The sequence below is a fragment of the Thermotoga maritima MSB8 genome, assembly GCF_000008545.1.
GTDB lineage: Bacteria > Thermotogota > Thermotogae > Thermotogales > Thermotogaceae > Thermotoga > Thermotoga maritima.
On record NC_000853.1, the window covers coordinates 692,060 to 922,745 of the forward strand.

Genomic DNA, 230,686 nt, shown 5'->3' on the forward strand with positions numbered 1-230,686 from the left:
AGATAGGCATAGTCTTTTGGCATGAGAACGAGTCTTCTGTCGTTTTCCATGCAGACCTTAAGGAAGGTGAAGAGCCTCTCCAGGTGTCTGATGGGAAAATCCACGAGTATCAGGTTCTTTGTCCCCCTGAAAACTCTCATCGCGTTTTCGAAGACGTCCTTTTCCGTGTTCTCAATGTTCTCTTCCCTCGTGACTCTGGTTCCCTCAACGATGAGAACGAGCGGGCGCTTGTCCTTCAGATTCTCAAAAAATCTCGAGGTCCTGAGGGAAAGTGCGAGTCTCTTTTCACCGAGAGTGTCCAGCCAGTAGCGCTCTTCTTCTGCTGTCTCGGGACCCGTTCTGAAGTCTCCGGTGTAGGCGAGCCAGAGATCGTCCACCCTTGCCGCAAGACCCGCGGCTCCTATGACGGAGTGGTACACGGGTTCAACGAACAGTTCGTTTTTCCACAGAGAGTTCACATCGACGACTGTTAAGTCATCGTTGAACTCTATATTCTTGGGAAAAGAAACGCGTCTTGTCAACTTCTCCGCGTTTTTCGAATTTCCCGGGCTCACCGTGAGGTCTTCGCGGATTCCGTTTTCCAGATCTTTATCGTTGACCTTTCTTCTTTTCTTTCCACCGAGCTGAGTCAGAACGTTCGAGTTGCTCGTGTACACACTGGCTCTCATCACCGCGAAGGTTTCACCGGTCATGAGGAGGGGGATCTTTTCGTCTATGAGGCCCACCATTCCGGTGTGATCCGCGTGCGCATGGCTCAAAAAGAGAAAGGCGTGGTTCACAGGATCTTCGAACTTTCCATCGAAGAGGTCGTCTCTGTAGATGTTGAGCCGGGGAACCATTTTGAGCTTCAGCAGGTCATGAAGGATCTTACCTGTTCTGGGGTTCAAAAACTCCTCAAAGAACTCTCCCCATCTGGAAAAGTTCAACCCGAAATCCAGAAGAAAACCGTCGTTCTCAGAATCAACCACTCTGATTTTGTTTCCCCCTATGTTTCTGTGCCCGTCGAATATCTCTATTCTCACGGAACCCCCCCAGAAGAGAAAAGAGTTTGTCTGGATCAACGTGGTAGAGGTTGGTCTTCACCCTGAGATCGCTCGCACCGAAGTCCTCTATTCCTTCAAAATGATATGATAGCACATTCGAGATCTCCTCTTCGATCCTTTTCCCGCTGAACATTATCAATCCAGCGATCTGTGCGTGATCCAGCAGGTAGTCGATGTGCCAGTGCCTCTTTCGGGAGCCGAGAAAATAACGGGGGATCCTCTTGAAGAATCCCCCCATTGCAGATCCAACGTAGGCGTAGTAGCCCGGCTCCAGATGAGATGCTTTCTTTCCATACCTCAAAGCAACACTCTCTTCGAGTTTCAAAAGCAAAACGTAAGTTCCCTTCATAGGATACTCAGGTATCTTTCCGCGTGGTCCGGTGCAACGGTCACAACCCTCGCGTCTGGCCCGAGTTTCTGGGCTACTTTCAAAGCGGCTGCGACGTTGGCACCGGAAGAGATCCCTACGAGAAGTCCCTCTTTTTTTGCGAGGTACCTCGCCATCTCGTAGGCCTCTTCGTCCTCCACGGTGATCACTTCGTCTATCACGGATCTGTCCAGGATCTTCGGAACAAAGCCCGCTCCTATACCCTGGATGGCGTGTTTTCCCGGCTGGCCTCCAGAGAGAACGGGAGATTTTGCGGGCTCTACCGCTACTATCTTCACTCCGTTTCCAAAGAAGCCTTTCAAAACCCTTCCCACTCCGCTGATCGTGCCTCCCGTTCCCACTCCCGCGACGAAGGCGTCTATCTGATAGTCCATCTGTTTGAGGATCTCCGGACCTGTAGTGAACTGGTGAGAGTAGACGTTGTAGGGGTTTTCGAACTGGTTGAGCATGTGCGCGCCGGTTTCTCTGGATATCTCGAGCGCCTTTTCCACCGCACCTTTCATTCCCAGTTCCCCTGGTGTGAGAACGAGTTCTGCTCCGAGCATTTTCAGGACCTTTCTTCTCTCAACGCTCATGGTTTCGGGCATCGTGAGGATCACCCTGTGTCCTCTCTTTGCTCCGATCATCGCTATGGCGATTCCCATGTTGCCGCTCGTTGGTTCCACGATACCGTTCTTGAGGAGTCCTCTTTTCTCTGCGTCGAGAATCATGAAGAGGGCGGGTCTGTCTTTTACACTACCACCGGGATTATTCTTTTCCAGTTTCAAGAAGATTCTCGAGTCTATCGAATCGAGTCTCACTATAGGAGTGCTCCCTATCAGTCTTTCCATCATCGCAGAAATCCCTCCTCCACTTGACTATTCTCGCAGGAACACCTACGACAACGGCTCCGTCTGGAACATCCTCAAGGACGACCGCGTTCGCACCCACAACGGCGTTGTTTCCCACCCTTATCGGGCCGAGGATCTTCGCTCCCGTTCCAATCATCACGTTCTCACCCACGTCGGGGTGCCTTTTTCCGGAGCACGGCTTTCTCGTTCCAAGAGTGACTCCGTGGTAGATGAGTGTTCCTCTTCCCACCGAGGCAGTGCTTCCGATGACCACACCGATACCGTGGTCTATCACCACTCCCGGAGCGATCCTTGCCGCTGGATGGATGTCCATGGAGAACACAACACGCACAAAGTAATAAATGAGGTAGGCGAGAACTTTCAGTTTCCACTTGTAGAAGAAATGGGCGAATCTGTACCACATGAGACCCTGGAAGGAAGCGTAGAAGAAAAACACCTGAAGCTTACTCTCTGCGGCGGGATCGAGCTTGAGGTACATCTCAAGATCATCTGATATGTGCTTGAAAATACTCACGAAATCCCTGAAAAACTCACCAGCCTTTCTGAACAACAGCCGCATCCCGATACCATATCCACCACCTCCAGATCGTTTGATTCAATGGAATTATATCAACCTAATTGTTAAAACCAAAGAAACCTTTTCATCACAGAAAGGTGAACCTCTTCACTTTTTTCACAAAAGCCTTTGTGTAGTATATTAACACAGGAGGAGGGATATTTCAATGGTGGACACACACGCGCATCTTCATTTTCACCAGTTCGACGACGACAGAAACGCTGTCATCTCCAGCTTTGAAGAGAACAACATCGAATTCGTGGTGAACGTGGGTGTGAACCTCGAAGATTCGAAGAAATCCCTCGATCTTTCAAAGACAAGTGATCGCATTTTCTGTTCTGTGGGTGTACATCCGCACGACGCGAAGGAAGTTCCCGAGGATTTCATAGAACATCTCGAAAAATTCGCGAAAGATGAAAAGGTGGTCGCCATAGGTGAGACCGGACTCGATTTCTTCAGGAACATCTCTCCAGCTGAAGTCCAGAAAAGGGTCTTCGTTGAACAGATCGAACTCGCAGGAAAGTTGAACCTTCCCCTCGTTGTTCACATCAGGGACGCGTACAGCGAGGCGTACGAGATACTCAGAACAGAATCACTTCCGGAGAAGCGGGGTGTGATTCACGCTTTTTCTTCGGATTACGAGTGGGCGAAGAAGTTCATAGACCTCGGTTTTCTGCTTGGAATAGGAGGTCCTGTGACGTATCCGAAGAACGAGGCTCTGAGGGAAGTGGTTAAAAGAGTGGGCCTTGAATACATCGTTCTGGAGACGGACTGTCCTTTTCTTCCACCACAGCCGTTCAGGGGAAAAAGAAACGAACCGAAGTACTTGAAGTACGTCGTGGAAACAATCTCGCAGGTGCTGGGTGTGCCTGAAGCGAAAGTGGATGAGGCGACCACAGAGAACGCCAGAAGGATCTTTCTGGAGGTGAAGGAATGATCCCCCTTTTTGATCTCACGAGGCAGTACGAGAGAATCAGGGGAGAAATCTTGAACGCGATAGACAAGCTGATCTCTTCGGGAAATGTGATTCTCGGAGAGAACGTGAGAAGACTCGAGGAAGAAATCGCCAGTTTTACCGGCGTGAAGCACGGTGTTGGTGTTGCGAGCGGGAGCGACGCGCTTCTCATAGCGCTGAGGGCGATGGGAGTGGAAAAGGGAGATACGGTGGTTACAACACCCTACACCTTCTTTGCCACGGCGAGCGCACCCTACAGACTCGGTGCCAGGGTAATTTTCGTCGACGTGGACGAAAGCACCTTCAACATGGATCTGAACCAGCTCGAGCATGTTCTGAAAAAAGAGAAGGTGAAGGCGATCATTCCCGTTCATCTCTTCGGTAGAACCGTGGATCTCGAGGCGCTGAGCTTTTTGAGGGAGAAATACGGAGTGATGATTCTTGAAGACTGTGCTCAGTCGATGGGATCGGAGTGGAAGTTCTCGAGCGGCGAGATTAGAAAAAGTGGTTCTGTGGGGGATGCGGCGATTTTCTCTTTCTTTCCCACGAAGAACCTGGGGACCTACGGCGACGGCGGGATGATCGTGACAAACAGCGATGAGATAGCGGAAGAAAGCAGGATCCTGAGAGTGCACGGTGCAAGAAAGAAGTACTTTCACGAAAAGGTGGGATACAACTCGAGGCTCGACGAGATACACGCGGCGATTCTGAGGGTGAAACTCAGGTATCTGGAAAGGTGGACAGAAGAGAGAACACGTGTGGCGAGGACGTACCAAAAACTGTTCGAGGAGAAAAAACTGCCTGTGGTCTATCCCCGCGTGGAGGAGAAAGGCTTCAGGTACCACGTTTTCCACCAGTATGTGGTGCTCTTCGAAAATGAAGAGGTGAGGGAGAGAGTCAGAGAAGGATTGAAAGAGAGAGGCATTCAGACAGCGATTTATTACCCCCTGCCTCTCCACCTTCAAAAGTGCTTCAGGGATCTGGGATATCAGGAAGGAGATTTCCCGGTGGCCGAATCTCTTTCGAAGAGAAGTCTTGCGCTTCCCATGTTCCCAGAACTGAGAGACGACGAGATAAAAGAAGTCGTCGACACGATAGCGCTCTTTCTTTAGGTGAGATCTTTCACCACCTTGAGTGTAGCCGTGGCCACTGATTTCAAAAAGTCTCCTTCGAGGGGTGCAACCCCCACTTCTGTTCTTTCTCGATCTTCGTCCTGGATCGTGAGGTGGACGAGTACGAACTCTCTTCCAGCCAGAAAGACCTTCTGAACGTCGTCCACCGAGACGGGACAGTCAGGATTGAAAGCCTCTATCACCGCTTCTCCAACGAGCCTTGGAAGGTTCGTGGATGTCCCGGGACCCGCGCTTTCACCCACCATGTCTTCGTCTTCGAGAGGGTTGTGTATCGTGACCTTCACCTGCTTTTTCCTGTCGAGGTTTTTCACCTCTATGGAGGTGATCTCATAAGTTTGAGAAGAAGGGAATCTTCCCTGACTCAGCTGGGCGACACTGATGATCCTTCTGTCTATCTTCATTCCAAGAGATGCGAGGGCAACAGTTTCGATATCGCGAACGATCTGTTTTGGATTTCTGGAAGGGTCCGCTATGACGTGGATCTCTCTGGGTTGACCGTCTTCCTCTATCACCTTGGCGGAGATGACCCCGGATATCTTCGATATGACTTCTTCCAGTGTCTTTGCGCTGCTCATCCAAATACCCCCCACGCACTGTTTTTTACTATTTTACCAGAGCATCTATCACCGCGAAAACAACGCTCTGGAGAAGATCTTTTTCCAGAGGAGCCGCACCGATTCGCCAGCTTTCCTTTCCGTTCTTCAAAAACGTGAGATGAGCAAAAACGAACCTTCTTCCTGCGAGAGCGACTTCTTTGATGTCGTCTACAGATACTTCATCGTATTTATGAAAAGCTCTGTTGAAAGCTTCTGTTGCCGCTTCTCCGATGAGTTTGAGAAGGTTCCGGGATGTTCTGGGCCCTTCACTCTCACCAGAAAAGATCTTACCATGAGGATCTTTCAAAACGATCTCCACGCGGTATCTCTTTCCAGAAGAAGAGATTTTCAAATCGGATACATAAAAATATTGTTCATCACTTTGTGAAGATAGAAATCTGTCCACATAAGATTTGATCGATTTTCTATCGATATACAATACTTCCCCGCTTCGTTTTATCACGGGTATTCTATCCATATTTGTTCCCCTCTTTTGTTTTACCATATTTTACCATCCTTTAGGAAAAGATAGATCTCCCGTAGAAGAATGAAACCGAGGGAGGTAGATGGACCTTGCCTGGAAAACGAAGAGGTTTTTTCGTTGTTTTTTTAATAACGTTTCTGATACTCGTGATTCTGTTCATGTACGGCTACATCTCCTTTGAAATAAACAGGCTGTACGGTGGAAGGGTGTCTCCTTTTGAAGACTGGAAGAGTTATATCGCTTTTCTTGCTTCCAAAGTTCCGTTTTTGAAGGACAGAATCAGCTATCAGCCTCTTAAAGCGGAAAGTCCCGCTGAGTACTACTCGAGAATCTATCAGAGGTACATCGAGATATACAACCAGAAGATAGACGAATTGATCAGCAAAGAAAAAGAACTCGAAGAGCAGGCGAAGGTGCTGGAAGCTCAAAGAAACGTTGTTGAGAAGATGATCGAAGAGATTCAATCCCTAAAGAATCAATTGCTCGAGGAGAAAAACAGGCTGGAATCTTACAAGAAGCAGGTGGACGAACTCGTCAACGTGCTTTTGAACACTGATCCAAGAAATCTCGCAAGCGCGCTCAACGAAGTGGACGATGAAACACTCGCTGTGATCTTTAAAAGAACCGATCCAGAGTATGCTGGAGAGTTTCTCGAAGCGCTCTCCGGTGTCAATCCACAGAAAGCCGCACGGGTGATGGAACTCATGGTGGGTGTGGAGAGTACCATTGAAAGGCTCGAAACGCTGGTCAAACAGGCTCAGGAAGCGGTGAAACAGATAACCGAAAAAGAATCTCAGCTTTTCCAGAAAGAAGCGTACCTGAAGGCAGTGGCGGATGCTCTGAACAACATCACACCAGAGGTAGCCGTCGATTTCCTGAGAAGAGAGAAGGTGGATCCAGAAACCTTGAGAACGGTTCTTTCCATGATGGACCGGGAACACGCTTCTGTTCTGGTTCAGTACATAGTTCAGAACGCTCCGGATCTTCTGGAGGAGAGAAAGTGAAGGTAGGACAATTTTCTCTTTTTGCGATGATCAAGACAGCAGAGGAAAAAGGTGAATTAAAAAAGAAATCAGCGGCGGGTCTGTTCTCTCAGTCTGTTAAGGACCTGATGAAATCGCTGGGGAGCAAAGGAAAGGTGCTTGGCACTACACCTGGGAAGAAAAATGTACATCGAGCCGAATCGTCTGAAAATCGTGCTGATGGACTTAAGAAAACAAAAAGAAACGTGTTAGACAATCTCGATGGTACCAGCGCTCAGCACATTTCGATGTCGGCTGAGGAAAATGTGAAGCTGGAAGAGATGCTGGGTGGACAGCTTTCGGAAAAACCTCAGAATGTCTCTGAGGATCAGAAAGAACGGGAAGAAGAAGCTGGGCGCTCATCTTCGAGTAAGCTGATTAAAGAGATCAAAACAACCGATGATAAATCCAGTGAGAAACATGTTTTGGAAGAAGTATCTAAAAGAGATGAAAATCATGCTGAGTACCGAAAAAGTGAGCAAGGGATTTTCAAATCCAGAACACATGATATTTCAACTGAAAAGCTTTTGACTTCCACTGAACATGAAGAAAAGAAAGAAAACGGTTTTCTGGTGAAAGATTCAGAGAACAAAGAAAGTGCAAGTCAGATTTCGTTCGAAAAGAAACACAGTTCTATCCCGTACTTGGAATCAGAGACTTCTCGGAGTGAATCGAACAAAAAGCTTTCGAGTTCTTTTAGAACACCTGCTGAGCCTTCTTTGAAATCGGAATCTACGAAGGTTTTCAAGGAACAACCAATTTCCGCTCAAGATAAAGAAACAAAGCACTCAGCAAGACAGCCGATTTTCAACGAAACAAGATCTCTTCCTCAGAATTCCGATGCGGCGAAGCTATCAAGAGACTTTGAAAAGACAACGGGTATCAAAAACGAACTCTTTGAAGAAAGGATCACGGGAAATACCGGGAATGAAATAAAAATGTCTAAGCTCAGTTTTGTTCCGCTTCTCCCTGCAGACGAAAAGCAACAATCATCGAACGGTGATGGAGAAAGGGTTTTGGAAGTTATCAATCAAAGAATTTCGCAGATAAACTTTGGTAATTCTGGTTTGAAAGAGTCGCTTCTCGTAAATGAAAATTCCGAGAATTCAAAAGAAAATCAGAAAATCAACTCTTTCACAAAGAGAGGAGATACTCACACAGAAGAGCAATTAGAGAAAACCTCTTCCAGCTTGAGAGAAACTGTCCTGTCAATCAGGAATGATGGTTCCTCTCCAGAAAAGAACACCAGAAGCGTACTGAACAGCCGTAATGAAGCTCCTTCGGTGAGGAGAAAAACACCCGCAAACAAATTCGATGGTCAGAAGGTTGTTGAAAACAATTCCAAGGTATCTCCGGAGAAAACTTCTGAAAAACCACTCTTTCAAAACCGAGAGAAAAATCAACCAATGGAAATGAAAATGAAGTACGAAGAGAAAGGAAAAATCGAAAGTTACAGAGAAATAACAAACAGGGAAGCGCTGGAGTTTCTGTCTCAGGAAAGGGCGAAGCAGGTTTACTCACTCCCCGAATTGAAAAGAACAGAGACCGTTCATCTACCAAGGTTTGTGGAACAGATGTACTACCACAAGACAGAAAGGGCCGTCATAGACCTCGAGCCACCGGAGTTGGGAAAACTGGAGATCACCATAACAAAGGAAGAGAACCAGCTGAAAATAGTTTTCAGAGTTCAGACAGAAGAAGCCAAGCACGTTTTAGAACACGACATACCGCGGTTGATCGAGAGATTCAACGAAAAGGGATTCGATGTGCAGGTCTACGTCGAAAAACAGGAGGAAGACTACCTGTATCAGGAGAATCAGAACAAAGAGGGAAATCAAAGACAGCAAAGAGAAAGCAAAAACCACAAACGTGAAACTTCGGGCAGTCTATTTGAGGAGTTCATCCAGGAGGTGAAAACGTGATCTACGACATGAGCGGTATATACCTTTCTTCTCTTACAGGAATAAGAAATAATTCCAGCTCTTCGAGTAATTCTCTAGACAAGGAAGCTTTTCTCAGACTCCTTCTTCAAGAACTGGAAATGCAGGATCCACTGGAGCCCATGGAAACGAAGGACATGATCTCTCAGCTTTCTCAGCTCACGAGCCTTGAACAGATCACGAACCTCACCAGTGCGGTGAAGGATTTCGTCGAAGCTCAAACGAGTGTGAGCCCAGCCCAGCTCGCTTCTCTGATAGGAAAGTACGTCGTGGTGAGAAACAACACGGTGAATCTTGTAGGCGGTCAGTCGGACAGCATCATATTCAACGTGGATGAAGATGCACATGTTGTGGTTCAAATACTTGACGAAAACGGGAAATTGGTGAGAACAGAAGATTTAGGAACTGTTCAGGTGGGAGTTCACGCCTGGCAGTGGGATGGAAGGGATGACAACGGGATCAGTGTTGAAGATGGCAGTTACACTTACCGCGTTTATAAACTCACATCGAGCGGACTGGAGGAAATAGGGGGAATGGAAGGCGGAGTGGTGGAAGCCGTTCAGATAAAGGATGGAAAGGGATTCGTTCTTGTGAACGGTTCACTCTATCCTGTTGATTCTATCCTGGAGATTTCTCAGGAGGGTGATGCGTGATGATGAGGTCACTCTACAGTGGCATAACGGGTCTCAAAAACTTCCAGGTAGCGATGGATGTTGTAGGAAACAACATCTCCAACGTGAACACAGTTGGGTTCAAAGCATCGCGAGTGAATTTCGAGACGATGCTCGCTCAGACGATCAAGGCGGGGAGATCTCCTCAGGAAAATGTGGGCGGTACAAATCCCATGCAGATAGGTCTTGGTTCTCAGGTGTCCAGTATCGACAAAATCATGACGCAGGGCTCGTTCCAGAACACTGGTGTGAAAACTGACCTTGCCATTCAGGGAGATGGGTTCTTCATCGTCTCGGATGGAAGCTCCTATTATTACACAAGAGCCGGTGCATTCACTCTGGACAGCAACGGAAACCTGATTCAGACCTCTACAGGTTACAAGGTTCAGGGATGGACAGCCGTTCAGGATCCAGAGACTGGTGAAAGGTACATCGACACAAACAAACCCATAGGGGATCTGGTGATCAGTGCAGGTATGACGATGCCGGCAAAGAAAACTTCGAACGTTCGTTTTGAAGGAAATTTGAACTCCAAATTGGGACCTGGTTCGTTCGTCATCACTTTAACTGATGAAAATGGAATTAATCACGATGTCAGGTTGTGGTTTGAAAAAACACAAAACGATCTGGGAACAGATCCGTTCAGTTCTTCTCAGAGGTACACGATGAAGATCGATATCGACAACGATGGAACAGCCGATGTGGATGGTTACATGGTGTTCAACGAATTTGGAAGAGTGGAAGAGGCTGGAGTATACGCTGAATCTCAGGTCATAACGGCAACCACCGATGGAAGTATTTCTGGAAGCACAGCTCTACCAGATGGTACCTATCAGGCTATTGTCATGGATTCTTCTGGAAATGTGATATACAACGGCACCACAGACGTTTCAGGTGGTAATTTCACGATCAACGATTCTGATATCACCGCTGGAAACAATTACACCGTGATACTCTTAACTCCAAACAACACATCAACTTCTCTCACAATAGCACCCGGTGCTGAACTTGTCATCCCCACTTCCGGTGAGCCCAGGTTCTATGAATCAGACAATCCAACGAATTTCGTCCAAACTGATTACACCTCCCCGAGGTACACCACCGCTGTTCAGGTTTACGATTCTCTTGGAAACGCGTACACCGTTTACTACGAATTCGTCAGACTTGGAAACACTACAATCGGTTCGGAAAGCTTCAAGAACGCCTGGATCTGGAGAGCGTACACGGATAGTGGAGAACCGGTTTCACTGATCGATGAAGACGGCAACGGTGGTTATGTGGCGGGGCTGATAGATTTCGATGAATCAGGAAGGCCTGTTCAATACAGAGGTCTTGACTCTTCATACAATTTAAGCTCCAAAGAGGTGAGAACGATCCAGTTTGACACGGGCCAGAAAGGAGACGGAGTGGTAACAATAACAGCTGATTTTTCCGGAGCAACTCAATTCTCCGGCGACAGCACTCTGAGCATCCCGTGGCAAGATGGAAATCCGATGGGTGTTCTGGAATCCTTCGCCATAAACGAGCAGGGAGAGATCATAGGAACCTTCAGCAACGGACTCACCGACGTTCTTGGACAGATCGCCTCGCGGTGTTTAACAATCTTCGGGATTGATGGAAGCAGGTAATTCACTCTATACCATGTCTCCTAACAGCGGCGTTCCAAAGATAGGAGCTCCTGGCAGCGGAGGAAGGGGTGTTTTGATCCCCGGTGCACTTGAGATGTCCAACGTGGATCTTGCGGAGGAGTTCACCAAGATGATCGTTGCACAGAGAGGTTTCCAGGCGAACGCGCGTGTCATCACAACTGCCGATCAGATTCTGAACGAACTTGTGAACATCAAGAGATGATGAAAGATGATCAGGCTGACCAGAATAGATGGTAGATGGTTTTTCCTGAACGCCGATTTGATAGAAACCGTAGAGGCACTGCCCGACACAACGATCACCCTTATAAACGGTAAAAAATACATCGTGAAGGAATCCGCAGAGGAGGTCGTTCAAAGGGTGATAGAATACAAGAGAAAGATCTTCAGCTGGTGGAAAGAACAGGGAAGGTGATCCTATGGATCTTGCAACCCTGATGGGTTTGGTTCTTGTGATAGCGGCTCTTTTCATAGGAATCCTGACGGGTGGAGGAGACTTTGCGGCGTTCATAAACATACCTTCACTGTTCATAACCGTTGTTGGTTCTATCGCGGCAACCATGGTGGCTCATCCGAAGGACAAAGCCTTCAAGATCGTGAACATCATGCTTTCGACTCTGAAAGAGCCAAAGCTTGATCACGTTTCCCTGATTCAGACGATGGTTTCTTTTTCTGAAAAGGCACGAAGGGAAGGTTTGCTTTCTCTGGAGGAGAATCTGGAGAGTATAGAAGATCCGTTCATGAAAAAGGCGCTTCAGCTCGTGGTTGACGGAACAGATCCGGATCTTCTGAGGAACATGATGGAAACGGAAATGGAACTCTTTGAAGAGGAACTCGACGGAGAAAGGGCGGTTCTGGAATCCGCAGGGGCGTACGCTCCTGCGTTCGGTATGATTGGAACTCTGATCGGGCTCATTCAAATGCTCAAATCCTTGAACGATCCAGAAACACTGGGACCCTCTATGGCGGTTGCTCTGATAACGACACTCTATGGAGCCATACTGGCCAATGGTGTGTTTCTTCCCATGGCTGAAAAGATTAAAAAGAGAAGAGATATTCTGGTCTTGGAGAAAAGAATGATACTAGAGGCTGTTCTCTCTATCCAGGCAGGAGAGAACCCGAGGATCCTCGAGGAAAAACTCAAATCGTTCCTCCCTGAGAAAGAAAGGCAAGCCTACGAGGCGGCTTCTCAGGAGGCAACTGCGTGATGGCGAAGAAACGAGAAGAAGAACAGAAAGGCAGTCCACAGTGGATGACAACCTATTCGGACATGGTGACGCTGCTTCTTACGTTCTTTGTGGCTCTGATCTCGATGTCCACTATCAGTCCCGGAAAGTTCCAGCAGGTGGCGGTGGGGCTCAGGATCGCACTGAGTGGAAGACCACCGAGCGTTCTCATGGGGGGAAAGAGCATAAACGAAGAACCTCTGATCACGTCAAAGAGGGGAATATATCAAGAACTCATGAGATTATCCGAAGAATATAAGGGGAAGATCACAGTTGAGGAAAGAGACGAAGGAACACTGATAGTGTTGAAAGACATGGTGTTTTTTGAGCCGGGAAGCGCCAAGCTCACAGCGGAAGCCAAAGAACTGCTGGCCAAAGTGGGACAGATAGTTATAGAACACACTACGAACGTACTTGAGGTTTACGGTTACGCAGATGACAGACCTCCTCTTCCAAATTCAATATATGTTTCCAACTGGCATCTTTCGAGCGCCCGAGCGGCGAGTGTGGTGAATTTCTTCCTCACCGAGTTGAAGGAAAAAAGAATGATCGAAAGGGCTGCAGACATAAAGCTCGGACGTTTCAACATCGATCTTTTCTACAATCCAGACAGATTCTACCCAATAGGACTTGGAGACAGGGAGATAAAGAAAAAGATCCAGGATCTTGAAAACCAGATCAACGTCGAGAAAGCCCTTCTCAATGAGAAGTTCAGAAACGGGGAGATTTCTCAAGCGGAATACGAATTGGAACTGAGAAAACTGGAGGAAAAGTATCAGCAGGAATTGGATAGGTTGAGAAGGGAATTCAGGAGAATAGATATCCTCATAAAACGGGAGAAAATGTGAGGTGAAAGAATGGCAGAAGAAGAAAGAAGAGAAGAAGAACAACCAAAACGTCGAATGGGTGCATCTTTGATCACGAGCATCGTTGTTCCGCTTGTGGTTTCCGTAGCAGTGTATTTTTTGCTGCCCATGTTCCTCGGCTCGAATCAGGGCAAGCAGGGTGAGAACGTACCTTCGACCCCCGTCAGGATAAAGGCGGTACTCATTCAGCAGGGAGAGAATCAGACCTTTCTCCTCAAAGGTGGAAGGGACGTGGTTGTGATAGATTCTTTGTCTTTCAGTGTGGGGAGCGATGCCTGCAGAGCAGCTATAGCCGAAAGGAAAGATGAGATCATGGATGCGCTCATGATGATCTTTCTGAGTAAAGATAAGAGTGAACTGAGCACCGTTCCTGGTCTGGAACTGTTGAAACGTCAAATAAGAGACGCGGTGAACACGATCACTGGATTCGTTGGTGATAAAGAGAAATACGGTGTCCTTGATGTGTACCTGTACATCAAAGCATTCGCGACCACCGAGTGAGGTGGTAACGTGTCGGATGTTCTCAGCCAGGAAGAAATAAACCAGTTGATCGAGGCATTGATGAAAGGTGAATTGAAGGAAGAAGACCTCCTGAAGGAAGAAGAGGAGAAAAAGGTTAAGCCTTACGATTTCAAGAGGCCGAGCAAATTTTCCAAAGAACAACTTCGAACCTTTCAGATGATACACGAAAACTTCGGGAGGGCCCTCTCTACGTATCTCTCAGGAAGGCTGAGAACTTTTGTGGATGTCGAAATCAGCATAGATCAGCTTACTTATGAGGAATTCATAAGATCCGTGATGATACCTTCGTTCATTGTTATCTTCACCGGTGATGTTTTTGAGGGAAGCGCCATCTTCGAAATGAGACTGGATCTCTTTTATACCATGCTTGACATCATAATGGGAGGCCCCGGCGAAAACCCTCCAAACAGACCTCCCACGGAGATAGAAACCTCCATAATGAGAAAAGAAGTGACCAACATGCTAACCCTTCTTGCTCAGGCCTGGAGTGATTTTCAATATTTCATTCCTTCGATAGAAAACGTGGAGACGAATCCTCAATTCGTTCAGATTGTACCTCCCAACGAGATCGTTCTTCTTGTAACCGCCTCCGTTTCCTGGGGCGAATTCACAAGCTTCATCAACGTGTGCTGGCCGTTTTCACTTCTTGAGCCTTTGCTCGAAAAGCTTTCGGATCGCTTCTGGATGATGGGAAGAAAACCCGAAAAAGTTGAAGAGAGAATGGAAGAGCTCAGAAAAGCTTCCCAAAAGATACCTGTGACTGTCCAGGCGGTGATAGGAGAAACTGAGTTGAGATTGAAGGAAATTCTGGATCTGGAAGTGGGAGACGTCATAAGGCTTGGGACTCACTACAAGGATGAAATAAGAATAGACGTTGAGGGGAGACCCAAGTTCAGGGGAATTCCCGGAGTGTTCAAAGGAAAGTACGCGGTGAAGGTGACCGGTGAATTCACCAACGGAGGTGAATACGAATGACGGAAAATGAATTCCTCTCTCAGGAAGAGATAGACAAGCTTCTTAGCGATTCTGATACCGGTGGTGTCCTCACTCCCGAAGAAAAGGACATGATAGGCGAGATAGGAAACATCGCAATGGGGAGTGCTGCAACGACGCTCTCGATGATCCTCGGAAGGGATATTCACATCACCGTTCCAACTGTTCGGGAAGAAAAGATGAAGAACGTCAAGAGTGACTTCAGTGGTGAGCAGGTAGTGGTGAGTGTGGAATACACGGAGGGGCTCGAAGGTTTGAACGTTCTTGTCCTCGATAAAAAACTCGTGGCGGTGATAGCTGACCTCATGATGGGGGGAAGTGGAGAGGTAGAAACCGAGGAATTGGACGAAATCAAACTCAGCGCGGTTGGAGAAGCGATGAATCAGATGATGGGAAGCGCTGCAACATCGCTTTCTGAACTTCTGGGAATAACCATCAATATATCTCCCCCGAAGTGGAGATATTGAATTTCGATGATCCTAACACACAGTTTCCACCGGTAACCGACAATCCGGAGAAAGATGTTGCCGTTGTCGAATTCGAAATGGAGATAGAGGGACTTCCGAAGTCGAAGTTCTACCAGGTGATAAGCGCCGATCTGGTGAAGAAGATGTACGAGTATTTCACGAAAAAACAATCCGAAGCAGCTGAGAAAAAAGAGAAGAAAGAGGAGAAAAAGGTGAAGGTCGAACCGGTAGAATTCGCAGAGCTGAAACCTTCTGAAACCAGAAAAACCGAAGTGCCGAGTGACAAGCTGGAACTGCTTCTCGATATTCCTCTCAAAGTCACAGTGGAACTTGGAAGAACGCGAATGACTCTGAAACGGGTTCTGGAAATGATCCCTGGCTCCATAATAGAGCTGGACAAACTCACGGGGGAACCTGTGGATATCCTCGTGAACGGAAAGCTCATCGCCCGCGGAGAAGTTGTCGTGATAGATGAAAACTTTGGGGTGAGGATAACAGAGATCGTGAGTCCAAAAGAGAGGCTCGAGCTTCTCAACGAATGATGTTTTCCAGTCCCCAGGTCAGAAGTTCCGGGTGCTCCCTGTTGATGAAATTCGGGTCTTCCAGGAGTTCTGAGTGTTTCACACTGCCTTCTCTGAAGCGCAGGACTTTTGAGATGTAGTCTTTCATGTTCCTGACATCTTCGATGGTGCCCACTTTTCCGTGCCCCGGTACGAAGTAATCTGCCCGTATTTTTTCGATTTCGCTGAGCGCTTCTATCCATCCGAAGAGGTCACTGTCCGTGACTATTTCGGCATGGATGCCGGTTGTCAGAAGGTCCCCGCAGATGACTATTTTTTCGTTCTTCAAAACGAAGATCGAAGAATCCGGAGTGTGTCCTCCCAGGTGAACCGCTTCCACCACGATGTCTCCAAATCTGTAATTTTCTCTTTCGGAGAAGGTCTCATCTGGAAACTTCAGGGAAACCTCCACTCCTATCTTTCTTATGTACTCTTCATCCATTTCTTCCAGGGATTTTCTGGTGAGACTGTGGGATATGATCCTGTCAAAAACCTCGTTTCCGAAGGTGTGGTCAGGGTGGTAATGCGTGTTGAAAACAACGGCAATTTCTTTACCCAGAATTTCTGCGGCGAATTCTTTGATCTTCCTCGCCTTTTCAGGAAAAAGCGTTGAATCGAAGAGCACACAAAATTTCTTTCCACAGACGAGCACACTGTTCGCTGATGTTCCTGTTCCTATCACGAATACTCTGTCAGAAAGATTCGTGATCATCTTTTCACCTCGTGTAGTATAATTCTCCAAGAGTATTCTTCTACACAATGAGGTGGTTTTCCTTGGCAACGGCCTTTCTCTGGGGATACTACGGCTTCGACAACTTCGGAGATGAACTGATGTTCAAAGCGTGTGTGAATCTTCTGAGGGAGCTGGGATTCGGGACCATATACACACCCCTGCCGAAGGGGAAAAAATCCATGGGGGTTACCTCTGTCGATAGATATTCGATCAAGCTACTCTCTCTTTTGAAGAAATCTCAGGTTTCCATAGCGGGTGGAGGAGGATTGTTCCAGGACGTTACCAGTCTCCGGAGCCTTCTCTATTACTACTCGATTTCAAAAGCTTCACTTCTCATGGACAAACCTCTCATATTCTTTGGAAACAGCGTGGGACCGTTGAGAAGAAGACTTTCAAAAAAGCTCGTGTGGGACGTCTTCAAAGATAAAAGGACTGTCTTCATAGCGCGCGATCCCGCTTCTTACAGGTATGTCAAAATGGTTGGTGGAAATGCGGTGCTCGGAACAGATCCGGCTATAATCCACCTCATGGAGTCTGATATGGAAAAGAAAACCGAAAAGAAAGCTGTGTTCTTCCTGAAATCTCCGATGGATGTGTCGTATATCTTGAAGAGCCTCAGGGATCAGGGAATCAACGACTTTGTCATATCGACGGCTTTTCCAGGGGATCACTCCTATCTTCCACCTCTCAGAAATGGAGAGAACTTGCTCGAAGAGATAGTGAGTTCGTCCATTGTGATAACGGAGAGGTTCCACCCGGCGCTTGTGGCGGCGTATTTTGAAATACCGTTCATTATCGTCGATTGTCAGAAAGCGAGAAGATTTTTCGCAAGATACACAAAAGAGGATCATTTCTTTTCAAAGAGAGATCCTCTGGAAATCTCTTTGAAGGTTCCCGTTGTGTTGAAGAAAGAATTGAAACTGAAAGAGAAAATGAAAAACGACGCGATTGAGATGAAGGAGATGCTGAAAGGAGTCCTGAAAGGATGGTGAACATGAGGATAATCGTTCCCACACTGGGCAACATACTCACAGGGTTCCTCGCGGTGCTCATAGTCGCCACTCCCAGAGAGTACATCAAAGGCTTTGTAGCCTACAAACTCGGCGATACCACACCGAAGCAGGCCGGAAGGCTTTCTCTGAACCCCTTCGTTCATCTCGACCCACTGGGAACGATTTCTTTCATCCTCTTCGAGTTCGGGTGGACGAGGTCCGTGCCCATTCGTTACTGGAAGCTCAAAAACAAGAAGAAGGATCTTTTGAAAATCTCACTGCTCGGTCCTGCCGTTAGCTTCATCCTCTTCTTTCTTTGTGGATTGATCGCTTCGCATCTTCCCGAAGAGGATTTCTGGTGGTTTCTCATGGTAAAAGCCGCAAAGTACAACCTCACGTACGCGCTCTTTTCTCTTTTTCCCATACCACCTCTCGATGGAAGCAAGATTCTCGCCTCTCTTCTTCCCGACAGGTATATGGAGTGGCTGGTAAAATACGAGGTGTACGGGGTTCTCTTCATGATCGCTCTGCTCGTGCTCTGGATAATACCACTCGTTATGAATCCCTTTGTAAGGTTCATCGATGGTTTTGTTTGGATGATCGTGAGGTGATTTTTTTGATCGTACTCAAATATCCTGTGTCTCTGAACGTCATAAGAAAGTTGAAGACAGGAGATGTGGTTTACTACACGGGAAAGATCGTTGTTATGGACAGAAGCGTTGTGGACATCCTTGAAAAATACGAAAGATACGAAGGAACAAAGCTCTACGACCTGACGGGAGAAATAGTGGTATTGGGAACGTTCAGGAAGAACAAGCTTCAGTTTCAAGAGATGACTGAAGAGCTCCTGGAAAGACTCTTTCTTCTGGGAGTGAACGGTGTGATTCTGGAGAGAGTGCGTCCTTTTTCTGCTACGAAGAGGTTTTCCAGAGTGTTGTTCGAGCCCCTTGAAGAAATCAGGGGAACGAGGAGGGTGATTTATAAAACTCCGGACAGCAAGAAACTCGAAGAACTGGAAGTGGAGAAGTTGGTTCTCCGTGTGGTCCAGGACTCTTCCGGCAAGGTATACTCGAAGGTCTAGATTCCCAGTTCTTTCTTGAACTCTTCGTACGTTTCCAGTATTTTCTGGGCGTAGGACTTTCTGCTGTTTCCACCGTTGTAGTACTCGAGTGCCAGTCTCAAGTTGTTGAATTTGTCGAAGAGATATTTCAAGTAATGGGCTCCGTACTTTATGTTCAACCGGTAGTTCCACACGAGCTCTGTCCAGCCTGACTCTGGGATTTCCAGACCGTACAGATTCGCCACCATCTCCGCCGTCTCTTTCTTTATCTGCATCATGCCGAGTTCTCCGTACAAGCCCACAACATTTCTGAAGTCGCTTTCCACATCTATGACGGATATTATGAGAATAGGATCGAAATTCGTCTCTTTTGCCACGTTGTTTATCGTTTTCCACAGGTCTTCGAGGAATTCTTCATCGCTTTTCAGTTTGTAGGAGGCTCTTCTTGATCTGACCAGTTCTTTGAACCATTCCTTCACCGCGATGGAGTTGATCTCGCGAAAGGAAATATTGTTTTCAGAAGGAACGGTGCTCAAAAAAACAGGAATCACCATGAGCACCAGGATCAGGATAGTTATTTTTTTCACGATTTTCCTCCTCTGTTCAATCATTCTTAATGTCTCCTCTGGTATAATAAAGGCTGGATGCAATTCGATTATAACATGGGGGGATTCTGTGGAAGTTCTTTACAGGAAGTACAGGCCAAAGACTTTTTCTGAGGTTGTCAATCAGGATCATGTGAAGAAGGCAATAATCGGTGCTATTCAGAAGAACAGCGTGGCCCACGGATACATATTCGCCGGTCCGAGGGGAACGGGGAAGACTACTCTTGCCAGAATTCTCGCAAAATCCCTGAACTGTGAGAACAGAAAGGGAGTTGAACCCTGCAATTCCTGCAGAGCCTGCAGAGAGATAGACGAGGGAACCTTCATGGACGTGATAGAGCTCGACGCGGCCTCCAACAGAGGAATAGACGAGATCAGAAGAATCAGAGACGCCGTTGGATACAGGCCGATGGAAGGTAAATACAAAGTCTACATAATAGACGAAGTTCACATGCTCACGAAAGAAGCCTTCAACGCGCTCCTCAAAACACTCGAAGAACCTCCTTCCCACGTCGTGTTCGTGCTGGCAACGACAAACCTTGAGAAGGTTCCTCCCACGATTATCTCGAGATGTCAGGTTTTCGAGTTCAGAAACATTCCCGACGAGCTCATCGAAAAGAGGCTCCAGGAAGTTGCGGAGGCTGAAGGAATAGAGATAGACAGGGAAGCTCTGAGCTTCATCGCAAAAAGAGCCTCTGGAGGCTTGAGAGACGCGCTCACCATGCTCGAGCAGGTGTGGAAGTTCTCGGAAGGAAAGATAGATCTCGAGACGGTACACAGGGCGCTCGGGTTGATACCGATACAGGTTGTTCGCGATTACGTGAACGCTATCTTTTCTGGTGATGTGAAAAGGGTCTTCACCGTTCTCGACGACGTCTATTACAGCGGGAAGGACTACGAGGTGCTCATTCAGGAAGCAGTCGAGGATCTGGTCGAAGACCTGGAAAGGGAGAGAGGGGTTTACCAGGTTTCAGCGAACGATATAGTTCAGGTTTCGAGACAACTTCTGAATCTTCTGAGAGAGATAAAGTTCGCCGAAGAAAAACGACTCGTCTGTAAAGTGGGTTCGGCTTACATAGCGACGAGGTTCTCCACCACAAACGTTCAGGAAAACGATGTCAGAGAAAAAAACGATAATTCAAATGTACAGCAGAAAGAAGAGAAGAAAGAAACGGTGAAGGCAAAAGAAGAAAAACAGGAAGACAGCGAGTTCGAGAAACGCTTCAAAGAACTCATGGAAGAACTGAAAGAAAAGGGCGATCTCTCTATCTTTGTCGCTCTCAGCCTCTCAGAGGTGCAGTTTGACGGAGAAAAGGTGATTATTTCTTTTGATTCATCGAAAGCTATGCATTACGAGTTGATGAAGAAAAAACTGCCTGAGCTGGAAAACATTTTTTCTAGAAAACTCGGGAAAAAAGTAGAAGTTGAACTTCGACTGATGGGAAAAGAAGAAACAATCGAGAAGGTTTCTCAGAAGATCCTGAGATTGTTTGAACAGGAGGGATAATTTGAAAAAGATCAAGAGTTTTGGTGGAAAGAGTCTGGGTGGGGGAAAGCAGGAAAAGATTTTGAAGGACTTCGCCAGAATGCAGGAGGAGCTCCAGAAAAAAATCCAGGAACTCGAAGAGAGCTTTTCACAGATAGAAGTAGAGGCTTCCGTTGGTGGAGGGGCCGTCAGAATCGTTGCAACCTGTGATAGGAGAGTCAAGGATATAGAAATAGACGAAGATTTGAAAGAAGACTTCGATACGCTGAAGGATCTTCTGATAGCGGGAATGAACGAAGTCATGGAAAAGATCGAAAAACGCCGTGAAGAGGAGATGAGCAAAATAACTCAGCAATTTGGAATACCAGGATTGATGTGAGAAGGAGGGAAAGAGCATGGCAAGAGTGGCTATTAACGGTTTCGGTAGGATAGGAAGGCTCGTCTACAGGATCATCTACGAAAGAAAGAATCCCGACATCGAAGTAGTGGCTATTAACGATTTGACAGACACCAAGACCCTTGCACACCTTCTGAAGTACGACTCCGTTCACAAGAAGTTCCCCGGTAAAGTCGAGTACACCGAGAACTCTCTAATCGTCGATGGAAAAGAGATCAAGGTCTTCGCGGAACCCGATCCTTCGAAACTGCCCTGGAAGGACCTCGGTGTTGACTTCGTGATCGAATCCACCGGTGTCTTCAGAAACAGAGAAAAGGCAGAACTTCACCTGCAGGCTGGAGCGAAGAAAGTCATCATCACAGCGCCCGCCAAGGGAGAAGACATCACCGTTGTTATCGGTTGTAACGAAGACCAGCTGAAACCCGAACACACCATCATTTCCTGTGCGTCCTGTACAACCAACTCCATTGCACCCATCGTGAAGGTGCTCCATGAGAAGTTTGGAATCGTCAGCGGAATGCTCACGACTGTTCACTCTTACACGAACGACCAGAGAGTTCTCGACCTGCCTCACAAAGATCTGAGAAGGGCAAGAGCAGCTGCGGTGAACATCATTCCGACAACCACGGGTGCCGCAAAAGCAGTTGCGCTCGTTGTTCCTGAAGTGAAGGGCAAACTCGATGGTATGGCTATCAGGGTACCTACTCCCGATGGATCCATCACCGATCTTACAGTTCTGGTCGAGAAAGAAACCACGGTCGAGGAAGTCAACGCTGTCATGAAAGAAGCCACAGAGGGAAGACTCAAGGGAATCATCGGATACAACGATGAACCCATTGTGAGCAGCGACATCATTGGAACGACGTTCTCCGGTATCTTCGATGCCACAATCACCAACGTTATCGGTGGAAAGCTCGTGAAGGTGGCTTCCTGGTACGACAACGAGTACGGATACAGCAACAGAGTTGTCGATACACTCGAATTGCTCCTCAAGATGTGAAGAACGGGCGGGTTTTCCCGCCCTTCTCAGACTCAAAAAGGGGGTGCGAACATGGAAAAAATGACCATAAGAGATGTTGATCTGAAAGGCAAGAGAGTCATAATGAGAGTGGACTTCAACGTTCCAGTGAAGGATGGGGTCGTTCAGGACGACACGAGAATAAGAGCCGCCCTTCCAACGATAAAGTACGCTCTTGAACAGGGTGCAAAGGTGATACTCCTGTCCCATCTTGGAAGGCCCAAGGGAGAACCTTCACCAGAGTTCAGCCTCGCACCTGTCGCCAAAAGACTCTCTGAGCTTCTTGGAAAAGAAGTGAAGTTTGTTCCCGCTGTTGTCGGTGATGAGGTGAAAAAGGCCGTTGAGGAGCTCAAAGAGGGAGAGGTTCTCCTCCTTGAAAACACCAGATTCCACCCGGGAGAGACCAAGAACGATCCTGAACTCGCGAAGTTCTGGGCTAGCCTCGCCGATATTCACGTGAACGATGCCTTCGGAACGGCGCACAGGGCACACGCTTCCAACGTTGGAATCGCACAGTTTATTCCCAGCGTAGCGGGATTCCTCATGGAAAAAGAGATAAAGTTCCTTTCCAAGGTGACTTATAATCCAGAAAAACCGTACGTTGTGGTTCTTGGAGGAGCAAAGGTATCTGACAAAATCGGCGTCATCACGAACCTCATGGAGAAAGCCGACAGAATTCTCATAGGTGGAGCCATGATGTTCACCTTCCTGAAGGCTCTTGGCAAAGAGGTTGGATCGTCCAGGGTTGAAGAAGACAAGATCGACCTCGCAAAAGAACTCCTCGAAAAAGCGAAAGAAAAGGGTGTTGAGATCGTTCTTCCCGTTGATGCCGTTATCGCTCAGAAGATCGAACCCGGTGTGGAAAAGAAGGTTGTCAGAATCGACGACGGGATACCCGAAGGATGGATGGGCCTCGACATAGGACCCGAGACAATTGAGCTCTTCAAGCAGAAGCTCTCCGATGCAAAAACCGTTGTCTGGAACGGGCCAATGGGAGTCTTCGAAATAGACGATTTCGCTGAAGGCACGAAGCAGGTCGCACTTGCGATCGCAGCGCTCACGGAAAAGGGAGCGATCACCGTTGTGGGTGGAGGAGACAGCGCCGCGGCGGTGAACAAGTTCGGTCTGGAAGACAAATTCTCCCACGTTTCAACGGGCGGAGGGGCTTCTCTCGAATTCCTTGAAGGAAAAGAACTTCCTGGTATTGCCAGCATCGCGGATAAAAAAAAAATAACTCGTAAACTGATCCTCGCTGGGAACTGGAAGATGCATAAAACGATCTCGGAAGCGAAAAAGTTTGTGTCGCTGCTCGTGAACGAACTTCACGACGTGAAAGAGTTCGAAATAGTGGTCTGTCCTCCGTTCACAGCTCTATCTGAAGTGGGGGAAATACTCTCTGGTAGAAACATCAAATTGGGAGCTCAAAACGTTTTCTACGAAGACCAGGGAGCGTTCACCGGGGAGATTTCTCCTCTCATGCTGCAAGAGATCGGCGTTGAATACGTGATCGTGGGACATTCCGAGAGAAGGCGTATTTTCAAAGAAGACGACGAGTTCATAAACAGGAAAGTGAAAGCGGTGCTTGAAAAAGGTATGACTCCTATTCTCTGCGTTGGAGAAACACTCGAGGAAAGAGAGAAAGGGCTCACTTTCTGCGTTGTGGAAAAACAGGTGAGAGAAGGTTTCTACGGTCTCGACAAAGAGGAAGCAAAGAGAGTGGTAATAGCTTACGAGCCAGTCTGGGCAATCGGGACAGGAAGGGTGGCGACACCACAGCAGGCACAGGAAGTACACGCGTTCATAAGAAAGCTGCTCTCAGAGATGTACGACGAGGAAACAGCGGGATCGATAAGGATTCTCTACGGTGGAAGCATAAAGCCGGACAATTTCCTCGGTCTCATCGTTCAGAAGGATATAGATGGTGGTCTCGTTGGAGGAGCGAGTCTCAAAGAGTCTTTCATAGAACTTGCACGAATAATGAGAGGTGTGATTTCCTGAGGCCCCGCCCCGCGGGGTCTCGATTTTTGGGAGGAGGTATTCGGACATGTCCCTGAAGGAGAAACTAATGTCAGATCTGAAAGAAGCCATGAAAAACAAAGACATGGTAAGGATGAACACCCTTCGTATGATACTCACAACCTTGAAGAACTTGGAAGTGGAGAAGATGAAGGAAGCCACGGATGAAGAAGTGATGGAAGCGTTGATGAAGGAAGCCAAGAAAAGAAGAGAAGCAATAGAGGAATATGAAAAACACGGCAGAGAAGAACTCGCGGAGAAGGAAAGGAAGGAACTGGAAATCATAGAGTCGTACCTTCCAAAACAGCTTTCGGAGGACGAGATAAGAAAGATCGTCATGGAAGCGATAAACGAGGTGGGTGCTTCTTCCCCAAAGGATCTGGGGAAGGTCATGAAGGTAGTGATGCCAAAGGTGAAGGGAAGAGCGGATGGAAAACTTGTGAACAAGATGGTCAGAGAGATTCTGGAATCGTTATGAAGTTCGACCCCGATATCATCAGGTGTGTCGAAATAGTGGACGCGGGACCTCAGCACAGACCCACTCACGCTTCTTCTCTTCTTGTGTGGTACACGAGGCCGTCTAAGAACGTCAGAAGCGTTCTTGAACTTGGAAGCGGTGTGGGAACGGTGAGTTTTGCCCTCGCAAAGCTCTACAACGTGAAAGTGGTCGGAGTGGAAAAAGAAAAGGAGCTGTACGAAAAAGCACTCGAAGGTATCTCGTTGAACAAACTCGAAGAAAGAGTCTCTTTCGTGAACTCCTCTGTGGAAGAACTTTCCTTTCCTCCGGAATCTTTCGATATGGTTGTTTCGAATCCTCCTCATCACACAAAGGTTAAGAGCCCCAACCGCTTGAGAGCTTCTACCCGGAGCATCGAAAGGAGAGACATAGAAGGATTCGTCCAGGCGACGTTTCGTTTTTTGAAAAATGGAGGAACGGCCGTCTACGTTCTCTCACCGGAGAACCTCATGGAGTGGCTGGAAATGTTTGTGTCTTTCAGACTGGAGCCCAAGAGAATGTGTTTTGTCCATGGTAAAATTGAAAAGGCTGCAACTCTTGTTCTTTTGAGATTGAGGAAAAACGGAAAAAGGGGATTGATTGTAGATCCTCCGGTGATTCTCTCATGATAGTCGGTGTGGGTATTGATGTTCTGGAGGTAGAAAGAGTTCCGGAAAAATTCGCAGAAAGAATCCTTGGTGAATCAGAGAAGAGACTGTTCCTGACGAGAAAGCGCAGGAGGGAATTCATTGCAGGGAGATTCGCTCTAAAGGAAGCTTTTTTCAAGGCTCTGGGAACGGGTTTGAATGGGCACAGCTTCACGGATGTGGAATTTCTGGAAAGCAACGGGAAACCAGTTCTGTGCGTTCATAAGGATTTCGGCTTCTTCAACTACGCTCATGTTTCACTTTCTCACGATAGATTCGCTGTGGCTCTTGTTGTTCTCGAAAAAAGAAAAGGTGATATCATTGTAGAAGGTGACGAAAGCTTTTTGAGGAAAAGGTTCGAAGTCCTTGAAAGGTCAGTCGAAGGGTGGGAGATAGAGACTTCACTCCCACCGTTTACTTTGAAGAAACTGCTGGAAAGCTCGGGTTGCAGGCTTGTGAGGTATGGTAACATCCTCATCGGAGAGTGAGAGAAATGAACATCGATGAGATAGAAAGAAAAATAGACGAAGCGATTGAGAAGGAAGACTATGAAACGCTTCTTTCTCTTTTGAATAAAAGGAAAGAGTTGATGGAAGGACTCCCAAAGGACAAACTGTCTGAGATCCTTGAAAAGGACAGAAAAAGATTGGAAATCATCGAAAAGAGAAAGACAGCGCTTTTTCAGGAGATCAATGTTATCAGAGAAGCCAGATCGTCTCTTCAAAAGAACATATGGACCAGAGGAGATACCTTAGGGAGAGGATAAAAACACGACAGGAGGGATGAACAGTAATGGAAGTGAAGGAGCTTGAAAGAGACAAAAACCGAGTTGTGCTGGAGTACGTTTTTGGAGCAGAAGAAATCGCGCAGGCCGAGGACAAAGCGGTCAGGTACTTGAACCAGAGAGTGGAGATTCCAGGATTCAGAAAAGGACGAATCCCAAAGAATGTCCTGAAGATGAAGCTCGGTGAAGAATTTCAGGAGTACACGCTCGACTTTCTCATGGACCTCATACCAGACACGCTCAAAGACAGAAAGCTCATTTTGTCTCCTATAGTGACCGAAAGAGAACTGAAGGACGTCACTGCCAGAGTGGTGGTGGAGGTTCATGAAGAACCGGAAGTGAGAATAGGTGACATTTCGAAGATAGAAGTGGAAAAAGTGGACGAGGAAAAGGTCCTGGAAAAATACGTGGAAAGGAGAATAGAGGATCTCAGAGAAAGTCACGCTCTCCTCGAGCCCAAAGAAGGACCCGCTGAAGCGGGAGATCTCGTGAGAGTGAACATGGAAGTGTACAACGAGGAGGGAAAAAAACTCACCTCTCGTGAATACGAATACGTGATAAGTGAGGACGAAGACAGACCCTTTGTGAAAGACCTCGTGGGAAAGAAGAAAGGCGACGTTGTGGAAATTGAGAGGGAGTACGAGGGAAAGAAGTACACATACAAGCTCGAAGTGGAAGAAGTGTACAAACGCACCCTTCCAGAGATCGGTGATGAACTTGCAAAGTCAGTGAACAACGAATTCGAAACACTGGAACAGCTGAAAGAATCTCTGAAGAAAGAGGGAAAAGAGATCTACGATGTGGAAATGAAAGAGAGCATGAGAGAGCAACTTCTTGAGAAACTCCCTGAAATTGTGGAGATCGAGATATCTGATAGGACTCTGGAGATACTCGTTAACGAAGCGATCAACAGGTTGAAGAGAGAAGGAAGGTACGAACAGATCGTGAGTTCGTATGAGAGCGAGGAGAAATTCAGAGAAGAACTGAAGGAGAGAATTCTGGATGACATAAAGAGAGACAGAGTGATAGAGGTTCTCGCACAGGAGAAGGGGATCAGCGTGAACGATGAGGAACTCGAGAAAGAAGCGGAGGAACTCGCTCCTTTCTGGGGAATCTCTCCTGATCGTGCTAAGAGCCTTGTCAAAGCACGGCAGGACCTCAGAGAAGAATTGAGATGGGCTATTCTGAAAAGAAAAGTGCTCGATCTGTTACTTCAGGAAGTCAAGGTGAAAGTGGTTGAACCAAAAGGAGAGGGTGATGACAGTGAAGGAAAAGAAGATAATTGATCAATACGTTCCCATAGTCGTTGAGTCTACGGGAAGGTACGAGAGAGCCTACGACATCTTCTCGAGGCTCCTAAAGGACAGAATAGTTTTCCTCGGATCCCCCATAGACGACTATGTTGCAAACCTGGTCATAGCTCAACTTCTGTTTCTTGAGGCGGAGGATCCGGATAAAGACGTCTACCTCTACATAAACTCCCCCGGAGGTTCTGTGACGGCGGGACTCGCTATCTACGATACGATGCAGTACATAAAGTGTGATGTCTCAACCATATGTGTAGGACAGGCGGCTTCCATGGCGGCTGTGCTCCTCGCAGCCGGTGCAAAGGGAAAAAGGTACGCGCTTCCGAACGCTCGAATAATGATACACCAGCCGCTCGGTGGTGCTGAGGGACCTGCCAAGGATGTGGAGATCATCACGAGAGAGCTTCTGAGAATAAAAGATCTTCTCAACAGAATTCTGAGTAAACACACGGGACAGCCGATTGAAAAGATAGAAAAAGACACAGACAGAGATTTCTTCATGAGTGCAGAAGAAGCGAAAGAGTACGGGATAGTCGATAAAGTCGTCAGCACAAGAGAGTAAGGGCACCGGAAGGTGCCCTATTCTTCTGTCAATTTTTCGTTCAGAAGGTTTACGATCTTTTCTGCCCTTCCCGAGACTTCTCTTCTCAGTATTTCTTCAGGTTCGATTCTGTACACGTTGTAGTACTCCCTTGTGAGATCTAAGTCGACGTCTATCTTTGCCCCTTCTAAGGAAAAACCCGCGTAGAACCCACGTGCTATTGAATACGAATAGACGGAAGCGTCAAGATTGTAATCGGCGCTGAGTCTTCTTCCAAGAGGTCCCGCCGCGACGCTCAGTGATCCTCCCAGGGTGATGTTTCCTTCGGCGAAGGCATCGACATTTTCCATGATGACGGCTATGAGAGAAACTGATTGAAATCCTATCTGCGGACCGAAGCTCAATCCGTACATTTTCACAAACAGAGGGCCGTACCAGGTGTTCGTCTCTGGGTCTCTTTTCAAAAGCACTCCCTGGCCGTACTGCCCTCCCAGTACCCAGCCGAGTTTCAGGTATTTGGGCACGATGAATATGCCCCTGGCCCTCTCGAGAAGTGAGAGAAACGCACCGCTGTCCGGTTGATCGAGAAACTCTTTCAGTGCGAGGAACGATTCATCGATTATATCAAGCGCACTTGCGAAAGAAAACAGCGAAGATGTGAGGATCGTTAAAGCAACGAGGAATTGTTTCACCTCATCACCTCCTCAGATCATCTGGAAGTACTTCTGAAGCATTTCACTGAAGAAGTCGAGGATTTTCTGCGCCATCCAGCCGCTCAGAAACAGGATCGTGAGAAACAGCACAATTATTCTTGGAGCGAACATCAGCGTCTGCTCATGGATTTGAGTGACGGCCTGAAAGATGCTGATCACAAGCCCCACGATGAGACTCACAACGAGGGGTGGTACGATGATCTCCAGCAGAAGACTTATTCCGCTTTTCATTATATCCAGAAAGACCTCAATGGTCACGGCAAATCACCTCGCAAAACTCTTTATCAGCCCTTCTACAAGCAGATCCCAGCCGTTTGCCATGACGAAAATGAGAATTTTGAACGGCAGAGAAACGAAAACCGGAGGTATCATGATCATTCCCATCGCTAACAGTATGCTGGCCACTATCATGTCTATCACTATGAAAGGCACGTAAAGAACAACTCCCATTTTGAAGGCAACTTCCAGTTCTCCCAGAACAAAGGCTGGTATCAGAACGGCATTCGGTGCTTCTTCGATTTTTGCGATTTCAATGCCGGAGTTTTTCGCGAGCATGAAAACGTTATCCTCGTTGTGGTGATTCTTCAGTTCGTTGATCATGAACTCTCTTATACGGGTGTTTACCCGTTGAAACATCTCCTGATAGCCTGTTTCTTTGTTCAAATACGGCGTTATGGCATTGTTGTAGATATCGTTCCAGACGGGCTGCATGATGAGAAATGTGAGAAAAAGGGCAAGACCTATCATAACCTGGTTAGGAGGAGTTTGACGCGTTCCAAGAGCGTTTCTGAAGAGTGAAAAGACAACGATTATGCGTGTGAATGAGGTGAAGAGAACGAGGATGGAGGGTGCAAGTGCCAGAACGGTGAGTACGAGAAGGATCTCGAGAGTAACGACGAGGTCCTCTGGTTCTTCGGCAGGTCTTACACCTATGGATATCGAAGGAAAAGGTATTTCCTGAGAAAAATACAAAAGGGGAAGAAAGATCAAAAGAATCAGAAGAAGCTTTCTCATTTAATTTTTCTCCCCAGCTTTTTGAAGAACATACTGGAAAAAGATTTTTCTTCGTAGTCCTCCAGTTTCTTTATGACGGTGGCACCGGAATCTGTTACCAAAATGACGAGATATTCATCGATTACCCTGACAATGGCGATGAAAGTTTTCCTATCCAGGTAGTGTCTCTCCAGAACGGAAATGCTGGATCCCTTTTGAATGAAGGTTCCCCGCTTCACAAAATAGTAAACCAGAAGAAGAAAGAAGAGAACTATTCCGAAAGCCAGAAGAAACTGCAGAATCCCACTCATGGGATTTCACTTCGAAACCTTGTTGAGAGCCTCTACCACCCTGGAAGGCTGGAAGGGTTTCACAATGAAGTCTTTCGCTCCAGCTTTTATAGCTTCTATGACCATTGCCTGCTGTCCCATGGCACTGCAGACGATGATCTTTGCGTTGGGGTCGATCTTCATGATCTCTTTGATCGCATCGATACCGTTCATCTCCGGCATGGTGATGTCCATCGTGACGATGTCCGGTTTGAGTTCCTTGTATTTTTCAACGGCTTCACGACCGTTTGTTGCTTCCCCTGCAACTTCGTATCCCGCTTTTGTGATGATATCTTTCAACATCATCCTCATGAACGCTGCATCATCGACTATCAAAACTCTCTTTCCCATCTTTTACACACCCTCCTTAACGGTTATTTCTTCGATTATCTTGTCGATATCCAGATAGATGATGAGCCTTCCGTCGGTTTTTACAAGACCCTTTGATTTTTTACCGAATTTATCGGACACATTTGTCAAATCGAGCTGATTCTCGGTTATTCTCAGGACTCCCAGGACTCTATCAACAAGAAATCCCACTTCTACATCCTTCGTTCTGGCGACAATTATACTCTTCATCTTTTGCTCGTCGAATGAAATACCCAGAATCTTCGCAAGGTTCACCACAGGAATGATTCTTCCTCTTAGATTGATCACACCCTCTACGAAGTGTCTTGATTTTGGCACAGGTGTTATATCGGATTTCTCAATCACCATTTCTATGTTGTCGACATCAAAAGCCAGTGCCTGTTCATCTATTTCGAAAGATAGAACTTCGAACTCTTTCAAAGCATCCGCCAATGTTTTCACCCCCGTTATACAATGCCGGAGACGTTGATTATCAGCGCTATACTACCATCACCGAGAATAGCTGCTCCGCTGAATTCCTTCACCTCAGAGAACACCTTTCCAAGAGATTTTATCACGATATCGTCCTGACCGAGAAGATCGTCTACGACGATACCGTACTTCCTGTTTCCTACCCTCACAATAACCGCTTCCATCTCCTCCAGTTCTTCTTTGTGCTCTATTTGAAGCACTTCCCACAGACGGTAAACGGGTATCACTTCTCCTCTTATGACTATCACATCTCTGTCCTGAACTCTTTGAATATCCTCTTTTGAAATGCTGAGTATTGTGTCTATGTTCGCTATCGGAATCGCGTAGACGAGATTGTTGACTTTGACGAGGAGCGCCTGAATGATGGCCAGAGTGAGCGGTAGTCTTATCGTAACTTTTGTTCCTTTATCTTTCTCGCTTTCTATGCTTATGCTACCATTCAAAGATTCCACCACATTTTTCACGACATCCATTCCCACGCCTCTTCCGGAGACTTCTGAGACTTTTTCCTTTGTGGAGAATCCCGGAACGAAGAGGAAGTTCAGAATCTCCTGATCAGAAAGGGTAGCGGCCTTTGATTCATCTATGAGTCCCTTTTCTATGGCTTTTCTGATGATCTTTTCCTTGTCTATACCCCTTCCGTCATCTTCGACTTCTATTACCACGTTGTTTCCCTCGTGACGTGCCGAGAGAATGAGTGTTCCAATGGGGGGTTTTCCTTTGGCTATTCGTTCTTCTTTGGGTTCTATACCGTGGTCGATGGCGTTTCTCAGGAGATGGAGCAGGGGTTCGCCAATTTCTTCAACGAACGTTCTGTCGAGCTCTGTGTCTTCTCCTCTCATGATGAAATTCACTTCTTTGTTCATCTTTTTGGCAAGGTCTCTCACCATTCGAGGGAATCTGTTGAAAACAAAGGAGATGGGAACCATTCTGATCTTCATCACAACATTCTGAAGGTCTAAGGTGATCCTGCTGAGATGAGACAAACTCTCATCCAGTTCTTTTATGTTGTATTTCTTGAGCGTTTCCAGTATTCTGCTCCTTGCGATGACCAGTTCTCCCATCAAATCCATCAAATTGTCCAGTTTCTCTATATCTACCCTGACTGTTTGCGAAATAACCTTTTTTCTTTCGGCCTTTTCCTCAGTTTTTTCAGTTTTCTCTTCTTTCTCGGTTCTTTTCTCAGCCCCTGATTCTTCGGTGACGGCGGTTACTTCTTTTATTATTACCCTCTCTATATCGGCGATGCTTGACAGAGCTTCAGAGAGTTTCTCCAGATCCACAGGGGAGATTACGAAGAGTTCCACTTCGTTTTCGAATTTCTCTTCTTCTATCTCTTCAACCGAAGGAATCGTTCTCACAACTTCACACTTCAGTTCTTCAAGCTTGTGGAAAACGAGGTAAATCCTGGCGGATTTCAACTGCGTTCCTTCTTTGAGAATCACTTTAATATAAAACGTTTTGAAACCCTTGTTTCTCGCTTCCTGAAGAACGTGGGCAACTTCTTCAGGAAGAACTACGACTTCTTCATTGCTTGTTGATTCTCCTTTGTGTTCTTCCTCACCCTTTGTTTCCGTTTCATTTTTGATTTCTGAAGGCTTCTCTTTTCCCGATGATGCAAAGCTTTTTATGGTGTCGGAGAACACGTCTATGTTTTCTCCGATGTCGTCACTTCCCTCGGAGACGATCTTATCAACCATTCTGGTTATCATATCGACCCCCGCGAAGATCTTATCGAGGAGATCGGAAGTTATCTTTATCTCGCTGTTTCTGGCTTTATCGAGGATGTTTTCTAAGGTATGGCAGAGCTTCGCCATACTGGAAAACCCCATTGTACCTGCCATTCCTTTCAGGGTATGAAGAGCCCTGAACGCTTCGTTTATGAGTTCCATATCTTCGGGATTTTTCTCCAATTCGAGGAGGGTATCGTTCAGATTTTGAAGGTATTCTTTTGTCTCATCGACAAACACTCCGAGATATTCTTCCATCATACTCTTTCACGCCCCTTCAAGTATTTTCTGAGGTTTTCCAGGGCCATCATAGCGGATCTGGTTCTTATCATGTTTCGATCGCCTGTAAAATTATACCTCATAGTAATGTGTTCATGTTCAAAGATATCTATGAAAACTGTACCTACGGGTTTCTCCGGAGTACCACCTGATGGGCCTGCTATTCCGGAGATAGAGACGCAGATATCTGCACCGGTGAGTTTTTTTAGCCCCTCCGTCATCTCCTGTACACATTCTTCGCTCACCGCACCGTGTTTTTTGAGAGTGTCCTCTCTAACACCGAGGATGTGTTTTTTCAGATCGTTGCTGTAGGCTACCACACCTCCTATGAAAACCTCTGAAGCCCCCGGCACGTTCACCACCAAAGATGAGAGCATGCCACCCGTGCAGGATTCTGCAACGGCGAGCGTTTTTTTCCTGTCTTTCAGGAGTCTAACCACGACTTCTTCCATCTTTTCGTCGTTTACACCGTAGAGGTGTTCGCCAGTCTTATCGAGAATCTTTTTCACCATCTCGTCCAGATATTCTTTGTTCTTCATATGGGTGGTCAATCTGAGTCGTACTCCTTCTACATGATCGGCCATGGTGGCTACTTCCACTATGTTCTGGGAGTAAAGAATATCTTTCAAAAGATCTTCGAGAACGGCTTCGGGAATGCTGTAGTATTTCAAAACAACCTGATACAGGGCATCTGGAGTTCTCAATCGATCTTTCAGTGCGTTGAACATGGGGATCAGCTCTCTGGGAGGTCCCGGCAGGAGAATCACGATTTTCCCATCCACAGTGAGGAGTTGTCCTGGAGCACTTCCCACAGGGTTGTCCAGAACTTCGGCACCGTCTATTACTAAAGCCTGTCTTTCAATGTTCTGCGGTATTTCAGAATGGTATTTTTTTATCTTCTCTTTTATCTTCGAGAGGAGTTCTTCATTGAGTTTGAGACTCCTGTTCAGCACTTTTGCGACTGCATCCCGGGTGAGATCGTCCTGTGTGGGGCCGAGTCCTCCTGTGAGGATGAGTAGATCGACCTTGAGAAGGAGGGTTTTCACTTCTTCTGAGATGGAGATCAAATCATCTCCTACCGTTGATACCTTGACAACTCTATATCCCAGATTCTTCAATTCCTGGCAGAGAAACTGTGCGTTTTTGTTGAGTATCAAACCTTCCAGCAGTTCACTTCCGATAGTGATGATCGCTGCTTTCTTCATACGATCCCTCCTCAGTGATATGATAACACACAGGGGGATGTTATGAGAGAAAAGCTCTTTTGGATTCTTAAAAAGTACGGTGTGAGCGATCACATCGCGAAGGCTTTTCTGGAAATACCCCGTGAGGAGTTCCTGACGAAGTCCTACCCACTCTCTTACGTTTACGAGGATATCGTTCTGGTTTCCTACGATGATGGAGAAGAATACAGCACTTCCAGTCAGCCCTCTTTGATGGCGCTGTTTATGGAGTGGGTGGGTCTGGACAAAGGAATGAGAGTCCTCGAAATAGGCGGAGGAACGGGTTACAACGCTGCCGTGATGAGCAGAGTTGTGGGTGAGAAAGGCCTTGTGGTCTCCGTGGAATATTCGAGGAAAATCTGCGAGATCGCGAAAAGGAACGTGGAACGCCTTGGAATAGAGAACGTTATTTTTGTCTGTGGCGATGGATACTACGGTGTTCCGGAGTTTTCCCCGTACGATGTTATCTTCGTAACAGTCGGTGTGGATGAGGTGCCGGAGACGTGGTTCACTCAACTCAAAGAAGGTGGGAGGGTGATAGTACCTATCAATTTGAAACTTTCAAGAAGACAGCCCGCTTTCCTGTTCAAAAAAAAGGATCCGTATCTTGTGGGAAACTACAAACTGGAAACCAGGTTCATAACGGCAGGGGGCAATCTCGGAAATCTTCTCGAGAGGAACAGAAAGCTTTTGAGAGAATTTCCATTCAACAGAGAGATCTTACTCGTACGTTCTCATATCTTCGTGGAGCTGGTGGATCTCCTCACCAGGAGACTCACAGAGATTGATGGAACGTTCTACTACGCTGGGCCAAACGGCGTGGTAGAGTTTCTCGATGACAGGATGAGAATCTACGGGGACGCTCCAGAGATAGAGAACCTTTTAACTCAGTGGGAAAGCTGCGGCTACAGGAGCTTCGAGTATCTCATGCTTCATGTGGGTTACAACGCTTTTTCACATATATCCTGTTCTATTTGACCGTCTCTTATTCTTATAACCCGGTCCGCTTTCTCTGCTATTCTTTCATCGTGAGTCACGACCACCAGTGTGGAATTCTCCTTCATTTCCATCAGAAGATCTATGATCATTCTCCCCGTCTCGTTGTCCAGAGCACCGGTGGGTTCATCTGCCCATATGACTTTTGGATTGTGGACGATGGCCCTCGCGATGGCGACACGCTGTTTTTCCCCTCCGGAGAGTTCTTCGGGGAACCTGTCGCACTTGTGAGCCAGCCCCACTTTCCTCAAGATTTCGAAGGCTCGTTCTCTTGCCTCTTTTCTGTTCACACCCAGAATGAGCAGAGGTAGTTCCACATTTTCAATGGCGGTGAGGACAGGAACGAGATTGAAGAACTGGAACACAAACCCCATGTTTTCCGCTCTGAACCTCGTTCTTTCCTCTTCTGAGAGCGTGTACAGGTCTGTTCCATGGATTATCACAGTTCCCCTTGTAGGGCGATCCACACCAGAAAGACAATTCAGAAGCGTTGTCTTTCCAGAACCGGAGGGGCCCAGTATCACAACAAACTCTCCCGTGTTTATTCTTAGATTTATACCCTTCAAGGCTGTTACTTTCTCTTTCCCATTGTATTCCTTCCACAGATTGTGAACCTCGATCAAAGCCTTCACTCTCCTTCCTTCATGGCTTCGAGTGGTGAGAGTTTTGACATCATGAGGCTCGGTATCACCATAACGGCTGAAGCAAGGGCGATCACTGTGAGGAGCGAAAGAAGGATAGAAGCTGTTGGTACGGAAACCATGAAAGTTCCGAGGCTTTCAGACATCGCTTCTGAAACGAAATACCCCATGAGAACACCTGAGACGGTACCTATGAGTATTCCTCCGAAGAGGAAGAAAAGGTGTTCTATCAGGAAAGAAGCTACCAGCTGGTTTATTTTCATCCCCACGGCACGGAGTGTTCCCATTATCTTTATCCTGGAAAAATACGATTTCAGAACGAAGAGTAAGAGCCCGGAGGAGGCGGATAAGAATCCAAACAGGAAAATGAACTTTATCACGCTGACGAGCCCCTCTATTCCGCTGTAGAGTTTTTTGAATTCTTCATCCAAAAAGAAAGGATAGGCAAACTTTGAAAAGTAAAACTGTTTCACGCTGGAAGCACTGCTCTCTTCAACTCTTCCAAGGAGCAGGGATAGGGGTTTTACGTCACTGGGAACGTTTGAAATCGGTGCAATCATGTCGATCGGAACCAGATAATCGTTCTTGTTGTAGATCCCCGCTACTTTAAACTTAACTTCTTTTCTTCCACCGAGCGGAAGGATGGACTTCAGAGTACCTGTTATTTCTTCAAGATCAACGGGATCTCCTATCAAGGCGGTATCAGAGGCTTCCAGAGATCTCGCAGATCCCCGGAGAAGCTTCAGCGTTGAGTTTCTAAAGAACGATTCATCAACGAAAGCGATCATTTTTTCTCCTCTTTCCGTTTTCAAAGTGTAGAGGTAAACTCTGGAAGGATCTTTCAGTTCCTCGTGGACGGGAAGAGATGTTTTCGCCAACAAGGACCTGAATGGATTTTCCAGAACCAGAAAGTTGTATCCAAAGAGTCCTCCTTTCACCTTTTCTTGAACGAATCGGTCCGCGCTGGCCGATAGTATATTGAAAACAGTGACGGAGAAAATCAGGAAAGCGAAGGTCAGGGAAACTGTGATGCCTTTCTTCGGAAAGCGCTGGACGTAGGACAATCCTATCAGTAGGGAAAGATTGCCCCTGGACATGAGGTTGTTGAAAACGTTTTTTGAAAGAAGAACCACCGAAAAAACCAGAAGAGTCACACCAAAGAAAATGGCGGACCCTTTGTTCAGAGATGAAAAGATGAAGGCTTTCTCACTTTGAAGATTCAAACTGGAAAAGAGCCCCATACCGAGATTCAAAGTACCGAGAGCCATCATGATGAATGGATTTCTGAGTTTGATGGCGATGATCAGTGACAGCAAAACCACAGAAAACACCCGAAGTTCGGAGAAGAAAAGAACGAAACTCAAAAGCACAGCAAAGATCACGAGTTTCCAAGAGACATCCAGCTGTTCTCTCATTTCTCTGTAAATGGGTGGTTTTCCCGTTATTTCTCTCGCTTTCAGAAAGAAAAGGAACATCGGGAAAAGAACCCCGAGTCCAAGGGAAAGAAGAAGTGTACTGATCGAAAGGTGAAATCCTATTTTATCAAAGTGGAAAAACGAAGATGAGATCACATCAACGACTTCCTGAAAACGACTCAAAAGAAACTTTCCGACGAAAATTCCGATCAACACACCCACTGATGCCGATATCAAAGAATACATGAATCCTTCCAAAAGCAGTATTCCCCACTCTTCCATCTTTCTTAGTCCTATCTTTCGCAGAGTCACGAGTGTGGAGCTCCTGTCTCTTATCACGTCCTCACAGAACATGTAAAAAACCAGGAAACCAACGAAGATCGAAATACCGGAAAAGGCGAGTGTCACGTAGGCAAGGGATTTGTTGATCGGAGATTTGAGAAAGCTGTACTTTATATTCCTCACCCTGAGATTTGTTTCTATGGTTGTTTCTTCGTGCTTTTCAACCGGAAGATCGTAGTGAAGGTAACACTTCGTGGGAAAAACTCCGTCAAAATCTTTCACGTTGATGAAAACAGTTCCCGAGAGGCTCGCCGATTCGCCTTTGAAATTCAAAAAACCTTTCTCACCGATTTTTACAACGGTGAATTCCTTACTCCCCGATGAGAAAAGCAGTGTGATTCTGTCTCCCACCTTCAAGTTCATCAGTTCTGCGATGGATTTTCCAACTAAGGCCTCTCCTGGATTCAAAGTCAGTGACTCGCCAACGAAATCTGAGAGGTATTCCGGTTCTGTGGCTATCACGAGAACGTCCAGAGTGCTGTTTAGCCTGGCGCTGTCTTCTGAGACCGGGAGAACACCTTTCACTTGTTTTTTCAGGTTTTCTATTTCAGAATCGTCGATTTTTGAGGTTGCAAATGAGAAAAAGAGAAAGGAAGGGCTTTTTGGCTCCGCCACGGCATCTGCGTTGCCGAAGTTTTCTTCTATCCTTTCCCATTTCCACACGTTTATCGAATCCGAAAGGGACAGCGCTCCCGTTACCAGTGACAAGCTGATGGCCAATCCTAAGATCACAACGAGGGAGATTTTCAAATTTTTTGTGAAGTTTCTCAGAGCGATTTTCAAGATCACAGATGTTCCCTCCACAAATGTTAGAATTTTCTTCGGAGGTGTCGCTTTTGGATTCAGTAAAGAACATTCTTCTCGAGTACGGACTGAGATTTCAAGAACCGCAGATAGAAAAGGTAGATAAGTACATTGAGGAACTCCTGGGAGTTCCCTACAATCTCACCGCTCACAGGGATTTAGACTCTGCTGTCCATAAAAATGTTGTAGAAATTCTCCTTCCTTTGAAAGAAGAACTGAAAGGGACACTCCTGGACGTGGGATCAGGCAATGGTGTCCCAGGGCTTATTTTAGCGATCTTTTTCTCGAAACTCAAGGTGGTACTTCTGGATTCAAGAGAAAAGTCGGTGAATTTCCTCAGAGGAGTGATAGAAAAGCTGGATCTGGAAAATGTCTCTGTTGTCAAAGAGAGGGCAGAGAACTTCTCTAAAGAGAGGCGAGAGGAATTCGATTACGTAACAGCCAGGGCCGTGGCGCGATTGAACGTTCTGGTGGAGATCTGCACTCCAGCACTGAAAACTGGTGGAAAACTTCTTTTCTACAAAGGACCTTCATACATAGAAGAGTTGAAAGAGGCGCAGAGAGCCATGAAAGAGCTGAAGGTGGAACTCGAAAAGGTACGAGAGTATTCTCTAAAAACCGGCGAAAGAAGGGCGCTATTGATACTCAGAAAATACGAGAGTTCTCCTGAAAAATATCCAAGGAGGGTGGGTGTACCATTCAAGAGGCCTTTGTTGTGATTGAAAAAGGTGTTTTTCCTGGAGCGTTGAACATGGCCATCGATAGTCTGATGGCGGAGTGGTCCGCGAATATGAACTCGGTGTTGTTCAGATTCTACGGTTGGAAAAGGCCCACCGTTTCTCTGGGTCGTTTTCAAAAGGAAGACGGAATAAACGTTCCTGATTGGATAGATGTTGTGAGAAGACCTTCCGGAGGCAGGGCTCTGCTCCATCACCGGGAGATCACCTATTGTTTAGCAGTCCCTAAAAAAATAAATTTTGGGAAGCTTTCTGTTTTGGAATTTCACAGGCTTGTACACAGTTTGATAAGGGACGCTCTTGTGGAAGCCGGGTTGCACGCCGAGTTGTCAAGCAAAAGGCGGGGAAACACGGCGCTTTGTTTTGATGCTCCGTCGAGGTACGAGATCGTTATCAACGGTGTCAAAGTGGTGGGAAGTGCCCAGTTCAGAACGGCCGAGTCCATCGTTGAACATGGATCCATAGTTTTGAAGCAGGATATCGATCTTCTGAAAACCATCTTTGGCGAGGACGTTCCTCCTTTGAAGGGCATCCTGGATCTCTACGATGTTGATGTGAAGGCTCTGGAAGAAAGAATCTTAGCGCAGTTTGAGAAGGTTTTCGGTACTTCGAGGAAGATACAGCTGGACAGCAGTATGTTGAAAGAAGCGAGGGAAAGATCCCCTCTTTATGAGGTGAGGAGGAGATAGTTTGGGGAAGCTGATCATAGTGGGAACACCTATAGGGAACCTCGAAGATATCACCATCAGGGCTTTGAAGACGCTCAGGGAGGTTGACCTGATACTTGCGGAGGACACCAGAAGAACAATGGTTCTTCTCAACAAATACAGAATAAAAAAACCGCTTCTTTCTTTCAACGAGAGGAACTCGAAGAAAAGAATAAAAGAAATTCTGCCGCTTCTCAAGGAAGGGAAGAAAGTAGCCATTGTCAGCGACGCGGGAATGCCGGTGATCTCCGATCCGGGATACAACCTCGTGGAGGAATGCTGGAGGGAAGGCATAGAGGTGGATATCGTTCCGGGACCGAGTGCTCTGACGAGTGCCGTCGCGGTGAGCGGATTTCCCGGCTCGAAGTTCATCTTCGAGGGTTTTTTGCCGCGCGGAAAAAACAGAAGAAGACTCCTCAAATCCTTGAAGAAAGAAAACAGAGTAATCGTGTTTTTCGAGTCACCGGAAAGGTTACTCTCAACTCTGAGAGATATTCTGGAGATAATTGGGGATCGAGAAGTGTTCATCGCAAGAGAAATGACGAAGCTTCATCAGGAATTCTTCAGAGGAAAGGTGAGCGAGGCCATTTCGCACTTTGAAAAGAAGAAACCTCTCGGTGAGATTACAGTGGTGCTATCTGGGAAGGAGTGAGAACGTGAAGCAACCTTTTGAAAGAATTCTCAGAGAGATCTGTTTCATGGTGAAGGTGGAAGGCAGAAAGGTGTTGAGAGACTTCGGCATAACACCGGCTCAGTTCGACATTCTTCAGAAGATCTATTTCGAAGGTCCCAAACGTCCAGGAGAACTCAGTGTTCTGCTGGGAGTTGCGAAGAGCACGGTGACCGGTCTGGTGAAAAGACTCGAGGCGGACGGTTATCTGACGCGCACTCCAGACCCCGCGGACCGGAGAGCCTACTTTCTGGTTATAACGAGAAAAGGAGAGGAGGTCATAGAAAAGGTCATCGAACGAAGGGAGAATTTCATCGAGAAGATCACAAGCGATCTTGGTAAAGAAAAATCCTCAAAGATACTCGACTATCTGAAGGAGTTGAAGGGCGTTATGGAGAGAAATTTTTCCAAACAATAAACCGGCCGTTCACGGGGTGTTTTCAAGGATGTTTTAAGGTTGAAGAGGGAGGTGAAGTCTTTGAGAAAGATACTTGTTCTTGGGTTGGTAGTGATAAGCATTCTCCTGCTTTCACAGAACATAAAGGATTTAGAACCAGACTCTCCGTTTTTCGAAGCCGTGAACTACGTGGTGAAAGCAGGCATTATGGAGCTCGATGACAAGGGGAACTTCAGGGGAGCGCTCCTCGTGACTCGATACGACGTGGCGCAGTACATCTACAGACTGGTCATGAGATTCGAACTTGAAAAACTCAAAGAAAAGCTCCCGCTGCTCGATGAGCTCGATATTGTAAAAGCAGCCACGATCGCTCTCGATGAACGAACTTCCAATCTGGAAAAGAACTACAATTCTTTGAACTCTCGTGTCGATTCTGCTGTACTCGAAATTACCTCCGCGGCGAGTGAAGTTTCAGAGTTGAAGACAAAGATCGATTCTCTGGAAGAAGCGTTCAACAATTTATCTCTGGCTTTCACCAGCTTCAAGCAGGAAACGGCTGGAATAGATTCGGAGATACTGAGGAGAATAGACGTTGTGGAAAAAAACCTCAAGAAGCTTGAAGAGAGTTCAAAACAGAATACCTCGAGACTGACTCTTCTGGAAAAGAATCTGGAAAACGTGTCAAAAGAGATGACTTCTCTTAAAGAAGCGGTCACTCAAATCAGTTCAGACACACGCAGTCTTCTCACCTGGAAACAGGACGCGGGCGAGGATATCCTCATGCTGAAGGGAAGAACAGGAAGTCTTTCAGAAGAGTTGAACCAGCTTCGCAAAGAATTGGACTCACTCTCCTCGGATGTGGTGAATCTGAAAAACGAAATGAACCAGAAGGTTTCTGTCGTTTCCAGCAGAGTCTCCGCTCAGGAGGAAAAGGTCTCTGATCTGGAAAAGAGTATCCTTCAGATAACAGCAAAATTTCAGATGCTGGAGTCCAGCGTGGAAAACCTGAAAAGCGATCTGGAAAACCTGAATAAACGTTTCTCCGGACTGGAAGAATCCGTCGCTGAAGATCAGCAAAACAGAACGACAATGGAGAGTGAAATCCAGGATCTGAAAAAGCAGGTGAGCGACCTTTCAAAGAAGATCGAAAGGCTCTCTTCGGACCTGACAGCACTTTCTCAGAGGGTGGAAGAAAAAGAGAAATCTTCGCTCCAGATGGATATCAGTACGCTGATGGTGATCGGCGCCGGTGCTCTTGCCCTTCTTCTGGGAATCATTCTTCTTGCGGGGCGATGAGCGTGACAAAGGGAATAGCGTTCGCAGCGGGAGGAGTCAAAGGGGCGACTCACATAGCTTTCCTGGAAAGATCTGGAGACGTGTTCGATGTGGTCACTGGATCCTCGATAGGAGCCGTTGTAGGAGGTCTGTACGCGCTCTACGGAGAGCCCGCTTTGGTGAAAGACATCACCTTTTCCCTTATGAAGAAACACTTCGAAGACCTGAAAAAGACGGAATCGGAGAACACCTGGAGAGGATTGTTTCAGCGCTCTCTTTTCAAGGCGGACCTGCTGTTTTCTGTTCTCAAAGAGGCTTTTGGTAGAAAGAAATTTTCTGACTGCAAGAAGACGCTCGGTGTTGTGGTCTTCGATACAGAAAACATGGATTCTCTCCTTGTGACAGAAGGATTTCTGATAGATGCCGTCGTAGCGAGCAGTTCTGTGCCGGGATATTTCGAGCCGATCTGGATAGGAGGGACTCCCTCTCTGGATGGTGGGGTTCTTGCACCCACACCGGTTTCTCAGGCGCGGGAACTCGGAGCAGACTTCGTCGTAGCTTCCGCTTTCAACAGAGAGAGAAAAGACGGATTTAAGAATCATTTCGAGATGTTCTTTGTGATGGACAGGTGGAAGGAGATACTCCTGGAAAGGGAAGAACTTTCAAAAGCGGATTTTGTGGTGATACACGATGTGAACGAGCCCTGGAACGCCTTTGATAAGTACGAAGAAATCTACAGAAAGGCACTTAAAAATCTAAGGGGAGTGATTTTACCCTGGTAATTTCGTTCGGTGGAGACAGCGGTGCTTATCTGGGAGTCATAGGGGTGCTGAAATTTTTAAAAGATTCGAAAGTCGATTTCACGGTGAGGTGCTGTGGAGTTTCTTCTATTCCCTGCGCTCTTTTTTTCCTTACAAGATCTACTAACAGGACGTACTCGATTCTGGTGAAGGAATGGAAGAACATTGAAAAGCTTCTCGATCCTTTCTTCACGAAAGGCATAGATCAGCTTTCAATGGTGGATGCTCTTCGAATACTGATGAGAATCGGTGACACGCTGAACGGTGTTCGAAATCACGAGCGCCTGTACAGGTACATAGATTCGCTGTTCCCCGCACAGAAAATCCCAGGGGGTCTTGAAATCTGGGCTTTCGATCTTTTTGAAGGAAAGGAAGTGGTTTTCAAAGAGGGAGACGATCTGAGAAGAGCGCTCAAGATTTCTCTTTCCTTTCCGATACTCTACCGCCCGTACGAAGACAGGTACGTTCCCATCACCTGGATCACGGGAGTTCCCGAAGGAGAACTGACGGTCCTTTTCGATGTGAAGAAAGAAAAGAATCCCCCCAGAAACGCGCTCGAGTACCTGTTTTTGTCGACAACAGCCAGAACAAAGCATCTGGAGAGAGAAAGAATAAAAAAGGCTAAGAGCTTGAGAATAGCGTGTACTTCTCTTTCTCCAGTTTCTACAACGCGACGCGCTTACGAAGAGTTTTCCAGATTCTTCGAGGAGGTGGTTCTGTGAAAAAGTCGTTGATCGCGTTCTTCATCCTTGTGAGTCTTTTCGCATTCTCGAAGACGATCCACATAAAAGCAGATTTTGTGAAGCCTTCCGATGAGAGGATAGAGTATTCCGGAAGCGTTGTTCTCAAGATCGAAGAAGAGAACTTTACGCTGAACGCTGACAATTTGATCGTGAAAAAACTGAGTGGAAAGTGGAGAATAACAGAAGCGAGTTCATCTGTAACTGTGACCCTTGAAGACGGGGAGCTGAAAGGAGACACTCTCATTTACGATGTGGAGACCAGAGTAGGAACTATCACAGGAAATGTGAAAGGTGAGTTCATCGATAAAACCAGTACAGAAACGATCTATATAGAGTGCGAACAAATCACCTTCGATCTTGAAGAGGACGTTTTCCAGGGAGCTGGAAAGGTGAAGATTCAAAAGGGTTCAGTTGAGGCAAATTCCGAAGAGGTGGTTTACAAAAGAAAAGACGGCATCATAGAACTCCTCCGCAGTGTGAGGTTGAAGGATAAAGAAAAAGATCTGGAGATGGAAGCAGAGAGAGTGGTCATGGATCTTGAAGAAGATACGATGGAAGCGAGTTCCGTGACCGTCACCTTAGAGGTGGAGTGAATGAGAGTCATTACCACACACAGGTCACCCGATTTCGATGCCTTCGCTTCCTGTGTCGCGGCAAAGAAGTTGCTTGATGACCACATCATAGTTCTGCCTTCCAATCCAGCGAGGAATCTCTCCGATTTCCTCAAGGTTTACTCGGATCGGTTTGAATTCGTTTGGGATCATGAGTTTGAAGGTGAGATCACAGAACTTGTGATCGTCGACGCACCTTCTCTGGACCGCATACCGGAGAGCATCAGAAAGAAAGCTCAGGGGGCGAAAATAACTGTTTACGATCACCATGTAGATGAAAGCCCTTACGATGGAATAGTATCGAAGGTAGGAGCCACGATCACGATACTCGTTGAGCTCATTCGAGAGAAAAATATACCACTGGATCCCACCGAAGCCACTCTCTTCATGATCGCTCTCTACGACGACACGGGAAATCTCCTTTTCTCTTCAACCACACCGCGGGATCTGGAGATAGCGAAATTCCTTCTGGAAAATGGAGCAAATCTCGATGAAGTGGCACTTTACACAAGAGAAGAACTCACTCCTAGGCAGATGGAACTGCTGGACGATTTGATAGAGAACGCTCGTGATTATGAAGTGAACGGCGTTCCGATAACGATCTCGATGATAGAGTGCGAGGATTTCGTTGGGGGACTGGGGCTGATCGTGAGTAAAGCCTGGGAAATGATGGGAAAGGAAACCTTCATAGCGATCGTGAAGATGGGAAAGAAGATTTACGTTATTGGAAGAACCAGTTCACCCGATGTGGATCTCGGCTCTCTCATGAAAGACCTCGGGGGAGGCGGACACACGAGGGCAGCCTCCGCAACTATCACCGGGAAAGAGATCGACGAGGTTTTGAAAGAAGTTTTGAATAGACTCCATGATCACGTGGTGCCACTCCTCCGCGCAAGAGATATCATGTCCTCTCCCGTGAAGGTGGTCCTATCTAACATGACGATAAAAGAAGTGGATAGGTTGATGAAGCAAACCGGGCACAGTGGATTTCCGGTCGTTGAGGGGAACAGGCTGGTAGGTATTGTGACGAAGAAAGCGGTCGAAAAGGCGATGAACCATGGTCTGGGAGACAGGCCTGTGAAGTCCATCATGTCGACGAACCTGGTGGTGGCGAGCCCTGATACTCCCGTGACCAGGTTGAGAGAGCTCATGGTGGAACATGCCATCGGACGAATTCCCATACTGGAAAACGGCATTCTCGTGGGCATCGTGACAAGAAGTGATGTCCTGAGGGCGATATTCGGAAAACCCTTCAAAAAATACGTAATGCCGGTGTTTCAGGCGAACGGACAGATATTCAGAGATGTTTCAAAGCTCCTTGTAGAACGGGTAGATCCGAAGATCTTGAATCTTTTCAGACTCCTCGGGAAGTTCGGTGACGAGGTGAACATGCCCGTTTACGTTGTGGGAGGTTTCGTCCGCGATCTTCTCCTCGGTATAAAGAATCTCGATATAGACATCGTTGTTGAAGGCAACGCGCTGGAATTCGCCGAGTACGCCAAACGTTTTCTGCCGGGAAAACTGGTGAAACACGACAAATTCATGACCGCCTCTCTTTTTCTGAAGGGAGGCCTCAGAATAGACATCGCAACAGCGAGACTGGAGTACTACGAATCACCCGCCAAACTCCCCGATGTGGAAATGAGTACGATAAAGAAAGATCTCTACAGGAGAGATTTCACGATAAACGCGATGGCTATAAAGCTGAATCCGAAAGATTTCGGATTGCTGATCGATTTCTTTGGGGGATACAGAGATCTGAAGGAAGGAGTAATACGTGTTCTTCACACTTTGAGTTTTGTAGACGATCCCACAAGGATTCTACGTGCCATTCGGTTTGAGCAACGTTTTGACTTCAGAATAGAAGAAACAACAGAGAGACTCCTGAAACAGGCTGTTGAAGAAGGCTACCTTGAGAGAACAACTGGACCACGTCTCAGGCAGGAACTGGAGAAAATACTCGAAGAGAAAAACCCTCTGAAGTCGATCAGAAGGATGGCACAATTCGATGTGATAAAACATCTGTTTCCAAAAACCTATTACACACCTTCCATGGACGAGAAGATGGAAAATCTCTTCAGAAACATTCCGTGGGTGGAGGAGAACTTCGGAGAGGTTGACAGATTCTACGCGGTACTCCACGTGTTCCTTGAGTTCTACGACGACGAGAGCTGGAAAGAAGTGAGGGATAGATATTCTCTTCGCAGGAATTTGATAAATGAAATCAGGCATGTAGAAAAGAGTGCCCCCGCTCTTTTAGAAATGCTTTCAGAAAGGGTTCCTGCTTCCTTTGTTTATCCTCTTGTGAAGGGTGTTTCGAACGAAACGATCTGTCACTTCTTGGCGTATCTCAGCGGTGAGAAAGAAGGGTTGTTCAAATCTTATCTTTTGAAGATAAAGAACACGAAGCTCGAAAAGATAAACGGAGAGTATCTCATCAGAAAAGGAATAACATCCGGTAAAATAATTGGAGAGGTTCTCGAGAAGATTCTCATGAAAAAACTCGATGGAGACACAAGAGATGAAGAGGAGATACTGGAGGAAGTCCTGGCATCATTAGAAACGGAGGGATAAGATGAGTCTGAGGGATAAGATCGAAGAATTGAAGAAAATTGAGAAAGAGATTGAACAGGGTGGCGGTCCTGAGAAAGTAGAAAAGCAGCATAGAGCTGGAAAACTCACCGCCTGGGAAAGGTTAGAACTGCTCCTTGATCCAGGAACGTTCGTGGAGATCGACAAGTTCGTGGAACACAGAAACACGTACTTTGGACTCGACAAGGTGAAACTTCCAAGGGATGGAGTCATTACAGGTGTGGGAGAGATAAACGGAAGAAAAGTCGCCGTTTTCTCCCAGGACTTCACGGTGATGGGCGGTTCACTTGGAGAAATGCACGCAAAGAAGATTGTAAAGCTCCTCGATCTGGCCCTCAAGATGGGAATACCTGTGATCGGTATAAACGATTCTGGAGGCGCACGAATTCAGGAAGGTGTGGATGCACTCGCCGGTTACGGCGAAATATTTTTGAGGAACACCCTCGCTTCCGGTGTGGTGCCGCAGATCACCGTGATAGCTGGTCCCTGTGCTGGTGGGGCTGTCTATTCTCCCGCCCTCACCGATTTCATCGTGATGGTAGACCAGACCGCCAGGATGTTCATAACGGGGCCGAACGTGATAAAGGCGGTGACGGGTGAAGAGATCTCCCAAGAGGATCTGGGAGGTGCCATGGTTCACAATCAGAAGAGTGGAAACGCTCACTTTCTGGCAGACAACGATGAAAAAGCCATGTCTCTGGTGAGAACACTTCTTTCGTACCTTCCCTCCAACAACGCCGAAGAACCACCCGTTGAGGATCCCGATACCAGTCTGGAAACTCCAGAGGACATTCTCGATATCCTTCCGGACAATCCGAACAAGGGATACGATGTGAGAGATGTCATCAAAAGAGTAGTGGATCACGGGGAGTTCTTCGAGGTTCAGCCTTACTTTGCAAAGAACATCGTCATAGGCTTTGCCAGAATCCAGGGAAAGACAGTGGGAATAGTGGCGAATCAGCCTTCCGTACTCGCCGGTGTTCTGGATATCGATTCCTCCGACAAAGCGGCGCGTTTCATCAGGTTCCTCGACGCCTTCAATATTCCTATTCTGACCTTCGTGGACACCCCCGGTTATCTCCCCGGTGTCGCTCAGGAACACGGCGGTATCATAAGACACGGAGCGAAGCTGCTCTACGCGTACAGCGAGGCAACGGTCCCGAAGATCACGGTCATTCTCCGAAAGGCCTATGGAGGAGCGTACATCGCCATGGGGAGCAAACATCTGGGGGCGGATATGGTGCTTGCCTGGCCGTCCGCCGAGATCGCAGTCATGGGGCCTGAAGGCGCAGCGAATATTATCTTCAAAAGGGAAATAGAGGCTTCTTCCAATCCAGAAGAAACGAGAAGAAAGCTCATCGAAGAATACAAACAGCAGTTCGCGAATCCGTACATAGCGGCGAGCAGAGGATACGTAGACATGGTGATAGATCCGAGAGAGACAAGAAAATACATAATGAGGGCACTTGAAGTCTGCGAAACTAAGGTTGAGTACAGACCGAAGAAAAAGCATGGAAACATCCCTCTGTGAGGTGAGGTAATGATCACCATCTTTCTGTTCGGAATAGTGACAGTGTTCTTTGTATTTCTTATTCTGTATTTGTTCTCCATTGTTTTGAAGTTTTTCTCGGGAAAAGAGAAACCCGCTGTTGTTGAAGAAAAGAAGACCAGGTATTCAGAAGAGAACGAAGAGGTGATAGCAGTTATCTCAGCGGTGCTTTCGCAGGTAATCGAAGGTGAATACAGAATAGTTTCTGTGAAAAAAAGCAGAGAAAAACGAGGATACGAAGCGTGGAAAAAAACCGGCTGGAGGAGGAGAAAATGGTCAGAAAGTTCAGAGTGGTAGTGAACGGAAAGGAATACATTGTCGAAGTGGAAGAAATAGGAAACGTTCGTAAAAAGGAACCAGCTGAGAAACCAGCAAAAGAAGTGTCTCAGAAAACGGTTCAGGAAATTCCCAAGGAAGAACCAAAACCAGTTGTGTTAGAAAGGGAAAAGTCTTCAGATCAGGAAGAAAAACTGGTTAAGGCTCCCATGGCGGGCATAGTGTTGAAGGTGCTTGTAAAAGAGGGTCAAAAGGTGAACGTGGGAGATAAACTTCTTGTTTTTGAAGCCATGAAGATGGAAAACGAGCTTCAGTCCGAGTTTTCTGGAACAGTAAAGGAGATCCTCGTGAAAGAAGGAGACAACATAGAAACAGGTCAGATACTCATGAAGATCGTGTAAGGGGGGATGAAAATGGAACTGAAAGTGGTGACGTTCAAGCTGGGAAATCAGGTGTTCGGTGTGGACATCATGAAAGTGGAGAGCATCGTTGAGGTAGAAAAGATCGTTCCCGTTCCAGAGACAGCAGAGTACATAGAGGGGGTCATGAACCTCAGAGGAAAGATCATTCCGGTGGTGAATCTCAGGAAGAAGTTCAAGATGCCGGACATGGAGGACAAGAAGAGGGCGAAGATCATTGTTTCGATGGTGAAAAACACACTGATAGGTTTCCTGGTGGACGATGTGAGCGAGGTTTTGACGCTCACAGAGAGTGACATCGAACAGCCTCCTCAGAACCTCGCGGGAAAAGGAAAGAACTACATTCTCGGGCTTGCTAAAGTTCGTGACGATATCGTGATCATTCTGAACATAGAAGAGGTTCTCACTTCGGAGGAACTGGTGGAGATCAGCAACATCAACGTGTGAAAACTGGAGGTGCATCGATGAGAATAACCAACACCCTGACAGGAAAAAAAGAAGAATTTGTGCCTATTCAACCCGGTGTTGTGAGGATGTACGTGTGCGGACCCACCGTGTACGATCTCATCCACGTGGGGAACGCGAGACCCGCGTTGGTATTCGATGTGTTCAGGAGGTACCTCGAGTACAGGGGTTACAGGGTCATAATGGTTCAGAATTTCACGGATATAGACGACAAGATCATAAACAAGGCGAATCAGCTCGGTGTCGATTACAAGACCGTGGCAGATACCTTCATAGCCGAGTACTGGAGAGACGCACATGCGCTTGGTATAAGACCGGCGAATTTTCATCCAAGAACCACCGATTTCGTTGAAGACATTGTTGAGATAATAGAAAAACTCGTAGAAAAAGGGTTCGCGTATCAAACGGAAACGGGTGTCTATTTCGATGTGAGAAAGTTCGAAAAGTACGGTGAACTCTCCAAAAAGAAGATAGAGGATCTCATCGCGGGTGCCAGAGTCGAGGTGGACGAAACGAAGAAGTCTCCTCTCGATTTCTCGCTCTGGAAAAAGGCCAAACCCGGTGAACCCTGCTGGAAGTCCCCCTGGGGAGAGGGAAGACCAGGTTGGCACATAGAGTGTACGGTTATGTCCGTGAAAATCCTGGGAGAGAGTTTCGATATACACGCGGGTGGAGAAGATCTCGTGTTTCCGCACCACGAGAACGAGAAGGCTCAGGCCGAAGCCCTGACCGGTAAGGTTTTTGCGAGATACTGGATGCACAACGGCATGGTCAGGTTCCTCGGTGATAAGATGAGTAAATCGACGGGAAACATCTTCACCGTCCGTGAAGCCGTGAAAAGATACGGCAGAGACGGTCTGAGATACATGATTCTCTCAAAGCACTACAGGTCGCCGATGGACTTCTCTGAAGAACTCCTTCAGGATTACTCCAGGGCGGTCAAACGTGTTTGGGAGATTCTGGGACGATACGAAAAATCTGGAGATATCGGGATACCTAAGAGAAACGCTGTTTACGAAGAGTACGTTAATCGTTTTGTGGAAGCTCTCGACGACGATTTCAACACACCAGTAGCGGTGTCCTTGATTTTTGAGCTCGCAAGAAACCTCAGCAAAGCGATGGATGACAACGACCGTGAGGATGCCCTTCTCTACTATCACCTGATCAGAAGGGAGTTCGGCCCCGTTCTGGGACTTTTCGATCTCAACGAAGAGAAGAAAGAAGTTTCCTCTGAAGAACTGCTCAAACTGCTGATAGAAGTGAGAGATGTCTTGAGGAAGGAAAAAAGATACGATCTTTCTGATCGAATAAGGGATCGCCTCAGGGAGATTGGAATCATTTTGAAGGATACCCCTTCGGGGACAGAATACACTGTCGAGTGAGGTGATTTTTCGTGTGGAAGCATGTAAAACAGGTTGATCCCGAAATATACGAAGTTCTTGTGAACGAGTTGAAGCGTCAGGAGTACGGCCTGGAGCTGATCGCCTCTGAGAACTTCGCGTCACTCGCTGTCATAGAAACCATGGGAAGCATGCTCACCAACAAGTATGCGGAAGGATACCCGAAGAAGAGATACTACGGTGGCTGCGAGTGGGTGGATCGAGCAGAAGAACGTGCTATAGAGAGAGCGAAGAGGTTGTTTGGAGCCAAATTTGCGAACGTTCAGCCGCACTCCGGTTCTCAGGCGAACATGGCGGTTTATCTGGCACTCGCCCAGCCCGGAGACACGATCATGGGAATGTCCCTGTCACACGGGGGACATCTCACCCATGGAGCACCGGTGAATTTCTCAGGGAAGATCTTCAAGGTGGTACCTTACGGAGTCAATCTGGAAACGGAAACGATAGATTACGATGAGGTCAGAAGACTCGCTCTGGAACACAAGCCGAAGATAATCGTTGCGGGTGGAAGTGCTTACGCCAGGATCATCGATTTCAAAAGATTCAGAGAGATAGCCGATGAGGTGGGAGCATATTTGATGGTGGATATGGCTCACTTTGCCGGACTCGTCGCTGCTGGAATTCATCCAAATCCCTTGGAATACGCCCACGTGGTGACTTCCACCACACACAAGACTCTCAGGGGCCCCAGAGGTGGTTTGATACTCACGAACGATCCGGAGATCGCCAAAGCCGTGGATAAAACTATCTTCCCCGGTATCCAGGGTGGTCCTCTCATGCACGTCATAGCGGCGAAAGCTGTCTGTTTCAAAGAAGCCATGACGGAGGAGTTCAAAGAGTACCAGAAGCAGGTGGTCAAAAATGCTAAAAAGATGGCTGAAGAGTTCCAGAAACGAGGTTACAGGATCGTTTCTGGAGGAACTGATACACACCTGTTCCTGGTGGATCTCACACCAAAAGACATAACGGGTAAAGCGGCGGAAAAGGCCCTGGAAAGCTGTGGTATCACAGTGAACAAAAACACCATTCCCAACGAAAAGAGATCTCCGTTCGTGGCGAGCGGTATCAGAATAGGAACACCCGCTGTTACAACCCGCGGAATGAAGGAAGAAGAGATGGAAGAGATCGCCGAGATGATAGATCTGGTTCTTTCGAACGTGATCGATGAAAACGGAACGGTGAAACCAGAGGTGAGGGAAGAGGTTTCAAAGAAGGTAAGGGAGCTCTGCGAAAGGTTTCCTCTGTACCGTGACAAGATCGAAGGGGTGGAAATATGAAGAATCTCGTTGTGGTGGATCATCCCCTCATAAAGCACAAACTCACGATCATGAGAGACAAGAACACCGGTCCGAAGGAGTTCAGAGAGCTGCTCAGAGAGATAACACTCCTCCTCGCGTACGAAGCCACGAGACATTTGAAGTGCGAGGAAGTAGAGGTGGAAACTCCCATAACGAAAACGATCGGATACCGTATAAACGATAAGGATATCGTGGTGGTTCCTATTCTCAGAGCCGGTCTTGTGATGGCGGATGGTATTCTTGAACTGCTTCCAAACGCATCGGTGGGCCACATAGGAATATACAGAGATCCGGAGACACTTCAAGCGGTGGAATACTACGCCAAGCTGCCTCCTCTCAACGACGACAAAGAGGTCTTTTTGCTGGATCCCATGCTGGCGACGGGTGTTTCTTCGATAAAGGCCATCGAGATTTTGAAGGAGAACGGGGCGAAGAAGATCACGCTGGTGGCTCTGATCGCGGCTCCAGAGGGAGTGGAAGCGGTGGAGAAAAAATACGAAGATGTTAAAATCTACGTTGCAGCACTGGACGAGCGCCTCAACGATCACGGTTACATCATTCCTGGTCTTGGAGATGCGGGTGACAGACTCTTCAGGACAAAATAGAAGAAGGTGAGTACATGAGTTCGATAAGGAAGAAAGATGTGGAAAGGTTCATTCTCTCAGACGATTACAAACCCATGGTGTTGAAAGAACTCTACAAGAAGTTCAGGGCAAAGACGAGAGAACAGAGAAAAAAAGTGAGAGAAGTTGTGAAAAAACTGGAAAAAGAAGGAAGGATCTTCAGGGACAGCAGGGGAAGGTACAGAAAACTCGGCGAAGATCTCAAAGTAGGAACGATCGAATTCACACGAAGTGGTTACGTGGCCTTTGTCATAACGGACGATTTCGAAGAAATCGCTGTTCCTGTTGAAGACACGAAGTACGCCATGCACAAAGACAGAGTCGTTGTTGAAATAACAGGAACCTGGAGGGGTCTTCCAAGGGGACGAGTCGTAAGGGTTCTCGAACGTGGTCTCAAGAGAGTTGTCGGTGTTTTTGACCACAAAGGAACCTTTGGATTTGTTGTGCCGGATGACCCGAAGATTGCGTACGATTTTTACGTGGCACCCGAGAACATCGACGGCGCGAAACCCAACCAAAAGGTGATAGCGGAGATTCTGAAATATCCCTCTCCCGGCAAGAACCCTGAGGCGAAGGTTGTGAAAGTACTCGGTGATCTCGATGACCCTTCCATCGACCTTCCAAGTGTCATAGTGAAGCACGATCTTCCAGAACCGGGTGAATTTCCAGAAGAGGTCATAAGAGAAGCGAACGCGATACCTGCCAGAGTGAGGAAAAAAGACCTTGTCGGAAGAAAAGATTTGAGAGACAAAGTTATCGTCACGATAGACGGTGAGGACGCAAAGGACTTCGACGATGCCATCTCTGTGGAAAAGCTTCCGAACGGAAATTATCTTCTTGGTGTTCACATAGCGGACGTTTCACATTACGTGAAAGAAGGTTCCGCGCTGGACCAGGAGGCCTTCAAAAGGGGAACGAGTGTGTACCTCATTGATACCGTGATTCCAATGCTTCCCTTCAGATTGTCCAACGGTATCTGCAGTCTCGTTGAAGGGAAAGACAGGCTCACCATGAGTGTGGAGATGGAGATAGACAGAGACGGACGGGTCGTGAGATACGATGTCTACCCGAGTGTGATAAAGAGCAAAAAGAGGATGATCTACGAAAGGGTGAACGAATTCCTGGAAGATCCTTCTTCGATGAAGGAGTACGAACCGTTCAAGGATCTCATATACAACGCGGTGGAACTCGCAGAGATATTGAGAGAAGCACGAAGAAAGCGCGGAGCCATTCTCGATATAGAAAGTGACGAAGTGAAGGTCATACTGGACGAGAACGGACAGGTGGTGGATATCGTTCCAAGAAAAAGAGGAATTGCAGAGAAGTTGATAGAAGAATTCATGATCAGAGCGAACGAGACGGTGGCTGAAATATTCGATCACGCCGGACTTCCATTCATGTATCGTGTACATGAGGAGCCCGATCCCGAGACCATCTTTCAGTTGAAGAACTATCTGGAGGCGATGGGGATACGGGCGAAATTCTCCCACAAAATACACCCGGGAATGCTTCAGAAACTTCTGGAAAAGGTCAAAGACCATCCTTTGAGGAGCAGTGTAGAAAGACTTCTCGTCAGATCCATGAAAAGAGCGATGTACTCTGCCGTGAACATCGGTCATTTTGGGCTCGCTTCTTACGCTTACACACATTTCACTTCACCCATAAGAAGATATCCCGATCTTGTCGTTCACAGGCTTTTGAAACTCTACCTTGAGCAGAATGGGTATTTCACTCCCGAACAGATCGAAAAATTCTCCAAGGTGCTTCCAAAGATCGCGAAACACTGCAGTCGAAGGGAAAGAGTTGCGGACGAAGCGGAGTGGGACCTTGTAGCTATGAAAAAGGTAGAATACATAGCTCGCCACATAGGTGAGGTATTCAACGTTGTGGTAACGAACATCACAAAATTTGGACTGTTCGTGGAGATTCCTGAAAAGAGCATTTCCGGTCTTGTTCACATATCGACGCTGGATGACTATTATTACTACGACGAAACAAGGAACATGCTCATCGGAAAGCGAAAGGGAAAAGTCTTCAGACTGGGAGATGTTCTCAAAGCGAAAGTAGTGAGGGCGGACAAGATCAGAGGTGAGATAGATTTCGTACTGGTGGAGGAGGATGAAGAATGAAGAGCTACAGAAAAGAACTCTGGTTTCACACGAAGAGGAGAAGGGAGTTCATCAACATAACTCCCCTTTTGGAGGAGTGTGTTAGAGAAAGCGGTATAAAAGAAGGGCTTCTTCTCTGCAACGCCATGCACATAACCGCGAGTGTCTTCATAAACGACGATGAGCCGGGACTTCACCACGATTTCGAGGTGTGGCTCGAAAAACTCGCTCCGGAAAAGCCGTACTCCCAGTACAAACACAACGACACCGGGGAAGACAACGCGGACGCTCATCTCAAGCGCACGATCATGGGAAGAGAAGTGGTCATAGCCATCACCGATAGAAAGATGGATCTGGGACCGTGGGAACAGGTTTTCTACGGTGAGTTCGACGGTATGAGGCCAAAGAGAGTCCTCGTCAAGATCATAGGAGAGTGAGCAGGCTGTGGCTTTTCTTCTGACTGCCCTGGGAATAGCGATTCTGGTGATCGGCGCAAATTGGCTCGTCACGGGAGCGTCGTCGCTGGCGCTGACACTGGGGATCTCCAAGTTGATCGTTGGACTTTCTGTTGTTGCTTTTGGAACGTCCCTTCCTGAACTCGTTTCTTCTCTCGTTTCCGCCAGTAAAGGATATTCCAGTATAGCGATTTCCAACGTGGTTGGAAGCAACATAGCAAACGTTGGACTCTGCCTCGGGCTCGCTGCCGTTCTTCGGGCTGTGCCGGTGAAAAGAAGCACTGTGAGATCTGAAATTCCGTTCATGATCCTTGCGACCATCTCTTTCATCAGTTTGTTTCTGAAAAATTATTATCTTTCCTGGCACGATGGGGTGGTGTTCCTTTCTTTCATGGTCATCTTCATGTATTACCTGATCACATCAGCGAAGGAAGTGGTGGAAGAGGAACTGGAGGAGATAAAACCACAGAAGAGTGTTGCGGTCAGTCTTTTGATGATCGTGGGGGGAATCCTTGCTCTCTGGTTCGGAGGGGACCTTGCCATAGAAAACGCGGTGAAAATAGCCGAAACTTTCGGTCTTTCTCAAGCGTTTATAGGTTTGACTGTGATAGCCGTTGGGACTTCTCTGCCGGAGCTTGTGGTGAGCATCGTTTCGACGGCGAAAAAAGAGAGTGACATCCTCGTTGGAAACATCGTGGGAAGCAATGTCTTCAACATTCTTCTCATACTGGGAGTGAGTTCGTTCTTTGGAAGATTGACTGTGGATGTCAACTACTCTGTGGATCTCTGGTTTCTTTTCATAACGTCGGCCCTTCTCCTTGTTTTTGCTGTCTCCAGGAGGAGAATTTCTCGCTTTGAAGGGGCAGTTTTCCTAATCATCTACTCTGTGTACGTTTATTTTGTAGTACTCAGAGGTTAGTGAACGAGGATCAGGAGAACCGCCAGGGCGAGGACCGAACCGATGAACAGTTCTTTGAAGTAGGTGTACTCGCTTCTGTCCACGATCACTTCTTTTTCTACAGACTGCATCTCATCGTCGGTTGAGGCAGTTACTCTCACCCTGTATCTTCCGTCTGATGTGCCTTTTCCGTCCCAGATCACCTTGTTCGTTCCCTCGGAGCCTTTCAGCTGTCTGAACCAGATGGTTTCTCCTCTGTCGTTCAGAACTTCCACACTCAGGTCTGCGGGTTTGGAGAGGTAAATATAGAATGTAGTTTTGTCGTTGTACCAGTCACCGTTCGGTGAGAATCTCTCGGGTTCCACTTTCAAGTCGAGTACGAGCGCTTTCTCTTCCAGATAGATGTTGATTGTGTTCTCGCTCCTTGGTTTTACCTGGACGGTCACCGTTTCTTCCTTGTACCCCGGAGCTTTGAATGTGAGCGTCACCGTACCGGCCGGCACGTAGAGTACATCCTTGACGCTGCGAATCTTTCCCAAGTACATGCCTTCAGCGAAGACCTCAACGGGGTACACGTTCGAGAAGACTCTCAGAGCTCCTGCTTCTTTCAAGTTCGCGAATATAACGAATTCTCCTGGAGATGAAACGATGATTTCGCTTTCAAAAGGAATGTACCAGCTCTTTCTCACCGTTATGGTGAATTTCCCGGAAGAATTCAACGTAAGTATCATCTGACCGGTCACATCGACCGTTCCCACGTAGTTTCCGTTTATGAAAACCTGAGAAAGGGGCTCTGAATAAACGATCAGGACGTAATCACCAGCCAGTACGGCGCTTGCAATCAGCAGAAAAAGAATCGGTAAAAATCTTCTCATGTTATCCACCTCCCATCGATCTTATTCTACACCAGTTGAAGGCGTTGAAATAGTTAGCACTCCGAACTTGGGAAGTAGTATAATGGTTAAAAAGAAAGGAGGGATCACGGTGCTCAACGAAAGCGTTATCAGAGACGTTCTTTCAGCTGTCTTGAAGAGCGGAGGGGATTTCGCCGAGCTGTTCTTTGAGAGAAAATACGAGAATCGATACGAGCTGAAGGATGGGAAGATCGAGCAGGCAACGAGCGGTGAGATCGTTGGGGTGGGAATAAGAGGTTTTCTCGGCACAAAAGCCGTTTACGCCTACACGAACGATCTTTCGAGAGAAAATCTGATAAACGTCGCAAAGAAGGTGGGAGAAGCGCTCGGGGAAACGAAAGTTGAGGATCTCACGTTCAATTTCAACAGAACGAAAAGGAAGGAAAGACACGTGGTACTCATTCCACCGGCTCAGGTGGAAAAAACAGACAAGGTATCTGTCATGAAAAAAGCCTACTATGCAGCGAAAAATTACTCCGAACTCATAAAGCAGGTGGTAGTCTGGTACTGGGACTACGATCAGGAGATTCTGGTTGCAAATTCAGAAGGAACCTGGGCTGAAGACAGACGGGTGAGAACTCGCTTGATGATAAACGCGGTGGCGGAAAAGGACGGAGTGCTCGAAAGGGGTTTCTACGGTCCCGGAGCAGGAATGGGTTTTGAATTCTTCGACAGAATAGATGTGGAGGAAGCGGCAAAGAAGGCGGCGAGGATAGCGGCCAGGATGGTCGAGGCAGAACCCGCTCCAGCTGGAAAAATGACGGTTGTGATTGCCAACGGCTTCGGAGGAGTTATCTTCCACGAAGCGGTTGGGCATGGTCTTGAAGCAACGTCTGTGGCGAAGGGGGCTTCCGTTTTCGCGGGAAAGCTCGGGCAGAAAGTGGCTGCGGAATGTGTTTCCGCGGTGGACGACGCCACCATTCCGAACGGCTGGGGTTCCGCTAACGTGGACGACGAAGGGACTCCCACACAGAGAACTCTGCTCATAGACAAAGGGGTTCTCGTTGGCTACCTTGTGGACAAGCTCGGTGAGAGAAGAATGGGGATGAAAAGCACAGGAAGCGGCAGAAGACAGGATTACACTTTCCCACCCACTTCGAGGATGAGCAACACCTTCATTCTCCCTGGCGACTACCACCCGGAAGAAATCATCGCGGCTACTGAGTACGGTCTCTACGCGAAGACCATGGGAGGTGGATCGGTTAATCCAGCCACTGGAGAGTTCAACTTCGCGGTTTCTGAAGCGTATCTCATAGAAAAAGGAAGGATCACGAAGCCGGTGAGGGGCGCCACACTGATAGGTAAGGGACACGAGATCATTCAGAAGATCGACATGGTGGGAAACGATCTGGCGCGCGATCAGGGAATGTGTGGTTCGTTCTCTGGATCCGTTCCAGCCGATGTGGGACAGCCCACGATAAGAGTTAAGGAGATCGTAGTAGGGGGGCGAAACAAATGACTTTCGAAGAATTCAAAGATAGATTGTTCGCTCTTGCAAAGAAAAATGGAGTGGAAGTTCAGATAAGTTTTCTGGAAACCAGAGAATTTTCTCTTCGCCTCGCAAACGGTGACCTCGATCAGTACACGGACGCAGGAAAGTTCAACGTGGAGATAAAGGTACTGAAGGATGGAAAAACAGGAACGTTCAGAACACAGGTTCTGGAAAATCCAGAAAAGTGTTTCGAAGAGGCACTGAGCAATTTGCAGGTCAAAGACAGCGAAGAGAAAGAATACTTCTTCGAGGGTGGGAAAGAGTACAGAGAAATGGAAACGTACGTTGGGAGATTCGAAAAGCTCTCCGTCAAAGAGAAAATGGATATGGCCAAAAAGGCTCACGAGAGCGCTGCGAAAGACGAACGCGTTGTCATGGTACCAACGGTCATGTACAAGGACATGGTAATAAAGAAGATCATCACCAACACACTGGGTTTGGACGTTGAGAGTCAGATGGATGGCGGTTTCCTTTTCGCCATGGCAATCGCGAGAGATGCCAATCCGCGATCTGGTTCCTGGTATGAACTGGCGCGGACACCGGAAGATCTGAATCCCGAGGAAATAGGGAAAAGAGCCGCAGAGGAGGCAATTTCTCTCATCGGCTCAAAAACAATACCCTCCGGGAAGTATCCTGTGTTGATGAGAAATACAGCGCTGCTTGATCTCATGGAGATGTTCATACCCATGATATCGGCTGAAAACGTGCAGAAAAATCTTTCTCCACTGAAGGGAAAGCTTGGAGAGCAGGTGGGAAATCCTGCTGTTTCGATAAAGGATCTGCCTTACCATCCCAAGGGACTTTCCAGCACTCCCTTCGACGATGAAGGAGTGCCAACAACCGAGAAATTTGTGCTGGAGAACGGTGTGCTGAAAACGTTCCTTCACAACCTGAAAACGGCCAGAAAAGAAGGAGTAGAACCAACGGGAAATGGATTCGTAGGAGGAATACGTCCGGTCAATCTCATGCTGATGCCGGGTGAGAAATCTTTTGAAGAACTTTTGAAGGAGATGGACAGAGGGGTCGTTATCACGGAAGTTGAGGGGATGCACGCGGGAGCGAATTCTATATCTGGGGAATTTTCACTGTTTGCGAAGGGATACTGGGTGGAGAACGGAGAGATCGCGCATGGTGTGGAAGACATCACCATATCGGGTAACTTCCTCGATCTTCTGAGAAAGATAGTTCTCGTTGGAAACGATGTGAAGGTGTCTCAACACACGATAGCACCAAGTGTTCTGGTGGAGGTTCTGGATGTGGCGGGAAAATAAAGCCCTTGCGTTTCTCGTTCTAACGGCGGTTCTTCAAGGTTCGACTTTTCCGCTTCAGAAACTCGTTCTGGGAGGCGTTTCTCCCTTCGTTTACAACACTGTGAGGTTTGGAAGTGCGGCCTTACTTTCGCTTTTTGTGTTCGGACCCGGCAGGTTTGTGAAAGGTTTCCTGCTGGGGCTTGTTCTCTGTGGAGCGTACATATTTCAGCTCTGGGGATTGAAATTCACAAGTGCTGTAAAAAGCGGTTTCATCGTTTCGAGCTTTGTGTTTCTTGTGCCCTTGTTTGCTTTTCTTCTTGAAAGGGAGAAATTGAGAAAAATTCACTTTATCTCTTTCACTTCAGGGTTTTTGGGGCTCTATCTGCTCACAGGTGGCGTGTCGCAAATTACACTGGGAAATCTTTTTCAGTTTTTCTGCGCGGTTCTGTTTGCACTGCACGTGGTTCTCATAACCAGATTTTCCAGATCCGAAGAGGAAAAGAACATGCTTTTCTGGCAATTCGTGACCGTTGGAGCCGTTAATTTCCTTTTTGGATTGGGCGAAAGGTGGCACCTGAATCTCGAAGCGATTTCTGTGGGGATCTACAGCGGAGTGTTCGCTACGACCCTCGGTATCCTCTGGCAGATGAGGTATCAGAAGGAAGTGGGAAACAACACGACTGCGCTCGTTTACATGACTCAACCTTTTGTTTCTCTTGTGCTTTCGTTTCTCCTTCTTGGAGAGCGTATGTCTTTCCTTCAACTTTTGGGAGGAATACTCGTTCTGGTAGCGCTTTTTACCGGAACGACATTGAGACCGAGAGAGTCTAATTAAACCGGGGAGAGGAGCAGGCGGTCGCGGGGGCGCACACCTGCGCTTCCCGAGGAAAGTCCGGACTCTGGAGCGGGGTGCCGGGTAACGCCCGGGAGGGGTGACCCTCGGACAGGGCCATAGAGAAGAAGACCGCCCGTTGAGGGCAAGGGTGGAACGGTGGGGTAAGAGCCCACCAGCGTCGGGGCAACCCGGCGGCTTGGCAACCCCCACCTGGAGCAAGGCCAAGCAGGGGGTTGGGTCGCTCCCCCTATTCCCCCGGGTTGGCCGCTTGAGGTGTGCGGTAACGCACACCCCAGATTGATGACCGCCCACGACAGAATCCGGCTTATGCTCCTCTCCCGTGTTATAATTTTCTCCACAGAAGGTGAATTCGGTGGTGAAATTGTGATCAATCGAACAGAGATCGAAACGGAAGCGAAAGTGGTAATCAGAGAGCTGGAAAGTCTCAAAAAAAAGAGCTTCACAAGAGAGGAGAAGAAACTCCTCATAAAGGCTTATGAGTTTGCTCGAATCGTGCATGAAGGTCAAAAAAGATTCTCCGGAGAGCCATTCATAACTCATCCCGTCGAAGTCACGAAAATCCTTGCAGGTCTGGGTGTTGATGTAACGACTCTGGTCGCAGCCCTTCTGCACGATGTCGTTGAAGACGGCGAAAATGTCAGTCTTGATCAAATAAAGAAAGAATTTGGGCCTGAGGTGGCCAGGATCGTGGATGGTGTCACCAAGGTCAGCAACATAAACGCACCGATCGGTCGTGATCAAGACTCTCGCAAGAAGATAGAGACCATACAAAAAATGTTCTTTGCGATGGCAGAAGACATGAGAGTTATATTCGTAAAACTCGCTGACCGTCTTCACAACATGCGCACCATTCACTACGTTCAGGATCCAGAAAAGAAGAGGTACAAGGCTTACGAAACCCTCGAGATCTACGCACCTCTGGCTCATAAGCTTGGAATCTACTCGATAAAGTCTGAACTCGAAGACCTGGCTTTCAAAGTGCTGTACCCGGAAGAATATTACAAGATAAAGGAGCTCGTCGCTGAAAAGAGAAAAGAGAGAGAAAAGAGAACCAATGAATACATCTCCCTTCTCAAAAGTGCTTTGGAAGAGCACAAAATAAAAGCGATTGTGGAGGGAAGGTACAAGCATTATTACAGCATATGGAGGAAAATGAAAGAAAAAGGGAAAAAATTCGAAGAAATCTACGATTTGATCGCCCTTAGGGTGATAGTGAAAGATGTGACCACTTGCTACACCGTTCTTGGGATCGTTCACAACATCTGGAAACCACTTCCGGGAAGGTTCAAAGATTACATCGCCGCGCCGAAGTCGAACGGTTACCGCTCGCTCCACACAACTGTGATAACAGGTTACGGCGAACCCCTTGAGATACAAATAAGAGATGAGGAGATGCACAGAGAAGCCGAGTACGGTTTGATTGCTCACTGGATATACAAAGAAAGGCCAGACGTGAAAACGGCAAAAGAATGGATAGAGAGGCTTCTCGATTGGAGAAAAGAACTCGCCCAGGGATTCACCGAGTTTGAAGATATCAAGAAAGAACTTCAGATGGACGAGGTGTTTGTCTTCACCCCAAAGGGAGATATTCTGCATCTTCCCAAAGGTTCCACACCAATTGATTTCGCGTATGCGATACACACAGAGATAGGGCATCACTACAGTGGAGCGAAAGTGAACGGAAAGATCGTTCCCATCGACTATCAACTGAAAAACGGAGATGTTGTTGAAATAATTGTCAACAAGAATTCTCCGGGTCCCAGTGTCGACTGGCTGAAGTACGCCAAAACCCACAGCGCACGAGCAAAAATCAGAAGATTTCTGAAGGAAAAACTCGCGCCGGAACTTGTAGAAAGAGGGAAGGAAGTTCTCAGAAAGATCTGTCGAAAGCTCGGAAAATCTTTCGAAGAAGTGATGCAAACGGAAGGAATCAAAAGGTATTTGAACACGTATCAGGAAAAAGATTTCTTCATGAGAATCGGAGAAGGTAGCATCACCACACAGGATCTCATAGAAGCTATTCTGGGAAAAAAGATCGTTGTGAAAAAGCGATCCACGAAGAAAAAGACGAGGATACAGAATCTTGTGAAGGTAGATGGGATAGATAGCATAGAGTTCCACATCGCGAAGTGCTGTCATCCGATCATGGGCGATCCCATAGTGGCTGTAGTGAGTAGAAGGGGTATGACTATACACAGGAGGGATTGTAGGAACCTGAAGAACATGTCACAGGACAGGATATTCCCAGCTGAATGGAACCTTGAAACCTCAGAGATGTTCGATGCGCACATAAGGGTGGTCCTCAACTCGGAAAAAAACCTTCCGAGTTTGATAGATCGAATAACGAACCTTGGCGCAGAATTCGTGGCCATGAAAACTTTGAAGTCAGAAGAACCGCTCGTCGTACAAATTCACATAAAAATATCTAACACTGTCGAACTCACCGGCCTTCTCGACAGACTCAGATCTTACAGGTACGTTCTGGACGCGGAAAGGGTGGTGCAATGAGGGCAGTTGTACAGAGAGTCAGCGAAGCAAAAGTGGTTGTCGGGGAAGAAACGGTGGGAGCCATAAAAAAAGGGCTTCTCGTCTTTGTTGGAGTGGGAAAGAACGATACAGAAGAGGACTGCGAATGGCTGGCCGATAAGGTTTCTGGCCTTAGAATCTTCGAGGATGAAGATGGAAAAATGAATCTCTCCGTTAAAGACATAAACGGTGAAGTCCTTGTTGTTTCACAGTTCACCCTCTATGGAGATTGCAGAAGAGGGAAGCGGCCTTCTTTCACAGAAGCTGCACCTCCAGATAAGGGGAAAGCGCTTTACGAGAAATTCGTGGAGCTTCTCAGGAAAAAGGGTTTGAAAGTGGAAACGGGGAAGTTCAGAGCCCACATGCACGTTCATCTGGTGAACGATGGACCGGTAACTATCCTTCTCGATTCCAGTAAACTCTTCTGAGGTGGGCACTGTGCTGATTCATGTTTGCTGTGCGCCGGATCTTCTCACGACAATATTCCATGTGAGGGATGCCGAGTTCTTCTTTTACAATCCGAACATCCAGCCTCTTTCAGAGTACGAGAAAAGAAGGGAGGCCGTGGACAAAGTTGCTAATCACTTTTCGCTGAATGTTCGCTACGGTGAATATTCAACAGAAGAGATAAGAAAGTGGTACACGGCGGTCAAAGACTACAAAGATCTCGGTGAAGGCAGCAAGCGATGTGAGAGATGCATCAGTTTTCTTCTTGAAAGAACGGCTCAAGAAGCGAGGAAAAGAGGTCACGAGTCTTTTTCCACAACCCTTCTTGCGAGTCCCCGGAAGAATCTTCCGATGATAGAAAATATTGGAAAAACCATTGAAGAAAAATACGGGGTAAAATTCTTCTTTAAGAACTTCAGAAAGGGAGGAGCCTATCAGGAGGGCGTGAGGCTTTCAAAGGAGCTCGGGATATACAGACAGAACTACTGTGGTTGTGTTTTCAGTCTTCTGGAAAGAAGGGAGAAACATGCTGAGATTTCCAGAAAACGTGGTCATATGTGACGGAAAGAGAATACTCTGGAACGGACTGGGTTTACCGGAGAACTTAGTTTTCGAAATGGCCAGGACTGTTCTGGAGTCGAACGTTCCGCTGAAGGGGAAAATTTTCTGTTTTCCGGCACAGACCGTCCTCGGAAAGATGGCGATTTTCACCGACGAGAAGACACAAGGACGCGACGTTCTCGTTGAACTTTTAAATCACGAACTTCTCCGAATGAGGCTGTACAGCGAAGAAGTGGAAAACCTCGTGGAAGTTCTGTTCAACGACTGGCGACCCGGAAAGAGGGTCTTCATCGTTCGATCGAAGAACTTCGAAACCAGACTTTCTCTGAGGGAGAAACTCTCAAGTTTTGCGGACGTGATTTACAACGCCGGAGAAATAGACGTGGGTATTGCACCTGCTGGAACATTGCTGCAGATCAACGAAGAGAAGGTCTCTTTTTCCGATCCAGAGAGGGATATCAAAGAAGCCGTGAGAAAGGCTCTGTTGATAGACAGATATGTGAACGAACCTTTTTCTTTCTACGAAAAACTGCCCGCGTACAACTTTTCTTTGAACATACAGATTCCTGAATTGGTAAAAATTTTCCTGAGAACAGGTGACATACAGAAGACATCAGAGTTGACCGAAAAGAATGTGGAAGTCGTTTTCAGAGAGATTCTGAAGTTCGAGAAGAAAACCCTTCTGTCACCAAGAATACCCGTTGAAGCGTTTTTGATTTTAAAGGGGGGCCTGGATTGATCGACACCGTGAGCGTTGTGCTGTTCTCCAAAAAGTCTCATATAAAGATCGCTCGTTCTGTCCTGCGAGATTTTCTTCAAATGCATGAATCATCAGACAGTTTGATCGTTGACATGGAGATAGTTTTGGGAGAAATCCTCGCGAACGTGATCAAACACACTTACAAGAACGATGAAACGAAGCGAATCATCGTGAGTTACACGTTAAAAGACGAGGTTTTTCACATGTTGGTGAGAGACTTCGGCCCTCCTGTGGATCCCACCAGATTGAAGCCCATGCCGCCTGATTTGGAGAATCCGCGAGAGGGTGGATACGGCTTTTACATAATTTCTCGCGTCACCGACGAATTCAGGGTTCGTCCTCTTAGAAATGGAAACCTCACCGTTGTCAAGAAAAAATTGAGGTGAAAGAATGATAGTGAATGTCATCGGAGCAGGACTCGCGGGTTCAGAGGTGGCTTACAACCTTGGAAAAAGGGGAATAAGGGTTCGTCTTTTTGAAATGAGACCGAAGAAGATGACGGAAGTGCACAAAACAGGATATTTCGCGGAACTTGTTTGCAGCAACTCTCTCAAATCGGAAGACATAACAAACGCCGAAGGACTCCTGAAGGCTGAGATGAGGCTGATGGGTTCCATAACACTCGAAGCCGCGGAGAAAGCACGTGTTCCATCTGGAAAGGCCCTCGCGGTGGACCGTAACATCTTCGCGAAAGAAGTAACAGAGGTCATAGAAAGGCTTGAGAGTGTGGAGATCATCAGAGAGGAAGTAACCGAGTTCGATCCAGAAGAAGGGATATGGGTTGTAGCGACGGGGCCAGCCACATCGGATGGTTTGCTTCCTTTTTTGAAGAAGCTCCTCGGTGATGATCTTCTTTTCTTTTTCGATGCCGTATCTCCGATCGTGACCTTCGAGTCGATAGACATGGAGTGCGCTTTCTGGGGAGACCGATTTGGGAAGGGAAAGGATTACATAAACTGTCCTCTCACCAAGGAAGAGTATGAGGAATTCTGGAAGGCACTCGTCGAAGCTGAAGTGATAGAAATGGAGGATTTCGATCGGAAGCTCCTCTTCGAGCGCTGCCAGCCCATAGAAGAAATAGCCAGAAGTGGGAAAGACGCGCTGAGATACGGTCCTTTGAGACCAACAGGTCTGGTGGACCCAAGAACGGGTAAAGAGCCCTACGCTGTCGTTCAGCTTAGAAGGGAGGACAAAGAAGGCAGATTTTACAGTCTCGTTGGATTTCAGACCAGGCTGAAATGGAGTGAACAGAAGAGAGTTCTGAGAAAGATCCCCTGTCTCAGAAACGCCGAGATCGTAAGGTATGGAGTTATGCACAGGAATGTTTACATAAACTCTCCAAAATTGCTCGATATCTTTTTCCGTCTGAAAAAGCACCCTAACATCTTCTTCGCTGGTCAGATCACAGGTGTGGAGGGATACATGGAATCTGCCGCGTCGGGAATCTACGTGGCCTACAATGTTCATCGTATCCTGAAGGGACTCTCTCCGTTAAAACTTCCCGAGGAGACCATGATGGGAGCGCTCTTCAGTTATATAATAGAGAAGGTCGAAGGAGATCTGAAGCCGATGTACGCAAACTTTGGACTCCTTCCTCCGCTGAAGGTCCGTGTGAAGGATAAGTTCGAAAAGAGAAAAAAACTCGCCGAAAGGGCCATTGAAACAATGAAAAAGTTCCTGGAAGAGAATCCCTGGTGATTCGGAGGGATAGGGGTGAAGGTAGAGATCACAGTATCTGAAGACAGGATGCAGGCTTATGTGACTCTGCGAAAAGAGGGATCCAGCGAGCTTCCTCTTACAAAGGAAGAGCTTTTGAATGCTCTGCTCTCCGCCGGAATAAATCACGGTATAAAGGAAGAAATCATAGAGGACCTGGCAAGATCACCTGTGTACAACACACCTGTTCTCGTAGCGGAGGGCACTCCTCCGGTGGATGGGGAAGATGGGAGAGTCGAACTTCTAAAAAAGATAGAATTTTCTTCTCATGAAGGAGAAAAAATAGATCTGAGAGAAATTCCCGCCAAGCAGAGAGTGATCGTGCGGAAAGGAGAGACGATCGCCCGCATTATACCACCGACTCCTGGAAAGGAAGGGATGGATGTTTTTGGAAACCCCGTGAAACCAAAACCTGGAAGAGTGCCGGAGTACCATTTGGGATACAACGTTGCTACGAAGAACAACGAAATCATCGCGACGAAGAGTGGAATTCTGGTCATAGAACCAAACGGTACGATACACGTGTATGACACTCTGGAAGTTGACAACGTGGACTATTCCACCGGAAATATAGATTTTCCCGGCAAGGTGGTTGTGAAAGGTGATGTGAAACCAGATTTCGTCGTAAAGGCTCAGGAAGACATCACGGTGAAAGGTGTTATAGAAGCGGCAACGGTGATTTCCTTCAATGGAAGTATCACAGCTGGAGGAATAAAAGGAAGAGGGAAGGCGTTCGTAAAAGCAAAGAAAACTGTCAAAGCCGTTTTTATAGAGAGCGCAGAAGTGGAGGCCGAGGAAGTTCAGGTGGAGAAGAACATAGAGAACTCCGCAGTTAAGGCCATCAATGTCGTTGTTTCCGGTAAAGGAGGAAGTATAAGAGGTGGTATAACCATAGCTCAGGTGAAGGTAGAAACCTATTTTTTGGGTTCTCCTATAGGTGTTAAGACAAGGGTAGAAGTTGGAGTCGATCCTGAGATCAACGAGAAAATAAAACTCCTCTCTGCCCAGATCTCCCTTGATAGAGAAAACGTTCAGAAATTGACGAAACTGCTCGTTGAGCTCAGAAAGCTTCAGGGAATGTTGAAAGACAAATTCCCACCTGACAAAGAAGCGCTTCTGAACAAAGTGAACAACACTTTGATAAATCTCAGAGATTCCATTCAGAAAAACGAGGGAGAACTGAAAAGGCTCAAAGAAATAGCCGAAGAAATGGCTAAAAACGCCTCCGTTGTTGTGAAAGAGGTTGTTTATTCCGGTGTTGAAATCGTCATGTTCGAGAGAGTGTTTCGTGTGGAAAAAGAACTTGCAAAAGCGGTTTTCTACTACAGAGACGGTGAAATAAGAGTAGGAGGGTATTCAGCGTGATGATAAAAGTCTTTCCAAAACTGAGAAAGCAGATATGGGGCAGTTATCGCCTTGGTGAGATGTTCGGTTCAAACGAGAAAATAGGAGAAGTATGGCTTTTATCCGGGCATCCACTCTTCATTACAGAGGCGGAAGGTGGTCTCGATCTCAACGAAGATATGGAGAAGCTCATTGGAAAGAAGTTGCCGCGTTTTCCACTCCTTGTGAAACTCATTTCTGCCGAGGATTGGCTTTCCGTTCAGGTTCATCCCAACGACGATGAAGCCCAGGAGCTGGAAAACGAACCGTGGGGCAAGACCGAAGCGTGGTACTTCGTAGAAAAAGGTCAGATCGCCATAGGGGAAGACCCGGAGAAGGTCAAGAGAGCACTTGAAGACAACAGCTGGGATGAAGCTTTGAAAAAGGTGGAAATAGAACCTGGAACTTTTGTTTTTCTACCCGCTGGAACGGTCCACGCCCTCGGGCCTGGTGGTCTTCTCGTGGAGGTTCAGCAGGCGTCCGACCTCACCTACAGGGTTTACGATTGGGGACGCGGCAGAGAGCTCCACATAGAAAAGGCTTTCAAAGTGATGAAAGAAAGGAAAGTCGAAGACTTGATAGTGGAGAACTTTGAAAACTTCGAATGTGAGTACTTCAGGATAGAAAAACTGGAAAGAGGAAAATTGGAAGGATTCTGCGCGATTGTGATTCTAGAAAACGGTGTACTGGACAACAGACAGGTTTCCCCCTTTGAAACGTTCATCGTACCAAAAGGTGAGAAAGCAGAACTTCGAGCAACCGCTTTGGTTATGAGAATCGGAAAGTTTTTCGAACAATGGGGTGATAAAAAATAAAGAGGGTGTTCATCAGCGATCTTCACATAGGAGACGGTTCTGCGAAAGACGACTTTTTTTTCGATAAAGAGCTTGTGAATTTCATCGAAGACATGTCTCAAACTGAAGATGTTGAACTCTTCGTCGTTGGTGATGGATTTGAAATACTCGAAAGTCGCACGGTGAAGGAAATTGGGCTTGTCTCTTTCGAGGAGGTTGTAGAAACACTCGATGAGACGGTGATCGACGAAATCGAGAAAAAACACTCCGAAGTCTTTGAGACTCTCAAGAAGTTTTCCAGACGACACAGAGTATATTACGTGGTGGGAAACCACGATTACCATATTCTCAAAAACAAAAAACTTCAGAATGCCTTGAAGAATCGCTTTGAAAAGTTCGAGATACTTCCGTACTACTACGATCCTCACAGCAAACTCCTTGTGCTCCATGGAAACCAGTTCGATGTTATAAACCGCTTCACCGTGGACAGGAAAACCAAAAAGGTAATACCGCCTCTTGGAGACTACATAGCCAGATACATGATGATAAATTTCGACAGTCAGGTGGTTAACTTCGCTCCTGAGGATGTCATTCGAGATTACGACAACGTGAGGCCTCTGCTCGACGTCTTTCACTGGTTCGACTACGTGACGGAAATCTACGATCTCAGCGTTGATCTGGTTGAACTGTGGCTGAAAAGTTTTCTCAGTATGTTGAAGACTAGAGAAGCCAGGAAATGGATGAAAAACAATTTCCCGAGAACGCACTGGCTTTCCAAGGTGTTTGTGAATAGGTTCGGCGGTGTGGAGCTGGGTAAAGTACTCGTAAGGAGTATATACACACTCAGAAAATTGAGAAGAGTTGACTATCTTCAGAAATGGGCGAAATCCATCTTGAAGGGGAATCTTCGCTGGAAAGAGTTCATGACGGGTTATTCCGGAGATTTACATGAAGTGGAAGAAGTTGATATACTTGTGATGGGGCATGTTCATCACTTCGCTTACCGAATAGTTCCAACGACTCAGGGTAAAAAGCTGTACGTGAACTGTGGTAGCTGGAGACCCGTTCTCGAGAAGCTCGGTATCAGAAAGAGGCACGGTTTCCACAGGAAAGCGGAACTTCCAAAGATCATAATGGATTTCTCAGGGAAGAACGTCGAAGTGAAGGCATCTATCACGAACGTTCTCGGGAAAATTCAGGGGGGAGATTTATGATCTCAAACCCCATTCTTGGATACAAACTCGATCCTGGAGAACCCGGTATTCCACATTCCGCTCCCGCGAGCCGAAGTATAATGAGGGTCCTGTCTCAGGAAATATCCAACTTGATTTACTTCAAAAAAGAAGCCCTCAGAGAGGGCGGGACGATCATCTACAGCAACATAGCACTCGATCTCAGGAAGAGAGGCTCGTTCCTTGCGGCCGTTGCGGGAAGAACCCAAGTTTTCATCTATACACCAGGAACTAAAAGCAGTGAAAGAACTCACTCCCTCGGATCGGAACTTCAAGACAAACAGCAGGAGATCGAAAGAAAAATACTCGAGCTCGAAAGACAGCTGAAAACAGAAACAGATCCGCTCGAAAGAGAAAGACTCAGAGAAGATCTGGAGAGATTGAAACTCGCCCTCAACATCCTCAAAGCGAGTCTCAGAGCCCCCGAACTCCTCGTTGGTGTCTTACTCGACAGCCTCGTCTGAGAAGATTTCAAGAAAAGCTTCCACCACTTTTGGGTCGAATTTTTTCCCAGCCTCTTTCTTTATGATTTCCAGTGCCTCTTCGTGTGTTTTGGTTCTCCCTTCCCATTCTGACGAAACGAAATTTGTGAGAACGTCGTAGTAATCACACACGCTTATTATTCGCGCTTCAAGTGGAATCTCTTCACCTTTGAGCCCATCGGGATATCCCGTGCCGTCCCAGTTTTCGTGGTGGTGTCTCACGATCGGAACGACATCCCACAAGACCTCTAAAGACGCGAGAAAAACAGACCCCATGATGGTGTGATCTTGGGGATATTGCTCGAAAATTCTAATCCGGGTTGGAGTGTAAAGCATGAGTTGCTCTATTCCGATCTTTCCCACATCGTGTAGCATGGCGTATTCTCTCAACAGAGAGAGCTTTTCTTCCGATAAGCCCAGTTTCTTTCCCACACGTTCTGCGAGTCTTGCAACTCTCTGAGAGTGACTCCAGCCGTTTTCGTCTTCTATCTCCATGAGAACAATCATCGCCTGAAGAAGACCGCTGACCATCCTTCTCACCCAGCCTCCAGAGAGCAACTTCTCCCCTGCGAGGATATACGCTATCGATGCAGCTTTTTCTGGGTCTTCGAGTTCTACGAGTTTCTCTCCAGTTTTGTAGATGGTGTACGTTTCTTCTTTCACCACAGCCACTCCCTGAAAAGGCTTTTTTTCTCTCAAGAAAGCTATTTCTGCCTCCTCTATTGAATCGACCTTTTCGTAGAGTCGATCTATTTTTTCCACAGCTTTCTCGAATTCTTCACTCTCGAAGAAACATTTCACGATTATCCCTCCATTGAAAGTTCGAGCTTTCTGCTCAGAACTTCGTTTCTCAGAGTTTCGACGAAGTGTTCTGGATCTACGTCTTTTATCTCTTTTCCCGTTCTTGTTCTCACGGAGATCTTCCCGCTCTCCAGCTCTTTGTCACCTATTATTATCATGTACGGTATTTTCTGGGTTTGAGCCTGTCTGATACGGTATCCAAGAGTTTCACGGCGGTTATCGAAGAAGACCCTGAACCCTTCCTGAGAGATCCTCCTTGCAACCTTTTCCGCACCGTCGTTGTGTTTTTCTGATATGGGAATAACTGCCACCTGGATCGGTGCAAGCCAGGTTGGAAACGCTCCAGCGAAGTGCTCTATCAGGATGCCAAAGAACCTTTCGAGCGAACCGTATATCGCTCTGTGTATCATCACGGCTCTGTGCTCTTTGTTGTCTGGGCCTATGTAAGTGACGTTGAACTTTTCGGGCATCATGAAATCCAGCTGAATCGTGGCACACTGCCACTCTCTTCCTATCGAATCTCTTATGTGGAAGTCTATTTTCGGACCGTAGAAAGCGCCTTCACCCTCGTTCACTTTGTACGAGAGCCCGGCCCTTTCTAAGGCATTCTTCAAGGCGGTTGTTGCCTTCTCCCAAATCGCTTCGTCACCCATGTGATCTTCGGGCATTGTGCTGAGTTCCACTCTGTAGGTGAAGCCGAATTGGCTGTAGATGGTGTTTATGAGATCGAGAACGCCGAGTATCTCTTCCTCGATCTGATCGGGAGTGCAGAATATGTGTGCATCGTCCTGTGTGAAGGATCTCACCCTCATGAGACCGTGGAGAACTCCGCTTCTCTCGTATCTGTGAACCCGGCCAAACTCGAAGAATCTCAGCGGTAGGTCCCTGTAGGAAACCGTCCTGCTCTTGTACACGAGAATGTGACCGGGACAGTTCATGGGTTTCACCGCGTACCTTTCCTCGTCTTTCTCTATGAAGTACATGTTCTCAGCGTAGTGATCCCAGTGACCGGAGATCTTCCAGAGCTGCTCGTTCATTATGAGCGGTGTGAAGATCTCCTGGTATCCTCTCTCACGATGGAGTTCTCTGGAAAATTTCATCAATTCGTTGAGCACTACGACTCCCTTTGGAAGGAAGAACGGCATACCGGGAGCGTACTCGGTGTTCAGCATGAAAAGTTCGAGTTGAGGTCCCAATTTTCTGTGGTCCCTTCGCTGGGCTTCTTCAAGGAATTTCAAGTAATTGTCGAGGTCTTCCTTTTTGGCGAAGGCCGTTCCGTAAACTCTTGTGAGCATGGGATTCTTCTCACTGCCTCGCCAGTACGCGCCTGAAACGGAGAGGAGTTTGAAGTGCTTCACTATTCCTGTCGAAGGAAGATGAGGACCTCTGCAGAGATCCACGAACTCTCCCTGACGGTAGATCGTTACTCTGTTGCCTTCGATCTCCTCTATTAGCTCGAGTTTGTAAGGCTGATCTCTGAAAAGTTCTCTTGCCTCTTCTTTGCTGATCTCCTTTCTTTCTATAGGAAGATTTTCCTTTATTATCTTCTTCATCTCCTGTTCTATCTTTGGGAGATCTTCCTCTGTGAGCCTTCCGTTCTTTATATCGAAATCGTAGTAAAAACCGTTCTCAATGGTGGGGCCGATTCCCAGTTTTACGTTTTCTTTTCCATAGAGTCTCATCACAGCCTGTGCGAGGATGTGTGCCATGGTGTGTCTGTAGAACTCGGGTGCCTCGGGATCCTCCAGAGTTACAAGCCGCAGTTCGCAGTCATTTTCGATGGGTCTTTTCAGGTCCCAGAGTTCACCGTTAACAACCGCTCCGATCGCCTTTTTTATGCCCAGTTCTTTTGCGATCTCCGCCGGTGTGATGCCTCTGTCGTACTCTTTTTCTTTTCCGTCTGGAAGCTTCACCTTTATCTTCATCGCTTTCCCTCCTTCAACTTTTCGTTCAGGGCTCTGGCTACCTCGGGTGGTACCCATTCGGTCACATCACCGCCGTACAGGGCCACTTCCTTCACAAGACTGGAGGATATGAAAGAAAATTTTTCGCTTGCGATCAGAAACACTGTTTCCAGATCGCTGTACAATTTTTTGTTTGCAAGCGCCATCTGCAGCTCGTACTCGTAGTCGGTCACAGCCCTGAGTCCTCTCACCAAGACTTTTATACCATGTTTTTTCAAATAATCCACGAGTAAGCCATGATGAACATCCACCTTCACTCCATCTAGGTCGCTGAGAACCTCTTCTATCAGCTTTTTCCTTTCCTCCAAGGTGAACATACACTTTTTTCTCGGATTCTCCGTGACGAGGACCACAAGCTCGTCGAAAATAGAAAGCGCTCTTTTGATGATGTCCACATGTCCGAGAGTGATGGGATCAAAAGATCCTGGATAGACCGCTTTCACTCTACCATCTCCTGTTTGCACATTCTACCTGAAAGAATTTTCTATCTTCAACCCTAAGAGCGGTGAGTCTTCCTCCGTAGACACATCCCGTATCGATTCCAATTTTATCGCGAGAAACGAACGGCTCTTCAAAGGGAGTGTGTCCGAACACCACGATCTTTCCTGGAAGAGGATTTTCACTGTAGATGAACTCGTCCCTTATCCAGACAAGATCGAAAGGATCCTGATCCTCGAGGGAGACACCCGGTCTTACCCCTCCATGAACGAAAACGTAGTTTTCCTTTTCATAGTGGTATACGGTGTTTTCGAAAAAAGGAAGAAATTTTTTGATCTCTTCGACTCCTCCGAAGCTTTCCACCGTGCTTCTTGCTCCGTTGAAGAACCACAGATCACAATCAGAGCCATTCTTCACACAGTTCAGAAGCATTTCTTCGTGATTTCCTCTCAAAAAAATACACCTGTGGTGTTTCGAAAGTTCTATCAAGAATTCGATCACTTCACGAGAATTCGGTCCCCTGTCAACGTAGTCCCCCATGAAGATCAGCTCGTCTTCTTCAGAGAGTGGAAGTTTTTCCAAAAGACTCTTCAGAGCGTAAAAGCACCCATGAATGTCCCCCACCGCGTAAGTCATCAGAAGATCCTCCCGTACATCATCCAGTTCCAGAGAACGGAGATCAGAACTCCAAAAACTGGACTCATCCACCACCTCACATCGGGCTTTCTGAACTTCCAAAGCCGGTATAGAAAACCAAGGGCGAGGGAAAGGAAAGCGAAGAGATCCTTACCAGCGAGGAGGAACACAAAGAAAGCCAGTCTTTCAGAGATCCCTTCGATATCGGATATCTTTGGATCTCCCGGGACGAAGTTCCTGAAGACGTACGTCACAGCAACGGATACCGCGTTCATCCCAAGCAGATAGAAAACAAACTCCGCTGTCAGGTACGATCCTTTGAAGAGATCTTTCACCGCGGCGTTCAGTACAAGAAAAATCACAAGAAGGGCGACTTCCAGAAGATTTATCAAACGCTTCTTTCCCTTCCGGTGAAGATAGACTCTCAGGAGATCTCCCGTGAGATGCACCACCACAGAGACCAAGAAGACAACCACACCAGTGGTGGACTGAAAGATAACATCGAATGTGAAGGCAAGGATGGCAAAGACCGACCAGATCATGTGCCCGATCAGCTTCCAGCCCCTGTACTCTCTTATCTTTGCGTTGTTCGTGAAACCGTGGTCTGCTACAACGTGCCCGAGAAACAGGTGAAATGGAAACAAGAAGATCACCTCCAGATTCTGTCTTCGATCTTTGAGAAGAACTCTTTCAATTTTTCGAACTTGACGAATTCCTTTATCATGAGAGATGTGTTTATTTCAACAGGACCTTCTTCTATTGCTCTCGTGTATATCTCTTCAAGCCTTTGAACGAATCGATCAACGGACCATTCCTTTCTGACGAATTCTCTCCCCTTTGTTGAGAGCTCTTCTCTGAGTCGATCGTTTTTCAGAATGTGTTTTATCTTTTCGGCGAAGAGTCTTTCATTTTCTTCTTCTATGAGAACCGCTGCTTCGCAATTTTTCAAAACATCCTTAACTCCTTTCCACTTCAGAGCCACCACGGGAAGGCCGGAAGCCAAGGCCTCCAGGAGTACCAGTCCCTGTGTTTCCGTTTTCGAAGCAAAAACAAAGACATCTCCGAGTTTGTAATAGAGGGGAATTTCGTCGTGAGGTACGAATCCTGTGATCTTCAAATCGAGTCCTTTCTCCTTCGCGAATTCCTCCACTTCCTCTCTTTCAGGACCGTCTCCTACCATAATGAAGGCGATGCCCGGTGCGTTCAAACTCTCGAAAACTCTCAGAAGAAAATCCAGATTCTTCTCTTTAGCTATTCTTCCGGCGTAGAGAACCACTTTCTTTCCCTCAGGATTCCATTTTCTTTTCAATTCTTCAGGTGCTTCTACTTCGAATTTCTCCACTTCTATACCGGTGGGTAACACTTCAATGGGTCTTTTCACGCCGTAGCTTTCGAGTTCTCTTTTTATGTCTTCTGTGGGAGCGATCACCACGTTTGTCATATTGCAGAACCACGCGCTGAAGTGTTCCACCAATCTTTTGGGAGGAGTGAAGGGTTTTGGGATGTAGTGTCTGTATTCGGGCAGTAGTGTGTGATACGTGTGAACGTGTGGCAATCCCATTTCCTCCTGAACCCTCAACGCTTTAAACCCTATGAAAAAGGGAGAGTGGCTGTGTATTATCTGGACGTTGTTTTCTCTCATGAACTCCAGAATATTTTTTGTAGAAGCGATGGAGATTCTGTGTTGCGGCTCGAAGGGAAAGGGAATGCTCCTCACAACGAATACATCCTTTTCTTCCTCGGGGGCGGAAGGAGCCACCACCACAACCTTGTGACCACGTTCCGTCAGTTTCTTTTTGTACACCCTTATCGACGTTGCCACGCCGTTTATTTGAGGAGCGTAGGTATCGCTGAACATCGCTATGTTCATCTTCCCTCACCTCATCCATGAGGAGATCTTCCATATGAAAAGGCAAAGCGCAGATGCTCTCACAAGTGAAATAAGAATCAAATTTTTCAGCTCCAGCTTCCTAAAAAGGAACAAAGAAGCGAAAAAGAGAATCAAAAGAGAAATTCGAACATCCAGAAACGCAGAAAGAAGGGGTAAGAAAACGTATGGAGAAAGTGCCCACATCATCTCTGCTGGTGCTCTGTTCGTTATCGTTTTGTAGAGCCCGGATATCGAGAGAGAATAGAGAAAAAACAAAAAGAAATCCTCGAAAATCTTCAGGAGAATCCTGAGCGAGTTGTACACCATCGCTATATCGTTCCAAAAAACGACAGTGTTCACAAAGAACACCAGAATCGGCACCAGAAAAGAGTACTTCTTCCCTGAATCGTCCAGATTTATCAGGTTCAGCATCATTTCACCTTCAAAATGAAGTACATCCCGCTGGAAAAGAAGTATTCTACACCATCTTCTGTGGTCTTGATGGACAGTCTCTCACCCGTCTCTCTTTTCACCACGTTGATCGCCTTTTCAAAGTCTGCTCTGCTCCTGAAAACAAAAGCCTTCCACTCCGGATAGTACTCGGCTTTCTCCACTTCCTTCAAAACCTCGCTCACCAGGATCGATCGGTTGAGTTCTATCTTCATCTCTTCAACGGTTTCTTTGAAGGGTGTTTCAACGACAACATCAAAGGAAGGAAGTCTCTCGATTCTCTTCCTTTCGTTCTTGAAAGATACGTCTACAATCAGTAAAGCCAGAGTTACCACAAACAGGATGAAGAGAAATCCGTTTCTCGTCATTTTATTTTCTCGAGTAACACCTCGAGGCCCTTTTTCACGAATGGATCCTTTTCTGGATCTACTTCTATCTGTTCTCTGGTTTCTGCATGGAGTTCCTCCTCAACGCTTTCTTCTACCAGGACATCGGGCTCTATTCCGATCTTGTGAATGTCCTTTCCAGATGGTGTCAGGTAGTGAGCCGTTGTGAGAAAGAGAACACCACCGTTGCTCAGTGGGAAACCTGTCTGGACTGAACCTTTACCGAAGGTTTTTCTCCCAACAACGGTTGCAATGCCGAGGTCTTTGAGCGCTCCCGTCAGTATCTCGGATGCCGAGGCCGATCCTTCGTTCACCAGAAGTACTATCGGTACGTTCGGATAGCTGTTTCCATAGGATTCGTAGACGTCTTCTTCTCCGAATCCGTTTCTGACCTTCAGAATCACACCTTTGTCGACGAACATGCTGACGATCTTGAGAGCGACATCGAGGTATCCACCGGGGTTGTCCCTCACATCGATTATCAATCCCTTCACACCCTTTTCGAAGATCTTGTCCAGAGCGTTTTTCATGTCGGAATCTGCTTTTTCTCCGAAGCGTGTGATCCTGACGTACCCGATACTTCCTTTTTCCGTTTCTATGAAGGAGTAAAGCACCATCTTTATCTCGATCTTCTCCCTCACGATGGTGAAGGTGAGTTTTTCACCGTCTCTGAGAACCTCGATCGTGACAGAGGTTCCGGGTTCTCCTCTCAGGTTGTTCACGGCTTCCATGTAGGTCATCTTGGACACGGGTGTGCCGTCTATGGTTATGATGAGATCACCCGCTTTGAGTCCAGCCCTCCAGGCGGGAGTGCCATACATAGGAGCCACTACCTTTATAGCGCCATGTTCCGCATCGTAGGTCACTTCTATTCCAAGCCCACCGTACTCTCCCTTCATTTCTATCTGGTTTTCACGGTAGGTTTCTGGGTCCTGGTAGTAGGAAAAATCGTCTCCCGTTCCCTTCACAAGGCCGTCTATCGCGTGGTCTATGAGCTTGTTGATGTCAAGCTTGTCCGCTTCGTAGTAATAGTTCAGGATGTAAGAAAGCGAATCAAAGAACGGCTCCAATGCCTTGTTCACTTCTTCTACGGTGAGATTCGTTTTAGCAGAACCCCCGAGAAGAAGCGCAAGAACGAGTACTACTACACTGACGATAGCAAACTTTGAAATCTGGTTCAGTCTCATTCTGTTTCCTCCCTTCTGCACACTTTGGTGGCGAATATCATGTACGCAGTATGGGCAACCATTCTATCCACCGGTCTCAGTCTTTCCGGAACTGGTTTGTACGGTCTGAAAAGACTTTCCCACACTTCTATCCTTATGAACGGAAGCTCCTGGAGTTTTTTCAGGGTTTCCTGGACTTGGTTTGTCGTTGGACATACGGTTGCGAACCTACCACCGCCTTTCAGAGCTTCCCAGCACTTATCGATGTAGTTCCAAGGATCTGGAACATCCAGGAACAGAGCGTCCACATCTTTTTCATCGAAGCCTTCGGAGATGTCCCTCACCTTTATTGTAACTCTTTCTATCAACCCCCACTTCGTTAGATTACTTTCGGCGAGCTTTGCGAATTCTTCTCTCTTCTCATAAGCAAAGACCTTTCCAGAACTTCCAACGGCCCGCGCGAGCACAGCGCACATGGCACCGCTTCCCACACCTGTGTCGATGATCCTGTCTCCCTCTTTCACATCGAGCATCATCGCGATGAAAGATGAATCCTTTGGATAGACTATCTGGGTCCTTCTTTTCATGTTCATGATCTCGTCGATCAGGCTGGGTATCAAAATGTACCCCTTCTTTCCTGCGGACGTTCGTATGATTTCTCCAGGACCTTTCTCGAACACTTCGTTCAAATCGATGATACCGAGATGAGTGTGAAGCTTTTTATCTTTTTCGAGATCGACCAGAAATTCGCTCTCATCTTCGAAAGAAAGCAGTACTCTGTCTCCAGGCTTCAGCGTATCGGCCACTTTTCCCACACCTCTCTTGGAAAGCTGAATCTGATGTCCACGTGCTTCGCGAGAACATCTCGTTTCTTTCCATCTATTATGATGTACACGTTGTTCACACCCTTTACGTTCAGAAAGGTCGTGTAGAGCACCTGATGGAGGAAGTACCTCTCCGAATCAAAGTTCATTCCCTTCAATTTCTCTCCATAAAAATCGAGAATGAGGTAGTCACCTACAAAGAAGTACGCTCTCAGAACACCTTCTGGAACGAAGGTTTTCAATCCCTCGGGTGGAGAAGAAAGTGCTTCGAAGATTTCGAGAACAGGATTGTCCCTTCCCTCCGTAACTTTCACAATGGGAAGGAGATCTTCGTTCAGATAACAGATCTTCAGTTCAACGGAGAAAAGAACGGATGCCATCAAAAAAACAAGAACAAAGACGCTTTTCCTCATTCCGCCATCAACCTCTCAACGGTATTCAGAAATACGGGCATTTCGTCTTTTCCCTTCAAAAGTACGATCATCCCGATAACACCAACGGGTATATCGTACACAGGACATTCTTCGAGTTTGTAGCCCAGCTCATTTGCTATCTTTCTTGCGAGCTTCAAAGATTCTGAATATGCGGGAAGATCCAAACCGTTCAGGTCTTTCGAAAAGCTCCTCACGATTATTCTTCCATCACCGTAACCCACGAGAAAAACGACATCCTTCTCGTACGGATCGACCCTTTCACCGAAGGGTTTCACAACGTATTTTCCTACCGATTCGGCGGACAACAGAATCCTGAACTGGCCATCACTCTCGGCCGTTCTTTCGATTCTGACATTCTCTTTTTCGTAGAGAACTTCCTCGGGCATCTTAACGACTCCTCTGAACAAGAGCCAATCTTTTGCAATGATTCTCACAGAGTTCTGAGTTTGTTCAACGTCGAAGTTCTTCTCACCTTCGAAATTCACAACGACGGTTTTTCCTATCTCTTCGATCGAGTTCACGCGACACGTTATGATCTTCACACCATCGCCGGTTTGAATGTAATCCACTCCGAAGAGTTTCAAGGTTTCCACCGGAACCCCAGGAGACGGCAGTTTGTTGTTGTCGAGTATGTAGAGGTCTTCAACGTTTGCAAGAACGTGCCCGTTGTACTCGAGGTACCTCATACTTCCCACAGTCCCAGTGGAAGGTGGGGTGACGTCAAACACCCTGGAGTGGATCTCCAGAAGCTGCAGCAGATCATCGAAATTCAAAAGAGTCGCATCGAGTGTGATTGTCTCCGCAAGCAAAGTCACAGAAAAGATAGCAAAGAGCAGTATCAACCTTCTCATCAATATTTGAAGATACTCCTTCCTATGAACTCTCTGAGGATCGATTTATCGGGAATATCTTCTATGTTCGTGATCGGAAGGAAGAAGTCCAGAAGTTTCAGAAGTCTCAGCGCTTCCGAGTACTCTGGAACATCTTCCGGAACTTGAACGAGAAGCGGTTCAGCGAATATCCTGAGCACTGGTATTTCGTAAACCAGGGCCGAGTTGAACATCACATCGGCCTCTTCCTGGAACGGGAAGATGTTTCTTTCTTCACCCTTTCTGACGTTTGGCCACATCTTCAATGTATCGTACGCGGTGTGTCCCCGGAACTTGTAGTCCCTCACGATTCTTCTGATGAGCCGCGTGTCCGTTGTTGTGACTCTGTTGTGATCGTCTATGTTCAGCTGAGTCAATGCACTCACGTATATCTTGAACTTTTGCTCTTTCGGTATTGAGGCCGTCAGACGTTCGTTCAGACCGTGTATTCCTTCGACGATGATGATGTTGTCCTTCTCCAATTTGAGCGTGGGACCTCTCATTCTCTTTCCGGTCTTGAAGTTGAACTTCGGCAGGACCACCTCTTTTCCAGCCAAAAGATCCTGAAGGTTCCTGTTGAAGAGTTCTATGTCGAGGGCCTCTATCGAGTCGAAATCGTAGTTTCCGTTTTCATCACGCGGTGTTTTTTCTCTGTCCACAAAGTAGTCGTCAAGGGAAATGGCAACCGGTTTTAGACCGTTCACTCTGAGCTGGAGTGAGAGTCTCTTGGCGAAGGTGGTCTTTCCCGAAGAGGAAGGACCCGCAATCAGAATGAGCCGTTTTCTTTTGTCTTTTGCGATTTCATCCGCTATGTCTGAGATCTTCTTTTCATGAAGTGCTTCGGAAAGAAGCATAAGGTCAGCCACGTGCCTTTCCCCACGGGCTATGATATCGTTGAGATCGGATACGTACTCGAGTTCCAGAACGTTCAGCCATCGGGCGTATTCGAGGAACACCTGGGAGAGTTTGGGCATGTGGATGACGGGAAGCTCTCTTGTTTTTGGATCCGGATGGACAAGAACGAGCCCCTGATTGTAGGGCTGAACATCGAAAACGTCAATCCTGCCGGTGCTCGGTGGAAGATATCCGTAGAAGTACGCCCAAAAACCATCGCAGTGGTAAAGCTTCACGGTTCTCTTCTTTCTGTACTTGAAGAGGTTGACCGTTTTCACAAGTCCTTCCTTCATTAATATCTCCCTTGCTTCGTCTTTGTAGAACGTTCTCTTCTCAATAGGCAGATCTTTCTCGACGAGTTCTCTCATCTTATCTTTTATGGCGAACACCTGATTCTGATCGGGAACGATTAATTCATTTCCCTTATAGATTTCGCAGTATATCCCCTTCCCGAGTGAGTGAAGGACCTTCAATCGCCATTCCGAATTCAGTTTTCTCACGGCGAGACTTGCGAGGAAGACGAGTCCTCTCTGGTATATTCTGAGTCCGTCGGGATCTGTGAGGTCTAAAAATTCGAGTTCTCCGCTTCTATCGGGTGTTCTGAAGAGTTCTATTATCCTGTTGTTCACCCTCGCAGCCAGTATTTTGTACCTGTAGTACTTCTGGTACTCTCTGGCTATATCGAAGAGATTTTGATTTTCCTCGAAAACGATCTCTCTCCCGTCCAGTTTTGAACGAAGTGTGATCTTTCGCATGCTGGCTTCCTCCCTTGAAGGAGCTTTCCTACAGTGGTAAAATTATAGCACGGAAAGGGTTGGGGCGTGGCCAAGCGGTAAGGCGGCGGACTTTGGATCCGCGATCGGTGGTTCGAATCCACCCGCCCCAGCCAAAAGAAAAGCCCCCGGTCAGGGGGCTTTGTTCTTTCAGAGTTTCTCTTTGTAGTATCTCCTCAACTCTTCGTTGAACGGCAGGTTGAAGATCTCATCGAGCACTTGCACGATCTGCTCGTAGGATTTTGTCCTTGGATCTCTGATGAGGATTTCTTCGAGCACCTTTCTGTCCCTCGAGATGTATGCTTCTAAGTTCCACTCCATTCTCAGAATCCTGGGCCACAGATAGAAGATCTTTATCCGGTGGGTGAGATCGGGTTCCACTTTCTCTCTGTGGATTCCACAGCAGTCCACCCAGACGGGAAGTTCCATCACGACATCATCGGGAAAGTCTTTGAGTGTTCCCTGGTTCTCCACGTTCAGAAAGAGCCTCACACGTTTGTTGTTCGCTATCGCGTTGATGAAAGGAATGTGCTGTTCTCCGCTGAGTTTTCCTTTCGGGAAGATCTCGGGATGTTCCTCTGTGAGTTTCATACCTGGGTTTTGCTGAACCTCTTCTGCGAGTTTTATGAGGCGCTCTCTTGCTCTTCTGAGTTGCTCGTGGAATTTCGGTCTTTCCACTTCGTTGTCTATACCGCCGAACTTTCCAAACCACTTCTTCTTCGTCTCCAGGTTGTAGTGGTACTTCCAGCTGCCGTTCCTCACGGTGTCACCTATCGGAAGCATACCGTAAAATTTGTACATATCCATCGCGGCAGGAGACATCTGTGTGTCCCATGGGTTCTTCGGCTCCCACTCTGGTAGCTTCTTCTCTATCCACTCGTCAAGAAGCGGGTATGCATCTTCTCCTCTGTATCTGAACCTGTTCAGCCAGATACCGTGGTTCACCCCGGCGACCTGCCAGTCTACCTCTTCCGGATCGAGGTCGAGTTTTTCGAAGACTTCATAAACCCCGGCAACACCGTGGCAGAACCCCACTATGTTCGCACCAGTCCACCTTCTCACCGCCTGCGTGATCTCGAAGACGGGATTTGCCGTCTGCATCAAGTACGCTTTGGGTGCCATCTTTTTCATCTTCTCCGCTATCTCGAGGGCGAGCTTCATGTCGGGATAAGAAGAAAGAACGTAGGTGTAAGTGGAAACCATGTTCAGCTCTTGACTGTCTATTCCTCTGTAGTAGCCGTGTTTTTCACCGACCTTTGTGACCTCGTCCCATCTTTGAGAGCCGCTGTCGTGGTACCTCGGATCGTAAGGATAGGCGGTGTTTATGATGAAGTCTGCTCCATCTATGGCTTCATCCAGACTGGATGTTTTTACGATCTTCACAGGAGAGTTCAGCTCTTCCACGTACTTTCTTGCGAGGATGTAAGATGCGTTCAGTCTTCTTTCGTGAACGTCCATCATGTAGATGTGTGTATCTTCCCTTGAAAGTTCCTCCGTCTGAGCGATGTCTCCCACAAGCTGAAGTGCGAACCTCACACTTCCTGCTCCGATGATGGAGATCTTCATGATCCTGCCCCCTTATGTTAAATTCGTTTCTGAGACGAATTAATTACCTGAGAAAATTCTATCAGCTTTTGCAGGTGATCCAAAACATCTCACCAAATCAAATCGCCGATGAAAATTCCCGCTACAGAGAAGAAAAGAGGTTCAAAACTCACCTCGAAGCCTTCTTCTTTCATCATCTCCACTATTTGATCCGGTGTCAGGAAGTTGAGGACTGAGGTGGAGAGGTACCTGTAGGCATGGAAATCCCCACTGAAAAGACCCCCAACGAATGGAACCCAGGTCTTCAAATAAAAAGAGTAGATCTTTCCCGTGAATCTTTTGGTGTTAGGTGGAAGGAGTTCAAGGATCACCAACCTTCCCTTTCTTTTGAGAACTCTTCTGCACTCTCTCAGGACTCTTCTTCTGTCTGAGAAATTTCTGAAGCCGAAAGCCACGGTGATGGCATCGAAACTTCTATCGTAGAAAGGAAGATTGTGAGCGTCTCCTACGATGAACTCTCCATCTTTCAATCTCTTTTCTGCTATTTCCAGCATCTTCGATGAAGAATCCAGGCCTGTGATTTCGAGATGCGGTGCTTTTCTTTTCAGGAGTCTGGCTACATCTCCGGTTCCTGTGGCAAGATCGAGGACCTTTTCTGGATTCACCTCAAGGATGAGTTCCACTACCCGTTTTCTCCATTTTGTATCCATGCCAAAAGAGAGGATTCTATTCAAAAGATCGTACTTTTCCGCTATTCTGTCGAAAAGCCTCATCGCGTGCTTCTTAGTCTTTCCTCCCACTCCCTGGCTTTTCTCACGTCGGAGAGAACGACCACACCGACGATTTTTTCGTCTCTGTAGAAAGACTTTGTTTCGCTGTCGATCCACTCTCCTCTGTCTGTGAGCTCTCCAACTATGGCTATAGGAAAGTCTCCGAACTTGAAGTAAGAAGATCTGAAGTGGAAATCGTACTCATCGGGTATGCCCTTCAACGTGTTTGCCAGAACTTTCGCGTGTGCCATAGCGGCTTTCGCCGTTCCACAGATGATGCCTTCGTGCTCTGCGCAGTCTCCAATGGCATATATGTCAGGTTTCGAGGTTCTGAACGTTTTGTCCACCAAGATGCCTCTGTTCACATCGAGTCCGCTCTCCTTTGCGAGCGACACCTCCGGGACAATTCCTATGGAGCAGAGAATCACCCTCGCCGGTATCTCTTCTTTGTCTGTGACGAGAACATCGTTTTCTATTCTCTCCACGTCCCTGCCGAGGTAAAACTCCACTCCGTGTTTTTCGAGCTCTCCTTTTATTCTCTCTGTCAGTTCTTCGTCCAGCCCCATGAGACGGGTCATTTTCTCAACCACTTTCACTTTGATACCCTGCTTCGACAGATTTCCTGCGATTTCAAGACCGATGAACCCTCCGCCGATGATGAGAAGATCTTTCTCTCTTTCTACTGCTCCTTTCAATCTTTTTGCATCTTCTATCGTCCTCAGAGTGTACATTCGCTCCCAGCCGGGTATCTTCAGTGTCCTTGGCTTTGCACCCGTTGCGAGAACGAGGACGTCATATTCAAGGGTTCCTCTGTCTGTTTCGAGAACTTTCTTTTCTGCGTCTATTCTCTTTGCGGTTGTTCCAAGAAGGAGTTTTATTCCCTTCTTTTCGTACCAGTCGATCGGATAGGGAAAGAGACTTTTTTCTTCCGCCAGTCCCGCGACGTAATGGCTGAGCATGGGTTTCGTGTAGTAGGGCACCGTTTCTCTTTCCACGATGGTGACCTCGTGTTCTTCTGAAAGCTGTTTTGCGAGTTCAACCCCGCCGGGGCCGTTTCCAACGATCACTACTTTCACAGTTCATCACTCCAGTTCTTTTTTGAGAAGAGATATCGCCTCTTCGATCTTTCTCTCATCCATGTTTGAACCTTTTATCTCCGTGAAGGAGAGAATTCTGAACTTCGTTTCTTTCAGAAGCTCTCCTGCTGTTCTTTCTGCGGATGGAGCCCAGCCGTGCACTCCAAAGACGAGGACGGGTTTTTCGTAGTTCGCTTTATCTATTATCTCGAGAAGGGTGAATCTCATGAGTGGATGTATCTCTGCTTCGTAGGTGGAAACACCGAAGATCAGTGCTTCACTGTCCGGGATGTCTTTCAGGATCTCGCTGATCGCGGGTCTCTCTTCGTCGGAGAATTTGTACACAACCGGTGTGAAACCTTTCTCCTTGAGAGAGTCGATCGCCTTCTTCATCACGTTCTCGACGAAGCCGTACATGGAATCGTAGATCACCGTGACCTTTCCTTTTTTCGGATCTCCCTTTGCAACGCTCACGTAGTGATTCAAAAGTCTCTGAGGATCTTTCTTCCAGATCAGTCCGTGCCCTGGAAGGAGCGCCTTTATCTTCAGACTGGAGAGCTTTTCCGCACCTTCGAGGATGTAATTCTTGTAATGGCCTATCACCGTGACGATGTACTTTGTGACGTGGGGAAGGTACCTTTCCACAACGCTCTCGTTTGAGTCGTCCAGGATCTCTGGGAGCAGGTATCCACCACCCACATCACAGCTGAAGAGAATTCCATCAAGATACGTCACCATCGTGTCGGGCCAGTGAAGCCATGGAGTCATGACGAATTTGAATTTTTTTCCTCCGATTTCTCTCTCTTCTCCATCCTTCACGACAGTCACGTCTTTTATGCCGTAGAAGCCTTCGAGAAGTCTTTTTCCGAAGTTCGAAGCGATTATTTCCACATCGTGTCCAATCGTTTTGAGTGTTGCGGGGAGAGATCCGCTGTGGTCCGGCTCGGTGTGGTTTACGATGATGTGCGTGATCTCTTTGGGATCAACGATCTTGGACAGAGCGTCGATGAACTCTTTTGCGTAGTTTCCCTTCCAGCCGTCTATCAGAACGTTTGCACCATTCAGCTTCACAAGATATGCGTTGTAGCTGATCCCTTCGGGTATTTCCCAGACCGCTTCGAAGTATCTTATTCGGTCATCATCTATCCTCAAAACGTAGATTTCCGGATCGTCGAAGATCCTTTCAGTCCAGATTTTTGGCATACAGAGACACCTCCATTAAATTAGGGATTCCAAAGTGATTATAGCAGAAAATGTAAGGAAAGCGGTTTCAAAAACTGGAACAACTATGTGAATTTTTTCATATATTGTAATTTATAGAAGTATACTGGAAAAGCGACGTTTGAATTCTAGATAGTTTTCAAAGAATTTCTGTCCCAATTCCTGACCATAGATTCTAGCAGCGCTTTGCTTCACAGTATTTTCAAGCTGATTGAGAGTTGCCTTATCGAATAATTTTTCTTTTTGTGACATTACCATGAGGAAAGAGATTTGTATGGGAATCTGTTTGATCCTTTCCAAAAGTTTTTTTGAGCTCGATTGTAAGTTACCGACCTCATAGCCCAGGAAAGTGTAGAAAGTAGGAATCATTTTTTCCACAAAATGCTCCAATAAAAGATAATCGGCAAGAATTGTATCCTCGGCAATCGTCATTTTTATTATTCCTACTTTATGAAGAACTTCGGCAAGTTCTTCATAAGCTTTTTGAAGAGGGATACGTTCTATAAGAGTGTCTATTATCGAAAATTTCCCTGAAAGAGAAGTGATTTCTGAAACAAACAATTCTTCTTTGTTTTTGTAAAAATTACTACACCAAATTTCTCCATTGAACTGTTCTCCTGACATCAAAGCATTTGTTACAGTGAGTAATGTTTTTTTGTTCGGAAAATTCAACAAATCATCCAGAAGTTTTTTGACTCCTTTGGAGTAAACAAGATCATCAATATCATGAAAGAAAACAAATGATCCTTGGCTGTGTTTAACGCCTATCAATCTTGAGTGAAAGGTTCCAACGTTTTCTTTATTTCTAATTATCAAAATCTTCTCTCGTAACTTAGGTTCTCCTTTTATGAGCCTTTCAAATAAATCAGCTGTTCCATCAGTTGAACCATCGTCAACTAATACAACTTCGAAATTCTCATAATCGATCCGTTTAATATTATCCACGAGTCTTTTTACATAATTTGCTCCGTTCAAAACAGGTATAACAATAGAAACCAGCGGCTTGGGGACAGTTAATAAGCTTATTTGTGTGCTTTCAAACTTTATTTTCTTGTGATCATCTAATTTCAGAAATTCATCTGCGTAACCTGGCCATTTTGTTGCAAAACAAATCAGCCATGAACCAACTTTTTCACCTTGAAAATATTTTTGCAAATTCTCAGCTATTTTTAAAGGTACCCACTCTGGATTTATCCTTCTCAGGTAAAACGGTTCTGCCAGAACTCCTATTACTTCTTCATGAAGAGGGATCAAACCTGCTCGTCTGATAAGAGGTTCCAAGGTTAAAAAATCTCTTTCAAAACCATATTCCCAGGCACCAAGTTTTTGAGCGGTTTCTTTTGCTGTTTTGTAAACAAACGAACCACTGTACGGAACGCCTACTACAACGAATTTCGCAACTTCACCCATCTGCTTTAACATTTTGATTATGTCGTCATCTTTAAAGTGTTCAACCACTCCCATGTTGAAAGCAATATCAAACTCCTGTGGTTTGAACGATTCTGTTAGTTTGAAACCATCACCTACTTTGAATTCAACGTTTTCAACATTATAATCCTTGCTTATCCTGATTGCTAGTTCGATGGAAGTAGGATCGATGTCTATACCAGTGACATCTGCTTCTCTGAGTGCAAGTTCAATTGAGAACGCCCCTGTTCCAGTTCCGACTTCTAAAATCCGTGCTTTATTGAGAATAAAAAAGCGCTCTAATAAACTTACGAATTCTGATCTAAGACTTTTTCCTGGAAGATCGTTCATGATCGTGAAAGAATCAATTTTACTATACTCTTTCCATATTTTCGCGAAACTATTCTCTGTGTCTGTGGTTGATTTCTTATGGATTGATTTATTTTTTGTTCTGTTGTTATCTTGAAGTTGGACAATGCTCAATATTGATGTAATTTGCTTCTCAAGAGAACAGTTTTTTTCGACAAACGATCTATATTTCTCTGAGTTGTAATCTCTGCTGGTTACAATTCGAATTACTTCGTCGATAAAGTTAAATACAAGATCATCTGGCCACTGCGTCTTTGCCCCAGCGTAGTTATGTATAATAGGTTTTATCCCTTTTGCCATCGCTTCAGCAATGTTGTACCCGAAGCTTTCATGAATACTCGTTGAAAGCAGATAATTTTTATCTTCAAGAAAAGCGTTCACGTCCTCGACCCAGCCGTAGAGTTTTACGTTCTTTTCAAGGCCTGCGTCCTTTATGAAGTGTTTGAAATAATTAGCGTACCTTATTTCCTGAAAATCCCCAGCTATGTGTAAAGTGTATCTTTCATCAATTTTTCTCAACATGCCTATAATTTGAAGCCACATAGCAGGATCTTTTTTATGATTGATGTGAGCCACAACTGCTATGTTGAATCCGGGTTGTCTAACTTTGAACTTAAGTCTGTTCAGATCAAGACCGTTTGGAACAATTACTATCTTGTCTTTTACTTGCTTGTAAACTTCAGAATGGTAATCTCGAAGGATACGTTCTATATGTTCTGCAACAAGAATCAATTTATCGACGTTTTTCCAATTTATTTTTTCAGGGTAATTGGCCAATGCTTCATAGCTGTGAAGTCGACAAAGAATTTTTTTCCCATCCTTTGGAAGCTTATTTGTTACCTCCACTGCCATTTCGTTCGCCCATTCGAGCCAAACGATATCCGCCCAGTTGTAAGCTTCCTGGATCTGTCTGACATCTGTTGTAACAACAAGCTTCACATCGTAGATGTTCGACAAAATCTGAGCTATATCCTTTATGAAGTTGTCCAGACCAGGAAGGCAGAATATGGCAAGCTTTACGTCTTTTTTGAACTGGTCTTTCAGGATTTGGTATTTTTCTTTCATTTCCGGTATGTTGGAAAGTTCTGCTGCCTTTTTGTAATAATAAAGAGCCATCGCTGGATTGTTCTGTTTCAGCTGTGTGTCTCCGAGCATGTCGTAGACTTCCCACGTTTTGTTGTTGATCCTCGTCAAATATCTCCAGGATTCAAAGTATTCTCCCTTTTCGAAGAGCACCTTCGAGTAGTTGAAAAGAGCATCATCGTGAACTGGATTGATATCGAGGGCTTTTTTGAAAAACTCAAGCGCTTCGCTGACTTTACCTTCGTAGTAGTGTATGATTCCAAGTGAGTTGTATTTTTCCACTTCATCTTCTATTTTTTCAGCCATTTCTTTTGCTTTCGAGAATTCTTTTTGTTCAATCTTTTTTCTTATCTCTTCAAAGATGTCCATGATCAGAGCCTCCTTAAGGCTTCAATGAACCTGAGGTTTTTATCAAGTGCTTTCACTTTAACAACGGAGAATCTCAAATCTTCCAGAGTTTTCTTCATTTGATGGGTGGTTCTCAATACTCTAAAAGCAGGATAATACCAAACAGAGTTATTTCTATCTCTCAGATCAGGAACGAAGAAGAAAAGAAGAACCCTTTCAGCATCTTCAGCAATTTTACTCAGATCGAGAGTCTCTTCAACACCAGAAACAACAAGGAGGTTTTTGGAGTCTTCTTTCAGTTCTATTTCCAGATCTTTCAGAATGGATTCAAGACCAGAAGCTTCCCCTTTGATTCTCAGGTCTCTTATATCGCTTTCCAGGAGAACCCCTATCATGTGCTCTTCTTTCACTTTGAATGGAGGTTCCTTCAGGATTTCTTTTTCCCTTTCTTTGTAGAGCTTCAGAGCTTCATCTGTAGGATGTGGAAGTGCGTAGTAGAGGTTTTCTTTTCTCTTCCAAGCTCTGACAGGGTGGATCACACCAAGGCCGGAAAATTTCTCTGTTATGTTCCCCGCCCAGACGATTTCGTCTTCTTTTTTCATGAACGGAAAAGTCTGGTTCGGATAAAGCCCGTCGTATTTGTATCTTCCAAGTGCTATGTCTCCCAGGTTTTCGTTTTCTTCCACTGCCTTTATGTGAAGTTCGAAAGCTTTCGATGGATTTTCTTCTTCCCATGTCTTTGCGAGGCGGTAGTAGTAAAATGAAAGTTTCGAGACGTCTTTTATTCTTTCAAGAAGCGCTCTTGCTTTTTCTTTGCTTTTTGGAAACACAGCCACCGCCGAGGTGTAGATGGCGAGTGGATGATCAGAGATGAGATACAGTTTTTCCGCGTCTTCCTTCGTGAATTCGAGAATGTTGAACGGAAACTCTCTGTAGCCTGAGAAGTATCTGTACAGTTCCTCATAGACTCCTTCTATGTCCGGGTCGAGTCGTGTTTTCAGATCTTCTATCACAGGTTTTATGAAATTTCCTATCTCCGGGGCCAGTTCCAATGCTTTTCTGTACCTCGAGATGGCTTCTGAGAAGTTTCCAAGTTTCAGATACAGGTCACCGATGAGAGCCTGTACGATACCGTTTGGCTTTTCATCGCCTTCTATCTTCGAGAGAATTCTGATGAGCCTTCCTTCTGTTTCCCTATTCTTCAAAAGATCGAAAATGAAAAGAAGTCCGGGGATACCTGTTTTTTCCACAAAGGAGTTAATATCACCGCCTGTCAGGTATTCAAACAGGAAATCCTTTTTTTCTACTAATCTTTTCAAAATGAATTTGGAGATTTTCCTTGAAACGGGTAGTTTGTTCAAAAGTTCTTCGGATGCTTCTATCTCAAATTCTGCGATTTTCTCAACTATTTCATCGAAAAACAGATTTTCAGAGTGTTCAGCGATCTTTTCTACCAATTTAAGTACCTTTTGAAAATTCTCACTTTCATCTATCTCTGAAACAATTTGGAGTGTGAGGGTGAATTTAGACTCATCTATATTATTTTCGATTGCTTTCAGTAGATGTTCATAGGCTTCGTTCCATTTTTTAAGCTTTATACAAGCGTGGCACATGAGAAGGTGAGCTGTTCCTATTTCTTTTATAGTTGTGATGGTGAATTCATACTTTTCAGCCTGCGATAGAGCTTTATTTAAAACATCGAGAAATTTCTTTCCCCATTGATAGAGATTTTCCCAGTCTTTTCTTCTCTCATAGATAGCAAGCTTTGCAAAATATGGATCAGGATTTTCCGGAAAAACCCTTATGGCAGTATCTATGAGTTCTTCCCCTTTTTCAAGAAACCCGTTCAAAATCAGCTCCATTCCGAATATATAAAGAAACTCCAGACCTATTGGAGGTATTTTCCCAACCTTCATTATTTCCTGCAGAGTTTCCCATGCAATTCTGTTTTCTTCATGTTTTCTGCCACCTGTTTTCTCTGTTTTGTAGAGCTGGATAAGGTAATATATCTTTTCAATGGGATTTTTCACAGTTTTTAGTTGTTCCCTGATCAGCGTCGCTGTTCGTTCATACTTGTTCTTTTTGAGCTTTCTTGTCCAGATGTAGCCGTAATGATAAATCACAAATGGTGCATGCACCACCTTTGGTTTATAAACGGCTTGGTTGTGCACAATGTTCTTGTAATAAACAGTACCATTTCTGAAGATTCTAGGGGTTGAGGCTATTTCTGTTCTTTTGAAATCCCAATCAAGATAGCTCACTGTAGGAAGATACACGGTGTTCACGTCTTCTGGAAGGCTTTCCAGAAAACTTCTGATGTTTTGTCTGAACTCTTCTGAAGCTTCTTCGTCAGCGTCCAGGATAAGGACCCACTCGCAGGTGGGAAATTTCAAAGAGAAGTTTCTTGCTTCAGAGAAATCGTTTTTCCACTCGTGGAAGTAGAGCTTGTCCGTGTATTCTCTCACAATCTCTGGTGTTCTGTCTGTAGATCCTGTGTCAACAACCACGATTTCATCGACAACGTCTTTGATACTTTCAAGGGCTCTTCTTATGTTGTGTTCTTCGTCTTTCACTATCATAGCTACAGAAAGCAGGCACTTTCTCATTTTCTCACCTCGGTTGTATATTTCTATGTCCTGTTCTTTCCTTCCTCATATATTTTTGCACAAAAATAAAAGGGGGCGTATGCCCCCTGGATTGACGGTGTTCATTTTTATCTCATCAGCTGGAGGACGTTCTGTGGGAGTGTATTGGACTGAGCGAGCATTGCCATACTGGACTGCAGGAGTATCTGCTGTTTGGTGAATTCCATCATCTCTTTTGCCATGTCCGCATCTCTGATTCTGGATTCTGCTGCTGTGAGGTTTTCCGCTGCAACTCCGAGGTTGGAGATGGTGTGTTCGAGCCTGTTCTGGACGGCACCAAGTGCTGCCCTTGCCGTGCTCACCCTGTGAATCGCAGCGTCCACAACCATGATCGCCCTTTCTGCTGCGTCTTGAGTGGTTACGTCAAGAGAAACTGTTGTCAATCCGAGTGCTGCTGCGCTCATGTCGTCGATTCCTGCAACCATGTTGTGCCCTTCGTTTGCTCCGATCTGGAAAATGAGCTGGGAAGCGGATGTGTAGATAGCTTCTACTCTGACAACTGCGCTGTCGACTACTTCGTTTTTCGGTAGGGCTCCACCAAAGTCGTTAATGCTGAGGACATCCGTATCCCATGTGAAGTTGATATTTCCAACTGTTGCTGAACCTACAGTTATGGTTACAACTGTGGTAGAATAACCACCAGCGGTGAACAATGTTATTTTAACATCGAGCTCTGAGGTTTCAGCTCCATTGAACTGTCCTACTTCAATCACATACGTTCCCTCAACCGCTGCACTTGAAACCGATCCAAGCTGAACATTGATATTTCCACCGGTAACAACTTTTGCATCAACCTGGCTTCTGAAGCTTTCAAGTTTTCCATCGAGAAGCTTTTTGGTGTTGAACTCTGTTGTTCTTGCGATTCTGTCGATTTCTTCTCTGAGCTGATCGATTTCCTTCTGAATCTGTTCTCTATCAACGTCTGTGTTGGTATCAGACGCTGCCTGAACTGCGAGTTCTCTCATTCTCTGAAGAATCGAGTGAACTTCTGTGAGAGCTCCTTCCGCTGTCTGGATCAGGGAGATGGCGTCCTGAGCGTTTTTGATCGCCATGTTGAGACCTTTGATCTGACCTCTCATCTTTTCGCTGATGGCAAGTCCTGCTGCGTCGTCTCCTGCTCTGTTGATCCTCAAACCAGAGGAGAGCCTCTCGAGTGTCTTGCTCATGCTGTACTGGGTCTGACTGATGTTTCTCCAAGCGTTCAACGCACTGATGTTGTGATTGATCCTCATGACCTACTCACCTCCGTGTGAGTATTCTTACTTCCCTGTCCCGGCGCCGGGCTTTCCATTATCTTTAATCGGAAGAGGCTTTAGGGATTTTAATGTTAAATTTTTGTAACGACATGGGTGGTAAAATCTTTCCAGATAATCCGAGAGGGAGGCTGGATTATGAGTTTTATTTCAAAAGGGGCAAAAATTGGAGAAAACTTAAAAATAGGCCGCAACGTGGTGATAGAAGACGGCGTGGTTATAGGAAACAACGTAATGATAGGTCACAACGTGGTGATCAGGGACGGAACGATCGTAGGTGATAACTGTGTTATTTTCGATGGGACAGTTCTCGGGAAACTTCCCTTCAAGTCTGCCATATCCGCCGTGACTGAGGAAAAAGAGTTTCCTCCTCTCAAAATAGGGAACGGTGTGACTATAGGTGCCAACTGTGTGATATACCGGGGAAGTGTCCTGGAAGATTTTGTGTTTGTGGGAGATCTTGTAGTGATAAGAGAAGATGTAAAAATAGGGCCTTACACGGTGATAGGAAAGGGTGTCACTGTTGAGAACAGAACTACCATAGGAAGATATGTGAAAATAGAAACGAACGCCTACATCACAGCACTTTCGACGATCGAAGACTACTGTTTCATCGCCCCTGAGGTGACGTTCACAAACGACAACTTCCTTGGAAGAACAGAAGAGAGAAAGAAATTTTTCAAAGGACCAACTCTAAAAAAAGGTGCACGAATAGGAGCGAACGCAACTATTCTACCGGGTGTTGTTGTAGGTGAAGATGCTTTGGTAGCAGCTGGTTCTGTTGTCACAAGGGATGTTCCCGACAGAAAAATAGTCATGGGAATTCCAGCAAGAGTGGTGAGAGACGTTCCTGAAGAGCAGCTTTTGGACAATCAGAGTTACTACAAGGAGGAATCCTCTTGAACATAGCCATACTCAATCACTACGCGAGCATACCAGAAGTGGGAAGCGCAGAAACGAGGCATTTCGAACTTGCGAAGCGATTTGTAAGAGAAGGTCACAGAGTGGACATCTACATCGGGGATTTTTCGCACCTCACTGGAAAAAGATGGAGCGAAACGTTCGGATGGAGCTTTTCTAAGGACGGTGTGGATTTCATCGTCGTTGAGACAAGAGAGTACACCGGAAACTCCCTTTCGAGGCTTCTCTCATCGATAGATTATTACAGAAACGGAAGGAAGAAGATCATTCAGAAGAGATACGACGTCATCATAGCGTCTTCTCCGCATCCGTTTTCCTGGAGCCTTGGCTGGTACTATGTGAGAAGAAAAGGCGGAAAATTTTTCATCGAGATCAGGGATGTCTGGCCGGACGATCTTGTAAAACTCGGTTCTCTGAGTTACCGTCATCCAGTTTCAAAGCTCTTCGACCACATGTGCAAAAAGTATTATCCGAAGGCGGATGGATTCATTTCTCTTGTTCCTGATCTTTCCGAGCACTTCAACAGATTGAAGGTTCGACCAGAAAATTTCATCTACATTCCCAACGGTGTTGATCTGAAGGTTTTCAAAGATCCAGAACCGTGCCCGGTGGTGGATGAAGTCTTCTCAAAGGTGCCTGATGGCAAGATAAAGGTTGTCTACGCGGGATCCATCGTCGAACATAAGGGAATAAAAGAGTTCATAGAAACACTCTCAAAAGTGAACAAAAACTTGAGAGATCGTTTTGTGTTCTTTTTTGTCGGACCGTCTCATGCGGATTATCTTGTTTCTGTGAAAGAAACGGCGAAAGATCTGCAGAACGTGTTCTTTTTTGATCCTGTTCCGAAAAGGTGTGTTCCCTACCTTCTTCAGAAGGCAGATGTTCTCCTCTTCACTCTCTCTCAAACCGTGATGGATCACCCCGCCGTGAGTTCCTACAAGGTGGTAGACTACATGGCCTCTGGAAAACCAGTTCTCTGTGTCGATATCGAAAATCTCCCTTTCAAGAAAACAAAGGGTGCTGTCTTTTTCAGGGAGGATAATCTCGAAGAGGCGCTGAGGAGGATCTTCGAGGAGGATCTTTCAGAACTCGGCAGAAGAAACAGAGAGTATGTGGAGAGAGAAAGAGACTGGGATCGACTTTACGAAAAGTTAAGAAGTTTCGTACTCTCCTGAAACGAAAAATTAGGATAGAATATCTTATGCTGCATACTTCAGAGCCGGGAGAGAAGAAGATGAAACGTTTGACGGAGAAGGACTACCGGTGGAATTTCATCGTGAATTCACTGGATTACGCGTTCTTCAGTCTTGGAATGACCCTTGGATCCATTTTTACGCTCTTTCCTGTTTTTGCCAGAAATCTTGGTGCTTCCAATCTGGAGCTGGGTCTCATCCCGGCCATTGCGAACCTGGGCTGGGGTATTCCAGCCATATGGGGCGCAAAGTACGCGGAGAGATCGCCAAAGAAATTGAATCTCGTTCTCAAGGTAACTCTGGGAGAGAGGCTCCCTTACCTGTTCATGGCTCTGATCAGTTTTTACCTCGCTGTTCCTTCTCCGAGGCTGGCTCTTTACCTTTCCATTCTGATGGTTGGGATCGCTACATTCTCAATGGGCTTTCTGGGTCCTCCGTGGATGAGTATGATAGAGAAGGTTATAGATCCACGAAGAAGAGGTACTTTCTTTGCTATGGGAAACGGTCTTGGAGCGATACTGGGAGTTGGTGGTTCTGTCATCGCCAGAGAGCTTCTCTCGAGCTACCCGTTTCCTGTGAACTTTGGTTACGTCTTTCTCACAGCGTTTGTCTTCTTCATGGTGTCCTTCGTGTTTTTGGCTCTCACAAGGGAAGTGCCGGATCACACACTTCCAGAGGATGAGCCCATATGGAACTACATAAAGAACATGAAGAATGTCTTTCTGGACAGACATTTCCGGAACTTTTTGATAGAGAGGATCATCACGAGTTTCATGTTTGCGTCCAGCGGTTTCATCACGGTGTATTTGCTGGAGAAGTTCTCACTTCCAGACGAATCGGCAGCGGTTTTCACGGCGATCGTTCTCGTTTCTCAGGGACTGTCTTCTTTCCTGTTCGGCCCTCTCGGTGACAGAAAGGGGCACAAACTGAATCTCCTTCTCAGCAAGATCTTTTATTCTGGGGCTGTCATACTGGCGTTTCTTTCCACATCACCGGTGCACGCTTACCCCGTCTTTGCTCTGATGGGCCTTGTGAACACCACGAACAACGTTGGAAACATGGCGATCACGCTGGATTTTGTGTCTGGAAAGAGAAAAGAACTCTACATGGGTTCCCTGTACTTCTCAATCGCTCCTTTTTCCTTCGTTGCTCCCCTCATTGGAGGTAAAATAGCAGATCTTTCTGGATACGGTGTTCTCATGGTCCTCACGGGGTTGATCGGTGTATTCGGGATTTTCTACGTTGTGAAGTTTATCGTGGATCCAAGGGTTTCAAACAAGAACAATTGAAATTTCCCTTCTTCGATGGTAGAATTCTCAAGGTGTATATCACGCACGCTCCTGGATCCCACCCTCGGTGCCTGTGAAAAGGCCGGCGTGGGTGTGAAGGGAGCGGAGGATCAAAACCAAAAGAGTGGAGGTGTTGTCTGTGCCTGTTGTTACAATGAAACAGCTTCTGGAAGCGGGAGTTCACTTTGGACACAGAACGAGAAGATGGAACCCGAAGATGGCTCCCTACATCTACACGGAGAGGAAAGGTATCTACATCATCGACCTTCAGAAAACCCAGCAGTTGCTCGAAGAGGCTTACTACTTCGTAAGGGAGAAAGCCAGCGAAGGTGCGACGATTCTATTCGTGGGAACGAAAAAGCAGGCCCAAGGAGTCATAAAGGCCGAGGCAGAAAGGTGCGGAGCCTTCTACGTGAACAACAGATGGCTTGGAGGACTTTTGACGAACTTCAAAACGATCAGATCGAGGATAGACAAACTCATCGAACTCGAAGAAATGGAGCAGAGCGGCAAGCTCGAAGAACTTCCAAAGAAAGAGCAGAGCAGAATCAGAAGAGTTCTTGAAAAGCTCAGAAAGAACCTCGGCGGGCTCAAAGAAATGAGGAGACTTCCGGACATCATCTACATTGTTGATCCGAGAAAGGAAAAGATCGCTGTGGCAGAGGCGAACAAACTGGGAATTCCCATCGTGGCTATTGTCGACACAAACTGCGACCCCGATCCCATCGACTACGTCATCCCTGGAAACGACGACGCGATCAGATCCATAAAACTCATCACTTCCGTCATCGCAGACGCGTACCTCGAGGGAAGAGAGGGAGCTCCTCTCACTGCGGAGAAAGAAGAAACAGAAAGTGCAGAAGAAACGAGTGAAGAAGTAACGGAGGATATAAATCTGGAAGAACTCGAAGAGGAAGAAGAAGTGTAATCAAGGGGCGTTCCCGCCCCTTTAAATTTTCTCCAGTTTCACCGCGGTTCCGTACGCGAGGATCTCCGCAGCACCGCTCATGATCGTGGAGGAAGAATATCTGAATCCTATCACCGCGTCCGCCCCAAGTTTCTCCGCTTCTTTCATCATCCTTTCCAGCGCAATGTTTCTTGCCTCCGTGAGCATCTCCGTGTAGCCTTTGATCTCACCACCCGCGAGGGTTTTAAAGGCAGCGGCTATGTCTCTTCCCAAATGCTTTGACATCACCACGTTTCCTGAAACCACCCCCAAGATCTCCTTCACCCTGTATCCCGGTACCTGTTCCGTGGTGGTGATTATCATTCTTCACACCTCCTCAGAAGTCTCTTGTTTTGAAACTCCTCCAGGAAAGATAAGTGAAAACAACACCGGTTAGAGTGTAGATCAGCGACGGCCAGAGTGTGACATCACCCTTCAGAACGTAGGAGTAGGTGTTCAAAGTGGAGAGCGTCTTCACGAACCCACCCAGAACGGTAGTTCCAGCAAGAAGAGCGATCGAAGCGATGAGAGGCTTCACCTGATCTGAAGAGATCACAGAGAAGAACACTGTGACGGAAAACCACAGGTAAGTCGTTATCATCTCCACAAGGAAGTATTTGAACACCAGTCCTGTATCGAGCCTTTCTCCGATGAACCAGCTCACAGGTATTGGAACGAGCGCGAGCACAGCAAGCGCTGCAAAAGTGAAAACAAGAGGTGCGAAGAACTTCACGTTGAAGAGCTTCTCTCTGGACATCCTCACGAGCAAAAGTTCGATCGTTTCGTTCTCTATTTCTCTCGCAAATATGGGGAAAGCTATTATGATCGCAAGTATCGGTACAAACTGCCCCAGGTTCTTTCCGTACCACTGTGTAATGATGTAAAAGTTCCACTCTGAAAGCTTCTTTATGAAGTCTTCCGTGACACCGAATTTTTCAAGAAATCCTTCAGGAACGTTCTTCAGCATTTCGGTGAGGGCCGGCGTGTAATCTTTCATCACTACCAGGAGCACGAACGTTCCAAGAAGGAGGAAGAACATCACAAGAAATCTCACCTTCATGTCTTTTAACTCCTTAACGATCATTTATCTCACCCCTTACAATCGCTTCGAATATATCTTCAAAAGCTGCATCTTCGATCTTCACACCTTCAGGGGCTTCTTCCTTTTTCACAAGGTAAACTTTTTCTCCACTTTTGAGAGTTTTCAAAAGATAGCCGTTCAGATTCTCTCTGGAAACCACAAGACCGTAAGAGGACTTTATATCGTCGAGGTTTCCTGTCAAGATGATCTTTCCTTCCTTCATGATGGCAACTCTGTCTGCGATTTTTTCCACTTCTGCGAGCACATGGCTGGTGTAGAGAACGGATTTGCCTTCGAAGGTGAGGGATCTTATACGATCGAGTATCTCGTTTCGCACGATGGGATCGAGTCCCCAGGTGGGTTCGTCCAGTATGTAGAGATCCACGTTCTCAGAAAGAACGAGTGAAAGGTAAAGGATCGTTCTCATGCCGTGCGAGAGATTGGTCACTTTCTCGTTCAGGTCTATTCTGAACCTTTCGAGAAGTTCGAGACAGTTTTTCTCGTTGAAGTTCTTCCCTATCTTCTTGAAGAGATCGATGATCTCTTTCACTCTGAGGTACGGATAGAGCTTCTTCTCCTCCGGCAGATAGGTGAACGTGCCGTTCAGTTCGATCTCTCCAGAGTCTTTCTTTCTCAAACCTGTGATGCACTTCAGAGTGGTTGTTTTACCGGCACCGTTTGGACCGAGTATGGCAAAGATCTCTCCTTTTTCCACTTCGAAACTGATGCCATCCACAGCCGCTTTTTCTCCGTAGAACTTTTTGAGATCTTTCACCCTGAGGATCATCATTCATCACCTCTGTAGATTTCTTCTGCTATTTTCAGAATCCTCTCCAGTGGGATACCCGCTTTTTTGCAGTCTTCGATCTTCTTCCTGAGTTCTGTTTCAAGCTGTGTTCGGATCTTTTCCACGTTTACTTTTGAGACGACGTAGCCCTCTCCCCTTCTCACTTCTAAGACTCCTTCTTGGACGAGTTCCCTGTAGGCGCGGGCGACGGTGTTCAGATTTACACCGAGGTCTTCTGCGAGAGATCTTATGGAGGGCACAAACTCACCTTCTTTCAGTTTTCCCGACAGGATCAGGAGTTTTATCCTTTCCTTTATCTGCTCGTAGATGGGTTTTGAGGAGTGAAAATCGATCCTGAACCACAAGATCTATCACCTCGCTGTAATATTATACTATTACACTACTCTCAGAATCAAGTTCTGTCTTGCGTGTTTTGTTGCGTTTTGTTAAAATAGATGATGAAATCAATTAAATCAGGAGGGATGATCGTGCTTTTGAGAGAGATAAACCGATACTGCAAAGAAAAAGCCACAGGAAAGAGAATCTACGCGGTTCCAAAGCTGTGGATACCGGGTTTCTTCAAAAAGTTCGACGAAAAATCCGGCAGGTGCTTCGTCGATCCTTACGAACTCGGAGCCGAGATCACCGACTGGATTTTGAATCAGTCCAGAGAGTGGGATTATTCCCAACCTCTTTCATTTCTGAAGGGTGAGAAAACACCGGACTGGATTAAGCGTTCCGTTGTTTATGGATCCCTCCCCAGGACCACCGCGGCGTACAATCACAAGGGTTCTGGATACTACGAAGAGAACGACGTTCTTGGTTTCAGAGAGGCGGGAACGTTCTTCAAGATGATGCTGCTTCTTCCGTTCGTCAAAAGTCTCGGTGCGGACGCTATCTATTTGCTTCCTGTGAGTAGAATGAGCGATCTCTTCAAGAAGGGAGACGCTCCTTCACCGTACTCCGTGAAGAATCCAATGGAACTCGATGAGAGGTACCACGATCCTCTCCTCGAACCTTTCAAGGTGGATGAAGAATTCAAAGCCTTTGTGGAAGCGTGTCACATCCTTGGAATCAGGGTGATTCTCGATTTCATTCCGAGAACGGCCGCCAGAGACTCTGATCTCATAAGAGAACATCCGGACTGGTTCTACTGGATAAAAGTGGAGGAACTCGCGGATTACACTCCTCCAAGGGCCGAGGAACTTCCGTTCAAGGTACCAGACGAGGACGAACTCGAGATCATATACAACAAAGAAAATGTGAAAAGACATCTCAAAAAGTTCACACTTCCTCCGAATTTGATCGACCCTCAAAAGTGGGAGAAGATAAAAAGAGAAGAGGGGAACATTCTGGAGTTGATTGTGAAAGAATTTGGAATAATCACTCCTCCAGGATTTTCCGATTTGATCAACGATCCACAGCCCACGTGGGACGATGTCACGTTCTTGAGGTTGTACCTGGATCACCCGGAGGCTTCGAAGAGATTTCTCGATCCCAACCAGCCTCCCTACGTTCTCTACGACGTAATAAAGGCGAGCAAATTTCCTGGAAAAGAGCCGAACAGAGAGCTCTGGGAGTACCTCGCGGGCGTGATACCACATTACCAGAAAAAATACGGAATAGACGGTGCAAGACTCGATATGGGGCACGCGCTTCCCAAAGAACTTCTTGACCTCATAATAAAGAACGTGAAGGAGTACGATCCCGCATTTGTGATGATCGCAGAGGAGCTGGACATGGAAAAAGACAAAGCATCGAAGGAAGCGGGATACGATGTGATCCTGGGAAGTAGCTGGTACTTTGCGGGAAGAGTAGAGGAAATAGGAAAACTTCCTGATATCGCTGAAGAGCTTGTTCTTCCCTTCCTCGCCTCCGTTGAAACTCCCGACACACCGCGCATTGCCACAAGAAAGTACGCTTCTAAGATGAAAAAACTGGCACCGTTTGTGACTTACTTTCTGCCGAACTCTATTCCCTATGTGAACACGGGGCAGGAGATTGGAGAAAAACAGCCCATGAACCTGGGGCTGGACACGGATCCAAACCTGAGAAAAGTCCTCTCCCCAACCGACGAGTTTTTCGGGAAACTCGCGTTTTTCGACCACTACGTTCTTCACTGGGACAGCCCGGACAGGGGAGTCTTGAACTTCATCAAAAAACTGATAAAGGTGCGCCAGCAGTTCCTCGATTTTGTCCTCAACGGAAAGTTTGAAAATCTCACAACGAAAGATCTCGTCATGTACTCTTACGAAAAAAACGGCCAAAAGATCGTCATCGCCGCGAATGTTGGAAAAGAGCCAAAAGAGATCACCGGCGGAAGGGTCTGGAACGGAAAGTGGAGTGATGAAGAGAAGGTAGTCCTCAAACCCCTCGAGTTTGCTCTTGTTGTACAGGAGTAATATCTTCAGGGCGTTCGAAGGAAACGCGCCCTGCTTTTCCCTGAGCCACTTCTGTGAAAAAAAGCATCAAGGCTCTTTCTATATCGGGGACTCCTCCTTTTTTGAGGAGTCCTCTTTTTCTCGCGAAGTCTTCGAAGAATTCGCTGAACGATGATTCTATTCCAATGCTTCGAGCGAATATCTCAAAAGCTCTTTCGAAGATTCTCTGGTCTTCTATTCTCTCTACCGGTAGGCTTCCCACAAGAAGGAGCTTCGCTGCGAGGTCCTCACTGAAGATGTTCTTGTAGAGAATACCGGGTGTGTCCAGAATCTTCACACCGTTCTCCAGGGAGAACCACTGAATGCCCTTTGTGATGCCGGGCTGTGCTCCAACGGAGCTCGCTCTTTTTCCCTTCAGCTTGTTTATGATCGTTGATTTTCCCGTGTTTGGAACACCAACGATCAGAACGCGGGCAAGCCTGTCGAAGGAGAGCTTTTTCAGGAGGACCTTCCTTGGTTCACCTTTGTGAGTGGTGATCACTCTTTTTCCCTGCTTTTTGAAGAACTCCACCCACTTCTTCGTTGTTTTCTCGTCCGCTATGTCCACTTTGTTCAGAAGGATGATCGTTTCTTTTCTAGAGAAGTCCACACCGTACGCTGATGTGGCAAAGGGGGCCCGCGCGTCGCGGACCTCCACCACTGTGTTTACAAGCCTCAGAAGATCCTTTATTTGCCGTTTCGCTTTCTCTATATGACCGGGGTACCAGCTCACAGCTTCAGGATCTCCTTTATCTTGCTTTCGCTTTCTTTCATCAATTCCTCCGCTTCTTCTCTCGTGTCTCCTCTCACGTGGATGTAAACCTTGAGTTTCGGTTCTGTTCCCGAAGGTCTCACGAAGATCCTTGATTTTTCAAAGACGAAGGCTATGGTCTCGTTCGGAATAACGTTTCCGTAACCCTTTGAATAATCTATGATACCATCGTAGTTCTTCAGGGATCTGTATATTTCAACCGCTCTGTCAACATCTTCAAATTTGAAATTGATGAGCTTTTCCATGTAGTACCCGTACTTCTGGTAGAGTTCTTCGAGCTTCTCGTAAGGATCGTAGTTGCTGAAGGCAACAGCGGAGAGCACACTGCCCACCACACCGTCTTTGTCCCTCGCGTGGTTTCCCGCAAGGTACCCACAGCTTTCTTCGAAACCGAAGACGAAGTTCCTGTCACCTTTTTTGGTGTGTTCCTCTATCAGGTGTCCTATGAACTTGAATCCAGTCGGCGTTTCTTCCAGGAAGGCACCTTTCTCTTCGCAGATCGGTCTCACCATGTCCGTTGTAACGATCGTCTTTATCACGAGGGGATTTTCCACTTTCACATGATCCAGGAGAAAGTCTGTGAGAAGGACACCTACCTGGTTTCCTGTGAGTCTTCGCCCTTTGAAGACCACTCCCACTCTATCGCAGTCCGGGTCTGTGGCGAGTCCCAGAGTAGCTCCTTTTTTATTCAGGAGAACGAGTGCTTCGTCTTCCTCGGGATTCGGTGTGGGAACGGTTGAGAAGTTTGGATCAGGTTTCATCTGTTCTTCTACGAGTCTGACTTTGAATCCGAGTCTTTTCAGGACCTCAGGCACGTAGTTTGCTCCTGTTCCGTGAAGCGGAGAGTAGGCGATATCGAGATCGGTCTTCATCGGGAGATTTGAGACGATTTCGAGTACAGCTTTTATGTAGCTCTCTTTCACTTCAGGGGGTACAAACTTGATTTCTCCCTCTTTCACATGGGAAAGATCGACTTTTTTGTATATCTCGGTGATCTCATTGGTGTATTCGGGTATCGCTTGTACACCATCCCAGGTGTAGACCTTGTAGCCGTTGTATTCCGGGGGATTGTGGCTCGCGGTGATGACCACACCTCCACCCGTTTTCATGTATCTTACAGCGAAGGAAAGAACCGGTGTCGGGGTAGGTTCAGGAAAAACGTAGGCTTCTATACCTTCACCGGCGAAAACTCTGCCAGCGAGCTCTGCGAACTCCTTGGAGTTCTTTCTCGTGTCGTAAGCGATCACCACGCTTTTCTGACCTTTCTCTTTCAGCCAGAGGGCGGTGCTCAGAGAGGCTCTTTTCACCGTTTCTTCGTCGAATTCCCCTTTCCTCATCACGCCTCGAATTCCACCCGTTCCAAACAGAATCATCCTCTCTCACCTCCGAAAAGAACGTTTTTAACTCCAAATCTGAAGCATACACCGCACAGGTAACACCTGTTCCATCTACAGTCATCTGTGGTCTCTCCTTTGAGCGCTTTTCTGTACTCTTCTTTCAGAAACTCCTTTGTCACTCCCATATCTATGTGGTCCCATGGAAAGTCTTCAGAAGGATCGATCTCTCGGAGATAGTCATTGGGATCTATTCCCGTTTCATCGAAGGCTTTTTCCCACAGATCGAATCTGAACATCTCACTCCACTCGTCGAAGAGTGCTCCCAGTTCGTGTGCCTTCACTATGAGATCCAGAAGTTTTCTGTCACCCCTTGAGAAAACTCCTTCAAGAAGACTCATTCTTGGATCGTGATAGGAGATTCTAGCGGATCTTTTTGCTCTTTTCAGTGTTTTGATCTTTTCGTACGCCTCCTCAGGGGAAATCTGTCTTGCAAACTGAAAGGGTGTGTGCGGCTTTGGAACGAACACGGAGACGGAAGCGGAAACTTCTTTGAAACCGAGTCTCTTCACTCTCTCTAAGAGTTTAACCATTTCTTCGAGGTCTTCGTTCGTCTCTCCAGGAAGTCCCATCATGAAATAGAGTTTCACACGTCTCCAGCCGGATTTTTTCGCGGCTTCGAGTGTTGCGAAGATGTCTTCTTCACTTATATTCTTGTTGATGATGTTTCTCAATCGCTGTGTGGCCGCTTCTGGCGCGAAGGTGAGGCCTGTTTTTCTCACGGAGGCAATTCTCCCGGCGATCTCCACACCGAACCTGTCCATCCTCGTGGATGGTATGGAGACGGCGATCTTCTTTTCTGAGTATCTTTTCAAAAGTTCGGATACTATCTCCCCTATTTGAGTATGATCCATCGTCGAGAGAGAAAGGAGTGATACTTCTTCGTAGCCGGTGTTCTTCAGCATTTCTTCGACATTTTCGAGGATGTTCTCGAGGGATCTTTCTCTCACAGGTCTGTAATAAACGCTCGCATGGCAGAATCTGCATCCTCTCGTGCATCCTCTCGCGACCTCTATGACAGCTCTGTCGTGGACTGATTCGACATTTGGTACGATCTTCTTCACCGGAACAGGCTGGGAGTTCAAATCTTTCACGATTCTTCTCTTTATGGTCCGCGGATATTCCGGTGAAACTGGAACGATCTTTCTTCCTTTCTGCTCGTAGAACGCTGGAACGTAAACTCCTTCGATCCTGGAGAGTTCTTTCCAGATCGTTTCTCTTTCTTCTCCCTTCGTTTCTTTCAACACCTGAGCGATTTCAAGGATCGCTTCCTCTCCATCACCGATGAGAATCGCGTCGAAAAATCCGTAGATCGGTTCGGGATTCGAAGAGCACGGACCTCCACCGAGAACTATGGGATCTCTCCTCTTCCTCTCCCAGAAGAAGATGGGTATTTTGGAAAGCTTCAAAACTTCTACGACGTTGGTGTACGAGAGTTCGTACTCCAGAGAGATTCCGACGGCATCCATCTGGTAGAGCGGTGTGTAGGACTCCATGGTGTAAAGGGGGATATCCTTTTCTTTCATGCGCTCTATCATGTCGATCCAGGGAAGATAGCTCCGCTCCGCCCAAACGTCCGGTTGCTCGTTCAGAATGTGGTACAGTATCTCAAGACCGTGGTTTGAAGTACCTACCTCGTAAGTGTCGGGAAAAACGAGGGCTATCCGGAGGGAAATTTCCTCTGGATCTTTCACAACGCTGTTGATTTCTCTTCCTATGTATCTACTTGGTTTTCTAACCCAGGGAAGTGTTTCATTCAAGAATTTTAGAATCATCCTTTCACCTCAGTTCTGATTTTATCATTGGTTGTTATAATTAGAAGGCGAGGTGAGATCATGAACGATTTGATCAGAAAGTACGCTAAAGATCAACTGGAAACTTTGAAAAGGATCATAGAAAAGTCTGAAGGAATATCCATCCTCATAAATGGAGAAGATCTCTCGTATCCGAGAGAAGTATCCCTTGAACTTCCCGAGTACGTGGAGAAATTTCCCCCGAAGGCCTCGGATGTTCTGGAGATAGATCCCGAGGGGGAGAACATAGGCATAGACGACATCAGAACGATAAAGGACTTCCTGAACTACAGCCCCGAGCTCTACACGAGAAAGTACGTGATAGTCCACGACTGTGAAAGAATGACCCAGCAGGCGGCGAACGCGTTTCTGAAGGCCCTTGAAGAACCACCAGAATACGCTGTGATCGTTCTGAACACTCGCCGCTGGCATTATCTACTGCCGACGATAAAGAGCCGAGTGTTCAGAGTGGTTGTGAACGTTCCAAAGGAGTTCAGAGATCTCGTGAAAGAGAAAATAGGAGATCTCTGGGAGGAACTTCCACTTCTTGAGAGAGACTTCAAAACGGCTCTCGAAGCCTACAAACTTGGTGCGGAAAAACTTTCTGGATTGATGGAAAGTCTCAAAGTTTTGGAGACGGAAAAACTCTTGAAAAAGGTCCTTTCAAAAGGCCTCGAAGGTTATCTCGCATGTAGGGAGCTCCTGGAGAGATTTTCAAAGGTGGAATCGAAGGAATTCTTTGCGCTTTTTGATCAGGTGACTAACACGATAACAGGAAAAGACGCGTTTCTTTTGATCCAGAGACTGACAAGAATCATTCTCCACGAAAACACATGGGAAAGCGTTGAAGATCAAAAAAGCGTGTCTTTCCTCGATTCAATTCTCAGGGTGAAGATAGCGAATCTGAACAACAAACTCACTCTGATGAACATCCTCGCGATACACAGAGAGAGAAAGAGAGGTGTCAACGCTTGGAGCTGAAGGCAAGGGCAGTGGGAGTGGAGATAATACCAAAGGGTAAGATAATTTACTACTCTGTACCCAACGGTGATGAGTACGAGAGAGGAGACCTCGTTCTGGTACTGGGAGATTTTGGACTTGAAGTGGGAAAGGTTCTGATACCTCCCAGAGAGGTGGTCATAGACGAGGTGGGGTACGAACTCAAGGCCGTGATCAGAAAGTTGACGGATGAAGATCTGGAACAATACAGGAAGAATGTAGAGGATGCGTTGAAGGCCTTCCAGATATGTAAGCAGAAAATAAAAGAACACGGTCTTCCCATGAAGCTTCTCTACGCCAAGTACACCTTCGATAGAACTAGGCTCATCTTTTTCTTCAGTGCGGAAGGAAGGGTTGATTTCAGAGAGCTTGTAAGAGACCTCGCAAAGATCTTCAAAACAAGGATAGAGTTGAGGCAAGTTGGTGTGAGAGATGAGATGAAGTTCTTTGGAGGCCTTGGATTGTGCGGACTTCCGACATGCTGTTCCACATTTCTCAGAGAGTTCACCAGCGTCACACTGAAGCACGCAAAGAAGCAGCAGATGATGATCAATCCAGCGAAGATATCCGGACCATGCAGAAGGCTTCTGTGCTGTCTTACCTACGAATACGATTTCTATGAAAAGGAGCTGGAGGGAATTCCTGACGAAGGGAGCACGATCACCTACGAAGGAAAGCGCTACAAAGTCGTGAACGTGAACGTGTTTCTCAGAACGGTGACTCTCTTCTCGGAACAGGAAGGGGAAATGATCAAGTTGCCGTTCGATTATTTCAGGAAGGGGGAATGATAGGTGTTCCAGGGGATCGGGAAGTTTCTGATCCTCATGGGATTGATTCTTGTGGCCTTTGGAATTCTTCTGATTTTGTTCGAAAGGATCCCGTTCCTGGGAAAGCTTCCCGGCGACATAGTGATAAAAAGGAAGAATTTCGTCTTTTACTTCCCGCTGATGACCAGTTTGATCATCAGTCTCTTAGTTTCCTTCATTCTCTATCTGATCTCACGTATGAGGTGATAGAATGGAGGACCAGATCAGAAGAAAGGTTTACAGCTACATAGGTTTCGCTGTTAGAGCCAGAAAGATCGTCTTTGGTAAGGAACGAATAAGGGCTTACATAAGGTCACCGAGGGAAAAAAAGCTCATAATCATAGCGGAAGATACCAGTGAAAGGATGAAGAGGGACACGATCATGAGGTGCGAGAACAAGAAAGTCCCTTATGTTATCATGTTCAGCAAAGAGGAACTGGGAAGGTTGCTCGACAAACCCGCTGTTTCGGTGATAGGTCTTGAAGAGGACAATCTGATAGATGCCATTTTGGGGATGGTAAAATAGACAGGGCGAGGTGATAGAAATGGCCAGACTGAGAGTTTACGAGTTAGCCAGAAAACTGAACATGTCACCAAAAGAACTTCTTCAGGAACTGGAAGAGCTCGGCGTGAACGTGAAGAGCCATATGAGTTATGTGGACGAAGAAATGGCGAATATCATCATAGATCTTTTGGAAGAAGATAACCGGAAAGCCAAGCAGCCTTCCAAGCCAAAGAAAGAAAAGGGAGAAGAGGAAGTAGAAAAAGAGGTCGTCGAAAAGAAAAAGAAGAAAAAGATCACTTTGAAGCCAGACGAACTCAAGCTCGATATCATCGCGGAGAAAATAGGTGTTCCACAAAACAAGATCATCCAGGATATGTTCGTCAAGAGAGGAATCGCGTTGAGACCCGGTCAGATCCTGAAGCTTGAGGAAGTAGAACAGATCCTCAAGGAGTACAAGATCGAGATAGAGATAGAGGAAGAACAGCAAACTTCAGTGGAAGAAGTTGACGAATTTGAACTTCTGGAAAAGAGATACCAGGAGCTCTACGAAAAAGAGAAGGACAAACTCGTTCCAAGGCCTCCTGTTGTAACGGTCATGGGACACGTCGATCATGGAAAGACCACGCTCCTCGACAGGATCAGATCCACAAGAGTCGCTGAAAGGGAAGAAGGAGGAATAACACAGTCCATAGGTGCGTATCAGGTGGAGGTCAACGGGAAAAAGATCACCTTCATAGACACACCCGGCCACGAGCTCTTCACCGAGATGCGCGCAAGGGGAGCCCAGGCGACGGACATAGTGGTTCTCGTTGTGGCGGCGGACGATGGTGTGATGCCACAGACGATAGAGGCCTACAACCACGCCAAGGCCGCCAACGTGCCGATCATCGTGGCGATAAACAAGATCGACAAGCCAAACGCTAACGTGGAAAAGACGAAGCAGGAGCTCGTAGAAAAGCTGGGACTCATCCCCGAAGAGTGGGGTGGAGACACGATAGTAGTTCCCATATCAGCAAGAACCGGTCAGGGAGTCGATGAACTGCTGGAGATGATCCTTCTCGTCGCGGAGATGAACGAGATAAAGTGTTACCCCGAAGGACCCGCGAGGGCCGTGATCATAGAGTCCAAACTGGACAAGAAGATGGGACCCGTTGCGAGTGCGATCGTGAAAGATGGTGTTCTGAAGGTTGGAGACGCGGTAGTTGCTTCGAATACGTACGGAAGAGTTAGGAATCTCTTCGACGACAACATGAGACCCATCAGAGAAGCCTATCCATCTCAGCCCGTTATGATCCTCGGCTTCGAAGATGTTCCCGACGTGCACTCCAACGTCTACGTGGTTGAAAGCGCAGAAAAAGCCAAAGAGATCGTGGAAAAGAGACTGCAAAGGCTCGAAGCCCAAAAACAATCGAGGAAGCACATAAACCTCGAGGAGCTCATGAAGATGATGCAGGAGAAGGAAAAGAAGGTGCTCAATCTCATTCTGAAGGCGGACACGTACGGCTCTGTGGCTGCTTTGAAGAATGCGATAAACAAGCTCCAGTCCAAAGAAATCGAGTTGAACATAGTTCACGCTGGAGTGGGTGAGATCAGTACAAGCGACGTGATGCTCGCCGCTGCGGTGGATGGAGTCATCCTCGGTTTCAGGGTGAAGGTGAACAACCAGGCGAGAAGACTCGCGGAGCAGGAAGGCGTCGATGTCAGAACTTACTCCATCATATACAAACTCGTCGAAGATCTGAAGCTCGCACTCGAAGGTATGCTGGAGCCAGAGGAAGTTGAAGAAGTCATCGGTCATGGCGAGATAAGAAAGGTCTTCAAGATATCCAAAGTAGGAAAAGTGGCGGGAGTTCAAATGCTCGATGGTAAAGCCGACAGGAACGGTTTTGTGAGAATCTACAGAAACGGACAGCTCGTTTTTGGAGGAAAAATAGAGAGTTTGAAACACTACAAAGAGGATGTTAGTGTGGTTGAAGCGCCGCAGGAGTGTGGAATAAAGTTTGCGGGATTCGACGATATACACGAGGGGGATGAACTGGAGTTCTACGTGATAAGGAAGGTGAAGAGAAAGCCGACTTTCGTGGAAGAACAGGCAGATCAAGAACAAAAATGAAGGGGCGAAAGCCCCTTCTTTATTCAATCGTTTCTACTCTCACGTTTTGACCTCCTCCCAATCCCCTGAAGGGGATGGGACTTTTGGTGGCTCTCAGGCCACCTTCCATGGAGCCAAAGATGCTCCATGGCCACAGAGGTGTGGATGAAACCTCACACCTCTGACGGGGGCCAAGCCCGCTACTACCTGGCCTGTGCCAGGATACCTTTTCCAGATGTTGATTGCTCCAACTCCGTCCCTGTGATACTCAAAACCGCAGGCTTTGCAGTGGTATCTTCTTCCGTTCGGATTGTTCTTTGCACCACAGACAGGGCACGTCTTGCTCGTGTTCGCTTCTGAAATGAGTTTCACTTCGATTCCGAACTGCTCTGCTTTGTACCTTATCATCTCGATGAGTTTTCTGAACTGCCACTGGTGGATCTTCTGGTTCGCGTTGTCGCTGTAGTCCGCTCTTTCTCTGATCCCTGTGACGTCTCCTATCACGATGGTGCCGATTTGTTTTCTGAGGCACAGTCCGATGAAGTTACTTGTGATCTTGTGCATGATGTCGTTGATCTGGTTTCTGAGCCGTCTCAGGACTCTTTTCTTTGCACGAACAAGCTTGTTGTACCTTCTTGATCCCTTCTTGCACTCTGCTATGGCAGACTGAAAACTTGCAAGGCGTTTGTTTCGATAGCGAAGAACACTGCTGAGGACTCCTCCGTGGTAGCTGATGACTTCTTTTCCATCAAAGCACGTAATGGGACGGAGCACTCCAAGGTCGACCGCCATAACACCAGAGCCAGCATTCTTCTCTTCAATCTCCACCTCTATCGCAAGGTGGAGATAGTATCCATCTTCAAAGACAAGTCTTGTCTGTTTGATGCGAAGGGGAGGTTTGAGAGGTGTTTGTACAACAAATGATTCTCGTTCTTTGCCCAAAGACAGTCTTAGGGTACCGTCTGGCAGAAGTTTTACAGCGCTTTCTTTCCATATGAACGGCAGATAGCGTTTTTTCTTGTGGGGAGGTTTTGCATCTGGATTCTTTTTGGTTGCTTTGAAGTACCCTTTGAGGGCTTGAAAGTAGAGCTGAACAAATGCCTGCTTTGAGTGGACGTGGATTTTGATGTTTTCTGCCCAGCGGAGGATGTATTTGTCTGCGGTGGGCCAGGACAGCCAGAAGCCTTTCTTTTGGTGTATCTTTCGCACAAGAGACATCGTTTTGTTGTAGATTCTTGCTGCTGTGCGGTTGAGTTCTTCGCATGTTTGACTCAGGTGTCCTGGTACGGCGAGTTTGTAGGTTCGTATCACACGTCTTGACATTCCTCGATGTACCTCCTGATAGTTTCTTCAGAGACATCACCAGCTGTTCCAACGTAGTAACTTCGAGCCCAAAGGCCCTCTTTGGTTCTAAGCTCTGGAAATTTCTCCAGCAGTTTCCTCGCTGAAACACCCTTGAATAGGTTTGCTATCTCAGCCGGTGAAAATCTTGGAGGCGCCGATACAAACAAATGAACATGATCAGGCTGAATAGAGAGGGCCAGTATTTCTATTCCGTGTTGTTTTGCTGTGTTGCGGAGTATTCGTTCAAGTTCTTCAGCTATGGAGCCGACCAGGATTTTTCTGCGGTATTTAGGTATCCACACAAAATGATAGTTCAGATTATAATGACTCCACCTTGTCTTCTTGATATGCATACCTATCACCACATTCAATTATATCATAAGATAATTAACACCACAACAAACCTATCCCCCTGAAGGGGGATGGCTTGCGTGGTTGGGGTTCTGTCACTCAATTTGAAACTACTGTTTTCCGCTATCTTCATGTCTATACTTCCTGCGAACTTGTGAAGAGATATACCGCACTCTGAGAAAATCACGTAGAAACTTTTCTTTCCATCTTCGGACAGTCTGAAGTACACTCTTCCCTCTGCAGATCCTTCTCTCTTCAGGTTGCACTCGAGGATAAAGTTTGTCCACTCTCCTGGAGTGAAGACTCCACGGTCTATGATCACTTTGAGGACCTTGCCTATGGTTTTACCTGCCTGGACTCCTTCCTCAACGTGTGGAGCCTTTCCAAGTACCTTCCAGGGCCCAAACGGGGCAACCTGACCCTGGCCGTAAGCTTCAAAATCTTCAAAGAAATCCTCTGTTCCCGTTGGTTCCACTACCTTGAAACCGAGGTCCACCTTCGGCATTTCGACATCCACTTTGGGAAGAGGCACCGGCACCTGAACCCTCGATTCACAGCTGGTTCCCATCATGAGAAGCAGGGAAGCGGTCACCAGAAAAAGTAAGAAAAGTATTTTCATGTTAATCATCCCTTATTTATGTTCGATTTTATGAACTCCACCATGTGATCGTAGTGCGACCCTTTCCAGTAGATTCTTCCACACACCGGACAGCGAGCGAACTCGTTGAAGAATCCATAGACTTTTGGAGGAACTCTGTTTTTCACAGCTTCTTTTGGTACTTCTTCGAGTTCCACACCACATTCGATACATCGGGTGAAGGGTTTCATCCACTTCTTCAGATCGTATCTTTCCACCACCTCCACCAGTTGTTCCTTCGGATCCGTGTTTCTCACGTAGTAACCGAAGACGAGCTCTTTTCTTTTCAAAAGACCCGTGTCTCTGGACAGAAGGATAGCTTTCTTTTTCACCGCCATCCAGCAGAGTTTTTCGTCGCTTTCTTCACCAAAAACCGCTTCAAAACCCAGCATTCTGAGAAGCCGTGCCAATTTTCCAAGGTGTATATCGAGCACAAAACGGGGTTCACCTATGTATCTGGGAGTGACGAGCCAGTCTTCAGGAATTTCTATGTTCTGGAACTCTGGATACACAAAGAAGAGTTCTCCATCTTCCACCATATGATCGAAGCCGACCGGTTTTCCGTTCAGTGTGATGAGGCTCACTTCCACATGTGGAACTCCAAGGGCTTCTATTCTGTCCTTCACCGTCTGAAAACCCGTGAAGCGATGAGTTTTTATTCTTTCACTATTTCTGAAGAAATCGTTCAATCTACCGAAAAACCTGAAAAAGGCTATTTTTTCGTATTTCATAGATGATCCCCTTTCGTGGTAGAATTCTAATGGGTAAGTTCAGCCTAACTGGAGGTGGTTTTCATGTTGAAATCAGGCGATAAGGCGATCGATTTTGAGCTGGTGAACACCGATTTGAAAATGGTGAAACTCTCCGATTTTTCTGGAAAGAACGTTGTGCTTGCTTTCTATCCAGGAGCGTTCACGAGTGTTTGTGAGAAAGAACTCTGCACGTTCAGGGATTCTCTCTCCAAGTTTAACAGACTCAACGCGGTGGTTCTTGGAATCAGCGTGGACAGTCCGTTCGCAAACAAGGCCTTCGCTGAGAAAAACCACATCACGTTCGATCTGCTCTCCGACTTCGGCGGAAGGGTGGCTTCACAGTACGGTGGTGTCCACGAGAACTTTCTGAATATCCCCGGCTACACCGCTGCGAAGAGGGCTGTTTACGTGGTAGACGGAGGCGGAACGATAGTTTATTCCTGGGTTTCCGAAGATCCAGGTAAGGAACCACCCTACGAAGAAATAGAAGAAGCGCTCGAGCGTCTTTCAAAATAAACATCTCGATGATTTTTCCGATAAGAAAATAGGGGTGATACCATGAGAGTAGAAGGGATCGGCTACAACCCCGTTTATCAAAGTTATGCTCAGCAGCGCACTACCCCCGTTTCAACAGCTGGTAGTTCTCCTGTCATGACAAAAGAGCAGATGGAGCAGATACTCTTCTTCTCCCTTTATCAGCAAACGGGTCTGAACGTGAAGCTCGTGAGAATCGCAGGAGAACTCTACGGAAAGATGATGGACCAGCTGGCCTGAAGGGGACCTCCCCTTCAGGTTTCAAGGGGGGAAATAGGAGATGGTGGAAGAGCTCCTCGGAAAAGCACTGGCACGAAAAAGATCCCTGAGGAAAGATGAGACGATCGATGTGTTCAATCGGGTGACTTACTTTTTCCCAAAAGATTTCGTCATCACGAACTATCCCAGAAATCCGGTGGCTGTGTTCAATCCTGGAGCGGTTCTCGTTGGCAAAGCACTTCATGTTTTTCCCCGTTTGATTTTCGATTACTACAAGTACGTTTCGTCTATTGGTCATTTCATAGTGAACATCGACGATCTGTTGAATGGAGAAGTAAAAAAACCATTGGAAATGGAAGTTGTATTCTGGCCGAGAGATATTCAGGAGTTTCTGGGGTGCGAAGATCCGAGGGTGTTCTTCAGAAATTCCCGTTTCGAGCTTCTCTACACAGCGAAAGGATACAAAGACTGGTCACAGGAAGGAAAGCCCCACACCGATTTTCTTGCGTACGCCGTTCTCGATGAGGATCTGAACTTGATTGAGAAGAGATACATATCGATAAAAAGTACGCTGGGTGAGTATGTGCCGGTTTCCATGAAAGACAGTTCTTTTGTGGAGTCGAAGGTTATCCTGACGAGATTGACGGTTGGTGATGCCAAGGTCTGCTGGAGAGGAAGGCTCGAAGGAAGTTACATAGATCTGTATTCGCTCGATCCCGTCTTTTTCCCGGAAGAGTGGGAGACGAAAGTTGGATGGTCAACGAACACTGTTGAAGTGAAGGAAGGTTATCTGGTGGGATGGCACGCTGTTCTCAAAGATCTCACCTACAAAAACGGTCTGGCACTCGTGGATGGCAGGGGAAGGCTCCTCGGTACCACGAATTACGTTCTCTCACCAAAAGGTGTGATTGAGGAGTACGGAGACAGAATAAGGGTGATATTCGGGTGTGGGCTCGTCGTCTATGGAGGAAGAGTGATATGGATAGGCGGTGTTTCCGACTGGGCGATAGGTGTTTTTGAGACGAGTGAAAGGGAGATCATGAATTTAATGAAAGAAGCAACATGAATTTAACAGTGCGGTGGTATCGTATCTTTGTGAGGTGAGACGATGGATAGTTTTGTTCTCTTTGAGCAGGGAATTCTCAGCGATATGATAATGTGCACTACGATCAAAAGCCGGCCCCTCGAAGGACCGGGGGTTTTCGTGTGAGCAGTGAGTCTGAAATCGAGGGGCCGGCCGAATGGTCGGCCCCTTTTGTTTTATAGGGAGGTGAGGAGATGAGGGTTGCTGCAGGAGCTCCTGTCCTTGCGTCGGGAAGGTTCAAGAGAGTGGGCTTGAAGAACGGATACACGCTTTTGGTGGATAGATCTGCTGTTCTTCCGGAAGAGCTTTCACTGAACGGATCTCCCCTCGAAAAGAACGGAGCGATCCTCGTGGATGCTCTCAAAGAGTCTGATTTTGCTCTGGAAAGAGATGGGAAGTTCTTCCTGAAGATATCACAGCCGATCGTGGTTCATTTCTTTGAAGGCATAAGTGTTAAGATCTTCCCTGAACTCACACCGTCTGTGTGCGTCACTGGAGTATTCACTGGAGAGAAAGGAATTCTCGTTCTTGGAAAAGAGGAAGCGATATGTGACAGGGTAATAGATTCGTTCGAAAATTCCGTGAGAAACTCCTATGACATTCCAAAGTTCTTGAGAGATGTCAGAGAAAATTCTGGAATATTGGGAATAGTTGCGATTGCGGGGAAAGTAGTGGGAACGTGGGCGAAGGGAAAACTGGACGTTCTTTGATCGAAAGGTCCGCCCCGAGGAGCGGACCAGATCAGAACTTTAGAAGAATCAAGGCCTCCGGGTTGACAACCTGGAAGTGAACGTCTCCGTTATGAAAAGCCTCACCGCGTCTTTTTCCCTGTCTTCGTACCCTATCGAGAGATCCTGTCCAAGGATCAATTTGAAATCCCCTCCACGCTCAGAAACGACGAGGGCATCCTCGATTCTCGGTGTGGTTATGATCTTGCCACCCCTGAGGCATTCTTCCACTCTCTTCTCGAGGGGGTAATGCCCTGCCTCTTCCTTCAGGAAGTTGATCCATCTGTCCGTGTTTATGACGAGTGTGTAAGGGCCCTCTATACCATCTTTTGAGAAGATCGAAAGAGCCCTCACTATGGCTTCGAGGAGGTCTTTCGGTGTGCTTCCACATTCGATTTTCCTCTCTTCGAAGGAAAGAAGGCCTTTAACACCCGATTTTTCACATCCTCTGAATATCACTTCGTCTTCAAATTCCGCAACCTTTCTCACCGTTTCTTCTAAGCTGGAAAGATCCACGTTCGGTTTTCCTCTCTCGAGGTTGTCGAGTTCCCACAGATCGAGAGTGAACGTTGCCCTCAGTTCGATGAGCGGCAGAGACTTCCTCAATCCCCACTTCACCACTTCGTTCTCGTCTGAAAGCACCTCAACTTCCCCGAGTGGATGGGCAGCGTACTCCCAGCCGTAGGGACCTTCCACATCGACGAATTTCCTTCCGTAGAGCTGTGTTTTGAAGATCTCTCTTGCTCTGTTGTCTATCTCCTGCCACTGTTTTTCTGTCAGAGGAGCAAAGGATCTTTTCAGAAATTCCATGTTCACCACCCCTTTCAGAGCTTCCTTATGCCGAGGTCTCCACCCGTGTTTTCTGATCCACCGGACGTTTCTTCTTCGATTTCTGTGATCGGCTTGTCCGTGAACAGGTAAGTTCTGAGTGCCTCATCCCAGCCGGGCATGTTCCTTCTCAGCCACTCAAGTAGCATTGCTGCGTGCTCCATCTCCTCGTCTCTGTTGTGTTCGAGTATTTTTCTCACGGTTTCGTCTTTCGTGGTGACAACCCTCTGATGGTACCAGGCGACCGCCTCTATCTCTTCTTTCAGGCTGTTCAGAGCTCTCACGAAGTCTCTGTCCTTCCCCGTGAGTTCGGAAACTGGTTCGTGGTACTGATCTGCCATTTCCTTTCACCTCCGTTGAACGCTTTCTAAAATGAAACCTCCATTTAAATTGTATCACACAAAAATCCTTTAAAATTGAGGTTGAAAAAATGAATATCGAAAACCTTCCCCAGGGGGAGCTCCTATTCCGGGGCTGAGAGGAGGACGGAAGTCCTCGACCCCAAGAACCTGATCCGGGTAATGCCGGCGGAGGGATCGGGGAAGGAGGAAATAAAAAACCTCCGCTCGGCGGAGGTTTTTATTTTTACTAAGGAGGTGTGTCTATGAGAGATGTGTTGATCTCCAGACTCATCGTTGAGAGGTATTTTGAAAAACTCAGAAATAGTCTGGAGCTGGATGTTGCGATCGTGGGAGCGGGACCGAGCGGTCTCACGGCAGCGTACGAGCTGGCAAAGAATGGTTTCAGAGTGGCCGTGTTCGAAGAGAGAAACACCCCGGGAGGCGGTATCTGGGGTGGAGGAATGATGTTCAACGAGATCGTGCTGGAGAAAGAACTCGAGAACTTTCTGAAGGAGGTAGAAATCGAATACGAAGTGAAAGAAGACCACATAGTGGTGGATTCCGTGCATTTCGCTTCGGGACTTCTCTACAGAGCAACGAAGGCAGGAGCCATTGTCTTCAACAACGTTTCGGTTGAAGATGTGGCAGTCCAGAACGGTAGGGTCTGTGGAGTGGTGGTGAACTGGGGTCCAACGGTGAGACTCGGGTTGCACGTCGATCCCATAACAGTGAAGGCTTCGTTCGTTGTGGATGGCACCGGTCACCCCGCGAACGTGGTTTCACTTCTTGCAAAGAGAGGTCTCGTAGAGATGAAAACAGAATTTCCTATGGACGCCGATGAAGCGGAAAAATTCGTGGTAGATAACACCGGTGAGATCTTCCCGGGGCTTCTCGTCTCAGGGATGGCGGTCTGCGCTGTTCACGGCGGACCGAGGATGGGTCCCATCTTCGGTGGAATGATTCTGTCCGGTCAGAAAGTGGCGAGAATCGTGAGTGAAAGGTTGAGGTGATATCATGACCCAGATGGAAATGGCCAGAAAGGGTGTTGTTTCCGACGAGATGAAAAAGGTGGCGGAGTACGAGGGAGTGGATGTCGAGATCGTCAGGCAAAAACTTGCGGAAGGCAGAGCGGTTCTTCCAAAGAACAAACTCCACAGGATAGAAAGGCCAATGATCGTTGGAGAAGGTTTCAGTGTGAAGGTGAACGCGAACATAGGAACCTCCCAGGGATTTTCTTCGCTCGAAGAGGAAAAGGAAAAGGCAAGAGTGGCGATAGAATACGGTGCTGACTCCCTCATGGTCCTCTCCACGTGGGGGGACCTGAGGGAGATCAGAAGGGCCATCGTGGAGATGTCGCCCGTTCCAGTTGGTTCGGTGCCCATATACGATTCCGCCGTGAGGAGTTACCAGATGAAAAAGAACGTGGTGGATTTTTCGGAGAAGGACTTCTTCGATATGGTCATAGCACACGCGGAAGATGGCATAGACTTTATGACGATCCACGTCGGTGTGACGAGAAGGGTGCTTGATAGGATAAAAAGTTCAAGGCGGGTTTTGAAGATCGTGAGTAGAGGCGGAGCGATCATCGCGGGATGGATGATAAAGAACAACAAGGAAAATCCGTTCTACGAACACTTCGATGAACTCTTGGACATCGCAAAAGACTACGATATCACTCTGAGTCTTGGCGACGGCATGAGACCCGGAGCTGTGGTGGACGCGAGCGACGCCCAGCAGTTCGAAGAGCTATTCGTGATGGGAGAACTCGTGGAGAGAGCGAGGGAAAAAGGGGTCCAGGTGATGCTGGAAGGGCCGGGGCACGTTCCTCTGAACGAGGTGGAGATGAACGTGAGGCTCATGAAAAAGATCGGAAAAGGAGCCCCCATCTTCCTTCTGGGACCTCTTCCAACGGACAGAGCCATGGGCTACGATCACATAGCCTGCGCGATAGGTGGTGCGCTGGCTGGCTACTACGGAGCCGATTTCCTCTGTTATGTGACTCCTTCAGAGCACATCTCGCTTCCGGATGTTGAAGACGTGAGAGAAGGTGTGATAGCCTCTAAGATAGCGGCTATTGTCGCGGATGTGGCGCGCGGAAACAAAAAAGCCTGGGAGCTTGAGAAAAAGATGGCCCTCGCAAGAAAGAACTTCGACTGGGAGACGATGTTCAGCCTTTCGCTGGGAAAGGACGTTGCGAAGAAGAAATACGAGGAAAGACCGTACCCCGACAAAGGCTGTTCTATGTGTGGACCATTCTGTGCGATAAAGATAGCGGAGGAGTTCTCTTGAGAAAAGGTGTATCCACGAGCATCATAAGAAGCAATCCCGATCTGCTTGAAGCACTCCCGAAAGCAGAACTTTACGAACTGGGTTTTTTCAAGGCGGAAGACCTCGAGAAGGTCCTCCGCTTTTTTCACGACAAAAATTTTGGAATCCACGCTCCTTTCATCTACAGGTACAGATACCACCATCCGAATCCGACCTCTCTGAACGAGGAAGAAAGAGAGGACACCTTTTCTGTGAACAAAAAATGCGCTGAGCTTGCCAGGAAGATCGGCGCAGAATACATGATAATTCACTTCCCAAATGCCCTTCAGAAAGAAAACTGGCTTTCTGTTTACAGAGAGGTGGAGAGAGAATTCTCCGAGCTTGCGGGTGTCATCAGCGTTCGAGTGGAGAACGTTTATGGAAACGATCATTTCCACTCCGCTGAAGATTACAGGACCTTTCTTGAAAACACAGGTTGTAAGATGTGCGTTGACATCGGCCATCTTCTTCTAGACGCTGAGGTTTACGGTTTTTCTCCCATCGAATTCATAGAAAAACTCTCTGATTTTGTAGAAGAATTTCACATTTACTACGCGGATTTCGAAACCTACAAAAAATGCCATCACGCTCCCTGGGGTGAATCGAAAGAGTTTCTTGAAGTGCTGGAGTTCATAAAGGATTTCGACGCGGATTTCGTTCTGGAGCCGACACCGGAATGTGAAGAAGGTCTGGAAAAACTCTTCGAATACTGGAGGGATCTCTAATGGTTCTTGTAGTTGCGGGTTTCGATCCTTCGGGAGGTGCGGGGATAATTCAAGATGTGAAGGTTCTCTCGGCTCTCGGTGTGAAAACTCATGCGGTGATCTCAGCTCTGACCGTGCAGAACGAAAACCGGGTGTTTTCAGTGAACTTCAGAGACTGGGAAGAAATGAGAAAAGAAATAGAAGTCCTGACACCTCCGCGGGTGATAAAGGTAGGACTCTCTGCACCGGAGACGGTGAAAAGACTGAGGGAAATGTTCCCGGATTCAGCGATCGTCTGGAACGTGGTACTCGAATCGTCCTCGGGTTTCGGGTTTCAGGATCCGGAGGAAGTGAAGAAATTCGTGGAATACGCTGACTACGTGATCTTGAACAGTGAAGAAGCGAAAAAACTCGGCGAATACAATAACTTCATCGTCACTGGCGGGCACGAAAAAGGCAACACGGTGAAAGTGAAATATAGAGATTTCGTTTTTGAAATTCCCAGAGTTCCTGGAGAGTTCCATGGAACAGGTTGTGCCTTTTCCAGTGCCGTTTCGGGATTTTTAGCGATGAGCTATCCGGTGGAAGAGGCCATCAGATCCGCCATGGAACTTTTGAAAAAAATTCTTGAAAGATCCTCAGGTGTGGTGGAGACGGAAAAACTCCTTCGGGACTGGTACAGGTACGACACTCTGAACACACTCGATGAGATTCTTCCAGAGTTCCTCGAGATCGGCCATCTCACGGTGCCGGAGGTGGGGCAGAACGTTTCCTACGCTCTCCCGTGGGCGAAGAACGAATTCGAGGTGGGAAAGTTCCCCGGAAGGATAAGACTCAAAGAAGGAAAAGCGGTGGCGGTGTCCTGTGCTTCTTTCAAAGACAGATCTCACACGGCACGTATGGCTGTCACGATGATGAGGTATCATCCTCATATGAGGTGTGTGGTGAACGTTCGCTACGAAAGAGAGTACGTTGAAAGGGCAAAGAAAAGAGGGTTGAAGGTTTTCCACTACGATCGGTCGAAAGAGCCGAAGGAGGTTCAGGAGAAAGAGGGGCAGTCCATGGTGTGGATGATCGAACAGGCGATAGCGGAGTTGAAATCACCTCCAGATGTGATATATGATGAAGGTTGGTGGGGAAAAGAAGCGATGATAAGGGTGTTCGGAAGAAATCCAAAAGAGGTTCTTGAAAAAATAAAACTCATGGTAAGGGAGTGATCCTATGCCGAAGGCAGAGGGAAGGATCTTCGACTTCAAAGGGCACGATGCGATAAGGACAGACTTTCTCGAAGCGATCGATTTCGATGGAAAAGACGAGTACATAAAGATAGAGACCGACGAGTTCTCCGCAGTCTGTCCCTTCTCCGGTCTTCCAGACATCGGGAGAGTGATCATAGAGTATTACCCGGACGGTGGAAAGATCGTCGAACTCAAATCTTTGAAGTACTACTTCGTCAGCTTCAGAAACGTTGGTATATACCAGGAAGAAGCAACGAAGAGAATCTACGAAGATTTGAAGAATCTTCTCAAAACCGACCGAATCAGGGTCACGGTGATCTACAACATAAGGGGTGGCATAAAGACAACCACTCAGATGGGTTCACTGGAGGGGAAAAAGAGTGGAGAAGTCGAATGAAAAGCTCATTCTCCTGACGGGAATATTCGTCTCTGCTTTGACCATATCCAACGTGATCGCAGGAAAACTGGTGAACATAGGGCCTTTCCTTGTCCCGGTGGCGGTTTTGTGTTACCCTATCACGTTCGCCGTAACGGATATCGTATCGGAAGTCTATGGGAAAAGAACAGCCCAGAAGATGGTCTGGACGGGATTCTTCACGTCTCTGATCTTGGTGATCTACTCCCAGATTGCGGTTTTCTATCCTCCCGCTTCCATCTTTGCAAACAACGAAGCCTTCGTGAAGGTTTTTGGATCAACTCCGAGGATCGTGCTCGCGAGTATTCTGGCTTACATCCTTTCACAAACTCACGACGTCTGGGCCTTCCACTTCTGGAAGAAGATCACCAGAGGATCACACCTGTGGCTCAGAAACAACCTGTCCACGATGGTCTCCCAGTTCATAGACACGCTCACCTTCATCACCGTGGCGTTCGCTGGAACGATTCCGGGGAACGTGCTTGTTCAGATGATCTTTTCCCAGTATGTGGTGAAGCTGATCATGGCACTGATCGACACACCTTTCGTGTATCTTGGGGTGAAACTGGTCAGCGGCCAGTGGACAGTGAAAGAAGGGAGCTGATTTCTTTGATAGTTGCAAGGGGGCTAACCAGGAAGTTCGGGGATTTCACCGCGGTCGATCACATCGATCTTTCGGTGAGGCCGGGGGAGATATACGGCTTTTTGGGACCGAACGGTGCGGGGAAAACCACCACAATAAAGATGCTCACCGGAGTTTTGAAACCAACGGAAGGAGAAGTGGAAATCCTCGGCATGAAAATGAGCACCCACGAGATCGAGATAAAGAAGAGTATCGGTGTGATACCAGACGAGCCAAAGATCTATTCGCATCTGACGGGGAAGGAGTTTCTGGATTTCATCATCGAGATTTACGATCTGAAAGAAGAAGAGATCGATAAGAGGATAGCGGAGCTCTGCGAGGCCTTCAAAGTGGATTATCTCGGAAAAAGGGTCGGTGAGATGTCCCACGGTATGAAACAGAAGCTCATGCTGGTCAGCGTTTTCATGAGAAAGCCGAAGGTGATATTTCTCGATGAACCGACGGTAGGGCTCGATGCGAAGAGTGCAAGGATATTGAAACTCCTTTTGAGAAAGTACGCTGACGAGGGAGCCGCAATATTTCTCACCACCCACATATTGGAGATCGCAGAAAAGATGTGCGATAGGATAGGCATTATAAACAAGGGCAGACTGATAGCGGAAGGTACCATGGAAGAGCTCAGAAAGCTCGCCGGTCAGAAAGAAGCCAGTCTGGAGGATCTGTTCCTCCAGCTCACCGCGGAGGGAGAAGAGATAGAAGAGATCATAAAGGAGCTGTGAAATTAAATCTGGAGGTGGTACACATGTCTGCTTCCTCCCAATCCTCTGAAGGGGATGGGTCTCCGCAGACAATTTCTATGAGAAAACTTTCTGTTTTGCTCAGATACGCTCCGGCTCGTGGGAGGAAAGGGTTGTACTCTGTTCTCATCTCTGTTTTGATGACGGGTTTTCTGTTCTACTCACTCATGGGGAACAATTTCAAAGCGATACTCGAAGAGTTCGGAGAAGAAGCTTTCTCTGCTTCACTTTCTTTTTCGACCACCATGTTTTCTGTGATGTTTCTTCTCGGTGTGTCTTTTTATCTTTCCAATTCGCTCGTTCTGGAGGGAGAGATCGAGTTTCTGCTCACCCTTCCCGTTGAAAGGAGCACGATAGTGATCTATCAGCTGTTGATATCCCTCTTCTATCAGTCCTTCATTCTCATAATGATGGTTCTTAATTTCTTCATGTATTCTCTTTTGATGAACAACTGGATGCCCTTCGTCACCGGAGTGTTTCACACCGTTTTTCTGCTCCTCGGGGGAGCCATTCTTTCAGTTCTGTTTGGAAGGCTCTTGAGAACCTCGCTGTCACGGAAGCTTTACTCGCTGATTCAACTTCTTGCCGTGTTCCTGTTTCTGATACTCGTCAACCTTCCTGATTTCTCCGTATCTTTTGGAAGATGGTTCATCTCAAACTGGAACGTTTTCGCGTACGCTGTTTTTTCAAGAGAAAATCCGATCTTTCTTCTCTATGAAATTCTGATATGTCTTGGAACTTTCCTCGTCTTTCGGGTGATTTCCACAACTGTCATGTTCGAACCTGTCCTGCGTAAAGAAAGAATGCCCGTTGAAAAACCCACGCGGTTTCCGGGTAAGGGGTTTTTCAAGAAGGATCTCATCACGCTCCTCCGGGAAGAAAGATCGCTCTACCTTCTTTTGTACCCAATCGGTTTTGGTGTTCTCATGACGTTCGTTGGAAGTCCCGATTTTGGGTTGATCTTTGCAATCGGGATCGCAGCGCTCTACAATGCGACGATGAGCGCTATGCTGTGGAGAAAGGAAATGGAAGTGTGGCCTCTCCCAAAGGTTTTACCCGTCAAGACGAGTGAAGTGATGATTTCGAAGATACTCGTTTCATCTCTGCTGAACTCGGCTGTCGTTTCTGCTTTTGTCATCTTTCTGGCAATTTATCAGAAGCAGGTGTTCTACATTTTCTTCGCACCGGCGGGTTTGAGTCTGTTTCTTTTCATCTCGGCTCTTGGGCTACTTCTTTCTAAGTGGGAAAAAACTGGAAGCCTCACGAATCCGGCGAAGGTCTTTTCTGGTCCTGAAATACTCCTTCTGCAGCTTGTGGCCATAGGGGTTGTCGGTGTGCTCGGATACGCTCTTTCAACGGGTTCTCACCTGATGTTCTTCTCGATCCTGTTAGCCACCGTGGTGGGAAGCGTCTTTGGATTCATCTGGGCATTCAAGCGTATCGTCTTTCGTGCTGAGCGGCTCGAGGAATGAGATCCTCTCAAAGGGGGTCACATTTTCTTTTTGACCGAGAATCTGAGAGCACTTCACGGCTTCTTCGAGAATTTCTTTCTTTGACTTTCCAAGGGGAAGATGGTGCACGAAGACGATGTCGAACAGATCTCCCAGTCCGATCGAGTGAGGATAGGAAATGCCGTTTCCTGGAACGTACACTTCTCCCCATCTTGCCCCTTTCGAACCCATCTTCACAACGTCGCACTTTCTGAAAGAACACTCGCGCTCGTTTCCTATCACGAGAGCGTTCAAATCGCTGGTGTCGAATCTTGCACCTGGTCCCACGTCCAGAATCACGTTTTTGGTGTTTTCACAGATCTTTCTTATCGTTTTTTCTGGAATCTCTCCAGTCACGAAAACAAGGTCGTATTCGCTCAAAGAGGGCAGTTTCATCTCTTTTCTGTTCACACCTGGATCGACGGCGAGGGGCTTGTCGTTGTGGGCGATGAAGATTCCAGTTTTTCCACCCTGAATAGTGGACATATGTGAGGTGTCAAAACTTGCTTTTTCCAAGAGTTCTACTATTTGTTTTCCCCTCCAGTCATCCCCAATGTTCGAGTAGAAGTCAACGGTGTGACCCAAAAGGAACAGGCCATAGGCCACGTTGAGGCCGGATCCTCCCGGTGATTCCCTTATGGTCGAAGAGTGTGGATTTTCACCGAAGATGAAGATATCCCAGAAAGTACCACCCACAACGGCTATCTTCAAAGCGGAAACCTCCCATGGTAGAATCTTTTAAAAAACGGAGGGAAAGAGAATGGATCTCTGGAAATTATACCAGCCCGGCACACCAGCGGCGATCGTGGCGTGGGGACAGCTGGGAACAGCTCATGCCAAAACCACCTATGGACTTCTAAGGCACAGCAGACTCTTCAAACCCGTTTGTGTAGTCGCGGAACACGAAGGGAAGATGGCGAGTGACTTTGTGAAGCCCGTTCGATACGACGTGCCCGTGGTCTCCTCTGTTGAAAAGGCGAAAGAAATGGGAGCTGAGGTTCTGATAATTGGAGTGTCGAATCCTGGTGGATATCTGGAAGAGCAGATAGCGACACTCGTAAAAAAGGCACTCTCACTCGGTATGGATGTCATTTCTGGTCTTCATTTCAAAATCTCACAGCAAACAGAATTTCTGAAGATTGCCCATGAAAACGGTACGAGAATAATAGACATTCGCATTCCACCTCTCGAGCTCGACGTTCTCAGGGGAGGTATATACCGAAAGAAGATAAAAGTCGTCGGTGTATTCGGAACCGACTGCGTGGTAGGTAAAAGAACCACCGCTGTTCAGCTCTGGGAAAGAGCTCTGGAGAAGGGGATCAAAGCGGGTTTTCTCGCAACAGGACAGACAGGGATCCTCATAGGAGCGGATGCGGGGTACGTGATCGACGCTGTTCCCGCGGATTTCGTTTCCGGTGTGGTGGAAAAAGCTGTTCTGAAACTCGAAAAAACGGGAAAAGAGATCGTCTTCGTGGAGGGACAAGGAGCCCTGAGACATCCCGCTTACGGCCAGGTCACCCTCGGCCTTCTGTACGGTTCCAATCCTGACGTGGTTTTCCTGGTTCACGATCCGAGCAGAGACCATTTTGAATCTTTCCCGGAAATTCCAAAAAAACCGGATTTTGAAGAGGAAAGAAGGTTGATAGAGACTCTCTCTAACGCGAAGGTGATAGGTGGGGTGTCTCTCAACGGAGGCTTCGAAACGGATCTTCCCGTTTACGATCCGTTCAACACAGATGACCTCGACGAGATGCTGGAGAGGGCAATGGTATGGTAGACGTTGTAATGGCACCATGCTCACCTGTGGAGTGTAGAACGGCGGTTGTGATAGATGTTCTGAGGGCAACTAGCACCATTGTGACCGCTCTTTCGAACGGTGCTTCTGGTGTGATACCCGTGAAAACCATCGAAGAGGCTCTGGAGAAGAAAAAAGAAGGTGTTCTGATCTGCGGAGAGAGGAACGCACAAAAACCGAAAGGATTCAACCTTGGAAATTCCCCTCTGGAATACAGGAAGGAAAAGATATCAGGAAAAACCATCGTTCTCACGACCACAAACGGCACTCAGGTGATAGAGAAAATCAGAAGTGAAGAGATAATAGCGGCTTCTTTTTTGAATTTGTCAGCGGTCGTTGAGTATTTGAAAAGCAAAGAAGACATACTGCTCGTGTGTGCTGGAACGAACGGCAGATTCTCCCTGGAAGATTTTCTGCTCGCTGGCGCGATAGTGAAGAGGCTAAAGCGAAACGATCTTGGGGACGGCGCTCACGCGGCGGAGAGGTATTTTGAGTCCGTGGAAAACACAAGGGAGGAGATCAAAAAACACTCCTCCCACGCAAAAAGGCTGATTTCTCTTGGATTCGAAAACGATATCGAATTCTGCACGACTGAGGATCTTTTCAAAACAGTACCTGCCCTCGTGAACGGTGTGTTCATTCTGAAAGAATTTCCGTGAAGTGCTTTGCGTTCGCTCCCATTCTTCTACACAGGTTTTTCAAAACGGTCTTTGGACCAACTTCAACGAACTCGGTTACTCCCATTTTTTTCATGGTGTCAACCGACTGTTTCCACAGAACCGGCCCTGTAATCTGTTCGATTATGTTCCTCTTTATCTCTTCAGGATTTTCCGTTGGTTTTGCTGTCGAGTTCATAACGATGGGCCATCTCGGCTTTTTGAAGTCCACCTTCTCCACTTCTTCCTTCATTTTCTCCCTGGCGTACTCCAGAAACGGTGTGTGAAACGGGCTTGAAACCATGAGTTCCACGACACGGCGAGCTCCTTTCTCTTTGAGAATCTCCATTGCCTTTTCCACCGATTCCTTCAACCCACTGATCACAACCTGATCGTGGGAATTGTAGTTCGCTATGTAAACCCCTTCGATAGAGTTCACCACTTCTTCTATGGTTTCAATGTTGAGCCCTATGACAGCGGCCATCGTGCCTTTCCCCGGTTCCAGTGCCTTCGACATGTACTCTCCCCTTTTTCTCACAAGATAAAGCCCCGTCTCGAAATCGTAGACTCCTGCCACTGCCAGGGCGGTGTACTCTCCGAGGCTGTGTCCTGCCACAACATCGGGCAGGATACCTCTCTTCTCCAGCTCGAGAAAAGCGATGTAACTCGTTATGTAGATCGAAGGCTGGGCGTTCTCTGTGAGTTTCAATGTTTCTTCGTCACCGTTCATGATCTCCGTGATATCAAAGCCCAGTACCTTTTTCGATCTTTCGAATATTTCTTTCGAAGACTCGTAAACGGAAAAATCCTTCGCCATTCCAGAGTACTGCGATCCCTGTCCGGGAAAGACAAACGCTCTCACCGTTCCACCTCCAGTTTCTTGAGCCTCAGCGCTATCAGAGCAGCAACGACCAGTTTTATCAGATCGAACCAGACGAAGGGAACGAATCCCACGGAAATTGCCTTCCTGATATCGTGAACGTAGAAGTTCAATACAAAGACACCGAGCGCATAGATGATGCCGAGTCCTGCTACCCCGGAAGCGAGATACCAGGCGAAACTTTCCTTCTTTTCAGCCAGAAGGCCGATCACGAACGCTCCGAGGATGAATCCGAAGAGGTACCCACCAGTTGGTCCCACAAGGACCTGCGCACCACCCTTGAAATTCGCAAAGACGGGAAGTCCCATGGCTCCAAGCAGAACGTACGTTGCAACTGCAAGAGTTCCGTATTTCTTTCCCAGAACGTACGCTGAAAGAAAGACAAAGAACACCTGAAGGGTAAAGGGAACAGGCCCCAGAGGGATCGAGATCCATGCCCCCACCACGATGAGAGCTGTGAAAATCCCTGCCTTTATGAGCTGCCTCACTCTTCGATGTACCCCCTCAGCTTCTCCACCGTTTCTTTGAACTCCTTCAGGATATCCTCTATGATCTGCTTCACCGGTTTTATCTCATCGATCAAGCCGGCGCTCTGTCCCACCATGAAGGATCCTCTCTCCAGATCGCCTTCAACGACCGCTCTTCTGAGACTTCCCACCAGCATTTCTTCAGCCTGCATGGGGTTTTCAAACTCCATCTCCTGGATCTTCCTTGCAAAGGGAGTTCTGAGAACGCGCGCGGGGTGTCCAAGTTTGGCTCCCGTCACAACGGTGTCTCTTATGGAAGCCTTGACGATCTTTTCTTTGTAAACCGGGTGCACGTCGCTTTCCACACTCGCCACAAACCTGGTTCCCATCTGAACGGCTTCCGCTCCGAGTGCGAAGGCGGCTGCCATACCTCTTCCGTCGGCGATGCCTCCCGCTGCGATCACGGGGATGTTCACACTCCTGGAGACTTTGTTGACGAGAACGAAGGTTGTGACTTCACCTATGTGTCCACCGGACTCCATCCCTTCCGCTATCACCGCATCCGCTCCCGCTCTTTCCACCATCCTTGCCAGAGAGTCGGAGGCGACAACGGGTATCACCTTTGTTCCGTTTTCCTTGAGTTCCCTTATGTACTTCGTTGGGTTTCCCGCACCGAACGTGACGACGGGTACTTTCTCTTCTATGCACACCTTGACGAGATCGTCCGCCCACGGAGAGACAAGGATTATGTTTACACCGAAGGGTTTGTCCGTCTTCTGTCTGAGTTCGGAGATCGCTTTTCTCAGGTCGTCCGGCTTCATGGCTCCGGATCCGATGATTCCAAGTCCTCCCGCCTCCGATACCGCTGCTGCGAGGGTGGGAGTTCCCGCCCAGGCCATTCCACCCATGAGGATTGGATGCTCTATTTCCAGAAGATCTGTCACTCTTGTTCTCACGGTCATTTCTTTTTCACCCCCAGCAAAAGCCTGGCTTTCGCCACGATTTTGTCATCGACCTTTGCAACTCCTTCCACCTGAACCGTGCCGAGTTTTTCACCGAGCTTTCTCACTTCGTAGATCAGCCTGTCACCCGGACGTACCTCCTTCTTGAAACGCGCTTCGTCTATTCCGAGAAACAGAGGAATTCCTTCCACACTCTTCAAAAGGAGAATTCCAGCGGTCTGAGCAAGGCCCTCTACGATGAGAACACCCGGGTATATCGGATACTCCGGGAAATGTCCCTGGAAGACGGGATCAGAAATGCTGATGTTTTTGAAGGCGACGATCCTGTCTTCTGATTCTTCTATCACACCGTCAACTAGGAGAAATGGATACCTGTGCGGAAGGATCGACTTCACGTAATCTATGTTCATGATTCATACCTCCCCACCACGATGGACACGTTGTGCCCGCCGAAACCAAAGGAGTTCTTTATGAAGTTTTTGATCTCCATCTGAACGGGTTCTTTACCGACAAGGCCGGTTCCTTTCGCTTCGTCGATCGGATTGTCAAGGTTCGGCATGCCGTGGACGAAAGAGTTCTGCATCTGAAGGATGGCAAGAACGAGTTCGGAAGCACCGGCGGCACCAAGGAGATGTCCTATAAGGGCTTTCGAAGAGTTTATGGCGACGTTCTTTACGTGTTCTCCAAGGACTTTCTTTATCGCTTTGAGTTCCGCTTCATCACCTGCTGGTGTGCTTGTGGCGTGACAGCTCACGTAGTCGATGTCTTCGACAGCCAGACTGGATTCTTTCAGGGCGAGTTTCATGGCTTCTGCTGCCCCTCTGCCCTCTGGATCTGGAGCACTGAAGTGGTACGCGTCGTCCGTCATACCCACTCCCTTGATCTCCGCGAGAATTTTCGCTCCTCTCGATTTTGCCACTTCCTCGGCTTCGAGTATGAGAACCGCACCGCCTTCACCCATCACAAAGCCGTCTCTGTCTTTATCGAACGGACGAGAAGCACGCTTTGGATCGTCGTTCCTCCTTGAGAGTGCTCTCATGTTGGCAAACCCGGTGATGGGAAGTGGAGCAATCGTTGCCTCGGTTCCCCCGACGACTGCCACATCCGCGTATCCGTGTCTTATGAGGAGAGCACCGAGAGCTACCGCGTGGAGGGATGAAGCACAGGCGCTTACAGAAGAGAAGTTCGGTCCTTTCAGTCCGTATTCCATTGCAACGACACCGGAAGCCATATCGATGAGGATCATCGGAATCAGGAACGGACTGACTCTGCTTGGACCCTGACTCAGGAATTTGTTGTTCTCGCTGTCGAGCGTCAGAAATCCTCCCATGCCGGATCCTATGATGGTGGCTGTCCTGTCGGCGTACGGTTCGAAGTTTATACCGGCGTCTTCCACAGCTTCTTTCGCGCTGACCAGAGCGAAGTGAACGAAACGGTCTGTTCTCCTGACCAGTTTCGGATTTATGTACTCCTCCGGTTTGAAATCTCTCACCTCTGCGGCGATCTGGACGGGAAGGTTAGAAGCATCAAAAGAAGATATTCGATCTATCGTTACTTTAGTTTCTCTAAGTCCTTCTAAATTTCTCTCTTTTCCAACACCAAAGGGACTCACGATACCCATACCCGTGATAACTACCCGCTTCAAAATACCACCTCCTGACAAAAAAATCTGGCATGATTATACCATAATCTCACATTGGGTTACAATCCCGATGTTCTCTCATGTTAAGGAAATGAGAAATTTACTCTCCAGGTGATAACATATTGAGGAGAAGGAGGGAATAGGATGAAGAAATACGTGATCGTGACGGGAGGAGTCCTCAGCGGTATTGGGAAGGGAATATTCTCGGCTTCCTTAGCGAGGTTGATGAAAGAACACGGTGTCGATGTGAACGTGTTGAAAATCGATCCTTATCTCAACGTGGACGCTGGTACCATGAATCCCAACCAGCACGGAGAAGTCTTCGTCACCGAGGATGGCTACGAGGCGGATCTGGACCTCGGTCACTACGAGAGATTCCTTGGAAGAGACATGACGAGGCAGAACAACATGACAGCGGGGCAGGTGTACCTTCGTGTCATAGAGAAGGAAAGACAGGGAAAATACCTTGGGAACACCGTCCAGATCGTACCGCATCTCACTGAGGAGATAAAAGACAGAATAAGGGCGCTCGAGGCGGAACTCCTCGTGGTCGAGATAGGAGGTACCGTTGGAGACATCGAAGGGGAAGTCTTTCTGGAGGCTGTGAGAGAACTCCAGATGGAAGAAGGAAAGGAAAACTTCCTTTTCGCTCACGTCACGTACGTTCCTTACCTTCGGACGACCAACGAGTTCAAGACGAAACCCACTCAACAATCCGTTCAGCTTTTGAGAAGGATAGGAATCACACCGGATATGGTCATCGTGAGGAGCGAGTTTCCCCTCGATGTCCCCAGTATGAACAAGGTGGCTCTTTTCTCCGGTGTTCCACGCGATTTTGTGATAAACCTGCCCGATACGAAGAACGTGTATGAAGTTCCAGAAATACTGAGAGATATGGGTTTGCACGAGAAGATTGCTTCCAAGTTGAACGTTGAGCTGAAAAAATCCACGTTCAACTGGTCCTATCCCAAAGCTTTCAAACCCTACAGGATAGCGCTCGTTGGAAAATATCTTGGAACGGACGACGCGTACAAAAGCATCATAGAGTCGGTCTTTTTGACAGGAATAGAAAAGCCCACCGTGGTGGACAGTCAGATGCTCGAAGACATGAACGACGAAGAAGTAAAGAAAGTGCTCGACGAATACGATGCCCTCATCATACCCGGTGGATTCGGAAGAAGAGGTGTAGAAGGCAAGATAAAAGCCATAAAGTACGCACGTGAGAACAAGAAGCCCATACTTGGAATATGTCTCGGTATGCAGCTCATGGTCATAGAGTTCGCACGCAACGTGTTCGGCTACAAAGAGGCCAATTCCACCGAGTTCGATCCGAACACACCTTATCCTGTTGTGGATCTCATGGAGGAGCAGAAGAGAATATTGAAGCTCGGTGGTACGATGAGGCTTGGAGCTCAAAAGGTGAAAATTTTTCCAAAAACGAAACTCTACGAAGTTTACGGTGGAGTTGAGGAAGTCTACGAAAGGCACAGGCACAGATACGAAGCCAACGAAGAAGCGTTTCCGGAGCTGTTCAAAAAACCTGGAGAAGAAGGGTACAAGCTCGTCGTGTCCGCGAAATCCGACTTCATAGAGGCCGTTGAGCTTGAAGATCATCCTTTCTTTGTTGGTGTTCAGTTTCATCCCGAGTACAAGAGCAAAGTGGGAGCACCGCACCCGATTTTTGTCTATTTGAGAAAAGTCCTGGAGGGATCACAATGATAGACATGCACCTTCACTCCACGTTCTCCTACGATGGAAAGGCGGAAATAGACGACATAATCTCTCAGGTGCAGAAGCTCGGTATCGAACATTTCTGTATCACGGATCACTACGAATACGAAAACGGGGAACTCGTTCACGATTTCAACGTTGAAGAGTACTTTCTCACCATGGAGAAATACGATCTTCCGAAGGGAGCGGAGATCAGCTGGGATGGTGTGGGAGAGGCGGTTTTTCCCGATGGTTTCGACTACCTTCTTCTTGGGATACATCGGTACGATGAGAACCTTCCACCGGATGAGCTCGCAAGAGACTATCTGGAGCGAACGCTCTTTGTGATGGAAAGGGTGAAATTCCACACACTTGCACACCTGGACTATCCGGCAAGATACGCGAAGGCAGATTTCAAAGCGAACAGAGATTTGATAGAAAAGATTCTGGTGTTCCTCGTGAAAAACGAAAAGGCCCTTGAAATCAACACTGCTGGTCTCTTCAAGCACGGGAAACCCAATCCGGACTACTGGATAGTGGAGATGTATTACGATCTCGGTGGGAGAGTCGTGACGATTGGTTCGGACGCACACGAATCGCAACATATAGGTCGAGGAATAGAAGAAGTCATGAGAGAACTCAAAAAGTTTAATTTCGAGTACCTCGCTGTCGATGGGAAGAAACTCGTTACCGTGAAACTGAGGTGAAGGAATGGCTTTTCTTTTGAGTTTTCTTTTGAGTCTGTTCGGTGTCTGGTTCTTCGGAAGAGTTGCGAAAAGACTGAACATCGTGGACAGGCCGGATGGTGTTCTGAAGCCCCACGGGAGAGAAACACCTTACCTGGGTGGGCTGGGAATATTTGTGGGGGTCCTTCCGTTCTTGTGGAACGACACGGTGGTTCTCCTTTCGGCATCGATCGCTCTTGCTCTGGGATTGATGGATGATCTGTTCTCTCTTTCTCCTTTTTTAAGGTTGATCGCAGAATTTGGCATTTCGCTTCTGCTCGTGTGGAGATTCATCGGCCTCGACAATTTACTGGTTTCCACTTTCTGGTTGTTCTTTGTTGTCGTTCTCATAAATTCCGTGAACATGATGGACGGTATGGATGGGCTCTGTGGAAGTCTTGTGGCTCTGTCGGCGCTCTCCTATTTCTTTCTGGTTAGAGGCGTGTTCTTCGAAAACCTCTCTCTCTCCCTTCTCGGTGCATCTCTTGGCTATCTTGTTTTCAATTTTCCACCCGCGAGGATCTTCATGGGCGATGCGGGAAGTTATCTGATGGCTGTTTTGCTATCCGCGATCGTTCTTTCCCAGAATCGATTTGCCTCTTTCGATACATTCCTCACGATGATTTTTCCTCTCTGGATCTTCTTTTTGGATTTTCTGGCGAGTGTTCTGAGGAGGTACAGGAACAAAAAATCGATCTTCAGAGGAGACAGGAATCACATGTACGACAAGCTCTCTCGAAGATTCGGGGTGAAAAGAGCTCTCTTCATCATGATAGCAACGCACGCTGTGTTCTGTGGGTTCAGCTTTGGAGCTCTGGGAAATATCGTGATGAGTGTGGTGACGTTTGTTTTAGCCGTTGTGTTTTCTTTTGTTCTCATCAAAGGCCTCGGGCTTCTTCATTACGATTGAGCGGGAGGGAAAACTTATGGAGATTCTGTTTTACGTCATGTACGTCGTAGTTGCCCTTTTCTCGTCCAGGAAACTCACGTACGAGTTCAGCGTTCCAAAGTACGCTCTGATCACGGTGTTTCTGAGTGTCATGTTCTCCATGGTCCTGATGAAGATTCTCAGGAAGGAAAAACTGGAAATCAGATTCAACATGGCCCACGTGGCTTTTTTTGCCTTCGCTATCTCGGCTCTTTTATCCACGATAAATGTCTATCGCGATAATCCTGTCTATTTCAGATATTCTTTTGACATAGCGATCTACGTTCTTCTCATGTTCTTCACATCGATCTTCATCTCGAACTTCTTCGTCACAAAAGAAAGAATAAAAAGATTTCTCACGGTCAGTGTGGCTCTTGCGGGATTCATAGCTTTCGACGCGCTTTTGAACTTCTACGGCGGTGTCGATGTTTTTCTTGGAAGTGTGGGGAGTCCCTTTTCGAGGGCAACCGTGAAGGCGACCATAGGAAACGTGAACTTCGTCTCGAACTTTCTCTCCCTGAACCTTCCGCTCGCTATCTATCTCATAGCGTCAGCCGATTTCAAAAGAAAAGAAGCGTCTGTGATCAAAGTGATAGCCTCAGTTTCTGCGCTTCTCATGGTTTCGGGAATACTGGTGTCTCAGACGAGATCGCTGTACGTTGCGAACATCATCTCCCTCTGTATTTTCGTAGCGTTCTACATGATCTTCAGAAAAAAGAAGGTTTCGGAAGAGACAGACAGAGAAGTTCTGAACATGAGTAAAACTCTCATGACTTTCGTTCTGATCGCTTCGATCGTCCTCGTTGTTCTCTACAATCTTCCCACTCCTCTGAACGGTTACGGAATGGTATCTCCCGCAGGAAGAATTCAGGCGGTTGCCGAGGTGAGTTCCTGGCACGAGAGGCTTCTGTCCTGGTTCTCATCGATATACCAGTGGAGAACACACAAGATTCTCGGTACCGGAATCGGAACGTATCAGATTCTCACGATAAACTACATGGGAGATGTTATAGAAGACCACCCGATTCTGATGTACGGCTGGAACAACTTCAAGAGAACGCACAACGATTACCTTCAGGTTCTTGGAGAAATGGGAATTGTCGGATTTGCTTCTGTTGTTTTTCTCGCTCTGTCACTTGGGATACTGTTCTTCAAAATAATTCGAAGAATCGCAGTGCGGGACGATCTTTTGCTCTTTCTGGCGCTTGCCAGTTCTTTCATCACGTTCATGATGCACAGCGCGTTCAGCTTTCCGGCGCATCTACTTCCAAACGGTTTTCTTGTGATGACCGTCGCTTCCATAGCGGTTGGTGGGTACTTCTACGGCGGAAAGAAAGCGGAGATTCAACGAAAGAAGGCCGTTGTGTTTGGAACGATCGTTCTTCTAGTTGGTGTCGTTTCCGCTTACTTGAAATGGAACTACTTCATTTCTGAAGTTTATTTCAAATGGGGAAATTCTGCCTATCTTTCTATAAGGAAAGTGGAAGAAGACATGGCCAAACTGGACAACTACGAACAGCAGGTAAAGACGGCCATGGAAGAGCTGAGCTCTCTGAGTGGACGGTACAGTTACCTGAAACCCGACGAATTCAAGAAGTTTGTCGAAAGTCAGAACCTTCCTGTGAAGCCTTCTAACCTGGAGATAGAAAGACTGAGGCTCGAGACCATTCAAAAAGAAAGCCAGAAATTGCAAAACGCTCTTCAGCAGATAGCATCTTATAGGAATCAACTCACGAATCAAAAGATAGAACTCTACAGGAAAGCGAAAGAGTACTTCTTGAAATCCGTTCAAGTGAACAAAGCATATGGAAGATCTTATTTCTACCTTGCATCGCTTGCAACAAGCGAGTACCGAATCGACGAATTGAAAGCGAAGCTGAAGACAAAAGAGGATTACAATGCGTTTTTTGAACAGAACTTTGATGAGTATCAAAAGGTGATCTTTCCGGATGTGAAGAAGACTGATCTGACGTTTCTTGAGAACGCGAGTCTTTCCACGATCAACGATCTGGGAGAGGACAATCTCATCACCGCTCAGGTCCTCCTCGATTCCGTTTCTCTGTACCTTTCCTCTCTGAAGTCCTTCAACGAGAGAAACACATACAGAGGCCTTGCAACAAGGTATGTAGGGCTTCATCAGATCATGAAGATTTTGTTCTCGAAAGCCCAGGACGATCTGACACAGAAAGCCTTCGCTGAGTTGGCATCAAAGTATTTCGATAGTTTCACGAATTACGCGAAGCTCACGGTGAAGATTCTTCCGGGTGCGTGGAACAGATTTCCCGACTGGAAACACTACGATCTCAGGAAAGCGGTTGCGGGGCAGGATATCTACAGATATTTCGCTACGAAAGCTGCGGAAGCTCAACCACTCACCGTTCAGAAGAACAGAGAGTTTCTATTCCACCTTGCTAAAAGAGAAATCTGGGCAGTTGAAAGCATGAACAAAGCGGGTGTCTGGGGAGTTCCAGATGGTGTTCTCGATTTTCTGCATGCGATGCCTTTCGAATACGTCTCTTCAAACAATCGTCAGGAGGCCTTGTTCGCATCCGAAGACGTCCTGAAGATTTACAATGAGAGCTACAGAAACGCAAAAGAATCCATATCGATGTACGAAAGTAGAGCAGAAAAGACATTTGAAAGCGTTCTGGAGGAACTGAAGGAATACCTCGAAAGTAATCTGGGAAAAGAGTACGCGAATCAATTCGAAAAACTCTTCAAGGATCTTTTTGAAAGCTTCAAGAATCTGAACTGGCTGTCCATCAACGTTCAGGAAATGAACAAATTCATATCAGAGAAGAACTACACGTACAAGTTGAATCCGTGGGCAGAACTTCTCGTAGAAAGGATGAAAAACTTCGAAAACTATATGAAGCAAAGAAATGTTGAAGCTTCCAGAATCAGCGAAGTGCTTTCCAGGATCTACAACGACCTGTACGAACTCAGAGATGTTCTTGTTTTCGAAAGATACATAAGATTCCTCGAACACTACAGACTCATTCTGAACGATGCAAGGAACTTCTTGAGAACTCTGGAAAAAGTCTACAGCGTGGCTTCTGATGAGGAGTGGAAGATGATACTGGAAGACTGGAGTGTGAACCTCTGGAACGATGAAAAGTTCGAAACGAAAGAGCAGGTGTTGGAACGATTGAAGAAATCAGAAGAATTTCTGAAAACGATAGAAGAGGGCTTGTAGAGACGGGGAGAGATTCTCCCCGTTTTTTGTTCTCTATGTGTAATTTTTTAGTGATTCAAATTTGATACAGAACAGAAAAATTCACGAAACACAATACGTGTATTATTGAGAATGGATATCAAATTAGAATCATTTTAAAAATTTACGAGGAGGTGTTTTGTATGGAAGGAAGAATTCCTCTCATAGGTGAAGAGTTCCCAAGAGTGGAAGTAAAGACCACTCATGGAAAAAAGGTTCTTCCGGACGACTTCAGGGGAAAGTGGTTCGTTCTCTTCAGCCATCCGGCTGATTTCACTCCGGTGTGTACCACCGAGTTCGTTGCGTTTCAGAAGAGGTACGATGAGTTCAGAAAACTCAACACGGAACTCATAGGTCTCAGCATCGACCAGGTGTTTTCACACATCAAGTGGATCGAGTGGATCAAAGAAAAACTAGGAGTCGAAATCGAATTTCCTGTCATAGCAGATGACTTAGGAGAAGTTTCCAGAAGGCTCGGATTGATTCATCCCAACAAGGGAACAAACACGGTGAGAGCCGTTTTCATAGTCGATCCGAACGGAATCATAAGGGCCATCGTCTACTACCCGCAGGAAGTTGGAAGAAACATCGATGAAATTCTCAGAGCGGTGAAAGCCCTTCAAACGTCCGATGAAAAAGGAGTTGCCATTCCTGCCAACTGGCCAAGCAACGAGCTCATAAACGATTCTGTGATCGTTCCTCCGGCAAGCAGTGTGGAAGAAGCAAGAAAAAGACTGGAATCGAAAGATTTCGAGTGCTACGACTGGTGGTTCTGTTACAAAAAGGTATAACAGAAAATAAAAACAAGAAAGCGGGTGGCTCCTTCTGGAGCCACCTTTTCGTTTTTCCCTCCTTAAATTCTTCCATCAGTTAACGAAATGAAACTGTAACTTGACAAAGTGTGACCTATTGGTTGACAATAATTTATGAAGTTGTTTGCGGCATGCAACTAACTGATGGGAGGGACCCTTTTGAACATTTCACCCACTCAACACAAGATTCTCAAACTTCTCATAGAAAACGAAAAGATATCGATGAGAGAAATCAGTGAAAAGCTTTCTGTGAACATGTCCACCGTGTCCAGGAATTTTCGCTCGTTGTTGGAATCGGGTTTTGCTCTGAAGGTCGAAGAAGCATCTCCTGGTTCCTCGGGAGGTAGAAAAACCGCTCTTTATACGGCAAACCCGAATAAGTTCTTCATCCTGGGGATTGGTGTTGAGCAGAACAGGTTGATCGGTGTGGTGATCGATGCGAAGGGAAACGAGGTTGAAAAAAGTGAGATACACAGAAGTTTTCGTGGAGATGAGATCGTAAACGCTCTTGTTGATTGTGTTGAACCTTTTAAAGAAAAGTATCCAAACACAGTGGGAATTTCCATCGGTATGCCTGGAATCATAAAAGAAAACAAGGTGATCTTTTCTTCGGCCCTCGGTATTGAAGATCTCGATCTTGGAAGAATTCTCTCCAAGGAATTTGGAACAGAGATTTTCGTTCTTAACGACGCAAACGCGGCAGTTGTGGGATACGGTTTTCAGAAGAAAAATGTGGTTTATTTTCTGATCTCTGTTCCTTACTATCTGAACCAGCCGGTGGGTGTTGGAGCGGGACTCTGGCTGGAAGGGAGCCTGTACCAGGGTTCCAACGGTGCTGCGGGTGAATTCGAAATCGACATCCTGCCGTCCATTCTGTCTGGACCAGCCACACTCGATGAAGTAGATTTGAAAAACCTGTCTTCCGATTCGTTCTTGAAACTTCTTTCGAAGCTTTCGGAGGTTGCCTCTTTCGTTAGCTATCTTCTAGATCCCGAAACCGTGATTTTTGGTGGGGACATAACGTTGTTTTCCCCGGAATTTCACAGCGGTCTGGCAAAGAACGTTCGGGATCACCTCGAAAAAAGACACATCTCTGACGTTGAGGTTCTCTTCGATGAAAGAGGGCTCTGGACGGTCGCCTTCGGTGCAGCAAAAGCCTTCTGGAAAAGGATTCTAGAAGACTACGAGTTCGCCGGCAAGATTCTGAAATGAAGGAGTGATGGACGTGGATCTTGGAAAGCTGTTCTTCTGCGGTTTCAATGACTTCAACGAGGAAGTCAAGGAAATAATCAGAAAATACAGACCAACCGGTATTTTGATCTATCCAGGAGTTCTTTCGAAAGAGTACCTTCTGATGGATTTCATGAGTTTTCTATCGAAGGAAGGAGATTTTCTCATCAGTTCCGATCACGAGGGTGGCCAGCTTGAGGTGTTGAAATACGTTCCCTCGTCTCCGGGAAATCTTGCCTTTGGGAAAAACTCACCGGATGTGACTTACAGATATTCCAGGGTTGCGGGAAAGATCATGGAGATTGTGGGGCTCAACATGGTTTTTGCTCCTGTTCTTGATCTTCTTTCTGAAGAGAGTTCTTCGGTGATCGACATAAGAAGCTACGGCTCAGATCCCAAAATCGTAGCCGAGCACGGAGCAAGAGCCTGTGAAGGTTATCTGGAAGGTGGAGTTATTCCCTGCATCAAGCACTTTCCAGGTCACGGAAAAGCGAGAGAAGACTCTCACCTCACCCTTCCTGTAGTCGATGCACCCTTTGAAAAACTCTGGGAAGAGGATCTTCTGCCGTTCAGAAAGGTGCTGGAAAGGGAGAAAAAGGTCACGGTCATGACGGCCCACGTCAGATACTCTTCGATAGACAGTCTCCCGGCTACTCTTTCGGAGAAGATCATAACGGACGTTCTCAGAGAAAAGATCGGTTTCGACGGTCTTGTGATCAGTGACGCTATGGAGATGAGCGCTGTGTCGAACAATTTCTCTGTTGAAGAGATTGTGAGTCTCTTTCTGAACGCGGGAGGAAACATGATCCTTCTCGGTGATTACAGAAATCTTCCGGTTTACTATGAAACGCTGGTGAAACTCCTCGAGGATGGAAAGGTCCAGAAGGACAAAGTGGAGCGCTCCATAAGAACGGTGGAAAAATATCTTGCTTTTGCGAAGAAAAACAGCGGTGTTGGTTTCCTTGCCGATGTTTCGATGAAGGCTGTGGAATTCCTCGGTTTTGAAAAGATAGATCATACCAGTGAAGTGACTCTTCTCGTTCCTTCCAGTGAGAATCTGAGTCAGGCAGACACCACGGGGGGCGATTACGATCAGATTCCGGAGATCGTTTCCAGATTTTTCGAAGTCGAGAATGTTGTTCGATACACCGTAGAAGACGGTCCCGAGTTCGTTGAAGGTGATTTGATCTTCGATTTTGTAGCCGACATACCGAACGAAAAGGCTTTGAAAGCCCATCTGAGCCTTCCGGCAGAAAAGACCGTTTACTTCGTTCTGAGAAATCCGTTCGATGTCAGGTATTTCGAAGGAAGAAAGATAGTCGTCACAAGATCGACGAAACCCATTTCTATCTATAAATCCTTAGAACATTTTTTAGGGAGGTGTGATTCATGAGGAAGTTTTTGGTCATTCTCATGGTAGTTCTTCTCGCAGTTCTGGCACTGTCCAAAACCAAGATAGTCTTCTGGACCATGTCGTTGAAACCGACCTTCACAGATTTTATTCAGGGAATCATCGACAGGTACGAAGAGTTGAACCCGGATGTTGAAATCGTCTGGGAAGATGTTCCATGGGACGTTCTCCAGCAGAAGCTTCTTGCGGCCTTTTCTTCTGGAAATCCACCCGATGTTGTGAACCTGAACGCTCAGTGGACCATCGAATTCGCTCAGAAGAAAGTTCTGTTCCCCTTGAACGATTTGCTACCCGAAGAAGTTATCAACCAGTACTTCGACAACATGATCAAAGGACTCACCTGGAAAGACGGAATTTATGGAATTCCCTGGTACACAGCTGTGGACGTGATATTCTACAACAAAGAGATCTTCGAAAAAGCTGGACTGGATCCGAAGTATCCACCTCGAACCTGGGATGAAATACTCCTCTACTCAGTTTTGATCAAGGAAAAAACGGGAAAATACGGTGCGCTTCCTACGATCTTCCAAGATCCCTCTGCGATCTTCAACTGGGACGGATTGAATCTCTACACGGTGGATGAAAACAACAGAATAAAAGAAGTACTCTTCGACAGGCCGGAATACGCTCACACTCTCAACAAATGGGCCACTCTCTACAAACAGAAGTACATCCCGAGTGAAATCGTCCAGGGTGGAGAATGGACGAGAGCCACAGAGCTCTATCAGGCTGGAGAACTCGCCATGTTGATCACTGGCGTTCAGTTTGCGGACAGAGTGAAATGGAACGCCCCAGAAATATACGAAAAATCCGATGTTGCTCCTATTCCGGCTCCAAAACCTGGTGTGAGAATGAGTGGATGGTATTCAACACTGAACGTGGTCAGAGGATCCAAGAATCCTAAGGAAGCCGCTAAATTCGCAGCGTTCGTTGCAAACCTCGAGAACCAGATCGCATTCTGTAAGCTCGTGACCATATTCCCGACTCTCAAAGCAGCGGTGAACGATCCGTGGTTCTCAAAAGACGATGGAACGCTCGCTGCCAAAGCCAGAATCATGGGAGCCAAGTATCTTGAGAACATCACGTTCTACAACGATGACATACCATTCAGAAAAGAAGCGTTCGACAGACTGAAGGATGCCATTATTCAGGTGTTCCTTGGACAGAAAGATCCCGAAACAGCGCTCAAAGAGACCGCGAAGTACTGGAGATACCTCATTCAGACTCAGCAATCGAAATAAAAAAGATGGGGAGGGGTGTGTCCCCCTCCCTTTCGAAAGGAGAGAGAGAATGCCAGGAAGGTACTACAAAAGTTTGAGAAAAAAACAGCTTCTTCTTGCATTCTTCTTCATAACGATTCCAACTCTCCTCATGGTGCTTTTCATATATTATCCTCTCGTGTTCGGTATCAAAATATCCTTTTACCAGTATGACATAGTGGGAGAATCTCTTTACATTGGACTGAAAAACTACGTCGATCTGCTTCGCGATCCTTTATTCTGGAACGCCTTCAAAAACAGTCTTTTGTACCTGCTTGTTGTACCTCCGCTCCAGCTCATTTCTATACTGCTTGCGGTCCTGCTCGACAGGGCCATAAGGGGTAGGAATCTTTTCAGAACTCTCATTTTTCTTCCAGTGGTTACTCCCATCACCATCGCTGCGATCACATGGCAGTGGATGTACAGAGAAAAAGGATTCATCAACTTTCTTCTCCAATCACTTCATATTATAGACGAGCCGATTGCTTTCCTCTCGGATCCCAAGATAGCTCTCTTTGCTATCATGTTTGTCACCATGTGGAAGGGCTTCGGTTACTACATGGTCATATATCTGGCAGGACTACAGAGCATCCCCAGGGAATTGATAGAGGCTGCCAGGGTTGACGGTGCGAAGCCTTCTCAGGTCTTCTTCAAAGTGACGATCCCCCTTCTGAAACCGTACATCCTGTTTTGCTCAACCATGTCATCTATAGCGGCTTTGAACGTCTTCGGAGAGATTTACGCCATGACAAAAGGTGGCCCGGTTCACGCAACGGAAACAATGGGAATTTTCATATACAATCGAGCTTTTGAATATCTCCAATTCGGATATTCGAACGCCGCCGCTGTTCTGTTCAGCTTCGTTGTGATTGCGTTTTCGCTTCTGAACTTCTACCTGTTCAGGGAAGGAGGTTTGAAGAGCTATTATGCCTAAAATCAGAAAGGTTTTGACTTATGTGGTTCTCGTTCTTTTTTCGCTTCTCTCAGTGTGGCCGTTTTACTGGATCGCAAAGACCTCTTTCGAGGCAGGGGGCAACGTGTACAAGTATCCACCGAGTCTCATCCCGTACCCGGCAACCTTTTCAAACTACGTTGGGGCATGGAAAACTGTGAAACTTGGAAATTACTATCTGAACACGATTATAATAGCGGGTTTTGGCACACTTTTGAACGTACTCTTCTCACTGATGGTGGCCTATCCTCTCGCTAGGATAGATTTCAAAGGAAAACAGCTGGTGCTCTTTCTGATTCTTCTTCCGATGATGATTCCAGTTCAGAACACCTTGATAGTCAACTACCTCACCCTCAGAAAACTCGGTCTTTTGAACACCTACACTGGAGTGATTCTCCCTCAGGCCGTTACGATCTTCGGTATCTTCATGATGAGACAGGCTTACTTGAGTATTCCAAAGAGCTTTGAAGACGCTGCAAGGATAGACGGTGCCGGAGAACTTTACATATGGTGGAAGATAATCACACCTCTGATAAAGCCGGATATTGCCACTCTCGTTGTGTTCCAGGTGATCACCTGGTGGGACAATTTCCTGTGGCCTCTCATAGTTCTGTCCGATTCCAACAAGTATCCACTTTCTGTGGCACTCGTTTATCTGAACAGCACTTTCCAGGTGAATTTCAGATACACCGCAGCTGGAATCGTTCTGGCAATACTTCCTGTTGTGCTGCTGTTCATCTTCGCTCAGAGGTACATAATAAACGCTATTGCTGGTGGTGTGAAATACTGAAGGAGGGAGGATTATGAGCAAAACACTGAAAGAGATCACAGACCAGAAAAACGAGTTGAAGAAGTTCTTTGAGAATTTTGTTCTGAATCTGGAAAAAACGGAAATCTTCAGTGAAATACAGAAGAATCTGACCGATGAAGTGCTCTTTGTGGGATGTGGGAGTTCGTACAACCTCGCTCTCACAATCTCCTATTATTTCGAGAGAGTTTTGAAGATAAGAACGAAGGCGATTCCAGCAGGTGAGGTGGCTTTCCAAAAGATTCCAGATCTCGAGGAGAGGGGACTGGCCTTTCTCTTCTCGCGAACCGGAAACACAACGGAGGTACTTCTCGCAAACGATGTTCTGAAGAAACGAAACCACAGAACGATAGGAATCACCATAGAAGAAGAATCGAGACTCGCAAAGGAAAGCGATCTTCCACTTGTGTTTCCCGTACGAGAAGAAGCGATCGTGATGACGAAGTCTTTCAGTATGATCCTGCTCTCTTTGATGTTTCTTGCGGACAAGATAGCCGGAAATTCAACGGAGAGGTTCTCAGAACTCGTTGGGTATTCGCCCGAGTTCTTCGATATCTCCTGGAAAGTGATTGAAAAGATCGATCTGAAAGAACACGATCACTTCGTGTTTCTTGGCATGTCAGAGTTTTTTGGAGTTAGCCTTGAATCGGCTTTAAAATGTATCGAGATGTCGCTCACTTTCTCGGAGGCGTATTCAACGCTTGAATACAGACACGGTCCAAAGGCTCTGGTGAAAAAAGGCACCCTCGTTTTCATGCAAAAAGTGTCGGGAATGGATGAACAGGAGAAGCGCTTGAGAAAAGAACTCGAGTCACTCGGTGCCACCGTTCTGGAAGTAGGGGAAGGTGGAGATATCCCGGTGAGCAACGATTGGAAATCCGCCTTTTTGAGAACTGTTCCCGCTCAGATTCTCGGGTACCAGAAGGCGATTTCCCGGGGTATCTCACCAGACAAGCCACCTCATTTGGAAAAGACCGTTGTTCTGTGAGGTGCATTCTATGATTGTTGAGAAAGTTCTGATCGTTGATCCCATCGATGGAGAGTTCACCGGGGACGTGGAGATAGAAGAGGGAAAGATCGTGAAAGTTGAGAAGAGAGAATGCATTCCACGGGGTGTTCTCATGCCCGGGTTTGTTGATCCGCACATCCACGGTGTGGTGGGTGCAGACACCATGAACTGCGACTTCTCTGAAATGGAAGAATTTCTCTACTCTCAGGGAGTCACCACGTTCCTTGCCACAACTGTTTCCACTTCGCTCGAAAAAATGAAAGAAATTCTGAGAAAAGCAAGAGATTACATCCTTGAAAACCCGTCAACATCGCTGCTGGGCGTTCATCTGGAGGGACCTTACATCTCGAAAGAAAAAAAGGGAGCACACTCAGAGAAACACATAAGACCACCTTCGGAGAGAGAACTGAGTGAAATCGACTCTCCGGCGAAGATGCTCACCTTCGCACCTGAGATAGAAAGCTCCGAACTTCTTTTGAGACTCGTGAAAAGAGACATCGTTCTCTCTGCGGGACACTCCATCGCAACTTTTGAGGAGTTCATGAAATTCTACAAAGAGGGTGTCAAGAGAATCACACATTTTCCGAACGGGTTGAAACCTCTTCATCACAGGGAGATAGGAATCACTGGAGCGGGGCTTTTGCTGGACGATGTGAAGCTGGAGCTCATCTGCGACGGGGTGCATCTCTCCAGAGAGATGGTGAAGCTCGTCTACAAAGTGAAAAAAGCGAACGGAATCGTTCTGGTCACAGATTCTATATCTGCGGCGGGTCTCAAAGACGGAACAACCACCCTGGGAGATCTTGTGGTTAAGGTGAAAGACGGTGTTCCAAGGCTGGAAGACGGTACGCTCGCGGGAAGCACGCTCTTTTTCTCGCAGGCCGTGAAGAACTTCAGAAAGTTCACAGGGTGTTCCATTACAGAACTTGCAAAAGTGTCCTCGTACAACAGCTGTGTTGAACTGGGACTGGATGACAGAGGAAGAATAGCCGAAGGAACGAGGGCGGATCTTGTTCTTCTCGATGAAGATTTGAACGTTGTGATGACGATCAAAGAGGGTGAGGTAGTTTTTCGATCCAGATGAATGAATTATCCCAACTCTTTCACTCTCTCCCGTGTGAGGACGGCTCTCTTTTCCCACTTGCCGGAGAGGAAGAAGAGGAGCTTCAGTGTACTTCGAAAGATGATGTCTGCGATCATTCCGATCCAGGCACCGAGAAGCCCAAGCTGGAAGTACTTCACCATCACGAAGGCGACGGGAAGCCTCGCAGTCCAGATGGAGATGAAGGTGATGATCATCGGTGGAAGGGTGTTTCCCGTCCCCCTGAGGGCACCGTTCATGGTTGAATCTATTGCGAGGAAAAACTGGAACAGCCCGATTATCTTGACGGGGAGTTTTGAGATCTCTATTATCTGTGGATCACTGGTGAAGATGCGTATCAGTGGCTCTGGAAAAAGAAAGATTATAATACCAACCGTCACCTGAAACAGAAGACTCAGGATCCATCCCTGTCGAATGACTCCAAGAACGTGTTCCTTGTTTCCCATTCCGTTGTACCTTCCAACCAGTGTGGTGATAGCGACCGAGATTCCAAACGCGGGCATGAAAGATAGAGACTCGACGTTTATACCTATTCTGTGTCCAGCGTACGCTTCAGCTCCTGCGATGAGCAGGATGTTCGCAAACATCAAAACACCTGTGGAAAAAACGAAGTTCTCTATGGCAGTTGGAAATCCAACACGGAGAATTTCTTTTTGACTGGACCACTTAGGAGGAACGAGTCCTTTTCTGAGCTGGAACTCCTCTCTTTTGAATATCACGTACGTGAGGATCCCTGCTCCCACAAATCTTGAGAGGATCGTCGCAACTGCTGCTCCTCTGACCCCCATCTCCGGGAATCCGAACTTTCCAAAGATCATGGCGTAATCGAGGAAAATGTTCAGAAAGTTCGTGAGACCAGTGACGATCATCGGGGTTCTTGTGTCACCGGCACCTCTGAGCATCGCAGAGAACACGGCCATGATGGAAAAGCCCATGGAACCGGAAAGGATGACTTTCAGATACTCCTTCGCGGATGATTCTATTTCTCCCTCCAGATTCGGAAAGATGTTTATCAGCACATCGGAGAGCGGTGTGAGGGCGGTGAGAATAACACCCGTGAATATGGCGAGAAAGACACTGTTCCAGGCAAGGGACCTCACAGCTTTTCTGTTGCCCGCTCCGATGGCGTTCGCTATCGTGACGGTGGCTCCCATACTGGCGGCGATCAGAACAACCTGAACCACCCAGAATACCTGGTTGGAGAGTCCCACACCGCTCATCGCTTTCCAGGAGTAGTGTCCCAAAAAGGCAGTGTCTGCCATTCCAAAGAGCATCTGAAGCACGTTTTCTCCCATGGCAGGAAGTGCCAATTTTATGAGTTCTTTTCTGATTTCTGGTACCTCTTCTTTCGGCAGGTAATTCTTGAAGAGTGAATATCTCATCCTCATCACCGGTTCTTATTCTACAACAAATAGTTCGTATGGTGAACCATTTGGTAAAATAATTGAACTGTTCTATAATTGAACTGTCAAAAAATGGGAGGTGAAGACATGGATGCTCTGGAGATATTCAAAACACTCTTTTCGCTGGTGATGAGGTTTTCCAGTTATCTTCCATCGAACGAAGAGATCTCTGACATGAAAACAACGGAGCTCTACGCGTTCCTCTACGTGGCTCTCTTCGGCCCAAAAAAGATGAAAGAGATAGCGGAGTTTCTTTCCACAACGAAGAGCAACGTAACGAACGTGGTGGATTCTTTGGAGAAAAGAGGCCTGGTCGTCAGAGAGATGGACCCCGTTGATAGAAGGACGTACCGGGTGGTCTTGACCGAAAAGGGAAAGGAAATCTTCGGAGAGATTCTTTCGAACTTCGAAAGTCTTTTGAAAAGTGTTCTTGAGAAATTTTCCGAGGAAGACTTCAAAGTGGTGAGCGAAGGATTCAATCGAATGGTGGAAGCTCTGTCGAGGGAGGGAAGGTAGCATGAGAAGGTACCTTTTCACCACAACATACGTGGTGCTGGTTTTTCTTTCGTTTTTTGTTGTTTTCTCCCTTGGAAAGATAGAGACCGGCCCTGAGGTGTTCCTTCCAGGTTACAATGGAGATCCCGAAAAGACTACGAACGAAAACGTGAAAAACCTCTTTCGTGTGAACAAGGAGTTCGGCGGTAGTTCTTCGATTGTGATCGTTGTCGAAAGCGATAAGAACTTCTTCGAAGACGCAAGGACTCTGTACGAACTCCACAGAGCTCTGGAGGAAAGAGAAGACATCTCGAGTGTTATGAGTCCCGTGAACCTTCCAAAGCTTTCTGGTTTCAGAATGGACTATTACTTCAAAGATGAGAAGATTTCAAAAGACGTATTGAACGACCCGAATGCGAAGAGTTTCATCACAGAAGATGGGAAGTACGCGCTTCTGAACGTGATATTCAAAGAAGGTGTCAATGCAAGGGACAAAATACCCGAGATAAAAAGGCTCGTGTCCAGCTACTTCGAGAAAAATTACCTCTTTGGTGAACCGGTGATAGACAGCACTCTTTTCAAAGAACTGGTGAAGCAGACTTTTGTTTATCCCGTTTTCATGTTTCTTGTGATCTTTCTTCTCTTCTATTATCAGTTGAGATCCTTCAGAGCGGCGATCTTTTCTTTGATAGTTCCTGTGCTGGCTACGTTTTTTGTGTTCGCTGTGTTTTTCGCTATGGGGAAGAGCCTCAACACCATGACCGTGATGACCATCACCTTCCTCCTCATCATCGGCTCTGCGTACGGGCTTCACTTCTACAACGCGCTGTTCAGGTTCAGTGATAAAAGAGAGGCGGTAAAGCACATCTTCAAACCCATACTCTTTTCGATGCTCACCACTGCAGCGGGATTCATGTCTTTCGTCTTCATCGATATAAGGGCGTTCAGAGAACTCGGAATTCTGGTTTCTTCCGGACTCGCTGTTGTGGTGCTTGTGATATTCACATCAGGTGTGGAGATCTTCAGAAACTACACTCCAAAGAGAACTCCAAGGAGCTTTGGAATGAAGTACGTGGGAAGAAAGATCGCTTTGATCGTTCTCGTTGTTTTCCTGGTGATGGCGGCTCTTTCACCGTTTCTGCTCAAAAGAGTACAGGTGGGTTCAGATATGGTGTCCTATTTTGAGAGGGATTCCGAACTCAGAAAGGCTTACGACCTCATCGTGAAAAAGTTCAACACGAGAGAGCCGATCTATCTGGTGCTGGAAAAAAATGTTCCGTTCGTTGGAACAGATTCCAAAATTTTGAAAGAGCTGATCGAAAAGATAGAAAAGAGCGAGTACGTCTCCAGTGTGGTGTTTCCTGTGGACATTCCCGTTCCGATAATGTACACGCTCTCCAGAACGAACCCGTTTCTCAAAACTTTCGTTGGAGACAGAAACAGGATAAGGTTGATCGTCAACCTCACTCCGGAAGGATACGAGCATGTGAAGAAAGTGGTAGATCTGATCAACGAAGTAGTCAGCGAAACGGGATGGTCACACTACGTGGCGGGATCCGTTCTGATCTGGAACGATATCAACGAAAGCATCATGAGATCACAGATACAGAGTATCGTTCTCGCGTCCATTCTGATCTTTGCCATGGTCTTCATCATATTCCGAAGACCGCTCACTACACTGAGTGTGATGATACCAATCGCTTTCACAACGGTGTTCAACTTCCTGTTCATGGCCCTCTTTGGCATCAGTCTGGATGTTTCCACGTCGATCACTTCCGGTATCCTCATGGGTCTTGTGATAGACTATTCCATTCACATTGCTTCAGAAGAGAGGAGACTGAGAGATCCGTACCTTGTGGTCAAGAACGTGGGACCATCTGTTCTCACAAACGCGCTGGGTTTGATCTCGGGATTCGCTGTTCTTCTCTTCTCTGAACTCGCACTCTTTAAAAACATATCTCTGCTTATGATGCTCGGAATAGGTGTTGGGGCCATTTTCACGCTGATCGTTCAGCCGATGATACTGGAAAAGAGGGAAAACTCTTGACGCTTGCGGAAGAAGATGTTAAACTATCTGGACGGAGAGGAGTGCCGAGGTGGCGGAACTGGCAGACGCGCATGACTCAGGATCATGTGGGGGTTTCCCCGTGCGGGTTCAAGTCCCGCCCTCGGCACCAGCAGAAAGCGGAGGTCTTTCCTCCGCTTTTTTTTGGAGGAAAACGGGGTGAAAGAGATCGAGCTTTTCGGAACGAAAGTTCTATCGGGGACAAGGCGGGAATTCCTGAACGCGATCGAAGAGAGAATAGAGAAAAACATCAAAACCTTCGTTGTCACCATGAACGCTTCGATTCTTTTGAAAGCCATAGAAGATGCAGGATACAGAGCAATCGTGAACTCCGCAGACCTTGTAGTACCTGATGGTTTCGGCGTTGTCTGGGCTATGAAAACCCTCACAGGGGAGACGACTGAAAGGCTGCCTGGAGTAGAGATCATGAAACACCTCTGTGAAAGATCGAAAGAAAAAGGCTGGAAGGTGTATCTTCTCGGAACGAAAAGGGAAATTGTTGAGAAGGCAAAACAAGTACTGGAGAGATCGGGTGTGAGAGTTGTGGGCTGTCACGACGGTTTCTTCTCCGAAAAAGAATCACCGAAAATCGTTGAAGACGTAAACAGAAGTTCAACCGATCTTCTCTTTGTCGGGATGGGTGTTCCACGTCAGGAGGAGTGGATATATAGGAACTTTCCACAGCTGAACGTGAAGCTCGCCATGGGTGTTGGAGGATCCATAGACGTCGTATCGGGCAAAAAGAAACGCGCACCGGAATGGGTTCAGAGGATGAACCTGGAGTGGCTTTACAGGTTTTTCCAGTCTCCTTTGAGTAAAAGAAAGGTACCGGTGCAGGTTTCAAAGTTCGTCTTTTTCGTTTTGAGAGAAAAATTGAAAAACAGAAACTGAAGGCTCTTTGATTCAAAGAGCCTTTATTTTTAAATGTCAGGAGGTGTTCCCATGGAGTTCGAAGGAGCGGTTACCAAGGTCAGTGGATGGAGATGGTTCCTGCTGGCACTTCAGCACTTCGTTGCCATGTTCGGTGCCACCGTTCTGGTCCCTCTCATCACGGGGCTCGATCCTCTTGTAGCGCTTCTCACCGCGGGAATCGGCACGCTCATCTTCCATTTTGTAACAGGCGGGATTGTACCAGTCTTTCTTGGGTCGAGCTTTGCCTTCATCGCTCCGATTCTGGCAGTGAAAGAGATCTATGGAGATCTCGCCTACGCGACGGGCGGAATATTCGTGGCGGGTCTGTTCTATGTTTTGTACGCTTTGATAGTGAAGGCAGTTGGTCCGGAAAAGGTGAAAAAGATTCTCCCTCCCGTTGTCACCGGAAGTATGATCATGGTGATAGGGCTCACGCTCAGCCCCGTTGCCATCCAGATGGCATCGAGTGATTGGCCGCTTGCCCTCATCGTCATAGCCACTGTCGTTTTCGTTTCAACCATGACGAGAGGCTTCTTCAGCATGGTTCCAGTGATCACAGGAGTCGTTGTTGGATACGTAGCAGGACTCTTCATGGGAAAGATCGATACCAGTGTGATAGTGAGCACACCTCTCTTCAGTGTACCAAAAGTAATGCTTCCGAAGTTCGACTACGGAGCGATATTCATGATCGTCCCGGTGACCCTCGCTACCTTCATGGAACATCTTGGAGATATCACCACCAACGGGGCGGTTGTCGGTAAGAATTTCTTCGACAAGCCCGGTCTTCACAGAACACTCCTCGGTGATGGACTCGCAACAGCTGTGGCCGGTCTTCTTGGAGGTCCTGCGAACACCACTTACAGTGAAAACACGGGAGTGCTGGCCCTCACGAGGGTGTACGATCCTTCCGTTCTCAGAGGAGCAGCCCTTGTGGCCATATTCGCCGCCTTCGTGTCGAAGTTCGGGGCTATCCTCCAGACGATTCCTCAGGCGGTGATGGGAGGAGTGAGTCTCATCCTCTTCGGTATGATCACCTCCGTCGGTGTAAGGACCATGGTGAATGCAGAGGTGGATTTCTCCAAACCAAGAAACCTCATGATCACCGCTTTGATGCTCACTGTTGGTATCGGTGGAGCGGTTTTGAAGGTAGGAAGAGTGGAGCTGAAAGGAATAGGGCTTGCCGCCCTCGTCGGTATCTTCCTGAATCTGATCCTTCCAGATAGAGATTGAGCCATCATGATACAATCGAAATGAGGAGGTGGTAATCGATGGAGAACTTCGTCTTCCACAATCCCACGAAGATCGTCTTTGGAAGAGGAACGATTCCAAAAATAGGAGAAGAGATAAAGAACGCGGGAATCAGAAAGGTGCTGTTCCTATACGGTGGTGGATCGATAAAGAAAAATGGCGTTTATGATCAGGTTGTCGATTCACTGAAAAAGCACGGAATAGAGTGGGTAGAAGTATCTGGTGTCAAGCCGAATCCAGTCCTTTCCAAGGTCCACGAAGCCGTCGAGGTGGCGAAAAAAGAAAAGGTGGAGGCTGTTCTTGGTGTTGGTGGAGGAAGCGTTGTGGATTCTGCAAAAGCAGTAGCGGCTGGTGCTCTCTACGAGGGCGACATATGGGATGCTTTTATCGGTAAATACCAGATCGAGAAAGCCCTTCCTATTTTCGACGTGCTCACAATCTCGGCGACAGGAACGGAGATGAACGGTAACGCTGTGATAACGAACGAGAAAACGAAGGAAAAATATGGAGTGAGTTCGAAGGCTCTCTATCCAAAAGTATCCATAATCGATCCTTCTGTTCAATTCACTCTTCCAAAAGAACAAACAGTTTATGGAGCGGTGGATGCGATCTCACACATCCTCGAGTACTATTTCGATGGGAGCAGTCCTGAGATCTCCAACGAAATAGCGGAAGGTACTATCAGAACGATCATGAAAATGACAGAAAGGTTGATAGAAAAACCGGATGACTACGAAGCAAGGGCAAATCTCGCGTGGTCTGCAACGATCGCTCTCAATGGAACGATGGCAGTCGGAAGAAGGGGCGGAGAGTGGGCTTGTCACAGGATCGAGCACTCCCTCAGCGCTCTTTACGATATTGCACACGGAGCGGGTCTCGCCATTGTGTTTCCGGCGTGGATGAAGTATGTGTACAGAAAGAATCCTGCGCAGTTCGAAAGGTTTGCGAAAAAAATCTTCGGATTTGAGGGTGAGGGAGAGGAACTGATTCTGAAAGGGATAGAAGCTTTCAAAAACTGGCTGAAGAAGGTAGGAGCTCCTGTGTCCCTCAAAGATGCGGGAATCCCAGAAGAAGACATAGACAAGATCGTGGACAACGTCATGCTTCTTGTGGAAAAGAATCTGAAACCTAAAGGAGCGAGTTTGGGAAGAATAATGGTGCTCGAAAGAGAAGACGTTCGTGAAATATTGAAATTAGCGGCGAAATGAAATAAAATATGAAGATGGAAGGACGCGGAGGCGTGTCCGAACTGGCTAAGGAGCCGGTCTCGAAAACCGGTGGGCCGTGAGGCCCTTGTGGGTTCGAGTCCCACCGCCTCCGCCATTTTTTTGTATAACAGAACAGGGGGTACGAGAGATGGAGATAGAAGCCGTCGAAAAGGAAGCCATCGAGAAATTATCGAAGATATCGAACGTTCAGGAGCTGGAAAGTTTCAGGATAGAGTTTCTCGGAAAGAAAGGAAAAATCACTGGCTTGATGAAAAACCTCAAGAATCTCCCACCTGAAGAAAGGCCTGCCTACGGTAAAAGAGTGAACGAACTCAGAGAGAAGATAGAAAAACTCTTCGAAGAAAAGAGACAGCAAATCCAAAGGATACTCGAACAGGAAAAGATGGAAAAAATGAGAATAGACGTCACAGTACCGGGGGCAAGGAGGAAACTTGGACATTCTCACCCTGTTCTGAAGGTTATGGAAGAGATAGAGAGAATCTTTGTATCGATGGGATTCGATGTGGTGGAAGGGCCGGAGATCGAAACAACCTGGCACAACTTCGACGCACTGAACACACCGGAATGGCATCCAGCCAGGGACGAACACGATTCTTTCTACATAACGGATGATCTCCTTCTCAGAACTCACACTTCTCCCGTTCAGATCAGAACAATGCTCGAGAGAAAACCTCCCATCGCTATCATATCACCCGGAAAAGTTTACAGAAGAGACTACGATGCGACGCACCTTCCCATGTTTCACCAGGTGGAAGGGTTGCACGTAGATAGAGATCTCAGCGTGGCTCATTTGAAATTCACCCTCGAAGAGTTCGCTCGAAGAATGTTCGGCGAGGGTGCGAAGGTGCGTTTGAGGCCGAGCTTTTTCCCGTTCACGGAACCGAGTTTTGAGGTGGATGTCTATCTTTCCGGGTACGGATGGTTGGAGATTCTGGGAGCAGGCATGGTCGATCCGAACGTCTTCTTGAATGTAGGATACGATCCGGAAGAATGGACGGGTTACGCTTTTGGAATGGGAGTGGAAAGAATCGCCATGCTGAAGTACGGCATAGCAGACATAAGAGAGTTCGTCAGAAACGACGTGAGATTTCTCAGTAGCTACTGATGGGGGTGTGATGAGGTGAGAGTTCCCGAGTCTTGGCTCAGAGAATTCGTAGATCTCGACTGGGATATCGAGCAAATAGCGGAAAGACTCACTTTTTCTGGCACGAGTGTGGAGGATATTCTGAGACCTTTCAACGTTTCCGGAGAGATAATCACAGCGAGGGTGATAGAAAGGTTCGATCATCCGGCTTCAGAAAAGCTCATCGTGTGCAAGGTGGACACCGGAAAGAGAATCTACACGGTCATCACAGCCGATAAAACCGTGAACGAAGGAGACTACGTCATACTGGCTCTCGAAGGAGCTACCTTGAACAACGGTCTCAAGATAGAGCCTCGTGAGTTCAAAGGGGTTATCTCGGAGGGTATGCTTTGCTCACTTGAAGAATTGGGACTTGAGGAAAAATCCGACAGAGTTTATCGTTTCCCTGATCCCGTGGAGCTCGGTGTGAACGTGGTAGAGGAATATGGACTCAACGAAAGAGTCCTGGACATAGAGATAACTCCAAACAGGCCTGATTGTCTTTCGATTATTGGTGTTGCGAGAGAGCTTTCTGCCCTCAGCGGAAGGCCTTTGAATAAGCCTCAACCCGATGTTTCTTTTGTGGATGAAGATGTTCAGTTCGATGTGGAGATAGAAGACGTGGAGGGTTGTCCCAGATACTCTGCTCGAATAATGAAAGGTGTTACCGTGAAAGATTCACCGCTCTGGATGAAGGCGAGGCTCGTAGCGGCAGGGGTTCGTTCTCTGAACAACGTGGTCGACGCCACGAACTACGTGATGATCGAGCTGGGACATCCCGTTCATGCGTTCGACCTGAACAGGCTCAAAAATAAAAGAATCGTTGTGAAATCTGCAAAGGGTGGAGAAAGAGTCCTGCTACTCGATGAAAAGGAGTACGAACTGAAGGGTGGAGAGGTCTTGATAACAGACGGTGAGAACGTCCTCGCACTTGGCGGAATCATGGGAGGAATGGAATCTGGTGTGTACGATGACACCAGAGATCTGGTGCTGGAAGTGGCTTACTTCGATCCTGTGAGGATAAGAAAGGCAGCCAAAGCGCTTGGAATCAGCTCTGAGTCTTCTTACAGGTTCGAACGTGGTGTGGATCCAAACGATGTGGAGCTCGTATCTTTGAGGCTCGCAGAATTGATTCAAAAGCTGGCCGGCGGTTATGTTCTCAGGAAATTCTGGGATGTTTATCCTCGAAAGATAGAGCCCAAAAAGGTGATGCTCAGAAAAGCCAGGATCGAAAAGATACTGGGAACGAAAGTTGAAGAGCCGGGTGATATTCTCAGACGACTTGAATTCCAGGTGGAAGACAGAGGAGACAGTTACGAAGTCCTTGTTCCCACTTTCAGGCCGGACGTTGAAAGGGAGATAGACCTCATAGAAGAGATAGGAAGGATTTACGGGTACGAGAAAGTCGAGTCGAAAGTGATAAGCGTTCCCGCAGTAAACCGCGGCTGGGGCGAGAAACAGCTCTTCAGAAGGGAAATTTCTCAATTCATGAAAGGAATGGGATTCGATGAAGTGGTGACCTTCTCCTTTGTGGACTCCCAGAAGGTTAAAAAGTGGCCTCTGGTGGACAGAGAACCCATAGCTCTCTCCAACCCAATCGCTTCAGATATGGACGTGATGAGGACGTCACAGTTTTACAGCCTGATACAAGTGCTCGCTGAAAATTTCAAGAGGCAGAACAGAGATCTGAAGCTCTTCGAGATTGGAAAGATTTACTTCAAGGAGAATGGAAACTTCAGGGAGATAGAGACACTCTCTGCCATGAGCTGTGGACTGGAAAATCCGGGAGACTACACCGATAAAAGAAGCGTGTCCTTCTACACGATCAAGGGAGTTCTCGATGAGCTCTTCTTCAGGCTCGGAGTGAACGTCGTATACAGAGCCGCGGAGATACCTGGATTGTTCCCAACCAGATCCGCTCGTATCTACGTGGAAAACAGGGAGATCGGTTTCATTGGAATGGTCGATCCAAAGCTCCTCGATGAGTACGATGTGAAGGAGGATACTTACTTCTTCGAGATAGATATGGAACTTCTGAGAAAATACGCATCGAAGAGACCCGCTTACAGGCCCACACCGAGATTTCCCGCTGTGAGAAGAGATATCTCCTTCCTGCTCCCGAAAGGATTTGAGTCTGTGAAGATCATCGAACTTTTCAAAAAGAGCGGAGGAGATCTGGTGGAGGAAGTGGGAGTGTTCGATATCTATGAAGGTAAAGGGATCCCGGAAAATATGGTGAGCGTTACCTTATATGTGGTGTTCAGACATCCAGAAAGAACCCTGACCGATGAAGAGGTGAATAAAATCTTCGAAGAGATGGTGCAGAAAGCAGAACGAGAATTTGGAATAAGAAGGAGATTCTGAAATTAAAATGAAGAGGGGCTAACGCCCCTCTTCTGTTTTCACATTGAGCAGTCCTCTGAGTATCATTTCCTGGATGTTTTGAAGCAGTCTCTTATCCTTTGGAACGTCTCCGAACGAATTGACTATCAGTTCCGCAGCGGCCCGGGAATCGAGATCTTTGTAAACGTAGTTTTGTTTCTTCCCTTCTTCTATGAGTTCTTCGACTCGCTTTATGAAGCTTTCATAACGTTCTCTGAGTTTCGACCATTTTTCTTCTTCGAATCTGACGGTCGATTTTTCTTTCTCGATGATTTCGTTCAAAACGGTTTTATTCAGGACAAAATCAACGTAGGACTTCAGAAACTTCTTTATCTTCGCAAAGTAAGAATTCGTCTCTTCGGTGACGGCGAAAAGATGGCTCTCCAGCTCCTCGAGTGCTTCTCTCCAGACTTCTTCGAAGAGTTTGTCTTTGCTCGGAAAATAGTAGTAGATGAGGGCCTTCTTCACACCGGCCTCACGTGCGATTTCTTCCATACTTACTCCATCGTAGCCGTATTTTGAGAATGCCTTCCTCGCCGCTTCGAGGATTTTCCTCCTTGTTTCGGAGCTCAATTCAATCCCTCCACATCAGTCCCTGTAGCGTTTATCCACTGCGAGGAGTTTTTCTTTGTCTGCGTACCTCCTCATTCTCACTTCGTAGCTGTAAACTCCTCTGTTGGCAGGATAGATCTCGGAGTAACCTTCTTCGTACCAGAGTTTGTCTGCGTATTTCTTCCATTCGGCTGCGAGTTTGTCCAGTTCGGGCGCGAGATCTGTGATGACCCTTTCGGATCCCTCGTGCTGTGGTTTTGCGTTGAAGGCTCTCACCATGGCTCTGAAGACTTTCGGGTTGTCAATTATCGGACACGGTCTGAAGAGATTGTCGCTGTAAGGGATCATCCTCTTGTAGGCTTCGAAGAACGGTGATCTCAAGATGTCGATGAGTTTTTTCTCACGAATGCTGTCCACCGCGAACTGCTGGAAGACACAGGGTTCTACATAGCCTTTCGCGTTTATGTGGAGGTACTTGGCACCTGCTGCGAGACAGCCATTGGTGAGGAACCCGTGGTTCCAGAAGTCGGCAACGAAAGCGAATCTTCCGCTGAGTCTGAGCTGTTCGAGTTTGTGGAATCTTTCGTATCTCTGCTGTGGTGTGGGAACGAGGTCCATCGTTGGATTCATTCCCACGGGCATGAACTGGTAAACCCACACGTAAGAAACTCCCTGTTCTTCGAGAAAGTCCCAGAATTCATCTTTCATTATGGTATCGTGGTTCATTCGTGTTGCCGTCACAGAAGCTCCGAAGATCACACCATGTCTTCTGAGCCTTTCCCAGGCTTCGAGGACTCTCTTGAATATTCCCCTTCCTCTTCTCCAGTCTGTGTCGGTTTCAAATCCTTCCACAGATATGGAGACCGTCACATTTCCAAGTTCTGCGAGTTTCTTAGCGGTTTCTTCTTTTATCAGAGTTCCGTTGCTGTAAACGAGGAAGTAGCTGTCTTTGAACTCTTCGAATATGTCCATCAGGTGAGGCCAGAAGAAGGGCTCACCACCGGTGATGATGAAGAAGTATATTCCCAGGTCGTTGGCCTGTTTCAAGATGTCTCTGACTTCATCGTGGGAGAGCTCGTATTTTCTACCGTAAAGTCCCGCATAGCACCCAACACAGTTCAGATTACAAGCGTATGTGGGGCTCAGAACGAGGAGTTTTGGGAGCACCGTTTTGTACTCGTGCATCTTTTCCTGCCTGATAGGTTCTCCGAGAGCGAACTCGTTGATGATCAGGTTGTTTATAACCCCTTCAACACACCTTGGACTTGCTTTTTTGAAAACGTTCACCCATGACATCACCATGGGATGTCTTTCTTTTGCGAGGTCAGCCAGTTTTCGAAGGCCGCTCTTCGCGGGCTCCTTCGTGAACATACTCAGGGTACCGAAGATTTTTCCAAGAGTTTCCACTTCAGCGTTTCTGACAAATGAGCCAACGAGTTTTCCCGCCTGACGATAGATCATTCCTTTGATTCCACCTACTGCCATCCAACCACCTCCATATTTTTTTACTTACCGGTCGGTAAAAATATTCTATGCACACATAATAACAATCGAGTTTCATTTAAGTTACTTTATGTTGTACCGTTCTTTGTTCAGGAAACAAATAGCTTCGTCTTTTTCGTGCTCTCTCAGCAAGTAGTAAGCCTTGCAACCTCCACCGCATTCGTTCAGGATGGGACACTGCTGGCAGGAAGCCGGGGAAGGAATGGGAGTGTATTCGTGCCAGATTTCCGAGAATTTCTTTTCTCTAACGTTCCCCATGTAGAATTCCTTTCTGTATCTGAAGTGCCCACAGGGGACGACTGTGCCATCGGCCAGAACCGATGCATGTGTGATTCCTGCGGAACACGGCTTTCCTGATATAGATTCTTCCACGTAAAATGTCAAATGGTTTTTGTAATTTTCTATCACTCCAAGGACGTGTTTTATAGCCACTCTCCACTCCTCGGGATTCATATCCAGTTCTCTTGCATGGATCATGCCCCTTCCAACCGGTATGAACCTATCCACATACAAAGCATTAACTCCCAATTCCAGTGCGAGTTTTACCATATCTTCGAACTTTCTCCAGTTTCTCTTGTTTATCACGTTCAAAATGGTGACCTGAAACCCTTCATCCACGAAGTTTTTGATGCCTTGAACTGCTCTTTTGAAGTTTCCGGTTCCTCTCACAAAGTCGTTGGTCTCAGGATCTGGTCCTTCAAGGGAAACTCCAATAAGCACGTCGGGATTGGCCTTCTTTATTTTCTGTACCATTTCCTTGGTGGCGAGCGAACCGTTGGTGTTGATCATGAGACGCTGTCCGACCTCTTTTCCGAAGGCAAGAATATCCAGTATTTGAGGGTGAAGAAGAGGTTCGCCACCCACAATATCGAGAGCCCAGGTGCCCAATTCTTTCATATCGAGTATCAGTTCCTTTATTTCTTCGAAACTCAGCTCTTCAAGATGGGGTTTTCCGGCCTCGCAGTAGCAGTGTTTACATCTGAAGTTGCATCGCAGTGTCAGTTCGTATTCCACAATAAAAGGTGGGTTTCGCATCCAATCACCTCCAGGATAGATTTTAACCCTGGAGACGTTTTATTACATTCTCCGGGTTTTAATTGTAATGATCCATACAAGTCCAATTAAAGGTTTGGGGTTAGAATCAAAAACGAGGTGATGCCTCTTGGAGAAGAAAGTATCCAGAAATCCCCGTGTTTTATCGCAGATAGATTTGCTCAAATTGATGACCGATGGAGATGAAAGTGCTCTCAGGGAAATAAAGAGACGTTTGGGCCTTGACGAGAAGAAAGAAAGAGATAACGATGAAAAGCAGAAAGTTTCCGATAAGATTTGAAAACTTTTCCTTATCCGTGGATGGTAAAAGTGTGCTTGAGAATATTACTCTTTCCTTTGTTGAAGGAATGAACGTCCTTTACGGTCCAAGAGGATCTGGGAAATCTTCCCTCCTCAGATCAATTGTCAAGTTGAACACCGAAATATTCAATGAGATTTCCAGAAGCGGTTCCGTCTATTTGTTCGATCAAAACGTTGAGGATCTTGATGACATTTACGTTAGAAAAAACGCTCTGTATCTCGATACGAGCTTCATCGATGCGATGAACCAATACACATTCGATGAATTTCTTAAACTCGCTCTGAAAAGAAAGATTTCTCTGGAGAATTTTTCCGAGAAACTCGATGATCTTGGAATACTGAGAATGCTTATTCGCGGTCAAAAGACCCCCCTTTCTGTGTTTTCGCCTGCCGAAAAGATCTCCCTCCTTCTTTTCATTCTCGAGCAGAAAAAGCCTCGCGTTATTTTAATGGACTGTCTGCTGGATCACCTGGACGATGAAAATCTGGAGAAGATAATGGACATGTTCCTCAAGATGAAGGAAGAACGAACTTTTGTCATATCCACCCGCATTCTTCAGAGGTTTCTCTACATCGCCGATTTGTTGGTGATACTGAATAATGGTAGAATCAATTATACGGGGAGTCCAAAGGATTTTGTTTTGAGAATGTGACTCCTCACTTTTGACTTCGAGGTGATCGTATGGTCCTGACGGTGACCCTCAATCCCGCTTTAGACAGGGAAATTTTCATAGAAGATTTCCAGGTGAACAGGCTGTACAGGATAAATGATCTTTCTAAAACTCAAATGTCCCCAGGTGGAAAGGGTATAAACGTTTCTATAGCTCTTTCCAAATTGGGAGTGCCGTCAGTCGCCACCGGATTCGTGGGTGGGTACATGGGAAAGATTCTTGTGGAAGAATTGAGAAAAATTTCAAAGCTGATCACAACGAATTTTGTTTACGTGGAGGGAGAAACGAGGGAAAACATCGAAATAATCGATGAAAAGAATAAAACAATAACCGCTATCAATTTTCCCGGTCCGGATGTTACGGATATGGATGTGAATCACTTTCTGAGAAGATACAAGATGACGCTTTCGAAAGTCGATTGCGTTGTTATATCGGGGAGTATTCCACCGGGAGTAAACGAGGGAATATGCAACGAACTGGTGAGACTCGCGCGTGAAAGAGGAGTCTTTGTCTTTGTCGAACAGACTCCCAGATTGCTTGAAAGAATTTATGAGGGGCCAGAATTTCCCAACGTCGTGAAACCAGATTTGAGAGGTAATCATGCTTCTTTTCTTGGTGTTGATTTGAAAACCTTTGACGATTACGTGAAACTCGCCGAAAAGCTCGCCGAAAAATCGCAGGTTTCCGTGGTGTCATACGAAGTGAAGAACGATATTGTTGCAACAAGAGAAGGGGTCTGGCTTATAAGATCCAAAGAAGAAATAGACACATCACATCTTCTGGGTGCGGGAGACGCGTATGTAGCTGGTATGGTCTATTACTTCATTAAACACGGAGCCAACTTCCTCGAAATGGCAAAATTTGGTTTTGCCTCCGCACTGGCTGCCACTAGAAGAAAGGAAAAATACATGCCCGACCTTGAGGCGATAAAGAAGGAATACGATCACTTCACCGTAGAGAGGGTGAAGTAAATGAGGGTAAAGGATGCCGTCATCTATGATATTTCCGCTGTTTTTGAAGATGAAACGGTTGAAACGGTGATAAAGCTCCTCTCCAGGCAGAATCTTTCTGGAGTTCCCGTTGTTGACCATGATATGAGGGTGGTTGGCTTTGTCAGTGAAAGCGACCTCATAAAGGCTCTTGTACCCAGTTATTTCTCGCTTTTGAGATCTGCTTCGTTCATTCCAGACACCAACCAGCTGATAAGAAACGTAGTCAAAATAAAGGACAGACCCGTATCTGAATTTATGAACAAGCCTCCCGTTGTTGTGAAAGAAGACGATCCGCTCATTGTAGCAGCTGATTATCTCATAAGACACGGCTTTAAATCGCTTCCTGTTGTTGACGAAGCTATGCAGCTCGTTGGTATAGTGAGAAGAATAGATATTCTGAGGGTAGTTTCGGAGGGGAAGCTGGAAATATGAAAACTGTCAGGATAGAGACCTTCGGCTGTAAGGTGAATCAGTACGAAAGTGAATACATGGCTGAACAGTTAGAAAAAGCCGGGTACGTGGTTTTACCCGACGGGAATGCTGCTTACTATATAGTGAACTCGTGTGCCGTTACCAAGGAAGTCGAGAAGAAAGTGAAGAGATTGATAAAGAGTATCAGAAACAGGAACAAGAACGCAAAAATCATCCTCACCGGTTGTTTTGCCCAGCTTTCTCCGGATGAGGCAAAGAATCTTCCGGTGGACATGGTTCTGGGAATCGATGAGAAGAAACACATAGTGGATCATATTAACTCCTTGAATGGCAAACAACAGGTTGTTGTATCTGAACCCGGCCGGCCCGTTTACGAGAAAGTGAAAGGAAGTTTCGAAGACAGAACCCGTTCTTACATAAAGGTTGAAGACGGGTGTGACAACACCTGCACCTACTGTGCTATCAGGTTGGCCCGTGGCACAAGAATCAGAAGTAAGCCGCTCGAAATATTCAAAGAGGAATTCGCGGAAATGGTAATGAAAGGTTACAAAGAGATCGTGATAACCGGGGTCAATCTTGGAAAATATGGAAAGGACATGGGTTCTTCACTTGCTGAACTTCTAAAGGTCATCGAGAAAGTTCCTGGGGATTATCGAGTGCGTCTCAGCTCCATAAATGTGGAAGACGTGAACGACGAAATTGTGAAGGCTTTCAAGAGAAACCCCAGACTGTGTCCGCATCTTCATATTTCGGTTCAGAGCGGATCCGATGATGTGTTGAAAAGGATGGGAAGAAAATACAAAATCTCTGATTTCATGCGTGTTGTTGACAAATTGAGAAGTATCGATCCAGATTTTTCAATAACAACGGACATAATCGTTGGTTTCCCTGGAGAAACGGATGCCGACTTCCAGAGAACTCTTGAACTGGTGGAGAAAGTGGAGTTCAGCAGAGTACACATTTTCCGATTCTCACCACGCCCCGGAACTCCAGCGAGCAGAATGGAAGGCGGTGTTCCCGAATCGAAGAAGAAAGAGCGTCTGGATGTTTTAAAAGAGAAAGCGAAAGATGTTTCTATCAGGTACAGGAAGAGAATCATTGGGAAAGAAAGAAAAGTACTCGCTGAGTGGTACGTTATGAAAGGTGTTCTTTCTGGCTATGACGAGTACTACGTGAAGCACGAGTTTGTAGGAAATAGAGTGGGAGAATTTCATAGTGTGAGGGTGAAATCCCTTTCAGAAGAGGGAGTGATTTCCTGTCGTGCTGATATGGTGGAGGGGAAAGTTCCGGCGCGCGGATGAAATTTCACTGGATTTCTCTCTGTTTGAAAAGTCGCTCCAGGGAGCGGTGTATGAAACTCTGAGAACTTACAGTAGGGCCCCGTTTGCGGCTTACAAACATTACACTAGGCTGAAAAGATCTGCCGATTTCTTTAATCTTCCTCTTTCTCTGAGCTTCGATGAATTCACAAAGGTGCTGAAGGCGGGAGCTGATGAGTTCAAACAAGAAGTGAGAATCAAAGTCTATCTTTTCCCTGATTCCGGGGAGGTTCTCTTTGTGTTCTCACCGCTCAATATACCAGACCTGGAGACAGGAGTCGAGGTGAAAATATCGAACGTTCGAAGGATACCGGATCTTTCTACTCCACCAGCTCTAAAAATAACTGGACGCACCGACATAGTGCTTGCAAGAAGGGAAATAGTGGACTGCTACGATGTGATTTTGCTCGGTTTGAACGGGCAGGTCTGTGAGGGAAGTTTCAGCAATGTGTTTCTGGTGAAAGAAGGCAAATTGATTACACCATCGCTTGACAGCGGTATTCTGGATGGCATCACACGGGAAAACGTTATAAAGCTCGCAAAAAGTCTCGAGATACCTGTTGAAGAAAGAGTAGTGTGGGTGTGGGAACTGTTCGAAGCGGATGAAATGTTTCTCACACACACAAGTGCGGGAGTGGTTCCTGTCAGAAGGTTGAACGAGCACTCGTTTTTCGAGGAAGAGCCAGGACCTGTGACAGCGACTTTGATGGAAAACTTTGAGCCTTTTGTCTTAAATCTGGAGGAAAACTGGGTGGGAATATGATTCTTCTCAGACAGCTGCTTGATGAGCTTTCCACCAAACAACCTCTTTTTTTTGAACTGAAGATAAAGATGCTCCTTTCTGAATGGGACAAGATAGTTGGACCTGTGATAGCGAGGCACACGAAGGTGGAAAAAGTGGAGAACGGGACAGTTTACATTGTTTGCGATGATTCGCTGTGGATGACGGAACTCACCATGCAGAAAGATCGCTTGCTCAAAATTCTGAATGAAAGATCGGGCAAAGAACTGTTCAGAGATATAAAGTTCAGGAGGGGAAAAGTAGATGGAAAAGTACTCCGCTGAAAGTATAAAGGTTTTAAAAGGACTGGAACCTGTCCGAATGCGACCCGGAATGTACATAGGATCCACGGGCAAACGTGGATTGCATCACCTCGTGTACGAAGTGGTTGACAACAGTGTTGATGAGGCACTCGCTGGATACTGCGACTGGATACGTGTGACTCTCCATGAAGATGGAAGTGTGGAAGTCGAGGACAACGGAAGGGGAATCCCCGTTGACATACATCCAGAAGAGGGAAGAAGCGCTCTGGAAGTGGTTTTCACAGTTCTTCATGCGGGCGGAAAATTCTCCAAGGATTCCTACAAGATAAGCGGTGGCCTGCACGGTGTTGGTGTATCGGTGGTGAACGCTCTTTCGGAGTGGCTGGAAGTGCGGGTACATCGTGACGGGAAGATCTACAGACAAAGATACGAAAGGGGTAAACCGGTCACACCTGTGGAAGTGATAGGAGAAACCGATAAGCACGGCACGATCGTTCGATTCAAACCCGATCCTCTCATATTTTCGGAGACAGAGTTCGATCCCGACATACTCGAACACAGATTGAGAGAGATAGCTTTCCTAGTACCAGGACTCAAAATAGAATTCGAAGACAGAATAAACGGAGAGAAGAAAACCTTCAAATTCGACGGAGGCATAGTGGAGTATGTGAAGTATTTGAACCGTGGGAAAAAAGCTCTACACGATGTGATACACATAAAGAGAACGGAAAAAGTGAAAACAAAAAATGGTGAAGACGAAGTGATAGTGGAGATCGCCTTTCAATACACTGATTCGTATTCTGAAGATATCGTGTCTTTTGCAAACACCATAAAAACTGTCGATGGTGGAACTCATGTTACAGCCTTTAAGAGCACCCTCACAAGACTCATGAACGAGTATGGGAAAAAACATAATTTTCTCAAGAAAGACGATTCCTTCCAGGGTGAGGATGTTAGAGAAGGCCTCACGGCGGTTATCAGTGTTTACGTGAAGAACCCCGAATTCGAAGGGCAAACAAAGTCAAAACTCGGCAACGAAGAAGTCAAGGAAGCGGTAACCAAGGCTATGAGAGAAGAGCTGAAAAAAATATTCGACGCGAATCCCGAGCTCGTGAAAACAATTCTTTCAAAGATCATGAGCACCAAACAGGCAAGAGAAGCGGCAAAGAGAGCTCGAGAAATGGTGAGAAGGAAAAACGTTCTTCAAAACACAACACTTCCCGGAAAACTGGCAGACTGTAGTTCCACACATAGAGAGAAAACGGAGCTTTTCATCGTGGAAGGTGACTCTGCCGGGGGATCGGCAAAACAGGCCAGAGACAGAGAATTTCAGGCTGTTCTTCCCATAAGAGGAAAGATTTTGAACGTGGAAAAATCATCTCTCGATAGATTACTGAAAAACGAGCAGATCAGTGACATAATTGTTGCAGTGGGAACGGGCATAGGAGATGATTTCGACGAAAGCAAGCTCAGATACGGTAGGATTATCATCATGACCGACGCCGATATAGACGGTGCACACATAAGAACTCTCCTTCTGACACTCTTCTATAGATACATGAGACCCCTCATCGAACAGGGCAGGGTATACATAGCACTCCCACCTCTCTACAGGATCAAAGCTGGAAGAGAAGAGTTCTACGTTTACAGTGACCAGGAGCTGGCGGAATACAAAGAGAAACTCCAGGGAAAAAGGATCGAAATTCAACGGTACAAAGGACTTGGCGAGATGAATCCTGAGCAGCTCTGGGAAACAACGATGAATCCAGAAACGAGAAAAATCATAAGGGTAACTATAGAAGATGCCGAAGAAGCGGATAGACTCTTTGAAATTCTCATGGGTAACGATCCATCCAGTAGAAGGGAGTTCATAGAAAGGCACGCTCTGAAAGTGAAAGAACTGGATATCTAGTCATGAGATCCCTGAGAGTTCTTCTCATCACAATGATTGTTCTTTACATTCTGTTCTTTGTGAATTCTTTTTTTCAAAGTCGTAGAGAACACGTGAGGGTTCCAGAAAAAGTGTATTCATATTTGATAGAAAATTTTAACATTTCTCCAAAAAGTATTATAATAGATTCGAAAAAGGCTATAGGGATAGTTTTCTATGAAGGGAATTATTATTTATGCGCTGAAGATGGGAGTTTGGTAGCTTCGTTATCGAAAAAGGACCTATTCAAATTCTACCCAGTGTTTCTGGAAGTTAATCTTGAAGGGCTTCGACTTTCAAAGAGCGACAGGGAAATTCTGGAGATGTTGATTCCGATTCTGAAAAGTTCTGTAGTGTCCGCTGTTTTTTTTGAGTCAAAAGAAGTTGTTCTGCTGAAGGGATCCAGAATCATGTTTGAAGAATGGAAAGATCTTGTCGAGAACTTTCAGGTAATAATGGAGCAATCTGAGAAAATGAAAGCGAAGGAAAGGTATTTCCTGACGGATGATGGAAGATTGATGTGGATAAGGGGTGATTGACTTGTCAAAAACTGTCTTTTATACCTCGATTGATATAGGTTCACGATATATAAAAGGACTCGTTCTCGGAAAACGTGATCAAGAATGGGAAGCACTGGCCTTTTCAAGTGTGAAATCGAGAGGATTGGATGAAGGTGAAATAAAAGACGCCATCGCTTTCAAAGAATCTGTGAACACACTGCTTAAAGAACTCGAAGAACAGCTGCAAAAGTCTCTGAGAAGTGATTTTGTCATTTCTTTCAGCAGCGTGAGTTTTGAAAGAGAAGACACCGTGATCGAAAGGGACTTCGGTGAAGAGAAACGATCTATCACCCTGGACATCTTGAGTGAGATGCAATCGGAAGCTCTTGAGAAATTGAAAGAGAACGGGAAAACTCCTCTTCACATATTTTCGAAAAGATATCTCCTGGACGACGAAAGGATCGTTTTCAATCCTCTCGATATGAAGGCTTCGAAGATAGCCATCGAGTACACATCCATTGTCGTACCTTTGAAAGTTTATGAGATGTTCTACAATTTCTTGCAGGATACCGTTAAAAGTCCGTTTCAGTTGAAGTCTTCTCTTGTTTCAACTGCCGAGGGAGTTCTCACCACGCCTGAGAAAGACCGAGGTGTGGTGGTTGTGAACCTGGGATACAATTTCACCGGGTTGATAGCGTACAAAAACGGTGTTCCCATAAAGATATCCTACGTTCCTGTGGGGATGAAGCATGTTATAAAAGATGTTTCTGCAGTTCTCGACACCTCCTTTGAAGAATCGGAAAGACTCATTATAACTCATGGAAACGCAGTTTATAACGATTTGAAAGAGGAGGAAATACAGTACAGAGGGCTCGATGGAAACACCATAAAAACGACTACTGCGAAGAAACTTTCCGTCATTATACACGCACGTCTCAGAGAGATAATGAGCAAATCCAAGAAATTCTTCAGGGAAGTTGAAGCGAAGATAGTAGAAGAAGGGGAAATAGGGATACCTGGTGGTGTGGTTCTCACCGGGGGAGGGGCCAAGATTCCAAGAATAAACGAACTGGCCACGGAGGTGTTTAAATCTCCGGTGAGAACGGGTTGTTACGCGAATTCCGACAGACCATCCATCATCAATGCGGATGAAGTTGCCAATGACCCTTCCTTCGCTGCTGCGTTTGGAAATGTTTTCGCCGTTTCGGAAAATCCTTATGAGGAAACTCCGGTGAAAAGTGAAAATCCGCTGAAGAAAATTTTCAGACTCTTCAAAGAATTGATGGAGTGAGTAGGAGGTTAAGAGTATGGGATTTGACCTTGATGTTGAGAAGAAAAAGGAAAATAGAAACATCCCTCAGGCGAACAATTTGAAGATAAAAGTCATAGGTGTAGGCGGTGCCGGAAACAATGCCATAAACAGAATGATAGAAATAGGAATACACGGTGTTGAATTTGTCGCGGTGAACACCGATCTTCAGGTACTGGAGGCTTCTAACGCTGACGTGAAGATTCAGATCGGTGAGAACATCACACGAGGCCTTGGTGCAGGGGGACGTCCCGAGATAGGAGAACAAGCTGCTCTTGAGAGCGAGGAAAAAATCAGAGAAGTGCTCCAGGATACCCACATGGTCTTCATAACTGCAGGGTTCGGAGGAGGGACGGGAACAGGTGCTTCCCCTGTCATAGCAAAGATAGCCAAAGAAATGGGAATCCTGACTGTAGCCATAGTGACGACTCCCTTCTATTTCGAAGGCCCGGAGAGACTCAAAAAAGCGATAGAGGGGCTCAAAAAACTTCGAAAACATGTGGATACCCTCATAAAGATATCCAACAACAAACTCATGGAAGAACTCCCGAGGGATGTCAAGATAAAGGATGCTTTTCTGAAGGCTGACGAGACTCTTCACCAGGGAGTGAAAGGAATTTCGGAACTGATAACGAAGAGGGGTTACATAAATCTCGACTTTGCAGACATAGAGTCGGTAATGAAGGACGCCGGTGCTGCGATCCTTGGCATAGGTGTTGGAAAGGGAGAACACAGAGCGAGAGAAGCTGCTAAGAAGGCTATGGAAAGCAAGTTGATAGAGCATCCTGTAGAAAATGCGAGTTCGATTGTGTTCAATATAACTGCTCCCAGCAATATAAGAATGGAGGAAGTGCACGAAGCAGCTATGATCATAAGGCAGAACAGCAGTGAGGACGCGGACGTCAAATTCGGTCTCATCTTCGATGATGAAGTACCCGATGACGAAATACGTGTGATCTTCATAGCTACAAGATTCCCAGATGAAGACAAGATTCTATTCCCGGAAGGTGACATACCGGCCATTTACAGATACGGTCTGGAGGGGCTTCTTTAATGCTGAGAAGATACAGAAAATTGGGTGAAATTCTTCTGGAAAAAGGATTCATAACCAGAGAAGAGTTGGATAAGGCTCTTGAAATTCAAAAAGAGGAAAGGAAACCGCTCGGAGAAGTTCTAATTGAGACAGGGTATATCACGGAGGATCAGCTGCTGGAGGCTTTGAGTGAACAATACGGAGTCCCAATCCTGAAGGAACTACCAAAAAACATACCACTCAACGTGGTGGGTTCTATTCCAAAGAACATCATCGAATCTCTGCACGTCATTCCTGTAGAAAAGAAGGAAGACGGAACTCTCGTGGTGGTGACGGATAACGGAACGAACATTCCAAGGATCAAACAGGAGATACGTTTTCTCACGGGGAAGAATCCGGAGATTTATCTGGTGACGAGCAGAGATTTTTCTGTTTTGTATCAAACGTATGTTCTTGGTGTTCCTCTCGAACTTTTCGAGGAGCCTTACGTTGCTATAGAAGAAACACCAGAACAGGTTGAGGAAGAAGAGGAAGAAGAAAGGGAAGTAGAAGAAGCTCCCATCGTCCGGCTCGTAAACAATATCGTAAACCGTGCCATAGAAATGGGAGCGAGTGATATCCATATAGAACCGATGAAAAGAACCGTGAGGGTGAGATTCAGAATAGATGGTATTTTGAGAAAAGTTCTTGAGTATCAAAAGCCACAGCACAACTCAGTTGTGGCACGAATTAAAATTATGAGTGGTCTCGATGTGTCGGAAAGAAGACTTCCACAGGACGGGAAGTTTTACACGATAAAAGGCGGGGAACAGTACGATTTTCGCGTGTCAACCATGCCTTCCACTTTCGGAGAAAAAGTCGTGATGAGAATACTGAAGGTGTCCGATGCAAACAAACGCCTCGAGGAACTTGGATACAGTGAATACAATCTGAAACGAATTCTATCACTGTTAGAAAAACCCTACGGTATCATCCTGGTCACCGGACCAACGGGAAGCGGAAAATCCACCACACTTGTCGCTATGATAAATTATTTGAAGAGTGAAAGTGTAAACATAGTAACAGCGGAAGACCCTGTGGAATACACCATCGAAGGGGTTACCCAATGTCAGGTTTTCCCAGAAATAGGTCTCACGTTTGCACGGTACTTGAGAGCTTTCCTCAGGCAGGACCCTGACATCATCATGGTGGGTGAGATCAGAGACAGAGAAACCGCACAGCTTGCGGTGGAAGCTTCCCTCACGGGACACTTAGTTCTGAGTACACTTCACACCAACACCGCTGCTGGTGCTGTTTCAAGGCTCATAGAAATGGGAATAGATCCTCACCTTCTCGGAGCCTCCCTTATCGGAATCATAGGTCAGAGGCTGGTGAGAAAGCTCTGTGATGAGTGTAAAATGCCTGGAGAGGTTCGAGATGAACAGGTAAAATCTTATTTCGAACAATTCTTTGGAAAGGTACCAGATCAGATTTACTATCCTTCAGAAGAAGGATGTCCTGCCTGCAAGGGGATGAGATACAGAGGGAGAATGGCTATAGGGGAAGTTTTGATTGTGGATGAAGAGTTGAGAGAATTGATCTCTTCCAAAGCGAGTGAAACAGAGATTGCAAAGCTCGCAGTGAAAAAAGGTATGCGCACCATGTTCCAGGATGCCCTCGAAAAGGTTCTTCTTGGGCAGACGAGTATCGAAGAGGTTTTCAGGGTGACCACACCGCTATGAAGTACTTTTCTAAAAGCCCTGAAGAATGGCAGAAGAGAGACGAAGAAAAGGAAAAAGAGTTCAGAAACAGAAAAAATAGAATTCGCCGCAGGGCGAATTTTATTCTTGTCGTGAATCTTGTAATAGTGGTTTTCCTGGTGTTTTTCACGAAAGCGTTTTTTTCCAACAAACCGGAAGGTGTGATTGGACCCTTCCAGCTGGTGATAGAAACAAAAGAGTCCTACCTTCCAAACGATCCCCTCGATGTGCGTGTAAAAGTGTTCAACAGAGAGAAGAAAAAAGAAAATCTTGTGCTGGAAGATTTCGTATTTTCCATCAAAAGGGAGAATGACACGGTGTACGAGTTTCACTTTCCACAGCGTGTGGAAAAAGAGATGGAAGCTTTCGAAAGTGTCCTGGTTTTTGATCTTTTGAGGGAGGAAGAGCTGTCAAATCTACCTGGAGGGAATTACACGATCACAGTCTCTGTCAAGTTGAACGGCCAGAGGGTGGTTATCAGTAAGGTCGTTTCGGTGATTGAAAAGTGGCAAATCGAGGTTGAAGACCTGAAAGATTTTTATTTCCCTTACGAAAACGTGCATTTCTTTGTCTATCTGGAAAACATAAGCTCAAAGAGTCGGAAAATTCGTGTGGAGTCGATCGGCCTTATTATCCTTAAAGGGAATGAGGCTGTCTTTGAAAGAGATATTCCTATAGAAAAAGACTTCGTGATAAATCCGATGATGGTCGAACAGATCCACGAAGTGAGTTTTTCCGCCCCAAAAGAATCGGGAGATTACATCATCAAATTGAAATTGAAGACAGAAAGCAGTCTGATAGAAAAATCAATTCCCCTTTTCGTCACGCGAGAGTATCAAAAAGATTTGAAGGGACTCTCCCTTGTCATCGAAGGGAAGAAGTTTGTAGCATCCGGTGAAAGATACGATTTCTCTGTGAAGCTTTTGAACGAAGAAAAGAAACGAAAGTACATAGTTTTGAAAAACATCATGATTGTTTTGACGCACAAAGAACCGGTGTTTTCGTATGCTTATTCTGAAGAGTACAGAATGACGATCGAAGGATACTCCTCAAGGGAAATTTTTAAGACGACCAGTTACGATATCATAAAGCTCGAGGATCCCGGGACTTACAAACTCATCGTTGTGATAGAAAGTGAAGAAGACAGGCTGATGAAGGAGATGGAGATAGTCGTTTCAGAGTGAGGTGGGACCATACCACACGAGAACAAACGAATAGACTGGATCATAGTTGTTCTTGTGTCCATCTTGATGTTGTTTGGACTTGCAACTTTGAGAAGCGCAACTTACGGAGAAAATGAGCAACTTTTCACGAGGCAGATTGTGTGGGATATAGCCGGTTTTTCGTTGATGTTTCTGGTTCTGTTCATCAAGGACAGAACGATAAGGAACTTTTCGATCATTCTCTACGTCTTCTCCGTTGTTTTACTGGCGGCCCTTCTTGTGAAAGGAACCCCCATCGGTGGTTCAAAGAGATGGTTCAGAGTGATGGGATTCAGTTTCCAGCCCTCAGACTTTGCAAAGCTTTCGCTCATCGTTCTGCTTCCTTATCTTCTGGAGAAAAGGTGGTTCTGGAGAAGTTTTTTTCTCACGGTTGTCCCCGCTGTTCTCATATTTCTGGAACCCGATCTTGGCACCACGCTTTCTGTGGGATTGATCTGGCTGTTTGCGGTTTTGGCCTCGAATGTGAATAAGAAGCCCCTTGTGATTCTATTGATACTTGTCCTTGTGTTTCTTCCTGTCTTCTTTTTCTTTGGGCTGAAGGATTATCAAAGAGCGAGGATACTTTCTTTTCTCAACCCGGAAGAGTACGGCGAGAGTTACTCCTACAACGTTCTGCAGTCGATTCACGCAATCGGAGCCGGTGGACTCTTTGGAGCAGGATACATGAAAGGAAAAGCGAACCTCATGGGTTACGTTCCTGTTTCATACACTGATTTCATCGTATCGGTGATCGGTGAGGAATTCGGATTCATCGGAATAGTCTTTCTGCTTTCGCTTTTCGGTCTTCTGTTCTTCGAGGTTTCCAGATGGATTCTGAACGTGAAAGACGAGTACTGGGAAATACTGATGGTTTCTGCGTGTGGACTGATATGGTTCCACGTCTTCGAAAACGTCTCGATGAACCTGGGACTCCTTCCAGTCACGGGTGTTCCTCTTCCCTTCATCAGCTACGGTGGAACCTCCACACTTGTGTTTTCCATTCTCGTCGGACTCATTCTCAAAGGGATTGCGCTGGCAAGAGTGGAAAAGAAACTTTGAGAACTCTCTTCTTTACTTGAAAGTCTTAGATTTGAGGGGGTGAAGAAAATGAAGAGATTTTTTCCCTTTCTGGGGTTGATTCTTCTGATTTTGACAGCCTGTCTACCTCCAATTGAGGAAAGGCACGAGTTCATCATCGAAGTGGTTGGGAATGCTTATCTTGACGATGTGATGGATTGGTATCAACCATCCTATGGTGATTATCTTGTTCAGGCACACCCTGTGATTGTACTCTACTATCCAGATGAAAGTTATGCTTACTATGAAAGAGCGACATTCTACGAACAATACAACGACTTCGTTGCCGCAGCCGGGGTGATCGTTGATACGGCGGATCTTAAAAATGATTTAGGCAGGATCTGGAACAGTTACTATCCAATTTACGACGTGGATGTGTGGTGGCAGGCAGATCGGGAAGAATGGCAGGCGAGAGTCAAGGGTTTGACGAGGGATGTTAATATCACGACGTTTTTTGTGGTAACCTTCAACGGACGTGATAATTACTGTGAAGTAGTAGATATAAAAGATGAAGGCGAAATATATCTTGACAACAACGGAGTTTATCACCTTGGTCCTTTAAGCGGTGTTGATGGTTTTGCCGCTTTCGTTCAGGAAAATCCTAGCAGATTAACCTTAGAGTCGAACACAAAAATCCTCGGTGCGGAAGTCAGATGGATAAAATAACGAGGAGGTGTGATTCATGAGGAGATATGTGTTTCTTCTTCTGATTCTTGTCTCGATGGTGGCTTTCTCTTTCGAAGCAAAGAGCATCATCATAGTACCCGAGAAACCTTACTTCACGGTGGATGTGTGGCTCAACAAACCGGAAGGATCCGTCTATGAAGTGGGAGAGAGGATAGAGATCTTCGTCAAATCTTCCAGAGACGCGTACATACTCATCTACGACATCAACGCACAGGGTAAGGTAACTCTCATTTTCCCGAACAAATACGAAAGCGACAATTTTGTCAGGGCAAATGAGATAAAAAAGATTCCTTCAAAATCCACCTATTCCCTCAGAGTTTCACCGCCGTATGGAAAAGAGTACATTCAGGTGATTGCAAGCACCAGACCGATACCGATTTTCAACCAGCTGAAAGAACTCGGGACAACTCGAGCCTTTCCGACGCTATCCGACAACGTCGAAGAATACGTTCAAAAGAAATTGAAACCCTATCTCACGGGAGAATGGGTCTCCGATCTCACTTATTTTTATGTGGGAAGAGCCCCAGCGTTTGGAACGCTGATCGTTGACTCGACACCTCCAGGAATGACCGTCTATATTGATGGTTCTTACAAAGGGAAGACACCGGTCACGGTATCGGTCGACGAAGGTACACACTACGTGACGGTGTATTTTGAAAACTACACGTTCTACAAGGAAGTCTATGTGGGAAGAAACCAGACGGTGAAGGTGATAGCCACTTTGCCTCTCGCTCAGCTCTCTCTCAGTTCAAGTCCGAGCGGTGCGAGTGTCTATCTGAACGGTGTCTATCAGGGAAAGACTCCTCTGACGCTGAACCTCTCTCCTGGAAATTACACTGTCACGTTCAGAAAAGAAGGGTACCGCGAGGAGACCCGAAACATAACACTCAGCGCGGGAGAAACCAGATCCGTGTACGTCACGCTAAAACCAGCACAGTCTTCTTTGAAACTGAGAACAGATCCTTCTGGTGTCGACGTCTATATCGATGGAAGATACGTGGGAACGACCGACCAGAACGGTTTGAATCTCATCCTTGATCCTGGGATGTACGAGGTAAAACTGGAAAAAGAAGGATACGAAACAGATCGCTTCACGGTGAATCTCGCACCGGGAGAAGAAAAGGAGATTTTCAGAAGACTGGAAAAAAGAGTAGTCTTCTCAGAGGTTAGAATAGAAACAGAACCATCGGGAGCCACAATATACCTGAATGGATACTACCACGGTGAAACACCCATCACTCTATACGTCCAGGCGGGAACCTACGAGATAACGATCGTGAAACCCGGATACAGAACGATTGTAAAAACCATCACCTTTGACGATGAAGAGGAATACTTCAAGTTCATCATGAACAGGATAGAATGATCGATGTTAAAATTAGTGATAAAGGGAGGAGTTCGCAGTGACTCCAACGGTTATGGTAGTGGATGAATCCAGAATCACCTTTCTTGCCGTCAAAAATGCCCTTGAAAAAGACGGTTTCAATGTGATTTGGGCAAAAAACGAGCAGGAAGCATTCACATTTCTCCGTCGCGAAAAGATCGATCTCGTGTTCGTAGATGTGTTCGAAGGTGAAGAGAGCTTGAACCTGATAAGAAGAATACGTGAGGAATTTCCCGACACGAAGGTTGCGGTTCTGAGCGCTTACGTTGACAAAGATCTCATTATTAATTCGGTGAAAGCGGGTGCGGTTGACTACATTCTCAAACCGTTCAGGCTCGATTATCTCTTGGAAAGAGTCAAAAAAATCATTTCTTCCACACCCAGAGTCACCGTTTCTCTCAGGAAAAACATTGAGGATCTTGAGATCACCCTCAAGTTCGAAGATATCGTGAGAAAAGAAATAAAGCGTTCCAACAGGACGGGTTCTCGTTTCTGCGTCATGTACGTTAAGTTCGAAGATATCATGAGAGACTACGAGACTATCAAGAAGTTCTTCAGGGAAACAGATTACGTTCTACCCATCTCCGCCAGCGAATACCTGTTTGTACTGACACTTACGGGGAAACACGGAATAGAGGCCGTTACAAGGAGGATGAAAGAGAAACTTTCCGAACGTTTCAGCTACACGTATGTGTGTTACCCGGACGATGGTAAAACCTACGAAGAAATCATTTTGACTCTGAAGGACAGAATGGCGAAACCGAGGGGGAATGAGAGTTGAAACTGATAGAATCGGTACCAAACTTCAGCGAAGGAAGAAGAAAGGAAGTAGTTGAAAAGATCGTCGCGGAAGCGAAAAAATACGACAGGGTATGGGTGCTCGACTGGTCAATGGATGCAGACCACAACAGATCGGTGATAACACTCGTGGGAGAACCGGAGAACCTCATAAATGCTCTCTTCGATATGACGAAAAAGGCAGCCGAACTCATCGATTTGAGAAATCACACGGGCCAGCATCCCAGAATGGGTGCAGCGGACGTCATACCACTTGTACCTCTCTACAACACGACTATGGAAGAGTGTGTGGAGTATTCGAAAATACTCGGACGCAGGATAGGAGAGGAACTGGGTATTCCCGTGTATCTTTATGAAAAATCTGCCACACGTCCAGAAAGACAAAATCTGGCGGATATCAGAAAGGGAGAGTTCGAGGGTTTCTTCGAGAAGATAAAAGATCCTCTGTGGAAGCCCGACTTTGGTCCCGACCGCGTACATCCCACAGCGGGTGTGACGGCGGTTGGTGCGCGCGAATTTCTCATAGCCTTCAACGTGAACCTTGGAACGCGGGATGTGAAAATAGCCGAAAAAATAGCCAGGGCAATCAGATTTTCCAGTGGAGGACTCAGGTACGTCAAAGCGATAGGTGTTGATTTGAAAGGAAGGGGAGTTGTACAGGTCTCTATCAACATAACAAATCACAAAAAAACACCTCTCTATAGGGTTTTCGAACTCATAAAGATGGAAGCCGAACGATACGGGGTACCGGTTTTGGGATCGGAGATAGTGGGACTTTTCCCGCTCGAATCTCTGTTGAAGACGGTTTCTTACTATCTGAGAACCGACCTCAACGCTAAAAAGGTCATAGAATCCAATCTCCTGGAGATACTCGTTAGAGAGAGTGAAAAATGAGAGTAAGAATAGCAGTAATTGGAAAACTGGACGGTTTTATCAAAGAGGGAATAAAGCACTACGAAAAGTTCTTGAGGCGATTTTGTAAGCCGGAAGTTCTCGAAATAAAGCGAGTCCACAGAGGAAGCATCGAAGAAATCGTCAGGAAGGAAACGGAGGACCTGACGAACAGGATTCTCCCCGGAAGTTTTGTTATGGTTATGGATAAGAGAGGGGAAGAAGTTTCTTCAGAGGAGTTCGCCGACTTTCTCAAAGATCTGGAAATGAAGGGAAAGGATATAACGATCCTGATAGGTGGGCCCTATGGGTTGAATGAGGAGATCTTCGCGAAGGCCCACCGTGTTTTTTCATTATCGAAGATGACCTTTACACATGGTATGACCGTTTTGATAGTTCTGGAACAGATATTCAGAGCGTTTAAAATAATCCATGGGGAAAACTATCACTATTGATGGAGGTGGAACAAAAGTGGAAGATCCTGTCAGTAGTGTTTTAACTCTCGGGCTGGAGTCACTGCTGCTGGTCATCTTGATTTACCTGTCGAACTTTTTCTCTTCTTCGGAGACTGCGCTCACCCTCATGAGCAAGGTCAAGATCAAAGAGTTTCTGGAGGAAAAAGAGGAAAAATCCGCGAAGGAAAGCTACATTCATCTGTTCAACAAGTATCTCACCACGATTCTCATAAGTAACAACCTCGTCAATCTCCTCGCATCCTCTATCTCCACTCTTATCTTCTTGAATCTGCTCAGAAACATGAGCGAAGAGTTCGTGGCGGTTGTGTCTACTCTCTTCATCACCACCATCCTTCTCATCTTCGGTGAGATCACCCCAAAGGTCCTGGCACGATCAGATCCAGAGCGTGTGTTCCGCAGATCGATAGGTGTTATCAGATTTCTCACCCGTGTTCTGGATCCCATAGGAAGGTTACTCGTGAAAATAGCGGACGGCATCATTTCCCTGAGACATGGAAAAAAGGTCTCCGAAGATCTGTTCATAACCGAGGAGGATATCGTTTCCATTGTTCAGGTCGGAGGGGAAATGGGTGTCATAGAGGAAGAAGAAGAAAGGATCATCAAGCGCGCTTTCGAGATGAAACAGATAGCCGTGAAAGAAATCATGACACCGCGGGTCGACATAGTGGCGATAGAGGAGAACCAGACAGTGAAAGACCTTATCGAACTGGTTGAAGACGAAGGGTACTCCAGAATACCCGTTTATAAAGAAACCATAGACAACATCGTGGGTATCTGCTACGCTAAGGATGTGCTTTCCATGCTTGCTGAAAAGGATTGCGAAGAAGTGAAAAGTATGAAGGTGAAGGATATTATGAGAGAAGCCCTGTACGTTCCCGAGACGATGAACATAGATGAACTCCTTAAGATCCTCAAAGCCAGGAAGATTCATATAGCGATCGTTGTGGATGAGTACGGAGGAACGGCCGGTATCGTAACACTTGAAGACATCATCGAAGAACTCTTTGGAAACATAATGGACGAGTACGACTACGATGAGATCTCTGGTATAAGAAAGATCGATGAGAGGACTTACATAGTGGATGGTGCCACACCGATAAACGACATCGAAATGGAGTTGCGTGTTCAATTTCCAGAAACAGAGTACGAAACGATAGCGGGATATCTGCTCGAGCACTTCAAAAGGATACCGAACGTTGGAGAAGAAGCGGTGATCGGAAATCTGTACTTCAAAGTACTCGCTGTTGGGAAAAACAGAATAGAGAAAGTCATGATAAAGATACTTGAGGGGGAAGAAATCGATGGTGAACCCGGAGAAGCTGGTGAAAATGGCTCTGGAAGCCAGGAAAAAGGCGTACGCTAAGTACTCGGGTTTCAGAGTCGGTGCCGCTTTGCTCACAAAGAGCGGAAAGATATACACAGGGGTGAATGTGGAGAATTCTTCTTACGGCTTGACAGTCTGCGCTGAAAGAGTAGCTGTTTTCAAGGCCGTTTCTGAAGGAGAAAGAGAATTCGTGGCAATAGCGATAGCGTCGGATTCTCCGGATAAGACTGCCCCCTGTGGTGCTTGTAGACAGGTTCTCTACGAATTTTCCGATGATCTGGATGTGATAATGGCGGATAGAGATGGGAACTTCGAGATTGTGAAATTGAAAGATCTTCTACCAAGAGGGTTCAGGCTGGGAGGTGGTGAGTATTAAATCGGGTTTTGTCGCTCTGGCAGGGAAGCCGAATGTGGGGAAATCGACATTCATAAATGCTGTTATGGGAAGAAAAGTAGTGATCGTCTCAGACAAACCTCAAACTACTAGGAACAGGATAAACTGCATCTACACGGACAAAGACAGTCAGATCATATTTGTAGACACTCCCGGTATCCACAAGCCTCTTCACAGGCTTGGAGAGTACATGGTGAAGGCTGCTGTTCAGGCTCTCAAAGGGGTGGATCTTGTACTCTTTATGCTGGACGCGGCGGATGGATTTACGAAGACAGACGAACACGTTGCGAAGATCGTGAACGACTCTGGAACCAAAACTATCATCGCTGTGAACAAGATCGATGTGGCGGGTGAAGAGAAGGCAAAAGCGGTGGGAGAACTCGCAAAAAGTATGGTGGAGAACGTCGTGTCTGTCCATTACATATCCGCTCTGAAGGGTGAAGGTGTCTTCGAAGTTCTAGAGAAGATAAAGGAAGAACTACCGGAAGGGCCACAGTATTACCCCGAAGACATGGTAACGGATCGCCCTCTCTCTTTCATGGCCGCTGAAATCATAAGGGAGAAGATCTTTCATCTCACAAGGCAGGAGGTACCTCATTCCACGGCCGTGGTGATCGAGGAAATAAAAGATAGACCAAATGGTGTCCTCTACATACGGGCAAACATATACGTGGAACGTGATTCTCAGAAGGGAATTCTCATAGGAAAGAACGGCAGCATGATAAAGAAAATTGGAACGCTCGCCCGTGAAGAATTGGAGTTTCTCGTGGGAAGAAAAGTGTATCTCGATCTGAACGTTAAAGTGAAAGAAAAGTGGAGAGAAAAGGACTTCATCATACTTCAAGAAATAGGCTTGAAAGACGACATAAAATGAGGTGAGACTCGATGAGATGTCCCGGATGCGGAGCAGCCATTCAGTTCGATGACCCGAAAAAACCGGGGTACATCCCGCGCGAAGTCTTTGAAAAAAGGCTCGAAGAAGGAAAGGAGATACTCTGTCAGAGATGCTTTCGAATGAAACATTACGGCAAACTGGAACCAGTTGAATTCGACTGGGATTTTAAAAACCAGTTGAAATCGTACCTTGGAGGATTCGATGTAGTGGTCTGGGTAATAGATATTTTCGATTTCGAAGGGACCTACAGAGAAGATATAGCAGAAATTCTGAAGGGGAAGAGGGTTATCTACGTCATAAACAAGATCGATCTCCTGCCCAGAGCGGTTACAGTGAAGGAGATCAAAGAATGGGTGAAGAAAAGAATAAAGACGAAGAACACAGATGATATAAGGATCGTCAGTGCTGAAAAGAATTTCGGCCTGACATCGCTTGTAAAGTATCTTTCACGGTTGACCGACAAAGCACTGGTGGTGGGAGTAACGAACGTAGGAAAATCTTCTCTACTAAACAAGATCTGCACTCATGAAAACACCATAAGTCCCTTTCCAGGGACAACTCTAGGTATTCTCAAAAGAAAGGTAAAAGAAGCGAATCTGTATCTCTACGATACCCCAGGTATCATGACAAGCGATAGGATTCTCGATCTTTTGGATCCTGAGTGTCAAAAGAGAGTTCTGCCAAGAGAAGAACTTTCCAGGAAAACCTTCAAGCCGGATAATGGAAGAACCATCTTCATGGGGGGACTGTGCCGATTCGATATTCATTTTGAAACAGAAAAGAATCCGATCTTTCTGCTTTTCTCCTCTAAAGAAGTAACCTTCCATGAAACGAGGAGGGAAAGAGCAGATGAGCTCATGAGAAACAGACTGGGAGATCTGCTAATTCCTCCATGCTCTAAAACAAAATTTGAAAATTTTAAGTGGAAGAGAGAAACCTTTACGTTGAAAGAAGGAGAAGAACTGGCGGTGGCGGGACTGGGATGGATGAGTGTCCGAAGAGGGCCTTTCACCGTCGAAGTCACGGTCCCGGATAGCGTGAAGCTCGTTGTTAGAGAAGCACTCGTCAATCCCAAACGCTAACCGATCGTGACTCCGCGTTTTTTCGCCAGTTCTTCGAGGACTTTTCTTTCCTCTCTGGAGAGACTCTTTGGTATCTCAACGTGCACGTTCACGATGAGATCTCCGCGCCTTCCATACCTGTTTGGAAGGCCTTTTCCCTTCAACCTGAAGACGGTTTCCGGCTGAGTTCCCGGAGGAATCTTCAACATCGTCGTACCGCCTTCTGGAAGAGGAACTTCAACGGTTGTTCCCAAGATAGCCTGAAGGTAGTCTATTGTGACATCATACACGAGATCTGAACCGGATTTCTTGAATCTGGGATCTGGTTTCACACGGACGATAATTATCAGATCACCGTAAGGTCCACCGTAATATCCCGCATTTCCACCGCCAGTGATTCTAAGATGAGTACCATCTTCCACATTTGGTGGGATTTTCACCGTTCTTCTGACCTTTCTGAGAACTCTGCCGCTTCCACCACACTCGTGGCAGTATTCCCGTGGAATCTTCCCTGTGCCGCCACACCTCTCACAGGTTCTCTCGCTGACGAAGTAACCAAAGAACGATCTTCGTTCTTCTCTGATCCTTCCCGTTCCACCACAACTTGGACAATCCATGTATCCAGCGTTGGGTTCTACGCCAGTTCCGCCACACCTCGGACAGGTTTCGTACCTTTCGTATTCCACGGGTATCTCCGCTCCGTTGATCAAATCGGAGAGAGTTACTTCTATTTCGTACCTTATATCTTCGCCTCTTCGGGCGTATTCTCTTCTTTCTTCCTGGTGTGGTCTTTCGCCAAAGAAAACGTCGAATATATCTCTGTTGAAGATGTTTTCAAAGTCTCTGAATATATCGTCGAAGAAGCCACCAGATTCTGTTTCCTGATACGTGGGTTGTTCTCCCACGTATCCGAAACGATCGTACATAGCCCTCTTCTGTGGGTCGCTGAGGACTTCGTAGGCCTCCTGAATTTCCTTAAAACGCTGTTCGGCTTCCTTCCTGTTTTCCGGATGACGATCCGGATGCCACTCTTTTACGAGTCTCTTGTAAGCCCTTTTTATTTCTTCCTGTGTGGCGTCTCTGGGAACACCGAGAATTTCGTAGTAATCCTTCTTTTCTTTTTTCATGATCCATCACTCCTTCTTATCAGAAGGTTCTTCAACCTTCCTTTCTTCCTTCTTTCGTGGTTTCACTGCAACCTTCACTTTTGCGGGTTTCAAGACTTTCCCGTGGAATTTGTAACCACTCTCTACTACCTCAAGGATAGTGTATTCTTCCACGTCTTCTGTTTCTACTCTTTCAACTGCTTCGTGTTCAAAAGGATCGAATTTCTCTCCCACGTGGATCTTTGTAAGCCCCTCTTTTTCCAAGACGTTCAGGAGTTTTTTGTATATCATTTTCACACCTTCGTAGAAGGCGTCTCCCTTTTCTCCCTGATTCAATGCCCTTTCGAAATCATCGAGAACGGGAATGAGTTTCGATATGAGGTATTCATTCGCGTTCTTTATCAATTCTCTTTTTTCACGGGCGACTTCCTCACGATAGTTTTCGTATTCAGCTTTCAGCCTTTTTGCGTACTCTTCCAGTTCTTTGTATTTTTCTTTCAGTTCTTCACATTCCTGTGTGAGTTCCTTCTTCTCCTTTTCACTCATCTTTTCACCTCCTGGAAGTTGAAGTGAAATACTCTGAAAGACGGTTCAGAATGTATTCAAACACCCTGTGATTTCTATCGTACTTCGTAACCTTCGACGTGAAGAGGTACACACTCCCGATAGGAGATTCTCCTTTAAAGTATTTCCCTGAAAAAACGGCGAATTTTTCCAGCTTTTTTCTGCCGATTTCCCTTCCTATCCTGACGGTTATGCCTTCTCCAACTAAGCTCTCGAGAAATTTCTGATCCTTCACTTCTTCGAGAAGGTTTCTGATGTCCTCCAGAGTGAGCGTTTCGTCCTTTAGAAGGTTCTCAAGACCTGCATCCAGATATCTCTCGACAGTCTCACCTATCAGAGATTCAATCAACCTGAGGAATCCACTTCCTTTCAGGCTTTCTATTTTACCCATCAACACTTCTCCTACTGTTCTGCCTCTGAGGAGGAAGTTGAGCTGTCTTTCGATTTCTTCCCAGTTCAGTCGTTCCTGAGTTTTGATAGGAGTAACTTTGGAAACACCGAATTCCGTCAATATGGAAAAAATGAGGTAGTCTTCCGAAACAGGAATGAGCATCACTCTGAGTATTTTCAAATCTCTTGTGTTTGGTCTTTCTATGAGGACGTAACCTTCCGTCAATCGAGCTAGAAGATTTCCCGCAAGGAAGAGAACCTTTTCCGGATCAGCGAGAGGCATCGATTTGAAAGTCTCCACTGCGAGATCCGCTTCTGATGTTTCTTTTGAGATTTTCAGCATTTCTTCGTAGTAAAATCTCAACCCCTTGTCAGTTGGAATCCTCCCAGCCGATGTGTGGGGCTGGTATATGTATCCAAGGTACTCCAATTTTTTCATATCATTTCTTATAGTGGCACTGCTGAACTCTATATTGCTCACTTCCAGAACTCTCTGTGAGCTCACAGGTTTTTTATTTTCTATGTACTCTCTCACGATGCAGTAAAGCACTTTTCTCTGACGATCGTTCAGTTTCTTCAAGGCTTCGTTGTTCTTCCTGTTGAGCCTTCTCATGATTTAGCACTCCCTTCTTTTGAGTGCTAATAATAGTTTAGCACACATTTTAAAAGAATTCAAGAAGGAAGAGGGATTCTCGGAACTTGACTTTAGAAAGAGAAAGCTGGTACTATATATAATGGAGGGCCGAGGTGGCGGAATGGCAGACGCGGCTGACTCAAAATCAGCTGGGGGATAACCCCGTGCGGGTTCAAGTCCCGCCCTCGGCACCACAGGGGCTCCGAAGAGCCCCTTTATTTTGTATCACATCAGGAGGGAAAAACCTGTGACCAGAGTGTTAAAGGTGGATCCCCTCTTTCCCGACGAGAAAGTTCTGAAAGAAGCGGCTGAACTTCTCCGGAACGGAGAAGTGATCATTTTCCCCACCGAAACCGTTTACGGAATAGGAGCGGATGCGTACAACGAAGAGGCCTGCAAGAAAATCTTCAAGCTGAAAGAAAGACCCGCTGACAATCCTCTCATTGTTCATATACATTCCTTCAAACAGCTGGAAGAAATCGCGGAGGGTTACGAACCTCATCTGGATTTTTTGAAAAAGTTCTGGCCGGGGCCGTTGACGGTTATTTTTCGAAAAAAATCCGAAAAGATACCTCCCGTGGTGACTGCTGATCTTCCAACGGTGGCTGTGAGGATGCCAGCACATCCGGTGGCCCTGAAGTTGATAGAACTCTTCGGTCATCCTATAGCCGCTCCAAGTGCAAATATTTCGGGAAGACCCAGCGCTACGAACGTGAAACACGTCATAGAAGACTTCATGGGCAAAGTTAAGCTGATAATCGATGCAGGGGATACTCCCTTCGGCCTGGAGTCCACCATTGTGGACCTCACAAAAGAAAAGCCTGTTCTTCTGAGGCCAGGGCCAGTGGAAGTTGAACGACTGAAAGAGCTCTTTCCGGAACTCGTTGTGCCCGATTTTGTACGAAAAGGGAATTTTAAGGGCAGGCCACTTGCGCCGGGAATGAAATATCGACACTACGCTCCCTTAAAGCCTCTGATACTCGTAGAAGATTTGACGAAGATGGAGGAAGTATTGAAAAAGTACCCGGATCATGTGGTCATCTGTGTTGAAGAGAGAAAGGAACTGTACGACGACAGAATCGTTGTAGGATCTTTGAAAAACCCTTACAGTATCGCCCAAAACATCTTTTCTGCTCTGCGCGAGGCTGAAAAAATGGGGAAAGAGTATATAATTGTTGAGGGATTTGAAGAAAGGGGAATTCTATTTGCGGTGATGAATCGATTGAGAAAAGCGGCAACAGAAATTGTGAGGTGACTTCTCTTTGGAGGAAATAAAAGAGCAGAACAACCGTCTGTTTTTACTCCTTTCAATAATGATAATGGAGTTTTCCAATGCGAAAACGGAAAGCGATATTCTTCAGGGGCTTTTGAACCTGGTAAGAAAAGTTGTTGATATCAAAGAGGTGGTTCTCGTCGATGAAAACAAGAGAAAAATCTGGGGAAGAGACATCGATATAAAAAGATTCGAAGAGTTCATTGACTGGTCCATCAGACAATCCAACCCCGTCTTTGTGGAGGATGAACTCGGTTATGTTGGAATAGTCCCTGTTGTGAAACAGGACAGGATGTTTGGAAGCTTAATTGTGCTACTGAATCACCAGCCATCAATGGAAGAAACAGAGATTTTCAAAGTTCTTTCGTTTCTTTCAGCGGTCGTTCTGGAAAACATAAAGTTGTACAGGGAGCTAGAAGAAACATACAACTACGTGAACGTCATCCTTAACGGTCTTCCAGAGGGGATCTTCGTTTATTCGAATGGGGAAATAAAATTTCAGAATGAGAAGTTCAAAGAGGAGAATTTTCCAGATGAAGTTTTGAGGAAGGCCATTTCTCTGTCAGAAGAGGCAATATCTTTGCGAACACAAAGAGTGGGTGAAGTGATATCTGGGGAAGAATTCTTTTCAATCACCTCGATACCTCTCATCCTTGGTAGCGAAGTCCAGGCGCTGACGATCGTTGAAAATGTGACAGAATCAAAAGAACTCGAAAGACTGAAGCGAATAGACAGGATGAAGACGGAGTTCATAGCGAACATCTCGCACGAGCTCAGAACGCCTTTAACGGCCATAAAAGCTTATGCGGAAACAATTTACAACAGTCTGGGAGAACTGGATCTCAGCACCCTCAAGGAGTTCCTCGAGGTGATAATAGATCAAAGCAACCACCTCGAAAATCTCCTGAATGAGTTACTGGACTTTTCCAGGCTTGAAAGGAAATCCCTTCAAATAAACAGAGAAAAAGTTGATCTCTGTGATCTCGTAGAAAGTGCGGTGAACGCGATCAAAGAATTTGCTTCATCTCACAACGTGAATGTTCTCTTTGAGAGTAATGTTCCCTGTCCTGTGGAAGCTTACATCGATCCAACAAGAATCAGACAGGTACTTTTGAATCTTCTCAACAACGGGGTGAAGTACTCAAAGAAAGATGCTCCTGATAAGTACGTGAAGGTGATCTTGGATGAGAAAGATGGCGGTGTTCTCATAATTGTAGAGGACAACGGTATAGGAATACCGGATCACGCAAAGGATAGGATATTCGAACAGTTTTACAGGGTGGATTCTTCGTTGACCTACGAAGTGCCTGGAACGGGACTCGGCCTTGCCATAACAAAAGAGATCGTGGAGCTTCACGGCGGCAGGATATGGGTGGAAAGTGAGGTGGGTAAGGGATCCAGATTCTTTGTGTGGATCCCAAAAGACCGTGCCGGCGAAGATAATAGACAAGATAATTGAAGAAATAGACAAGTTACCTTCACCAAATGTTGTTGTTCAAAGGATAATCGCCGTTTGTTCAAAGCCGGATGCGTCTTCTACTGAAGTGGCGAACACTCTCATGATGGACGCAAGCTTGAGTGCCAGGGTGTTGAAACTGGCCAACTCAGCCTATTATGGCGTTCCAAGAAAGATAACCACGTTGAGCGAAGCGGTGATGATCCTTGGTTTCAAAACGGTGAGAAATCTCGCCCTCAGTGTTTTCACTTACGATATGGTTTTCAAAAACAGTTCCTCTGGAATCGATCGTGAAAAGCTCTGGGAGCATTTCATAGCGAGTGCTATCGCTTCAGAAACCGTTGCAGAAACAATGGGCTATCCCCTCAAGGAAGAGATCTTCATAGCAGGACTCCTCCACGATCTGGGCAAGGTAGTTTATGATCTACTGTTCTCCGATATACTTGAAACGGAAGCCAAAATTGCTCAAAAGACGAAGAAAAACCTCATAGACATAGAAGAGGAGCTTGGGATTCCACCGCACTCCGAAGTGGGCGCAAAATTGCTCAGAAAGTGGAATTTTCCAGATCTTCTTGTTTTGTCTGCGGAATTTCACCACAACGTCGAGGGTAACCCGAACGAACTCTTCGTCAACCAGGTTTCCATGGTCCACATAGGAGATGTGATAGCGAATCTCATGATGAAAGGGGCATCTCTTTCGTGGGGAGATCCGAAACTTTCTCCTTTTGCTTTGAATGTGCTGAAAGTGAAACCGAAAACTTTCTTGAGAATACTGGATAAATCTAAGGAGAAGTACAACAAGGCTCAGGAATTCTTGCAGATAGATTAGGAGGTGAAAAGAATGAACCCAGCCTATAGAAAAGCCATGCTCGAATCGGAGATTCAAAAACTTTTGATGGAAGCACTTCAACAGCTGAGAGATCCCCGCTTGAAGAAAGATTTCGTCACGTTTTCCAGAGTGGAACTCTCAAAGGACAAAAGGTACGCAGACGTCTATGTCAGTTTCCTCGGCACACCGGAAGAACGAAAGGAAACGGTTGAAATATTGAACAGAGCGAAGGGTTTTTTCAGGACCTTTATCGCCAAAAATCTGAGACTCTACGTTGCTCCCGAAATTCGCTTTTACGAGGACAAAGGCATAGAGGCGAGTGTAAAAGTTCACCAGCTGCTGGTTCAACTTGGATACGATCCTCTGAAGGACAAAGAAAAGAAAGAGGAGGATAAGGAAGAAGAATGAAGCACGGAATCCTTGTAGCTTACAAGCCTAAAGGACCCACATCGCACGATGTTGTGGACGAAGTTAGAAAAAAATTGAAGACGAGGAAAGTCGGACACGGAGGAACTCTCGATCCGTTCGCCTGTGGGGTTCTCATAATCGGTGTCAACCAGGGCACGAGAATTCTCGAGTTCTACAAGGATTTGAAAAAGGTGTACTGGGTGAAGATGAGGCTTGGTTTGATAACCGAGACTTTCGATATAACAGGCGAAGTTGTCGAAGAACGAGAGTGCAACGTCACCGAAGAAGAAATAAGAGAAGCAATCTTTTCCTTTGTGGGAGAATACGACCAAGTTCCACCAGCTTATTCTGCTAAAAAATACAAAGGCGAACGTCTCTACAAACTGGCGAGAGAGGGAAAGATCATAAATCTTCCACCAAAGCGAGTGAAGATCTTCAAGATATGGGACGTGAATATTGAGGGAAGAGACGTCTCTTTCAGAGTGGAAGTGTCTCCTGGTACCTACATAAGATCTCTCTGTATGGATATAGGTTACAAGCTCGGTTGCGGTGCCACCGCTGTTGAGCTTGTAAGGGAGAGCGTGGGACCTCATACAATCGAGGAAAGTTTGAACGTATTCGAAGCCGCTCCTGAAGAGATCGAAAACAGGATCATACCACTCGAAAAATGCCTTGAGTGGCTGCCGCGTGTTGTCGTTCATCAGGAATCAACGAAAATGATTCTCAACGGTTCTCAAATACACCTTGAGATGCTCAAAGAATGGGACGGTTTCAAAAAGGGTGAAGTTGTCAGAGTATTCAACGAAGAAGGACGGTTACTTGCTCTGGCTGAAGCGGAAAGAAATTCTTCGTTTCTGGAAACCTTGAGAAAGCACGAAAGAAACGAGCGAGTTTTGACCCTCAGAAAGGTCTTCAACACGAGGTGAAAGGAATGGTTGTCAGCATCGGAGTTTTCGATGGAGTTCACATCGGGCATCAGAAGGTCTTGAGGACCATGAAGGAAATAGCATTTTTCAGGAAGGACGATAGCCTTATCTACACCATATCTTATCCCCCCGAATATTTCTTACCGGATTTTCCCGGTCTTCTCATGACGGTAGAAAGCAGGGTGGAGATGCTTTCTCGTTACGCCAGAACCGTTGTTCTGGATTTTTTCAGAATAAAAGATCTCACCCCAGAAGGGTTCGTCGAGAGGTATCTATCTGGAGTATCGGCTGTTGTTGTTGGAAGGGATTTCAGATTTGGCAAGAACGCGAGCGGAAACGCGTCTTTTCTCAGAAAGAAAGGTGTGGAAGTCTATGAAATTGAAGATGTCGTTGTTCAGGGAAAAAGAGTGAGCAGTTCTCTGATCAGAAACCTCGTTCAGGAGGGAAGAGTGGAGGAAATTCCTGCATATCTCGGCAGATATTTCGAAATCGAAGGAATCGTCCACAAAGATAGGGAATTTGGAAGAAAACTGGGATTTCCAACTGCCAACATCGATAGAGGAAATGAAAAACTCGTAGATCTGAAAAGAGGAGTTTATCTGGTGAGAGTTCATCTGCCGGATGGAAAGAAAAAATTCGGTGTTATGAACGTGGGTTTCAGGCCCACCGTGGGTGATGCGAGAAACGTGAAGTACGAGGTGTACATCCTGGATTTCGAAGGGGATCTTTACGGGCAGAGACTGAAACTGGAAGTATTGAAATTCATGAGGGATGAGAAGAAATTTGATTCAATCGAGGAGCTGAAGGCTGCTATTGACCAGGATGTAAAGAGCGCCAGAAACATGATAGATGATATAATCAATTCGAAGTTCGAAAAAGAGGGGTGATATGCGGATGCGAAAGTTGACCTACACTGCGATGTGGCTCGCTGTTGGTGTAGCTCTTGCCTATCTTTTTCATCTGCTGAACCTCGGAAGAATGTTCCTGCCTCTTCATTTGGTGGCCATGCTCGCTGGAGCGACTTCTGGAGCCTTCGTGGGAGGAGTGACGGGTGCGGTACTTCCTATTCTTTCGTTTTTAACGATGGGGATGCCTCCATTTCCAATGTTTCTCTTCATGATACCTGAGGTGTTCACATACGGTTTCGTCATGGGGGTTATGAAGAAAAACATATTCGTTAGAATCCTCATCGCCGTGGTTCTTGGAAGACTCGTTTACTCGGTTTCCTACTACGTTCTTGGGGCCCTCATTGGTATCAAGCTTCAGCCGTTAACCTCCATTTTATTGAGTTTTACCACGGGTATTCCCGGTATCGTTCTTCAATTCATTTTGGTTCCACTGGTTTACAGACGGCTTCAATTGATATTTGAGAAGGGAGGAAAGGAGAATGCCTGAGATCATCTACGCAGCAGCTCCGGGTGCTTCGAACGGTACCACCACAACCGCAACAGGTGGTGGCTGGGGAAGTCTCCTCTTCATGCTGATATTCTTCATAGCCATTTTTTACTTCATGATCATCCTTCCCCAGAGGAGAAGAGAAAAACAGTTCCAGCAGATGATAAGTCAGATGAAACGAGGAGACACGGTCGTCACAATCGGAGGAATTGTCGGGAAAGTCATCGATATCAAAAAGGACACCGTCAAGATCAAAACAGCAAATTCCACGGAACTCGAGATAACAAAAAGGGCTATTTCCACGGTTATAAAGGAGAGGTCACAGGAAAATCAGGAGGGATGATGAATGAGGGGAGACAGAGTAAGACTCATAGTAGTTCTACTGGTACTGGCTGGTGCCCTGCTTGCCATTTTCTGGCCCAGTAAAGGAGGATGGATATCCAACATTCGTCTTGGTTTGGATATAAAAGGTGGTGCAAGGATCGAATACATGGTTGAAGTTCAGCAAGGAACAGAAAATCCTTCCGATGTTGTGGATGACGTGTGGACCGTGCTGAGAAACAGGCTCGATGCGGCTGGTTACACAGAAGCGGCCGTGAAGAAAGTACTCCGGGATAACAAATACTACATAGTAGTGGAGATACCCGGGGCGACCGACACGGTCCAGGCGGAAAAGTTGATCGGATCGACGGGTGTCCTTTACTTTGCTCAGGTTCTCGATGAGTACCTCGGTGAAGATCCCAGCAAAGTACCTGAACTTTCCCTTGAAGCCAGAAGAGAGAACGCGGTATGGCTCAAAGGAAGAGATGGAAAGTGGTACCTCGTGAAAAAAGAGATAATGGGAAGGAAAGACCTAGTTCTTGAAGCTCCAAGAATCGTGTATGCAAGACCGGAAGTGGAGACAAGAACTGGAAGATACGGCTACAAGGTTTCCTTTGAACTCGCAAAAGAGTACGTTGATATATTCAAAAAGATCACACAAGCGCTGTACGTTCCCGAAGGAACTTATGATCCAAAGAAGAGACTCGCTATAGTGCTCGACGATGTTGTTCAATTCGTTGGTCAAGTGGTTGCAATCATAACTGATGGGAAGGCAGAGATAACAGGTAATTTCTCACTGGAAGAAGCGAAACAGCTCGCTGCCATTCTAAGGAGTGGCGCGCTTCCCGCAAGGCTCGTAAAAACCTCTTCGGGATGGGTTGCACCGCTCCTCGGACGTGATGTGATCGATGCTTCCTTGAAAGCAGGAATAATCGGACTAATACTCGTTCTCGTTTACATGATCATTTATTACAGAACGATGGGAATAGTCGCCGATCTTGCACTCATTTACAACACCGTATTACTCCTTGGTGTGATGGCAGCCGGCAAATTCATTCTCACCCTCCCTGGAATAGCGGGTATCATCCTCACTATAGGAACGACCGTCGATGGAAACGTGATTATATACGAAAGGATAAAAGAAGAGATGAGGCTGGGTAAACCTGTTAAAACTTCCATAGCGGCTGGTTTCGACAGATCGCTTTCGACGATACTCGACGCGAACATCACGACGATACTCACAGGTCTCATTCTCTACTATTTTGGCACAGGAACCATCAAAGGCTTTGCCATCACTCTGATCATCGGTGTACTTGGAAGTATATTTGTGAATCTGGTATTCAGTCGTCTGCTTCTCGATGCACTTGCGCGCTTCATCAAGCCACTCAGAGCCGATGAGGCACAGGGAGGGACCGGGCAATGAGGAAAGAAATTGATTTCATGGGAAAGTCGAAGATCTTCATTACGATCTCGCTGATACTGATAGCGATATCCATCGTTTCCATATTCACGAAAGGATTCAACTTCGGAGTGGAGTTCACCGGTGGTTCCGAGATCATAGTGAGATTTGAAAACAAAGAGGTCACGGAAAACGACATAAGGGCCGCTATTTCTCAAATCTCTGAAGAATTTGCAAACGCGAGAATAGTAGAAGTTCGTTCCGCGGGAGATCCTTCAAACGTTCAGAAGTACTCCATTATCGTTCCGAAAACTTACGAACCGGATGAAAAGCAGAAAATTCAGGAAGAGATGGAAAAGCTCCTTTCGGGCAAGGTGGTGTCCTTCAATGAGATCAGTGGAACAGCAGCTGAGGAAATCAGAAGGGGAACGTGGACGGCGATTCTGGTGGCTCTTGTTGTGCTCCTCATCTACATAACCATCAGATTCAGATTCATCTTTGGAGTCGCCGCTGTTGTGGCTCTGATACACGATGTGCTCATCACCATGGGATTCTTCTCGCTGTTCGGCTACGAGATAAACGTCGCGGCGGTGGCAGCGTTTCTCACACTACTCGGTTACTCTCTCAACGACACGATCGTTCTTTCAGACAGGATCAGGGAGAACATGAGAAGATATCGCGGAAGGAACATGGTGAACATCGTGAACATGAGTATAAATCAGGTGCTCGCCAGAACGATAAACACCTCTCTCACCACGTTCTTCGTCGTTTTTGTTCTTCTTCTGTTTGCTGGAAACGCCGTCAAACCCTTCGCTTTCGGAATGACGGTGGGTACGATTGTGGGAACGTATTCCTCGCTTTACGTTGCCTCGCCTATCATCGTGAAATGGACAAAACAATAAGAGGGGCTCAAAGCCCCTCTTTTTTAAAGCTCCACCCGACTCATGTTCCCCAGGATGAGATTCAAGCTCGCCGGTCTCTTCTGCGATCCTTTCACAGAAACTCCCTTTCCCAATATGGAAGAGTCTATTCTTTTTTCCACACCTGTTATAGAGCATTCATCCATCACGATGCTGTTTTCCACTTCACAATCTTCGAGTATCACTCTGTTTCCTATTGAGGAATAGGGCCCTACGTAGGAGTTCTTTATGAAACAATTCTCTCCTATAACCGCGGGACCTCTGATCACAGAATTGACGATTTTCGACGCTTTTCCTATTCTCACGGGCCCCTGTATGGAGGACTTGTCATCCATTTCTCCGAGAAGTTCTTCGGTTGTCTCCATCAGGATCTTCCTGTTCGCCTCTAACAGATCTTCTGGCTTTCCAGTGTCTTTCCACCAACCGTAAACGATGTAACCCCGAACTTTTTCACCCTTCTCAATAAGGTATTCGATGGCGTCCGTTATCTCGAGTTCTCCCCTCCAGGAAGGTTTTATGTTCTTTATTCCTTCGAAGATCTTGTTTCTGAAGAGATAGAGTCCCACGATGGCGAGATTGCTGGGGGGAGTTTTGGGTTTTTCCACAACCTTTATCACTCTGTCACCTTCCATTACAGCTACACCGAAACGGGTTGGATCTTTGACCGGCGATAGTAGAATCGAAGCGGCATAGTCCGAATTTTCAAAATCTTTCACGAATTTTCCCAGATCTTCGAGAATGAGGTTGTCCCCCAGATACATCATGAAATCCTCGTCTCCGAGAAATTCCCGTGAAACCCAGACGGCGTGTGCAAGGCCCTTAGGTTCTTCCTGAATGATGTAAGAGATCCTGAGGCCGAAGTTTTCGCCTGTACCAACTATGCTTTTAAACTCTTCGGCGTTGTGAGGACTAACCACGATTCCCACTTCTTCGATACCGGCTCGCGCGATGTTTTCCAGGCTGTAGAAGAGAATAGGCTTGTTAGCGATAGGGATAAGGTGTTTGGCAGTTGTGAATGTGAGCGGTCTGAGTCTTGTCCCTTTTCCGGCACACAGAACTATCGCTTTCTTCACACTTCACACCTCCTCTTTTCAAGATTATATCAATCAAGCATGATAGAATAGATAAGGAAAAATTTTCAGGAGGTGATTTGTTTTGAAGGTGATACTTCTCAGGGACGTTCCAAAGATCGGGAAAAAGGGTGAAATCAAAGAAGTTTCGGATGGATACGCGAGGAACTACCTCATACCCCGTGGTTTTGCAAAAGAATACACGGAAGGGCTTGAAAGGGCGATAAAACACGAAAAAGAAATAGAAAAAAGAAAAAAGGAACGAGAAAGAGAAGAGAGTGAAAAGATTCTCAAGGAATTGAAAAAAAGAACTCACGTTGTGAAGGTCAAAGCAGGTGAAGGCGGAAAGATATTCGGAGCTGTCACAGCCGCAACAGTCGCAGAAGAGATCTCAAAAACCACCGGTTTGAAGCTCGATAAAAGGTGGTTTAAACTGGACAAACCCATAAAAGAACTGGGTGAGTACTCTCTGGAAGTCAGTCTGCCAGGGGGTGTAAAGGACACGATAAAGATCAGGGTGGAGAGAGAAGAATGAACATCATAGGGTTTTCAAAGGCGCTGTTTTCCACCTGGATCTATTATTCACCGGAGCGCATACTCTTTGATGCGGGGGAGGGTGTCTCCACGACTCTTGGAAGTAAGGTGTACGCCTTCAAATACGTCTTTCTCACTCATGGGCACGTGGATCACATAGCGGGATTGTGGGGAGTTGTGAACATAAGGAACAACGGTATGGGAGACAGAGAAAAACCTCTCGACGTTTTTTATCCAGAAGGAAACAGAGCCGTGGAGGAGTACACCGAATTCATAAAGAGAGCAAACCCCGATCTCAGATTCTCTTTCAACGTTCACCCTTTGAAGGAAGGTGAGAGAGTCTTTCTGAGGAATGCAGGGGGGTTCAAAAGGTACGTTCAGCCGTTCAGAACGAAACACGTTTCCTCTGAAGTGAGTTTTGGTTATCACATATTCGAGGTTAGAAGGAAACTGAAGAAAGAATTTCAGGGGTTGGACAGCAAAGAAATCTCACGCCTTGTAAAAGAAAAAGGCAGAGACTTCGTCACTGAAGAATACCACAAAAAGGTTCTCACTATCAGCGGCGATTCACTGGCGCTCGATCCCGAGGAGATTCGTGGAACGGAACTGCTCATCCACGAGTGTACGTTCCTGGACGCACGCGATCGAAGGTACAAGAATCACGCTGCCATAGACGAAGTGATGGAGTCTGTGAAAGCAGCGGGTGTCAAAAAGGTCATTCTCTACCACATTTCCACCCGTTACATAAGACAGCTCAAGTCGGTCATAAAAAAATACAGGGAGGAAATGCCTGATGTAGAGATCCTTTACATGGATCCAAGAAAGGTGTTTGAAATGTGAGGGGGCGAAATTATGGAAGCCTGGGTGTTCTGGCTTGTTCTCGGTGTGATCCTTATGGTTGCAGAAATTCTCACACCCACATTCTTCATATTCTGGTTTGGAGTGGGTGCCCTTGCCGCTTCTCTGGTGTCACTCTATCTTGGGGTGTACGTTCAAATCATAGTCTTTGCAGCTGTATCTATAGTACTCGTCTTCCTCACGAGAAGGTTGGTTCAGAACTGGGAATCTCCGAGAAAGATCCATGTTGAAGAGATCGCTGGAAAGGTAGCTCTCGTTATTGAGACAATAGATAACAGAAAGGGAACTGGCCTTGTGAAGATCGATGGAGATGTGTGGAGAGCGTACGCAGAAGACGACGATGAGGTCATAGAGAAAGGAGAACACGTGAAGATAATGAAGGTAGAAGGTGCTCATGTGGTTGTAAAAAGAGTATGAGGGAGGTGTTTCTATGTTGATAGCTCTTGTTGTTCTGGTCTTTTTCCTGATCGTACTGGCTGCGAGTTCTATAAGGATCGTGCGCCCGTACGAACGAGGTCTCGTGGAAAGGCTCGGAAAATTCAAGAGGGAAGTAGGAGCAGGAGTACATTTCATAATTCCTTTCTTCGAACGAATGATAAAGGTGGATATGAGAGAAAAAGTCATCGATGTTCCTCCACAGGAGGTTATAACAAGAGATAACGTGGTTGTGACGGTGGATGCCGTGATCTACTACGAGATCACCGACGCATACAGGGTGGTTTACAACGTGAGCAACTTCGAGATGGCCACCATAAAGCTCGCTCAGACGAATCTGAGAAACGTCATAGGTGAACTGGAGCTCGATCAAACGCTCACATCCAGGGAAAGAATAAACATGAAGCTTCGAACTGTTCTCGACGAAGCAACGGACAAATGGGGTGTGAGAATCACACGGGTTGAGATCAAAAAGATAGACCCACCTCAGGACATCACCGATGCTATGAGTAAGCAGATGAAGGCGGAGAGGACAAAAAGAGCTGCCATACTGGAGGCGGAGGGTTACAAGCAGGCGGAGATATTGAAAGCAGAGGGTCAGAAAAACGCGGCCATTTTGAGAGCAGAAGGTGAAGCGGAAGCCATAAAGAGAGTCGCGGAAGCGAACATGCAAAAGCTCATTCTCGAAGCACGTGGACAGGCTGAAGCGATAAAACTCGTTTTCAACGCGATACATGAAGGAAATCCGACTAAAGATCTTCTCACTGTCAGGTACCTTGAGACACTGAAGGAAATGGCCAACGGTCAGGCAACAAAGATATTCCTCCCGTTTGAGGCTAGTTCCATACTCGCAAGCCTGGGAGCCATATCTGAAATTTTCAAAAAGGAAGAAAACAAGAGGGATGAGAAATGATCTGGTTCCTTGAAGGGCTGTCCTTTTCTGTTGTTGGATTCTTTGTATCTGTCTTCTTTTCCTATCTCTATCTGAAAAGAAGAGAAAGAATTGATCTGAGTGCCCTCAAAATATTCAACGAGTTCACCACACTGGGTCTCATTTACCTGTTTTCTTGGATGTTGAATTCTCTCTTTTTTTATCTGATAGTGGTTGTTCTGGCGGTGCTCTTCTTTCTTGGAAAATCTGTTCGCTTTCTGATGAGTATAAATGAGCAGTACCGCATCATGTTTCTTTCCTTTGGATACAACGACAAAGAATTCAGCCTCTATCAGATCAGAAAAAAACTCTTCAAATCCTTTGTAAGACCTGCTCTGAAGTTTTTTGGTCTGTACATCGTCTTTTCGAGTGCAGATTTAAAGAATCCTTTCGTGATTTCAATCTTGCTTGTTCTTGGTGTAACAATAGGTTTACTGAACGGAGTAGACAAGTTCGACTAATTTGGTAGAATTATATCGGAGGTGAAAAAATGGGTATTTTGTCGGACAAGGACATCGCTTATCTCAAGGATCTTTTTGGAAAAGAGCTCAAAAGAAAGGTGAAGATCGTCTTCTTCAAAACAGAAGACAAAACACGCTGTCAGTACTGCGAAATCACGGAACAGGTTCTGGAGGAACTCGTTTCTGTTGATCCAAAGCTCGAGCTTGAAATCCACGATTTCGACAGCGACAAAGAAGCGGTGGAAAAGTACCAGGTGGAAATGGTTCCCGCCACAATCCTTTTGCCTGAGGATGGTAAGGATTACGGTATCAGGTTCTACGGAGTCCCTTCAGGACACGAATTTGGAACACTCATTCAGGATATCATCACCGTCTCTGAAGGAAAACCGCAGCTTTCTGAGGAGAGCATTCAGAAGCTCCAGAGTCTCGAGGAGCCGATAAGGATCAGTGTGTTTGTAACACCGACGTGTCCTTACTGTCCCAGGGCGGTTCTCATGGCTCACAACATGGCCATGGCCAGCGACAAGATAATCGGAGAGATGATAGAAGCGAACGAATACTGGGAACTGAGTGAAAAGTTCGGGGTTTCTTCTGTCCCCCACATCGTTGTGAACAGAGATCCATCGAAGTTCTTTGTAGGAGCTTATCCTGAGAAAGAGTTCATAAACGAGGTGTTGAGACTCGCAAAGGGGTGATGAAGAGTGGTTTTCTTTGATACTGGATCCTTAAAAAAGAAGGAGATAAAGGACAAATACGACATAGTTGTCGTGGGTGGAGGACCCGCGGGTCTCACGTCCGCTATCTACGCCAGGAGAGCCGGACTTTCTGTTCTGGTCGTTGAAAAGGCGATTGAAGGAGGTTACGTGAACCTCACTCATCTGGTTGAGAATTACCCGGGTTTCCCGGCCATCTCCGGAGAAGAGCTCGCCTCGAAATTCAAAGAACACGCTGAGAAGTTCGGTGCAGACATATACAACGCCGAAGTCGTTAAGCTGGAAGTCCAGGGAGACAAAAAAGTGGTTGAACTCGACGATGGTAAAAGAATAGAGGCTCCTGTAGTGATCGTTGCAACCGGTGCGAATCCGAAAAAACTGAATGTGCCAGGTGAGAAGGAGTTCTTTGGGAAAGGCGTGTCGTACTGCGCGACCTGTGATGGATATCTTTTCGCAGGAAAAGATGTAATTGTAGTGGGCGGAGGAGACAGCGCGTGCGACGAATCGATTTTTCTCTCCAACATAGTGAACAAGATCACCATGATCCAGCTTCTTGAAACGCTCACGGCTGCGAAGGTTCTTCAAGAAAGGGTTCTGAACAATCCAAAGATAGAGGTCATCTATAACTCCACCGTAAGGGAGATCAGAGGAAAAGACAAAGTCGAAGAGGTCGTTATAGAGAACGTGAAAACGGGAGAAACGAAGGTACTGAAAGCAGATGGAGTGTTCATCTTCATAGGACTCGATCCAAACTCGAAACTGCTTGAAGGTCTGGTAGAACTGGATCCCTACGGTTACGTTATAACGGATGAGAACATGGAAACTTCCGTGAAGGGAATATACGCGGTCGGTGATGTGAGGAAGAAAAATTTGAGACAGATAGTCACAGCTGTTGCAGACGGTGCTATAGCCGTTGAGCATGCCGCAAAACATTACTTCTGATCGCTCAAAAACAGAATCACAGGTCCTTCAAGAGGATGATTGGGTGGGGGTGTTTGTTCAGACACCTTCCACCCTTTTCCTTTTATTTCCACGTCTTTCACTCCGAGAGATTCCAGAACGAGTAAAGCGTCTCTAACTGGAAGACCTCTCAGATCCGGCATGAGACCTTTTACAATCCTTATTCTTCCGTCTTCTTTCTCCGTGAGAATCTCTACGATCTCTCTGAACACCGGAGCGGCAACCTCTCCTCCGTAGAAAGCCCCTGAGGGACTGTCCAGATGAACCAGTATCGTGTACTTTGGATCTTCAGCGGGGAAAAAACCCACAAAAAGTGAGTGATAGAGATTCCTATATTCTCCACCGACAGCCTTCTGCGCGGTTCCTGTTTTACCAGCAATCGCTATTCCCTTCACCTGAGCGAGTTTTCCTGTTCCTTCTTCCACGACCCGGACCATCGCCTGTCTTATCACGTCTGTTGTTTCTTTTGAAAAGACCCTTCTTTTTTTCACTGGGGAATCTTTCAAAATGGTAGGTTTCACCCAGTAGCCATCGTTCGCAAAGATATTGAGAGACGCAATCAGCTGTACAGGAGTGACACCGATACCCTGGCCAATCGAGATCTCAGCCGGATCTATGAGAGACCATTTTTTCGGTTCTCTCAGAACACCAGCGATTTCCCCTTCCATTTCGATACCGGTTTTTTCCCCAAAACCTACCTTTCGGAGCCACTCATAGAATCCTTCAACACCGGTTTTTTCTGTAATGAGCTCTCCTACCTTAACACTCATCACGTTGCACGATTTTACGATTCCCGCGGAGAAATCCACCAGACCGTGCTTTTCTATATCTCTTATGATCACAGGGAGTTGCTCTACTGGTTTTATTGAGCCTTCACATTCAACGGTGAAATCTGGGGAAGCAGAATGTGTCTCGAGAGCGATCGCGTACACCAGAGGTTTTATCGTCGAGCCTGGCTCTATGTATCCACCGATCAAATCGTTCCAGTTTCTGGTGGTCACCATTGAGAGTATCCTGCCGGTTTTCGATTCCATCACAATCACATGACCAGCTTCTGCGGAGTTTCCTTCCACGGCTTTCGAAATGATATCGTAGACGCGCCTTTGAAGGTCAAGATCCAGAGATAGCCAGACGTCTTTTCCGTTTTCGGGGGGGGAGTAATTCACAAGGGTGGGAGAGAGGCGGGCTCCTCTGTATCGAAGTTCTAAAAAACCCTTTCTTTTTCCTTGTAACTGATCGTCAAAAAAACCCTCTATTCCTCCCTTACCCGTTCCATCTATCACCGTTCCAAGCAGAATTCCTGTGGCGTAATCTTGAATTTTTTTTCTGGTGTATACCAGTTCTATGTTGACAAAAGGCAGCAACTCTGATTCTATCTTCTTTAACACGTCAACTTTGTCTTCTCCCTCTGTGAGTTTGAAAAACTTATACTCCATTACTTCCTCTGCTGACTTTGTGATACCGCAGTTTTGTAAGGTTTTCTCGAGTGCTTTTATATCCCCATTTTGCCTTTTAAAAAAGTCAACATCGAGATAAGCGACGTATTCTGGCGAATCATAAACTATTTTCCTCCCCCGAACATCCAGAACACTTCCTCTCCGAGGAGGAATGGAAACAAACCAGTTTTCTCTTTCCCCTGCCAGAGGAAAGAAGAACAGATTCATGAAGGAGACTGTCAAAAATATCGCGAAGATTGCAAGCAACAGCCACAACCTTTTTTCCATCTATCACTTTCACTCCGAGGGATTCAGGAGATCGAAATAGGACGAGATGTGGTAGAACTCTTCTTTGAGTGCCTGATGAGTTCTTTCCAGTTCTTTGATCTCGATTTCGAGCTTCTTGTTGTTTTGTGTGAGGTGGAAGGCCAGAACTCCCACTCTTAAGGCGGTTACCCCCACGAACAATAACACAGCAACGAGCACAATGGTGAAAATAAGTTGGTGCGAAAGAACAAGTACTCTCGTTCTCTGGTTTACCTTCGCTGGCAGATCAATCTCCTCCTTCCTCTATCCGCTCCGCTGCGCGCAAACGTCCGCTCCTGGCTCTTGGATTTTCTCTTATTTCCTCTTCTGAAGGACGAACAGGTTTTTCCGTCAATATTCGTAACTTTTTAGAATTTCTGAACGTCTCTTTGACGATCCTATCCTCCAGAGAATGAAAGGAAATGACCACTATTCTGCCACCAGGGTTTAGAAGATCCTCCGCTTTTTTCAGAAATTCTTTCAGATTTTCAAGTTCTCTGTTGACATAGATTCTTATAGCCTGGAACGTCTTCGTTGCAAAGTGTCTCTTGCGGCGTCTGATCTCGTAAGATGGAAGCGCTTCTCTCACAGCTTTAACAAGGTCAAGGGTGGTGTTGAGGGGACGATTTTCAACGATCTTTCGGGCGATTCTCCTTGCGAATCTCTTTTCTTCACCGTACTCAAAGATTATCCTCGCTAACTCCTCTTCCGGTAACTCATTCAATACCTTTTGAGCCGTTACTTCGCTTTCCAGATCCATACGCATATCCAGTGGTTCTTCTCTCTCGAACGTGAATCCCCGATTCTCTCCTTTGAGTTGATAAGTAGAAACCCCAAGATCCATTAATATCCCATCTACTTTTTCTATTCCTAAAGTTTTAAGAAGAAAATCCGCTTCTCTGTAGGAGACTTTGAACAAACTCACACGATCTGAGAATTCTTTCAATTTCTCTTCTGCGATCCGCAAAACTTCTGAATCAACGTCTATTCCTATGATTCTGCATCCCGGACAGTGTTCCAAAATCGCTCTAGAGTGTCCTCCTTCACCTACCGTGCAATCGAGGATGATTTTCTCATCCTCCGGTTTCAGAAACTCAATAACTTCTCTAACCATTACAGGAATATGTCGCTGCGAATATTTCCGCATTCTATCACGCCTTCTGATCCTCGTGTGGAAACATTATAACGTATTCTTCCGTAAAAATCAAAAAAACGGTAAACAAACGACAGGCCTCTTAAAATGCCGAATTGAAGGGATTTTTGGTTGATTCATTTTTTATATACAAGTGTGTACTAATTGAGTGGGAAAAGGAGACATTCTGTTGTTTCAAGAAACATTTACATTTTGTTTTATCAAACGTAAGATTTAAGTGCTAATATAATGAACCGGAGGTGAGAATTATGAGAAACCTGAACGAAAAGATGAAGGATATTTTCGAGAGGAGCGTGGAGGATATCAAAGAAAGAAATCAGAACCTGCTTAGACCAGAGCACATTCTCCTTCAGATCCTTTACGATGAAAACGAGGCCACGAAGGTGCTGAAAGATCTCAATGTAAACGTGGAGGAAGTGATTACTGAGCTGGAGGACTACATCGATTCCCAGTACGGGATATACTACGGATTCTCCGATCAGGTCTATGTATCGAAAGAACTTTCTTACATCCTGGAGCTAGCGAGAAAGGAAGCCAGGCTTTTCAAGCAGAAGGATATAGGTCCTCTTCACTTCCTTCTGGGACTGCTGAGAGATGGTTCCACACACGCTGCACGTGTCCTGAAGAAGTACGGTGTTGATTACGAAAAAGTGCTTCAGACGGTTAAGGAGCACGAAGAAGAATACGCAGCTGAGCAGTCACCACTCACGGCTTTTGCAACCGATCTCACAAAATTGGCAAAAGAAGGAAAAGTGGGTCCCATCATAGGAAGAGACAGGGAAATCGAGCGCGTGATAGAGATTCTCATGAGAAAAACCAAGAACAACCCAATTCTCATCGGTGATCCGGGTGTTGGAAAAACCGCCATTGTGGAAGGTCTCGCACAGAGAATCGTTGAAGGAAAAGTTCCTGATCCTCTAAAGGATGTGCGCATACTGATGGTAGATCTCGGAAGGATGATAGCGGGGACCAAATACAGGGGAGAATTCGAAGAAAGGTTGAAATCATTCCTCGATGAAGTGATGAAACAGAAAGAAAAAACGATTCTCTTCATCGACGAGATACACACTCTGGTTGGTGCTGGCGCAGCCGAAGGAGCGATGGACGCTGCCAACATGTTGAAACCGGCCCTTGCTCGCGGTGAAATACGCGTCATAGGTGCAACACACTGGATGAGTACAGAAAACACATAGAAAAAGACAAAGCGCTCGCGAGAAGATTCCAGCCGGTGATGGTGAGAGAACCGAGTGTGGAAGAGACCATAGAGATTTTGAAGGGGTTGAAGAAAGTCTACGAGGAGCACCACAAAGTGAAGATAGAGGACGAAGCGATAGAGGCAGCTGCCAAGCTCTCAGCGAGATACATAACGGACAGATTCTTGCCAGACAAGGCGATTGACCTGCTGGATGAGGCGGCAGCGAGAGTGAGACTCAGCGCTACAAAACAGGAAAAGGATGAAACGAAGCTTCGCGAGCTCGAGGAAAAAATAAAAGAGCTTGAAACGAAAATCGATGAGCTCACTATAAGATCTCAGTACAAAGAAGCGGCTGATCTCAAGAAAGAACTCTTCAAGCTCAAAAATGAGTATGAAGCTTTGAAGAGTGGGAAACCGGTTGTCACAGCGGAAAAAATAGCAGAAGTGGTTGAATCCTGGTCTGGTGTTCCAGTTTCCAGAATCGTTGAATCTGAAAAGGAAAAGCTTCTGAAGCTCGAAGAGATAATCCACCAGAGGCTCGTGGACCAGGAGGAAGCGGTCAAGGTAGTGGCCGATGCCATCAGGAAGGCAAGGGCTGGAATAAAAGATCCTAACAGGCCAGTTGGTACCTTCCTCTTTCTTGGACCAACGGGTGTTGGTAAGACTGAGCTCGCAAAGACACTCGCTGAAGTGCTCTTTGGAAGCGAAAACGCACTGATACGAATCGACATGACCGAATACATGGAAAAGCACGCTGTCTCCAAGCTGATAGGAGCACCTCCGGGATACGTTGGTTACGAGGAAGGTGGTCAACTGACCGAAGCCGTAAGAAGAAGACCGTACAGTGTTATATTGCTCGATGAGATTGAAAAAGCGCATCCGGATGTGTTCAACATACTGCTTCAGATAATGGACGATGGAAGACTCACAGACAGCAAAGGAAACGTTGTTGATTTCAAGAACACGATCATCATCATGACGAGTAACATAGCAAGCGATCTGATACTGAACTACGTTAAAGAAGGAAAGAGCTTTGATGAGATTGAAGAAAGAGTCAGAGAAGAGCTGAAACACTACTTCAGACCCGAGTTCATAAACAGGATAGACCATGTCGTTGTCTTCAAACCGCTCACAAAAGAACACATGAAACAGATCGTGGAAATAATGATCAGAAGACTTGAAGCGCGGTTGAAGGACAAGAATATAAAACTCACGATCACTGAAGCGGCGAAAGAATACCTCGCAGAAAAAGGATACGATCCAACGTTCGGTGCAAGACCGCTGAGGCGGCTGATAGAAAGGGAAATCGAAACACCACTCGCAAGAATGATCATAGCAGGTGAGGTGCAGGAAGGTCAGACGGTGAGAGTGGATTACAACGGTGAAAAACTGATCCTCGAAGTTGCCAGAGAACTCGAGAAGGTTCAGTAAGGGGCGTTAGCCCCTTTTCTTTTTTTCCCAGTTCAATTCCGCTATGGATTTCTGAAGATACAAAGGTTCGATTTCGTAGTAGTGTATGGTCTTTTTCTCTCTGAAAAGCCTCTCGCTCTCTTCAACCAACACAGCGGGTGAGATGAGAAGGTCGTCCTTCAGGACTATTTTTGGAGAAAACTCTTTTGTGATCTCTTCCAGTTCTTCGTCAGAGACCACACTCGGCTCTTTCAGCGGATTGAGTCCTTTGTCCTTCAGATAAACCGCACAATAGTGGTAACCTTTCCTCGCTCTTCTAGCCACGAGTACAACACCGTCAGCTGGACAGCTCTTTGCAGTCATTTCGAAGGAGTTCAGAGGAGCCACGGGTATATCGTATGGAGACACAAGCCCCACCACGGTGGCGATTCCCACCCTGAGACCTGTCAATCCTCCAGGGCCAATTCCCACTCCCACAACATCGAGATCTTTCACTTTGAGATCCAGTTCGTCCAGCAGCTTCTTTACAACAACAGGAAGAATCTCTGCGTGTTTTTTCTCACCTGTGTAGGAAATTTCAAAAAGATCTTCTCCTTTTCTCAACCCAATTCTTATTCTCTGGGAAGTGTCGAGTGCCAGAACGTTCATCCTCTCACCTCAGAACAGATTGTCTATTTCTTGGACAGAAAACGTGTACTCTCCAGGATTCCATCCTTTCGATTCAAAAAAGTACTTCATGAACTCTTCCACTAACTCGTTCCTGTTTTTCTTCTTCACTGAAGAATATGGAACGTAAATTTTGTACCAGTTTTTCTCCGATAGTATTTTCATATCACCATAAGAATCGAGGTAGTCGATTTCCTCAACAAAGACGTTTTTCAAGTCTGTCCAGTCTCCGAGCGGGAGATCGACAGCGTTTTCTTTCGGTGTGAGAGCTTTTATGGCGAAACTTGGTACTTCTTCTCCTTCTTCCAGGACGCTGATCTTGAGAAAAATTCTTCCAATCAGTTCAGAATTCACCGGCTCGAGGCTCACACCCGTTTCGTTGAAAATCTCTTTCATTTTCTTCTCGAGAATACCAAATTCTTTTCCTTTTTTGTAGTAGAGTATTTCAAGGATGTCCATCAATCTCATTTTTTCTCTCCTTTCTTCAGGCCAAATCCTTCTTCTTCCACGTTCCCAAGTGGCTCAACGTGTATGGTTACGTCTTCTATATCGTCTCTTCTTTTCAACATTTCTTTCCTTATTTTCACGGTCAATTCGTGCGCATCTTTCACAGACATCTTTCCATCTACTTCGATATCCATTTCTATGAAGTATTTCGTTCCCACCCTTCTTATTCTCACCCTGTGGGGATTATGCACGTTTGGAAAACGTTCGAGGACGGCAAATATATCATCGTACATGTCTAACTCGGTTCTTTTCATGCCATCCATGAGTTCGTAAGCCGCTTCGTAGAATACGGAAAATGAGGTTCTCAGGATCATAATGGAAACGAAAATCGCGAGCAGACTGTCCAGCCACCACCATCCGAAGGTTTTCATCGCAACCATGCCGGCCAGAACAGTTCCTGAGATCATTATGTCGTTTCTCATGTTCAGTGCATCACTGATTGTAGCCGAACTTTTCAAACGTTTCCCAAGAGACAGTTTGTATAAAAAAAGAAAAGTTTTGCCTGCAACGGAAATCCCAACAACAATAAAGGCTGTCAGAGTGAGTTCCAGGGAAAACTCCTGTTTCACGAGCCTTTTGACTGATTCAACAAGAAGAGAGGCTCCTGCGTAAAACATAACGAAGGAGATTATCTTTGAGGCGATCGTTTCTGCCCTTTCATGGCCGTATGGATGCGTCTCGTCGGGTGGTTTTCCTGAAATTCTGGATGAGAGGAGTATGACAAGAGAGGTGAATATGTCGGTGGACGTGTCTATTCCGTCTGCGAGTATCGCATAGCTTCCCGTGAGAAGTCCCACCAAAATCTTCAAGACGGCAAGCACGGTGTTTCCAAGTATTCCAATCCATGCTCCTTTTTTTATCTCTTCATGCCTTTCCAATCTGAAATCACCTCAACAAAATGAAGGCCCACCAAGGTGGGCCTTCGGTGTTATCTCTTTATAGAGTAGAAAGATTTCAAACCTCTGAATTCTGCCACTTTTCCGAGTTCTTCCTCGATTCTCAAAAGCTGGTTGTACTTGGCTATCCTTTCGCTCCTGGAGAGGGAACCTGTCTTGATGAAACCAGCGTTCGTTGCCACGGCAAGGTCTGCGATGAACGTGTCTTCACTCTCTCCGGATCTGTGGGAAATGATGGCTGTCATGTTGTTCTTCTGTGCCATCTCCACCGCGTCGAGAGTTTCCGTGACGGTGCCTATCTGATTGAGTTTGATGAGTATGGAGTTGGTCGCTTTGAGTTCTATTCCTTTGGAAAGTCTTTTCACGTTGGTCACGTAAAGGTCATCTCCAACGATCTGAACCTTGTTTCCTACTCTCTTTGTGAATTCCACAAATGCATCCCAGTCTTCCTCCGCGAACGGATCTTCGATGGATATGATGGGGTACTTCGCCACCAGTTCTTCGTAGTATCCCATGAGAACTTCGCTGGATTTTTCCTCACCATCGACGTAGTAAACTCCCTTTTCCTCATCGTAAAAGGAAGATGCCGCACAGTCGAGAGCTATGAAAACTTCTTCTCCGGGTTTGTAGCCTGCTTTCTCTATGGCTTCAATCAGAACTTTTATGGCTTCCTCGTTGGAAGACAAATTGGGAGCGAATCCACCCTCGTCTCCGACCGCTGTCACGTGACCGGCTTCGTGGAGTATCTTTTTCAACGTGTGGAATATTTCCGCTCCTGCCCTCAAAGCTTCTCTGAAGCTGTCAAATCCGGCGGGAACAATCATGAATTCCTGAAGGTCAAGATTGTTGTCTGCGTGCTGTCCACCGTTGATCACGTTCATCAGAGGTACTGGCAGAACCTTCGCGTTGACTCCTCCAAGGTATTTGTAGAGGGGCAATCCAAGGTAATTCGCTGCTGCTCTGGCAACTGCCATAGAAACGGCGAGTATGGCGTTGGCACCCAGTTTAGATTTGTTTTCGGTGCCGTCCAGTTCTATCAATGTCTTGTCAACGAGTGGCTGGTCGAATGCGTTCATCCCGATCAGTGCAGGAGCTATGGTTTCGTTCACGTTCTCTACTGCTTTCAGAACACCTTTCCCGAGGTATCTCTTCTTGTCTTTGTCTCTGATTTCCAGGGCTTCGAATTTTCCCGTTGAGGCACCAGAGGGTACGATGGCTCTTCCCATTGTTCCGTCTTCAAGCACGACTTCCGCTTCAACGGTGGGGTTTCCTCTCGAATCCAGAACCTCTCTTGCTCTTACATCCACGATTTCCACGTACACAGTTTCCACCTCCTTGATTTTTTGATCCACCAAGGTTCTATTGTACCCTTTTATGTTAAATCTCTATTTGAGTTTCGGTTATAACATCCAGAATCTCTTCAGGTTTTATGAGTTCTCCATTCACCTTGTTTATGGTTCTTATGACTTTTGATCTTCTGTCTATAGAACTGATGAGTTCTTTCGCATACTGCCCCAGATTCATTTCAGCTATCACTATGGTGTTCACTTTCTCTGCCAGTTTTCTGAAACGTGATACGGGAGCCGGCCAGATTGTGATGGGTTTGAACAACCCTACTTTGATTCTGTCACGTCTTGCGATCTTCACTGCTTTCATAGCGCTTCTTGCGACTATCCCATAAGCTACCACCAGAATTTCTGCGTCCTCCGTCTCATACTCTTCGTAGAAGGCTATTTCATCCGCGTGAAGTCTAATTTTGTTCGTGAGCCTTCGTATCAATTTTTCTGCCGCATCCGGAGAGCTGAGAGGGAAACCTGATTCGTCATGAACAAGACCGGAGACATGAAACTTCGTTTTTCCCATCTCAGCCATGGGGAATGGTGTGGGTTCTGCGTACTCACTTTCAGAAAAGGGTACGAAAAGATCTTCTTCTCCAAAAGAAGTGTCTTTCAGTCTCTCTATGATGAACAGTTCCTCATCTTTCGGTGGATAGAAACTTTCCCTCATGTGACCGAGCATTGCGTCCATGAGAAACACAACAGGAGTCCTGTACTCTTCCGCTAAGTTGAACGCAGTGATTATATAACGATAAACTTCCGCGACAGATGATGGATAGAGAGCGATTATGGCGTGGTCTCCATGCGTTCCCCATCTTGTCTGCATGATGTCTCCCTGTGCGGGTTTCGTTGGAAGTCCAGTGGAAGGGCCGAGTCTCATAACGTTGGCAAAAACACACGGTGTTTCCGTCATTATCGCATAGCCTATAACCTCCTGAATGAGGCTGAATCCGGGTCCACTTGTGGCAGTCATCGACTTCACACCGGCGAGGGACGCTCCAACAACAGCTGCCGCGCTGGCTATTTCGTCTTCCATTTGAACAAAAACACCACCCACTTTTGGCAGTTCTCTTGCCATCACCTCCGCTATCTCTGTGGAGGGAGTGATCGGATAGCCTGCGAAAAACCTGCATCCCGCTTTTATCGCACCCAGAGCACACGCTTCGTTCCCCTGAAGAAACATCATCTCAGGCATTCTCATCACTCACAATTTCTATGGCCATATCCGGACATATTTTCTCACATTTTAAACATCCGATGCATTTGTTTTCGTTTGTCACGGGTTTTCCTATTTCATCGCTTGTAATGGCACTAGTCGGACAAGCCCACGCGCACAGCTTACACGCTTTGCACCAGTCGTAATTCACCACGATCTTGTAACCCATATTCTTCCCTCTCAGCTGAGGAACATCAGAAACACTCCTGCCACAGTGGCTGAGCCTATGACTCCCGCCACGTTGGGTCCCATTGCGTGCATGAGTATGTGATTCCTTGGATCTTCTTCCTGAGCGAGTTTCTGTGCAACTCTGGCAGAATCTGGTACGGCAGAAACACCAGCCGCTCCTATGAGCGGGTTTATTTTATCCTTCAAAAACAGGTTCATGAGTTTCGCAAACAGAATCCCAGAACTCATTGACACGATGAAAGCGGCTGCTCCGAGAAAGAATATCATCAGACTTTGGGGAGTCAAGAAAACATCGGCTCTTGCAGAAGCCCCAACTGAAAGCATGAGAAGGATCGTCACCGTGTCGAGTATGTACCTGCTGGCGGCTTCAACGAGTCTTTTCACAATCCCCGCTTCTCTGAGGAGGTTTCCAAACATGAGAGATCCAACCAGAGGGAGCGACTTTGGAATCAGAAGAGCGGTTACTATTGTTATCACTATCGGAAATGAAAGTCTCTCGAATCTGCTCACCTTTCTTGGTGGTTTCATCCTGATTTTTCGTTCTTCTTTGCTGACCAAAATTCTGGAAACGACGGGTTGGAGGATGGGAATGAGAGCGATGTAGGAATAAGCAGATATGGCTATGGGGGCGATCAATTCTGGGGATAGTGTGTTCGTTATGTAAATGGCGGTTGGCCCATCTGCACCACCTATGATGGCGATGGAAGCCGCCTGTTTCAGAGAAAATCCTAGAACCTTTGCCACAAAAAAGGTGAAAAATATTCCCATCTGTGCAGCCGCACCGAGAAAGATGGTGATCGGGTACGAGAGCATGAAGGAAAAATCTGTGAGTGCTCCTATTCCGAGGAAGATGAGGGGAGGATAGATTCCCAGGTCAAGGCCTTTCTTTATGTAGTAGAGAAAACCGCCTTCGTTCAATATTCCCGTGGTTTCAACGGGTATGTTCGCAAGAATGATTCCAAAGGCTATGGGAATCAAAAGAAGAGGTTCTGAGTGTTTCACTATAGCTACGTAAAGCAGGGCAATGGCCACTGCGAACATGGCTATGTTTCCAAATGTGAGATGTGGGAACGCGGTTTGAGCGAAGAAATTTGCCAGGGCTGATATAATCGACAATTTTTCCACTCCTTTTGTGTTCAGAATCACAACTATTATTCTAACATGGAAAAAGAAGAACCCCGAAGGGGTTCTTCAGTGTATGTCTTCCAATCTGTAAGGTGTTTTCTGGTAGATGCAGTAATTCAACCAGTTGCTGAAGAAGAGGTGAGCGTGACTCCACCAAGTGAGAATGGGAGTTTTTGTGGGATCGTCGTTTGGAAAGTAATTGGCAGGAATCGGCACCTTCAGATTTCGACCTATATCTCGATAGTATTCGTCTCTCAGTGTGTATCTGTCGTACTCGGGATGTCCTGTGACGAATATCTGTCTTTCGCTTTTGTTTGCAACCACGTAAACACCAGCTTCGTCCGACTCTGCAAGGATCTCAAGCTCCGGTACTTTGTCTATGTCTTCCTTCTTCACCTCGGTGTACCGCGAGTGCGGCGCCCAGAAGAAGTCGTCGTGCCCCCTGAAGAGGACCGAATCTTTTGCGACTCTGTGCTTGTAAACGCCTGAGAGCTTCTGTGGGAGTTCGTACTTCGGTATTCCGTAGAAGTAGTACAGTCCCGCCTGAGCCGCCCAACAGATGAACATGGTCGAGTACACGTTGTGACGGCTCCATTCCATGATTTCTGTGAGTTCTTCCCAGTAATCCACTTCTTCGAACGGAAGGAGTTCCACGGGAGCGCCCGTGATGATGAATCCATCGAATTTTCTATCTTTAACAGCGGAAAAAGTTGTGTAGAACTTTAGAATGTGTTCAATGGGAGTGTGTTTCGGTTTGTGAGTTTCGGTGTAGAGTAAGGTCACATTCACCTGAAGAGGAGTGTTTCCAAGGAGTCTGAGAAGTTGAATCTCCGTTTTTATTTTGTCTGGCATCAGGTTCAGAATGAGAATTTCAAGAGGGCGGATGTCCTGGTGGATCGCCCTCTTTTCCGTCATAACGAAAATGCCCTCTTTTGCCAAGACTTTCACAGCAGGAAGACCGCTTGGAACGTTTATTGGCAACTTTTCATCCCTCCTGAGATTTTCTGAGAGCCTGATCCAGATCGGCTATGATATCTTCCACATCTTCTATTCCAACAGACAATCTTATCATATCCGGAGTAACACCCGTTTTCAACTGCTCTTCTTCCGTGAGCTGCTGATGGGTTGTCGAAGCGGGATGAATAGCCAGAGTTCTTGCATCACCAATGTTGGCGAGGTGGGAAATGAGTGTGAGACTGTCTATGAACTTCTTTCCCGCCTCTTTTCCGCCTTTCACACCGAACGTTACAATCGCACCGTATCCTTCTTTGAGGTATTTCAGCGCATTTTCTCTGGTTTTATTGCCTTCAGCTATCGGATAGTTGACCCAGCTCACGGCGGGATGCGATTTCAGAAATTCAACGATCTTCAGTGCGTTTTCACAGTGTTTCTTCATCCTCAAGCTGAGGGTTTCAAGTCCGAGGATGAACAGAAACGCGTTGAACGGGCTCATACAGCTTCCCAGGTCCCTCAAAAGCTGGGTTCTACATTTTGCTATGTAGGCTGCTTCTTTGAACGTCTCCACATAACTCACACCGTGGTAGCTGGGATCTGGTTCCACGAGTTCTGGAAACTTTCCGTTCGTCCAGTCGAATTTTCCGCTGTCTACGATGAGACCGCCTATCGATGTTCCGTGTCCTCCGATGAATTTCGTGGCCGAATAAACAACGATGTCGGCACCGTGTTCGAAGGGCCTGAATATGTACGGAGCTACCGTATTGTCCACTATCAAAGGAACACCGTGTCTGTGAGCGATCTCCGCTATCGCTTCAAAGTCCGGCACTGTGAGACCGGGATTCCCGATAGTTTCAAGGTACACCGCCTTTGTTTTCTCGGTGATGGCCTCTTCTATGTTCTTTGGATCTGTCTCATCCACAAACTTCACGATGATGCCGGATTTTTTATAGAGAGTGTGTCTGAACAGATTGTACGTTCCCCCATACAGCGCGCTCCCGCTGACGATCTCATCTCCTGGGCCCGCGATGTTCAAAATGGCGTAAGTTATAGCGGCTTGTCCACTGGCAACCGCTAAGGCTCCCACCCCTTCTTCCAGGGCGGCTATTCTTTCTTCAAGAACTGAGACGGTAGGATTTCCAATCCTTGTATAGATGAACCCAGGTTCTTCCAGTGCGAAGAGTCTCGCCGCGTGATCAGAGTCTCTGAAAACGTAAGAAGTCGTTTGATATATAGGGACCGCTCTCGATCCTGTGGCCTGCTCGGGTGGTTCATAACCTGCGTGAAGAGCCCTTGTGTTGTAACCGTATTTCTTCCAGTCCATTCTCTCCACCTCCCGTGATAAAATTTTCTGATGTCCTCTTTTAGATTTAGTATTACCTTACTATATCTTCGTGTCAAATGTTTCAGAGGTGTGTAAGAAATATTTTACACCATCTCAAATGTGGAGGTGATACTTTTGTACCTCCTCGTGGACGTGGGTAACACGCATTCTGTCTTCTCTATCACCGAAGATGGTAAAACTTTCAGAAGGTGGAGGCTGTCCACCGGTGTGTTTCAGACGGAAGACGAACTCTTTTCACACCTTCATCCTCTTCTGGGCGATGCTATGCGTGAGATAAAGGGGATAGGAGTGGCCTCCGTCGTTCCCACTCAGAACACAGTCATAGAGCGTTTTTCTCAAAAGTATTTCCACATATCACCGATATGGGTGAAGGCGAAAAACGGATGTGTGAAATGGAACGTGAAGAATCCCTCGGAAGTGGGTGCTGATAGGGTGGCCAACGTTGTCGCTTTCGTCAAGGAATACGGTAAAAACGGAATCATCATCGACATGGGAACGGCAACCACCGTGGATCTTGTTGTGAACGGATCTTACGAAGGAGGAGCCATTTTGCCTGGATTCTTCATGATGGTTCACTCGCTCTTTCGGGGAACGGCAAAACTTCCGCTCGTTGAGGTAAAACCAGCGGATTTTGTTGTAGGAAAGGATACGGAGGAAAACATCAGGCTGGGTGTGGTGAACGGAAGTGTCTACGCTCTTGAGGGGATAATAGGGCGAATAAAGGAAGTTTACGGTGATTTACCGGTGGTTCTCACGGGAGGTCAGTCGAAGATCGTGAAAGATATGATAAAACACGAGATTTTCGATGAGGACCTCACGATCAAGGGGGTGTACCATTTCTGCTTCGGAGATTGAATGTACTTCTCGTTAATCCGTGGATTCACGATTTTGCGGCGTACGATTTCTGGTTGAAGCCCATCGGTCTTCTTTACGTTGCTCGCGCAATGGAGTGGATGGGTTACGAGGTCCATCTCGTGGATCTTCTCAACAGACACGATCCCGATCTTCCACGATTTACGAGAGTGCCAAAAGACAAAAGATACGGCACAGGAAAGTTTCCAAGTCAGGTTATAGAGAAACCAGAGATATTGAGATTTGTTCCAAGAAGGTATAAGAGGTACGGAGCACCTCCAGAGTTTCTGGAGTGGAAATTGAGAGAAATCGGAAACGTTGATCTCATAATGGTCACGTCCACGTTGAGCTACTGGTATCCCGGAGTATGGGAGACGATTCGTTTTCTGAAAGGCCGCTACGACGTACCGATTGTCCTGGGAGGTGTCTACCCGCGGCTCTTTCCGAAACACGCGAAGAAGAGCGGAGCGATAGTCTATGAAAAGGGCGACCTCGTGTTTCTTCCCAGATTCTTAGAGACTCTGGGATTTCCATCGAAGGAAATCCCCGCTGACTGGTTTGAAGTTTTCGACCCCATGTACGAACTCTACAACAGAATTGGTTACCTCGTGTTCATCACCACACTTGGATGTCCCTTCAGGTGTTCTTACTGCGCTGTTCACCGACTCTGGAACGGTTTGAGAGTAAGAACACCGGAGAGAGTGGTTGAAACCATAGAGAAGTACCTGAACATTTTCAAAGTTGAGGATGTGGTCTTTTTCGATGATGCTATTCTGGCATCGGGAAGGTTCAAAGATCTTCTCAAACTGATTGTGGAAAAGAGATGGCCTGTACGGTTTCATCTCCCGAACGGGATACATGCACGTCTTCTCGATGAAGAAACGGCCTTCCTTTTGAAAGAAGCGAACTTCAGGACGATAAAACTGGGCTATGAAACTTCTGGAAGGCTCCAGAGGGAAACAGGCGGTAAGGTTTACGATGAGGACCTCGTTCGCGCAGCCAGGATCTTGAGGAAAGCTGGTTTCACCGAAAAAGAAGTTTCAGCGTACATCATGGTGAACATGCCGGGGCAGACGAAAGAGGATGTGCTGAACGCCATCAAGGTGTGTTTGAGTGAAGGAATAGGTATTTCCATAAACGAATACACTCCTATTCCGGGAACAAAAGACTGGGAAAAACTTGTCGAAGAAGGCAAGTTGGACCCGGATATCGATCCCGTTTTTTTGAACAACACGGTTCTTCCCTTCTGGTGGAAGCACGGTATGAGTTACGAAGAGATCCAGGAGATAAAAGACTTCGCTCAGAAACTCAAGAAATCAGAGGTTTACAGAGAATTTCCGTGATCTTTAGATCGAAAAGATTTGGAGAATTCGCGGGCTTGACAACGATTGCCGAGTCGAGACCGCTTTCTGTTCCACCGCAGGCAACAACCAGTTCAGACGTTTTAACAAGTCCCGCGTCAGCCGCCATGAGCGTTATCTCCACACCCACCTTCACACCTTCGCTGAACATTCTCAGCGTGTTCGCTATTATCTCAAGAGGGTAGATTCCACCAAATTTTCTTCTCAGAGACCTTTCACCCGCGGAGAGGGCATGCGTAGCTGTGAGAACATCGTGACCCTTTTCTTTCAACAATTTTCTCAATTCTTCGTCGAATTCCTGAGTGTCGGGTTCTTCAAAGCCCGCGTGGTGTGTCACCACAACGAGCTTCATGTCTTCCGGAATCATCTCGAGGGCCATTCTAGCACTGTAACCCGTAGCGGAAGCGATCAATAGCTTTTTTGAAGAAAGCTCAGAGGCTTTTTGAATTGCTATTTCGAGGGTTTTTCTTGTGTTCTCCTTTCCTGGTTTTTCGAACAGGACCATCGCTCAACCTCCTTCCATCAAAAACTTTTTCCAGATTTCAAGGGACAGTATCGGATCCACGCTGTTCAATTTTGAGAGGAATTCAATCTGATGATTGTAGTCCATGAGCTGTAGAACTTTGACAAGAACGCTCACAGGAAGTTTCGATCCATTGACCAGTTCAACCAGTTTCGCGTAGTCCAGATATTCTATTGTTCTATCGTCAATAAGAGGAATTCCCGGTTTGTCTAGTCTTTTGTATCGAAGATCTCCCTCGAACTTCTCCCAGCTGCTCACTATTTCTTTCCACACTGGAGCGCAATCCCTTCCACCAAGAAGGTTTTCCCCGTCCTTTACCACCGCGAATATGTACTCATCATCTCCTCCAACGAACCAGGCGTTCTTCTCTGCCGTTCCTGTTTTTCCCGCGATTTCTTTTCCTGGAATCTTCACCCGAACACCGGTGCCTCTCTCAACCACTTCTTTTAAGATACTCTTCAATATTTCACTCGCTTCCTGGGCGGATCTCACAAAAGACGGAACGACGGACAGCACTTTCGGGTACCCTCTGTAGATGATCTTCCCGTTTCTGTCTTCTATTTTGTCGATGATGTATGGCTCCAGAACCACTCCTCCGTTGAAGATGGCGGAATAAACCTTCACGATCTCTTCCGGGGCTGTTTCCACAGTACCAAGAGAAGCGGTGAGATCGTCTGGATACCTGGCTCTCAGCTTCAATACTTCCGTTATAAAACTCCTCACACTCTCTGGTTGCAAATAAGAGTAAAGTAACACAGAAGGGATGTTCCTCGAATCAACGAGTGCTTCCTTCAAACTGACTGTTCCTTTGAAGGTTTTATCGAAGTTTTCTGGTTCCCACTCTCCGATCTTCAGGGGAAGGTCCAGAAGGAGATCGGAAGGGTTTCTTCCCTTGAGAACGGCATAGTAATAATACAGGGGCTTTATGGCTGATCCTATCTGTCTCCATCCGGTTCCGTATTGAAGGCCGACTCCTCGATAAGCCACTATTTCTCCTGTTTTCACCTTTACACCAACAAAAGCTGTCTTATCATCTTCGACCGTGTTGTACACCTTTTTCTGAAGTTCTTTATCCAGTGTGAGATAAACCCTGTAGCCGTACCTGAGTTCGTTCAGCGAAAATCCAAGGTCCTGGGCTTCTCTCACGACCCTCCAGAAGAGTTCCTCGTCCACGTTCATCTGCTGCGTGTGAAACTCGAGTTTTGAAAGTTCCGCAGAGTAATTCTCGTATTCCTGAGTGCTGATTCTTTTCTCCGTCAGTAATCTGTCCAGGACGATCTTCGCCCTCTTTCGGGAGGTCTCGGGATCTTTTAAAGGATTGAAGTTCTCGGGGGATTTGATCAGAGCCACAAGAACACACATCTCCGGCACCGAAAGATCAGAGAGGTCCTTTCCGAAGTATAATTTAGAGGCCGTTTGGAATCCGTATATTCCGTTCCCCATATAGACGGAGTTTATGTACATCTCGAGGATTTCATCTTTGGTTCTTATGCGTTCAAGCCAGAAGGATATGAAGATTTCCTTCAATTTCCTGACGATGGATTTGTCCATCGAAAGATAAAGCGTCCTGGCGAGTTGCTGTGTGATGGTGCTTCCGCCCTGTGAGAAACTCAGTGTCTTTATATCCATGATCAACGCCCTCAGAAATCCCATGAGGTCGAATCCTGGATGTTTGTAGAATTCCTCGTCCTCGGAGGTGAGGAGTATCTCAACGAATTTCTCTGGAATGTCGGAGAGGTCTATCCAGATATTCCTGGAGACAAGCAGTGGAGTTCCGTCACTGTAAAACAGTCTGATGGTCGGCACAAGTTTCTCCTCGGGAGGAGGAAGGTCTTTTGTGAAGAAGAAATAAAGACCCCACAGTAAGAAAAAAGTCAAAAGCGAAGCTATGAAGAAGGATAAAAGGAATTTCTTCATTTTCTGAATCTCTCCAGATCGATCAGGTATTTCTTCCATTCCAAGCCTGCGCTGAAACCACCGAGTCCTTTCTTAGAAACCACCCTGTGGCACGGTATATAGAGAGGAAGAGGGTTTTTCGAAAGAGCCTGCCCCACTGCTCTGGGGGACGTTCCGAGTTTTTTTGCTATCTCGCTGTAAGTTTTCGTCTCACCGTACGGGATTTTTCGAACTTCTTCCCAGACTCTTTTCTGAAAGGGTGTGCCTCTGATCTCTACCTGGAATGAAAAGCTTTTTCTTTGACCTGAAAGGTATTCTTCTATTTCGCGGAGAATCTCCTCCGAACCTTCTGTTTCGTTCGATCCCAAGATAATTTTCACTACCTTTCCATTCTCCGTCTGAACAGAAATGTTTCCCGGCACTCTCATCGAAAACACCGCCTCCTGATAGAATTATATCAGGGCCTTGAACGAGAAGGAGGAGTAGAAATCCATGGTGTGTATTTTTGCAAACGGTTCCTATGAAGAGTTCGTGGATGTTTCCCGTTGTGAGAAAATTGTGGCGGTGGACGGAGGAGCGAACTACTTGAGAACAAGAAACATTGTACCAGATTTTTTCATAGGTGATGCCGATTCGGCGAAAGAGGAAACCATGGAGTGGTTGAAACAACACGGGGTAACGCTGAAAATATTTCCAAAGGAGAAGGACGAAATAGATCTGGAACTTGCACTTCGAGAGTTCGAAGAAGAAGAAAAGGTTGTCTTCGGATGGAAAGGAGACCGTCTCGACATGGTGCTTGCTCTTTTCTATCTGTTGAGACGCTTCAAAAACACGATCCTTGAATCACCTTCTCTCACGGTTGGTTACGTGGAAGGAGCAAAAACTCTTTCCGCTGTTCCTGGAGAAAAGTGGTCCATACTACCGCTCGGTGGCGACGCAGAAGGGGTGACCCTCAAGGGCTTCAAATACACCCTTGAGGATGCCGTTATGCCCATCACAAAACCTACGGTGTGAGCAACGAAGCTGTGAGGGATAGAGTCACGATAGAAGTGAAGAAGGGAGGTTTGATCTACTTCAGATGGAAGAAAGAACCCTCGTGATACTGGGTGCCACTGGATCCATAGGGACTCAGACACTCGATGTTTTGAAAAAAGTGAAAGGAATTCGATTGATAGGTATCTCGTTTCACAGCAATCTGGAGCTGGCCTTCAAGATCGTGAAAGAATTCAACGTGAAGAACGTGGCGATCACGGGTGATGTGGAGTTCGAAGACAGTTCGATCAATGTCTGGAAAGGTTCTCATTCCATAGAAGAGATGCTGGAAGCGCTGAAGCCTGACATCACAATGGTAGCAGTTTCGGGATTCAGTGGATTGAGGGCGGTGCTTGCGTCTCTAGAACACTCGAAAAGGGTGTGTCTTGCGAACAAAGAATCTCTCGTGTGCGGCGGATTTCTGGTGAAGAAAAAACTCAAAGAGAAAGGAACGGAACTTATTCCAGTCGATAGTGAACACAGCGCCATCTTTCAGGTGATGGAGCCAGAAGTGGAAAAGGTGGTTTTGACAGCTTCTGGAGGTGCTTTGAGAGACTGGAAAATTTCCAAGATCGATAGAGCAAGGCCTGAAGACGTACTCAAGCATCCCGTGTGGAATATGGGAGCCCGTATAACGGTAGATTCTGCTACAATGGTGAACAAGGCGTTCGAAGTTCTGGAAGCCATGGAACTTTTCGAGCTGCCCTTCGAGAAGATAGAAGTGAAGATACACAGAGAGGGATTGGTTCACGGAGCAGTGGTTCTGCCCGATGGAAACGTCAAAATGGTGGTGTCACCACCGGATATGAGAATACCGATAAGTTATGCCCTTTTCTATCCGAGACGCGTCGCTCTTGAACCGTTTTTTCTGAGGACCATTAGCCTTTCTTTTGAAGATCCCGATCCCGAAAAATACCCTGCGTTCTTTCTTCTGAAAGAGATAAAGGATTCTTACGCTCTGAGAACAGCTTTCAACGCGGCAGATGAAGTGGCAGTCGAAGCCTTTTTGAAGGGGAGAATAAGGTTCGGTGGTATCCACAGAGTGATAGAGAAAACTCTCGAAGAGTTTCAAGGATATCCACAGCCACGAACGCTGGATGATGTGGAGCGAATTCATTTCGAAGCGATAAAAAAAGCGGAGAGGGTGACAGAATGGTTATCGTCTACTTCATATTGATATTGACGGGTGTCATAATGGTCCACGAACTCGGCCACTATCTTTTTGCGAGGCTCTTTAAAGTGAAGGTTCTGGAGTTCGCGATTGGGTTTGGACCAAAGATTTTTTCTGTGAAGGGAAGGGAAACTACCTTCAGACTAAACGTCTTTCCCATAGGTGGATACGTGAGAATGCTCGGCGAAGAAGGAGAAGAGATAGCAGACGAGGAAGAGAAAGAAAAGAGTTTCTACGCGAAACCCGCCTGGCAGAGATTTCTGATCACCCTTGCGGGTCCTCTCTTTTCAATACTCGCGGGTTATCTCCTCTTTCTCCCTATCACTCTTAACTGGGGAATCGCGCTTCCCGGGATAGATGAAGTTGTGCCGGGAAGTCCCGCAGAAGAAGCTGGACTGAGACGAGGAGATATCATCTATTCCATAAACGACAAGATCGCTTTTGACACGTCAATCATCTCGAACGAGATCCAGAAGGGACTGCCTGTTGAACTGGTTATCATCAGGAATGGTGAGAAGAAATCTCTCAGGTTAACTCCCAGAATGTATCCCGAAACGTACGAGTTCGTTCTTGAAAGTGCAGAAGGAACTCCTTCGGGAAAACTCGTCTCAGTTAACGGAAACAGAGACACATCTGTTCTCAAAGAATTTGTGAACGAATACGTGGTTCTTGAGTTCGAAGGAGGAACGGTAAAGGGAATTCTGAAGCAGTTCAACGAAATTCCGGCCCGCTATATGATCGGAATATCCTTCTCCGGGCTCGCTCCTGTGTTCAAAAAGGACATTTATTTTAAAGAAGGGCTTTTCGTCTTTAAAAAGGGAGATCGTATAGTCCGGGTGGAAGACCAGGAAATAGAAGGATGGCAGGACTTGGTGGTGCTTTATCAGAGGCTGACACTGGGAAAAGACACCATGATAGTGAGTTTGCAGGGAGAAAATATCGAATGGTGGAGAGGACTTTCAGGCAGCGTCAGAGTAGTGATAAAAAGGGGTGACAGCACGATAGAGAAAAACGTGGAGGCCTCATTTTTGAAAAACATCCTCGAAACGCCCGATCTCTTGGAGATGGGTGTTCCCCGTTATAAACCGAAGAATCCTCTGGAAGCGGTGAATCTTTCTGTGAAGGCGTGCAACTACGTGTTACTGACGACTGCCTCTTCTCTGAAGAACTTCTTCAGGAATGTTCAGACAGGACAGATAGTGGGAGTGGTGGGACTGGCGGGCGTGATCAGTGCGGCATCCAAAACGGGTCTGGAGGCAGTCCTCACAGTTGTGGCTGTGATAACAATCAGTCTGGGTGTTTTGAATCTTCTGCCACTTCCGGCGCTCGATGGTGGTCGCATTATCTTCTCGCTTGTGGAGATGATCACTCGAAAGAAACTCAATCCCCAGGTCGAAAACATCATTCATTTCCTTGGGTTCATATTTCTCATGATACTCTTCCTTTACATCACATTCCTCGACATAGGAAGGATGATGGGAATATGAGAAAGAGTGTGAAAGTCGGGAAGGTGGTGATCGGGGGAGAAGCCCCCGTGAGTGTTCAGTCTATGACCACGACGAAGACGGCCGACGTGGAAAAAACCGTCTCCCAAATAAAAAGCCTTGAAAGGGCTGGTTGTGAGATCGTTCGGGTGGCCGTTCAAGATGAAGAAGATGCGAAAGCAATCAGACGAATAAAGGAACAGATAGAGATTCCCCTTGTTGCGGATATTCAGTTCGATTACAGGCTTGCTATTCTTTCGATTGAGAATGGAGCAGACAAAATAAGGATCAATCCAGGTAATATGAGTAGGGATCGGCTGAAGGATGTCGTCGCGGCTGCGAAAGGAAAAGGCATTCCCATTCGTGTTGGAGCGAACGTGGGATCCATAAAGAGGAGGACCTCAGAAAGGTGGAAAGATCTGGCAGAATCCGCTCTCGAGGAAGTCAGACTACTCGAGAAGGAAGGGTTCTACGATATCATCGTCTCGGTGAAGAGCTCGGATGTTCTCGAAACGATAAAGGCGAACGAGTACATCGCCGAAAAGGTCGAATATCCCATCCATCTTGGGGTGACCGAGGCGGGAGTTTCGGAAACGGCCATTGTTAAATCCTCCATTGCTATAGGTCATCTCCTTCTGAAAAACATAGGTGACACCATAAGGGTATCCATATCTGGAGATCCAGTGAGGGAGGTTATCGTCGGAAAGAAAATCCTCATAGCCCTCGGTCTCAGGGAAGGTGTGGAGGTGATAGCCTGCCCCACTTGTGGCAGAGCAGAAATAGATGTCGAAAATATGGCGAAGATGATCGAAGAGAATTTCTTTCACGTTCAAAAGAGATTGAAAATAGCTGTTATGGGATGTGTTGTGAACGGTATTGGAGAAGGAAAAGATGCCGATCTGGGAGTGGCCGGTCTCAGGGATGGAGCTGTTATATTCGTGAAAGGAGAGATAAAAGAACGTGTTTCAAAAGAGTTCGTTCTGGAACGTCTCAAATACTATCTGAATGAACTACTCGAGGAGGTGGAACGATGAAAGTCAAAAAATGGGTCACCCAGGACTTCCCGATGGTTGAAGAATCAGCTACAGTGAGAGAATGTCTGCACAGGATGAGGCAGTACCAGACGAACGAATGTATTGTCAAAGATCGGGAAGGCCACTTCAGAGGAGTGGTGAACAAGGAGGATTTGCTGGATCTGGATCTTGATTCTTCTGTATTCAATAAAGTTTCTCTTCCGGACTTTTTCGTCCACGAAGAAGACAACATCACCCACGCTCTTCTTCTGTTTCTGGAGCACCAGGAGCCTTACCTTCCGGTGGTTGATGAAGAGATGCGCCTCAAGGGTGCTGTGAGTCTTCATGATTTTCTTGAAGCGCTCATAGAGGCTCTGGCGATGGACGTTCCTGGTATCCGTTTTTCTGTCCTTCTCGAGGACAAACCTGGAGAGTTGAGGAAGGTTGTAGATGCCTTAGCGCTCAGTAACATAAACATCTTATCCGTTATCACAACAAGGTCAGGAGATGGCAAGAGAGAGGTTCTCATCAAAGTGGACGCGGTAGATGAAGGAACACTCATCAAGCTTTTTGAAAGTCTTGGGATAAAAATAGAATCCATCGAAAAGGAAGAGGGGTTCTGACGTGGATCTGCTGCTCGGAATAGTACAGGGATTGACGGAGTTTCTTCCCATTTCCAGTTCCGGACACCTGACTCTTCTGTCGCATCTGTTAAAGACGGATCTGAACGCTTACCAGACGGCCGTTCTGCATCTTGGGACGCTGGTATCCGTTGTTCTTTTCGCGCTTGACGGTATAAGAAGGAGTCTGAGAAGCTGGAGAATCATCCTGAATCTGATTGTTTCAACCATTCCGGCCGGCGTTTTTGGAGTTCTCTTCGAAAAACAAATCGATCAACTGTTTTCTTCACCACGCTTTCTCCCTCTGTTTTTCTCTGCAACCGCTTTGATCCTGATGTTCACCAGGTATTCTTCGTCTGGTGAAAAGAGAATGGAAAACATGAGTTTCCTCGATGCCCTTCTTGTTGGGATTGCCCAGCTTTTTGCTCTCTTTCCGGGTATCTCGAGAAGTGGAATCACAGTGTCTTCTCTTTTGTTCATGAAGTACAGAAGCGAAGATGCTCTTCAATACTCCTTTCTGATGTCCATACCTGTCGTTCTGGGCGCAGGAATCCTTGGCTTAGGAAAGGGAAATGTAACCATTCTGGCACCGATCTTTGCTTTTCTTTCCGGCCTTTTTGCTCTTTACGTGCTTTCAAGATCTGTGAGATCTGGAAAGATATGGCAGTTTTCTTACTACTGTTTGTTCGTGGCGATTTTGAGCTACCTTGCGGGGTGATACCGAGTGGAGTTGAAAATCCTCGTAACGGGAGGAAACGTTTTCGTTCCAGGAAGGCTGAACGCTCACTTCTCCACTGTCGTTTATCTGGAACACAAGGACAGAAGAATCATCATCGACCCCGGTAACCTCTCTTCTATGGACGAACTGGAAGAAAAGTTCTCTGAGCTAGGAATCTCCCCGGATGATATAACGGACGTTCTCTTCACGCATGTGCATCTCGATCATATCTTCAACTCTGTCCTCTTCGAGAATGCTACTTTCTATGTTCATGAAGTTTACAAAACGAAGAACTATCTTTCTTTTGGTACGATCGTGGGAAGAATCTATTCAAAAGTGATCTCTTCGTGGAAGAATGTGGTGCTTCTGAAGGGAGAAGAGTCGCTGTTCGATGAAAAAGTAAAGGTGTTTCACACTCCATGGCACGCCAGAGAGCACCTTTCTTTTCTTCTCGATACGGAGAATGCGGGAAGAGTGCTGATCACGGGGGATATAACACCTAACAGGCTTAGCTACTATGATATAATCAAAGGGTACGGAAGTGTTCAGGTTAAGAACTTCCTTGACAGAGTTGGAAGGATCGATCTTTTAGTTTTTCCACACGACGCACCGCTGAAACCGGAGGTGAAAAAATGAAAGTGGTATTCGTTTCTTACGAGGTTTTTCCGTTCGCGAAAGTAGGAGGATTGGCGGACGTTGCTGGAACTCTTCCAAAGTACTTGAAGAAACACGGGGTGGATGTCACGATAGTTATGCCGAAACACAGAATCGTTGAAAAAAATGCGGAGAAATTTGGGTATGAGATCAAGAAAGTAGCCGAAAGTCTCTCTGTTTCTCATGTCAAAACCGATCAAAAGTTCGATATATATGAATCCGTTCTTCCCGGTAGCGATGTGAAAACGTATTTCGTTGCCAACGATTACTATTTCTCTGCGGAAGATGTCTACGCGGGGCCAGATCTTGGTGAACAGGCGATTTTCTTCTGTGCGGCCACTCTGGATCTGGTAAAACATCTTGATTTGAAGCCCGATATCGTCCATGTGAACGACTGGCAAACCGCTTTGATCCCCGTCTATTTGAAAACTGTGTACAGGGACGATCCTTACTTTTCCAGAACGGCCACGGTTTTGACAATACACAACCTTGGATACCAGGGCGTGTTCGATCCAAAGTACCTCTCTTTTGCAGGCCTTCCCGATTATGTTTACACTATCGACGGTCTTGAGTTCTACGGACAGCTGAATTTCCTCAAGGGCGGAATAGTGTTCAGCGATGTGATAAACACGGTTAGCCCCACTTACGCCGAGGAAATTCAGACGGAAGAGTATGGTGAGAAACTCGATGGTGTACTGAGAATGCGCTCGAAGGATCTCTACGGTATATTGAACGGAATAGATTACGAGCTTTATAACCCAGCCACGGACAGATACATTTACGTCAACTACGACGTGAATCGTCTTGAACTCAAGTGGGAAAACAAGGTGAAGCTCCAGGAAGAACTGGGACTTCCCGTTAACAAGGAAACGGCTGTAGCCGGGTTGATCAGCAGGCTCGTCCCTCAAAAAGGTCTGGACCTTCTGGTTGATGTGATGGATTATCTGACGCTCTTTGATCTTCAGATCGTTGTTCTAGGAACAGGAGATGAACAGTACGAGAACGCTTTCAGAAAGTTCCAGGAAAGGTATCCAGACAAAGTATCAGCGAACATAAAGTTCGATGTCGAGCTGGCGCAGAAGATATACGCCGGTGCGGACATATTCCTCATGCCGAGCAGATACGAACCGTGCGGTTTGGGACAGATGTTCAGCATGAGATACGGAACAATCCCCGTTGTGAGATACACGGGAGGCCTGGCGGATACTGTGAAAGAATACGATCCACAATCGATGGAAGGTACGGGTTTTGGATTCAAGAAGTACGATTCCGCTCATCTTTTGAAGGCTGTTTCGAAGGCTTTGCACTTTTACTACAGGGAAAAAGATCATTGGAGGAGAATCATGACAAATGCCATGAACACGGATCTGTCCTGGGACAGGTCCGCCAAAGAGTACGTTGATCTTTACAAAAAAGCCCTTGCAAAGGTTGGAAGGTGAAAGTATGCCCGAATTCAGAAAAGATCCCATTATAAAAAGATGGGTTATCATAGCCACCGAGAGAGCGAAAAGGCCTCATGATTTTGCAAGAACGAAAGTAGAAGAAGTGCGGGAAGGTTTCTGTCCCTTCGATTACGGTAATGAACACACCACACCACCGGAGATTTTCGCCTTCAGGCCTGCAGACACGGAACCCAACACACCGGGCTGGTGGGTGCGTGTTGTTCCAAACAAGTTTCCAGCGGTTGATCCCAACGCACCTTTGAGAAAATACGGAAGAGGTATGTACGATGCAGCTATGGGGTTTGGTTACCACGATGTGGTCGTTGAAACTCCCGATCACAATTCTCACCTTGCCGTTATGGATTACAAGAACGTGGAAGAAGTCATCTGGGCTTACAAGATCAGATACGAACAGCTCATGAAGGATGAGAGAATAAAATACATACTGATTTTCAAAAACCACGGAAGGGACGCAGGAGCTTCTCTCAGCCATCCTCACAGCCAGATAATCGCGCTCCCTATCATGCCAAAGAGGGTTCAAGAAGAACTCGACGGTTCTAAGGAATATTACGAGTACAAGGAAAGATGTCCTTTCTGCGATATCATAGACGAGGAGAAAAGAGAAAGGGAGAGAATCGTTGAGGAGAACGATCACTTCATTGCTCTGGAGCCCTTCGCCGCCAGATTTCCGTTCGAAACATGGATTCTTCCAAAGAGGCACATGAACAGCTTTCACCTGATATCCGAGGATGAAGTTGGGTCCCTTGCAAAAATCCTAAAGAACGTTCTCTACAGGATATACGCCGCTTTAGATAATCCGCCCTACAACCTTTTGATCCACACCGCCCCCACGAGTCTCGAAGGCAAGGATTATTACCACTGGCACATAGAGATATTCCCAAGATTGACAAAAGTAGCGGGCTTCGAATGGGGAACGGGATTCTACATAAACACAGTACCCCCGGAAGATGCCGCTAGATATCTGAGAGAAGTCAGTTTAGAGCAAGTTTGAAATCTCCAATTCTTTTATGATAAAATGCAAGTTAGAAACCCGTGAGTAAGGAGGAATGGTAAGATGGAAATCCTGAAGGTCAGTTCGAACTCGAACCCCAACAAGGTAGCCGGTGCGATAGCGGGTTCTCTTACCAAGAGCGAAAAGGTGGAGATTCAGGCTATCGGTGCTGGTGCAGTGAACCAGGCAGTAAAGGCTCTGGCAGTCGCAAGGAGATTTCTGGAAGAGTCTGGCAAGGACCTCTTCGTTGTACCGGGTTTCATTGAAATCAAAATAGGGGATGATGTGAGAACAGGTATTTCTTTCAAAGTCTTTCTGGAAAATAACAAAAATGAGTGATGAAGCCGGAAATACGAGAAATAGTTAGAGCAATGGAGGAAGATTCGAGAATCAAAGTAATAGTCACTCAAATTCTCAAGATGTCTGCCGAGGAGAGGGAGCAATTTAAAAAGAAGGTGATGTATTACTTTATGGACCGAAACTCCGAAGTGGATACGGAAGCCTTCAAGTTTTTCAAAACGGTGCTTGAAAACGTCGAAGAACTTTCAAAGCTCATTGAACAGAAATGAAAACGTGTTTTTTTTCTCCGTTGATTTCTAATTCAAAAACGACGAGATTCTTAGAAGGACCTTCGTCGATCTCAACGAGAAGATCAGAAGAAAGCAAGCTGATTTTTCCAGCAGGAACGTTTTTGTAGTAACCGACAAATTTGATTCTGTCAATCTTTCTATCTTTCAGACTATCCAGGAGCACTTTCAGTGCTCCTTCTATTTTTTTTCTGTCGACGAGCACCTCTCTTTTTATTCTTGTTCTCCACAAGATTGGAATGTCGGTATTTGAGAAAACATCCATTTCCTTGGACGGGATCGTTTTCACATCGACCGTGAAATGAACATTTTCGCTGTGGAACGATGTATCCGAGAGTTCAGGGTTAAAAAGGTAAGGCCCGGAGATCAGAATTTCTGGAGTTCCTGTTCTGCATCGTATTTCATTCTCAAGGGAACATTCTTTTACAGAGAGCTGTTGTTCGCTTGTTGTACCCTCGTGAACCGTTGTTTCTTCTTTTAGAGAGAAAACATTCACCTTGTTCTGGAAAGGCTGTTCTCTTACAGCTGGAAGTTGAAAAGAAGGATCTGCCTTTTCAACGGGAGGACCTTTCAATTCGAGAAGAAAACCCTCTATCCATTTCTTTATCAGAGCAGCTATTTTTCCGAACATAGATACTCCAGCGCCCTTTCCAGTCTCTGAAACGGTTCCATAACATCGAAGGTCTCCAGAAGATCAGCGAGTTTTTTCATGTCCTCATCGGATATTTTTCCCACAATTTTCACTGAGGATCCTTTGAACGGCAGAAGAACTTCCTCCTCAGATACACGGGTCGGGGTTTCTACTTTTTCAGTTCTTTCTACGATCAGAAGAAGCCTGTCGTCCACTTCCAGCAACTCCGGATCACGTACAAAAACGAAATCCGGTTTTTTCTCCATTTTCTTCAGCAATGTTTTGGCAATCAGTTCTCCCTTCAGATAGGTGTCGATCGAGCTGCCGTAAAGAATTTTCTGGAGTTCGTTTGGAACCACTGGATCTGTGTACTTGAACTCCACAGGGATTCCTCTCTCATCGACTGAAAGGAGCCCACCTATGAACTTTCCCTCTATTTTTCGTGAATCGAGATATGCTATTGTCATGTTCTCACGTCCATGAATAATCCTTTGTTTTCTTCTTTTATTGACGTTTTTTTCTTTTTCAGCGAAGAGTGAGTCCTAGTCTGAGGAAAACCTCTTTGCCTTCTTTCTGTGGAAGTTCTCACTTCTGCTCTTTCAGCGGTGTTACTCTCTTTAACTGAACTCTGCTCTCTCTGAATCTGATGTAATAGATGTTGAGAAAGGGCTTGCTGAACCAGTGTTTGCTGGTTCAACGTTTGAGAGACGTTTTGAACGGACTCCACACCTTTCACAACAAATCCCTGGAAGTCAACCGGCCTGATCATCGCCCATCACTTCTTTCTTTATTTTCAGAAGGGACTTACTTATAATCTGAGAAACACGGGATTCGGATACACCGAGCACTCTCGCTATCTCCTTCAAAGATAGACCCTTTTCGAATCTGAGAGACAGAACCAGTTTTTCTTTGTCCGAAAGTTTTTCTATTGCCTTCTTCATCTCTTCCACCAGAAGTTCACGGTACGCGTTTTCGTCTGGCCCCTCTGTTTTCAGAACGATTTCGTCTTCCATCGCATCTATCATGAGAAGTTGCTTTCTCATCATTTCGTTTCTTGCACGAACGACTTCTTTCAATTCGAGACCGGTTTTTCTGGCTATCTCTTCATCGGATGGAAACTCCTCGCTTTCGTATATCACTCTTTCGATCATCTTCACGTTTTTTCTCAGGTTCCTTGGCATCCAGTCTATTTTTCTCAAATAGTCGTACATGGCACCTTTCACTCTTTTCATTATGAACGTCGTGAAACTCGCTTTCGATGGATCGTATCTTTCCAGAGAAGACAGGGCCGCGACGATTCCTTCCTGGATCAGATCGTCTACCTCTACGTTTGGGGGTAAAGTCTGTGCCAGATCTTCAGCTATTCTCTTTATGAACGGAAGCAAGCTTCTTATCACACTTTCCTTGTTCCACACTAAATTTCTTTTATTTCTAATTGTTCACCACCACCCACTTTTCTCACGAGAAGCTTTCCAGTTTCAATATTGTATTCAACACTCCTTGCTCTGTTGCCCCCCGTGTCTTCTGCCAGTAGTTTGATTCCAAAATCCTTCAGATGTTTTTTCACAGCCTCTACGTTCCTCGCTCCTATGTTCATCCCCTTAGATTCAAACATACTGGCTCCACCCGCTATTTTCGCTTCCAGTCTTTCCACCTTTGCTCCCATTTTCTTCAACTCTTCCACCAGCGTTTTTACCGCCGTGTCTGCGTATTTGCCGGGTTTGTCCGTTTTTCCTCCGCTGTCTGGAAGCATCACGTGTGCCATGGCTCCGACTTTTGCCACAGGATCTCTCATACACACAGCAACGCAAGATCCCAATCCAAGAGTCACAATCACTCCAGGATTCTTCATAACCGCGTATTCTCCTATTCCGATGACTTTTTTCATTCCTGAATCCCCATCCTTTCGAAGATCTTTACCAGGTATCCCGGCTTTGGTATCATCATCATGTAGGATGTCAAAGGCTCTTCTTCTTCTTCCACCTTCAGAAGCGTTTCTACAAACACTATCTGATCTTCCGAGTTATCTTCCAGCTCTTCTATGGAAGCTTCTGCGAATATGGCAGATATCAT

Annotated in this window: 241 protein-coding genes, 4 tRNA genes, 1 other RNA gene, 2 pseudogenes and 1 riboswitch (2 of these 249 cut by a window edge); of the genes and pseudogenes, 161 read left to right on the plus strand and 87 right to left on the minus strand. The window is 46.5% G+C overall.

Annotated elements, in window-relative coordinates; translation table 11 throughout:
• The 4 genes in view from TM_RS03395 to cysE are tightly spaced (each overlapping or abutting the next) and all read right to left on the minus strand, a layout consistent with a single transcriptional unit that may run on beyond the window.
• Positions 1-1,022, minus strand: the 5' portion of a protein-coding gene (locus TM_RS03395) for a ribonuclease J (RefSeq protein ID WP_004081110.1). The gene continues 547 nt to the left of window position 1, outside the view; 1,022 of the gene's 1,569 nt are visible here — the first part of the coding sequence; it begins with the start codon at positions 1,020-1,022; its stop codon lies beyond the left edge, outside the window.
• A complete protein-coding gene (locus tag TM_RS03400; protein ID WP_004081109.1) occupies positions 961-1,392 on the minus strand; it encodes a GIY-YIG nuclease family protein in 432 nt (143 codons plus the stop codon). Before TM_RS03400 ends, TM_RS03395 begins: the two co-directional genes overlap by 62 nt.
• Positions 1,389-2,264 carry a cysteine synthase A gene (gene cysK, locus TM_RS03405; protein ID WP_010865179.1) on the minus strand — a complete coding sequence of 292 codons (876 nt, stop codon included), beginning with the start codon at positions 2,262-2,264 and terminating at the stop codon, positions 1,389-1,391. The genes TM_RS03400 and cysK overlap by 4 nt, the downstream gene beginning before the upstream one ends.
• The gene (gene cysE, locus TM_RS03410) at positions 2,179-2,841 is read right to left on the minus strand and encodes a serine O-acetyltransferase (RefSeq protein WP_004081107.1); all 663 of its coding nucleotides are present in this window, start codon (positions 2,839-2,841) and stop codon (positions 2,179-2,181) included. The genes cysK and cysE overlap by 86 nt, the downstream gene beginning before the upstream one ends.
• A 163-nt stretch (positions 2,842-3,004) precedes the next feature.
• On the opposite strand from cysE, the gene TM_RS03415 reads away from it, so the two are divergent.
• Positions 3,005-3,775 (plus strand): TatD family hydrolase, encoded by a 771-nt coding sequence (locus TM_RS03415; RefSeq protein ID WP_004081106.1) that lies wholly within the window; start codon positions 3,005-3,007, stop codon positions 3,773-3,775.
• Positions 3,772-4,905 (plus strand): DegT/DnrJ/EryC1/StrS family aminotransferase, encoded by a 1,134-nt coding sequence (locus TM_RS03420; RefSeq protein WP_004081105.1) that lies wholly within the window; start codon positions 3,772-3,774, stop codon positions 4,903-4,905. The genes TM_RS03415 and TM_RS03420 overlap by 4 nt, the downstream gene beginning before the upstream one ends.
• Here TM_RS03420 and TM_RS03425 read toward each other — a convergent pair.
• Positions 4,902-5,501, minus strand: coding sequence for a hypothetical protein (locus TM_RS03425; RefSeq protein WP_004081104.1), 600 nt, complete (start codon positions 5,499-5,501; stop codon positions 4,902-4,904). The genes TM_RS03420 and TM_RS03425 overlap by 4 nt on opposite strands.
• Before the next feature lie 28 nt (positions 5,502-5,529).
• On the minus strand, positions 5,530-6,000 hold the full coding sequence (locus tag TM_RS03430; protein WP_004081103.1) for a hypothetical protein: 471 nt from the start codon (positions 5,998-6,000) through the stop codon (positions 5,530-5,532).
• Positions 6,001-6,095: 95 nt separating this feature from the next.
• On the opposite strand from TM_RS03430, the gene TM_RS03435 reads away from it, so the two are divergent.
• The 11 genes and pseudogenes from TM_RS03435 to fliN all read left to right on the plus strand — a co-directional run bounded on the left by TM_RS03435 (position 6,096) and on the right by fliN (position 15,901).
• The gene (locus TM_RS03435) at positions 6,096-7,010 is read left to right on the plus strand and encodes a MotE family protein (protein WP_004081101.1); all 915 of its coding nucleotides are present in this window, start codon (positions 6,096-6,098) and stop codon (positions 7,008-7,010) included.
• Entirely contained in the window at positions 7,007-8,950 is a 1,944-nt protein-coding gene (locus tag TM_RS03440; protein WP_004081099.1) for a flagellar hook-length control protein FliK, read from the plus strand. Before TM_RS03435 ends, TM_RS03440 begins: the two co-directional genes overlap by 4 nt.
• Positions 8,947-9,621, plus strand: coding sequence for a flagellar hook assembly protein FlgD (locus TM_RS03445; RefSeq protein ID WP_004081097.1), 675 nt, complete (start codon positions 8,947-8,949; stop codon positions 9,619-9,621). Before TM_RS03440 ends, TM_RS03445 begins: the two co-directional genes overlap by 4 nt.
• A pseudogene (locus TM_RS03450) lies at positions 9,621-11,490 on the plus strand (flagellar hook protein FlgE). The gene TM_RS03445 and the pseudogene TM_RS03450 overlap by 1 nt, the downstream one beginning before the upstream one ends.
• Before the next feature lie 6 nt (positions 11,491-11,496).
• Positions 11,497-11,700 (plus strand): flagellar FlbD family protein, encoded by a 204-nt coding sequence (locus tag TM_RS03455; RefSeq protein ID WP_004081092.1) that lies wholly within the window; start codon positions 11,497-11,499, stop codon positions 11,698-11,700.
• Between the two features lie 4 nt (positions 11,701-11,704).
• On the plus strand, positions 11,705-12,493 hold the full coding sequence (locus tag TM_RS03460) for a motility protein A (RefSeq protein WP_004081090.1): 789 nt from the start codon (positions 11,705-11,707) through the stop codon (positions 12,491-12,493).
• Entirely contained in the window at positions 12,493-13,359 is an 867-nt protein-coding gene (locus tag TM_RS03465) for an OmpA/MotB family protein (RefSeq protein WP_004081088.1), read from the plus strand. The genes TM_RS03460 and TM_RS03465 overlap by 1 nt, the downstream gene beginning before the upstream one ends.
• A gap of 9 nt (positions 13,360-13,368) precedes the next feature.
• Positions 13,369-13,878, plus strand: coding sequence for a flagellar basal body-associated FliL family protein (locus tag TM_RS03470; RefSeq protein WP_004081086.1), 510 nt, complete (start codon positions 13,369-13,371; stop codon positions 13,876-13,878).
• A 9-nt stretch (positions 13,879-13,887) separates the two neighbouring features.
• The gene (fliM, locus tag TM_RS03475) at positions 13,888-14,874 is read left to right on the plus strand and encodes a flagellar motor switch protein FliM (RefSeq protein ID WP_004081085.1); all 987 of its coding nucleotides are present in this window, start codon (positions 13,888-13,890) and stop codon (positions 14,872-14,874) included.
• The gene (gene fliY / locus TM_RS09640; protein ID WP_010865182.1) at positions 14,871-15,359 is read left to right on the plus strand and encodes a chemotaxis protein CheC; all 489 of its coding nucleotides are present in this window, start codon (positions 14,871-14,873) and stop codon (positions 15,357-15,359) included. Before fliM ends, fliY begins: the two co-directional genes overlap by 4 nt.
• Complete coding sequence (gene fliN, locus TM_RS09645) at positions 15,356-15,901, plus strand: flagellar motor switch protein FliN (RefSeq protein ID WP_244261696.1); 546 nt, start codon at positions 15,356-15,358, stop codon at positions 15,899-15,901. The genes fliY and fliN overlap by 4 nt, the downstream gene beginning before the upstream one ends.
• Here fliN and TM_RS03485 read toward each other — a convergent pair.
• On the minus strand, positions 15,891-16,631 hold the full coding sequence (locus tag TM_RS03485) for an MBL fold metallo-hydrolase (RefSeq protein WP_004081082.1): 741 nt from the start codon (positions 16,629-16,631) through the stop codon (positions 15,891-15,893). The two genes, fliN and TM_RS03485, sit on opposite strands and share 11 nt — an antisense overlap.
• 62 nt (positions 16,632-16,693) lie before the next feature.
• Here TM_RS03485 and csaB point away from each other — a divergent pair, with 62 nt between their 5' ends.
• From csaB to TM_RS03500, 3 genes are read left to right on the plus strand one after another with little or no spacing between them, the layout of a single operon-like run.
• Positions 16,694-17,644 (plus strand): polysaccharide pyruvyl transferase CsaB, encoded by a 951-nt coding sequence (csaB, locus tag TM_RS03490; protein WP_004081081.1) that lies wholly within the window; start codon positions 16,694-16,696, stop codon positions 17,642-17,644.
• Positions 17,638-18,255, plus strand: a complete 618-nt coding sequence (locus TM_RS03495; RefSeq protein ID WP_004081080.1) for a site-2 protease family protein — start codon at positions 17,638-17,640, stop codon at positions 18,253-18,255. The genes csaB and TM_RS03495 overlap by 7 nt, the downstream gene beginning before the upstream one ends.
• Complete coding sequence (locus TM_RS03500; protein WP_008192645.1) at positions 18,252-18,725, plus strand: hypothetical protein; 474 nt, start codon at positions 18,252-18,254, stop codon at positions 18,723-18,725. Before TM_RS03495 ends, TM_RS03500 begins: the two co-directional genes overlap by 4 nt.
• Here TM_RS03500 and TM_RS03505 read toward each other — a convergent pair.
• Positions 18,722-19,291 (minus strand): lytic transglycosylase domain-containing protein, encoded by a 570-nt coding sequence (locus tag TM_RS03505; RefSeq protein WP_010865186.1) that lies wholly within the window; start codon positions 19,289-19,291, stop codon positions 18,722-18,724. The genes TM_RS03500 and TM_RS03505 overlap by 4 nt on opposite strands.
• A gap of 88 nt (positions 19,292-19,379) precedes the next feature.
• Here TM_RS03505 and dnaX point away from each other — a divergent pair, with 88 nt between their 5' ends.
• The 10 genes from dnaX to clpP are packed head-to-tail and all read left to right on the plus strand — an operon-like array spanning position 19,380 to position 28,022.
• Entirely contained in the window at positions 19,380-20,816 is a 1,437-nt protein-coding gene (gene dnaX / locus TM_RS03510; RefSeq protein ID WP_004081077.1) for a DNA polymerase III subunit gamma/tau, read from the plus strand.
• A gap of 1 nt (position 20,817) precedes the next feature.
• Positions 20,818-21,174: a YbaB/EbfC family nucleoid-associated protein gene (locus TM_RS03515; RefSeq protein WP_004081076.1), complete on the plus strand. Its 357-nt coding sequence runs from the start codon at positions 20,818-20,820 to the stop codon at positions 21,172-21,174.
• A gap of 16 nt (positions 21,175-21,190) precedes the next feature.
• The gene (gene gap, locus TM_RS03520; protein ID WP_004081074.1) at positions 21,191-22,192 is read left to right on the plus strand and encodes a type I glyceraldehyde-3-phosphate dehydrogenase; all 1,002 of its coding nucleotides are present in this window, start codon (positions 21,191-21,193) and stop codon (positions 22,190-22,192) included.
• 51 nt (positions 22,193-22,243) lie between these two features.
• The gene (locus tag TM_RS03525; RefSeq protein ID WP_004081072.1) at positions 22,244-24,208 is read left to right on the plus strand and encodes a bifunctional phosphoglycerate kinase/triose-phosphate isomerase; all 1,965 of its coding nucleotides are present in this window, start codon (positions 22,244-22,246) and stop codon (positions 24,206-24,208) included.
• Between the two features lie 46 nt (positions 24,209-24,254).
• Complete coding sequence (locus TM_RS03530; protein ID WP_004081070.1) at positions 24,255-24,704, plus strand: GatB/YqeY domain-containing protein; 450 nt, start codon at positions 24,255-24,257, stop codon at positions 24,702-24,704.
• Entirely contained in the window at positions 24,701-25,351 is a 651-nt protein-coding gene (locus TM_RS03535; protein ID WP_004081068.1) for a tRNA1(Val) (adenine(37)-N6)-methyltransferase, read from the plus strand. The genes TM_RS03530 and TM_RS03535 overlap by 4 nt, the downstream gene beginning before the upstream one ends.
• Entirely contained in the window at positions 25,348-25,857 is a 510-nt protein-coding gene (locus TM_RS03540) for a holo-[acyl-carrier-protein] synthase (protein ID WP_004081065.1), read from the plus strand. Before TM_RS03535 ends, TM_RS03540 begins: the two co-directional genes overlap by 4 nt.
• Before the next feature lie 5 nt (positions 25,858-25,862).
• Positions 25,863-26,135 carry a flagellar protein FliT gene (locus TM_RS03545; RefSeq protein ID WP_004081063.1) on the plus strand — a complete coding sequence of 91 codons (273 nt, stop codon included), beginning with the start codon at positions 25,863-25,865 and terminating at the stop codon, positions 26,133-26,135.
• Positions 26,136-26,161: 26 nt separating this feature from the next.
• Positions 26,162-27,439, plus strand: a complete 1,278-nt coding sequence (gene tig, locus TM_RS03550; protein WP_004081061.1) for a trigger factor — start codon at positions 26,162-26,164, stop codon at positions 27,437-27,439.
• Complete coding sequence (clpP, locus tag TM_RS03555; RefSeq protein ID WP_004081059.1) at positions 27,411-28,022, plus strand: ATP-dependent Clp endopeptidase proteolytic subunit ClpP; 612 nt, start codon at positions 27,411-27,413, stop codon at positions 28,020-28,022. Before tig ends, clpP begins: the two co-directional genes overlap by 29 nt.
• A gap of 17 nt (positions 28,023-28,039) precedes the next feature.
• Here clpP and TM_RS03560 read toward each other — a convergent pair whose 3' ends face one another.
• Genes TM_RS03560 through TM_RS03595 form a run of 8 tightly spaced genes read right to left on the minus strand, consistent with a single transcriptional unit; the run spans position 28,040 to position 34,090 of the window.
• Positions 28,040-28,693, minus strand: coding sequence for a lipid-binding SYLF domain-containing protein (locus TM_RS03560; protein WP_004081057.1), 654 nt, complete (start codon positions 28,691-28,693; stop codon positions 28,040-28,042).
• 12 nt (positions 28,694-28,705) lie between these two features.
• Positions 28,706-28,972: a flagellar biosynthesis protein FliQ gene (fliQ, locus tag TM_RS03565; protein ID WP_004081052.1), complete on the minus strand. Its 267-nt coding sequence runs from the start codon at positions 28,970-28,972 to the stop codon at positions 28,706-28,708.
• 6 nt (positions 28,973-28,978) lie between these two features.
• Positions 28,979-29,728, minus strand: coding sequence for a flagellar type III secretion system pore protein FliP (gene fliP / locus TM_RS03570; RefSeq protein WP_004081051.1), 750 nt, complete (start codon positions 29,726-29,728; stop codon positions 28,979-28,981).
• Positions 29,725-30,018 carry a FliO/MopB family protein gene (locus TM_RS03575; protein ID WP_004081050.1) on the minus strand — a complete coding sequence of 98 codons (294 nt, stop codon included), beginning with the start codon at positions 30,016-30,018 and terminating at the stop codon, positions 29,725-29,727. The genes fliP and TM_RS03575 overlap by 4 nt, the downstream gene beginning before the upstream one ends.
• 6 nt (positions 30,019-30,024) lie before the next feature.
• Positions 30,025-30,387 (minus strand): chemotaxis protein CheY, encoded by a 363-nt coding sequence (cheY, locus tag TM_RS03580; protein ID WP_004081049.1) that lies wholly within the window; start codon positions 30,385-30,387, stop codon positions 30,025-30,027.
• Between the two features lie 3 nt (positions 30,388-30,390).
• Positions 30,391-30,846, minus strand: coding sequence for a chemotaxis protein CheW (gene cheW, locus TM_RS03585; protein ID WP_010865187.1), 456 nt, complete (start codon positions 30,844-30,846; stop codon positions 30,391-30,393).
• 5 nt (positions 30,847-30,851) lie between these two features.
• Complete coding sequence (cheA, locus tag TM_RS03590; protein WP_004081040.1) at positions 30,852-32,867, minus strand: chemotaxis protein CheA; 2,016 nt, start codon at positions 32,865-32,867, stop codon at positions 30,852-30,854.
• Positions 32,864-34,090: a competence/damage-inducible protein A gene (locus TM_RS03595; RefSeq protein WP_004081038.1), complete on the minus strand. Its 1,227-nt coding sequence runs from the start codon at positions 34,088-34,090 to the stop codon at positions 32,864-32,866. The genes cheA and TM_RS03595 overlap by 4 nt, the downstream gene beginning before the upstream one ends.
• Before the next feature lie 42 nt (positions 34,091-34,132).
• Here TM_RS03595 and TM_RS03600 point away from each other — a divergent pair, with 42 nt between their 5' ends.
• Complete coding sequence (locus TM_RS03600; RefSeq protein ID WP_004081036.1) at positions 34,133-35,086, plus strand: protein-L-isoaspartate O-methyltransferase; 954 nt, start codon at positions 34,133-34,135, stop codon at positions 35,084-35,086.
• Here the strand turns inward: TM_RS03600 and TM_RS03605 are convergent.
• A complete protein-coding gene (locus tag TM_RS03605; RefSeq protein ID WP_004081034.1) occupies positions 35,050-35,727 on the minus strand; it encodes an ABC transporter ATP-binding protein in 678 nt (225 codons plus the stop codon). The genes TM_RS03600 and TM_RS03605 overlap by 37 nt on opposite strands.
• A 5-nt stretch (positions 35,728-35,732) precedes the next feature.
• Entirely contained in the window at positions 35,733-38,291 is a 2,559-nt protein-coding gene (locus tag TM_RS03610; protein WP_004081033.1) for an FtsX-like permease family protein, read from the minus strand.
• 47 nt (positions 38,292-38,338) lie between these two features.
• Here TM_RS03610 and rsmG point away from each other — a divergent pair, with 47 nt between their 5' ends.
• Genes rsmG through TM_RS03705 form a run of 19 tightly spaced genes read left to right on the plus strand, consistent with a single transcriptional unit; the run spans position 38,339 to position 56,350 of the window.
• The gene (rsmG, locus tag TM_RS03615; protein WP_004081032.1) at positions 38,339-39,025 is read left to right on the plus strand and encodes a 16S rRNA (guanine(527)-N(7))-methyltransferase RsmG; all 687 of its coding nucleotides are present in this window, start codon (positions 38,339-38,341) and stop codon (positions 39,023-39,025) included.
• The gene (locus TM_RS03620) at positions 39,022-39,732 is read left to right on the plus strand and encodes a lipoate--protein ligase family protein (RefSeq protein ID WP_004081031.1); all 711 of its coding nucleotides are present in this window, start codon (positions 39,022-39,024) and stop codon (positions 39,730-39,732) included. The genes rsmG and TM_RS03620 overlap by 4 nt, the downstream gene beginning before the upstream one ends.
• A gap of 1 nt (position 39,733) precedes the next feature.
• A complete protein-coding gene (rsmI, locus tag TM_RS03625) occupies positions 39,734-40,402 on the plus strand; it encodes a 16S rRNA (cytidine(1402)-2'-O)-methyltransferase (protein WP_004081030.1) in 669 nt (222 codons plus the stop codon).
• Between the two features lie 4 nt (positions 40,403-40,406).
• Complete coding sequence (locus TM_RS03630; protein ID WP_004081029.1) at positions 40,407-40,838, plus strand: MarR family winged helix-turn-helix transcriptional regulator; 432 nt, start codon at positions 40,407-40,409, stop codon at positions 40,836-40,838.
• A gap of 60 nt (positions 40,839-40,898) precedes the next feature.
• Positions 40,899-42,113 carry an S-layer homology domain-containing protein gene (locus TM_RS03635; protein ID WP_004081028.1) on the plus strand — a complete coding sequence of 405 codons (1,215 nt, stop codon included), beginning with the start codon at positions 40,899-40,901 and terminating at the stop codon, positions 42,111-42,113.
• Positions 42,110-42,874 (plus strand): patatin-like phospholipase family protein, encoded by a 765-nt coding sequence (locus TM_RS03640; RefSeq protein ID WP_004081026.1) that lies wholly within the window; start codon positions 42,110-42,112, stop codon positions 42,872-42,874. The genes TM_RS03635 and TM_RS03640 overlap by 4 nt, the downstream gene beginning before the upstream one ends.
• Positions 42,875-42,918: 44 nt before the next feature.
• Complete coding sequence (locus TM_RS03645; RefSeq protein WP_004081024.1) at positions 42,919-43,614, plus strand: hypothetical protein; 696 nt, start codon at positions 42,919-42,921, stop codon at positions 43,612-43,614.
• Positions 43,611-44,228, plus strand: a complete 618-nt coding sequence (locus tag TM_RS03650; RefSeq protein ID WP_004081022.1) for an LptA/OstA family protein — start codon at positions 43,611-43,613, stop codon at positions 44,226-44,228. Before TM_RS03645 ends, TM_RS03650 begins: the two co-directional genes overlap by 4 nt.
• A complete protein-coding gene (locus TM_RS03655; RefSeq protein WP_004081021.1) occupies positions 44,229-46,820 on the plus strand; it encodes a CBS domain-containing protein in 2,592 nt (863 codons plus the stop codon).
• A 1-nt stretch (position 46,821) separates the two neighbouring features.
• Positions 46,822-48,369, plus strand: a complete 1,548-nt coding sequence (locus TM_RS03660) for an acyl-CoA carboxylase subunit beta (RefSeq protein WP_004081020.1) — start codon at positions 46,822-46,824, stop codon at positions 48,367-48,369.
• A 9-nt stretch (positions 48,370-48,378) separates the two neighbouring features.
• A complete protein-coding gene (locus tag TM_RS03665; RefSeq protein WP_004081019.1) occupies positions 48,379-48,684 on the plus strand; it encodes an OadG family protein in 306 nt (101 codons plus the stop codon).
• Positions 48,660-49,064, plus strand: a complete 405-nt coding sequence (locus tag TM_RS03670) for a biotin/lipoyl-containing protein (protein ID WP_004081018.1) — start codon at positions 48,660-48,662, stop codon at positions 49,062-49,064. The genes TM_RS03665 and TM_RS03670 overlap by 25 nt, the downstream gene beginning before the upstream one ends.
• A 12-nt stretch (positions 49,065-49,076) precedes the next feature.
• Positions 49,077-49,529, plus strand: a complete 453-nt coding sequence (locus TM_RS03675; RefSeq protein ID WP_004081017.1) for a chemotaxis protein CheW — start codon at positions 49,077-49,079, stop codon at positions 49,527-49,529.
• 17 nt (positions 49,530-49,546) lie between these two features.
• Positions 49,547-50,929, plus strand: coding sequence for a cysteine--tRNA ligase (cysS, locus tag TM_RS03680; RefSeq protein ID WP_004081016.1), 1,383 nt, complete (start codon positions 49,547-49,549; stop codon positions 50,927-50,929).
• An 11-nt stretch (positions 50,930-50,940) separates the two neighbouring features.
• Positions 50,941-52,224 carry a serine hydroxymethyltransferase gene (gene glyA / locus TM_RS03685; RefSeq protein ID WP_004081014.1) on the plus strand — a complete coding sequence of 428 codons (1,284 nt, stop codon included), beginning with the start codon at positions 50,941-50,943 and terminating at the stop codon, positions 52,222-52,224.
• Complete coding sequence (gene upp, locus TM_RS03690; protein WP_004081012.1) at positions 52,221-52,850, plus strand: uracil phosphoribosyltransferase; 630 nt, start codon at positions 52,221-52,223, stop codon at positions 52,848-52,850. Before glyA ends, upp begins: the two co-directional genes overlap by 4 nt.
• A 14-nt stretch (positions 52,851-52,864) precedes the next feature.
• A complete protein-coding gene (gene rnr / locus TM_RS03695) occupies positions 52,865-54,997 on the plus strand; it encodes a ribonuclease R (protein WP_004081010.1) in 2,133 nt (710 codons plus the stop codon).
• Positions 54,994-55,413: a secondary thiamine-phosphate synthase enzyme YjbQ gene (locus tag TM_RS03700; protein ID WP_004081009.1), complete on the plus strand. Its 420-nt coding sequence runs from the start codon at positions 54,994-54,996 to the stop codon at positions 55,411-55,413. Before rnr ends, TM_RS03700 begins: the two co-directional genes overlap by 4 nt.
• A 7-nt stretch (positions 55,414-55,420) precedes the next feature.
• Positions 55,421-56,350 (plus strand): calcium/sodium antiporter, encoded by a 930-nt coding sequence (locus tag TM_RS03705; protein WP_004081007.1) that lies wholly within the window; start codon positions 55,421-55,423, stop codon positions 56,348-56,350.
• Here the strand turns inward: TM_RS03705 and TM_RS03710 are convergent.
• The gene (locus TM_RS03710; protein ID WP_004081005.1) at positions 56,347-57,204 is read right to left on the minus strand and encodes a FlgD immunoglobulin-like domain containing protein; all 858 of its coding nucleotides are present in this window, start codon (positions 57,202-57,204) and stop codon (positions 56,347-56,349) included. The two genes, TM_RS03705 and TM_RS03710, sit on opposite strands and share 4 nt — an antisense overlap.
• A 109-nt stretch (positions 57,205-57,313) precedes the next feature.
• Between TM_RS03710 and TM_RS03715 the strand changes: the two genes are divergently transcribed.
• From TM_RS03715 to TM_RS03780, 14 genes are all read left to right on the plus strand, one after another.
• A complete protein-coding gene (locus tag TM_RS03715) occupies positions 57,314-58,702 on the plus strand; it encodes a TldD/PmbA family protein (RefSeq protein ID WP_004081003.1) in 1,389 nt (462 codons plus the stop codon).
• On the plus strand, positions 58,699-60,006 hold the full coding sequence (locus TM_RS03720; RefSeq protein ID WP_004081001.1) for a TldD/PmbA family protein: 1,308 nt from the start codon (positions 58,699-58,701) through the stop codon (positions 60,004-60,006). Before TM_RS03715 ends, TM_RS03720 begins: the two co-directional genes overlap by 4 nt.
• Positions 59,990-60,820 (plus strand): DMT family transporter, encoded by an 831-nt coding sequence (locus TM_RS03725; RefSeq protein ID WP_004080999.1) that lies wholly within the window; start codon positions 59,990-59,992, stop codon positions 60,818-60,820. The genes TM_RS03720 and TM_RS03725 overlap by 17 nt, the downstream gene beginning before the upstream one ends.
• Before the next feature lie 5 nt (positions 60,821-60,825).
• Positions 60,826-61,163: RNase P RNA component class A (gene rnpB / locus TM_RS03730), an RNA gene on the plus strand.
• 41 nt (positions 61,164-61,204) lie between these two features.
• Positions 61,205-63,349 carry a RelA/SpoT family protein gene (locus TM_RS03735; RefSeq protein ID WP_004080997.1) on the plus strand — a complete coding sequence of 715 codons (2,145 nt, stop codon included), beginning with the start codon at positions 61,205-61,207 and terminating at the stop codon, positions 63,347-63,349.
• Positions 63,346-63,795, plus strand: a complete 450-nt coding sequence (gene dtd / locus TM_RS03740; RefSeq protein ID WP_004080996.1) for a D-aminoacyl-tRNA deacylase — start codon at positions 63,346-63,348, stop codon at positions 63,793-63,795. The genes TM_RS03735 and dtd overlap by 4 nt, the downstream gene beginning before the upstream one ends.
• Before the next feature lie 10 nt (positions 63,796-63,805).
• Positions 63,806-64,375: an epoxyqueuosine reductase QueH gene (locus TM_RS03745; protein WP_004080995.1), complete on the plus strand. Its 570-nt coding sequence runs from the start codon at positions 63,806-63,808 to the stop codon at positions 64,373-64,375.
• On the plus strand, positions 64,341-65,114 hold the full coding sequence (locus TM_RS03750) for a DUF4940 domain-containing protein (protein WP_004080994.1): 774 nt from the start codon (positions 64,341-64,343) through the stop codon (positions 65,112-65,114). The genes TM_RS03745 and TM_RS03750 overlap by 35 nt, the downstream gene beginning before the upstream one ends.
• On the plus strand, positions 65,111-65,521 hold the full coding sequence (locus TM_RS03755) for an ATP-binding protein (protein WP_004080993.1): 411 nt from the start codon (positions 65,111-65,113) through the stop codon (positions 65,519-65,521). Before TM_RS03750 ends, TM_RS03755 begins: the two co-directional genes overlap by 4 nt.
• A gap of 4 nt (positions 65,522-65,525) precedes the next feature.
• Positions 65,526-66,833, plus strand: a complete 1,308-nt coding sequence (gene trmFO / locus TM_RS03760; protein WP_004080992.1) for a methylenetetrahydrofolate--tRNA-(uracil(54)-C(5))-methyltransferase (FADH(2)-oxidizing) TrmFO — start codon at positions 65,526-65,528, stop codon at positions 66,831-66,833.
• 15 nt (positions 66,834-66,848) lie between these two features.
• On the plus strand, positions 66,849-68,216 hold the full coding sequence (locus TM_RS03765; RefSeq protein WP_004080991.1) for a DUF342 domain-containing protein: 1,368 nt from the start codon (positions 66,849-66,851) through the stop codon (positions 68,214-68,216).
• Positions 68,213-69,049, plus strand: a complete 837-nt coding sequence (locus TM_RS03770) for a type I phosphomannose isomerase catalytic subunit (protein ID WP_010865195.1) — start codon at positions 68,213-68,215, stop codon at positions 69,047-69,049. Before TM_RS03765 ends, TM_RS03770 begins: the two co-directional genes overlap by 4 nt.
• 5 nt (positions 69,050-69,054) lie before the next feature.
• Entirely contained in the window at positions 69,055-70,242 is a 1,188-nt protein-coding gene (locus tag TM_RS03775) for a UDP-2,3-diacylglucosamine diphosphatase (RefSeq protein WP_004080989.1), read from the plus strand.
• The gene (locus TM_RS03780) at positions 70,239-70,724 is read left to right on the plus strand and encodes a hypothetical protein (protein ID WP_004080988.1); all 486 of its coding nucleotides are present in this window, start codon (positions 70,239-70,241) and stop codon (positions 70,722-70,724) included. The genes TM_RS03775 and TM_RS03780 overlap by 4 nt, the downstream gene beginning before the upstream one ends.
• On the opposite strand, the gene TM_RS03785 is transcribed toward TM_RS03780, so the two are convergent.
• From TM_RS03785 to TM_RS03845, 13 genes are read right to left on the minus strand one after another with little or no spacing between them, the layout of a single operon-like run.
• Positions 70,704-71,543, minus strand: coding sequence for an HD-GYP domain-containing protein (locus tag TM_RS03785; protein ID WP_004080985.1), 840 nt, complete (start codon positions 71,541-71,543; stop codon positions 70,704-70,706). The two genes, TM_RS03780 and TM_RS03785, sit on opposite strands and share 21 nt — an antisense overlap.
• Before the next feature lie 2 nt (positions 71,544-71,545).
• Positions 71,546-73,468: a threonine--tRNA ligase gene (gene thrS / locus TM_RS03790; protein WP_004080983.1), complete on the minus strand. Its 1,923-nt coding sequence runs from the start codon at positions 73,466-73,468 to the stop codon at positions 71,546-71,548.
• Positions 73,465-73,950: a pantetheine-phosphate adenylyltransferase gene (gene coaD, locus TM_RS03795; protein WP_004080981.1), complete on the minus strand. Its 486-nt coding sequence runs from the start codon at positions 73,948-73,950 to the stop codon at positions 73,465-73,467. The genes thrS and coaD overlap by 4 nt, the downstream gene beginning before the upstream one ends.
• 1 nt (position 73,951) lies before the next feature.
• Complete coding sequence (locus TM_RS03800; protein ID WP_004080979.1) at positions 73,952-74,581, minus strand: metallophosphoesterase family protein; 630 nt, start codon at positions 74,579-74,581, stop codon at positions 73,952-73,954.
• On the minus strand, positions 74,581-75,225 hold the full coding sequence (locus TM_RS03805; RefSeq protein WP_004080977.1) for a hypothetical protein: 645 nt from the start codon (positions 75,223-75,225) through the stop codon (positions 74,581-74,583). The genes TM_RS03800 and TM_RS03805 overlap by 1 nt, the downstream gene beginning before the upstream one ends.
• A gap of 5 nt (positions 75,226-75,230) precedes the next feature.
• Positions 75,231-76,451 carry a glycosyltransferase family 4 protein gene (locus tag TM_RS03810; RefSeq protein WP_004080975.1) on the minus strand — a complete coding sequence of 407 codons (1,221 nt, stop codon included), beginning with the start codon at positions 76,449-76,451 and terminating at the stop codon, positions 75,231-75,233.
• A gap of 6 nt (positions 76,452-76,457) precedes the next feature.
• Entirely contained in the window at positions 76,458-76,883 is a 426-nt protein-coding gene (locus tag TM_RS03815; RefSeq protein WP_015646121.1) for a hypothetical protein, read from the minus strand.
• Positions 76,883-77,269, minus strand: a complete 387-nt coding sequence (locus TM_RS03820; protein WP_004080971.1) for a hypothetical protein — start codon at positions 77,267-77,269, stop codon at positions 76,883-76,885. The genes TM_RS03815 and TM_RS03820 overlap by 1 nt, the downstream gene beginning before the upstream one ends.
• The gene (locus TM_RS03825) at positions 77,266-78,474 is read right to left on the minus strand and encodes a S41 family peptidase (RefSeq protein ID WP_004080969.1); all 1,209 of its coding nucleotides are present in this window, start codon (positions 78,472-78,474) and stop codon (positions 77,266-77,268) included. The genes TM_RS03820 and TM_RS03825 overlap by 4 nt, the downstream gene beginning before the upstream one ends.
• Positions 78,471-79,259 carry a tRNA (adenine-N1)-methyltransferase gene (locus tag TM_RS03830; RefSeq protein WP_004080966.1) on the minus strand — a complete coding sequence of 263 codons (789 nt, stop codon included), beginning with the start codon at positions 79,257-79,259 and terminating at the stop codon, positions 78,471-78,473. The genes TM_RS03825 and TM_RS03830 overlap by 4 nt, the downstream gene beginning before the upstream one ends.
• On the minus strand, positions 79,244-79,690 hold the full coding sequence (locus TM_RS03835; protein WP_004080964.1) for a GerMN domain-containing protein: 447 nt from the start codon (positions 79,688-79,690) through the stop codon (positions 79,244-79,246). Before TM_RS03835 ends, TM_RS03830 begins: the two co-directional genes overlap by 16 nt.
• On the minus strand, positions 79,687-80,565 hold the full coding sequence (locus TM_RS03840) for a DUF4941 domain-containing protein (RefSeq protein WP_004080962.1): 879 nt from the start codon (positions 80,563-80,565) through the stop codon (positions 79,687-79,689). The genes TM_RS03835 and TM_RS03840 overlap by 4 nt, the downstream gene beginning before the upstream one ends.
• Complete coding sequence (locus tag TM_RS03845; RefSeq protein ID WP_004080960.1) at positions 80,562-82,229, minus strand: nucleoside kinase; 1,668 nt, start codon at positions 82,227-82,229, stop codon at positions 80,562-80,564. Before TM_RS03845 ends, TM_RS03840 begins: the two co-directional genes overlap by 4 nt.
• 60 nt (positions 82,230-82,289) lie before the next feature.
• Between TM_RS03845 and TM_RS03850 the strand changes: the two genes are divergently transcribed.
• Positions 82,290-82,363: transfer RNA gene (locus TM_RS03850), tRNA-Gln, on the plus strand.
• 34 nt (positions 82,364-82,397) lie between these two features.
• On the opposite strand, the gene aglA is transcribed toward TM_RS03850, so the two are convergent.
• The 7 genes from aglA to TM_RS03885 form a co-directional block, all read right to left on the minus strand.
• A complete protein-coding gene (aglA, locus tag TM_RS03855; protein ID WP_004080958.1) occupies positions 82,398-83,813 on the minus strand; it encodes an alpha-glucosidase AglA in 1,416 nt (471 codons plus the stop codon).
• Positions 83,814-83,902: 89 nt separating this feature from the next.
• Positions 83,903-84,565: a bifunctional demethylmenaquinone methyltransferase/2-methoxy-6-polyprenyl-1,4-benzoquinol methylase UbiE gene (gene ubiE, locus TM_RS03860; protein WP_004080956.1), complete on the minus strand. Its 663-nt coding sequence runs from the start codon at positions 84,563-84,565 to the stop codon at positions 83,903-83,905.
• Positions 84,562-85,638, minus strand: coding sequence for an NAD(P)/FAD-dependent oxidoreductase (locus tag TM_RS03865; RefSeq protein ID WP_004080954.1), 1,077 nt, complete (start codon positions 85,636-85,638; stop codon positions 84,562-84,564). The genes ubiE and TM_RS03865 overlap by 4 nt, the downstream gene beginning before the upstream one ends.
• 6 nt (positions 85,639-85,644) lie before the next feature.
• Positions 85,645-86,841 (minus strand): FprA family A-type flavoprotein, encoded by a 1,197-nt coding sequence (locus tag TM_RS03870; RefSeq protein ID WP_004080952.1) that lies wholly within the window; start codon positions 86,839-86,841, stop codon positions 85,645-85,647.
• Between the two features lie 111 nt (positions 86,842-86,952).
• Positions 86,953-90,087 (minus strand): glycosyltransferase, encoded by a 3,135-nt coding sequence (locus tag TM_RS03875; protein WP_004080950.1) that lies wholly within the window; start codon positions 90,085-90,087, stop codon positions 86,953-86,955.
• Between the two features lie 2 nt (positions 90,088-90,089).
• Positions 90,090-92,672, minus strand: a complete 2,583-nt coding sequence (locus TM_RS03880) for a glycosyltransferase (RefSeq protein WP_004080948.1) — start codon at positions 92,670-92,672, stop codon at positions 90,090-90,092.
• A 107-nt stretch (positions 92,673-92,779) separates the two neighbouring features.
• Complete coding sequence (locus TM_RS03885; RefSeq protein ID WP_004080946.1) at positions 92,780-93,943, minus strand: flagellin; 1,164 nt, start codon at positions 93,941-93,943, stop codon at positions 92,780-92,782.
• Positions 93,944-94,102: 159 nt separating this feature from the next.
• On the opposite strand from TM_RS03885, the gene TM_RS03890 reads away from it, so the two are divergent.
• The 4 genes from TM_RS03890 to rpsB all read left to right on the plus strand — a co-directional run bounded on the left by TM_RS03890 (position 94,103) and on the right by rpsB (position 98,295).
• On the plus strand, positions 94,103-94,867 hold the full coding sequence (locus TM_RS03890; RefSeq protein ID WP_004080944.1) for an acyltransferase: 765 nt from the start codon (positions 94,103-94,105) through the stop codon (positions 94,865-94,867).
• Positions 94,864-96,060: a glycosyltransferase family 4 protein gene (locus TM_RS03895; protein ID WP_004080941.1), complete on the plus strand. Its 1,197-nt coding sequence runs from the start codon at positions 94,864-94,866 to the stop codon at positions 96,058-96,060. The genes TM_RS03890 and TM_RS03895 overlap by 4 nt, the downstream gene beginning before the upstream one ends.
• Positions 96,061-96,119: 59 nt before the next feature.
• Positions 96,120-97,367 (plus strand): MFS transporter, encoded by a 1,248-nt coding sequence (locus tag TM_RS03900; protein ID WP_004080938.1) that lies wholly within the window; start codon positions 96,120-96,122, stop codon positions 97,365-97,367.
• 139 nt (positions 97,368-97,506) lie between these two features.
• Entirely contained in the window at positions 97,507-98,295 is a 789-nt protein-coding gene (gene rpsB / locus TM_RS03905; RefSeq protein WP_004080936.1) for a 30S ribosomal protein S2, read from the plus strand.
• Positions 98,296-98,316: 21 nt separating this feature from the next.
• Here rpsB and TM_RS03910 read toward each other — a convergent pair whose 3' ends face one another.
• Genes TM_RS03910 through TM_RS03925 form a run of 4 tightly spaced genes read right to left on the minus strand, consistent with a single transcriptional unit; the run spans position 98,317 to position 100,546 of the window.
• A complete protein-coding gene (locus TM_RS03910) occupies positions 98,317-98,637 on the minus strand; it encodes a YbjQ family protein (protein WP_004080935.1) in 321 nt (106 codons plus the stop codon).
• Positions 98,638-98,650: 13 nt separating this feature from the next.
• Positions 98,651-99,397 (minus strand): ABC transporter permease, encoded by a 747-nt coding sequence (locus tag TM_RS03915; RefSeq protein WP_015646122.1) that lies wholly within the window; start codon positions 99,395-99,397, stop codon positions 98,651-98,653.
• Positions 99,387-100,184: an ABC transporter ATP-binding protein gene (locus TM_RS03920; RefSeq protein WP_004080933.1), complete on the minus strand. Its 798-nt coding sequence runs from the start codon at positions 100,182-100,184 to the stop codon at positions 99,387-99,389. The genes TM_RS03915 and TM_RS03920 overlap by 11 nt, the downstream gene beginning before the upstream one ends.
• Positions 100,181-100,546, minus strand: a complete 366-nt coding sequence (locus TM_RS03925) for a GntR family transcriptional regulator (RefSeq protein WP_004080932.1) — start codon at positions 100,544-100,546, stop codon at positions 100,181-100,183. Before TM_RS03925 ends, TM_RS03920 begins: the two co-directional genes overlap by 4 nt.
• Positions 100,547-100,669: 123 nt before the next feature.
• On the opposite strand from TM_RS03925, the gene TM_RS03930 reads away from it, so the two are divergent.
• On the plus strand, positions 100,670-102,583 hold the full coding sequence (locus TM_RS03930) for a DUF1923 family maltosyltransferase (protein ID WP_004080931.1): 1,914 nt from the start codon (positions 100,670-100,672) through the stop codon (positions 102,581-102,583).
• On the opposite strand, the gene ylqF is transcribed toward TM_RS03930, so the two are convergent.
• From ylqF to TM_RS03945, 3 genes are read right to left on the minus strand one after another with little or no spacing between them, the layout of a single operon-like run.
• Positions 102,546-103,334, minus strand: coding sequence for a ribosome biogenesis GTPase YlqF (gene ylqF / locus TM_RS03935; protein WP_004080928.1), 789 nt, complete (start codon positions 103,332-103,334; stop codon positions 102,546-102,548). The genes TM_RS03930 and ylqF overlap by 38 nt on opposite strands.
• Positions 103,331-104,746 carry a phospho-sugar mutase gene (locus TM_RS03940; RefSeq protein ID WP_004080925.1) on the minus strand — a complete coding sequence of 472 codons (1,416 nt, stop codon included), beginning with the start codon at positions 104,744-104,746 and terminating at the stop codon, positions 103,331-103,333. Before TM_RS03940 ends, ylqF begins: the two co-directional genes overlap by 4 nt.
• Positions 104,743-106,542, minus strand: a complete 1,800-nt coding sequence (locus TM_RS03945) for a TIGR03960 family B12-binding radical SAM protein (RefSeq protein ID WP_004080923.1) — start codon at positions 106,540-106,542, stop codon at positions 104,743-104,745. The genes TM_RS03940 and TM_RS03945 overlap by 4 nt, the downstream gene beginning before the upstream one ends.
• Positions 106,543-106,602: 60 nt before the next feature.
• On the opposite strand from TM_RS03945, the gene TM_RS03950 reads away from it, so the two are divergent.
• Genes TM_RS03950 through infB form a run of 5 tightly spaced genes read left to right on the plus strand, consistent with a single transcriptional unit; the run spans position 106,603 to position 110,983 of the window.
• Positions 106,603-107,541 carry a DNA polymerase III subunit delta' gene (locus TM_RS03950; RefSeq protein WP_004080921.1) on the plus strand — a complete coding sequence of 313 codons (939 nt, stop codon included), beginning with the start codon at positions 106,603-106,605 and terminating at the stop codon, positions 107,539-107,541.
• Positions 107,532-108,347, plus strand: a complete 816-nt coding sequence (locus tag TM_RS03955) for a PSP1 domain-containing protein (RefSeq protein WP_004080919.1) — start codon at positions 107,532-107,534, stop codon at positions 108,345-108,347. The genes TM_RS03950 and TM_RS03955 overlap by 10 nt, the downstream gene beginning before the upstream one ends.
• 3 nt (positions 108,348-108,350) lie before the next feature.
• A complete protein-coding gene (locus TM_RS03960; RefSeq protein ID WP_004080917.1) occupies positions 108,351-108,572 on the plus strand; it encodes a DUF2905 domain-containing protein in 222 nt (73 codons plus the stop codon).
• 4 nt (positions 108,573-108,576) lie between these two features.
• Positions 108,577-108,891, plus strand: a complete 315-nt coding sequence (locus TM_RS03965; RefSeq protein ID WP_004080915.1) for a 50S ribosomal protein L7ae family protein — start codon at positions 108,577-108,579, stop codon at positions 108,889-108,891.
• 19 nt (positions 108,892-108,910) lie between these two features.
• Complete coding sequence (gene infB / locus TM_RS03970; protein ID WP_004080913.1) at positions 108,911-110,983, plus strand: translation initiation factor IF-2; 2,073 nt, start codon at positions 108,911-108,913, stop codon at positions 110,981-110,983.
• A 93-nt stretch (positions 110,984-111,076) separates the two neighbouring features.
• Here infB and TM_RS03980 read toward each other — a convergent pair whose 3' ends face one another.
• The 4 genes from TM_RS03980 to TM_RS03995 are packed head-to-tail and all read right to left on the minus strand — an operon-like array spanning position 111,077 to position 114,025.
• The gene (locus TM_RS03980) at positions 111,077-112,285 is read right to left on the minus strand and encodes an RNA-guided endonuclease InsQ/TnpB family protein (RefSeq protein ID WP_004080912.1); all 1,209 of its coding nucleotides are present in this window, start codon (positions 112,283-112,285) and stop codon (positions 111,077-111,079) included.
• Positions 112,270-112,659 (minus strand): IS200/IS605 family transposase, encoded by a 390-nt coding sequence (gene tnpA, locus TM_RS03985; RefSeq protein WP_010865201.1) that lies wholly within the window; start codon positions 112,657-112,659, stop codon positions 112,270-112,272. The genes TM_RS03980 and tnpA overlap by 16 nt, the downstream gene beginning before the upstream one ends.
• Positions 112,660-112,682: 23 nt before the next feature.
• Positions 112,683-113,276, minus strand: coding sequence for a hypothetical protein (locus tag TM_RS03990; protein WP_015646123.1), 594 nt, complete (start codon positions 113,274-113,276; stop codon positions 112,683-112,685).
• A 5-nt stretch (positions 113,277-113,281) separates the two neighbouring features.
• Positions 113,282-114,025, minus strand: coding sequence for a Mut7-C RNAse domain-containing protein (locus TM_RS03995; RefSeq protein WP_004080909.1), 744 nt, complete (start codon positions 114,023-114,025; stop codon positions 113,282-113,284).
• Positions 114,026-114,088: 63 nt separating this feature from the next.
• Between TM_RS03995 and TM_RS04000 the strand changes: the two genes are divergently transcribed.
• The 4 genes from TM_RS04000 to TM_RS04015 all read left to right on the plus strand — a co-directional run bounded on the left by TM_RS04000 (position 114,089) and on the right by TM_RS04015 (position 116,593).
• Positions 114,089-114,562, plus strand: coding sequence for a peroxiredoxin (locus TM_RS04000; RefSeq protein ID WP_004080908.1), 474 nt, complete (start codon positions 114,089-114,091; stop codon positions 114,560-114,562).
• A 42-nt stretch (positions 114,563-114,604) separates the two neighbouring features.
• Entirely contained in the window at positions 114,605-114,820 is a 216-nt protein-coding gene (locus TM_RS04005) for a hypothetical protein (RefSeq protein ID WP_004080906.1), read from the plus strand.
• A 40-nt stretch (positions 114,821-114,860) separates the two neighbouring features.
• Entirely contained in the window at positions 114,861-115,865 is a 1,005-nt protein-coding gene (locus tag TM_RS04010) for a glycosidase (RefSeq protein WP_004080903.1), read from the plus strand.
• A gap of 212 nt (positions 115,866-116,077) precedes the next feature.
• Positions 116,078-116,593 (plus strand): hypothetical protein, encoded by a 516-nt coding sequence (locus TM_RS04015; RefSeq protein WP_004080901.1) that lies wholly within the window; start codon positions 116,078-116,080, stop codon positions 116,591-116,593.
• A 48-nt stretch (positions 116,594-116,641) separates the two neighbouring features.
• On the opposite strand, the gene TM_RS04020 is transcribed toward TM_RS04015, so the two are convergent.
• Positions 116,642-117,421, minus strand: coding sequence for a family 1 encapsulin nanocompartment shell protein (locus tag TM_RS04020; protein WP_244261697.1), 780 nt, complete (start codon positions 117,419-117,421; stop codon positions 116,642-116,644).
• Between the two features lie 14 nt (positions 117,422-117,435).
• Positions 117,436-117,780, minus strand: a complete 345-nt coding sequence (locus TM_RS04025) for an encapsulin-associated ferritin-like protein (RefSeq protein ID WP_004080895.1) — start codon at positions 117,778-117,780, stop codon at positions 117,436-117,438.
• Positions 117,781-117,882: 102 nt separating this feature from the next.
• A riboswitch (TPP riboswitch) is annotated at positions 117,883-117,992 on the plus strand.
• 51 nt (positions 117,993-118,043) lie between these two features.
• Here TM_RS04025 and TM_RS04030 point away from each other — a divergent pair.
• From TM_RS04030 to TM_RS04065, 8 genes are read left to right on the plus strand one after another with little or no spacing between them, the layout of a single operon-like run.
• Entirely contained in the window at positions 118,044-118,790 is a 747-nt protein-coding gene (locus TM_RS04030; RefSeq protein ID WP_004080893.1) for a sulfide-dependent adenosine diphosphate thiazole synthase, read from the plus strand.
• A gap of 4 nt (positions 118,791-118,794) precedes the next feature.
• Positions 118,795-120,069, plus strand: coding sequence for a phosphomethylpyrimidine synthase ThiC (gene thiC, locus TM_RS04035; protein ID WP_004080892.1), 1,275 nt, complete (start codon positions 118,795-118,797; stop codon positions 120,067-120,069).
• Entirely contained in the window at positions 120,066-120,812 is a 747-nt protein-coding gene (locus TM_RS04040; protein WP_004080890.1) for a sugar phosphate isomerase/epimerase family protein, read from the plus strand. The genes thiC and TM_RS04040 overlap by 4 nt, the downstream gene beginning before the upstream one ends.
• On the plus strand, positions 120,812-122,008 hold the full coding sequence (locus TM_RS04045) for a thiamine-phosphate synthase family protein (protein ID WP_004080887.1): 1,197 nt from the start codon (positions 120,812-120,814) through the stop codon (positions 122,006-122,008). The genes TM_RS04040 and TM_RS04045 overlap by 1 nt, the downstream gene beginning before the upstream one ends.
• 4 nt (positions 122,009-122,012) lie before the next feature.
• The gene (gene queF / locus TM_RS04050) at positions 122,013-122,426 is read left to right on the plus strand and encodes a preQ(1) synthase (RefSeq protein ID WP_004080885.1); all 414 of its coding nucleotides are present in this window, start codon (positions 122,013-122,015) and stop codon (positions 122,424-122,426) included.
• Positions 122,410-123,048 carry a queuosine precursor transporter gene (locus TM_RS04055; protein WP_004080883.1) on the plus strand — a complete coding sequence of 213 codons (639 nt, stop codon included), beginning with the start codon at positions 122,410-122,412 and terminating at the stop codon, positions 123,046-123,048. Before queF ends, TM_RS04055 begins: the two co-directional genes overlap by 17 nt.
• A 5-nt stretch (positions 123,049-123,053) precedes the next feature.
• Positions 123,054-123,806, plus strand: a complete 753-nt coding sequence (locus TM_RS04060) for an ABC transporter ATP-binding protein (protein ID WP_004080881.1) — start codon at positions 123,054-123,056, stop codon at positions 123,804-123,806.
• A gap of 23 nt (positions 123,807-123,829) precedes the next feature.
• Entirely contained in the window at positions 123,830-125,296 is a 1,467-nt protein-coding gene (locus TM_RS04065) for a hypothetical protein (RefSeq protein ID WP_004080878.1), read from the plus strand.
• On the opposite strand, the gene TM_RS04070 is transcribed toward TM_RS04065, so the two are convergent.
• On the minus strand, positions 125,213-126,025 hold the full coding sequence (locus TM_RS04070; RefSeq protein WP_004080876.1) for a carbohydrate kinase family protein: 813 nt from the start codon (positions 126,023-126,025) through the stop codon (positions 125,213-125,215). The genes TM_RS04065 and TM_RS04070 overlap by 84 nt on opposite strands.
• 49 nt (positions 126,026-126,074) lie before the next feature.
• On the opposite strand from TM_RS04070, the gene TM_RS04075 reads away from it, so the two are divergent.
• Positions 126,075-127,091 (plus strand): DUF1611 domain-containing protein, encoded by a 1,017-nt coding sequence (locus TM_RS04075; protein ID WP_004080873.1) that lies wholly within the window; start codon positions 126,075-126,077, stop codon positions 127,089-127,091.
• Complete coding sequence (locus tag TM_RS04080) at positions 127,085-127,768, plus strand: 2-phosphosulfolactate phosphatase family protein (protein WP_004080870.1); 684 nt, start codon at positions 127,085-127,087, stop codon at positions 127,766-127,768. The genes TM_RS04075 and TM_RS04080 overlap by 7 nt, the downstream gene beginning before the upstream one ends.
• On the opposite strand, the gene fabD is transcribed toward TM_RS04080, so the two are convergent.
• Genes fabD through fabF form a run of 5 tightly spaced genes read right to left on the minus strand, consistent with a single transcriptional unit; the run spans position 127,746 to position 131,719 of the window.
• Entirely contained in the window at positions 127,746-128,627 is an 882-nt protein-coding gene (gene fabD / locus TM_RS04085) for an ACP S-malonyltransferase (protein WP_004080868.1), read from the minus strand. The two genes, TM_RS04080 and fabD, sit on opposite strands and share 23 nt — an antisense overlap.
• Positions 128,624-129,133 carry a biotin transporter BioY gene (locus TM_RS04090; protein ID WP_004080866.1) on the minus strand — a complete coding sequence of 170 codons (510 nt, stop codon included), beginning with the start codon at positions 129,131-129,133 and terminating at the stop codon, positions 128,624-128,626. The genes fabD and TM_RS04090 overlap by 4 nt, the downstream gene beginning before the upstream one ends.
• The gene (gene fabK / locus TM_RS04095; RefSeq protein ID WP_004080864.1) at positions 129,130-130,074 is read right to left on the minus strand and encodes an enoyl-[acyl-carrier-protein] reductase FabK; all 945 of its coding nucleotides are present in this window, start codon (positions 130,072-130,074) and stop codon (positions 129,130-129,132) included. Before fabK ends, TM_RS04090 begins: the two co-directional genes overlap by 4 nt.
• A complete protein-coding gene (fabZ, locus tag TM_RS04100) occupies positions 130,071-130,484 on the minus strand; it encodes a 3-hydroxyacyl-ACP dehydratase FabZ (protein WP_004080862.1) in 414 nt (137 codons plus the stop codon). The genes fabK and fabZ overlap by 4 nt, the downstream gene beginning before the upstream one ends.
• Entirely contained in the window at positions 130,481-131,719 is a 1,239-nt protein-coding gene (gene fabF / locus TM_RS04105) for a beta-ketoacyl-ACP synthase II (RefSeq protein ID WP_004080861.1), read from the minus strand. The genes fabZ and fabF overlap by 4 nt, the downstream gene beginning before the upstream one ends.
• A 141-nt stretch (positions 131,720-131,860) precedes the next feature.
• Between fabF and TM_RS04110 the strand changes: the two genes are divergently transcribed.
• The 12 genes from TM_RS04110 to nagA (TM_RS04165) all read left to right on the plus strand — a co-directional run bounded on the left by TM_RS04110 (position 131,861) and on the right by nagA (TM_RS04165) (position 146,858).
• Complete coding sequence (locus TM_RS04110) at positions 131,861-133,435, plus strand: CTP synthase (RefSeq protein ID WP_004080860.1); 1,575 nt, start codon at positions 131,861-131,863, stop codon at positions 133,433-133,435.
• Complete coding sequence (locus TM_RS04115) at positions 133,432-134,133, plus strand: PHP domain-containing protein (protein WP_004080859.1); 702 nt, start codon at positions 133,432-133,434, stop codon at positions 134,131-134,133. Before TM_RS04110 ends, TM_RS04115 begins: the two co-directional genes overlap by 4 nt.
• Positions 134,134-134,137: 4 nt before the next feature.
• Positions 134,138-135,061 carry a glycosyltransferase family 4 protein gene (locus TM_RS04120; protein ID WP_004080858.1) on the plus strand — a complete coding sequence of 308 codons (924 nt, stop codon included), beginning with the start codon at positions 134,138-134,140 and terminating at the stop codon, positions 135,059-135,061.
• 16 nt (positions 135,062-135,077) lie between these two features.
• Complete coding sequence (locus tag TM_RS04125) at positions 135,078-138,275, plus strand: O-antigen ligase family protein (protein ID WP_004080857.1); 3,198 nt, start codon at positions 135,078-135,080, stop codon at positions 138,273-138,275.
• A gap of 161 nt (positions 138,276-138,436) precedes the next feature.
• A complete protein-coding gene (locus TM_RS04130) occupies positions 138,437-139,084 on the plus strand; it encodes a peroxiredoxin (RefSeq protein ID WP_004080855.1) in 648 nt (215 codons plus the stop codon).
• 180 nt (positions 139,085-139,264) lie between these two features.
• Positions 139,265-140,317 carry an ROK family transcriptional regulator gene (locus TM_RS04135; protein WP_004080854.1) on the plus strand — a complete coding sequence of 351 codons (1,053 nt, stop codon included), beginning with the start codon at positions 139,265-139,267 and terminating at the stop codon, positions 140,315-140,317.
• 7 nt (positions 140,318-140,324) lie between these two features.
• Positions 140,325-141,728 (plus strand): beta-N-acetylglucosaminidase, encoded by a 1,404-nt coding sequence (gene nagA / locus TM_RS04140; RefSeq protein ID WP_010865208.1) that lies wholly within the window; start codon positions 140,325-140,327, stop codon positions 141,726-141,728.
• Positions 141,725-142,987: an ABC transporter substrate-binding protein gene (locus TM_RS04145; protein WP_004080852.1), complete on the plus strand. Its 1,263-nt coding sequence runs from the start codon at positions 141,725-141,727 to the stop codon at positions 142,985-142,987. The genes nagA (TM_RS04140) and TM_RS04145 overlap by 4 nt, the downstream gene beginning before the upstream one ends.
• 49 nt (positions 142,988-143,036) lie before the next feature.
• Complete coding sequence (locus TM_RS04150; protein ID WP_004080851.1) at positions 143,037-143,939, plus strand: carbohydrate ABC transporter permease; 903 nt, start codon at positions 143,037-143,039, stop codon at positions 143,937-143,939.
• Positions 143,932-144,747, plus strand: a complete 816-nt coding sequence (locus TM_RS04155) for a carbohydrate ABC transporter permease (protein ID WP_004080850.1) — start codon at positions 143,932-143,934, stop codon at positions 144,745-144,747. Before TM_RS04150 ends, TM_RS04155 begins: the two co-directional genes overlap by 8 nt.
• A gap of 13 nt (positions 144,748-144,760) precedes the next feature.
• On the plus strand, positions 144,761-145,753 hold the full coding sequence (locus tag TM_RS04160; RefSeq protein ID WP_004080849.1) for an SIS domain-containing protein: 993 nt from the start codon (positions 144,761-144,763) through the stop codon (positions 145,751-145,753).
• Between the two features lie 10 nt (positions 145,754-145,763).
• Positions 145,764-146,858: an N-acetylglucosamine-6-phosphate deacetylase gene (gene nagA, locus TM_RS04165; RefSeq protein ID WP_004080848.1), complete on the plus strand. Its 1,095-nt coding sequence runs from the start codon at positions 145,764-145,766 to the stop codon at positions 146,856-146,858.
• Between the two features lie 5 nt (positions 146,859-146,863).
• On the opposite strand, the gene TM_RS04170 is transcribed toward nagA (TM_RS04165), so the two are convergent.
• Entirely contained in the window at positions 146,864-148,258 is a 1,395-nt protein-coding gene (locus tag TM_RS04170) for an MATE family efflux transporter (protein WP_010865209.1), read from the minus strand.
• Between the two features lie 108 nt (positions 148,259-148,366).
• Here TM_RS04170 and TM_RS04175 point away from each other — a divergent pair, with 108 nt between their 5' ends.
• The 9 genes from TM_RS04175 (at position 148,367) to pheT (ending at position 157,715) form a co-directional block, all read left to right on the plus strand.
• Positions 148,367-148,795 carry a MarR family winged helix-turn-helix transcriptional regulator gene (locus TM_RS04175; RefSeq protein WP_004080846.1) on the plus strand — a complete coding sequence of 143 codons (429 nt, stop codon included), beginning with the start codon at positions 148,367-148,369 and terminating at the stop codon, positions 148,793-148,795.
• Between the two features lies 1 nt (position 148,796).
• Entirely contained in the window at positions 148,797-150,821 is a 2,025-nt protein-coding gene (locus tag TM_RS04180; RefSeq protein ID WP_004080845.1) for an efflux RND transporter permease subunit, read from the plus strand.
• Between the two features lie 43 nt (positions 150,822-150,864).
• Positions 150,865-150,951: transfer RNA gene (locus tag TM_RS04185), tRNA-Leu, on the plus strand.
• 47 nt (positions 150,952-150,998) lie between these two features.
• On the plus strand, positions 150,999-151,730 hold the full coding sequence (locus TM_RS04190) for a WecB/TagA/CpsF family glycosyltransferase (RefSeq protein ID WP_004080843.1): 732 nt from the start codon (positions 150,999-151,001) through the stop codon (positions 151,728-151,730).
• 51 nt (positions 151,731-151,781) lie between these two features.
• Entirely contained in the window at positions 151,782-152,981 is a 1,200-nt protein-coding gene (locus TM_RS04195; RefSeq protein WP_004080841.1) for a uracil-xanthine permease family protein, read from the plus strand.
• A 38-nt stretch (positions 152,982-153,019) separates the two neighbouring features.
• Positions 153,020-154,207: an iron-containing alcohol dehydrogenase gene (locus tag TM_RS04200; protein WP_004080839.1), complete on the plus strand. Its 1,188-nt coding sequence runs from the start codon at positions 153,020-153,022 to the stop codon at positions 154,205-154,207.
• Positions 154,208-154,233: 26 nt separating this feature from the next.
• Positions 154,234-154,322: transfer RNA gene (locus tag TM_RS04205), tRNA-Ser, on the plus strand.
• Positions 154,323-154,355: 33 nt separating this feature from the next.
• On the plus strand, positions 154,356-155,333 hold the full coding sequence (pheS, locus tag TM_RS04210) for a phenylalanine--tRNA ligase subunit alpha (protein ID WP_004080838.1): 978 nt from the start codon (positions 154,356-154,358) through the stop codon (positions 155,331-155,333).
• 15 nt (positions 155,334-155,348) lie between these two features.
• A complete protein-coding gene (gene pheT / locus TM_RS04215; protein WP_004080832.1) occupies positions 155,349-157,715 on the plus strand; it encodes a phenylalanine--tRNA ligase subunit beta in 2,367 nt (788 codons plus the stop codon).
• Between the two features lie 18 nt (positions 157,716-157,733).
• On the opposite strand, the gene TM_RS04220 is transcribed toward pheT, so the two are convergent.
• The 3 genes from TM_RS04220 to TM_RS04230 form a co-directional block, all read right to left on the minus strand.
• Positions 157,734-158,306 carry a TetR/AcrR family transcriptional regulator gene (locus tag TM_RS04220; RefSeq protein WP_004080830.1) on the minus strand — a complete coding sequence of 191 codons (573 nt, stop codon included), beginning with the start codon at positions 158,304-158,306 and terminating at the stop codon, positions 157,734-157,736.
• Positions 158,307-158,321: 15 nt separating this feature from the next.
• A complete protein-coding gene (locus TM_RS04225) occupies positions 158,322-159,770 on the minus strand; it encodes a radical SAM protein (protein ID WP_004080829.1) in 1,449 nt (482 codons plus the stop codon).
• 81 nt (positions 159,771-159,851) lie between these two features.
• The gene (locus TM_RS04230) at positions 159,852-160,823 is read right to left on the minus strand and encodes a radical SAM/SPASM domain-containing protein (protein ID WP_004080828.1); all 972 of its coding nucleotides are present in this window, start codon (positions 160,821-160,823) and stop codon (positions 159,852-159,854) included.
• A gap of 127 nt (positions 160,824-160,950) precedes the next feature.
• On the opposite strand from TM_RS04230, the gene TM_RS09555 reads away from it, so the two are divergent.
• The 23 genes from TM_RS09555 to yqeH are packed head-to-tail and all read left to right on the plus strand — an operon-like array spanning position 160,951 to position 182,320.
• Complete coding sequence (locus tag TM_RS09555) at positions 160,951-161,121, plus strand: hypothetical protein (protein WP_004080827.1); 171 nt, start codon at positions 160,951-160,953, stop codon at positions 161,119-161,121.
• Positions 161,122-161,152: 31 nt separating this feature from the next.
• Positions 161,153-161,794, plus strand: a complete 642-nt coding sequence (locus TM_RS04235; RefSeq protein ID WP_228378907.1) for an ATP-binding cassette domain-containing protein — start codon at positions 161,153-161,155, stop codon at positions 161,792-161,794.
• 29 nt (positions 161,795-161,823) lie between these two features.
• Positions 161,824-162,783 (plus strand): 1-phosphofructokinase family hexose kinase, encoded by a 960-nt coding sequence (locus tag TM_RS04240; protein WP_004080817.1) that lies wholly within the window; start codon positions 161,824-161,826, stop codon positions 162,781-162,783.
• Positions 162,784-163,236 (plus strand): CBS domain-containing protein, encoded by a 453-nt coding sequence (locus tag TM_RS04245; RefSeq protein ID WP_004080815.1) that lies wholly within the window; start codon positions 162,784-162,786, stop codon positions 163,234-163,236.
• A complete protein-coding gene (gene mtaB, locus TM_RS04250) occupies positions 163,233-164,537 on the plus strand; it encodes a tRNA (N(6)-L-threonylcarbamoyladenosine(37)-C(2))-methylthiotransferase MtaB (RefSeq protein WP_004080813.1) in 1,305 nt (434 codons plus the stop codon). Before TM_RS04245 ends, mtaB begins: the two co-directional genes overlap by 4 nt.
• Positions 164,497-165,318: an aminotransferase class IV gene (locus tag TM_RS04255; protein ID WP_004080810.1), complete on the plus strand. Its 822-nt coding sequence runs from the start codon at positions 164,497-164,499 to the stop codon at positions 165,316-165,318. Before mtaB ends, TM_RS04255 begins: the two co-directional genes overlap by 41 nt.
• Entirely contained in the window at positions 165,315-165,620 is a 306-nt protein-coding gene (locus TM_RS04260; protein WP_004080808.1) for a DUF721 domain-containing protein, read from the plus strand. The genes TM_RS04255 and TM_RS04260 overlap by 4 nt, the downstream gene beginning before the upstream one ends.
• Positions 165,601-167,511, plus strand: coding sequence for a DNA topoisomerase (ATP-hydrolyzing) subunit B (gene gyrB / locus TM_RS04265; RefSeq protein WP_004080806.1), 1,911 nt, complete (start codon positions 165,601-165,603; stop codon positions 167,509-167,511). Before TM_RS04260 ends, gyrB begins: the two co-directional genes overlap by 20 nt.
• Before the next feature lie 32 nt (positions 167,512-167,543).
• On the plus strand, positions 167,544-168,068 hold the full coding sequence (locus tag TM_RS09800; protein ID WP_227738444.1) for a DUF4894 domain-containing protein: 525 nt from the start codon (positions 167,544-167,546) through the stop codon (positions 168,066-168,068).
• 1 nt (position 168,069) lies between these two features.
• Positions 168,070-169,320 carry a cell division protein FtsA gene (locus TM_RS04275; RefSeq protein ID WP_004080802.1) on the plus strand — a complete coding sequence of 417 codons (1,251 nt, stop codon included), beginning with the start codon at positions 168,070-168,072 and terminating at the stop codon, positions 169,318-169,320.
• A gap of 16 nt (positions 169,321-169,336) precedes the next feature.
• Positions 169,337-170,392 (plus strand): cell division protein FtsZ, encoded by a 1,056-nt coding sequence (gene ftsZ, locus TM_RS04280; protein ID WP_004080800.1) that lies wholly within the window; start codon positions 169,337-169,339, stop codon positions 170,390-170,392.
• Positions 170,392-172,092: a GspE/PulE family protein gene (locus TM_RS04285; protein WP_004080797.1), complete on the plus strand. Its 1,701-nt coding sequence runs from the start codon at positions 170,392-170,394 to the stop codon at positions 172,090-172,092. The genes ftsZ and TM_RS04285 overlap by 1 nt, the downstream gene beginning before the upstream one ends.
• On the plus strand, positions 172,089-173,294 hold the full coding sequence (locus tag TM_RS04290; RefSeq protein WP_004080795.1) for a COG1361 S-layer family protein: 1,206 nt from the start codon (positions 172,089-172,091) through the stop codon (positions 173,292-173,294). The genes TM_RS04285 and TM_RS04290 overlap by 4 nt, the downstream gene beginning before the upstream one ends.
• 42 nt (positions 173,295-173,336) lie before the next feature.
• On the plus strand, positions 173,337-174,371 hold the full coding sequence (locus tag TM_RS04295; protein WP_227738445.1) for an FtsW/RodA/SpoVE family cell cycle protein: 1,035 nt from the start codon (positions 173,337-173,339) through the stop codon (positions 174,369-174,371).
• Between the two features lie 48 nt (positions 174,372-174,419).
• Positions 174,420-175,055, plus strand: a complete 636-nt coding sequence (locus TM_RS04300; RefSeq protein WP_004080791.1) for a hypothetical protein — start codon at positions 174,420-174,422, stop codon at positions 175,053-175,055.
• A 16-nt stretch (positions 175,056-175,071) separates the two neighbouring features.
• The gene (locus TM_RS04305; RefSeq protein ID WP_004080789.1) at positions 175,072-176,442 is read left to right on the plus strand and encodes a PEGA domain-containing protein; all 1,371 of its coding nucleotides are present in this window, start codon (positions 175,072-175,074) and stop codon (positions 176,440-176,442) included.
• 37 nt (positions 176,443-176,479) lie between these two features.
• Positions 176,480-177,241, plus strand: a complete 762-nt coding sequence (locus TM_RS04310; protein ID WP_004080787.1) for a response regulator — start codon at positions 176,480-176,482, stop codon at positions 177,239-177,241.
• Positions 177,238-178,152 (plus strand): glutamate formimidoyltransferase, encoded by a 915-nt coding sequence (gene ftcD / locus TM_RS04315; protein ID WP_004080786.1) that lies wholly within the window; start codon positions 177,238-177,240, stop codon positions 178,150-178,152. The genes TM_RS04310 and ftcD overlap by 4 nt, the downstream gene beginning before the upstream one ends.
• Positions 178,149-178,604 (plus strand): 23S rRNA (pseudouridine(1915)-N(3))-methyltransferase RlmH, encoded by a 456-nt coding sequence (locus tag TM_RS04320; protein WP_004080783.1) that lies wholly within the window; start codon positions 178,149-178,151, stop codon positions 178,602-178,604. Before ftcD ends, TM_RS04320 begins: the two co-directional genes overlap by 4 nt.
• 16 nt (positions 178,605-178,620) lie before the next feature.
• Positions 178,621-179,988: a hemolysin family protein gene (locus tag TM_RS04325; protein ID WP_004080781.1), complete on the plus strand. Its 1,368-nt coding sequence runs from the start codon at positions 178,621-178,623 to the stop codon at positions 179,986-179,988.
• Positions 179,927-180,325 carry a cytidine deaminase gene (gene cdd, locus TM_RS04330; RefSeq protein ID WP_004080780.1) on the plus strand — a complete coding sequence of 133 codons (399 nt, stop codon included), beginning with the start codon at positions 179,927-179,929 and terminating at the stop codon, positions 180,323-180,325. Before TM_RS04325 ends, cdd begins: the two co-directional genes overlap by 62 nt.
• On the plus strand, positions 180,321-181,217 hold the full coding sequence (gene era / locus TM_RS04335; protein WP_024103711.1) for a GTPase Era: 897 nt from the start codon (positions 180,321-180,323) through the stop codon (positions 181,215-181,217). The genes cdd and era overlap by 5 nt, the downstream gene beginning before the upstream one ends.
• Before the next feature lie 11 nt (positions 181,218-181,228).
• A complete protein-coding gene (gene yqeH, locus TM_RS04340; protein WP_004080778.1) occupies positions 181,229-182,320 on the plus strand; it encodes a ribosome biogenesis GTPase YqeH in 1,092 nt (363 codons plus the stop codon).
• Here the strand turns inward: yqeH and dnaJ are convergent.
• The 3 genes from dnaJ to hrcA are packed head-to-tail and all read right to left on the minus strand — an operon-like array spanning position 182,317 to position 184,972.
• The gene (gene dnaJ, locus TM_RS04345) at positions 182,317-183,426 is read right to left on the minus strand and encodes a molecular chaperone DnaJ (RefSeq protein ID WP_004080777.1); all 1,110 of its coding nucleotides are present in this window, start codon (positions 183,424-183,426) and stop codon (positions 182,317-182,319) included. The genes yqeH and dnaJ overlap by 4 nt on opposite strands.
• 6 nt (positions 183,427-183,432) lie before the next feature.
• Positions 183,433-183,951, minus strand: a complete 519-nt coding sequence (locus TM_RS04350; RefSeq protein WP_004080776.1) for a nucleotide exchange factor GrpE — start codon at positions 183,949-183,951, stop codon at positions 183,433-183,435.
• 4 nt (positions 183,952-183,955) lie between these two features.
• Positions 183,956-184,972 carry a heat-inducible transcriptional repressor HrcA gene (gene hrcA, locus TM_RS04355; RefSeq protein ID WP_004080775.1) on the minus strand — a complete coding sequence of 339 codons (1,017 nt, stop codon included), beginning with the start codon at positions 184,970-184,972 and terminating at the stop codon, positions 183,956-183,958.
• 128 nt (positions 184,973-185,100) lie between these two features.
• Between hrcA and TM_RS04360 the strand changes: the two genes are divergently transcribed.
• From TM_RS04360 to secF, 11 genes are all read left to right on the plus strand, one after another.
• A tRNA-Leu gene (locus TM_RS04360) sits at positions 185,101-185,187 on the plus strand.
• Between the two features lie 53 nt (positions 185,188-185,240).
• Positions 185,241-186,248 (plus strand): L-threonylcarbamoyladenylate synthase, encoded by a 1,008-nt coding sequence (locus TM_RS04365; RefSeq protein ID WP_004080774.1) that lies wholly within the window; start codon positions 185,241-185,243, stop codon positions 186,246-186,248.
• Between the two features lie 7 nt (positions 186,249-186,255).
• Positions 186,256-187,725 (plus strand): sensor histidine kinase, encoded by a 1,470-nt coding sequence (locus TM_RS04370; RefSeq protein WP_004080773.1) that lies wholly within the window; start codon positions 186,256-186,258, stop codon positions 187,723-187,725.
• Positions 187,694-188,551 carry an HDOD domain-containing protein gene (locus tag TM_RS04375; RefSeq protein WP_008193057.1) on the plus strand — a complete coding sequence of 286 codons (858 nt, stop codon included), beginning with the start codon at positions 187,694-187,696 and terminating at the stop codon, positions 188,549-188,551. Before TM_RS04370 ends, TM_RS04375 begins: the two co-directional genes overlap by 32 nt.
• 12 nt (positions 188,552-188,563) lie before the next feature.
• Positions 188,564-188,959, plus strand: coding sequence for a 30S ribosome-binding factor RbfA (gene rbfA, locus TM_RS04380; RefSeq protein ID WP_004080768.1), 396 nt, complete (start codon positions 188,564-188,566; stop codon positions 188,957-188,959).
• The gene (gene truB / locus TM_RS04385) at positions 188,956-189,885 is read left to right on the plus strand and encodes a tRNA pseudouridine(55) synthase TruB (RefSeq protein WP_004080766.1); all 930 of its coding nucleotides are present in this window, start codon (positions 188,956-188,958) and stop codon (positions 189,883-189,885) included. The genes rbfA and truB overlap by 4 nt, the downstream gene beginning before the upstream one ends.
• 5 nt (positions 189,886-189,890) lie before the next feature.
• Positions 189,891-190,772: a riboflavin biosynthesis protein RibF gene (gene ribF, locus TM_RS04390; protein WP_004080749.1), complete on the plus strand. Its 882-nt coding sequence runs from the start codon at positions 189,891-189,893 to the stop codon at positions 190,770-190,772.
• A gap of 7 nt (positions 190,773-190,779) precedes the next feature.
• Complete coding sequence (locus TM_RS04395; protein ID WP_008193067.1) at positions 190,780-191,280, plus strand: ECF transporter S component; 501 nt, start codon at positions 190,780-190,782, stop codon at positions 191,278-191,280.
• A complete protein-coding gene (yajC, locus tag TM_RS04400; protein ID WP_004080747.1) occupies positions 191,273-191,623 on the plus strand; it encodes a preprotein translocase subunit YajC in 351 nt (116 codons plus the stop codon). Before TM_RS04395 ends, yajC begins: the two co-directional genes overlap by 8 nt.
• Positions 191,624-191,626: 3 nt before the next feature.
• Complete coding sequence (gene secD / locus TM_RS04405) at positions 191,627-193,024, plus strand: protein translocase subunit SecD (protein ID WP_004080746.1); 1,398 nt, start codon at positions 191,627-191,629, stop codon at positions 193,022-193,024.
• Positions 193,021-193,902 carry a protein translocase subunit SecF gene (secF, locus tag TM_RS04410; protein ID WP_004080745.1) on the plus strand — a complete coding sequence of 294 codons (882 nt, stop codon included), beginning with the start codon at positions 193,021-193,023 and terminating at the stop codon, positions 193,900-193,902. Before secD ends, secF begins: the two co-directional genes overlap by 4 nt.
• 23 nt (positions 193,903-193,925) lie before the next feature.
• Here the strand turns inward: secF and TM_RS04415 are convergent, their stop codons facing one another.
• Complete coding sequence (locus TM_RS04415) at positions 193,926-194,993, minus strand: glucose-1-phosphate thymidylyltransferase (protein ID WP_004080744.1); 1,068 nt, start codon at positions 194,991-194,993, stop codon at positions 193,926-193,928.
• A gap of 82 nt (positions 194,994-195,075) precedes the next feature.
• Here TM_RS04415 and rplI point away from each other — a divergent pair, with 82 nt between their 5' ends.
• Genes rplI through trxB form a run of 7 tightly spaced genes read left to right on the plus strand, consistent with a single transcriptional unit; the run spans position 195,076 to position 199,864 of the window.
• Complete coding sequence (gene rplI / locus TM_RS04420) at positions 195,076-195,525, plus strand: 50S ribosomal protein L9 (RefSeq protein ID WP_004080743.1); 450 nt, start codon at positions 195,076-195,078, stop codon at positions 195,523-195,525.
• A complete protein-coding gene (gene rnz / locus TM_RS04425; protein WP_004080741.1) occupies positions 195,522-196,364 on the plus strand; it encodes a ribonuclease Z in 843 nt (280 codons plus the stop codon). Before rplI ends, rnz begins: the two co-directional genes overlap by 4 nt.
• Positions 196,365-196,376: 12 nt before the next feature.
• Positions 196,377-196,799: an NfeD family protein gene (locus TM_RS04430; RefSeq protein ID WP_004080739.1), complete on the plus strand. Its 423-nt coding sequence runs from the start codon at positions 196,377-196,379 to the stop codon at positions 196,797-196,799.
• Positions 196,800-196,812: 13 nt separating this feature from the next.
• Positions 196,813-197,730 (plus strand): SPFH domain-containing protein, encoded by a 918-nt coding sequence (locus tag TM_RS04435; protein WP_004080738.1) that lies wholly within the window; start codon positions 196,813-196,815, stop codon positions 197,728-197,730.
• Positions 197,727-198,209 carry a hypothetical protein gene (locus tag TM_RS04440; RefSeq protein ID WP_004080737.1) on the plus strand — a complete coding sequence of 161 codons (483 nt, stop codon included), beginning with the start codon at positions 197,727-197,729 and terminating at the stop codon, positions 198,207-198,209. The genes TM_RS04435 and TM_RS04440 overlap by 4 nt, the downstream gene beginning before the upstream one ends.
• A gap of 29 nt (positions 198,210-198,238) precedes the next feature.
• Positions 198,239-198,904 (plus strand): protein disulfide oxidoreductase, encoded by a 666-nt coding sequence (gene pdo, locus TM_RS04445; RefSeq protein ID WP_004080736.1) that lies wholly within the window; start codon positions 198,239-198,241, stop codon positions 198,902-198,904.
• A 6-nt stretch (positions 198,905-198,910) separates the two neighbouring features.
• Positions 198,911-199,864, plus strand: coding sequence for a thioredoxin-disulfide reductase (gene trxB / locus TM_RS04450; protein ID WP_004080734.1), 954 nt, complete (start codon positions 198,911-198,913; stop codon positions 199,862-199,864).
• Here trxB and TM_RS04455 read toward each other — a convergent pair.
• The 3 genes from TM_RS04455 to rsmH all read right to left on the minus strand — a co-directional run bounded on the left by TM_RS04455 (position 199,855) and on the right by rsmH (position 202,771).
• Positions 199,855-201,606, minus strand: a complete 1,752-nt coding sequence (locus tag TM_RS04455; protein WP_004080731.1) for a penicillin-binding protein — start codon at positions 201,604-201,606, stop codon at positions 199,855-199,857. The genes trxB and TM_RS04455 overlap by 10 nt on opposite strands.
• A 9-nt stretch (positions 201,607-201,615) precedes the next feature.
• Positions 201,616-201,759 (minus strand): hypothetical protein, encoded by a 144-nt coding sequence (locus TM_RS04460; protein ID WP_008193080.1) that lies wholly within the window; start codon positions 201,757-201,759, stop codon positions 201,616-201,618.
• Positions 201,760-201,871: 112 nt separating this feature from the next.
• Entirely contained in the window at positions 201,872-202,771 is a 900-nt protein-coding gene (gene rsmH, locus TM_RS04465) for a 16S rRNA (cytosine(1402)-N(4))-methyltransferase RsmH (protein ID WP_004080729.1), read from the minus strand.
• A 254-nt stretch (positions 202,772-203,025) separates the two neighbouring features.
• On the opposite strand from rsmH, the pseudogene TM_RS04470 reads away from it, so the two are divergent.
• Positions 203,026-205,403, plus strand: a pseudogene (locus tag TM_RS04470) (ATP-dependent Clp protease ATP-binding subunit).
• A gap of 6 nt (positions 205,404-205,409) precedes the next feature.
• On the opposite strand, the gene tsaB reads toward TM_RS04470, so the two are convergent.
• From tsaB to TM_RS04515, 9 genes are all read right to left on the minus strand, one after another.
• Positions 205,410-206,030, minus strand: coding sequence for a tRNA (adenosine(37)-N6)-threonylcarbamoyltransferase complex dimerization subunit type 1 TsaB (gene tsaB / locus TM_RS04475; protein ID WP_004080725.1), 621 nt, complete (start codon positions 206,028-206,030; stop codon positions 205,410-205,412).
• Between the two features lie 9 nt (positions 206,031-206,039).
• Positions 206,040-206,516 carry a DUF3855 domain-containing protein gene (locus TM_RS04480; protein WP_004080723.1) on the minus strand — a complete coding sequence of 159 codons (477 nt, stop codon included), beginning with the start codon at positions 206,514-206,516 and terminating at the stop codon, positions 206,040-206,042.
• Positions 206,513-207,433 carry a cation diffusion facilitator family transporter gene (locus TM_RS04485; protein ID WP_004080721.1) on the minus strand — a complete coding sequence of 307 codons (921 nt, stop codon included), beginning with the start codon at positions 207,431-207,433 and terminating at the stop codon, positions 206,513-206,515. Before TM_RS04485 ends, TM_RS04480 begins: the two co-directional genes overlap by 4 nt.
• Before the next feature lie 50 nt (positions 207,434-207,483).
• Positions 207,484-208,773 (minus strand): phosphopyruvate hydratase, encoded by a 1,290-nt coding sequence (gene eno / locus TM_RS04490; RefSeq protein WP_004080719.1) that lies wholly within the window; start codon positions 208,771-208,773, stop codon positions 207,484-207,486.
• 55 nt (positions 208,774-208,828) lie between these two features.
• Positions 208,829-209,983: a 2-oxoacid:acceptor oxidoreductase subunit alpha gene (locus tag TM_RS04495; protein ID WP_004080717.1), complete on the minus strand. Its 1,155-nt coding sequence runs from the start codon at positions 209,981-209,983 to the stop codon at positions 208,829-208,831.
• Positions 209,976-210,173, minus strand: a complete 198-nt coding sequence (locus tag TM_RS04500) for an ATP-binding protein (protein ID WP_004080714.1) — start codon at positions 210,171-210,173, stop codon at positions 209,976-209,978. Before TM_RS04500 ends, TM_RS04495 begins: the two co-directional genes overlap by 8 nt.
• Before the next feature lie 11 nt (positions 210,174-210,184).
• On the minus strand, positions 210,185-211,309 hold the full coding sequence (locus tag TM_RS04505; protein ID WP_004080712.1) for a sodium ion-translocating decarboxylase subunit beta: 1,125 nt from the start codon (positions 211,307-211,309) through the stop codon (positions 210,185-210,187).
• 75 nt (positions 211,310-211,384) lie between these two features.
• Positions 211,385-212,299: a homoserine O-acetyltransferase MetA gene (gene metA / locus TM_RS04510; protein ID WP_004080711.1), complete on the minus strand. Its 915-nt coding sequence runs from the start codon at positions 212,297-212,299 to the stop codon at positions 211,385-211,387.
• Positions 212,300-212,303: 4 nt separating this feature from the next.
• Entirely contained in the window at positions 212,304-213,596 is a 1,293-nt protein-coding gene (locus TM_RS04515; protein WP_004080710.1) for an O-acetyl-L-homoserine sulfhydrylase, read from the minus strand.
• A gap of 135 nt (positions 213,597-213,731) precedes the next feature.
• Here TM_RS04515 and TM_RS04520 point away from each other — a divergent pair, with 135 nt between their 5' ends.
• Both TM_RS04520 and TM_RS04525 read left to right on the plus strand, forming a co-directional pair.
• A complete protein-coding gene (locus TM_RS04520; protein ID WP_004080709.1) occupies positions 213,732-214,472 on the plus strand; it encodes a type III pantothenate kinase in 741 nt (246 codons plus the stop codon).
• Positions 214,469-215,812 carry a B12-binding domain-containing radical SAM protein gene (locus TM_RS04525; protein WP_004080708.1) on the plus strand — a complete coding sequence of 448 codons (1,344 nt, stop codon included), beginning with the start codon at positions 214,469-214,471 and terminating at the stop codon, positions 215,810-215,812. Before TM_RS04520 ends, TM_RS04525 begins: the two co-directional genes overlap by 4 nt.
• On the opposite strand, the gene TM_RS04530 is transcribed toward TM_RS04525, so the two are convergent.
• The 3 genes from TM_RS04530 to TM_RS04540 are packed head-to-tail and all read right to left on the minus strand — an operon-like array spanning position 215,778 to position 218,677.
• Positions 215,778-216,335 (minus strand): pyruvate kinase alpha/beta domain-containing protein, encoded by a 558-nt coding sequence (locus TM_RS04530; protein ID WP_004080707.1) that lies wholly within the window; start codon positions 216,333-216,335, stop codon positions 215,778-215,780. The genes TM_RS04525 and TM_RS04530 overlap by 35 nt on opposite strands.
• Positions 216,336-216,338: 3 nt before the next feature.
• The gene (locus tag TM_RS04535) at positions 216,339-218,270 is read right to left on the minus strand and encodes a transglycosylase domain-containing protein (protein ID WP_004080706.1); all 1,932 of its coding nucleotides are present in this window, start codon (positions 218,268-218,270) and stop codon (positions 216,339-216,341) included.
• A complete protein-coding gene (locus TM_RS04540; RefSeq protein WP_004080704.1) occupies positions 218,267-218,677 on the minus strand; it encodes a methylated-DNA--[protein]-cysteine S-methyltransferase in 411 nt (136 codons plus the stop codon). Before TM_RS04540 ends, TM_RS04535 begins: the two co-directional genes overlap by 4 nt.
• A gap of 64 nt (positions 218,678-218,741) precedes the next feature.
• On the opposite strand from TM_RS04540, the gene TM_RS04545 reads away from it, so the two are divergent.
• From TM_RS04545 to TM_RS04595, 11 genes are all read left to right on the plus strand, one after another.
• Positions 218,742-219,263, plus strand: a complete 522-nt coding sequence (locus tag TM_RS04545) for a thiamine diphosphokinase (protein ID WP_010865218.1) — start codon at positions 218,742-218,744, stop codon at positions 219,261-219,263.
• A gap of 64 nt (positions 219,264-219,327) precedes the next feature.
• Complete coding sequence (gene dxr, locus TM_RS04550) at positions 219,328-220,458, plus strand: 1-deoxy-D-xylulose-5-phosphate reductoisomerase (RefSeq protein ID WP_004080699.1); 1,131 nt, start codon at positions 219,328-219,330, stop codon at positions 220,456-220,458.
• The gene (locus tag TM_RS04555; protein ID WP_004080697.1) at positions 220,434-221,939 is read left to right on the plus strand and encodes a M50 family metallopeptidase; all 1,506 of its coding nucleotides are present in this window, start codon (positions 220,434-220,436) and stop codon (positions 221,937-221,939) included. The genes dxr and TM_RS04555 overlap by 25 nt, the downstream gene beginning before the upstream one ends.
• Positions 221,936-222,970, plus strand: a complete 1,035-nt coding sequence (gene ispG / locus TM_RS04560; protein WP_004080695.1) for a flavodoxin-dependent (E)-4-hydroxy-3-methylbut-2-enyl-diphosphate synthase — start codon at positions 221,936-221,938, stop codon at positions 222,968-222,970. The genes TM_RS04555 and ispG overlap by 4 nt, the downstream gene beginning before the upstream one ends.
• Entirely contained in the window at positions 222,967-223,572 is a 606-nt protein-coding gene (locus tag TM_RS04565; protein ID WP_004080692.1) for a CBS domain-containing protein, read from the plus strand. Before ispG ends, TM_RS04565 begins: the two co-directional genes overlap by 4 nt.
• A gap of 1 nt (position 223,573) precedes the next feature.
• Positions 223,574-224,287 (plus strand): undecaprenyl-diphosphate phosphatase, encoded by a 714-nt coding sequence (locus TM_RS04570; protein ID WP_004080690.1) that lies wholly within the window; start codon positions 223,574-223,576, stop codon positions 224,285-224,287.
• 6 nt (positions 224,288-224,293) lie between these two features.
• Complete coding sequence (locus TM_RS04575; protein WP_008193116.1) at positions 224,294-224,923, plus strand: MBL fold metallo-hydrolase; 630 nt, start codon at positions 224,294-224,296, stop codon at positions 224,921-224,923.
• Positions 224,920-226,380, plus strand: coding sequence for a glycogen synthase (locus TM_RS04580; protein ID WP_004080686.1), 1,461 nt, complete (start codon positions 224,920-224,922; stop codon positions 226,378-226,380). The genes TM_RS04575 and TM_RS04580 overlap by 4 nt, the downstream gene beginning before the upstream one ends.
• Before the next feature lie 4 nt (positions 226,381-226,384).
• A complete protein-coding gene (gene galT / locus TM_RS04585; protein WP_004080684.1) occupies positions 226,385-227,395 on the plus strand; it encodes a galactose-1-phosphate uridylyltransferase in 1,011 nt (336 codons plus the stop codon).
• Positions 227,396-227,458: 63 nt separating this feature from the next.
• Positions 227,459-227,734 carry a stage V sporulation protein S gene (locus tag TM_RS04590; RefSeq protein WP_004080683.1) on the plus strand — a complete coding sequence of 92 codons (276 nt, stop codon included), beginning with the start codon at positions 227,459-227,461 and terminating at the stop codon, positions 227,732-227,734.
• Entirely contained in the window at positions 227,734-227,964 is a 231-nt protein-coding gene (locus tag TM_RS04595) for a hypothetical protein (RefSeq protein ID WP_004080673.1), read from the plus strand. Before TM_RS04590 ends, TM_RS04595 begins: the two co-directional genes overlap by 1 nt.
• On the opposite strand, the gene TM_RS04600 is transcribed toward TM_RS04595, so the two are convergent.
• The 6 genes in view from TM_RS04600 to cheC are tightly spaced (each overlapping or abutting the next) and all read right to left on the minus strand, a layout consistent with a single transcriptional unit that may run on beyond the window.
• Positions 227,948-228,613 carry a hypothetical protein gene (locus TM_RS04600; RefSeq protein WP_004080671.1) on the minus strand — a complete coding sequence of 222 codons (666 nt, stop codon included), beginning with the start codon at positions 228,611-228,613 and terminating at the stop codon, positions 227,948-227,950. The genes TM_RS04595 and TM_RS04600 overlap by 17 nt on opposite strands.
• Entirely contained in the window at positions 228,598-229,080 is a 483-nt protein-coding gene (locus TM_RS04605; RefSeq protein ID WP_004080669.1) for a hypothetical protein, read from the minus strand. The genes TM_RS04600 and TM_RS04605 overlap by 16 nt, the downstream gene beginning before the upstream one ends.
• Entirely contained in the window at positions 229,077-229,382 is a 306-nt protein-coding gene (locus TM_RS04610) for a hypothetical protein (protein WP_008193125.1), read from the minus strand. The genes TM_RS04605 and TM_RS04610 overlap by 4 nt, the downstream gene beginning before the upstream one ends.
• Positions 229,366-230,028: a FliA/WhiG family RNA polymerase sigma factor gene (locus tag TM_RS04615; RefSeq protein WP_004080667.1), complete on the minus strand. Its 663-nt coding sequence runs from the start codon at positions 230,026-230,028 to the stop codon at positions 229,366-229,368. The genes TM_RS04610 and TM_RS04615 overlap by 17 nt, the downstream gene beginning before the upstream one ends.
• Positions 230,028-230,501: a chemoreceptor glutamine deamidase/glutamate methylesterase CheD gene (gene cheD, locus TM_RS04620; protein ID WP_004080666.1), complete on the minus strand. Its 474-nt coding sequence runs from the start codon at positions 230,499-230,501 to the stop codon at positions 230,028-230,030. The genes TM_RS04615 and cheD overlap by 1 nt, the downstream gene beginning before the upstream one ends.
• On the minus strand, positions 230,498-230,686 hold the final stretch of the coding sequence (gene cheC, locus TM_RS04625) for a CheY-P phosphatase CheC (protein ID WP_004080665.1). The gene runs 429 nt beyond the window's last position; 189 of the gene's 618 nt are visible here — the last part of the coding sequence; its start codon lies off the right edge, out of view; it ends in the stop codon at positions 230,498-230,500. Before cheC ends, cheD begins: the two co-directional genes overlap by 4 nt.

Bases quoted from the DNA above. Each gene is read 5' to 3' on its own strand.
- TM_RS04110 (WP_004080860.1), top strand. From the start codon at position 131,861: ATGAAGAAATACGTGATCGTGACGGGAGGAGTCCTCAGCGGTATTGGG.
- TM_RS03400 (WP_004081109.1), bottom strand. From the start codon at position 1,392: ATGAAGGGAACTTACGTTTTGCTTTTGAAACTCGAAGAGAGTGTTGCT.
- TM_RS03575 (WP_004081050.1), bottom strand. From the start codon at position 30,018: ATGAGTGGGATTCTGCAGTTTCTTCTGGCTTTCGGAATAGTTCTCTTC.
- TM_RS04150 (WP_004080851.1), top strand. From the start codon at position 143,037: ATGCCAGGAAGGTACTACAAAAGTTTGAGAAAAAAACAGCTTCTTCTT.
- TM_RS03875 (WP_004080950.1), bottom strand. From the start codon at position 90,087: ATGGACATCTTTGAAGAGATAAGAAAAAAGATTGAACAAAAAGAATTC.
- TM_RS04590 (WP_004080683.1), top strand. From the start codon at position 227,459: ATGGAAATCCTGAAGGTCAGTTCGAACTCGAACCCCAACAAGGTAGCC.
- infB (WP_004080913.1), top strand. From the start codon at position 108,911: ATGGCCAGACTGAGAGTTTACGAGTTAGCCAGAAAACTGAACATGTCA.
- TM_RS03825 (WP_004080969.1), bottom strand. From the start codon at position 78,474: ATGAGACTGAACCAGATTTCAAAGTTTGCTATCGTCAGTGTAGTAGTA.
- TM_RS03415 (WP_004081106.1), top strand. From the start codon at position 3,005: ATGGTGGACACACACGCGCATCTTCATTTTCACCAGTTCGACGACGAC.
- TM_RS04115 (WP_004080859.1), top strand. From the start codon at position 133,432: ATGATAGACATGCACCTTCACTCCACGTTCTCCTACGATGGAAAGGCG.
- pheS (WP_004080838.1), top strand. From the start codon at position 154,356: ATGGAGATAGAAGCCGTCGAAAAGGAAGCCATCGAGAAATTATCGAAG.
- TM_RS04290 (WP_004080795.1), top strand. From the start codon at position 172,089: ATGAAGTACTTTTCTAAAAGCCCTGAAGAATGGCAGAAGAGAGACGAA.
- TM_RS03460 (WP_004081090.1), top strand. From the start codon at position 11,705: ATGGATCTTGCAACCCTGATGGGTTTGGTTCTTGTGATAGCGGCTCTT.
- TM_RS04130 (WP_004080855.1), top strand. From the start codon at position 138,437: ATGGAAGGAAGAATTCCTCTCATAGGTGAAGAGTTCCCAAGAGTGGAA.
- TM_RS03890 (WP_004080944.1), top strand. From the start codon at position 94,103: ATGAGTTTTATTTCAAAAGGGGCAAAAATTGGAGAAAACTTAAAAATA.
- thrS (WP_004080983.1), bottom strand. From the start codon at position 73,468: ATGAAGATAAAGGTGAAGCTTCCAGACGGAAAAGAAAAAGAGTACGAC.
- TM_RS04240 (WP_004080817.1), top strand. From the start codon at position 161,824: ATGGTCCTGACGGTGACCCTCAATCCCGCTTTAGACAGGGAAATTTTC.
- TM_RS03495 (WP_004081080.1), top strand. From the start codon at position 17,638: ATGGTGAACATGAGGATAATCGTTCCCACACTGGGCAACATACTCACA.
- TM_RS04530 (WP_004080707.1), bottom strand. From the start codon at position 216,335: ATGGTCCTGTTCGAAAAACCAGGAAAGGAGAACACAAGAAAAACCCTC.
- gap (WP_004081074.1), top strand. From the start codon at position 21,191: ATGGCAAGAGTGGCTATTAACGGTTTCGGTAGGATAGGAAGGCTCGTC.
- TM_RS04065 (WP_004080878.1), top strand. From the start codon at position 123,830: ATGTCTGCTTCCTCCCAATCCTCTGAAGGGGATGGGTCTCCGCAGACA.
- yajC (WP_004080747.1), top strand. From the start codon at position 191,273: ATGCCTGAGATCATCTACGCAGCAGCTCCGGGTGCTTCGAACGGTACC.
- cysE (WP_004081107.1), bottom strand. From the start codon at position 2,841: ATGCGGCTGTTGTTCAGAAAGGCTGGTGAGTTTTTCAGGGATTTCGTG.
- TM_RS03425 (WP_004081104.1), bottom strand. From the start codon at position 5,501: ATGAGCAGCGCAAAGACACTGGAAGAAGTCATATCGAAGATATCCGGG.
- TM_RS03470 (WP_004081086.1), top strand. From the start codon at position 13,369: ATGGCAGAAGAAGAAAGAAGAGAAGAAGAACAACCAAAACGTCGAATG.
- TM_RS04320 (WP_004080783.1), top strand. From the start codon at position 178,149: ATGAGAGTAAGAATAGCAGTAATTGGAAAACTGGACGGTTTTATCAAA.
- TM_RS03660 (WP_004081020.1), top strand. From the start codon at position 46,822: ATGAGTCTGAGGGATAAGATCGAAGAATTGAAGAAAATTGAGAAAGAG.
- nagA (WP_004080848.1), top strand. From the start codon at position 145,764: ATGATTGTTGAGAAAGTTCTGATCGTTGATCCCATCGATGGAGAGTTC.
- TM_RS04455 (WP_004080731.1), bottom strand. From the start codon at position 201,606: ATGGAAAAAAGGTTGTGGCTGTTGCTTGCAATCTTCGCGATATTTTTG.
- TM_RS03945 (WP_004080923.1), bottom strand. From the start codon at position 106,542: ATGATTCTAAAATTCTTGAATGAAACACTTCCCTGGGTTAGAAAACCA.
- tig (WP_004081061.1), top strand. From the start codon at position 26,162: ATGGAAGTGAAGGAGCTTGAAAGAGACAAAAACCGAGTTGTGCTGGAG.
- TM_RS04020 (WP_244261697.1), bottom strand. From the start codon at position 117,421: ATGGAATTTCTGAAAAGATCCTTTGCTCCTCTGACAGAAAAACAGTGG.
- cheD (WP_004080666.1), bottom strand. From the start codon at position 230,501: ATGAAAAAAGTCATCGGAATAGGAGAATACGCGGTTATGAAGAATCCT.
- fliY (WP_010865182.1), top strand. From the start codon at position 14,871: ATGACGGAAAATGAATTCCTCTCTCAGGAAGAGATAGACAAGCTTCTT.
- TM_RS03995 (WP_004080909.1), bottom strand. From the start codon at position 114,025: ATGAAATACGAAAAAATAGCCTTTTTCAGGTTTTTCGGTAGATTGAAC.
- TM_RS04245 (WP_004080815.1), top strand. From the start codon at position 162,784: ATGAGGGTAAAGGATGCCGTCATCTATGATATTTCCGCTGTTTTTGAA.
- TM_RS03965 (WP_004080915.1), top strand. From the start codon at position 108,577: ATGGAGGACCAGATCAGAAGAAAGGTTTACAGCTACATAGGTTTCGCT.
- secD (WP_004080746.1), top strand. From the start codon at position 191,627: ATGAGGGGAGACAGAGTAAGACTCATAGTAGTTCTACTGGTACTGGCT.
- TM_RS03670 (WP_004081018.1), top strand. From the start codon at position 48,660: ATGGTCAGAAAGTTCAGAGTGGTAGTGAACGGAAAGGAATACATTGTC.
- TM_RS04160 (WP_004080849.1), top strand. From the start codon at position 144,761: ATGAGCAAAACACTGAAAGAGATCACAGACCAGAAAAACGAGTTGAAG.
- TM_RS04440 (WP_004080737.1), top strand. From the start codon at position 197,727: ATGATCTGGTTCCTTGAAGGGCTGTCCTTTTCTGTTGTTGGATTCTTT.
- TM_RS04045 (WP_004080887.1), top strand. From the start codon at position 120,812: ATGGTTCTTGTAGTTGCGGGTTTCGATCCTTCGGGAGGTGCGGGGATA.
- TM_RS03465 (WP_004081088.1), top strand. From the start codon at position 12,493: ATGGCGAAGAAACGAGAAGAAGAACAGAAAGGCAGTCCACAGTGGATG.
- TM_RS03600 (WP_004081036.1), top strand. From the start codon at position 34,133: ATGAGAGAAAAGCTCTTTTGGATTCTTAAAAAGTACGGTGTGAGCGAT.
- rnr (WP_004081010.1), top strand. From the start codon at position 52,865: ATGAGTTCGATAAGGAAGAAAGATGTGGAAAGGTTCATTCTCTCAGAC.
- TM_RS04155 (WP_004080850.1), top strand. From the start codon at position 143,932: ATGCCTAAAATCAGAAAGGTTTTGACTTATGTGGTTCTCGTTCTTTTT.
- hrcA (WP_004080775.1), bottom strand. From the start codon at position 184,972: ATGAGAAGGCTCAACAGGAAGAACAACGAAGCCTTGAAGAAACTGAAC.
- TM_RS04025 (WP_004080895.1), bottom strand. From the start codon at position 117,780: ATGGCAGATCAGTACCACGAACCAGTTTCCGAACTCACGGGGAAGGAC.
- TM_RS03430 (WP_004081103.1), bottom strand. From the start codon at position 6,000: ATGGATAGAATACCCGTGATAAAACGAAGCGGGGAAGTATTGTATATC.
- TM_RS04145 (WP_004080852.1), top strand. From the start codon at position 141,725: ATGAGGAAGTTTTTGGTCATTCTCATGGTAGTTCTTCTCGCAGTTCTG.
- TM_RS04600 (WP_004080671.1), bottom strand. From the start codon at position 228,613: ATGTTCGGAAAAATAGCTGCTCTGATAAAGAAATGGATAGAGGGTTTT.
- yqeH (WP_004080778.1), top strand. From the start codon at position 181,229: ATGAGATGTCCCGGATGCGGAGCAGCCATTCAGTTCGATGACCCGAAA.
- TM_RS04180 (WP_004080845.1), top strand. From the start codon at position 148,797: ATGAGAAGGTACCTTTTCACCACAACATACGTGGTGCTGGTTTTTCTT.
- TM_RS04580 (WP_004080686.1), top strand. From the start codon at position 224,920: ATGAAAGTGGTATTCGTTTCTTACGAGGTTTTTCCGTTCGCGAAAGTA.
- TM_RS03540 (WP_004081065.1), top strand. From the start codon at position 25,348: ATGATAGTCGGTGTGGGTATTGATGTTCTGGAGGTAGAAAGAGTTCCG.
- pdo (WP_004080736.1), top strand. From the start codon at position 198,239: ATGGGTATTTTGTCGGACAAGGACATCGCTTATCTCAAGGATCTTTTT.
- TM_RS04300 (WP_004080791.1), top strand. From the start codon at position 174,420: ATGAAGAGATTTTTTCCCTTTCTGGGGTTGATTCTTCTGATTTTGACA.
- TM_RS04030 (WP_004080893.1), top strand. From the start codon at position 118,044: ATGAGAGATGTGTTGATCTCCAGACTCATCGTTGAGAGGTATTTTGAA.
- TM_RS03700 (WP_004081009.1), top strand. From the start codon at position 54,994: ATGAAGAGCTACAGAAAAGAACTCTGGTTTCACACGAAGAGGAGAAGG.
- TM_RS04500 (WP_004080714.1), bottom strand. From the start codon at position 210,173: ATGGGTTACAAGATCGTGGTGAATTACGACTGGTGCAAAGCGTGTAAG.
- TM_RS03655 (WP_004081021.1), top strand. From the start codon at position 44,229: ATGAGAGTCATTACCACACACAGGTCACCCGATTTCGATGCCTTCGCT.
- TM_RS03920 (WP_004080933.1), bottom strand. From the start codon at position 100,184: ATGATGATCCTCAGGGTGAAAGATCTCAAAAAGTTCTACGGAGAAAAA.
- TM_RS04075 (WP_004080873.1), top strand. From the start codon at position 126,075: ATGGATCTCTGGAAATTATACCAGCCCGGCACACCAGCGGCGATCGTG.
- TM_RS03870 (WP_004080952.1), bottom strand. From the start codon at position 86,841: ATGCCAAAAATCTGGACTGAAAGGATCTTCGACGATCCGGAAATCTAC.
- thiC (WP_004080892.1), top strand. From the start codon at position 118,795: ATGACCCAGATGGAAATGGCCAGAAAGGGTGTTGTTTCCGACGAGATG.
- TM_RS04595 (WP_004080673.1), top strand. From the start codon at position 227,734: ATGAAGCCGGAAATACGAGAAATAGTTAGAGCAATGGAGGAAGATTCG.
- TM_RS03950 (WP_004080921.1), top strand. From the start codon at position 106,603: ATGAACGATTTGATCAGAAAGTACGCTAAAGATCAACTGGAAACTTTG.
- TM_RS03835 (WP_004080964.1), bottom strand. From the start codon at position 79,690: ATGAGGAAAAGCGTCTTTGTTCTTGTTTTTTTGATGGCATCCGTTCTT.
- rbfA (WP_004080768.1), top strand. From the start codon at position 188,564: ATGAACCCAGCCTATAGAAAAGCCATGCTCGAATCGGAGATTCAAAAA.
- ubiE (WP_004080956.1), bottom strand. From the start codon at position 84,565: ATGAGGCTTTTCGACAGAATAGCGGAAAAGTACGATCTTTTGAATAGA.
- TM_RS04005 (WP_004080906.1), top strand. From the start codon at position 114,605: ATGAGAGTAGAAGGGATCGGCTACAACCCCGTTTATCAAAGTTATGCT.
- galT (WP_004080684.1), top strand. From the start codon at position 226,385: ATGCCCGAATTCAGAAAAGATCCCATTATAAAAAGATGGGTTATCATA.
- TM_RS04395 (WP_008193067.1), top strand. From the start codon at position 190,780: ATGCGAAAGTTGACCTACACTGCGATGTGGCTCGCTGTTGGTGTAGCT.
- upp (WP_004081012.1), top strand. From the start codon at position 52,221: ATGAAGAATCTCGTTGTGGTGGATCATCCCCTCATAAAGCACAAACTC.
- TM_RS04120 (WP_004080858.1), top strand. From the start codon at position 134,138: ATGGCTTTTCTTTTGAGTTTTCTTTTGAGTCTGTTCGGTGTCTGGTTC.
- TM_RS04010 (WP_004080903.1), top strand. From the start codon at position 114,861: ATGGTGGAAGAGCTCCTCGGAAAAGCACTGGCACGAAAAAGATCCCTG.
- ftsZ (WP_004080800.1), top strand. From the start codon at position 169,337: ATGGGATTTGACCTTGATGTTGAGAAGAAAAAGGAAAATAGAAACATC.
- TM_RS03940 (WP_004080925.1), bottom strand. From the start codon at position 104,746: ATGATTCTGTTTGGAACGGGTGGAATTCGAGGCGTGATGAGGAAAGGG.
- TM_RS03725 (WP_004080999.1), top strand. From the start codon at position 59,990: ATGTGGCGGGAAAATAAAGCCCTTGCGTTTCTCGTTCTAACGGCGGTT.
- TM_RS09800 (WP_227738444.1), top strand. From the start codon at position 167,544: ATGATTGTTCTTTACATTCTGTTCTTTGTGAATTCTTTTTTTCAAAGT.
- TM_RS04285 (WP_004080797.1), top strand. From the start codon at position 170,392: ATGCTGAGAAGATACAGAAAATTGGGTGAAATTCTTCTGGAAAAAGGA.
- TM_RS03530 (WP_004081070.1), top strand. From the start codon at position 24,255: ATGTCCCTGAAGGAGAAACTAATGTCAGATCTGAAAGAAGCCATGAAA.
- TM_RS03595 (WP_004081038.1), bottom strand. From the start codon at position 34,090: ATGAAGAAAGCAGCGATCATCACTATCGGAAGTGAACTGCTGGAAGGT.
- TM_RS04175 (WP_004080846.1), top strand. From the start codon at position 148,367: ATGGATGCTCTGGAGATATTCAAAACACTCTTTTCGCTGGTGATGAGG.
- dnaJ (WP_004080777.1), bottom strand. From the start codon at position 183,426: ATGAAAAAAGAAAAGAAGGATTACTACGAAATTCTCGGTGTTCCCAGA.
- trmFO (WP_004080992.1), top strand. From the start codon at position 65,526: ATGATAGTGAATGTCATCGGAGCAGGACTCGCGGGTTCAGAGGTGGCT.
- TM_RS04565 (WP_004080692.1), top strand. From the start codon at position 222,967: ATGAAAGTCAAAAAATGGGTCACCCAGGACTTCCCGATGGTTGAAGAA.
- TM_RS03815 (WP_015646121.1), bottom strand. From the start codon at position 76,883: ATGCTGAACCTGATAAATCTGGACGATTCAGGGAAGAAGTACTCTTTT.
- TM_RS04225 (WP_004080829.1), bottom strand. From the start codon at position 159,770: ATGGCAGTAGGTGGAATCAAAGGAATGATCTATCGTCAGGCGGGAAAA.
- TM_RS04535 (WP_004080706.1), bottom strand. From the start codon at position 218,270: ATGAAGAAATTCCTTTTATCCTTCTTCATAGCTTCGCTTTTGACTTTT.
- tnpA (WP_010865201.1), bottom strand. From the start codon at position 112,659: ATGCATATCAAGAAGACAAGGTGGAGTCATTATAATCTGAACTATCAT.
- TM_RS03900 (WP_004080938.1), top strand. From the start codon at position 96,120: ATGAAACGTTTGACGGAGAAGGACTACCGGTGGAATTTCATCGTGAAT.
- TM_RS04350 (WP_004080776.1), bottom strand. From the start codon at position 183,951: ATGAGTGAAAAGGAGAAGAAGGAACTCACACAGGAATGTGAAGAACTG.
- TM_RS03880 (WP_004080948.1), bottom strand. From the start codon at position 92,672: ATGAGAAAGTGCCTGCTTTCTGTAGCTATGATAGTGAAAGACGAAGAA.
- TM_RS03820 (WP_004080971.1), bottom strand. From the start codon at position 77,269: ATGACGAGAAACGGATTTCTCTTCATCCTGTTTGTGGTAACTCTGGCT.
- TM_RS03980 (WP_004080912.1), bottom strand. From the start codon at position 112,285: ATGTCAAGACGTGTGATACGAACCTACAAACTCGCCGTACCAGGACAC.
- TM_RS03545 (WP_004081063.1), top strand. From the start codon at position 25,863: ATGAACATCGATGAGATAGAAAGAAAAATAGACGAAGCGATTGAGAAG.
- TM_RS03800 (WP_004080979.1), bottom strand. From the start codon at position 74,581: ATGACTTACGCGGTGGGGGACATTCATGGGTGCTTTTACGCTCTGAAG.
- fliP (WP_004081051.1), bottom strand. From the start codon at position 29,728: ATGAGAAAGCTTCTTCTGATTCTTTTGATCTTTCTTCCCCTTTTGTAT.
- TM_RS04605 (WP_004080669.1), bottom strand. From the start codon at position 229,080: ATGACAATAGCATATCTCGATTCACGAAAAATAGAGGGAAAGTTCATA.
- secF (WP_004080745.1), top strand. From the start codon at position 193,021: ATGAGGAAAGAAATTGATTTCATGGGAAAGTCGAAGATCTTCATTACG.
- TM_RS03750 (WP_004080994.1), top strand. From the start codon at position 64,341: ATGCTGAGATTTCCAGAAAACGTGGTCATATGTGACGGAAAGAGAATA.
- TM_RS04435 (WP_004080738.1), top strand. From the start codon at position 196,813: ATGTTGATAGCTCTTGTTGTTCTGGTCTTTTTCCTGATCGTACTGGCT.
- cysS (WP_004081016.1), top strand. From the start codon at position 49,547: ATGAGAATAACCAACACCCTGACAGGAAAAAAAGAAGAATTTGTGCCT.
- TM_RS03665 (WP_004081019.1), top strand. From the start codon at position 48,379: ATGATCACCATCTTTCTGTTCGGAATAGTGACAGTGTTCTTTGTATTT.
- TM_RS04015 (WP_004080901.1), top strand. From the start codon at position 116,078: ATGAGGGTTGCTGCAGGAGCTCCTGTCCTTGCGTCGGGAAGGTTCAAG.
- nagA (WP_010865208.1), top strand. From the start codon at position 140,325: ATGGACGTGGATCTTGGAAAGCTGTTCTTCTGCGGTTTCAATGACTTC.
- TM_RS04230 (WP_004080828.1), bottom strand. From the start codon at position 160,823: ATGCGAAACCCACCTTTTATTGTGGAATACGAACTGACACTGCGATGC.
- TM_RS03535 (WP_004081068.1), top strand. From the start codon at position 24,701: ATGAAGTTCGACCCCGATATCATCAGGTGTGTCGAAATAGTGGACGCG.
- gyrB (WP_004080806.1), top strand. From the start codon at position 165,601: ATGGAAAAGTACTCCGCTGAAAGTATAAAGGTTTTAAAAGGACTGGAA.
- TM_RS04000 (WP_004080908.1), top strand. From the start codon at position 114,089: ATGTTGAAATCAGGCGATAAGGCGATCGATTTTGAGCTGGTGAACACC.
- TM_RS03990 (WP_015646123.1), bottom strand. From the start codon at position 113,276: ATGAAAATACTTTTCTTACTTTTTCTGGTGACCGCTTCCCTGCTTCTC.
- TM_RS04555 (WP_004080697.1), top strand. From the start codon at position 220,434: ATGGTTATCGTCTACTTCATATTGATATTGACGGGTGTCATAATGGTC.
- TM_RS03525 (WP_004081072.1), top strand. From the start codon at position 22,244: ATGGAAAAAATGACCATAAGAGATGTTGATCTGAAAGGCAAGAGAGTC.
- TM_RS04195 (WP_004080841.1), top strand. From the start codon at position 151,782: ATGGAGTTCGAAGGAGCGGTTACCAAGGTCAGTGGATGGAGATGGTTC.
- clpP (WP_004081059.1), top strand. From the start codon at position 27,411: ATGACAGTGAAGGAAAAGAAGATAATTGATCAATACGTTCCCATAGTC.
- TM_RS03420 (WP_004081105.1), top strand. From the start codon at position 3,772: ATGATCCCCCTTTTTGATCTCACGAGGCAGTACGAGAGAATCAGGGGA.
- TM_RS03810 (WP_004080975.1), bottom strand. From the start codon at position 76,451: ATGAACATAGCGATGTTCAGCGATACCTACGCTCCTCAAATAAACGGC.
- aglA (WP_004080958.1), bottom strand. From the start codon at position 83,813: ATGAAGATCTCCATCATCGGAGCAGGAAGTGTGAGGTTCGCACTTCAG.
- tsaB (WP_004080725.1), bottom strand. From the start codon at position 206,030: ATGAACGTTCTGGCACTCGACACTTCCCAGAGAATAAGAATTGGGTTG.
- TM_RS03710 (WP_004081005.1), bottom strand. From the start codon at position 57,204: ATGAGAAGATTTTTACCGATTCTTTTTCTGCTGATTGCAAGCGCCGTA.
- TM_RS03915 (WP_015646122.1), bottom strand. From the start codon at position 99,397: ATGATCGTTAAGGAGTTAAAAGACATGAAGGTGAGATTTCTTGTGATG.
- TM_RS04430 (WP_004080739.1), top strand. From the start codon at position 196,377: ATGGAAGCCTGGGTGTTCTGGCTTGTTCTCGGTGTGATCCTTATGGTT.
- TM_RS04610 (WP_008193125.1), bottom strand. From the start codon at position 229,382: ATGATCAGGCCGGTTGACTTCCAGGGATTTGTTGTGAAAGGTGTGGAG.
- rsmH (WP_004080729.1), bottom strand. From the start codon at position 202,771: ATGCGGAAATATTCGCAGCGACATATTCCTGTAATGGTTAGAGAAGTT.
- TM_RS04080 (WP_004080870.1), top strand. From the start codon at position 127,085: ATGGTAGACGTTGTAATGGCACCATGCTCACCTGTGGAGTGTAGAACG.
- mtaB (WP_004080813.1), top strand. From the start codon at position 163,233: ATGAAAACTGTCAGGATAGAGACCTTCGGCTGTAAGGTGAATCAGTAC.
- cheY (WP_004081049.1), bottom strand. From the start codon at position 30,387: ATGGGAAAGAGAGTTTTGATAGTCGATGATGCAGCGTTCATGAGGATG.
- TM_RS03845 (WP_004080960.1), bottom strand. From the start codon at position 82,229: ATGCGAAAGATCACACTTCGTTCAAAACTGGACGGGAGAGAGATCGTT.
- TM_RS03485 (WP_004081082.1), bottom strand. From the start codon at position 16,631: ATGATCACGAATCTTTCTGACAGAGTATTCGTGATAGGAACAGGAACA.
- TM_RS04540 (WP_004080704.1), bottom strand. From the start codon at position 218,677: ATGAGAGTGCCGGGAAACATTTCTGTTCAGACGGAGAATGGAAAGGTA.
- cheA (WP_004081040.1), bottom strand. From the start codon at position 32,867: ATGATGGAAGAATATCTCGGAGTGTTTGTCGATGAGACAAAAGAATAC.
- TM_RS04200 (WP_004080839.1), top strand. From the start codon at position 153,020: ATGGAGAACTTCGTCTTCCACAATCCCACGAAGATCGTCTTTGGAAGA.
- TM_RS04305 (WP_004080789.1), top strand. From the start codon at position 175,072: ATGAGGAGATATGTGTTTCTTCTTCTGATTCTTGTCTCGATGGTGGCT.
- TM_RS03780 (WP_004080988.1), top strand. From the start codon at position 70,239: ATGATCTCAAACCCCATTCTTGGATACAAACTCGATCCTGGAGAACCC.
- truB (WP_004080766.1), top strand. From the start codon at position 188,956: ATGAAGCACGGAATCCTTGTAGCTTACAAGCCTAAAGGACCCACATCG.
- TM_RS03640 (WP_004081026.1), top strand. From the start codon at position 42,110: ATGAGCGTGACAAAGGGAATAGCGTTCGCAGCGGGAGGAGTCAAAGGG.
- TM_RS04125 (WP_004080857.1), top strand. From the start codon at position 135,078: ATGGAGATTCTGTTTTACGTCATGTACGTCGTAGTTGCCCTTTTCTCG.
- rnz (WP_004080741.1), top strand. From the start codon at position 195,522: ATGAACATCATAGGGTTTTCAAAGGCGCTGTTTTCCACCTGGATCTAT.
- TM_RS03720 (WP_004081001.1), top strand. From the start codon at position 58,699: ATGACTTTCGAAGAATTCAAAGATAGATTGTTCGCTCTTGCAAAGAAA.
- ribF (WP_004080749.1), top strand. From the start codon at position 189,891: ATGGTTGTCAGCATCGGAGTTTTCGATGGAGTTCACATCGGGCATCAG.
- ispG (WP_004080695.1), top strand. From the start codon at position 221,936: ATGAGAAAGAGTGTGAAAGTCGGGAAGGTGGTGATCGGGGGAGAAGCC.
- queF (WP_004080885.1), top strand. From the start codon at position 122,013: ATGCCGAAGGCAGAGGGAAGGATCTTCGACTTCAAAGGGCACGATGCG.
- fabK (WP_004080864.1), bottom strand. From the start codon at position 130,074: ATGACCGTGAGAACAAGAGTGACAGATCTTCTGGAAATAGAGCATCCA.
- TM_RS04260 (WP_004080808.1), top strand. From the start codon at position 165,315: ATGATTCTTCTCAGACAGCTGCTTGATGAGCTTTCCACCAAACAACCT.
- fabZ (WP_004080862.1), bottom strand. From the start codon at position 130,484: ATGAACATAGATTACGTGAAGTCGATCCTTCCGCACAGGTATCCATTT.
- cdd (WP_004080780.1), top strand. From the start codon at position 179,927: ATGGTGAACCCGGAGAAGCTGGTGAAAATGGCTCTGGAAGCCAGGAAA.
- cysK (WP_010865179.1), bottom strand. From the start codon at position 2,264: ATGATGGAAAGACTGATAGGGAGCACTCCTATAGTGAGACTCGATTCG.
- TM_RS04495 (WP_004080717.1), bottom strand. From the start codon at position 209,983: ATGCCTGAGATGATGTTTCTTCAGGGGAACGAAGCGTGTGCTCTGGGT.
- TM_RS04170 (WP_010865209.1), bottom strand. From the start codon at position 148,258: ATGAGATATTCACTCTTCAAGAATTACCTGCCGAAAGAAGAGGTACCA.
- dtd (WP_004080996.1), top strand. From the start codon at position 63,346: ATGAGGGCAGTTGTACAGAGAGTCAGCGAAGCAAAAGTGGTTGTCGGG.
- TM_RS03885 (WP_004080946.1), bottom strand. From the start codon at position 93,943: ATGAGGATCAATCACAACATCAGTGCGTTGAACGCTTGGAGAAACATC.
- TM_RS03455 (WP_004081092.1), top strand. From the start codon at position 11,497: ATGATCAGGCTGACCAGAATAGATGGTAGATGGTTTTTCCTGAACGCC.
- TM_RS04545 (WP_010865218.1), top strand. From the start codon at position 218,742: ATGGTGTGTATTTTTGCAAACGGTTCCTATGAAGAGTTCGTGGATGTT.
- TM_RS04515 (WP_004080710.1), bottom strand. From the start codon at position 213,596: ATGGACTGGAAGAAATACGGTTACAACACAAGGGCTCTTCACGCAGGT.
- TM_RS03675 (WP_004081017.1), top strand. From the start codon at position 49,077: ATGGAACTGAAAGTGGTGACGTTCAAGCTGGGAAATCAGGTGTTCGGT.
- dxr (WP_004080699.1), top strand. From the start codon at position 219,328: ATGGAAGAAAGAACCCTCGTGATACTGGGTGCCACTGGATCCATAGGG.
- TM_RS04480 (WP_004080723.1), bottom strand. From the start codon at position 206,516: ATGAGATTGATGGACATCCTTGAAATACTCTACTACAAAAAAGGAAAA.
- TM_RS03910 (WP_004080935.1), bottom strand. From the start codon at position 98,637: ATGATAATCACCACCACGGAACAGGTACCGGGATACAGGGTGAAGGAG.